Consider the following 220,599-nt stretch of genomic DNA (forward strand, 5'->3'; position numbering starts at 1 on the left):
CCGTACGGGACGACCCGCACCAGCGCGTCGAACCTCAACGTGGTCGCGGGCCAGACGGTCCCGAACCTCGTCGTGGTCCCGGTCAAGGACGGCAAGGTCACCTTCTACAACCGCAACGGCTCGCTCGACCTGCTCGCCGACGTCGCCGGGTACTACACCAGCGGCACCACGGGCTCCCTCTACGAGCCGGTCACCCCGGCCCGCCTGATGGACACCCGTAACGGCACCGGCGTCACCAAGGCGAAGGTCGGCGCGGGCGGGACGGTCACCCTGACCGTCGCGGGGAAGGGCGGCGTCCCCGCCACCGGCGTCACGGCCGTCGTCCTCAACGTCACGGCCACCAACCCCACGGCCTCGACGTTCGTCTCCGTCTACCCGTACGGCACGACCCGCACCAGCGCGTCCAACCTCAACGTGGTCGCGGGCCAGACGGTCCCCAACCTCGTCGTGGTCCCGGTCAAGGACGGCAAGGTCACCTTCTACAACCGCAACGGCAGCGTCGACCTCATCGCCGACGTCGCCGGGTTCTACGGCCCCTGACCAAGCGGCTTGGCGACAACGCCCGAGGGCCGGGTGCACACCGTGAGGTGCGCACCCGGCCCTCGGCCGTTCGGGTGGACGGCTCGGTCCGGACCCGCCTCAGCCGGTCACGGAGAGCACGATGAGCAGCACGAGCCCGGCCGCCGCGGGCGCGATGATCTCGTACGCCCAGCGGATCTGCGGCGCGCCCTGCGCCTCGGGGCGCCCGCCACGGCGCTCGGCCAGATCGCGCAGATCGGCGACGGTCTGGTCGGCGGGGGCGGTCCGGGCCTTGGAGTCGGTGACGTCGGCGGTGGCCGACGAGCGGCCGTGCGGGTCGTCCTGGGAGGCGCGCGCGGCCTGGCGGGCGGCGCGCTTGCGCTGGCGCAGGGAGACGGGGATGGCCCACAGCTGGTACGTGGCGCCGTCCTGCGTGAACACCTCGCTGGAGTAGCTGGCGCGGATGTCGGCGACCGAGCCCCAGGGCAGCACGATGCTGCGGAACGGGTTGCGGATCCGCAGCCGCTCGTCGTTGGCGAAGACGGCCGGCCGGATCGTGAAGGCGACGATCAGGGGGACCACGAGGACCAGACCGGCGAGCGCCATCCACGGGACGCGGCCCTCGCCGCGGAACAGCGAGTCGCCGCCGAGGAGCGCGGCGAGGACGAGCAGGGTGACCCCGCCCGCGATGCCCATGCCGGACCGGTAGACGCGGTCGGCGGAGGCGGGCTCGGAGGGCTGCTGGGAGGGCGGCTCGGGGGTCGTCATGGGGCCGATTGTGCCTCAGCGCTCCTCGTTCGGCTCACGCGGCTCGGGTGACCAGATCCGCGTACACGACGATGTTGTCGGGGCGGTGGCCGTCGACCAGCTCGCCGCCGCAGGTGATCAGCCGCAGCTCGGGCCGCCGGGTGTCCCCGTACACCTTGCGGGTCGGGAAGGCGTTCTTGCCGACCTGCTCCAGCTCGCGTACGCGGAAGACGGCGTCGGTGCCGTCGGCGCGGGTGACGGTGACGCGGTCGCCGACGCGGATCCTCGCCACGTCCTTGAGCACGGCGGGCCCCTCGGCGGTGTCGAAGTGCCCGATCAGGACGGCGGGGCCGGTCTCGCCGGGCGTGACGCCCTTGTCGTACCAGCCGATCCGGTCGGCCTGGGCGACCGTGGGCACCTGGACCGTGCCGTCCGGGTTGAGGCCGAGGTCCAGCAGCGGCCCGGCGTCGACGCCCGCCGCGGGCACCCGCACGCGCACCGGCTTCGAGCGCGGCATCGGCGCCGTGGCGAGCTGCGCGGCCGGCGCGGGTGCCGCGGTCGCCGTGACCCGCGGGGCCGGGACGGCGGGCCCCTGGGGCGCCTCGGCGGGCGCGGCGCAGCCCGCGAGCGCGACGGCGGCCGCGGCGAGGGTGAGCAGGAGGGGGCGGCGGTTCATGGGCGTGCTCCGGGAGACGGGAACGGGGTCCGGCGGGCCGCCGAGGAGGAGGGGCGGCCCGCCGTAGGGGTGTGGGGTGTCACGGGTGGGGCGTGGGAGGTGGAGGTGTGGGAGGTGGAGGTACGGGGCCGGTGTCAGCCGCGGGTGGCGGCGCGGCGGCGCCGGGCGGTGAACCCGAGGCCGGCGACGACCACGGCGGCTCCGGCGCCGGAGGCGAGCAGCGCGGTGTCGTTGCCCTGCTCGACGGTGCCGAACTCGGCCCCGGCGGCGACGCCGCCCTTGGGCACGACGGAGGTCTGACCGCCCTGGGTGCCGGCGCCCGTGCCGGTGGTGGGCGCGGGGGTGGCGGGCTTCTTGCCGCAGTCCTTCGGCAGCTTCGGGAAGTCGTTCCACTGGTACGGCGCGGTGTCCCCGCCGTTGGTGTGCTGCCCGAAGCGCGGGGCGCGGGTGCCGGGCCGCTCGATCTTCATGCCGAGTCCGGTCGGGCCGGGGTGGGCGCGGTCGACCGTCTCCAGGACCTTGCCCTTCTCGTCCTTGAGGACGGCCTTCGGGCCCTTCTTCAGGTCGTGGGTGAGGGCGACGGTCCAGCCGCCGCCGTAGACCGAGGCGATGACCTCGGTGACGGTGCACGGGGCGACGGTGGTGGGGCCGCTGATGATCCGGGCCGGCGGGCGGGGCTTCTCCGGGGACGGGGTGGGCTTCGGAGTGTTCCTGCCGAGGAAGACCGGGGCGGCCTGCCGGGCCGAGCCGGGGAGGTACGCGGCGAACTCGCCGCCGCCGGACCCCAGGACGACGACGGCCTTCCCGTACGTCCACACCGTGCGCACCGGGTCGTGGGTGTAGGTGAAGCCGCGGCCCTTGCCGTTCTCGACCAGCTGGAGGCCGAGGCGGCCGTCCTTCGGGTTCTTGCCGAGCTCCAGGACGGTGCCGTCGGCCAGCCGGTACAGGCCCAGCGGGGTGTCGTGGGCGTTGTTGCCCGCCCACGAGACCGTGCGGCCGTCCTCGAAGAGGACGAGGAAGGCTCCGTTGTTGTTGCTCGCCGCGGGGCGCCCGTTGGCGTCGATGGCGCCGACCGACTGCCCGTTCACGAAGGCCTCGGCGCGGTAGGACGCCGGGCCGAGCCGGTAGACCTTGACGACGGTGCCGTCGGCGAGGGTCTCGGTCCGGACGAGGGTGCCGTCGTTCGCCGCCGTGGCCGACGGGCCGTCCGCCGCGAAGGCGCTCGCGGTGGCGACGGCCGGGGTGATCGCCAGGCCCGTGAGGAGGGCGGTGGCGACGGCGGTGCGGAGGGCGGTGCGCATAACGACTCCCGTGAAGTCAGAAAGGTCGGGTGGGAAGAGCCGCATGCCGCTGACATCTCGTTCGGTCGGGGCCGGTGAGTTCTGGCTGGCTGCGGAAGCAACGTTATGGATCTCGGGTGAGGGACCTGTCCGCTCCGTGTCACAGGCATGTGACAGACCTCACCCGCCCCACCGCTCCCCCGCACCCACCTGCGCTTTCACCCGCTCGTCCGAGCGGCCCCCTGTACAGGCCGCTACGCGCGTAGATATGCTCGACTGGTGACCATGCCCACCACTGCAACCGCAGCACACGCTTTCGCCGACGTGACCGCGTCCGACAGCACGCTGCGCCGTTTCCTCCACGGGCTGCCCGGCGTCGACGCCGTCGGCCTGGAGGCGCGCGCCGCGTCCCTCGGTACCCGCTCGATCAAGACCACGGCCAAGGCCTACGCCATCGACCTGGCCATCTCCATGATCGACCTGACGACGCTCGAAGGCGCGGACACCCCGGGCAAGGTCCGGGCGCTCGCCGCCAAGGCCGTCAACCCCGATCCGACCGACCGCACCACCCCGACGACCGCCGCCGTCTGCGTCTACCCCGACATGGTGGCCACCGCCAAGGCCGCCGTCGCGGGCTCCGGCGTCAAGGTCGCCTCGGTCGCCACCGCCTTCCCGGCCGGGCGCGCCGCGCTGCCGGTGAAGCTGGCCGACACGGCCGACGCCATCGCCGCGGGCGCCGACGAGATCGACATGGTCATCGACCGTGGCGCCTTCCTCGCCGGCCACTACCTGAAGGTCTACGAGCAGATCGCCGCGATCAAGGCGGAGTGCGGCGACCGCGCCCGCCTGAAGGTGATCTTCGAGACGGGCGAGCTGTCCACGTACGACAACATCCGCCGCGCCTCCTGGCTCGGCATGATGGCCGGCGCGGACTTCATCAAGACCTCGACCGGCAAGGTCGCGGTCAACGCCACCCCCGCCAACACGCTCCTGATGCTGGAGGCCGTGCGCGACTTCCGCGCCCAGACCGGCGTCCAGATCGGCGTGAAGCCCGCGGGCGGCATCCGTAACACCAAGGAAGCCATCAAGTTCCTGGTCCTGGTCAACGAGACCGTCGGCGAGGACTGGCTGGACAACCACTGGTTCCGCTTCGGTGCCTCCAGCCTGCTGAACGACCTGCTGATGCAGCGTCAGAAGCTGGCGACCGGCCGCTACTCCGGCCCCGATTACGTGACGGTGGACTGATCAACATGGCATCTGCATTCGAGTACGCGCCGGCGCCCGAGTCCCGGTCCGTCGTCGACATCGCACCCTCCTACGGCCTGTTCATCGACGGCGAGTTCGTCGAGGCGGCCGACGGCAAGGTCTTCAAGACCATCTCCCCGTCGACCGAGGAGGTCCTGTCCGAGGTCGCCCAGGCGGGCACCGAGGACGTGGACCGCGCGGTGAAGGCGGCGCGGAAGGCCTTCGAGAAGTGGTCGGCACTGCCCGGCTCCGAGCGCGCCAAGTACCTCTTCCGGATCGCCCGGATCATCCAGGAGCGCAGCCGCGAGCTGGCCGTCCTGGAGACCCTGGACAACGGCAAGCCGATCAAGGAGACCCGCGACGCGGACCTCCCGCTGGTCGCCGCGCACTTCTTCTACTACGCGGGCTGGGCCGACAAGCTGGACCACGCCGGCTACGGCGCGGACCCGCGCCCGCTGGGCGTGGCCGGCCAGGTCATCCCGTGGAACTTCCCGCTGCTCATGCTGGCGTGGAAGATCGCCCCGGCCCTCGCGACCGGCAACACGGTCGTCCTGAAGCCGGCCGAGACGACCCCGCTGTCCGCCCTGTTCTTCGCGGACATCTGCCGTCAGGCGGGCCTGCCCAAGGGCGTCGTCAACATCCTTCCCGGGTACGGCGACACGGGCGCGGCCCTGGTCGAGCACCCGGACGTGAACAAGGTCGCCTTCACCGGTTCGACCGCGGTCGGCCGGGCCATCGCCAAGTCGGTGGCGGGCACGGACAAGAAGCTCACCCTGGAGCTGGGCGGCAAGGGCGCCAACATCGTCTTCGACGACGCCCCCATCGACCAGGCCGTCGAGGGCATCGTCAACGGCATCTTCTTCAACCAGGGCCAGGTCTGCTGCGCGGGCTCCCGCCTGCTGGTCCAGGAGTCGGTCCACGACGAGGTGCTGGACTCGCTGAAGCGGCGCCTGAGCACCCTGCGCCTGGGCGACCCGCTCGACAAGAACACCGACATCGGCGCGATCAACTCCGAGGAGCAGCTGGCCCGGATCACCTCGCTCGTCGAGCGGGGCGAGGCGGAGGGCGCGGAGCGCTGGTCCGCCGCCTGCGAGCTCCCGTCGGCCGGCTACTGGTTCGCCCCGACGCTCTTCACGGGCGTCACGCAGGCGCACACCGTGGCCCGCGACGAGATCTTCGGCCCGGTCCTGTCGGTGCTGACCTTCCGTACGCCCGACGAGGCCGTCGCCAAGGCCAACAACAGCCAGTACGGCCTGTCGGCGGGCATCTGGACGGAGAAGGGCTCGCGGATCCTCGCGGTCGCCAACAAGCTCCGCGCCGGGGTCGTCTGGGCCAACACGTTCAACAAGTTCGACCCGACCTCGCCCTTCGGCGGCTACAAGGAGTCGGGCTTCGGCCGCGAGGGCGGCCGTCACGGTCTGGAGGCCTACCTCGATGTCTGAGCAGCAGACGCGGCTGAACGTCTTCAAGACCTACAAGCTGTACGTCGGGGGCAAGTTCCCCCGTTCCGAGAGCGGCCGGGTGTACGAGGTGACGGACTCCAAGGGCAACTGGGTGGCCAACGCGCCGCTCTCCTCCCGCAAGGACGCCCGTGACGCGGTCGTCGCCGCGCGCAAGGCCTTCGGCGGCTGGGCGGGCGCGACGGCCTACAACCGGGGCCAGATCCTCTACCGCGTGGCCGAGATGCTGGAGGGCCGCCGGGACCAGTTCGTGCGCGAGGTCGGCGAGGCCGAGGGCCTGTCGAAGTCGAAGGCGGCGGCGGTCGTGGACGCGGCGATTGACCGCTGGGTCTGGTACGCGGGCTGGACCGACAAGATCGCCCAGGTCGTGGGCGGCGCCAACCCGGTGGCGGGCCCGTACTTCAACCTGTCGACCCCGGAGCCGACCGGTGTCGTCACCGTGATCGCCCCGCAGGAGTCGTCCTTCCTCGGCCTGGTCTCGGTGATCGCCCCGGTCATCGCGACCGGCAACACGGCGGTCGTCGTCACCAGCGAGAAGGCCCCGCTCCCGGCACTGTCCCTGGGCGAGGTGCTGGCCACCTCCGACCTGCCGGGCGGCGTGGTCAACCTGCTCTCCGGCAAGGCCGCCGAGATGGGCCCGCACCTGGCGGCCCACCAGGACGTCAACGCGATCGACCTGACCGGCGCGGACGCCGGCCTGGCGCGCGAGCTGGAGATCGCGGCGGCGGACAACCTGAAGCGCGTCCTGCGCCCGCGCACCGAGGACTTCACCGCGTCCCCGGGCACGGACCGCATGACCGCGTTCCTGGAGACGAAGACGGTCTGGCACCCGACGGGTTCGCTGGGCGCGAGCGGCTCCTCGTACTGACGGCGGCCCGCACCGCGCGCGACGGCCCCCGGGGACACCCCGGGGGCCGTCGCCGTACCGGCGTCCCGTACGAGAGGTCCCGCCGGGCCGGCCCCGGCGCGGCCCCCGAGGCCGCGCCCGAGGCGCCCGTCGCGGCCGTCGCCGCCGGCGCTACGGAAGCAGCCCCTGGGTCAGCGGCCCCGCGACCGGAAGGTCGGCCAGCGCCCCGCCCTTCGTGACGTGGTCGGTGACCAGGTTGGTGCCGACCGGCTTGAAGTCGGCGATCTGGGTGCCGAGTCCGTTGTCGAGCGGGTCGACGCCGGTGTTGGCGAGCGGGTCGAGCTGGAGCCGGGTCAGCGGGGCGACGCCCTGGCCGACGCCCTCGACGGCGCCCGCGCCGGCGGCGGCGGCGTCCGTCCGGGTCAGCGAGTCGACCGGGAGCGGCAGCGGGGCGGCGGCCTGAGCCCCCGCGGCGCCCGCGCCGAGCACCGCCGCACCGGCCGCGGTGACGGTGAGTCCGGCCCTCAACAGGGCGCCGCGGCGGGTGGTCCGGGTTTGTGCGTGCCGTGCCATGAAGATCCTTCCGTAAAGTGAGCGAGCGGGCACAGACAGTAGTGGAGGTGTGATGCTCGATACCAACGGGCCGCCTCGGTGGTCCCCTTTACGGGGTAATGGTTCACACTGGTGTCCCGTGAGTTCCCAACCGATCCCGACCCGTGTCGTCCTGCTCGCGGGCCCCTCAGGTTCCGGCAAGTCGTCCCTCGCCGCCGTCACCGGACTGCCGGTGCTGCGCCTCGACGACTTCTACAAGGAGGCCGACGACCCCACGCTGCCGCTGGTCGAGGGCAGCGCGGACATCGACTGGGACTCCCCGCTCTCCTGGGACGGGGACGCGGCGGTCGCCGCGATCGTCGAGCTCTGCCGCAGCGGCCGGACCGCCGTCCCCGTGTACGACATCGCCACCAGCTCGCGCGTGGACCACGAGACGCTCGACATCGAGCGGACCCCGCTGTTCGTCGCGGAGGGCATCTTCGCCGCCGACATCGTGGAGCGCTGCCGCGAGCTCGGCGTCCTCGCCGACGCGCTCTGCCTGCGCGGCCGCCCGTCGACGACCTTCCGCCGCCGGCTGCTCCGCGACCTGAAGGAGGGCCGCAAGTCGGTGCCCTTCCTGCTGCGCCGCGGCTGGCGCCTGATGCGCGCCGAGCGCTCCATCGTCGCCCGCCAGACCGCCCTGGGCGCCCACCCCTGCGCCAAGGACGAGGCCCTGGGCCGCCTGGCCGCCGCCGCGGCCGGCCGCTGCCGCACCCCCGCGACCCGCTGACCCGGCCGACCGGCCGATCCGGTCGCCCGCGCGCCGAACGCCCGCCGAACGCGCCGAGGGCCGGACAGGATCCCCCGATCCTGTCCGGCCCTCGCCGTTCTCCCCCGTACCCGGTCGCCCGGTTACCCCGTTACCCCCGTACGGTCCCCCGTTTTCCCCCGTGGTCCCCCGTTTCCCCCGTGGTCCCCCGTACCGCCTTCAGGCGACAAGCTGCCCGAAGGACTCCTCCTCGTCACGGCCGAAGCTCAGCACCTCGTCCTCGCGCAGCCTCCGCAGCGAGCGCCAGATGCTCGACTTCACCGTGCCGACACTGATGTCCAGGATCTCCGCGATCTCCGGATCCGTACGGCCCTCGTAGTAGCGCAGCACCAGCATCGTGCGCTGGAGCTCGGGCAGCCGGGCCAGGGCCTGCCACAGGACCGCGCGCAGCTCGGTGCCCCGCATCGCGTCCGTCTCGCCCACCGTCTCCGGGAGCTCCTCGGTCGGGTACTCGTTGAGCTTGCGCCGGCGCCAGGCGCTGATGTGCAGGTTGGTCATGGTGCGCCGCAGGTAGCCGCCGACCGCGGCCTTGTCGCTGATCCGGTCCCAGGCGCGGTACGTGGAGAACAGCGCGCTCTGCAGCAGGTCCTCGGCCTCGAACCGGTCACCGGTCAGGTGGTAGGCGGTGGCGTACAGGGAGGCCCGGCGCTCCTGGACGTAGGCCGTGAACTCGGCCTCCGAACAACCGGAGCGCTCCCCCGTGACCTCCCCGTACACCGCTGCCCCGTCAGCCACGGCGACCATGTACGGCGCCTTGTACTGACGCCCGACGCCGCGAACGCACCCCCGTCCGTTCACCGCGCCGGACTTCTCCGTGCTCCGCGTGACGTCGTGGAGACGCGTGACAACTGCGCTTGAGGTGGTGCTGTGCAGTGCGTTCATTCCGCGCCCCCCGTCGTTCGGAGTCCGTAGGTCCTTGATGTCGAAAAGCCTGCCCGGCCCACTTCATCGCGGTGTCCCCCGACTGTCACAGGCGTGTCACAGGCGGGGGGTCGCACCGCCTCACGGCCGGACGGTCGAACTCGGACGGCCGATGGGACAGAATGAGTCCGTGCCTTTCCTGTTGCTGATCGAGGACGACGACGCCATCCGCACGGCCCTCGAACTCTCCCTGTCCCGCCAGGGCCACCGTGTGGCCACCGCGGCGACGGGAGAGGACGGCCTGAAGCTGCTGAAGGAACAGCGGCCCGACCTGGTCGTGCTGGACGTGATGCTGCCCGGTATCGACGGTTTCGAGGTGTGCCGCCGGATCCGGCGGACGGACCAGCTGCCGATCATCCTGCTCACGGCCCGCAGCGACGACATCGACGTGGTCGTGGGCCTGGAGTCCGGAGCCGACGACTACGTGGTCAAGCCCGTCCAGGGCCGGGTGCTCGACGCCCGGATCCGGGCCGTGCTGCGGCGCGGCGAGCGGGAGTCGACCGACTCGGCCAGCTTCGGCTCGCTGGTCATCGACCGCTCGGCGATGACCGTCACCAAGAACGGCGAGGACCTCCAGCTCACCCCGACCGAGCTGCGGCTGCTCCTGGAGCTGAGCCGGCGGCCCGGACAGGCCCTGTCGCGCCAGCAGTTGCTGCGGCTCGTGTGGGAACACGACTACCTGGGCGACTCGCGCCTGGTGGACGCCTGTGTGCAGCGGCTGCGCGCCAAGGTCGAGGACGTGCCGTCCTCGCCGACCCTGATCCGCACGGTGCGGGGCGTCGGTTACCGGCTGGACGTCCCTGCGTGAGCAAAGGGATCATCGCGGGGCTCCGGCTCACCAGCCTGCGGCTCCGGCTCGTCGTCGTGTTCGCCCTCGTCGCGCTCACCGCTGCCGCCGCCGCCTCCGGCATCGCGTACTGGCTGAACCGCGAGGCGGTGCTCACCCGCACCCAGAACGGGGCGCTCAACGACTTCCGGCAGGAGATGCAGAACCGGGCGGCGACGCTGCCGCCGCGGCCCACCGAGGAGGAGCTGCGGCGCACCGCCGAGCAGATGGCGAGCGGCAGCGCCGGTTACAGCGTGCTGCTCATCGGGGAGCGCGACGCGGGCAAGCCGATCGTCGGCGCCTCCGACCCGGACGCCTTCACGCTCGCTGACGTGCCGCGTCCGCTGCAGACCGCGGTGGAGACCAAGCGGCCGGTGACGGACGCCAACGACTTCCCGTACCACCTGTTCTGGCAGCGGACACAGCGCGGCTCGACGCCGTTCCTGGTCGGCGGGACGAAGATCGACGGCGGCGGGCCGACCGGCTACATGTTCAAGTCGCTCGCCGCGGAGAAGGCCGACCTCAACTCCCTGTCCTGGTCCCTCGGGATCGCCACCGGGCTCGCGGTGATCGGCTCGGTGCTGCTCGCGCAGGTCGCCGCCGCCACCGTGCTGCGGCCGGTGCAGCGGCTCGGCGAGGCCGCCCGGCAGCTCGGCGAGGGCAAGCTGGACACCCGCCTGCAGGTCTCCGGCACCGACGAACTGGCCGACCTCTCCCGTACGTTCAACGGCGCCGCCGAATCGCTGCAGAAGCGGGTCGCGGACATGAGCGCCCGGGACGAGGCGAGCCGTCGCTTCGTCGCCGACATGTCGCACGAGCTGCGTACCCCGCTGACCGCTCTGACGGCCGTCACCGAGGTCCTGGAGGACGAGCAGGACACGCTGGACCCGATGATCGCCCCGGCGGTGGCGCTGGTGGTCAGCGAGACCCGGCGGCTCAACGACCTGGTGGAGAACCTGATGGAGGTGACCCGCTTCGACGCGGGCACCGCGCGGCTCGTCCTCGACGACGTGGACATCGCCGACCAGATCACCGCCTGCATCGACGCGCGGGCCTGGCTGGACGCGGTGGACCTGGACGCCGAGCGCGGGATCGTGGCGCGCCTCGACCCGCGCCGGCTCGACGTGATCCTGGCCAACCTGATCGGCAACGCGCTCAAGCACGGCGGTTCGCCGGTGCGGGTCTCGGTGCGGACCGAGACGCCCGAGCACGGCGAGCAGGGCGGTGACGGCGGCGACGGCGGGGGCCGCGAGACCGGTGAGGACGGCGAGCGCGGCGAGCCCGGCGAGGACCTGGTCATCGCGGTGCACGACCACGGGCCCGGCATCCCCGTGGAGGTCCTGCCGCACGTCTTCGACCGCTTCTACAAGGCGAGCGCCTCCCGGCCGCGCTCCGAGGGCAGCGGCCTCGGCCTGTCGATCGCCATGGAGAACGCGCTGATCCACGGCGGTTCGATCAGCGCCGCCAACTCGACGGACGAGGAAGGCCGGGTGGACGGCGCGGTGTTCGTGCTGCGACTGCCCCGGGACGGCTCCGGGATCGCGCGCGAGCTGCAGACCCGCAGCAGCCAGGGCGAGGTGGAGGAGCGTTGAGACGTCACCGTACGGGTGCCCTGCTCGTCATGGGCGTGGCCCTTGCCGCCGGGCTCGTCTCCGGCTGCGGGATCAGGACGACCTCGGTGCCGGTGGACGCGGGCGCGGCGCCCTCGCGGGTGCCGTGCGACGTGAGCGGTGAATCGGAGGCGTCCGGCACGCAGGGCGTGCCGCTGCGCGTGTACCTGCTGTGCGGGGCACAGCTGGAGCGGGTGGACCGCCGCTCGCCGCTGCCGGAGGAGAAGGCCGTCGGCGATCCCGTCCGCACGGCTTCCGCACTGCTCGCGCAGCTGGAGGGCGAGCCGTCGGAGGACGAGCGGCAGGCCGGCTTCGCCACGGCCGTGAAGGGCCCGCTCGCGGTGACCGCCGGCCACCGGGGCGACCCGAAGGGCACACTGCGGCTGAGCCGCCAGCCGGAGGACCTGCCGCCGACGGCGTTCGCGCAGATCGTGTGCACCTTCGCGGAGAGCGCGGCGGGCGCGGGCGAGGACACGGTGGTCCTCGGCGGCCCGGGCGCGTACGAGCCGCGTCGCTACCGGTGCACGCAGGAACTGAAGGAACGCCCGGACTCGACGGTGCCGACGGCCCCGATCGGCTCACCGGGCACGCCGACGGCCTCCTGAGCGCGGCTCGTCGGTCGCGGCTTCCGGCGCGGGGCTCCCGAGCCCGGGCCGCCGATCACGGCCCCTGCCCCCGCTCCCCTGCCCCCGCTCCCCTCCCCCCGCTTCCTCATCGGCTTCCGGCGCGCCCCTGACCTCGGTCTTCGGGGCGGCGGAACCGATTCCGCCGGGGCGCGCGTCTTGGGGGGCGTGCAGCGTCAAGGTTCGGGTGATTCCGACGGTTCGGGCGGCAGTGCCGCCGTGGTCGTGCGTGCGGCGGGGTTCGCCCTTCTCGTCGCCCATCTGCTGTTCGTCGCCTGGGTGACGCTCCGCCCACGGGACGTGGCCTGGGTGACCGCGCCGAACCTGACCCCGCTGGCCGGGATCAGGGTCGATCTGGCGCTCGGCCCGGCCGAGGCGGTCCGGCGGATCGCCGGGGGGCTGCTGCTCCTGGCGCCGCTCGGGGTGCTGTTGCCGATGGCCGACGGGCGGCTCTCCGTGTCGCCGTGGGCGTCGCTGGTCCGTACGACGGCGGCGGGGGCGTTGCTGTCGACGGCGATCGAGCTGTTGCAGACGGCGGTGCCGGGGCAGGTCGTGGACGTGGACTCGGTGCTCCTGAACACCGCGGGCGTGGCCCTCGCCCATCTGCTCGTGGTCCCGGCCGGGCGGGCGCGGCTCCGCCGCAGGTCGGGGGCGCGGTCCTCCTCGGGGAGGAGACGGGGGCGTTCCCCCCAGGGGGCGACCCCGACGATTCCCAGGGTCGGGATCGCCCCGTAGACCGACGCTTTGTCCCCGGGCCGGGCACGAGGATGGAGTCACATCGGGGGCCCGACGAAGCGGCCCCCGCGAGACTCCGAAGGAGCCCACCATGGCCGCACTTGCCCGCCCCCGTGACGGACGCATGATCGGCGGAGTGTGCGCGGCGCTGGCACGGCGCTTCGGCATCTCCTCGGGGACGATGCGCCTGATCTTCCTGGTGTCGTGTCTGCTGCCCGGCCCGCAGTTCCTGCTCTACCTGGCGCTGTGGGTGCTGCTGCCGGCGGAGAAGTCGCCGAGCACCGCCTGGTAGGCGGCCCGCACACCGGCCACGTACGCCTGACATACGCGTGACACACGCCTGAGGGCGCCTCTCCCGGTCCGGGAGGGGCGCCCTCAGGCGTCGTACGGGGGGATCCGGCGGGATCCGGGGGGGCGGGGGCCCAGGGGGCCGGGGGCCCGGGGGCCCCGGGGATCAGACCGGCAGGCCCAGGCCGCCGGTGGGGAGGCCGCCGGTGAGCTGGCCGACCGGGAGGCCGCCGAGGAGGCCGGTGAGCTGGCCGGCGGGGGTGTGGGCGAGGCCGGTCTGCACGCCGTCCATGGGGACCTTGGTGGCCTGCTCGGTGACCGGCGGGAGCGCCTTGCCGGCCTGGTCGGTGATCTGCGGGAGCGTCCCGACACCCTGCTCGGCACCGACGTTGAGGGCGCCCTGGCCGGCCCCGAGGGTCTCGGCGACGCCGGAAGGGAGGTCGGTCACGTCTTCGCCGAGCGGCACGATGCTGGTGACCGTGCCGAGCGCGTCGGCGCCGAGCGGCAGCGAGGGCGCGGCGGAGGCCGTGCCGGCGGCGGCAGCGGCGAAAGCGGCACCGAGGGCGGCGACACCGAGCGTCTTGGCGGCAGACTGCTTCATCAGAAAATCTTCCTCAGGAATCTCAGTGGGGAATGCAGAGTGGCTACGCAAACTAATCAGCGAAAGCCCCGGCCGCAAACACCGAAAGGCGGCCGGGCGTGGTGGGCCCGGCCGCTCCGATGATCATCCTGGGGAAGGAGTTCAGCCCGCCCGGCGGGAAGACTCGCTGGTCGCAGCCGTCTGCTGGAACAGCCATTCGGACTTCAGCTCGGCATAGCCGGGCTTGATCACGTCGTTGATCATTGCGAGGCGTTCATCGAAAGGAATGAACGCTGATTTCATCGCATTGACCGTGAACCACTGCATGTCGTCGAGCGTGTAGCCGAACGCCTCGACAAGGAATTCGAATTCCCGGCTCATGCTGGTGCCGCTCATCAGGCGGTTGTCGGTGTTGACCGTGGCCCGGAAGTGCAGCTTGCGGAGCAGCCCGATGGGGTGCTCCTTGTACGAGTCGGCGGCGCCGGTCTGCAGGTTGGAGGTGGGGCACATCTCCAGCGGGATGCGCTTGTCCCGCACGTACGCGGCGAGCCGGCCGAGGGTGACCGAGCCGTCCTCGGCGACCTCGATGTCGTCGATGATCCGCACACCGTGGCCGAGCCGGTCGGCGCCGCACCACTGGAGGGCCTGCCAGATCGACGGCAGACCGAAGGCCTCGCCGGCGTGGATGGTGAAGTGGTTGTTCTCCCGCTTCAGGTACTCGAAGGCGTCGAGGTGCCGGGTGGGCGGGAAGCCCGCCTCGGCGCCCGCGATGTCGAAGCCGACGACCCCGGTGTCCCGGTAGCGGTTGGCGAGCTCGGCGATCTCCAGGGCGCGGGCGGCGTGCCGCATCGCGGTGAGCAGGGCGCCGACGCGGATGCGGTGGCCGTTCTCCCTGGCCTGGCGCTCGCCCTCGCGGAAGCCCTCGTTGACCGCCTCGACGACCTCTTCGAGGGTGAGACCGCCCTCCAGGTGCTGCTCGGGGGCGTACCGGACCTCGGCGTAGACGACGCCGTCCTCGGCGAGGTCGACGGCGCACTCGGCGGCGACCCGGACCAGGGCCTCGCGGGTCTGCATGACGGCGCAGGTGTGCGCGAAGGTCTCCAGGTAGCGCTCCAGGGAGCCGGAGTCGGCGGCCTCCCGGAACCAGATGCCCAGCTTGTCGGGCTCGGTCTCGGGAAGGCTCTCGTAGCCCTGGGCGCGGGCGAGTTCGATGATCGTGCCGGGGCGCAGACCACCGTCGAGGTGGTCGTGGAGAAGCACCTTCGGGGCACGGCGGATCTGGTCCGCGGCGGGAGTGCTGGGGATCTGGCTCGTCATTTTCGCACTGTAGCGCCTACGCGCGTAGAGCGCGCCCCTTCCGCACCATTCCCCCGGCCCGAATTTCCGGTGCGGACGGGCGGCCCGGCCGCCTAGCCTGGGGGTATGCCGCCCGCCCCGCCCGCACCTGCGCCCGCGCCCGGGACCCCCGCGTCCGACGCCGCCGAACTGCGCCGGATCCACGCCTTCCTGTCCTCCTTCACCCGCCGGCAGGCCGAGCGGATCGTCCCGGTGCCCGGCGGTTTCGCCGCGCTCGACGACACGTACGCGCTCTCCTACGGGAACAACTACGTCCTGATCGACGGCCCGACCGATCCCGAGGCGCTGCCCGGCCTCGCGGACGCGGCGATGGCCCCCCTGGCGCACCGGGCCGTGTACGTGCTCGACGCGGCGACCGGGGAGGCGTGCGCGGAGCCGCTGGCCCGGGCCGGGTACACCCTCACGCGCACCGTCGTGATGCGCCACACCGGCCCGCCGCCCGAGCGCGGCGGGGCCCGCGAGGTGGAGCTGCCGGCGCTGCGCGGGGCGCTCACCGAGAGCCAGCGGCGGTTCCTTCCGGACGCCCCGGACGAGGTGATCCACACCCTGGTGGAGCGGCGCGCGGCCCGTCGCCGGGGCGCCGCCGACGTGCGTTTCCTCGCCTCGCACGACGAGTTCGGCGAGCCGGCCTCCTGGGCCGACCTGTACGTGGACCCGGCCGCCGGCGTCGCCCAGATCGAGGACCTCGTCACGGCCGCGTCCCACCTGGGGCAGGGCCACGCCGGCGTCGTCCTGGACACCGCCGTGCGCATGGGCGCCGAGGCGGGCTGCACCACCACCTTCCTGATCGCGCTGGCCGACGACTGGCCGCGCCACTGGTACGAGCGGCGGGGCTTCGTCCCGGTCGGCAGCGTGCACTGCTTCGAACGGACGTGAGGGAAGCGGCCGTTCGGCCGAGGTGACGCGCCGGACGATACGTAACAGTGACCGCGCGTACGGATGGCGTACACCTCGGCTTCTGAGACTGTTCTGCCATGGCGCACTACGCACTCGTAGGGACGGCCGGCTCCCGGAGACCCCGGCTCGGGCGGCCCGCAGGAGCGACGACCCCGGTCACCGAGGCGGGCGGGGTGGTCCTGCTGCTCCCGGACGGCGAGACCTCCTCCGCACGCGGCCCCTCGCCCCTCTCCCACGCGACGGCGCTGCCGCTGGCGCGCCGGCTGGCCCGCGCGGGCCGGGCCGACGGCCTGGTCGCGCACGTGGTCCGCTACCGGGGCCGCGGCTGGAACGGCACGGACGCCCAGCTCGCCGAGGACGCCTCCTGGGCGGTCTCCGAAGCGGTACGGCGCTACGGCGACGTCCCGGTCTGCCTCCTGGGCCGCGGGATGGGCGGGCGGGCGGCCCTGCGGGCGGGCGGGCACACGGCGGTGACGGCGGTCCTGGCGCTCGCGCCCTGGCTGCCCGAGGAGGACCGGGCGGCCGAGCCGGAACCGGTGCGGCAGCTCGTCGGGCGGCGGGTGCTGATCGTGCACGGCACGAACGACGCCCGGACCGACCCCGAGCTGTCCTACCGCTTCGCCGAGCGGGCCAAGAAGTCCAACCGGGACACCTGCCGCTTCGAGGTGCACGCCGACGGGCACGCGCTGCGCCAGTACCACGACGAAGTCGGCGCCCTGGCGGCCGACTTCGTCCTCTCCACGCTCTTCGCGCACCCGCAGAGCCGGCCGCTCGCGGACGCGATGGCCGCGCCGCCGCCGCTGGGGCTGCGGATGCCGCTCGCGGCGGGCTTCGGACGCTCGCTGCGGTAGGGGCCCGGCGGACGCGGACCGGCGTACGGGGCCCCTGGCCCGTAACCTGCCGGCACCCGCCGTCACTCGGGCAGCAGCGTGCCCCGCTTGCCCAGCAGGAACTTCTTGAAGGCGGCCACCGGAGGCGTGTCCGGGTGGCCGTCGAGCCAGGCCACGCCGATCTCGCGGACCGCCCGCGGGGAGGTCACGCCCAGCTCGACGACGCCCGGGCGGGCGACGGCCGGCGGGGGCAGCAGGGCGACGCCGAGGCCCGCGGCGACCAGGCCGCGCAGGGTCTCGGCCTCCTCGCCCTCGAACGCGATCCGGGGCGTGAACCCGGCCTGGGCGCACAGGTCGTCGGTGATGCGGCGCAGCCCGTACCCGGGTTCCAGGGTCACGAAGGTCTCGTCGGCGGCCTCGGCGAGGCGGATGCGCTTGCGGCCCGCGAGGCGGTGGTCGTCGGGGACGACGAGCCGCAGCCGCTGTTCGTCGAGGCGGCGGCCGACCAGGTCGGGCGCGTCCGGCACGGGCGAGGTCAGGCAGAGGTCCAGCTCGCCGGCGCGGAGCCGTTCGATCATCGCCTCGCCGTAGTTCTGCACCAGGGTGAAGCGGACCCGGGGGTGGTCGACCCGGAAGGCGCGGATGAGCCCGGGCACGGTCTCGGAGCCCATGGTGTGCAGGAAGCCGAAGGCGACCCGCCCCGCGGTGGGGTCGGCGTCGGCCCGTACCGAGTCGGCGGCCTTCTCGACCTCGGCGAGCGCCCGCTCGGCGGAGGCGAGGAAGCGGCGGCCGGCCGGGGTGAGCGCCACCGTGCGCCCGCGGCGGGCGAAGAGGGCGACGCCGAGGTCCTCTTCGAGCCGGACCACGGCCCGCGAGAGCGTCGACTGGGGTACGCCCATCTCGGCGGCGGCCCGGGTCACGTGCTCGTGCCGGGCGACGGCCGCGAAGTACGCGAGCCGCGGCGCGAGCAGCAGTCCCATGTCTTCTTCGTTACTGTTCGGTGACAGCCGAGGCTGTGACCTGTACTCATGCAGCATGGGAACGATTACAGCAGTTCCGTGCATTGGACGCATGAACCCGGCCGCCCTACGTTCGAGGCATGCCTTCCGCCAGTACCAAGGCGGCCGCCACCAGCCCGGCCGCCGACACCCGCCTCTCCCCCGGTGCCCCCGGCTACCGCCGGATGAGCCTCGCGCTGTTCGCCGCGGGAGTGGCCACCTTCGCCCTCCTCTACTCCACCCAGGCCCTCCTCCCCGCCGTCTCGGCCGAGTTCGGCGCCAGTGCGTCGGCCGCCTCCTGGACGGTCTCCGCCGCGACCGGCGCGCTCGCCCTGTGCGTCCTCCCCCTCAGCGCCCTGTCCGAGCGCTTCGGGCGGCGCTCGATGATGACGGCCTCGCTCGCGGTCGCCGTCGCCGTCGGACTCCTCGTCCCGCTCGCCCCCAGCCTGGAGAGCCTGGTCGTGCTGCGCGCGGTGCAGGGCGCGGCGCTGGCCGGCGTGCCGGCCTCGGCGATGGCCTTCCTCGCCGAGGAGGTGCGGCCGAGGGCGCTGATCGCCGCGATCGGCCTGTTCGTGGCGGGCAACTCCATCGGCGGCATGAGCGGGCGGATCGTCACCGGCTGGGTCGCCCAGCTGTGGGGCTGGCGGGCGGGCCTGGCGGCCGTCGGCCTGATGGCCATGGTCTGCGCGATCGCCTTCCGGGCGCTGCTGCCCAAGGCCCGGCACTTCACGCCCGGTTCGCTGAACCCGAAGGCGCTCGGCCGGACCGTCCGGGGACACCTCGCGGACCCGCTGCTGATGCGGCTCTACGTGATCGGCGCGCTGTTCATGACGGTGTTCGGCGCGGTGTACACGGTGATCGGCTACCGGCTGGTCGAGGCGCCGTTCTCGCTCCCGCAGGGCGTGATCGGCTCGATCTTCCTGGTCTACCTGGTCGGCACGGTCTCCTCGGCCGCCGCGGGCCGGCTGGTCGGCCGGATGGGCCGCCGCGGGGCGCTGTACCTGGCCGTCTCCACGACGGCGGCGGGCCTGCTGCTCTCGCTCGCCGACTCACTGCCCGCCGTCCTCGCGGGCCTGGTGCTGATCACGGCCGGCTTCTTCGCCGGGCACGCGGTCGCCTCCTCCTCGGTGAGCCGCACGGCCACGACGGGCCGCGCGCAGGCCTCGGCGCTCTACCAGTCCGCGTACTACCTCGGCAGCAGCGCGGGCGGCACGCTCGGCGCGATCGCCTTCCACGCGGGCGGCTGGGCCGGGACGGTCCTGATCGGTCTGGTGGCGGTGCTCGGCGTCGTGTCGGTCACCCTCTACGGCTCGCACAGCGCGCGGGCCGAGGCCCGCCGGGTCGAGGCGCGCCGACTGCGGGTCGCCTGCTGATCCGTCGTCCGCCCGCTGCAACTGTCCGGCTCCCCCGAGCGTCGTAAGGGACAGGACTCTAGGGGGAGTTGACGATCATGAATGCGATACGGCGGAGGGCCGGCATCGGCCTCGCGGTGACGGCCCTGGTGGTACCCACCACGGTGGCGCTCGGCACCGCGCCCGCGGCGGCGGCGTCCTGCAACGTGACGACCGGCCCGTACCAGAAGCAGGTCGAGAAGTTCCTGGGCCGGCCGGTCGACGGGCGCCAGTCGCTCGCCGACTGCAAGGCGACCCAGGCCTTCCAGGCCAAGCACGGGATCACCCCGGCGCAGGGGTACGCCGGGACGGTCACCTGGCGCACGATGTCCACCATGCTGGCGCAGCGGGCGGCCGGGACCAATCCCAACAAGGACCGCAAGTGTCCGACGAACAAGGGCCGGATCGCCTGCGTCGACCTGACCCGGCAGCTCACCTGGATCCAGGACGGCTCCCGGCTGAAGTACGGCCCGGTGCCGGTGCGCACGGGCAAGGCGAGCACGCCGACCCGCACCGGCGCCAAGAAGATCTACTGGCGCAACATCAACCACTGGTCGACGCTGTACAACGTGTCGATGCCGTACGCCCAGTTCTTCGACGGCGGGCAGGCCTTCCACTCGACCACCAAGTCCATGTGGAACCCGCCGGGTTCGGGCGGCTGCGTGAACATGCGGTCCGCCGACGCCAAGGCGTACTGGAACCTGCTCAGGAACGGTGACGACGTGTACGTGTACGGGCGCAAGCCGGGCACGTGACACGGAAGGCCCGCGCGCTGTCGGTGCCCTGCGATAGCTTCCCCTCATCGGCTCCGAAAACCGGCGGCCGGTGAGGGGCGAGTGGGGTGGAACCGATGGACGTGCTGACCGATGACCTGGAGAAGTACCGTACGGAACTCACGGGTTACTGCTACCGGATGCTGGGCTCCGCCTTCGAGGCGGAGGACGCGGTGCAGGACACCATGGTGCGCGCCTGGCGCGCGCTCGACTCCTTCGAGGGGCGTTCCTCGCTGCGCTCCTGGCTGTACCGGATCGCCACCAACGTGTGCCTCGACTCCCTCAACGCGGGCAACCGCCGGGCGCGTCCGATGGACCTGACGGAAGCGACGCCGGTCGCGCAGGCCCGGCTCAACGAGCGCCCGGAGATCACCTGGCTGGAGCCGGTGCCGGACGGGCGGGTGCTGCCCTCGGTGGCCGACCCGGCGGAGACGCTGGTCTCCCGGGAGACCGTGCGGCTCGCCTTCGTGGCCGCGCTCCAGCACCTGCCGCCGAAGCAGCGGGCGGTGCTGATCCTGCGCGAGGTCCTCGCGTGGAAGGCGAGCGAGGTGTCCGAGCTGCTCGACACGTCGGTCGCGTCGGTCAACAGCGCGCTCCAGCGGGCCCGGGCGACGCTGGCCGAGCAGGCGCCGGCCGCCTCGGACGCGGCGGATCCGCTGGACGAGGAGCAGAAGGCGCTCCTCGACCGCTATGTGGCGGCCTTCGAGGGCTACGACATGCAGGCCCTGACCGCGCTCCTCCACGAGGACGCGACGATGACCATGCCGCCTTACGACCTGTGGCTGCGCGGCCACGAGGACATCGTGGGCTGGATGCTCGGGGTCGGCGAGGTGTGCCGGGGCTCGAAGCTGGTGCCGACCGTGGCGAACGGTTCGCCGGCCTTCGCGCACTACCACCCGGACCCGGAGGGCGGTTTCGCCCCGTGGGCGCTGATCGTGCTCCAGCTGAACGACGGGAAGATCGGCGGGATGGACTTCTTCCTGGACACCAAGCGCTGGTTCCCGCTGTTCGACCTGCCGCCGCGGCTGGAGGCGTAGCCCTCAGAGCAGCACGTCGAGGCCGACGAGGCCGAGCAGCCCGCGCAGCTCGGGCCCGGCTCCCCGGAAGGTGAGCCGGTGCCCGTGCCGCCGGGCGGTCAGCCGCAGCCGGGCCAGGGCGTCGACGGCGGCGAGGTCGGGCCGGCCGAGGCCGTCGAGCTCGCAGACGACGTCGGCGGGCTCGGCGGCGGCGAGCAGGGCGCAGAGCCGGCCGACCTCCTCGGGGGCGGGGCGTCCTGTGAGCCGTAGTTCGAGAGTGCGAGAGGTGTCCACACCAGGCAGACCGCCGCCGCCCCCGTAACTCATCGCGCCGCCCCTTAGGCTCGGCCCATGACTCATGATCGTGTCGAACTGGTGATCTTCGACTGTGACGGTGTTCTGGTCGACAGCGAGCGCGTCTACTGCCGGGTGGACCGGGAGGTCTTCGCCGAGGTGGGCGCGGAGTTCACCGAGACCGAGATGGCGGACCTGTTCATCGGCGTCTCCCACAAGCGCCTCACCGTCCTCGTCGAGGAGCGGGCCGGCCGCACCCTGGCCCCGGACTGGCAGCACGCCTTCCGGCACCGCTACGAGGAGGCGCTGGACGCCGAACTGACGCTGGTCGAGGGCATCACGGACGTCCTCGACGCCCTCGACGTCCCCTTCTGCCTCGCCTCCAACGGCAGCCCCGAGAGCATCCGCGCCAACCTCACCCGCACCGGCCTCCTCGACCGCTTCGAGGACCGCCTCTTCAGCGCCCGCCACGTCCCCCACCCGAAGCCGGCCCCCGACCTCTTCCTGCACGCCGCCGCCACGATGGGCGTCCCGCCCGAGCGCTGCGCCGTCGTCGAGGACAGCCCGTACGGCGTCCAGGCCGCCCGCGCGGCCGGCATGCGCGCCTTCGGCTACTGCGGCGGCCTGACCCGGGCGGACCGCCTGATGGGCCCGGCCACGGTCGTCTTCGACGACATGCGGGAGCTGCCGGGGCTGCTGGGCGTACGGGTCTGACCCGGGCCCCGGGAACGCCGAACGGGACCAGTGGAGGTCCACCGGTCCCGTTCGGGCGCGTCCGGCCGGGCCTTACGCGATGCGGTCCAGCACGATCGGGTTCGCCGTGAACGAGGTGCCCGCCGGGGCGATGTCCCAGGCGCCGGTCAGGGACTTCAGGGCGTAGTCGAACTTCTCCGGGGTGTCCGTGTGGAGGGTCAGCAGGGGCTGGCCCGCCGTGATCGTGTCGCCCGGCTTGGCGTGGAGTTCGACGCCCGCGCCGGCCTGCACCGGGTCCTCCTTGCGGGCGCGGCCGGCGCCCAGGCGCCAGGCGGCGACGCCGATGTCGTACGCGTCGAGGCGGGTCAGGACGCCGGAGGACGGGGCGGTGATGACGTGCTGCTCGCGGGCGACCGGGAGGGTCGCGTCCGGGTCGCCGCCCTGGGCGGAGATCATGCGGCGCCAGACGTCCATCGCGGAGCCGTCCGCGAGCGCCTTCGCCGGGTCGGCGTCCTTGATGCCGGCCGCGGTCAGCATCTCGCGCGCGAGGGCGATGGTGAGGTCGACGACGTCCTGGGGGCCGCCGCCCGCGAGGACCTCGACGGACTCACGGACCTCCAGGGCGTTGCCCGCGGTGAGGCCGAGCGGGGTCGACATGTCGGTGAGCAGCGCGACGGTCTTCACGCCGCTGTCGGTGCCGAGCTGCACCATCGTGGAGGCCAGCTCACGGGCGTCCTCGATGTTCTTCATGAAGGCGCCGGTGCCGACCTTCACGTCGAGGACGAGCGAGCCGGTGCCCTCGGCGATCTTCTTCGACATGATCGAGGAGGCGATCAGCGGAATGGCCTCCACCGTGCCGGTCACGTCGCGGAGCGCGTAGAGCTTCTTGTCCGCGGGGGCCAGCCCGTCGCCCGCCGCGCAGATGACCGCGCCGGTGGTGTCGAGGACGTGCAGCATCTCCTCGTTGGAGAGCAGCGCCCGCCAGCCCGGGATGGACTCCAGCTTGTCGAGGGTGCCGCCGGTGTGGCCGAGGCCGCGCCCGGAGAGCTGCGGCACGGCCGCGCCGCAGGCGGCGACCAGCGGGGCGAGCGGCAGGGTGATCTTGTCGCCGACGCCGCCGGTGGAGTGCTTGTCGGCGGTGGGGCGGGAGAGGGCGTCGAAGTTCATGCGCTCGCCGGACGCGATCATCGCCGCGGTCCAGCGGGCGATCTCGTCCCGGTTCATGCCGTTGAGCAGGATCGCCATGGCCAGGGCGGACATCTGCTCGTCGGCGACCACACCGCGGGTGTAGGCGTCGATGACCCAGTCGATCTGCTCGGGGCTCAGCTCGCCCTTGTCCCGCTTCGTGCGGATGACGGAGATGACGTCCATGGTGGTGCCTCTTTCTACGCGCATAGAGGGGGAAAGGGGGGAGCGACCCTTCCCATCGTGCCGGAAGGGCCGCTCCGAGGAACTACTTGGCGAGGTGGTCCGGGCCGAAGGCCTGCGGGAGCATCTCGGCCAGGGTCAGCAGACCGGCCGGGGTCTCCAGCACGAGTTCGGGGCCCCCGAACTCGTACAGCAGCTGGCGGCAGCGCCCGCACGGGACCAGGGACTCGCCCCGCCCGTCCACGCACACGAAGTGCGTCAGCCGTCCGCCGCCGGTCGCCTGGAGCTGCGAGACGAGCCCGCACTCGGCGCACAGGCCGAGGCCGAAGGAGGCGTTCTCCACGTTGCAGCCGGAGATCACCCGCCCGTCGTCCACGAGCGCCGCCGCGCCGACCGGATAGCCCGAGTACGGGGCGTACGCGCGGGACATCGCCTCGCGGGCCGTCTCCCGGAGGAGGTCCCAGTCGGGCGCCGTCGTCACTTGCCCTCGCCCTTGCGGTACGGCAGGCCGTCCGCCTTCGGCATCCGCAGGCGCTGCGCCGAGAGGGCGAGCACCAGCAGGGTGGTGATGTACGGGGCGGCGTCGACGAACTGGCTCGGGACCTCGTCGGTGAGGAAGTACCAGAGGAAGAACGCGGCGGAGAAGGCGGCGGAGATGGCCGCGGTCACGTACTTCTTCCGGTACAGCTGCCACAGCGCGGCGATCACCAGGAGCACGGCGACGAGCAGCAGCAGCGCGTGGACGTTCTCGGCGCCGCCGCGCAGCTTGAGGCTGTCGGTGAAGCCGAAGAGGCCGGCGCCCATGGCCATGCCGCCCGGCATCCAGTTGCCGAAGATCATCGCGGCGAGACCGATGTAGCCGCGGCCGCCGGTCTGGCCCTCCTGGTAGATGCCGGTGGAGACGATCGCGAGGAACGCGCCGCCGAGGCCGGCGAGGCCGCCGGAGACGACGACGGCGATGTACTTGTACTTGTAGACGTTGACGCCCAGGGACTCGGCCGCGACCGGGTTCTCACCGCAGGAGCGCAGCCGCAGGCCGAAGGCCGTGCGCCAGAGCACCCACCAGGTGGCCGGGATGAGGAGGGCGGCCACGACCGTCAGCAGCGACAGGTTCGTGACCAGGCCGCCGAGGATGCCGGCGATGTCCGAGATCAGGAACCAGTGCTTCTGCTGGAGGTCGATCAGCCACTCGGAGAGCCCTGGGACGGTGATGTCGGTGATCGGGTCGATGCGCGGGGACTGCTTGGAGGAGCCGCCCTCGGCCTTGTCGAAGGTGAAGTTCGACAGGTACTGCGTGAACCCGACCGCCAGAATGTTGATCGCCACACCGGAGACGATGTGGTTCACGTTGAACGTGACGGTGATGATCGCGTGCAGCAGACCGCCGAGCGCGCCGCCGAGGATGCCGACGACGACGCCCGTCCACGGGCCCCACTGGTAGCCGGCCCAGGCGCCGAACCAGGTGCCGAGCACCATCATGCCTTCGAGACCGATGTTGACGACGCCCGCGCGCTCGGCCCACAGGCCGCCGAGACCGGCCATGCCGATCGGCACGGCGAGCTGGAGCGCGCCGGAGATCTGGCCGACGGAGGTGAGGTCGTCGGCCCCGGAGACGACGCGGACGAGCGAGAAGAGCACGAGGCCGGCCGCGACGATCAGCAGGATCCAGGGCCAGGTCAGCTTGCGGCGGCCGGCCTTCTTGGGCGCGGCGCTCGGCTTGGCAACGGTGCCGGTGCTCATGCCGCCACCTCCTTGTCGGTCTTGATGGCGCCGCCGGCGGCGAGCTCCTCGCCGACCTTCTGCTGCTGGCGGCGGAGGCCGTAACGGCGGACGAGCTCGTAGGAGACGACCACGGCGATCACGATGATGCCCTGCATGATCTGCGTGATCTCCTTCGGGTACCCGGAGACGTCGAGGTTCGAGGACGCCTTGTCGAGGAACGCGAAGAGGAGAGCCGAGAAGAGGATGCCGACCGGGTGGTTGCGGCCGAGCAGGGCGACGGTGATGGCGGTGAAGCCGACGTTGACCGGGAAGGCCAGGCTGTACGTGTGCGACTCGCCGAGCAGGATCGGCATGCCGGCCAGACCGGCGAGGCCACCCGAGATCAGCATCGCGGTGAGGATCATCTTCTTGGAGTCGACGCCGCTGGCCTGGGCCGCGGACTCGCTCTCACCGGTGGCGCGCAGGTCGAAGCCGAAGCGGGTGCGGTTGAGGACGAACCAGTAGACGACGCCGAGCGCGAGCGCGACGAAGGTGAAGCCGTAGATCTCGCCGCCGTCGCCCATGTCGATGCCGGGGAACCAGCCGGACTCGGCGATCTGGCCGGTGGTCAGGTCGTTGGAGCCCGCGGGCTGGACACCGAAGTTCTTCGGCAGGATCAGCCAGGCCACCAGGGAGGTGGTGATGGCGTTGAGCATGATCGTGGAGACGACCTCGGAGACACCGCGGGTGGTCTTCAGGATGCCCGCGATGCCGGCCCAGAGGGCACCGGTCGCGATCGCGACGACCACGATGAGCAGGATGTGCAGCGGACCGGGCAGCTCGACGGCGGCGCCGACCAGCGCCGAGACCATCGCGGCGAGGCGGTACTGGCCCTCGACGCCGATGTTGAAGAGGTTCATCCGGAAGCCGATGGCCACGGCCAGGGCCGCCAGGTAGTAGATCCCCGTCTGGTTGACGATGAGGACCTGGACGTCGGAGTACCCGGCGTTCTCGATCATCAGCCGGATCGGCTCGATCGGGTCGAGGCCCGTCGCGAGCAGCACCAGGACGGTGAGCACGAAGGACGAGACCAGCGCGAGCACGGGGCCCGCGGCCCCGATGATCAGCTTGTCCTTGTCGATTTTCATCATCGGGCGTCACCGTCTTCGGGCTGCTCTTCGGTGCCTTCGAGCCGGCCGGTGGCTGCGCCGGTCATGGCGGAGCCCAGCTGCTCGGGCGTGATGGTGGCGGGGTCGGCGTCGGCGACCAGCTTGCCGCGGTACATGACCCGGAGGGTGTCGGAGAGACCGATCAGCTCGTCGAGGTCGGCGGAGATCAGCAGCACCGCGAGGCCGTCGCGGCGGGCGTCCCGGATCGCGTCCCAGATCTGCGCCTGCGCGCCGACGTCCACACCGCGGGTGGGGTGGGCGGCGATCAGGAACTTGGGGTTGTGGCTCATCTCGCGGCCGACGATCAGCTTCTGCTGGTTGCCGCCGGAGAGGGAGGACGCGGTCACGTCGATGCCGGGCGTGCGGACGTCGTACTCGCGCACGATCCGCTCGGTGTCCTTGCGGGCGGCCTTCGGGTCGAGGATCCCGCGCTTGGAGTTGGGGGCCTCGGTGACGTGGCCGAGGATGCGGTTCTCCCAGAGGGGGGCCTCCAGGAGCAGGCCGTGCCGGTGGCGGTCCTCGGGGATGTAGCCGATGCCGCCCTCGCGGCGCTTGCGCACCGAGACCTTGGAGATGTCCTGGCCGTCGAGCGTGATGACGCCCGCGTCGGGGCTGGCGATGCCCATCAGGGCCTCGATGAGCTCGGTCTGGCCGTTGCCCTCGACACCGGCGATGCCGAGGATCTCGCCCTTGTGGATGGTGAGCGAGATGTCGTCGAGGAGCTTGCGGCCGGCGGCGACCTCCTCGTACACGGTGACGGTGGCGGAGGGGTCGGCCGGGGCGGCGGTGGTCAGCGGGGCGGCGGCGGCGCCGCTCTCCAGCAGCGTCAGGCCTTCGACGTTGAGCATGGCCACGTCGGTGACCGTCGACTCGCGGGTCTCCGGCGAGGGCAGCTCGCTGCCGACCATCAGCTCGGCGAGCTGCTTGGTGGTGGCGGTCTTCGGGTCGGCGGTGCCGACCGTGGTGCCCCGGCGGATGACGGTGATGTCGTCGGCGACCTTCAGGACCTCGCCCAGCTTGTGCGAGATGAAGATGACCGTGAGGCCCTCGGACTTGAGCTCGCGCAGGTTGTCGAAGAGCGCGTCGACCTCCTGCGGGACGAGGACGGCGGTCGGCTCGTCGAGGATGAGGATCCTCGCGCCGCGGTAGAGGACCTTGAGGATCTCCACGCGCTGCCGGTCGGCGACGCCGAGGTCTTCGAGGAGGGCGTCGGGGCGGACCCCGAGGCCGTACGCGTCGGAGATCTCCTTGATCTTCCTCCGCGCCTTGGCACCGATGCCGTAGAGCTTCTCGCCGCCGAGGACGACGTTCTCCAGGACGGTGAGGTTGTCGGCGAGCATGAAGTGCTGGTGCACCATGCCGATGCCGCGGGCGATGGCGTCACCGGGGCTGGAGAAGGTGACCTGCTCGCCGTCGACCGCGATGGTGCCCTCGTCCGGCTTCTGCATGCCGTAGAGGATCTTCATGAGGGTCGACTTGCCGGCACCGTTCTCGCCGATGAGGGCGTGCACGGTGCCCTTGCGGACCGTGATGGCGATGTCCTTGTTGGCGACGACGCCGGGGAATCGCTTGGTGATGCCGTGCAGTTCTACGGCAGGGGGGCTGGACGCGTTGATGACGCACTCTCCTTGGCCGGAAGGAGTGAGGAGCGGGGAGGGCAGGGCGGGGCGAAGCTATCGTGCCAGGGAGACATCTACACGCGTAGCGCTGCCGGAAAGTGAAAACCCGTACGGGAATGGGGCCGGGGCCCGGGTCCGGTGGGGGTGCCACCGGACGCCGGGCCCGGGCTCAGGTCGTGACCTGCGTGTCCTTACGGAGTGGTCTTGACCGTGATCTTGCCGTCGACGATCGCCTGCTTCGCCTTGTCCACGGCGGCGGTGACGTCGGTCATCTTGACGTACGCCGGGTTGGAGTCGGCCAGGCCGACGCCGTTGGTGGCGAGGCCGTAGCGGATCTCACCGCTCTGCGGCTTGCCGTCCTTGACCGACTTGATCACGTTGTAGACGGAACCCGAGACGTCCTTGGTGACCGAGGTCAGGATCTGGTTCTTGTACGCGGCGAGACCCGCCTGCTTGTACTGGTCGGAGTCGACGCCGATGGCCCACTTGCCCGCGGCGGAGGCGGCCTCGATGGCGCCGGAGCCGGCGAGACCGGCGGCGGCGTAGATCACGTCGGCGCCCTTGTCGAGCTGGCCCTGGGCGGCGGCCTTGCCGAGGTCGGGCTTCGAGAAGCCGTCGAAGTTCGGCGGCTGGGTCAGGTACTGGGTGAGCACCTTCGCCTTGGGGTTGGTGTCCTTGACGCCCTGGGTGAAGCCCGCCTCGAACTTCTTGATCAGCGGAACCTCGACGCCACCGATGAAGCCGACCGTGCCGGTCTTGGACGCCTTGGCGGCGGCGACGCCGGCCAGGTAGGAGCCCTGCTCCTCGTTGAAGACCAGGTTGGCGATGTTCGGGGCGGTCACCGAGGTGTCGTCGATGAGGCCGAACGTGGTCTTCGGGAAGGTCTTGGCGACCTTCGCGATGGCCGGGGCGTAGGAGAAGCCGACGCCGATGACCGGGTTGTTGCCGGCGCGGGCCAGCGAGGTGAGGCGCGCGACCTTGTCGGCGTCGCTCTCGCCCTGCGACGGCTCGGCCTCGGAGCCCTTGACGCCGAGCTCGTCCTCGGCCTTCTTCAGGCCCGCGTAGGCGGCGTCGTTGAAGGACTGGTCACCGCGGCCGCCGATGTCGTACGCGATGGCGACCTTGGTGGCGCCCGCGGACGAGCTGGGGCTGGAGCTCGAACCGCTCGACGACTTGCCACAGGCGGTGGCGGAGAGCGCGAGGGCCGCGGAGGCGATGCCTACCGTGGTGATCCTGGTGATCCGGCGCAAGAGGAGGGTCCCTTCGAGACTGACCGAAAGCGCCTCTTCCGGCGCTGGTTTCGCGGCGATCGTAACGCGCGTAGATGTCAGTTAAAGACCCGTTCATGAGTCGTTATCGGATCGTCGCGAACCGGCCAACTCGCAACCCCCGGCATCCGGCCCGATACGGCCCGTCATACACGCTGGTACGGACCCACGGGCCGGGCCCCGAATCGACACGCCGGGGGCTGGGCCGGACGGACCAACGAAGGCCGGCCGGCCATTAAGTCGTACTTAAAGTCCGGGATTCGGCGCTTCTGTGAACAGCGGGTGTCGGCTCACGACGACCCGCTCCGGAGGACCGCTCCGGACGTCCGCTCCCGGTGTCAGCTCCCGGAGGCCCCGTCGAGCAGGGCCGCCGCCGTGAAGAGCTCCACGCCGACCGTGATGGCGCGCTCGTCCACGTCGAAGTCGCCCGCGTGCAGGTCGCGCACCCGGGTGTCGCCGGGGACGCGGACGCCGAGCCGGGCCATGGCGCCGGGGACGTGCTCCAGGTACCAGGAGAAGTCCTCGCCGCCGAGGGACTGCTCGGTGTCCTCGATCGCGGCCGGACCGAGGCGGGCGGCCATCGCGTCGCGGAGGAGTTCGGTGACGACCGGGTCGTTGACGACCGGGGGGACGCCGCGGACGTACTCGACGGTCGACTTGGCCCGGTGCAGGGTCGCGACCTCGTCGATCGCCGCGTGCACCAGGTCCGGGGCGTCCCGCCAGGACGGCAGGTCGAGGCAGCGGACGGTGCCGGCGAGCTCGGCGTGCTGCGGGATGACGTTGGGGGCGTGCCCGGCCTCGATGCGGCCCCAGGTGAGCGAGAGGCCCGAGCGGGCGTCCACCCGGCGGGCGAGGACCGCGGGCACGTCGGCGGCGACCCGGGCGACGGCGGTGACCAGGTCGGTGGTCAGGTGCGGGCGGGCGGTGTGGCCGCCGGGGCCGTCGAGGGTGACCTCCAGGCGGTCGCAGGCGGAGGTGATGGGCCCGGCGCGCAGCCCGATCCGGCCGGCGTCGACCCTCGGGTCGCAGTGGACGGCGATGATCCGGCCGACGCCGTCCAGGACGCCGCACTCGATGGCGTCGGCGGCGCCGCCGGGCAGCACCTCCTCGGCGGGCTGGAAGATCAGGCGGACGGGGGCCGGGAGGCGGCCCTGCCGGTCCAGCTCGGCGAGGACGAGTCCGGCGCCCAGGACGGCGGTGGTGTGGACGTCGTGGCCGCAGGCGTGGGCGCGGTCGGGCACGGTGGAGCGGTATGCCACGGACTTGGTGTCGGGAATGGGGAGCGCGTCGATGTCGGCGCGGATCGCCAGCAGGGGGCGCCCGCGGTCCGGGGTGCCGATGTCGCAGGTCAGACCGGTGCCGGTGGCGAGCACCTTCGGGGCCAGGCCGGCCGCCTCCAGGCGCTCCTTGATCGCCGCCGTGGTGCGGAACTCCTGTTTCCCGAGCTCGGGGTGCATGTGCAAGTCCCTGCGGAACGCGATCAGTTCGCCGCGCAGGGGGTCGGACAGCGTTCCGGGCAGCGCTGCGGGCGCCGCGTCGGGGCCGGGCTCTCGGGACTTCAACTGGTTCACCTTTTGAAGGATAGGCCCCAAGAAAGATCAACTGCCCGTTGATCACGAAAAGTTCAGCCCGTTAGGGGAAAGAATCCCGGTTCCCCGGGCATGGGGGTCACCCTCTGTGGGTATGGTTACCCGAATTCGAGCCTTTCGGTGCGGGTCGCGGTCCCGGCGACGCCCGCGAGGAAGCCCTGGGCGCGCGGTGAGGCGTTCTCCCGCAGCCACTCGGGGGCGATCTCACAGACGGCCACCTTCACGCCCGTGCCGGCCAGGGCCAGCGGCAGGGTGTGCACGACCGTGGACGGGAAGCTGACGACCGTACGCCCGATGGGGCCGCGCCGGGCGATCAGTTCCAGCGGCAGATCGGGGCGGACCACCTCCAGGCCGGTCTCCACCGCGATCCGGTGCAGCTTCTCGGCGCTCTCGCGGCGGTGCGCGAAGTAGCGGGTGGCGCCGTGGGTGCGGGCCAGCACGGTCACGGCCCGCAGGTACTCGTCGGGGTCGACGACGCCCGTCTCCACGAGCGAGGTGCCGACCAGGTCGGCGCCGCGGGTCAGCCGGGGCGGGCCGAACCGGGACCGGGTCCAGGAGAAGTCGTTGACGAGCACGGTGGTGCCCGGCGGCGGCTCGACCGGCAGCGAGGTGAAGATCTCCACCGTGCGGTGCCGGCCGGGGGCCAGCTTGCGGCGGGCCATCGAGGTCACCGGGGCGAGCACCAGTTCGCGCGGGCCCCGGCTGCCCCGCCGGTGCCAGCGCACCAGGCGTTCGCCGCGCGCCAGTTGGGCGGCGAACTCCATGGTGGCGGTGCCGTCGTCGACGACGGTGACCCGGCGGGGGCCGAAGAGGGTGAGCAGCAGCTGGACGTAGCGCGAGAACGGGTCCCCGATGATCACCCGGTCCGCCGCGCGCAGCGGACCGGCGAGCTCCCGGAGCGTCCGTACGACGGCCCCCCGGCCCTGGCGGGCGTCCTGCCACTTCACGGTGACGCCCTCGTCCCGGGCGAGCTGGGCCATCCGGCGCAACTGGCCCCGGGACATGGGGTCGGTGGGCGAGAGGACGACGACGGTGAGGTCGCCGGGGCCGGTACGGCCCGGCCCGGCGGCCGGGCCGGCCGGGACGGCCGGGACGGACACGCCACCCCGGTCGCCGCCCCGGTCGCCGCCCTGGCCGCCGCCCTGGCCGCCCGTCGGGCCGCCGGTCGCCGGGCCGCCGGTCGCCGGCACGGGTGCGCGGCGGGTCGGCTGGGGCGGGACCGCCTGGAGGCGGGGCGGGTCCTGGAGGGCCGCCGTGTGGGCCCATTCCAGGACGTTCAGAAGCTGGACCGGGCTCTCGACGAACGCCAGCTGCCCGGTCATGCGGCGACGAGCCCCTGGACCCGGCGGAGCTTCTTCATCGGGCCGAGCTCCGACTCGTAGACCTTCTTGACGCCGTCGCCGAGGGCGGCCTCGATGGTGCGGATGTCGCGGACCAGGCGCTGGAGGCCCTGTGGCTCGACGGAGGCGGCCTGGTCGGAGCCCCACATGGCGCGGTCGAGGGTGATGTGGCGCTCGACGAAGGTGGCGCCGAGGGCGACGGCGGCCAGCGTGGTCTGCAGGCCGGTCTCGTGGCCGGAGTAGCCGATCGGGACGTTCGGGAACTCCTCCTGGAGCGTCTGGATGACGCGCAGGTTGAGCTCCTCGGCCTTGGCCGGGTACGTGGAGGTGGCGTGGCAGAGCAGGATGTTGTCGCTGCCGAGGACCTCGACGGCGTGCCGGATCTGCTTCGGGGTGGACATGCCGGTGGAGAGGATCACCGTGCGGCCGGTGGAGCGCAGGGCGCGCAGCAGCTCGTCGTCGGTGAGGGAGGCGGAGGCCACCTTGTGGGCGGGGACGTCGAACTTCTCCAGGAAGGCGACGGCCTCGGTGTCCCACGGGGAGGCGAACCAGTCGATGCCGCGCTTCGCGCAGTGCTCGTCGATGGCGCGGTACTCGTCCTCGCCGAACTCCACGCGGTGGCGGTAGTCGATGTAGGTCATCCGGCCCCAGGGGGTGTCGCGCTCGATGTCCCACTGGTCGCGCGGGGTGCAGATCTCGGGGGTGCGCTTCTGGAACTTGACGGCGTCGCAGCCGGCCTCGGCGGCGGCGTCGATGAGCGCGAAGGCGTTGTTCAGGTCGCCGTTGTGGTTGATGCCGATCTCGCCCGTGATGTAGACGGAGTGGCCCGGGCCGGCGGTCTTGCTGCCGAGGGTGCGGAGGCGGGTGCTCATGAGGGTTCCTTCGGGTGATCGGGAGATCGGGGGGATCAGCGTGCGGAGGTGTCGGGGGTGCGGAGCTCGGGTCCGAGGAGCCAGGCGGCGATCTCGCGGATCGCTCCGAAGCCGCCGGGGGTCTCGGTGACCGCACGGGCGGCGGCCCGTACGGAGTCGTGGGCGCTGCCCACCGCGACGGGCCAGCCGACGAGGTGGAAGCAGGGCAGGTCGTTGACGTCGTTGCCGGCGTAGAGCACCCGCTGCGGGTCGATGCCCTGTTCGTCGCACCACTGCTTGAGGGCGAGGTCCTTGCGGTCCACGCCGTGCAGTACGGGGATGCGCAGCTTGCGGGCGCGGGCGGCGACGACGGGGTTCTGCTCGCTGGACAGGATGAGCAGCGGGACGCCGGCCCGGCGCAGGGCGGCGATGCCGAGGCCGTCGCCGCGGTGGACGGAGACGAACTCGCGTCCGTCGGCGTCGATGTGGACGCGGTCGTCGGTCTGGGTGCCGTCGAAGTCGAGGACCACCGCGTCGACGTCGCCGAGGGCGGGGGCCGCCGTGGTGTCCAGGAGCGGGGCGAGGGCGCGGGCCCGGGCGAGGTCGTGCGGGTCGTCGATCTCCAGGACCCGGGCGGGGTCGGTGACGACGAGGGCGGTGCGGCCGAAGAAGCGGTGCCGGTGGGTGCGGAAGCCCTCGGCGGCCATGGCGTAGACGGCGCCGGTCTCCAGGTACTCGGGCGTGCGGTCCTGGCGGCGGGGGCGGTGCGCCTTGTCGTGGTTGACGCCGGTGGCGGTCGCGCCGTCGGGGCCTTCGGGCTCCTCGCGCCACAGGAAGCCGTGCGAGGGGGCGGCGGTGAAGGCCGTGTCGGCGGCGCCGGAGGTGATCCTCGCGGCCGTGCCGTCGATCTCTTCCGCGGTGAGGAAGGGGCTGGTGCACTGGACGAGCAGGACGACGTCGGGGCGGCGGCCCGTCGTGGCCTCGAAGGCGTCCATGGCGTGCAGGACGGCCGCTTCGCTGGTGGCGGTGTCGCCGGCGAGGGCGGCGGGGCGCTGGACGGCCTCCGCGCCGAAGGAGCGGGCGGTGTCGGCGATGCCCGGGTCGTCGGTGGAGACGACGACGTCGGTGACGCGCGGGGCGGCGAGGCAGGCCCGGACGGCGCGGGCGACCAGCGGCAGGCCGGCGACGGTGGCCAGGTTCTTGCCGGGGACGCCCTTGGAGCCGCCCCGGGCGGGGATCACGGCGAGGACGGTCGGCGTCGGCGGTGTCATCAGATCTCTCCCAGACGGCGGATGACGGGGGCCACGCGCTGCACGCCGTGGCGGTAGGCGCCGCGCGCGGCCTCGCGGACGATCCGGCGCACCCCGCTCTCGCGGGGCTCGGGCGCGGTGAGGTCGAGCCGGTGGCGGGCGAGGACGGTCGGCAGGTAGCCGCCCGCGGTCTCGGCTGTGTAGTACGGGGCGAGCGGGGGCAGCGGGGGCCCGTCGAGCAGTGCGGCGACCCGGGCGCGGGCGGCGTCGAAGGCCTTCTCGTACGGGGAGTCGGCGGCGACGCCCTGGCGGGCCAGCCACTCCTCGTCGGGGCGCGGGACGGTCCGCGTGTCGAGGCGGTCGAAGGAGGTGAGCAGGCCGGAGCCGATGAAGTGGTGGTTGCCGAGCGCCTCGCGCACGCCGAGGTCGGTGAGGATCGCGGTGGGGATCCGCCGGTGCAGGGCTTCGAGGGCGGCCGTCGAGGAGACGGTGACCAGCAGGTCGGTGCGGTCCAGGACCTCGCCCATGTGCCCGTACACGAGCCGGAAGTTGGGCGGCAGGGTCAGGTCGCGCACCAGCTTCTGGTACGGGAACTCCTCCAGGTGCGTGGTGTGTTCGCCGGGCTTGGAGCGCAGCTTCAGCAGCACCTCGCGGTCCGGGTGCAGCCGGGCGTGCTCGACGAGCCGGCGCAGCACGTAGGCGCGTTCGTTCCTGGTGACGGGCACGGAGGGCTGGGCGGCGAAGACCAGGGTGTCGCGGCCGGGCTCGGGGGTGTGCGGGGCGCCGCCGAGGAAGGGCAGGGCGGCCTCCACGACCGAGTCCGCGTCGGCGCCGACTCCCTCGTAGACGGCGCGGAAACGCTCGGCGTCGTGGCGGGAGTTGGCGAGGACGACGTCGGCGCCGTGGCGCAGCAGCAGTCCGTCGGCCAGCTTCTCGTAGACGACGCCGACATAGCCGGTGACGATCACCGGGCGCCGGGCCTGGGCGAGTTCCGCGAGGCCCTGGAGCATGGCCCGGACGGTGCCGCCGACGAGGGCGAGGACGATCACGTCGTAACCGCCGTCGCGCACCTCGCGCAGGAACTCCGCTCCCGTGACCTCGCGCGGGGCCACGTCCGACACGCCGGTCTCGGCGAGCTGCCGTGCGGTGGGGGTGGCCCGGCCGCGCAGGACGAATCCCGTGGGGCCTTCGGATGCGGCGCTCGCAGGACTTCCGGTGGTGATTCTGCGGGCGGTGAGCACGCCCCATTTCCACCGGGTGTCGGAGTCGGCGAGTACGGCGACGCGCGCCGCTCGATCGGTACGTGATGGCACGTCGAGGACGCTAGGAGGACCGGGGGATTCGCGGCCCAACTGGGCCACAACAAATGGTTAACAGCACCATGACGCATTGCGGGAAACGGACAGAAAGGGGATCGGGTCCGGGGTGGTTAAGGGGCCCGCCGCTTTGTGTTCACCGGGCATCCCTCTCGCGGTCAGGACGAATGCCGGGGCGGCGCCTAGCGTCGGCCGGGTGGTCAAGCTCTCCGTCGTCGTGCCGTTCTACAACGTGCAGACATACGCCCCCGACGCCCTCAGAAGCCTGCGCGCCAACGCCCGCGAGGACTTCGAGTTCCTGCTGGTCGACGACTGTTCGACCGACGGGACCGCGGAGCTCCTGGACCGGGCCGAGCGCGAGATCCCCGGGGCGGTGCTGATCCGGCACGCGCGCAACGAGGGTCTCGCCACCGCCCGGAACACCGGACTCGACGCGGCCCGCGGCGAGTACCTGGCCTTCCTGGACGGTGACGACTGGGTGGCGCCGGGCGTGTACGAACGGCTCGTGGACACCCTCGACGGGCTCGGCTGCGACTTCCTGCGCACCGACCACGTCCGGGTCACCGGCCGGAACCGCTCGGTGCGGCGGGTGCCGGTGGGGCGGCGCGGCGAGGTGCTGCGGCCGCGGGACGCGATCCTGCCGGCGGACCGGACGACCTCGGTGGACTACCCGTACGCCTGGGCCGGGCTCTACCACCGGCGGCTGCTCGACCGGGGGCTGCTGCACTTCCCGCACGGGCTGCGGACGGCCGAGGACCGGCCGTGGATCTGGCGGCTGCACCGGGAGGCGGAATCCTTCGCCGTCACCGGTGAGCTGGGAATCTTCTACCGGCGCGGGGTCGCCACCTCGCTCACTCAGATCGGCGACGTGCGGCAGCTCGATTTCCTTCGCGCATTCGACCAGGTGATCGAAGAAACAATGAGCGACCCGGATGCCGACCGACTTCTCCCGAAGGCCGTCCGCACCTATTGCGCGGTGATTTCCCATCACCTCGGGAACATGGCCAAATTCGAACCGGAAGTGGCGCGGAAATTGCGGTCGATGAGCGCGGGGGCGCTGCGGCGCCTCCCCCAGGACGTCCTCGGCGAGGCCCTCACCGCGATGGGCGACGACCGGGCGAGCGCACTGCGGCGCCTGAAGCGGCGCCGCCCGTCGGGTCCGGCCGCTGCGGCCCCGTCGGCCGCCACGGCCTCTCCGGCCGTCAAGGAGGCCGGCGCCGCATGAGCACCACCCAGATCTTCTGCGCCTCCACCCTCTACGGCGCCGCCACCCTCGCCGCCGCCCTCGACAGCGGCTGTTTCCGGCCCGCCGACCGGCGCCTGCTGCTCGTCACCACCAACGCCGCCGTCCCCGAGACCGCCACCCCGCTCGACCGGATGCCCGGCTTCGAGCGGCTGCGCGGCCGCTTCGACGCCGTCCTGGACTGGAACGAGACGATCGAGCCGCTGCACCCCGGCGGCTGGACGCCCCGCGCCGACGACCTGCCCCTGCTCCAGCGCCACCTGCGGCTGCTGTGGGGGCTCGGCACCGACCGGGTCGAACTCGTCCTGGAATCCCTCCAGGTGGCGCCCGCCCTCACGATCGCCCAGCTCTTCCCGGACGCCGCCCTCGACGTCTACGCGGACGGCCTGATGAGCTACGGGCCGACCCGCAACAAGATCGACCCGCTGGTCGGCGAGCGGGTGCGCCGGCTCCTCCACCTCGACCTGGTGCCGGACCTCGCCCCGCTGCTGCTCGCCGAGTTCGGCGCCGTCGCCGAGACCGTGCCGACCGAGGCGTTCACCAAGGTCGTCGAGGAGCTGGCCGGGCCCGCCGCCGCGCAGGAGGGCCCCGCGCTGCTGCTCGGCCAGTACCTCGCGGCGCTCGCCCTCCTCACCCCCGAGGAGGAGGGCGAGCTGCATCTGCGGATGGTGCGCGGCGCCGTCGCCCGCGGCCACCGGCGGCTCGTCTTCAAGCCGCACCCGACGGCACCCGACGCCTGGTCGCGGGCCCTGGTCCGGGAGGCGGAGGCGCTCGGCGCCGAACTGACCGTCCTGGACCGCCCGGTGCTCGCCGAGGTGCTGTACCGGGAGCTGCGGCCCGCGCTGGTGGTGGGCTGCTTCTCCACGGCGCTGCTCACCGCGAGCGCCTTCTACGGGATCGCCACCGCCCGGGTCGGCACCCGCCCCCTGCTGGCCCGGCTCACCCCGTACCAGAACAGCAACCGGATCCCGGTGGCCCTGGTGGACGCGCTCGTCCCCGCCCTGGAGGACGGTGAGGAGACCGCCCCGCTGACCACGGAGGAGCTCGCGGGCCTGGTCGCCGCGGTCGGCTTCGCGATGCAGCCGAAGGTGCGGGCGGACCTGCGGGAGACGGCGGTGCGGCACCTGTCCGGCCCGCTGGCGGCCCGCACCCGGTACCACTTCACCCGCCGCCGGCTCACCTCCCTGGGCCTCCCCGGCGGCCTCCCGGTCCCCCGCCACCCGAAGATCCGCCGCCTGGCCCGCCGCGCCCTGAAGCTGAAGCGACGGGCCCTGGGCGGTTAGGGCCTGTCGTTCGGATCAGGCCGGGCTCGCGGACCCCGGCCGGTCAGCCCCGGCGGACCGGCTCCTGGAACTCGGTCACCCACTTCGTCCGGTCCTCCGGGCACTCCAGGTACAGCTCGCGGGCGTAGCCGGTGGAGGTGTAGCCGTTGGTGTCGATCCAGGTGGCCAGGGTCTGCACGGTCGGCAGCAGGGTCTCCATCGGCCCCCGGTGCACGACCGTCGCCGCCTCCTCGATGCCGGGCAGCACCAGCACCTCCACGCCCTCGACGGCGGTGCCCTCGGGCACCGTCATCGCGGCGTGCACGACGACCGAGCCGTCGCCGCGGCCGGCGTCCTCGTAGTAGGCGATGCCCGGACCGAAGCCGGTGACCCCCGCCCCCTCCAGACGCCCGCACAGCTCCTCGTACAGCGGTCCGATGACCGGCGTGATGTGCTCGGGCTCGAAGCCGGCCGCGACCGCGCTCAGTTCCGCGATCCGCACGGCCGGGACCTTCTTGACGACGACGTCCTGCGTGGACATGTGTCCCTCGCTCTCGATGGCTCGGAGCCGCGCACCGACCTGCCCGAGGCGCGCTCGCGCCTGCTCCAGTGCCGATTCCAGTTCGGCCTGGCGCAGCCGCAGCATCCCGCGCAGCTCCTCCGCGCCCACCTGCTCGTCGAGGATCGACTGGACCTGGTCGAGCGTGAAGCCGAGGTCCTTGAGCGCGATGACGCGGTTGAGCCGCGCGAGCTGCGCCGCCTCGTAGAAGCGGTAGCCGCTGTGCGGGTCGACCCGGGCCGGGCGCAGCAGTCCGATGGCGTCGTAGTGACGCAGCATGCGGACCGACACCCGCCCGTGCCGGGCGAAGTCTCCGATGGTGAACATGACGCCTCTGAGAGAACGGCCTCACACGGTGTGAGGGTCAAGCGGTGGTCAGGCCCCGGCCGTCGACAGCTTGACGGCGAAGCCGAGGAAGAGGGCGCCCGCGGCCGTGGTGGCGCCCGCGGAGAGGCGCTTGCGGCGGCGGAAGGCGGCGGCCAGGCGGGTGCCGCCGAAGATGAGGGTGGTCAGGTAGAGGAAGCTGCCGAACTGGAGCAGGGTGCCGAGGACCAGGAACGACAGCGCCGGGTAGGCGTAGGACGGGTCCACGAACTGCACGAAGAAGGAGATCAGGAAGAGGATCGCCTTGGGGTTGAAGAGGCTGATGATCAGCGCCCTCCGGTACGGGTGCTCGGACGGGCCCGCGTCCGGCTCGGCGGCGGCCTCGGCGGCGGCCTCGTGGCGGGTGCGCCACATCGCGAGGGCGGAGCGCAGCATCCCGTACGCCATCCACGCCAGGTAGCCGGCGCCCGCGTACTTCACGACCGTGAAGAGCAGGGGCGTGGTCTGGAGCAGCGAGGCCGCGCCGAGGGCGGCCAGCGTCATGAGGACCGCGTCGCCGGTGAAGACTCCGGCGGCGGCCCGGTATCCGGTCCGCGTGCCCTTGCGGGCGGCGACGGACAGCACGTACAGCGAGTTCGGCCCCGGGAGAAGGATGATGAGGACGAGTCCCGCGAGGTAGGTCGGTAGATCGGTGACACCCAGCATGAGGCGGATCCTCGCACACGGGTGCGAGGAGCCGCCTCGGGGTTCCGTATGCCGGAAGATCAGAAGGCGTCGGTCGGGACGTACGTGCCCCAGACCGCGCGCAGCGCGTCGCAGACCTCGCCGACGGTGGCCCGCGCCTTCAGGGCGGTCTTCATCGGGTAGAGGACGTTGTCCGTCCCCTCGGCGGCCTTCCGCAGCTCGGCCAGGGCCGCGTCCACGGCCGCCTGGTCGCGCTCGGCGCGGAGCCTGGCCAGGCGGTCCGCCTGCTGGGCCTCGATCGCCGGGTCGACCCGCAGCGGCTCGTAGGGCTCCTCGACGTCGACGGTGAAGCGGTTGACGCCGACGACGACCCGCTCGCCGCTGTCGGTCTCCTGCGCGATGCGGTACGCGGAGCGCTCGATCTCGCTCTTCTGGAAGCCGCGCTCGATCGCGTCGACGGCGCCGCCCAGGTCCTCCACCTTCGCCATCAGCTCCAGCGCCGCGGCCTCCACCTCGTCCGTCATCCGCTCGACGACATAGGAGCCGGCGAAGGGGTCGACGGTGGCGGTGACGTCGGTCTCGTACGCGAGGACCTGCTGGGTGCGCAGCGCGAGGCGGGCCGACTTGTCGGTGGGCAGCGCGATGGCCTCGTCGAAGGAGTTGGTGTGCAGGGACTGGGTGCCGCCGAGGACGGCGGCCAGGCCCTGGACGGCGACCCGGACCAGGTTGACCTCGGGCTGCTGCGCGGTGAGCTGCACGCCGGCGGTCTGGGTGTGGAAGCGGAGCATCAGCGACTTGGGGTTCTTCGCGCCGAACTCCTCCTTCATCACCCGCGCCCAGATCCGGCGCGCGGCGCGGAACTTGGCGACCTCCTCCAGGATCGTCGTGCGGGCGACGAAGAAGAAGGAGAGGCGGGGCGCGAAGTCGTCCACGTCCATGCCGGCGGCGACGGCCGTGCGGACGTACTCGATGCCGTCGGCGAGCGTGAACGCGATCTCCTGCGCGGGCGAGGCACCGGCCTCGGCCATGTGGTAGCCCGAGATCGAGATGGTGTTCCACTTCGGGATCTCGGCCTTGCAGTACTGGAAGATGTCCGCGATCAGCCGCAGCGAGGGCTTGGGCGGGAAGATGTACGTGCCGCGGGCGATGTACTCCTTGAGCACGTCGTTCTGGATGGTGCCGGTCAGCCGGTCGGCCGGCACGCCCTGCTCCTCGCCGACGAGCTGGTAGAGCACGAGCAGCAGCGCGGCGGGGGCGTTGATGGTCATCGACGTGGAGACCTTGTCGAGCGGGATGCCGTCGAAGAGGACCCGCATGTCGTCGATCGAGTCGATCGCGACGCCGACCTTGCCGACCTCGCCGTGCGCCAGGGGCGCGTCCGAGTCGTGGCCCATCTGGGTGGGCAGGTCGAAGGCGACGGACAGGCCCATCGTGCCGTTGGCGATGAGCTGCTTGTAGCGGGCGTTGGACTCGACGGCGGTCCCGAAACCGGCGTACTGACGCATGGTCCAGGGCCGGCCGGTGTACATCGAGGGGTACACACCGCGGGTGAAGGGGTAGGCGCCCGGCTCGCCCAGCTTCTCGGCGGGGTCCCATCCGTCCAGGGCGTCCGGTCCGTAGACCGGTTCGATGGGCAGCCCCGACTCCGACTCGCGCGCCATGTGGTGTGCCTCCCGATCAGCTTGCTACTCAGCGGTACGGTCCCGTCGCGACGGACTGTAACCCCGGCCGTACGACAGGGAGGAGAGCAGCCCGCTGGGACCTTCCTCACAGCATGCCCGTCTCGATTCGGTCACGTGCGCAACCGCGCGCGGCTGGGAATCATCCCTTGGGTACACACGACTTTCCCGGGGGGCACCGATGAAGCGATCGTCCGTCATACGCGGCGTGGTCATCCGCAGAGTGGCGTGGGGAGTGGCGGCCGTCGCGCTCCTCGCCGGCTGCGGACCGCAGGCCGTGGGTTCCGGCGGTACGGGTGGGGGCGGCACGACGGCGCCGCCGGCCGCGGTCACGAGCGCTCCCCCGGCGGGCTCGGCGACCCCGTCGTCGGACGACAAGCCGTCGTCCCCCGCACCCTCCGCCACCGACGGGACCCCGGCGCCCAAGGCCCTGATGGGCGACGGCGACGAGAACGAGCAGGTCCGCGAGCTCCAGGCGCGGCTGCGGCAGGCCGGCTGGTTCGACCGGGCGCCCACCGGCTTCTACGGGACGATGACCGCGGGCGCGGTGACGTCCTTCCAGAAGAAGCGGGGGCTGCCGCAGACCGGCTCGGTCGACGAGCTGACCTGGCAGAAGCTGGTCGCCATGACGCACAAGCCGACCGCCGACGAGCTGAAGCCGTCCACCACCAACAAGCTGGACACCCCGGACCCGCGCTGCATGACCGGGCGGGTGCTCTGCATCAGCAAGGAGAGCCGGACGCTGGCCTGGATGATCGACGGCAAGGTCGTCTCGTCGATGGACGTGCGCTTCGGCTCGGAGAACACCCCGACCCGCGAGGGCCTGTTCAAGGTCGAGTGGAAGGCGCGGAAGTGGACGTCGACGATCTACCACACGCCCATGCCGTACGCGATGTTCTTCAGCCGGGGCCAGGCGGTGCACTACTCGGCGGACTTCGCGGCCCGCGGCTACGCCGGCGCCTCGCACGGCTGCGTCAACGTACGGGACAAGACGAAGCTGTCGGAGCTGTTCGACCAGGTGCGGCCGGGCGACAAGGTCGTCGTGCACTGGTAGCCGAGGGCTGAGAGAGGAAGGGGCGCGGGTGGGACCGGGGGAACGTGTCCCACCCGCGCCGGTGCGCTGAGCCGAAGGTACGGGGGGAACCCCGGCTCGTTGCGCTCGCCGATGACCAGTCGGCTCATTCAGTACTGCGCCGGCGGGTCGAAAAGTGTCACACCTACTGGTGGGAGCCGTTCCGGCCGGGCTTCTCGCCGGTGCCCCCGGGCTTCTCGACCGGCTTCTTCCCGGGCTTCGCGTCCGGCTTTCCGTCGGACTTCCCGGGGGCTCCGGGCCGGTGCTTGTCGCCGTCTCGGTCACCCTTGTCGTCGCCGTCCGAGCCGCCCGAGTCGGAGCCGCCGCCCTTGTTCGTGTCGCCGTCGGCGCCGCCGCCCGAAGGGGTGCGGCCGGTGGCGGTGGAGCCGGTGGCGGGGGTGCCGGAGAGGACGCGGGTGCAGTAGCGCTTGACGGTCTCGCCGTTCTTGAGCGCGCTCAGGAGCCGCTGCCGGCCGCTGTCGGCCAGCTTGCCCTCCTGGAACTCACGGCAGGCCTTCAGCGTCTTCTTGCGTTCGGCGTCGTCGCCGCCGCTCTTGCCGGCCGCGGTCCGGTCCGGGGACGCGGAGCCGCCGCCGGGTCCGGCCGTGGCGGTCGCCGGGCCGTCGGTGGCGCCGGGGGTGGCGGTGCCGCTCTCCCGGTCCAGGGGCACGGAGGGGATCGCCGAGCCCGTGCCACCGCTGGGCGATCCGGAGTCGGCGGGCCCGGTGGAGCCGGGGCCGTCCGGGGTGTCGACGGCGCTCACGGAGCGGGCGGGCGCGGGGTCCCCGGTCAGCGGCAGCATGCCCGTACCGGCGGCGACGGCGACCCCGCCGACGGTGACGGCCGCGAGCGCGGCGGCCAGGCCGTAGCGCAGGGAGCGGCCCCAGCGGGGCCCGGAGGGGGCGGGCGCGATCCGTACGGTGCCGAGTTCGGGTGCGGCGGGGGGTCCGGCGGGCGTCGCGTAGCGGGCGGCGGTGGCCGCGGCGGCGCGCTCGGCGGTGGCCTTGCGGAAGGCGGCCAGGGCCGCTGCCTCGCCGGGGAGTTCGCCGTCCGGGCCGGGCGCGGCGACGGGGGTGCGGGCGGAGTCGAGGGTCCGCGCGAGGAGTTCGGCGTGCGCGCGGGCCGTGTCGTCGGCGGGGTCGACCGGCTCGCCGCGCAGCAGCCGCTCCGCGGCCTCCTGGTCGAGCCACTGGTACCGCTCGTCGGCCATCACATGTCCTTCTGCGTCCGCGCGCGCGATTGCGTCACACCGCCGGGGGTCGTGGCCCCTGGGCGGCGGCCGCGCTGCGGAGGTACGCCGTCCAGCGGGCCGGCGGGGTCGGCCTCGGGGTCCTCGGGGTCCGTGACGCCCGCCGCGCCGAGGAGTTCGGCCAGCTTCTTGAGGCCGCGGTGGGCCGCGGTGCGGACGGCGCCGGGGCGCTTGCCGAGGGTGTCGGCGGCGCTCTTGGCGTCCAGGCCGACGACGACGCGCAGGACGACGGCCTCGGCCTGGTCCTGCGGGAGCTGGGCGATGAGGTCCATGGTGCGGCCGGTGGCCAGGGCTTCCAGCGCCTCGCCGGCGGTGTCGGAGTCGGCGGGCTTGTCGGTGAGTTCGGTCTCGTCGCCGCCGATCGCGGGGCGGCGGCCGCGCATCCGGAGGTGGTCGAGGGCGCGGTTGCGGGCGATGCGGGCGGCCCAGCCCCGGAAGCGGTCGGCGTCGCCGGCGAAGCGGTCGAGGTCGCGGGATATCTGGAGCCAGCTCTCCGAGGCGACGTCCTCGGCGTCGGCCTCGCCGACCAGCGTGCGTATGTAGCCGAGGAGCCGGGGGTGCACCGCGCGGTAGACGGCCCGGAAGGCGTCCTCGTCACCGTTCTGCGCGGCGAGCACTGCGGCGGTCAGCTCCGCGTCGTCCCCCAGCACTCCCCACACCTGTTCGTCGTCGCGCCATCGCGGCTGGTCGTCACCGCGCGCCGCCCGGGCGCAGCAGAACGCTACGTCCTTTTCGGGCGCCGCGTCCACGCGGGTCCGCTCTTTGTACAGCGTGCAACTTCTGTCGGAGAGGGCGGGGTGTGACCGGGATGCGACGGGGCACGGCGAGGAGTGCTCCTCTGGTGTGACAGAAATCGCGGAGGCGGCGCTGTTAGGAGTACGGGGCCGTGCTGCGGCTCCGCGGACGACGACCGGGGCCTCTCCTGTGGGGGGTGGCGGCCCCGGTCGTCTTCCTTTCCGGGCGCCCTTCGTGGGCGCCTTTTCCTTTTGCCCGCCTGCTCGCCCGCACGCCCGGCCGCCCACTTGCCCGACACTTGCCCGGTGACTGTCAACCGACGGTTGACACCCTCGGACTGTCAACCTAGGGTTGCACTCATGACGAATCCACTCGGCGTGAGCAACCCCGTGCGGCTGGACGACCTGATCGACGCGATCAAGAAGTCCCACCCGGACGCCCTCGACCAGCTCTCCGGAGCGGTCATCGCGGCGGACCACCTCGGCGAGGTCGCCGACCACCTCATCGGCCACTTCGTGGACCAGGCCCGGCGCGCGGGCGCCTCCTGGACCGACATTGGCAAGAGCATGGGCGTCACCCGGCAGGCCGCCCAGAAGCGCTTCGTCCCCAAGGACGACAAGGAGGGCGACGCGACCAAGATGGACCCGAGCGCGGGCTTCAGCCGGTTCACACCCCGCGCCCGGAACGTCGTGGTGGGCGCCCAGAACGAGGCCAACAACGCCCGCAACGACCGGATCACCCCCACCCACCTCACGCTCGGCCTGCTCGCCGAGCCCGAGGGCATCGCCACCGTCTGGATCACCCGCCAGGGCGTCACCCCCGACGCGCTCCGCGCGGCCCTCACCCCCGCGCTGCCGCCGGCGGTGGAGGAGCGGCCCGCGCTCATCCCGTTCGACGCCGACGCCAAGAAGGTCCTGGAGCTCACCTTCCGGGAGGCCCTGCGGCTGGGCCACAACTACGTCGGCACCGAGCACATCCTGCTGGCCCTCATGGAGTTCGAGGACGGCAAGGGCACGCTCGCGGGCCTCGGCCTCGACAAGGCGGTGGCCGAACAGCAGATCACCGAGGCCATCGCGTCGCTGCGGATCGAGGAGCCGGAGCAGGAGGCCTGAGCACCTGGTACGGAAATAGGCGGCCGGGCCCTTGGGGTCCGGCCGCCTGTCTCAAGAGGTACGCGCCCAGCGCGAGACGACCGCCCGCAGCACCCGGCCGCCCTCGGTCGACAGCTCCCGGGCCCGGCGCAGCCCCGTCGGGCCGAGCGCGGCGGCTTCGAGCACGGCCTGCTGGCGCCGGAGTTCGCCCGCGTGGAGCGGGCCGTCCTCGTTCGCGTCGTACAGGCGGTGCACGGTCAGCGCGGTCACGGAGCACCGCCCGGCCCACTCCCGCAGCGGCCCCTCGGCCCACTCGGCGGGAAGGCCGTCGAGCATCACGCGCACCAGGGTGACGACCCCGCCGTCGTCCGCCGCCGCGCCGCCCGCGCCGTCCAGCTCGGCCCGGGCCTTGCCGACCGCCTCGCCCCACGCCCCGCCGTCGCCGCGCGCGACCGCGGCCCACACGGGCCGCAGCACCTCGGCGCCCGCGGGCGCGAGCAGCGGCAGACAGCGGTCCAGGCAGGCCAGCCCGGCGACGGCCAGGCTCCGTTCGTCGGCCCGGTCGATCAGTTCCAGCAGGCCCGTGCTCGTCGCCGACGTCATGGACGCTCCTCGCCACCCGATGCGGACGCAGTACTTCCACTACTGCGTCGTGCGGCGTTTTTCCGTCACTACGCGGCCGGAATCATGCCAGTCGCCTTCCGGTGCTGCATAGAGGTCAGACGCCGGACGAGCAGGATCGCGAGGGCGGCGGCGACGAGGTCGAGCGCGTCGCCCACCCGGATCCACTGCGTGGCGGCGACGAGCGTGTCCACGGTCCGCGCGTCCTCGAAGATCCGGCTGCCGACCTCGGTCGTGATCCGGGAGACGAGGAAGAACAGCCACCAGAAGTTGATCAGGGTGAACTCGCCCCCGCGGTCCGGCCCGTACGGCTCGGGGCGGCTCGCCCGCCAGATGTCCACGATCTGCCCCCGCGGAAACCAGAACGCGACGATCGGGACGAGCCAGCCGGCGATCATCCATCCCTTCGCCCGGCGCTGGAGGTCCGGCGCCCAGACGTCGGCGTTGCCCCGTACCCGGAACATCCAGACGACGAAGAGCACGGCGGTCGCGAGCAGCAGCAGGCCCTGCGCCGACCAGGCCACGACCGTGCCCAGGCTGCCCGCGTACCCCTCCGGGTCGGGGTGGTCCGCCAGCGGGCCGGTGAGGTCCGCGCGGACGGCGGAGGTGGCGATCAGGCTGCCGACGTCGGCGACGGCGGTGGCGCCGAGCAGGGACACGACGGCCACGGACAGGCCGTTGGGATTGCGGAGCATGGTGCGGACGGATCCCCCCAGGAAACGGACGACGCCCCTCCCCGAGGCGCCGGCGCGGCCGTGCGGCCGCGGCGGGGAGGACCGTACCCCGTCCCTCAGCGCACCTGACCCGCCAGGGCCTTGAAGCGGTCCCAGGTCAGCGCCGGACTCCGCGCGTCCCACAGCTTCTGCGCCGTCGCCGTCAGCGGCATCCGGATGCCGTCGGCCACCTGCGCCTGGGTCTGCGCGCCCGCGAGGTCGCACCAGACCGCGAAGCTGCCGCCGAGGATCTGCGGGTCGTAGCGGGCGGGCACCGGTGCGGTGCCGCGCAGGACGAGCGGGGTCCACTGCTCGTAGATGCGGCGGCCGGTCGGGTACGTGAAGTCGTTGGGCTGCCCGAGCACGTAGTAGAGGTACTCGTCGTTGTAGTTGAGCACCTTGCGGCCCGCGCTCAGGTAGGAGACGGGCTGCCGCGCGCCGATCTCCCTGCCGGTCCAGTAGGCGACCTGGAGGTCCTTGTCGGCGGAGGTCACACCGCCCGGGTAGAAGCCGTCGTTCCAGGCGCGCAGGGCCTTGCCGGTGGGCCGCACCACCGCCGCGCGGTCGTTCAGCCAGCCGGTGGCGAGGTCCTGGACCCGGCCCGAGGCGCCGTAGCGCGCGGTCGCGGCGCGGGCCAGCTGCGGGTAGCTCGCCTCGGGGTTCTTCGACATCAGGGCCACGTACTCGTCGCCGCCCAGGTGCCAGTAGGCGCCGGGGAAGAGGCCGGTGTACTCGCGCAGCAGCTCGTCGACGATCTTCGCGGAGGCCGGCTTCGAGATGTCGACGGCGCCGCGCGGGGTGCGCCCGGTGGCGCTGACCAGCTGGAGCTCCGGGTGCGCGTCGATGACCGCGCCGAGGTGCCCGGGCGAGTCGATCTCGGGGACGACGGTGATGTGCAGGCTCGCCGCGAGGTCGACGATCCGCCGCACCTCGGCCTTGCTGAGGTGCCGGTCGGAGACGATCTCGGGGTGGCTGTCGGAGGCGATGCGGAAGCCCTGGTCGTCGGAGAAGTGCAGGCCGAGCTGGTTCAGCTTGAGGTCGGCCATCTCGCGGACCCGGGCCTCGATCCAGGCGGCGCTGAAGTACTTGCGGGCGATGTCGACCATGAGCCCGCGCTGCGGTTTGGCCGGCGCGTCGGTGATCACGCCCTCGGGTATCGCCCCGGTGGAGCCGACGGACTGTTTCAGGGTGCGGGTGCCGTAGAACACGCCCGCCTGGCCGGGGCCGGTGATCCGGACCCCGCCGCCCTGGACGGCGAGGGTGTACGACTCGGCGTCGCCCTGACCGCCGAGGGCGAGGGAGACGTCGCCGGGGCGGGCGGCGGCGGTGCCGCGGTACGGGACGCGCAGTTCGCCCGCGATCAGCCGGGCCTCGTCGGCGAGGGCGCCCTCGTCCTGCGCGGCGACGACGACGCCGGTGTCCGGTCCGGGCTTCCAGCCGGGGCCGCGGGCCGCCTGGTGGGAGCGGACCGCCGGGATGGTGAGCGGGGCCGTGGAGAGCGGATACGTCCTGCTGGGCGTGGGGCTCGGCGGCGGGGGCTGGGGGGCCGTGGTGGGGGCGGTGGCCGTGGCCGTGGTGCCCGTGCCGGAGGCGGCGGGCGGACCGCCGCCGGAACCGCTCGAACAGGCCGTCACGGTGGCCAGCGCCACCGCGGCCGCAAGGAGTGCGGGGCCCCTGAGGGGCCCCCGTATGGAGTACCGCATCACTCGGAATCCTCCCTCACCGCGCGTTTCATGGCATCCCGGGTCTTCTGTCGTCGCCTGACCCGAAACCACTCGTCCAGGTGAAATTCGCGCATCCGTCGGACACTTCCCCCGTCCCGCCGATAGCGTGGCGTCACATCCACCCCACGGCTTTCGTTCCCGGAGTCCTTGCTGACCAGCACCAGCGACACTCACGCACCTTCCCGGACCCTGGGCTCCCCCGCCATACCTGCCCAGGCGGCGCGTCACTGGCACCCCGGCGGCCTCACCGGCTTCAACGCGGCCCCGCACGCCCTCGCCGAGGCCCTGCTGCTGCGCTGCTGTGGCAGCCGGCGCTGGGCCGAACGGGTGGCCGCGCACCGCCCGTACCCGACCCTCGACGCGCTGCTCGCCGCCGCCGACGAGGCCGGCTACGACCTGTCGGGTCCCGACCTGGACGAGGCGTTCTCCCACGAGACCCCCGTGCTGCCGCACCCGGACGCCCCGCCGGCCGCGCGGACGGCGCTGCGGGCCGCGCACGCCGCGTACGAGAGCGGCTTCGGGCACGCCTTCCTGATCAGCCTGGACGGGGTCCCCGCGGGCGAGCGGCTCGACCGGGTCCTCGCCGGGATCCGGTCACGTCTCGGCAACGATAGGGAGGAGGAGCGGGTGGTCGCCGCCGAGGAACTGCGCCGGCTGGCCCGCACCCGGCTCACCCGTTCGGTCGCAGGCGGGTGACTCCGCCCGCGATTCGCCCCCGAGGTGCTCTCGATTCCTCCACGAGCGCCCCAAATGCGGCGATTAGGGCCTGGATGGCGGCCCGGTCGGTAGCCCGTCCGTGCCTGTTTGATCACACCTATGGACCCCGCGCGAGCGAACCGACAACTCGTCGCTACGATGACCGGGGCCGGTGGACCGTACCCGGCCGGGCCAGACCGACAGAGAAGCCGGCCGGCCCTGATCCCCGCTCCCGGAGGGTTTTTCCGTGCCGGCTGGAACGCTGTACCGCGGCCGGGAAGGAATGTGGTCCTGGGTGGCTCATCGAGTCACCGGCGTCCTCATCTTCTTCTTCCTGTTCGTACACGTCCTTGACACCGCTCTCGTCCGCGTCTCCCCCGAGGCGTACGACGATGTCGTGGCGACGTACAAGACGCCGATCGTCGCACTCCTCGAGTACGGCCTCGTCGCCGCCATCCTCTTCCACGCGCTGAACGGTCTCCGTGTCATCGCCGTGGACTTCTGGTCCAAGGGCCCGCGCTACCAGAAGCAGATGCTCTGGACCGTCGTGGGCATCTGGGTCGTGCTGATGGCGGGCTCCCTGTACCCCGTCCTCGGCCACGCCGCACGTGAACTGTTCGGGAGCTGACGCCAGACATGTCTGCTGACACCACTTCCGCCATCGGTCCCGTCGAGGGCGCTGCCTACGGCGTGGACAACCCGGCCCCGTACATCGAGGCCCCCCGCAAGCGCACGGGCAAGACCCCGCGGGCGACCCGGGGCAACTTCGAGATGGCCGCGTGGCTCTTCATGCGCCTCTCGGGTGTCGTCCTCGTCGTCCTGGTCCTCGGCCACCTGCTGATCCAGCTCTTCCTGGACGGCGGCGTCTCCAAGATCGGCTTCGCCTTCGTGGCCGGCCGCTGGGCGTCCCCGTTCTGGCAGGTCTGGGACCTGCTGATGCTGTGGCTCGCGATGCTGCACGGCGCCAACGGCCTCCGCACGGTCATCAACGACTACGCGGAGCGCGCCAACACGCGTCTGTGGCTGAAGGGCCTGCTGTACACCGCCACGGTGTTCACCATCCTTCTGGGCACGCTGGTGATCTTCACCTTCGACCCGAACATCCGCTAGGCACGGGGCTGAGGTAACCACGTCATGAAGATCCACAAGTACGACACCGTCATCGTCGGCGCCGGCGGCGCCGGCATGCGCGCCGCCATCGAGGCGACGAAGCGCAGCCGCACCGCCGTGCTGACGAAGCTGTACCCCACCCGCTCCCACACGGGCGCCGCGCAGGGCGGCATGGCCGCCGCGCTGGCCAACGTGGAGGAGGACAACTGGGAGTGGCACACCTTCGACACGGTCAAGGGCGGTGACTACCTGGTCGACCAGGACGCCGCCGAGATCCTGGCGAAGGAGGCCATCGACGCCGTCCTCGACCTGGAGAAGATGGGCCTGCCGTTCAACCGCACCCCGGACGGCACCATCGACCAGCGCCGCTTCGGCGGTCACTCGCGCAACCACGGCGAGGCCCCGGTCCGCCGGTCCTGCTACGCCGCGGACCGCACCGGTCACATGATCCTCCAGACGCTGTACCAGAACTGCGTCAAGGAGGGCGTGGAGTTCTTCAACGAGTTCTACGTCCTGGACCAGCTCATCGTCGAGGTCGACGGGGTCAAGCACTCCGCCGGTGTGGTCGCCTACGAGCTGGCCACCGGCGAGATCCACATCTTCCAGGCGAAGGCCGTGATCTACGCGTCCGGCGGCACCGGCAAGTTCTTCAAGGTGACGTCCAACGCCCACACCCTGACCGGTGACGGCCAGGCCGCGTGCTACCGCCGCGGGCTGCCGCTGGAGGACATGGAGTTCTTCCAGTTCCACCCGACGGGCATCTGGCGCATGGGCATCCTGCTCACGGAGGGCGCCCGCGGTGAGGGCGGCATCCTGCGCAACAAGGACGGCGAGCGCTTCATGGAGAAGTACGCGCCGGTCATGAAGGACCTCGCGTCCCGTGACGTCGTCTCCCGCTCCATCTACACGGAGATCCGCGAGGGCCGCGGCTGCGGTCCCGAGGGCGACCACGTCTACCTGGACCTGACGCACCTCCCGCCGGAGCAGCTGGACGCCAAGCTGCCCGACATCACGGAGTTCGCGCGCACCTACCTCGGTATCGAGCCCTACACGGACCCGATCCCGATCCAGCCCACCGCGCACTACGCCATGGGCGGCATCCCGACCAACGTCGAGGGTGAGGTCCTGTCGGACAACACCACCGTCGTCCCGGGTCTGTACGCGGCCGGCGAGGTCGCCTGTGTCTCCGTGCACGGCGCCAACCGTCTCGGCACGAACTCGCTGCTCGACATCAACGTCTTCGGCAAGCGCTCGGGCATCGCCGCGGCCGAGTACTCCGCCAAGCACGACTACGTCGAGCTGCCGGAGAACCCGGAGTCCCTCGTCGTCGCGCAGATCGAGAAGCTGCGCACCTCCACGGGCAGCGAGCGGGTCGCCGACATCCGCCGCGAGCTCCAGGAGACGATGGACGCCAACGTGATGGTGTTCCGTACGGAGCAGACCATCAAGACGGCCGTCGAGAAGATCGCCGAGCTGCGCGAGCGCTACGAGAACGTGTCCATCCAGGACAAGGGCAAGCGCTTCAACACGGACCTGCTGGAGGCCATCGAGCTGGGCAACCTGCTCGAACTGGCCGAGGTCATGGCCGTCTCGGCCCTGGCGCGCAAGGAGTCCCGCGGCGGTCACTACCGCGAGGACTACCCGAACCGCGACGACGTCAACTTCATGCGCCACACCATGGCGTACCGCGAGGTCGGCGAGGACGGCTCCGAGACCGTCCGTCTCGACTACAAGCCGGTCGTCCAGACCCGCTACCAGCCGATGGAGCGTAAGTACTGATGGCTACCCCCGTACTGGACAAGGTCGAGGCGGAGTCCGCCGCCTCCCCGTACATCACGGTCACGATGCGGATCCGCCGCTTCAACCCCGAGGTGTCGGACGCCGCGGTCTGGGAGGACTTCCAGATCGAGATCGACCCGAAGGAGCGTGTGCTCGACGCCCTTCACAAGATCAAGTGGGACGTCGACGGCACGCTGACCTTCCGCCGCTCGTGCGCGCACGGCATCTGCGGCTCGGACGCGATGCGGATCAACGGCAAGAACAGGCTCGCCTGCAAGACGCTGATCAAGGACATCAACCCCGAGAAGCCGATCACGGTCGAGGCCATCAAGGGCCTGACGGTGCTGAAGGACCTTGTCGTCGACATGGACCCCTTCTTCCAGGCGTACCGGGACGTCATGCCGTTCCTGGTCACCAAGGGCAACGAGCCGACCCGCGAGCGCCTGCAGTCCGCCGAGGACCGCGAGCGCTTCGACGACACCACCAAGTGCATCCTGTGCGCCGCGTGCACGTCGTCCTGCCCGGTCTTCTGGAACGACGGCCAGTACTTCGGTCCGGCCGCGATCGTCAACGCGCACCGCTTCATCTTCGACTCGCGTGACGAGGCGGGCGAGCAGCGCCTGGAGATCCTGAACGACAAGGACGGCGTGTGGCGCTGCCGCACGACGTTCAACTGCACCGACGCCTGCCCGCGTGGCATCGAGGTCACCAAGGCGATCCAGGAAGTGAAGCGCGCGCTCATCACCCGCCGCTTCTGACCCCTGGTCACCGCCCTGCGGGAGAGCCCGCTTCTGTACGCTGCGACGTGCAGGAGCGGGCTTTTTCGTATGCGGAGGACGGGGACTGATGAGCGAGCCGAACCCTTACAAGTCGGGGGAGTACGAGTGGGGCCCCGGCGGGCAGTCCGGGACGCCCGCGTACGGGTACCCGCAGCAGCCGCCGATGCCGGCCGGGGCGCCGGTGCCGCCGCAGCTGGTGCCGGCTCCGCTGGGGCCGCCCGGCGTGGGCACGGGGCCGCTGCTGAGCCTCGGTGACATCACCGTCGTCGGGGACCAGATCATCACGCCGGCCGGGCCGATGCCGCTCAAGGGCGCGGTGTGGAACGCGATGGACATGTCGCGGACCGAGGAGAAGATCTCCACGGCCGGGATCGTCCTCGCGATCGTGTTCTTCGTCTTCTGCCTGCTCGGTCTGCTGTTCCTGCTGATGAAGGAGAAGACGACGACCGGCTTCATCCAGGTCAGCGTCACCAGCGGCGGCCGGCACCACTCGACGATGATCCCGGCCAGTGGCCCGGAGACCATCCAGTGGGTCATGGGCCAGCTGAACTACGCGCGGTCGCTGAGCATCTGACCGTCGCCGAGCATCAGCATCCGCCCGTCGCCGGGCGTCCGAGCTAGCCGTGCCAGTGCTCCACGCCGGTGTTCTCCTCGGCGACGAGCATGATGCGCCGGAGCAGGTCGTTGAGCTGGGTGCGTTCCTCGGCGGTGAGGGTGCCGAGGAGGCGGTACTCCTCGTGGCCGAGGACGTCCATGGCGCCGAGCCAGGTCTCGTGGCCCGCGGGGGTGAGTTCGACGACCACCCGCCGCCGGTCGGTGGTGGACGGGGTGCGGCGGACGAGACCCCGCTTCTCCAGCGCGTCGAGGCGGCCGGTGACGGAGGCGGGGGCCAGGTCGAGGTCCTGGGCGAGTTCGGAGGGGGCGGCGCTGCCGCCGCGGCCGGCCAGCTTGTGGAGGGTCTCGAACTCGTGGCGTTCGAGGTCGAAGTCGGCGAGGGACTGCTCGCGCACCCGGCGCAGGTGGACGGAGAGCTTCTTCATCCGGGTGACCGCGCCTTCGACGACCGGATCGAGGTCGGGCAGCACGGGCTGCCAACGGGCCACGTGCTCGTCGGTCCAGTCGCGCGGTTCCTCGGTGGGTGCCATGGGCTGATCGTACGTCCGGAGGCGGGGCGCCGAGCCGGTGAAGTATTTCGTTGACGAATTATTCGTCAACGAAATACTCTTCCTGGCATGCCCCTGCCCAGCACCGCCCTGCCCGCTCCCCCGCCCGCCCCGGCCACCCCGCACCCTCTGCGCACCCGCTCCTTCCGGCTGCTCTTCACCGGCCGCACGCTCTCCCTCCTCGGCGACGCCGTCATCCCCGCCGCACTCGCCCTCGCCGTCCTGGAGGCGACCGGCTCCACCTCGGCCCTCGCCCTGGTCCTCGCCTGCTCGATGGTGCCCAAGCTGCTCCTGCTGCCGCTCGGCGGCGTGGTGGGCGACCGGTTCGACGCCCGGACCGTCGCCCTCGCCATGGACCTCGTCCGCTGCGCCACCCAACTCCTCGTCGGCATCCAGCTGTTGAGCGGCTCGCCCACGCTCTGGGTGATCGCCGCCGTCGAGGTGGCGGGCGGTGCCGCCGGGGCGTTCGCCATGCCGACCAGCGCGCCGCTCATCAAGGGCACGGTCTCCCCCGAAGCCCTCCAGCGGGCCAACGCGGCCATGGGCATCGCCCACAGCGCGAGCCGCGTCGGCGGCCCCGCCCTCGCCGGCGCGCTGATCTGGACCGTCGGCCCCGGCTGGGCGTTCGTCCTGGACGCCGCCACCTTCGCCGTCAGCGCCGCCCTGCTGTGCGCCGTACGGGTCGAACGGGTCACCGTCCCCCGCCGCGCCCTGCTCGACGACCTCAAGGAGGGCTGGCGGGAGGTCCGCACCCGCGACTGGTACTGGACCAGCCTCATCGGCCACAGCGCCTGGAACGGCGCCGCCGCCGTCCTCATGACCCTCGGCCCGGCCGTCGCCCTCGACCGGCTCGGCGGCAAGGCGACCTGGGTCCTGCTCCTCCAGGTCGGCGCCGTCGGACTGCTCGTCGGCTCCGTGGTCGCCGACCGGGTCCGGCCACGGCGCCCGATCCTCACCGCCAACCTCGCCCTCGCCACGTACGCGCTGCCCCTGGTCCTCCTCGCCGTGGCCGCCCCCGCGCCCCTCACCATCGCCGCGTACGGGCTCGCCCAGGCCGGCCTCGGCTTCCTCGGCCCCCTCTGGGAGACCGCGGTCCAACGCGCGGTGCCCGCCCACGCCCTGGCCCGCGTCACCTCGTACGACTGGCTCCTCTCCCTGGCCGCGATGCCCCTCGGCTACGCCCTCGCCCCCCTCGCCGCCTCCGCCTGGGGGCCGGAGGTCCCGCTGCTGATCGCCGCCGTGGTCGTCGGCGGGTGCTGCCTGGGGACGGGGCTCGTGCCGGGGGTACGGCGGTTCGGGAACGGCTGACGGGCCGTCGACGAGGGCGCCGCCCCGCGCTTCTCCGGCCCGTGGACGGCGGTTCGGGACATCCCGTACGGCCGACTAGGCTCAGGACCTGTGACGGACGCGAGTGAAGAGAAGCAGGGCACGCCCGCCGGCGGGCAGACGGCGGAGAAGCCCGCCAAGGCGCCCAAGAGCGAGCAGACCCGCGCGCTCATCCTGGAGACCGCGCTCCGGCTGTTCAAGGAACGCGGGTACGACAAGACGACGATGCGGGCCATCGCGCAGGAGGCCGGAGTCTCCGTCGGCAACGCGTACTACTACTTCTCCTCCAAGGAACACCTGGTCCAGGGCTTCTACGACCGGATCGCCGAGGAGCACCAGACGGCCGTCGAACCCATCCTGGAGAGCGGCGAGAAGGACCTCACGGCCCGGATCCGCGGAGTGCTCCTCGCCTGGCTGGACATCGCCGAGCCCTACCAGGAGTTCGCGTCCCAGTTCTTCAAGAACGCCGCCGACCCCGACAGTCCGCTCAGCCCCTTCTCGCCCGAGTCGGAGGGACCGCGCGAGGCGGCGATCGACGTGCACCGGCGGGTCATCTCCGGCGCCTCGGTGAAGGTCGACCCCGAACTGGCCGAGGCGCTGCCCCAGTTGCTGTGGCTCCAGCAGATGGGCCTGGTGCTGTTCTGGGTGTACGACCGCTCCGAGGGCGCCGCCAACAGCCGCCGCCTCGTGGAGCGCCTCTCCCCCGTCACCGCGCGGGCCATCCAGCTCTCCCGCTTCCGGATCCTGCGCCCGCTGGTGAAGGAGACCCACGAGCTGCTCGCCGACATGATGCCGACGGCCGCCGGGATGGCCGCCTCGGGCAAGCCGCGGCGGGCCTCCAAGTCGGGCTAGCGGTCAGGCGCCGGGGACCGGTGCCGGGGTCCGGCCGGCCGTCAGGCGACGGCGCCGAGGATCGGCGTCCAGGCGGCGCCGGTGAGCGCCTTCACCGCCTGCTCCTCGGAGAGCGGCGGGGCGGAACGGGTCGGCTTCGGCAGGTCGGCGCCGGTGCCGCCGCCGAGGCTGTTCCACTGCACCATCTGGAGCTGCGCGCCGGTCGACTTCAGGGTCACCGTCACCGTCCAGCGCTGCGCGGTGCCGGGACCGGCCGGCTGGGCGGCCGACGTCCGCTCCGACATCACCAGGGCCCCGCCGGGAACCGCCGCGCTGTTCGGCAGCTCGCTCATCGTGCAGGTGTCGCCCTCGGCGCGCGCGGGCGTCCGCTCGGCGTCGCAGCTCAGCCCGTCGCCGTCGGCCTCGGGGAGCGGCAGCTTGAGCCGTACGGCCGAGACGCCGACGCTGGCGGCGCCGTGCCCGTCGTCGACGACCAGTCCGGCCATGGCGACGTATCCGGCGGAGGGGTCCGAGGGGTTGTTGCTCTGCCCGTGCACCTGGCTGAACCGGCCCCCGGGGAACGTCGACTCCAGGGCCTTGATCATCTGCTTGTCGCTGATCGCGGACCGGGGCATCGCCAGCGCCACCGTCTCCAGGTCGGATCCTCCGGCGCGGGCCCCGGCGAGCGCGCCGGGGAGCATCAGGCCGGCGACCGCGACGGCCGCGCAGGCGCCCGCCCCGGCGACGAGACCGGCGGTACGGCGGCGCCGGCGGGTCCGGCCACGGGCGAGGGCTCCGTCCACGAGCGTGGTGAGATCGGGGTCGAGGGCGTCGGTCGAACGGTCCAGGGCGTGCGAGAACTCTGCTTCGAACGGCATGGTGGTGCCACCTTTTCTGACGTCGTCGATGAAGTGAAGGGGGGCGGCGCTGTTCAGCGCGGGACCAGGTCGGACAGGCTGTCGCCGAGCAGCGCGCGGACCCGCGCGAGGGCCCGGGTGCCCTGGGAGCGGACCGCGCTGCTGCTGAGCCGCATCATGCGGGCGGTCTCCTCGATGCTGCGGTCCTCCCAGTAGCGCAGCAGCAGCACCGCCCGGTCGCGGGGCGGGAGCTGGTGGAGCGCGTCCAGGAGGGTGAGCCGGAGCGCGGTGTCGGGACCGGCCTCCGGACGGTCGGGCAGGGTCCCGGTGGGCCGCTCGCCGGTGCTGCGCCGGCGCCGCAGGCTCAGGAAGGAGCGGACGAGGACCGTCTGCGCGTAGGCCGCGGGGCTGTCCGCGCGGGCCACCCGCTTCCAGTGCACGTACACCCGGCTCAGCGTCTCCTGGACCAGGTCCTCGGCGAGGTGCGCGTCACCGGCGGCGAGGACGTACGCCGAGCGGTACAGGGCCCGCGCTCTTTCGGCCACGAATTCCAGGTAGGCGTCCTCCTGTGCTGATGTCACGCGCTTTCCGCCCGTTCCCCTTGTTCCGATGGTTCGGATTGGTGTGGTGGTTCGGATGGCTCCGATTTCCCCGTGCATACCCCTCATGACTACGCGGGGCGGCGGGATGTCGTGCGGGGTGGGGAACTTTTTCCGGGGACACGACTCAGGGCCCGTCCGATGGACAGGCCCTGAGTCGTGTGCGGCGGTGCGGAGTCCGGCTGGATCCGGCGGTTCGGAGTCCGGCTAGATCCAGCCGAGTTCCCACAGGCGCCAGATGCCGGTGCCGTCCGAGAGGAACTGCGAACCGGAGACGTCCTCGGTCGACAGGACGTAGTCCTTCTTCTGCCACAGCGGCACCAGCGGCACGTCGTCGGCCACCTCGGCCTGGATGTCCCGGAAGTCGCCGGTGGCCCGGGAGCGGTCGCTGAACTGCTGCGTGGCGGCGATCAGCTTGTCGATCCGCGGGTTGGAGAAGCCGTTGTGCAGGGTGTTGTCGGTGCCGACGAGCGGGCCGGTGAAGTTGTCGGAGTCGGGGTAGTCGGGGAGCCAGCCGACGGTGTACGCGTCGTACGCGCCCCTCGCGTACCCCTTCTGGAAGGACTGCCAGTCGGTGGCGACGAGGTCGACCTCGAACAGGCCGGTCTCCTCCAGCTGCTTCTTCAGCTCGGCGGCCTCGGCGTCGTAGGTGGCGTCCGAGCTGTGCCCGAGGGTGAACTTCACCGGGGTGTCGATGTCGGCGGCCTTCAGCAGGCGCTTGGCCTTGGCCTTGTCCGGCTCCGGGGTGACGTCGTAGAAGGCCGTGCTGTGGCCGACGAAGCCCTGCGGGATGAGGGAGTAGAGCGGCTCGACGGTGCTCTGGTAGGTGCCGGTGGTGATGGCGGGGCGGTCGATGACGGCGGCGACGGCCTGCCGTACGGCCTTCTTCGCCATCGCGGAGCCGGGCCGGACGTTGAAGTTGAGGTTGCGGATCTCGGCGCTTGCCGCCTCGGTGATCCGGGTGCCGTCCTTCGTCGCGTCCTTCAACGTGTTGATGAAGGCCGGCGGCATCTGCCGGTGCGTCACGTCCACCTGCTGGGCCTTCCAGGCGGCGGCGAGGTCCCCCGACTGCTTGAAGTACTTCACGACGACCGGGCGGCCGGTCTTGGTGACGGCACCCCGGTAGTTCGGGTTCGGCTCCAGGCGGGCGCTCTCGCCCGGCTTGTACTCCTTGAGGACGTACGGCCCCGAGCCGTCGACCGTGGTGCCCGTACGCAGCGTCTTCGCCGGGTACGCGGTGCGGTCGACGATCGAACCGGCGCCCGTCGCCAGCTTCAGCGGGAAGGTCGCGTCCCGGCCGCTGAGGTTGAACGTGACCTTCTGCCCGTCGGCCACCACGCTCTTCAGGGTCGGGAAGAGGGGCTGCGGACCGACGTCCGTCTTGATGCCCAGCATCCGCTCGAAGGAGAACTGCACGTCCTCGCCGGTGACCTTGCGCCCGTTGGCGAAGGTGAGGTCGTTCCGGAGCGTGCACTGATACGTGGTCAGCTTCGTGCCGACGAACTTGCAGCTCTCGGCGGCGTCCGGGACCGGAGTGGTGAAGCCCGGCTTGAAGGTCAGCAGCGACTGGAAGACGTTGCTGTACATCGCCCAGGAACCGGCGTCGTAGGCGCCGGCCGGGTCGAGCGAGGTCACCTTGTCGGTGGTGCCGACGGCGATCGGCGCGGTCCGCACGTCATCGGAGGGCAGAAGCTGCCAGCCTCCGACCCCGGCGGCCACCAGAACTCCACAAGTGATCAGAATCCGCAGACGGACGGACGACCGCATGACACGTGCTTCCTTTATTTGTTCCCACCCCTGTCGCGACGGCGCCTGGCCTGCCGCGATGGCGTCAGCCAATCACACGGATTTCACAAGTGGAAGAGTAAACATTCACACGGCACACATATGTCCGGGATGAAGGGAATTAAGGGACGGAGCGGACGGAGCGGTACGTATCCGTAACGGTGCGCTCGGTCACATCTGCCCCATTCCCACCCCCGCTCCGCCGTCCTCCTTCCCCCCTCACGCCTGACGGGAAGCCAGCTCCACGACGGTGATGTCCGAGGGCGCGCCGACCCGCACGGGCGGCCCCCAGGCACCCGCGCCGCGCGAGACGTAGAGCTGGGTGTCGCCGTAGCGTTCGAGCCCCGCGACGGTCGGGTTGGCCAGCTCGGCGAGGTAGTTGCCGGGCCACAGCTGACCACCGTGCGTGTGGCCGGAGAGCTGGAGGTCGACGCCGTGGCGGACGGCGTCGTCGATGACGATCGGCTGGTGCGCGAGCAGCACGGCGGTGCGCGCCCGGTCCCGGTCCCCGAGCGCCCTGCCGAAGTCCGGCCCGTGCCCCTCGCTCTCACCCGCGACGTCGTCCACCCCGGCCAGGTCGAAACCGGCCCCGATCTCGACCCGGGCGTTGCGCAGCGGGTGCAGCCCGAGCTCACGGACGTGGTCGACCCAGGCGTCGGCGCCCGAGAAGTACTCGTGGTTGCCCGTCACGAAGAACGACCCGTCCCGGGCGCGCAGCCGCGCGAGGGGCTCGGCGGCGGGCCCGAGGTCCTGGACGGTGCCGTCGACCAGGTCGCCCACGACGGCCACGAGATCGGGCTGGGTGGCGTTGATGGTGTCGACGATCCGCTGCGTGTGGGCCCGCCCCAGGATCGGCCCGAGATGGATGTCGGAGACCACCGCGATCCGGTACCCGTGCGCCCCCCGCGGCAACTTCGCCAACGGCACCGTGACCCGCTTCACCCGAGGCCCCCGCAACACCCCGTACGCCCCGACCCCGACCGTCCCCACGGCGACGGCGGCGGCGGTGCCGGAGACGAGACGGTTGACGAAGAGACGGCGGGGGAGGTCGGGGGTGCGGGCGGGGTCGGGGGCGGTGGGGGCGTCTGGGGAGCTGGGGGCGTCCGGGGAGCCCGGGGAGCCGGGGGCGTCCGGGGACTCCGCCGCCTCCGCCGGGGCAGTGGCCTCGGCGCCCGGTACTGCCGGTGCCTGCGCCGGCGCCGACACCGGCACCGGCGCCTCGGCCGCCCCCGTCGCCGTGTCGCCGCCCGCCCGGCGCGCCAGCACCCGCCGCAGCAGGGGCCGCAGCGGTTCGGTCACCGCCAGGGCGAGGGTCACGTACAGGAGCACGGGCAGCCACAGGAAGCCGGGCCAGGCGACGGCCTGCTGGAGGCCGAAGGGGGCGCCCGCGCGGCCCGAGACCAGGGCGGCGACGGAGAGCAGCGGCAGGACGACGGCCGCGGCCGTGCCGGCCCGGCGGGCGGGACCACCCGGGGCCGTCAGGTCGCGCACCAGGCGCCGCCACACGTACCAGTGGACCGCCCCGAGGAGGGCGAGGACCACGACCAGCACCAGCAGGAAGACGACGACCACGCCCTACGTACCCCTTGTTCGATTTGTCCGCCGGCCCGCTGCCCCCGCGTCGGCCGCGTTATCCGCGCTCGCTCCGAAGGGCGCGCACACCACGCAACCCGATGCTCCCGACCACCGTCCCCAAGACAAAGGACGTAATCGCCAGCAGCAGGTGAACCCAGAAGTAGGCCGTCGGATCACCCGCGTCGTCGAACGCGAGACCGCTCCCGTCGTTCCACAAGTTCTTGACGAAAGTGATCCAGATGAACCAGCTCCACACGCCGAACGCGAGCAGGAACCAGGAGACAGGCCGACTGAGCTTCATGGTCCCAGTATCGCCGGGCGCCTCGGCGGGCCTGCGGACGGGTGGACGGGGCTGGGTGAACCGCCACGCGGTTCTCGGAACCCGCTTCCGGGCATGTACGTTCTCGATCGTGTCCGCATCGAAGATGACCGCTAAGGCCGCCGTGACGGTGACCACCGCCGCCGTGCTGCTCCCGCTTCTCGCCTCGGCTCCCGCGCATGCGGAGGACAAGGACAAGCAGCCCAAACCGCCGAACGCGATGTCCAGCGTCGGCGGCGCGCTGCTGTCCCGGCCGGGTACCCAGGTGCAGCTGGGGCCGGGTGCCCCGGTGCTGCCGAAGGAGCTGAGCGCGCGGGCCTGGGTGGTGGCGGACGCGGAGAGCGGGCAGGTGCTCGCCGCGCACAACGCGCACTGGCCGCTGGCTCCCGCCTCCACGCTGAAGATGCTCTTCGCGGACACCGTGCTGCCGAAGTTCCCCAAGACCGAGAACCACACGGTCACACCGACGGACCTGGCCGGCATGGGCGCGGGCTCCAGCCTCGTCGGCATCAAGGAGAAGCAGACCTACAGCGTCCACGACCTGTGGCTCGGCGTCTTCCTGCGCTCCGGCAACGACGCCGTCCACGTCCTGGCCGCGATGAACAACGGCGTCCCGCAGACCGTGCGCGACATGAACGAGCACGCCGTCGACCTCCAGGCGCTCGACACCCACGTCGTCACGCCGGACGGTTACGACGCCCCGGGCCAGGTCTCCTCCGCGTACGACCTCACCCTCATCGCCCGCAGCGGCATGCAGAAGGCCGACTTCCGGGAGTACGCCTCGACCCCCCGGGCCGCCTTCCCCGGGGAGCAGAAGCCCGGCAAGAAGCGCGAGACCTTCGAGATCCAGAACACCAACCGGCTGCTGACCGGCGACATCGGCGTCCCCGCCTACCAGGGCATCGCCGGGGTCAAGAACGGCAACACCACGCACGCCGGCGCGACCTTCACGGGCGTCGCCGAGCGCAACGGCCGGGTGCTGCTCGTCACCGTCATGAACCCCTCCTCCAAGGAGCAGCACGCCGTCTACAAGGAGACCGCCCGGCTGCTCGACTGGGGCTTCGCCGCCTCCGGCAAGGTGACGCCGGTGGGCGAACTGGTGCCGCCGAAGTCGGCCCGTACGGACACGGGCGCGGGCGCGTCGGCCGGCGCGGGCTCCGACGGCACGTCGCCCGCCCCGGGCAAGAACGCCCCGACGGGCGTGGAGAAGGCGGCCGCCGCGCAGGAGAGGTCGGGCGGCGTGGGGATCGCGCTCGCCGTGGCGGGCGGGGTGCTGGTGCTCCTCGCGGGCGCCGTCTTCCTCGTCAACCGGCGCTGGCCGCTCGCGGGTTCGGCCCGTCGTCAGGCGGAGTCGGGGGCGGAGTCGGGCTCGGGGGCGGGGACGGCTTCCGGGCGTCGGAGGGCCGGGAAGGACCGGAAGGGCCGGAAGAGCCGGACGGAGCCGACGGAGCCGACGGAGCCGACGGAGCCGACGGATCGGGCTGCCGCTCCCGTGGACGAGAGCGTGAACCCGTAGCCGTCCAGGCCGCGCAGAACAGCAGCAGCTTCGCGGTGAAGTTGATCCACAGCAGCAGGGCCACCGGCACGCCGAACGCCCCGTACATCGACTTCGACGCGACGCCCCTCATATAGCCGCCGAGCAGCAGTTTCAGCAGCTCGAAGCCGACCGCGCCGATGAGCGCCGCGACCACCAGGTCGCGGCGTTTCGGTTCGACGCCCGGCAGCAGGGTGAGCAGGTACGCCAGGAGCAGGAAGTCGGCGACGATCGCGACGAGCAGGGCGGCGATCTGGAGCAGGGTGCCGCCCGCGCCCGTGTTCTCGATGCCGAGCCGGTCGGCGCTCCAGCCGACGGCGGTGGAGCCGAGCCAGGACGCGGCGAGCGAGCAGAGTCCGACGCCGCCGAGGCCGAGCAGCACGAGGGTGTCCTTGCCCTTGCGCGCGAAGGGGTTGCCCTCGTCGACGCCGTCGAGGCCCCACACGGCGCGCAGGCATTCGCGCATCGACCCGACCCAGCCGATGCCCATGAAGAGCAGCACGGCGCCGGCGACGAGGCCGACGGTGGCGGCGTTGTCGACGAGGCCGCCGATGTCGAGCTGGTCGGAGATGCCGGGGACCTGGTCGGCGATCTTGCTCTCGATCTTGTCGAGCTGTGCGGTGCTGAGCAGCGCGGCGCCGATCGCGGCGGCGACGGTGATCAGCGGGAAGAGGGCGAGGAAGCTGAGGAACGTGATGGCGGCGGCGAGCCGGCTCCAGCGGACCTCGTCGAGGATCTCGTACGCCTTCCAGGCGTGGGTCTTCATCAGGCGGACGACCCAGGGGCCGATGACGGGCAGTTTGCTCAGCCAGTCCATGTCGTGCGCGTCCCTCCCTCGGTGGACGGGGCGGATGGGGCTCGGAACACCAAGGTCCGGTTACCCCAGAATCGCAGACAGGTGGCGAGTGCCATGCCGACACCGAGCCCTGACACCGTGTCGGCCCGCGCGGAGGTGAGCCCGAGGCCGTAGTGGGAGACGGCGAGACAGAGCAGCTGCACGCCCGCGCCGGCCAGGTTCACGCCGAAGAACGCCGCGTACTCGCGGGCGCCGACGGTCCGGCGCCGGTAGGTGCCGAACGCGTTGCCGAGGTACGCGACCGTGCAACCGGCCAGGAACGACACGCACTTGGCGGCGACCGGGCCGAGGGCGCCGTGCAGGGCCAGGAAGACGGCCAGGTCGGCGGCGTACGCGGCGGCGCCGGAGACGGCGAAGCCCAGCAGCTCGTGGCGACCGCCCGCGCCCCTCACAGGTCGACGACCGCCATCCCGTACATCGCCGCCCAGACCAGGCCGATGACGGCGAGCGGCCGGTCGCGCAGCACGACGTCCTCCGGCTCCCCGGCGGTGCCGCGGTCGGCGAAGACGGCGTACCGCAGGACGGCCAGGATGAAGGCGACGACGGAGAGCTGGCGCCAGGGCAGCAGCGAGCCGTTGGCGACGCCGCCGCTCTCCAGCGCCCACAGGCAGTAGCCGAGGACGGCGACCCCGGCGGCCAGCTGCCAGACGAAGCGCAGGTAGCCGGTCGTGTACTGGGTGAGCAGGGCCCGGGTGGCGCCCTGGGCGTCCTCCATCTGCACGGCCTCCGAGTAGCGCTTGGCCGCGACCATGAAGAGCGCGCCGAAACCGGTGGTGATGAGGAACCAGCGGGAGAGCGGGATGCCGAGCGCGATCCCGCCGATCATCGCCCGCATCAGGAAGCCGGTGGAGACGACGGCGAGGTCGACGACGAGGACGTGCTTGAGGCGTACGCAGTAGGCGAGTTGCATCGCGAGGTACCCGGTCAGGAGCAGCGCCGTCATCGCGTTGCACACCAGGGCGCTCGCGACCGCCGCGCCGAGCCCGAGCAGGGCGCCCGTCGCGTACGCGAGGGGTACGGGGACGAGGCCCGCGGCGACGGGGCGGTGCCGTTTCACCGGGTGGGCGCGGTCGGCGGTGGCGTCGCGGGCGTCGTTGACCAGGTACACGGCGGAGGCGGCGGCCGTGAACAGGGCGAAGACCAGGACGAGCCGCCCGGCGATGTGCCAGGAGACGAGCTGCCCGGCGGCGACGGGCGCGGCGACGACGAGCACGTTCTTGACCCACTGCCGGGGCCGCGCGGTACGGACCACACCGCGTGCGACGGCGAGGACGCCGGGGCGGGCGGGGGCCAGGGGCGCCGGGGCGGGCGGGGAGAGGACGGCCGTGGCGACGGGGCGGTCAGGCACGAGGGCCTCCGGGGGCGTTCGTCAGCCAGGTCCGGCCCGCTGCCGCCGTGGCCGCGCCGAGGAGGGCTCCGGCGGCGATGTCCGTCGGGTAGTGGACGCCCGCGACGAGGCGGGAGAGGCACATCGCGGTGGCGGCCGGCACGGCGACGGGGCGGGTGGCCGGGCTGAGCGCGGCGAAGGCGACGGCGGCCGCGGCGGCGGAGGCGGCGTGGGAGCTGGGGAAGGAGTGGCGGCCCGCGGTGCGGACGAGCGGCGGGTACGACTCGGGGCGCGGCCGGGGGCGCCGTACGACCCGTTTGACGCCCATGCTGGCGAGGTGCGCCGCCGCGATCAGCGCGGTGCCGCGCAGCCAGCCGGCGCGGCGCGGCGGGTCCAGGGCGGCGCCGGCGAGTCCGGCGGCGATCCACAGCGCGCCGTGTTCGCCGCCGAAGGAGAGCGCGCGGGCGGCCGCCGCCACGGCGGGCCGGCGCCCCTGGGCGTGTACGGCGGCCAGGACCCGGTGGTCGGTCTCGGCCCAGTCCCCGTATCGCATGCGTCTCGTCGCCTCCCCGGTTCGCCGTCGGCCAGGGGCGACTCTGACGCGCGAGGGCGGCGTACGGGGCGGCACGCTTTCCTGACACTCGTTTAATCACCCATTTCGACGAACCGCCCACCAATCCCGGCATAAGCGACACTCGCGGCGATACGGTCACCTCCATGGCTGCCGAGACGGACATCCCCACCGACATCGCGACCGATGTCGACACCGTTGTCCCCGCCGATGTCCCCGCCGATGTCCCCGCCGACATCCCGACCGACATCCCCACCGATGTCGACACCCTCACCGGGTGGGGCCGCACCGCCCCCACGCTCGCGCGCGTGATCCGCCCCCGCACGTACGAGGAGGCCGCCGCCGCCGTCCGTGCCTGCGGCGCCCGGGGGGCGATCGCCCGCGGGCTCGGCCGGGCCTACGGCGACGCCGCCCAGAACGCCGGCGGCTCCGTCCTCGACATGACCGGCCTCGCCCGGATCCGCGCGATCGACGCCGAGGCCGGGCTCGCCGTCTGCGACGCGGGCGTCAGCCTGCACCACCTCATGGAGGTGCTGCTGCCGCTCGGCTGGTTCGTGCCCGTCACCCCCGGCACCCGCTACGTCACCGTCGGCGGGGCGGTCGGCGCCGACATCCACGGCAAGAACCACCACGTCTCCGGCTCCTTCACCCGCCACGTCGTCTCCCTCGACCTGCTCACCGCCGACGGCCACGTGCACACCGTCACCCCCGGGCAGCCCCTCTTCGACGCGACCGCCGGCGGCATGGGCCTGACCGGCGTGATCCTCTCCGTCACCCTCCGACTGCTGCCCGTCGCGACCTCGCTGATGGCCGTCGACACCGAACGCGCCACCGACCTCGACGACCTGATGGACCGGCTGAACGCCACCGACCACCTCCACCGCTACTCCGTCGCCTGGATCGACCTGCTCGCCCGCGGCGCCGCGACCGGCCGCGCCGTCCTCACCCGCGGCGACCACGCCCCGTACGACGCCCTGCCCCACCGGGCCCGCCGCACCCCGCTCGCCTTCCGGCCGGGACAGCTGCCCGGCGCCCCCGCGTACGTCCCGGAGGGGCTGCTCGGCCGGCACACCGTCGGCCTCTTCAACGAGCTCTGGTACCGCAAGGCGCCCCGCCGCTCCACCGGCCGGCTCCAGCGGCTGACCTCCTTCTTCCACCCCCTCGACGGGGTCCCGCACTGGAACCGGGTGTACGGGCGCGGCGGCTTCGTGCAGTACCAGTTCGTCGTCGGGTACGGGCAGGAGGAGACCCTGCGCCGGGTCGTCCAGCGGATCGCCGGCCGCCGCTGCCCGTCCTTCCTCGCCGTCCTGAAACGCTTCGGCGACGCCGACCCCGGCTGGCTCTCCTTCCCGCTGCCCGGCTGGACCCTCGCCCTCGACATCCCGGCCTCGCTCAGCGGCCTCGGCGCCTTCCTCGACGAGCTCGACGAGGAGGTCGTCACCGCGGGCGGCCGGGTCTACCTCGCCAAGGACTCCCGGCTGCGGCCCGAGCTGCTCGACGCCATGTACCCGAGGCTGGCCGACTTCCGCGAGCTGCGGGGGCGGCTCGACCCCACGGGGGTGTTCGTGTCGGACCTGTCCCGCCGCCTGGCGCTCTGACCCGCACCCGTCCCCCTCCCCCCTCCCACCCCTTGAGGAGCGTGAACGCCATGAAGGACGCCTTCGGCGCCCCACAGTCCCTGCTCGTCCTCGGCGGCACCTCCGAGATCGGCCTGGCCACCGCGCGCCGGCTGATCGCCCGCCGCACCCGCGTCGTCTGGCTCGCCGGCCGTCCCTCCCCCGCCCTCGCCGCCGCCGCGGACTCGCTGCGCGCGCTCGGCGCCGTCGTGCACACCGTGCCCTTCGACGCGCTGGACACCGAGTCGCACGAGGAACGGCTCGGCAAGCTGTTCACCGAGGGCGACATCGACATGGTGCTGCTCGCCTTCGGCGTCCTCGGCGACCAGGCGCGCGACGAGTCCGACCCGCTGGCCGCCGTACGGGTCGCCCAGACCAACTACACCGGCGCCGTCTCGGCCGGCCTCGTCTGCGCGCAGGCGCTCCAGGCGCAGGGGCACGGTTCGCTGGTGGTGCTCTCGTCGGTGGCCGGGGAGCGGGCCCGGCGGGCCAACTTCATCTACGGCTCGTCCAAAGCCGGCCTCGACGCCTTCGCGCAGGGCCTCGGGGACGCGATGCACGGCACCGGGGTGCAGGTGATGGTCGTCCGCCCCGGCTTCGTCCGCTCCAAGATGACCGAGGGCCTGACGGAGGCCCCCCTCGCGACCACGCCCGAGGCGGTCGCGACGGCGATCGAGCTGGGACTGCGGCGCCGCTCCGAGACGGTGTGGGTGCCGGGCAGCCTGCGGGTGGTGATGTCGGCGCTGCGGCACGTGCCACGGGGGGTGTTCCGGCGGTTGCCGGTGTGACGCGTACGGGGCCGGGCCCGCGGATACGAAGCCTCCCGGGCTCGGCCCGCCCGGCTGGGCTCAGCCCGCCGGCGTCGCTGACGCTGACGCCGAGGCCGCCGTCCCCGACGAAGCCTCGATCGGGCTCCCGCTCTGCGACGGCACCGCCGACACCGTACGCCCGCTGCCGAACTCGTAATCGCACAGCTTGCGCCACACGCCGTCCGCGCCCTGCTCGTACAGCGCGAAGGAGCGGCAGATCCACTCCGCCGCGTAGCCGGCGAGCTCGGTGAACGCCCGGTCCATCGCCTCCTCGGAGATGCCGTGGGCGACGGTGACGTGCGGGTGGTACGGGAACTGCAGCTCGCGCGGGACCGGACCGTCGGCGTCGCGGACCAGTTCCTGGAGGCGGTCGCAGGCGGGGGTGCCCTCGACCAGTTTGACGAAGACGACCGGGGAGAGCGGGCGGAAGGTTCCGGTGCCCTCCAGGCGCATGGCGAAGGGCTCGCTGGCGGCGGCGATCGCGGCGAGGTGCGCCGCGATCTCCGGCAGCCGCTCCTCGGCGACCTCGGTCGGCGGGAGGAGGGTGACGTGGGTGGGGATGCCGTGCGCGGCAGGATCGCCGAAGCCCGCGCGCCGCTCCTGAAGGCGGCTGCCGTGAGGCTCCGGGACCGCGATCGAAACGCCGAGCGTTACGGTCCCCACGTCGTTCTCCTCCGTCGTCCGTCGAGAAATGTGCACGCGTGGTGCAGGCGCCAGTGTGCGGCCTGCACCACCCTTGTGGCCAGGGCCCCAGGACTCAGTGCTTCGCGGGCAGGAAGCCCATCCGGTCGTAGGCCTGCGCCAGCGTCTCCGCGGCGACCGCGCGGGCCTTCTCCGCGCCCTTGGCCAGGACGGAGTCCAGCGTCTCCGGGTCGTCCAGGTATTCCTGCGTACGGGTCCGGAACGGCGTGACGAAGTCCACCATGACCTCGGCGAGGTCGGTCTTCAGGGCGCCGTACATCTTGCCCTCGTAGCTCTTCTCCAGGTCGGCGACCGACGTGCCGGTGAGCACGGACATGATCGTGAGCAGGTTGGAGACGCCGGCCTTGTGCTCCGGGTCGAAGCGGATCACCGTGTCGGTGTCCGTGACGGCGCTCTTGACCTTCTTCGCGGTGGTCTTCGGGTCGTCGAGGAGGTTGATGAGACCCTTCGGCGTGGACGCCGACTTGCTCATCTTGATCGACGGGTCCTGGAGGTCGTAGATCTTCGCCGTCTCCTTGAGGATGTACGGCGACGGGATCGTGAACGTCTCGCCGAAGCGCCCGTTGAACCGCTCCGCGAGGTCACGGGTCAGCTCGATGTGCTGGCGCTGGTCCTCGCCGACCGGGACCTGGTGGGCCTGGTAGAGCAGGATGTCCGCGACCTGGAGGATCGGATACGTGAAGAGCCCGACGCTCGCGTTGCCCGCGCCCTGCTTGGCGGACTTGTCCTTGAACTGCGTCATACGGGAGGCCTCGCCGAAGCCCGTGAGGCAGTTCATCAGCCAGGCGAGCTGCGCGTGCTCGGGCACGTGGCTCTGCACGAAGAGCGTGCAGCGCTCCGGGTCGAGACCCGCGGCGAGCAGCTGGGCGGCGGCGAGCCGGGTGTTGGAACGCAGCGCGGCGGGGTCCTGCGGGACCGTGATCGCGTGCAGGTCCACCACCATGTAGAAGGCGTCGTGGGACTCCTGCAGCGCCACCCACTGGCGGACGGCGCCGAGGTAGTTGCCGAGGTGGAACGAGCCGGCGGTGGGCTGGATTCCGGAGAGCACACGAGGACTGTCAGAGGCCATGCCCATCATTCTCTCAGGTGCGCCACCCGGAACCGGACGTGGCATCGACCCCTGTGAGACGAGAAACACACTGCGCTCGTCGATCTCAGACAAGCGAGGGCAGCGCCCCCGTCGGCCAGCGCCCCAGCCAGAACGCGATGACCGACGGAAGGGCCTGCCCCTCGGTGGAGCCGTCGTGAAGCAGGTACTCGGTCGGGGCGACGTAGCCCTCGCCCGGGTCGATCCGGATGCGAAAGCAGTGGACGGGCAGCCGGGCAGCCGCGACGTAGGCGCGGCAGTCGCCAGTGTGCGGGTGCCGCGCGGCGAAGTCCGCCGGATGGACGCCCCGGCAGGCCGCCTGGGCGTCCAGCTGCGCGAGGACGAGGTAACGGGCGCCGGGTCCGAGGTTGAGTGCGATGCGGCGTCGGCCCCGCCCCGTCCGCTCATAGATCAGCTTGTCCCAGTTGTCGAGGTGAAGGCCCAGAAGACGGCCGCTGTTCCGGTTCACCGTCGTGGTGGGCATGCCAGGCGCGGCGAGCGCCTGCCCCAGGTAGCGCGCGTTCATGTCGCCCAGCCCGGCGGTCAGAGTCTCGAGCTCGAAGCCGCTCCGATCGGGCTCCGGAGGCCGCACGATCTCCACAGTCACATCGGACGCGGTCCCAAGGCGGGCGGCCAGGGCGCGGGCCTGTGCCTCCGTGATCGGCTGCCAGGCGCCCCTCGGGACCACGGCGCCGTCCTCGTAGCGCGGATCACCCTCGGCGTTCCGGATCGTGCTGTACTCACACCGCGCACGCAGGGCGCGAAAGTCCTCGAACGCCACGTGCAGAGGCACTGGTCCGTCCCCCTCTCGCTCCCCCTCAGCCGTCCCCGACGGTGATGCCGAGCTCGTTCACGAGGGCCTGGGCGAGGTCGCTCTGCTGCCCCGGCCCGATCCGTACCTTCGCGAGATGCGCCACTCCACGTACTGCCGAGAGGTCGTTGCCCCGCAGGTCGGTGCCCCGGTAGCGACCGGCTCCGAATTCGGTGAGCCTGAGCGTGCAGGCGGAGAAGGCGACGCCGGACAGGTCGCAGTCGGTGAAGACGGATTCGGTGAGGACGCACTCGTGGAAGGCGCCGGGGCCGGCGGCTCGGACCCTGTCGAAGGTGGCGTAGTCGAATCTGCACCGCTCGAACAGCACGTCGTCCAGGGTCAGGCCGCTCAGCGCGGCTCCCAGGAACCTGCAGTCGCGCACGAGGACGCGCGACAGCTTGCCCTCGATCCAGCGGGCCGTGCCCAGATCACTGCCGATGAACTCCACGTTGTGCAGGTTCAGCGCCTCGAAGGAGGTCTGCCGCGCTCGGACGCCATGGACGCGGCCGGTGACGAGCCGCAGGTCGGCGATATCAAGTGCACGCAGATCCACGCCGCCGTAGGTGAAGTCCTGGAGGATGCCACGGGGGCTTTCCAGGGTCTCGACGTGGGACAGATAGAGACCCGGCTCGTCCAGGTCGGGGGTCGTGACGGTGAGACGACCGAAGGTACGGGCGGCGGCCATGAGGCTCCTCTCGCGACGCCGGGGAGGGCCTGCTCGCCGGAACGGGCAGGACCTCCCGGTCAGGACGGGTCAGGACTTCTTGTTCCAGTCGTCCCACGTAGGACGGTTGTCGAACGCGGGCGTCGGGTTGTCCCAGGTGGGGCGGTTGTCGAACGCGGCAAGGGCCTGGCTGCCCGCGGCCTCCAGGAGGGACCGGAATCCCTCGGCCGAGTCCATCACGAGGTCAGTGGCGGTGTTCGGCGGCATGACGGGTGACTCCTTCGATGAGAGCGATCTTGGCGGTGCTGCAGTACCGGGTCCTGGTCCCGTCCATCCGGCCGCCGTGCTCGAAGTAGCGGTTGGCCGGATGGGCTCCGCCGCAGAAGGCGAAATACGGGCAGGTGGCGCGGCAGGCGTCCACGCCCTGCCAGAACTCGGTGATCCAAGGGGTGCGTTCCTCGGCCTCCGCCACGAGCACGTCGAGCCCGTCGCGGAGCACGTTGCCGGTGGTGAAGTCCCCGAAGCGGTCGTCGGTGAACCCGGCCAGCTCCGGAGAGAGCATGACCACCCCTCCGTCGTGGGCGACGGTGGGCAGTGGGTCCCATGGCGCGGTGGGAGGAGCCGCCGCCTGGGCTTGGCCGTCGAGCACGGCCCGGGCGAAGTTCATCACCCGCGACAGCTCACGAAGCCGCACGACGGGCGCGGCACTCCAGGCGTCGGCGAGCGCCTGCCAGAATTCCGTGGCGTGTCGGGGGTCGGCTCGTACCGCGCCACGGTTGACGCCTTCCTCCTCCTCGACGTTGACCCCGAGCGTGGTCACTCCCAGCTCCACGAAGAACTCGTAGAACCGGGCCGCGTGCGCGGGATCGGGGTCCGAGACGACAGCGATCGCGGAGAAGGGGATGCCGTGCCGCCGTAACCGGTCGATCCCCCGCATGGCGGGGCGGAAGCCGGGGCGGCCGGCGAGGGTGACCCGACGGGTGTTCATGTCCTCGGGGCCGTCGATGCTGACCCCGACGTGCACGTCGTGTTCGCGCAGGAACGCGCACCAGGCGTCGTCGATCAGGGCGGCGTTCGTCTGCAGCGTGTGCTTCACGCCGTCGAACGGCGTCATGAGCGCGGCCAGGTGCTCCCGGCCGGCGGAGAGGGGTTCGCCACCGTGCCACACGACCTCGAAGGCGGGGTCGTGCGCCGCCCATCCGTTGACCGCTTGGGCCACGGCCTCCGCGACCGTCTGGGGCATGAGGTGCTTGGTTCTGCGAAAGGGCAGGTAGCAGTAGGTGCAGTCCATCGGCTGGCACAGCGTGGTCGGCTGCATCACCACCGCCCGAGGCACCGGCGCGAGCCGTGGCCGATCGACGTTCGTGCTCATCTCGCCACCCGTGTGACTGGCGCGGACCTGTGGGCGGGCAGCCTGGATGTTGTCGGCGGCAGCCGTCCACTCGATGCCGTTCCCCGCCCGGATGTGCGCGATGCGGACCACCCGGCCGTCGCTGTGGAGTTCGTGCGTGACGGCGGTGAGCTCGCCCTCGGCTCCGCTGGCGGTGTCACGGACTCGTGCGTGCAGCAGCGGATGCCGCTCGTAGCCGTCCGGACCGGCCTCGTGGGCCGTCTGTTCCTCGGTACGGCGCATGAAGCGCTCCCAGCCCGCTGCGGCGCGGACGCGGAGCGCGCGGCTCGGTGCGCCGGGAGGTGGATCGGGAATGGTCATGCGGTGCTCCTCTTCAACCGGGTGATGTTCAGTCAACTGACGGACACGCAACGTGAGTACCGTTGAAGCGGTACGGGGCTGTGAAAGCCGTGAAAGTTCAGGGGGAATCCATGACGGCACGCACACCGAACACGTCTCTGGCCACGCTTTTCGAGGAGACCGGCTGGTCGCGCGGCCAGTTCATCCGCGCCATCGCGCGCGTGGGCGCGGAGGTCGGCATCCCCTTCGGATACGACGAGTCCGCCGTGCCGCACTGGCTGGCGGGGAGCCTGCCGAGGAAGCCCGTCCGGCCGCTGATTCTCGAAGCGCTCGCGCGCAAGGTGGGCCGGCCCGTCAGCGCGTACGCGGCGGGCTTCACGCGAACCCCTGACGACTTCGACGACGGGGCGGATACGGTGGCCGGGCTGTTCGACCTCGGGAGTGCGGACATGGACCCATCACGCAGGGGTGTGCTCGGCGCGGGACTGTTCTCGGCCGCGGCGGTGATTCCCGGGTGGCCGGATGTGCGGGATCGGCTGGAGAAGGTGCGGGCCGATCCGCACACCCGGATCGGGCGGGCCGAGGTCGAGGCGATCGTCGCGATGACCGAGCACGTCAGCGGTCTCGACGACAGGTTCGGTGGGCGGATGGCGCGTCCGATGGCGGCCGCGTTCCTGGTGAACACGATCGTTCCCGCGTTGCGGGCCACAGCTTCCGACGGGGTCAGGAACGCTCTGCGCACGGCTGCCGCCGATCACTGCTATCTGACCGGCTACATGGCGATGGACGAGCGGAAGGACGGCCTGGCCCAGCACTACTACACCAAGGCGCTCGAACTCGCCGGAGCGGCGGGCGACCATCTGACGTACTGCACCACCCTGCGTGGCATGAGCGTCCAGGCCGTCGATCTCGGCCACGGTCCGCTCGCCCTCCGCCTCGCCGACGCCGCCGCCTCTGCCTCGCCACAGGCCGGCCCGCGCATGCTCGCCTTCCTCACCGGGCAGCAGGCGCACTCCGCCGCTCGGACGGGCGACCGAGTGGGCGCACTGCTGCGGATCAAGGAGGCGGAGGCGGCGATGGAGAAGGCCGAGTCGCGGGCGAAGGCGTTCGGTTCCTACGATCCGTCGGCGCTCAACTACCACGTCGGGCAGGTGCGTCACGAGCTCGGCGACGTCGCCGGCTCGATCGAGTCGCTGGAGCTGGCCGACCGGTTGCGGGAGCCGGTCTACCGCCGCACCCGGGTGCGCTACAACGCGATGCTCGCGGAGCGGAAGTTGCGGATCGGGCGCCTGGAAGAGGCATGCGTCGACTGGCACCGGGTCCTGGACGACTACCCACGGGTCCAGTCCGGCCGCTGCGACGACCGCGTCCGCGTCATGCTCACCTCGCTCCGGCCGCACCTCGGCAATGCCCATGCCCGCGCGGTCTACGAGCGGGGGCGGCCCATGCTGCGGGCGGGTGGCCTGTGATCCCGTCCGGCCCACCGTGGGCCTCCGCGTCGCGGATCTCCGCGTCGCGGTCGTTCGCGACGTAAAGGCTTTAAAGGCTGGGGGAATTACCCTCCCCACCCCTCCAGCCTCCCCGGAGACCGGTGTCACCCGGGCGGGTGAATTGAGTCAACTGGGCTGGATTCCGAGCCGGTTCGCTGGCATATGCTCACGCCAGCACCACCCCACACAACTCCAGACATGCGTCGGCCCCCGGCCGGGACTGGCATCCCGATCGAGGGCCTGACCACCGAGGAAGGCAACACTTCCCGATGGGTACTACGCACACTAGCGCGCAGTCGCGCGCAGTACGCGGACTTCTCCACGTCAACGTCCGGCACACGACCCGCTACACGGTCGTCGGCAACCACCTCGCCCAGCACCGCGAGCTCTCCCTGCTCGCCAAGGGGCTGGCCCTGTACATCCAGTCTCTGCCCGCCGGGGCGAGCGTCGGCATCAAGACCATTGCCGCCCGGCATCCGGAGAGCGAGCTGCGCATCGCCGTCGGCCTGCGGGAGCTGGAGAAGCACGGCTACCTGAAGCGGACCAGGGAGCGGCTGCCCGACGGGACGTTCGTGCCGCGCACGATCTCGTACAACCGGCCGGGGGCTGAGCCCACGCCCGTACGCACGACGCACCCGGTGTCGCCCGAGTCCGCGCCCGCCGCGAAGCCGAAGCGGCCCGCTCCTCCCCCGCTGGAGGAACGCGACCGCCCCGCCGCCGTGCTCCTCGCGGAGCTCCGGATCCACGAGCCCCGCCTTCTCCTCGGCGCCCGCGACATCGAACGCCTTGCCCCGGACGTCACGGCCTGGCTGGACCGGGGCGCCCACCCCGACGCGGTGCGCCGCACCCTCTCCGCGAGCCTCCCGGACAACCTGGCCCACCCGGCCAGCCTCGTCGCCCACCGGCTCGCGGCACTCCTCCCGCCGCCTTTGCCCGTCTCCCTCTCCGCCCCCGTCTCCGCGCCACGCAGCCGCGTGACTCTGACGTCGCCGCGTTCCCCGTTCTCGGAATGCGAGGACTGCGGGCGCCCCTTCCGGGGCGCACCGCCGTCCGGCGGCCGGTGCCTCGACTGCCGGCACACGGCCGCCGGTACCGAGGCCGCCTGACTAGAGCGGCAGGCCCGGGGCCGGGTACGCGGACATCAGGTCGGCGACCTCGGCTCGGATGGTCTTCAGGGCGGCCTCGTCCGCCTTGTCGGCCGCCGTGACGGCTCGGGCGATCCAGTCGGCGAGCTGCGGCATGTGCGTGACGTCCAGGCCTCGGGAGGTGAGGGAGGGGGTGCCGATGCGGATGCCGGAGGGGTCGAAGGGCTTTCGGGTGTCGTACGGGACGGTGTTGTAGTTCACGACGATGCCCGCCCGGTCCAGGGCCTTCGCCGCGATCTTGCCGGGGACCTCCTTCGGGGTGAGGTCCATCAGGATCAGGTGGTTGTCCGTGCCGCCCGAGACCAGGTCGAAGCCGCGGGCCAGCAGGGCCTCGGCGAGCGCCTTCGCGTTGGCGACGACGGCGTGCGCGTAGGTACGGAAGGAGGGCTGGGCCGCCTCCTTCAGGGCCACCGCGATCGCGGCCGTGGTCTGGTTGTGCGGGCCGCCCTGGAGGCCGGGGAAGACCGCCTTGTCGAGGGCCTTCGCGTGCTCCTCGCGGGACATCAGCATCGCGCCGCGCGGGCCGCGCAGGGTCTTGTGCGTGGTCGTGGAGATCACGTCGGCGTACGGCACCGGCGACGGGTGCGCGCCGCCCGCGATCAGGCCGGCGATGTGCGCGACGTCCGCGACGAGCACCGCGCCCGCCTCCCTCGCGATCTCCCCGAACGCCGCGAAGTCGATCGTGCGGGGCAGCGCCGTGCCGCCGCAGAAGATCACCTTCGGGCGTTCCTTGAGGGCGAGGTCGCGCACCTGGTCGAAGTCGATCAGGCCGTCCTCATGGCGTACGCCGTACTGGACGCCCCGGAACCACGTGCCCGTCGCGGAGACGCCCCACCCGTGGGTCAGGTGGCCGCCCATCGGCAGGGCCATGCCCATCACCGTGTCACCCGGCCGCGCGAACGCCAGGTACACGGCGAGGTTCGCCGGAGAGCCCGAGTACGGCTGCACATTGGCGTGCTCCACACCGAACAGGGCCTTGGCCCGGTCGACGGCCAGGGTCTCGACCCGGTCGATGTTCTGCTGGCCCTCGTAGTAGCGGCGGCCCGGGTAGCCCTCGCTGTACTTGTTCTGCAGCACCGTGCCCGAGGCTTCCAGGACGGCGGCGGAGACGTAGTTCTCGCTCGGGATGAGGCGGAGGGTCTCCGCCTGGAGGCGTTCCTCCGCGTCGACGAGGGCGGCCAGGTCGGGGTCGGCGGCCGTCAGCGCGGGGTGCCGGCCGGCGGCGGGCTGGGGGGAGGCGGTGGGAGTCACGGTGTCGCTCCGGGGGTCGGGTGGACGGTCCCCCGAGCGCCGCGGCTCGTTCGTGCGGCGCCACGCGGGACCCGGTCGGTTCCCGTGATGCCCAGGCGGGCGGCACCTCGTGTGGTCTGCCGCGCGCGGCTCCCCCGGGGTCGCTTCCCCGTACGCCAGTCGCCGCGCGTGTTTCCAGCCTAGCGGGCGCGCCGTCAGCTCAGGTTTCCCCGTCCGGCATGCGAGCGACGATAAGAAAAGGGGGCCACACCCGCCCCTGGCCGCAGGACGATCGGAGATCCCGTGTCGAGAACGCAAGACGAGATCACTGCAGCGGACGCGCACAGCGCCCACAACTACCACCCCCTGCCCGTGGTCGTCGCCTCCGCCGAAGGCGCCTGGATGACCGATGTCGAGGGGCGCCGCTACCTCGACATGCTCGCCGGGTACTCCGCCCTCAACTTCGGGCACGGCAACCCGCGGCTCCTGGACGCGGCGCGGGCGCAGCTGGACCGGCTGACGCTCACCTCGCGCGCCTTCCACCACGACCGGTTCGGCGCGTTCTGCACGCGGCTGGCCGCGCTGTGCGGCAAGGACGCGGTGCTGCCGATGAACACCGGCGCCGAGGCCGTCGAGACGGCGGTGAAGACGGCCCGGAAGTGGGGGTACGAGGTGAAGGGCGTGCCGGACGGGCACGCGAAGATCGTGGTCGCCGGGAACAACTTCCACGGCCGCACCACCACGATCGTCAGCTTCTCCACCGACCACGAGGCACGGGACCACTTCGGGCCCTACACGCCGGGGTTCGAGATCGTTCCGTACGGCGACCTTACCGCCCTGGAGGCGGCGGTCACGGAGAACACCGTGGCGGTGCTCCTGGAGCCGATCCAGGGCGAGGCCGGGGTGCTCGTCCCGCCGGCCGGCTACCTGCGCGCGGTGCGGGAGCTCACGGCCCGGCGGAACGTGCTGTTCATGGCCGACGAGATCCAGTCCGGGCTCGGGCGGACCGGGCGGACCTTCGCCTGCGAGCACGAGGGGGTCGTGCCGGACGTCTACATCCTGGGCAAGGCGCTCGGCGGCGGTGTCGTGCCGGTCTCGGCGGTCGTCGCCGACCGGGACGTGCTCGGGGTGTTCCGGCCGGGTGAGCACGGGTCGACCTTCGGCGGCAATCCGCTGGCCTGCGCGGTGGCCCTCGAAGTGATCGCGATGCTGGAGACCGGCGAGTACCAGCAGCGGGCCACCGAACTCGGTGACCACCTCCACGCGGAGCTCGGGCTGCTCGTGGGCGGCGGCGCCGTGGAGGCGGTGCGCGGGCGGGGGCTCTGGGCGGGGGTCGACATCGTGGCCTCGCGGGGTACGGGGCGGGAGATCTCCGAGCGGTTGATGGGGCGGGGGGTGCTGGTGAAGGACACCCATGGGTCGACCATCCGGATCGCTCCTCCGCTGGTGATCAGCAAGGAGGATCTGGACTGGGGGCTTCAGCAGTTGCGGGAGGTGTTGGCCGGGGGGTGAGCCCAGGGGGGCGGCTGGCCGGGGGTGCGCGGGTGGGGGTGCGCGGGTGGGGGTGCGCGGGCGGGACCTTGTTCGGGCGGGGCGCCTGGCCGGGCGCCTGACCGGTGGGTGAGCCGGGGTGCCCCGCCGGGGGCCGGGGCCTCCGGGTGGGGGTGGCCGGACTGCGACCTTCACTTCGCTTCGCTCGTTACGGGCGCCGCCACGTCCGGACACCCCCACCCTCCGGCCCCGGCCCCCTCCCGCCTCGTCGGCGATCGGGTCAAGTCGGGGCATTGACACGGTAGTTGGTCTAGGCCAATGATTCGGCCATGTCCAGACCACGTCTGCATCGTGCCCTGCGTGGTGCGCTCGCCGCGCTCGTTCCCCTCGCGCTCTTCGGCGGCCTGGGCGGCTCCGCCCAGGCCGCCCCGCTCGCGGCCTGGCCCGAGCCCGTCCCGGTCGTCTCCCACGTGGAGACCGGCGACCCCGTCGTCTTCATCACCATCGACGACGGCTGGTATCACGATCCCGCCGCCGCCAAGCTGCTGCTCGACCGGCGGGTACCCGCCTCCCTCTTCCTGCTGCCGGGCGCCTACTCGTACGACTCCGGCTACTTCCACACCCTGCTCGACCAGGGGCGGTCCCGCGTCGAGAACCACACCGTCAACCATCCCGACCTCACCACCCTCGACGCCGCCGGGCAGAACGCCGAGGTCTGCGGGGCGCGCGACCAGCACCTCGCCCAGTTCGGGGACGGGCCGCGGCTGCTGCGTCCGCCGTACGGGGTGTACGACGCCACCACCCGGACCACGGCCCGCGCCTGCGGGGCGAAGGCCGTCGTGACGTGGACGTACGACCTGACCACCTGGGGTCAGTGGACGCCGCCCACGCCGCGACTGAAGGCCGGCGACATCATCCTGCTGCACTTCAACGAGACGCTGGAGCAGGATCTGCGGCGGGCCCTGGACCTCGCCGACGCGGCCGGACTGAAGCCGGCGCCCCTGCGGGAGTACGTCGCCGAGTAGCGTCGCTAGAGGATGACGTGGGGGATGAAGCGGGCGTATTCGTCCGTGATCAGGCCCGCCGACTCGCGGATGCCCAGGCCCGCCGCCTCGTCGCCGACCGTCCACGCGCCGAGCACCACCCGGTTGCCCTCGAAGTCCGGCAGCGGGGCCAGCTCCTGGTAGCAGCAGGGCTCGTCCCGTACGACGGGCGCCTCGCCCGGGGGGTGGAGGGTGACGCCCGCGCCCTCGCGGCCCAGCAGCGGCTTGGACACGTAGCCGGGGCCGGAGGCGGCGGCGAGTTCGCGGGGGCCGTCGAGGTAGGCGGGCAGCAGGTTGGGGTGGCCCGGGTGGAGCTCCCACAGGATCGCGAGGAGGGCCTTGTTGGAGAGCAGCATCTTCCACGCCGGCTCGATCCAGCAGGTGGTGCCGGTGCCGCCGCCGTTGTCCAGGGTGTCGAGGACGTGCGGGGCGAACCGGTCCGTGGTCAGCCACTCCCACGGATAGAGCTTGAAGCAGGCGCGGATGAAACGCAGCCGGTCGTCGACGAAGCGGCCCGAGATGCGGTCCCAGCCGATCCGCTCGACGGAGAGCGCCGCGGTGTCGAGGCCGGCCTGCTGTGCGGTCTCGCGCAGGTACGCGACCGTCATCAGGTCCTCGCCGAGCTCGTCGCCGTCGGTGTGCACGAAGTGCACCGGGCTGCCCGGCGGCAGCAGGTGGGCCTGGCGCCGCCACGCGTCGACGAGGCGTTCGTGGAGGGAGTTCCACTGGTCGGCGCCCGGGAAGCGCTCCTCCATCCAGAACCACTGCGGGCTCGCCGCCTCCACCAGGGAGGTCGGGGTGTCGGCGTTGTACTCCAGCATCTTCGCCGGGCCCGTGCCGTCGTAGCGCAGGTCGAACCGGGCGTAGATGGTGGGGAGCTCGGCCCTGCGGCGCCAGGACTCGGCGACCAGTGCGGCGAGCCGGGGATCGGTGATGCCGAGTTCGGCGAAACGGTCCTTCTCGACGATGTGCGCCGCCGCCGCCAGGCACATCGCGTGCAGCTCCTCGACGACCTCCTCCAACGCCTCCACCTCGGGCAGGCTGAAGGAGTAGTAGGCGCTCTCGTCCCAGTACGGGCGGAGCGAGTCGTCCGGGTAGCGGGTCAGCGGGTAGATCAGACCCTGCTCCTCGACGGTCCGTTGCCAGTCCGGGCGGGGGTCGATCCGGTGACGTTCCATCCGGGGATCAGCCGCCGCCGGAGCCCGAGTGGTGGCCGCCGAAGCCGCCCGAGTCGACGGCCGCCCTGTCGAAGCTGCCGCCGCTCGCCCTGCCGCTGCTGACCGAGCCGCCGTAGTAGTAGCGGCCGGTGGAGGTGGTGCTGCCGTCGCTGGAGCCGCCGCCGCCCGATTCGCACTTGTAGTCGGGCAGCTCCTTGTACGTCACCGGGTCGACGCAGCGGCGGTCCGGCTCCGAACCGCACGCCGTCAGGGTCGCCGCGAGCACGCTCACGCCGCCGAGTACCACCGTGCCCGACCTCAGCCTGCGCATGGCCCGTCCTCCCCCGCTCTCCCCGAAGTCTGTTGCGATCGCACAGTGTAGGCCCGGCCGGTGCGGCCGCCCGATCCCGCTCGCACTAGAGTCCCTTTCGTGCTTCTTGGGATGGTGTGTGCGCTCGGATCCGCGCTCTGCTTCGGAGCCGCGTCGGTACTTCAGGCGCTCGGCGCGCGGGCCGCCGAGCCCGGCACGGGCAGCGGCGTCGACGTGACCCTGCTGTGGCGGGCGCTGCGGCAGTGGCGGTACGTGGCCGGGCTCGGCATGGACGGCCTCGGCTTCGTCCTCCAGATCGTCGCCCTGCGGACCCTGCCGATCTACGCGGTGGGGGCCTCGCTCGCGGCCAGCCTCGCGGTGACGGCGGTGATCGCCTCGCGCGTCCTGAACGTCCGGCTGCGGCGGATCGAATGGGCGGCGGTCGGGGTGGTGTGCCTCGGGCTCGCCATGCTGGCCCTCGCGTCCGGGCGGGAAGGGCACGACGGGACCGACTCCGCGACGCTCCAGTGGGGGCTGCTCGCCGCCGCCTTCGCCGTCCTCGCGGTCGGCGCGGCGGCGGGACGGCTGCCGGAGCGGCCCCGCGCCCTCACGCTGGGGCTCGCGGCCGGCGCCGGCTTCGGGGTGGTCGAGGTCGCGGTAAGGCTGATCGACTCGATCGACCTCACCAATCCGGCGCTGTACGCGTTGCTCGTCGGAGGCGGGGCGGCGTTCCTGCTGCTGACCTCGGCGCTCCACCGGGGGTCGGTGACGACGGCGACGGCGGGGCTGGTGCTCGGCGAGACGATCGGGCCGGCGGTGGTGGGCGTCGCCTGGCTCGGCGACCAGACCCGCGAGGGCTACGGCTGGCTCGCCATCCTCGGCTTCGCCGTCGCGATCGCCGGCTCCCTGACCTTGGCCCGCTTCGGCGAGGCCCCGGCCGCACCGGAAGCGGAGGCGGAGGCGGAAGCCGTGGGCTGAGCCTACGGAAGGACCCGGCACAGGGCTTCGAGCGCGCCCGGCCAGCCGCTGTCCGTCGGGGTGCCGTAGCCGACGATCAGGGCGTCGGAGGCCAGTGGCGTGTCCGGGTGGCGGAAGCGGTTGATGCCTTGGAGGGCCAGGCCTTGGAAGGCGGCGGCTCGGGTGACTGAGCGTTCGGTGCCCGGGGGGAGTTCGAGGACGGCGTGGAGGCCGGCGGCGATGCCGCTGATCCGGGTTTCGGGCGAGCGCGCGGCCAGCGCCTCGACGAGCTGGTCGCGGCGGCGGCGGTAGCGCAGGCGCATCGCCCGTACGTGCCGGTCGTACGCCCCTGAGCCCAGGAACTCCGCGAAGGTCAGCTGGTCCGTCACGCTCGACACCCAGTCCACCGCCCCCTTCGCCTCGGTCACCTCGCCGACCAGGTGTTCCGGCAGCACCATCCAGGCCAGCCGCAGTCCCGGCGCGAGGGATTTGCTCGCGGTGCCGAGGTAGACGACCCGCTCCGGGTCGAGCCCTTGGAGGGCGCCGACGGGCTGGCGGTCGTATCTGAACTCCCCGTCGTAGTCGTCCTCCAGGATCAGGCCCCCGGACGCCCGCGCCCAGTCGACCGCCGCCGCCCGCCGGTCCGGCTGGAGCGCGCCGCCCATGGGGAACTGGTGCGCGGGGGTCATGAGGACGGCCGCCACTCCGCTCATCGCGGTCAGCTCCTCCGTGCGGGTGCCGCGCTCGTCGAAGGGCAGCGCCGGCATGCGCAGGCCCGCGCGGGCCAGGATGTCCCAGTGGACGTCGAGTCCGTACGCCTCGACCGCCACCTCCCGCGCCCGCCGCGCCTTCAGCACCTGCCCCATGAGCATCAGTCCGTGCACGAACCCGGAGCAGACCACGATCCGCTCGGGCCGCGCGTACACGCCCCGCGCCCGCGCCAGGTACTCGGCGAGCACCGTGCGCAGTTCGATCCGGCCGCGCGGATCGCCGTAGCCGAAGGCCTCGTTGGGCGCGGCCATGAGCGCCTTGCGGGTGGCCTTCAGCCAGTCGGCGCGGGGGAAGGAGGCGAGGTCGGGGGTGCCGGGGCTCAGGTTGTAGGTGGGGGTGCCGGGTGGGGAGTGGGGTGGGGTGCCGATCCGGGGGTGCGCCGGGCGGCGCGGGACCGAGCGGCGGGCCACCCGGGTGCCCGAGCCCTGCCGGGCGGTCAGCCAGCCTTCCGCGACGAGTTCCGCGTACGCGTCGGCGACGGTGTTGCGGGCCACCCCCAGGTCGGCCGCGAGCGACCGGGAGGAGGGCAGCCGTACCCCTGCCTCCAGGCGTCCGCTGCGCACGGCCTCCCGGAGCGCGTCCATGAGGCCGTTGCGCAGGCCCTGTCCGCTCAGTTCCAGATGCAGGTCGGTCCCGAAAGTGGCCCACTCGTTTGCCATGGAAATGGACCATACCCGGGCGCCATCCGGACCGTACGGTGAACTTCATGACGACCACGACGCAGCACACCGAGAAGACCGCCTACGCCCACGAGCACGCGCCCCGCCTCGCGTTCGCCGAGCTGCACCCGGAGTTCTACAAGGCCATGGTCGGCCTGGAGATCGCCGCGTCGAAGCATGTCGACCCGACCCTCTACGAGCTGATCAAGATCCGCTCCTCGCAGATCAACAACTGCGGCTTCTGCCTGGACATGCACACGAAGGACGCGATCGCGGCCGGCGAGACGGTGCAGCGGATCGTCCAGCTCTCGGCGTGGCGCGAGTCGCGGCACTTCTACACCGAGCGCGAGCTGGCCGCCCTCGGCCTGACGGAGGCGGTCACCGTCCTCACCGACGGCTTCGTGCCGGACGCGGTGTACGCGCAGGCCGCCGAGCACTTCGACGAGACCGAGCTCGCCCACCTCATCGGTGCCATCACGGTCATCAACTCCTGGAACCGGATCGGCGTCAGCACCCGCATGGCCCCGGGCCACTACACCGCGGGGATGTACAAGCGGTGAGCCGCGCCGAGGAGCTGCGGGCGCTGCACGCGGTGCCGGCCGGCGGGCGGCCCCTGGTGTTGCCGGGGCCGTGGGACGCCGTCTCCGCGCGGGTCTTCGAGGAGGCCGGGTTTCCCGCCCTGGCCACGCCGAGCGCGGGGATCGCCGCAGCGCTCGGCCACGAGGACGGGCAGACCCCGGCCGACGAGATGTTCGCGGCCGTGGCGCGGATCGTCCGGGCGGTCTCCGTCCCGGTCACCGCCGATCTGGAGGCCGGGTACGGTCTCTCCGCGAAGGAGCTGGTGGCCCGGGTCCTGGAGACCGGCGCCGTCGGCCTCAACCTGGAGGACTCCGACCGTACGGACGGCCCGCGCGACCCGCGCGCACAGGCCGAACGGCTTGCGGCGGTACGGGCGGAGGCGGGGCCCGCGCTCTTCCTGAACGCCCGGGTGGACACGTACCTGCACGGCGGGACCGTCGACGAGGCCGCCGAGCGCGCCCGCCTCTACACGGCGGCGGGCGCGGACTGCGTCTTCCCGATCCTCGCGCCGGCCGCGGACCTGCCCCGGCTGCGGGCCGCCGGGGTCGAGGGGCCGCTCAACTTCCTGGCCCGGCCGGGCGATCCGTCGTTCGCCGAGCTGGGCCGGCTCGGCGCCACCCGGATCACCTTCGGGCAGGGCCTGCTCCTTCGCACCCTGGCCGGGACGAGGGAGCTCGCGGCGGGGCTGCTCACGGCCTGAAGAACTCCAGGGCCGTGGTCAGGTTCTCCCGCTGCTTGGGCCAGTCGGTCTCCGGCCCCGCGACGAGGATCGCGTACTGGCGTCCGTCGGTGCCGGTGAACGCCCGGTCGACCACCTTGCGGCGGCCTTCCTCCCGGTCGTACGCGTACACCAGCTCGGCCGTGTCGCCCTCGCCGGTCCGTTCCAGCGAGATCTCCTGGTAGCCGGGGTTCCCGGCGAGGTTCCGGGAGGTCTGCTGGAGCGATGCGTACGGGGTGGTGTCCGGGGACGCGAGGGTGAAGATCTGCACCAGGCTCTTCCCGTCGGGCGAGTTGTAGAAGACGCCCTCCTTGGAGGAGGTGCGGTTCCAGTTCTCGGGGACGGCGATGACGAAGCCCTCCGGGTCCTCGACCGCGTGGAAGCCGGGCGGCGGCATGTCGTCCATGGGGGCCGAACTGTCCGACGGGGAGGCCGAGTCGGACGGCGAGTCGGACGGCGGTCCGGAGCCCGGGTCGGTGGACTGTCCCGGATCGCCGGGCGCGCTGACCGAGGTGCCGGGTGAGCCCGCCGTCCCCTTCGTGTTCCCGTCGCGGCCCCACACCAGCCAGCCGCCGACGCCCCCGGCGACGAGGACCGCGACCACGACCCCGGCGACGACCACGTTCCGCGACCGCCCGGGCGCCGGAGCCGGGACGGAGCCGGGACCGAGGCCGCCGCCGGGACCGAGGCCCACGGTCGGGTCGTACGGCGGGGGCTGCGGCGGCAGGTGCGGCTGGGCCGGCGGGGGCTGGGCCGGAAGCGGCTGGATCTGGAGGGGCTGTGGCTGCGGCGCGGGCTGGGACGGCTGAGGGCCGGGGGGTCCGGTGACCGTCTCCCAGCGCTGCTTCTCGTCGTTCCAGCGCACCTCTCCCCCGTACCCGCTCATCTCATCCTCCGAGCAGGGCGCCGACGGCCTGGACGACCGCCACGCCCGAGGCGAGGATGCCGGTCACGGCACCGGCGTCGGTCAGGGCCTGGCGGAGCCGGGTCAGGCGGCCCGTGCCCGCGGCGCCCGTGCCCTCGATCTCGTCCTCGGCGTCGGAGAGTTCGGCGTCGAGGGCGGTCGTCTGCTCGGAGGCGACGACCCCACCGAGGTCGGCGCGGAGCCTGCGGATGGCCTGGAGCAGCTCCTCCTGCGCGGGGTCGCGGTCGGGCTGCGTGCCCTGCACCGTGTACGACACGGTGTTGTGGTCGCCGACGGTGACGTTGCCCTGGGTGTTGGTGATGCTGATGCCGCCCGCCGCGGGCCTGTTCCGGCCCTGGCCCTGGTCCTGACCCTGGTCAGCCACGTTCGCCTCCGCTCTTCGTCGTCTGGAAGGTCTTGCTGGTGACGGTGTTGTGGTCGCCGATGGTGACGTTCCCCTTGGTGTTCTCGATGAACGTCCCGCCCTCGGCGACGTGCACGATCTTCTGCTCGAACTCGGCGGTCTCGTAACCGGCCTGGCGCAGGGCGACGGTCACCCCGTTCGCCACCCGGTCCTGGATGCTCTTCAGGTAGCGGCTGACGTCCATCTCCTGGAAGAGGGAGGCCTCGTCGTCGGAGCCGAGCTCGCGGACCGAGATCCGCGGCCCCTCGGGCAGGGCTCCCGCGTGCCCGCCGGTGTTCTGCCGCCACACGTGGGCGAGGGCCCGGCCGAGCGTGACGAGGGCCTGTCCCGCGGAGCTGGGGGCCTGGCCGAGCGCCCAGACGGCCTTGCCGAAGTGGTGGTTGTGGCGGTAGCGGTGGGCGATCCGGTCGGCGTAGCGGTACAGCGGGGCGACCGGCCGCAGCACGTGCGGGGCGACCTCCAGCATGAGCATGCCGCCCTGGGTGTGGACCCGTACGAACACGGTCGTGACGATCTCCTCGCCCCAGCCGCCGACCCTGATCCGCAGGAAGTGCCGGCGGGGTTCGCCGCCCTCCTCGATGGCGGAGGAGCGGTGCAGTTCGAAGAACTCGGGGGTGTACGGGACGGAGGCCCGCGTCGTCTTCAGACCGTCGACGGGCAGGAAGACGACCTCGTCGATCTCCAGCCCGCGCAGCCGGTCCCGTACGGCGGCGGTGATCTCCGGCGTGCTGTGCGGGGACGGCACCCGCAGGGCCTCGACCAGCGGGACGATGTGCCGCATGATCGCGCTGTTGTCGAGCGGTTCGGGCGCCGCGCCCTCCAGGTTCTTGCGGGGGCGCAGTTCGACGGAGAGCGACCAGGGCTCGTACGCCTCGCCCGCGCCGCAGAACGGGTTCTCGGAGCGGTACATCACGAGCCGGGCGTGCTGTTCGGTCCTGATCCGGTCGCGCAGCCGCCGGAAGCGGGCGCCCTGGGCCTGCTCCGCCGGGTCCGCGGCGACGTTCGCGAAGTGGTCCTCCGACAGCTCGCCGGTGAGCGACCGGGCGAACTGGCCGCGCTGGGTGGCCACCGCCCAGGCGAGCAGCAGCGGGACGGCGATCGTGAGCCAGACCTCCAGGCGCCCGATGCCCCACATCTCCTGGGCGACGCCGCTGAGGACGAGGCCGAAGACCTCGCCCCACTCGCCGAGGTCTCCGAGGAGTTCCCAGCGGGTCTCCTCGCCGGCGAGCGCCAGGACGAGGAGGAGCAGGACGGACTGGATCAGGGTGAGCCGCCCGTACCAGCGCAGCAGGAAGGCGGGGACGGTCCGGTAGAAGGGCGCGCGGGCCGAGCGGCCGCGGACCCAGCGGGCGATCCCGAGCAGCAGGAAGGGCAGGACGAAGAGCATGACCAGGCCCTTGGTCACCGGGAAGGCGATGATCCACAGGGCCAGGATCGCGGCGGCCCAGCCGAGTTCGATGCGGCGGGCGCGCAGGGCGTGGGCGAGGACGCGGGCCGCGTCGAGTCCGAGGGAGGGCGCGACGACGCGCTCCTCGTGGACGTAGAGCTCGTCGATGACGGCGTCGCGGAACCGGTCGTCGAGGTAGGTCCCGGCGCACAGCAGCCGGGTGGCCTCGCTGGCCGCGGGTGCGGCGCGCGGGTCGGCGGCGGGTGGTGGTCCGGGCTGCTGAGGTACGAACGACTGCGCCATGGTTCCCCCGATGGTGTCGAACTCTGCTGACGCGCGGCGGTGTTGGCGACCGGTCCGCGCGAGGGGACAGCATAGAACGCACGACGCCCCCGGCCGAACGGGCCGGGGGCGTCGGGTGGGAAGGAACCGCGTGGGCTCGGATCAGCCGCGGACCGGATCCCTCTCGGGTCCGGATCCGGTTCAGATCAGGCCGAGCTCGCGGACCGCGTCGCGCTCCTCGACGAGCTCCTTGACGGAGGCGTCGATGCGGGTGCGGGAGAACTCGTTGATGTCCAGGTCCTGGACGATCTCGTACTGGCCGTCCTTGCAGGTGACGGGGAAGGAGGAGATCAGGCCCTCCGGGACGCCGTAGGAGCCGTCCGACGGGACGCCCATGGAGGTCCAGTCGCCGTCGGCGGTGCCGTTGACCCAGGTGTGGACGTGGTCGATGGCGGCGTTGGCGGCCGAGGCGGCCGAGGACGCGCCACGGGCGTCGATGATCGCGGCGCCGCGCTTGGCGACGGTCGGGATGAAGGTGTCGGCCAGCCACGCCTCGTCGTTGACCAGCTTGGCGGCGTTCTCGCCGGCGATCTCCGCGTGGAAGATGTCCGGGTACTGCGTCGCGGAGTGGTTGCCCCAGATGGTGAGGCGCTTGATGTCCTCGACGGCGGAGCCGGTCTTCTGGGCGAGCTGCGTCAGCGCGCGGTTGTGGTCCAGGCGGGTCATCGCGGTGAAGCGCTCGGCCGGGACGCCCTTGGCGGCCGACTGGGCGATCAGGGCGTTGGTGTTGGCCGGGTTGCCGACGACCAGGATCTTGATGTCGTCGGCGGCGTGGGCGGCGATGGCCTCGCCCTGCGGCTTGAAGATGCCGCCGTTGGCGGCGAGCAGGTCGCCGCGCTCCATGCCCGGGCCGCGCGGGCGGGCGCCCACGAGCAGGCCGATGTTGGCGCCCTCGAAGCCCGCGTTCGGGTTGTCGAAGATGTCGATGCCCTTGAGCAGCGGGAAGGCGCAGTCGTCGAGCTCCATGGCGGTGCCCTCGGCGGCCTTGACGCCCTGCGGGATCTCCAGGAGGCGGAGCTTGACCGGCACGTCCGCGCCGAGCAGGTGGCCGGAGGCGATGCGGAAGAGCAGCGCGTAGCCGATCTGGCCGGCCGCGCCGGTCACGGTGACATTCACGGGAGTGCGGGTCATGGCGATCTCCGTAAGACAGCTGGCGGTGGGGGGTCCCTGCCCCGGGTGCGGGATACCCCTCTTGATCGATCCTTGTCTCGACGTGAAGAGATATCCGTCGGTCAGGCTATCCGACCCGGGCCCCGGGGAATCCCCGACCCCTTGTGGGACGGCTCACTGCCACCCAAGTACCGGAACGGTCACTTCCGTGCCACAACGGTCCGGCAGCCCTTGAACGATATTGGCGCGTACATGACCCTTGATCACAGCGGCGCCCGTCCTCCCTCGGGGGAGAGGACGGGCGCCGTGATCTGTACGGGGGGCCGGGGACGGCTACGTCACCGTGAGGTGGAGGACGTCCTCCAGGAACGGGATCTTCAGCCAGGGCTGCGGCTGCACCATGAGCGCGAGCAGCACGATCAGGCCACCCATCACCCCGTACGTGATCATGTCGGTGAACCGCGAGCGGACCGCCAGCATGCCCACCGACGGCAGCGTGCGCCGCAGCACCGCGCCCGTCAGCAGCGCGACGCCCACGAGGAGCGTGCCGACCCGGAACGCCTGCGGGAACAGATCGGTGCCCACGACCAGCAGCCCGAGCGCGGCCAGCCCGAGCACGGTCAGCAACGGCCACTGCCGCGCGGGCGCCGAGGCGTCCCCGGGCGCCGCCCGGCCGCCGCCCTCGGGACGCGTGGTCCCGGTGGTGAGCGTCGCGCGGGGGTGGCGGCGGGAGGCGGGCGCGGGGTCCTCGGGCGGGGTGTCGCCGGGCGTGGCGTCGGCGGGCGCGGAGTTGACGGCCCCCGCGTCGCCGGGCGTCGCGTCACCGGACGCGGAGTCGCCGGACGCGGTGTCCCCTACAGATGGCGCGTCCGACGCCGGAGCATCCACCCCGAGCACGTCCACCGCGGGCACGTCCGCCCCGGGCACGTCCGCCCCGGCCGCGTGCGCCGACGCCGCGTCCACCGGCTCCGCGGCCCCGGTCGGCTCCTTCGGGGTGCCGGGGGGCGGCACGGTCAGAGCTCCCCGGCCGCGCGCTCGGCGGCCTCGACGACGTTGACGAGGAGCTGGGCGCGGGTCATCGGGCCGACGCCGCCGGGGTTCGGCGAGATCCAGCCGGCGACCTCGGCGACACCGGGGTCGACGTCGCCGAGGATCTTGCCCTCGCCGTTGCGGGAGACGCCGACATCGAGGACGGCGGCGCCCGGCTTCACGTCCTCCGGCTTGATCAGGTGGGGCACGCCGGCCGCGGCGACGATGATGTCGGCCCGGCGCAGGTGCGCGGCGAGGTCGCGGGTGCCGGTGTGGCACTGGGTGACCGTCGCGTTCTCGGAGCGGCGGGTCAGCAGCAGCGGCATCGGGCGCCCGATGGTGACGCCGCGGCCGACGACCACGACCTCGGCGCCGTTGATCTCCACGCCGTGCTCGCGCAGCAGCCGGACGATGCCGTACGGCGTGCAGGGCAGCGGGGCGGGCTCGTTGAGGACCAGCCGGCCGAGGTTGGTCGGGTGCAGGCCGTCGGCGTCCTTGGCCGGGTCCATCAGCTCCAGGATGCGGTTCTCGTCGATGCCCTTGGGCAGCGGCAGCTGGACGATGTACCCGGTGCAGTCGGGGTCCTCGTTGAGCTCCCGGACGACGGCCTCGATCTCCTCCTGGGTGGCGGTGGCGGGCAGTTCGCGCTGGATGGAGGCGATGCCGACCTGGGCGCAGTCGCGGTGCTTGCCGGCGACGTACTTCTGGCTGCCCGGGTCGTCGCCGACCAGGACGGTGCCGAGACCGGGCGTGACGCCCCGCTCCTTGAGGGCCGCCACACGGGCGGTCAGATCGGACTTGATCGCGGCTGCGGTGGCCTTGCCGTCGAGAATCTGGGCGCTCATACGGCCATCCTCCCGGATGACCCCCCGCTGTTTCCAATTCGGGACCGATGGTTGCACTTGCACAACTCCGCTGCGTATCGACTGGACAAGCAGTCGCCGCATTGAGGACGATGATCCGCGCAGTGCCGCGGGCAGTGCCGGGGGGCAAAACCGCTCATATGTGGTGAAACACGTGGTGCAACTTCCTCCGCGCGGACCGCGCCGTCCCCGCACAGAATTCACGGAGGAACACCTCGATGAGCTTCGGCGAACCGAACAACCCTTACGGCCAGCAGCCCCAGGGCGGCCAGCAGCCCGGCTACGGCTACCCGCAGCAGACCCCCCAGGGTGTCCCGCCGCAGCAGGGCTACGGCTACCCGGCCGCCCCGCCGGTCAACCAGTACGGCGGCTTCCCGGCCGGCCCGACGGAGATGCCGGGCGGGGTGAAGGCGGCCCGCGTGATGCTCTGGATCATCGGCGCCCTCAACCTGATCGGTGGCATCATCGCCATCGCCGTCTCCTTCGCGATCGACGGCGAGCTGGAGAAGTCCGGCGCGTCCACCGCCGACGCGGAGGCCTTCGCCAACCTGGGCCAGGGCCTGATGATCGGCGTCGGCATCTTCTCGATCATCTTCGCCGTCCTCGGCATGGTGCTCGCCGCCAAGTTCAAGTCCGGCGGCAACGGCGTGCGCATCTGCTCCATCGTGTACGCGGCCTTCATCGTGCTGTTCAGCATCTTCTCGCTGCCGCTCGGTGTCCTCAGCCTCGCGATGGGCGTCATCGTCATCGTCTTCTGCGCCAAGGCGGACGGCTCGGCCTGGTTCAACCGCCAGCGCCAGCAGTACTGATCCACGGCCGTACGGATCCCCGTACGGCGAAGGGGCCCGGTTCCGTCCTGGAACCGGGCCCCTTCGGCATGCCGCTCAGGCCCTCTTGAGCACCACGAACTGCCCCGACTGCGCGGCGATCGTGTAGCGCGTCTCCGGGTGGAGCTGGGAGGCCAGCTGGACCGGGTCGGTGACGGGCTGGGACCAGCCGGAGTTCAGGTCGAGGGCGAGGTAGTCGGGGCTGACGCCGGTCGCGCCGCCGACCCAGTAGACCTGGTGGTCCCCGGTGAGGTGCGCCATGAGCGTCACGTTCGTCTCGACGCTGGCCCCCTCCGGCACCGCGGCCACCGCGCGGCGGGCGTCCAGGGTGCGGGCGTCGGTGCGGTAGGTCTCGGAGCGGAGCAGCTCGCGCAGCGGCAGGTCGAGGGCGTGCACGACGGCGATCGCGGTGACGACGGGGACGACGACCTTCCCGTACGCGACGAGCCAGGGGCGCGGTGAGGTGCGCACCGCGCGGACCGCGTCGACCAGGGCGAGGAAGACGATCGGCATGAGGAGGGCGCTGTAGTGCCAGACCATGCCCCAGTGGTTGGGGTCCTGGGAGAGGAAGCGCCAGGCGAGCGTCGGCAGGACGAGCAGCATCAGCGGGGAGCGCAGGGCGAGGAAGCCGGTGATGCCGACGAGGAAGAAGACCATCTCCCACTTGTCGCCGGGGCCGAAGGCGCCGACGACCGAGTCGAGGAGGGAGACGTCCGCGCCCTCGCCGGTCTTCTCGATCTTGGCCCAGTAGTCGTACTGGCCGACCTTGCTGGCGGCCGGGATGAGGACGAGCACGGTGAGCGCGAAGAACGCCACGCCGAAACCGGCCAGCGCGCCGCCGAGCCGCTTCTGGCCCTTCACGAAGAGGACCGCGCCGACCATGGCGACGGTGAGCCCCATGTCCTCCTTGACGAGGACGAGCGGCGCGGCCCAGGCGGCCGCGGCGGTCCAGCGCCCGAGGAGCAGGGCCCGGCAGGTGAGGGCGAGCAGCGGGACGGCGAAGGCTATCTCGTGGAAGTCGGACTTGACGGCCTCCTGGAGGCCCCAGGAGAGCCCGTACGCCACGGTGAGGCCGATGCCGGCCGCCCGGCTGCCGAGCACCTGCTGGGCGGTGCGGCCGACGACGGCGGCGGAGGCGGCGAAGAGCGCCGCCTGGGCGAAGAGCAGGGCGAGGGGGGAGGACCAGACCCAGTAGAGCGGCGCGAGGAGCGCGGTCACCGGGCTGAAGTGGTCCCCGAGTATGAGGAAGCCGGGGCCCTTGATGTCGACGATCGGGGCGCGCAGCTCGGCGTAGGCCCGGACCGACTGCTCGAAGATCCCGAGGTCCCAGGACGGGTTGCGGAACTGCGTGTACTGGACCCAGGAGTACAGGAAGTAGAGGGCGCAGAACACGCCCGCGAGGATCGCGTACGGGCGTGGGGGCGCCGCCGCGAGCCCGCCCGGCGGTCCGCCGCCCGCCTCGGGGGCGGAGGGTTCCGCCAGGGATCCGTTCCGGACATCCAACACCGCGCCCCCAGGGACCGCCGACAAAAGAGCAACCCATTAGACCAGAGTCCCCTAAAGAATGACCCGATGTGACTCAGATCACATTGACTCCGTACGGAATTCAATGCTCCACCCTCATGATCGTCACACCGGGGAGGAATTGGCGCTGGTGCGGGCCTCGGCGGCGGGCACCGCACACGGAATGCGCATGACCGGAATCCGATGGTCGATCTCGAATATTTCCAAAGTATTTCAGCCCCGCTGGCCCGAACTCGCCCTTCGGAGCAAACAGTTCCGAACAGGGACCGTCAACGCTGTGCTAGCTTCCTCGACCGCACGACCCGTTTCTCCCGACACTCCACGTGAAAGGAAGAGCACATGGTCAAGCGCAGAATGATCTCCGCACTCCTGGGGGTTTCCGCCGCGGCCGGCCTGACGATGGCCGTCACGTCCCCGGCCTCGGCGGTCGACCGCAACTGTTACGACGGCTACTTCTGCGTCTACCAGGCGCAGGAGTTCAACCAGAACTACCCGATGTACCGCTTCGGCGGCGCGGACTCCAACTGGTCCGACCAGTCCGCGATCTACGACAACGACAGCTCCTGGATGAACAAGTGGAGCGTCACGGTGAAGGTGTACGCCTACGCCAACTACTCCACCGTGAACACCTGCTTCAACCCCGGCTACCAGCTCGGCGCCGGCGGCAGCTCGCAGAACGACAACGGCCGCTCGCACAAGTGGGACGGCACCAGCTGGTGCTGACCCCGCGTCAGCGGTGAACACACGGGATGCCTCCCCCTCATCGCAGGAGGGGGAGGCATCCCGCCGCCACCATACCGCCCGGCACGACCGCTCGGCAGGACCGCCCGCAAGGGCCCGCCCGACAGCGCCGCCGGACCGGCAGGACCGCTCCGAAGGGACCCTCATGCTCCCCCGTCATCGGATCGGCGCCACCCTGGCCGCCGCCGCCCTCGCCCTGCTCACCGGCTGCGGATCGGGCCCCGACGCCGCCCCGGACGACGGCGCGCAGGCCGGCCCCGACGCCACCCGGGGCGGGGTGTCCGCGCCCGACGCGGCCGACGCCGCCAAGGCCAGGTCGGCCTTCGACTCGGCCAAGGAACTCTCCCGCCAGGTCGGCGCGATGGAGCTCCAGCTCACCCGCAGGTGCATGGTCTCCAAGGGCTTCACGGTGCACCCGCCGGACCCCGCGCCCATGCCCGACACCAGCGGCTCCGACGCCCCCGAGGGCCGGGTCTCCCCCACCGCCCAGGAGGCCGCGCGGCACGGCTACGGCGCCGCCCCGGACGCGCGCGGCGACACCGCCGCCCCCCAGGACTCGACCGGCGACAAGCCGGGGCCGTGGGCGGACCTGCCCGACGGCGAGAAGCGGCGGTACACCGAGGCCAAGAACGGCGCCCCGGACCAGCTCGTCAGCTACGAGACCGGCGAGGGCAAGTTCTCCTCGCCGAGCGGCGGTTGCATCGGCGAGACCCGGAAGGCGCTCTACGGCGACATGCCCAAGTACCTGCGCCTCATGTGGCTCACCGACAACGGCATGCGCCACGAGGCCGGCCGCCAGGCGGAGAGCTCCGACGCCTTCCTCAAGGCCGTCGGCACCTGGTCGAGCTGCATGGAGAAGGCCGGCTACGGCGGAATGAAATCACCGACCGAGGCCATCAAGAAAGCCAAGGGGTATTACGGCGGAAAGGACGCCGGAAAGAACCTGGACGCCGCCGCCGTGGAATCCGGCAGGAAACAGGAGATCGCCCAGGCGAAAGCCGACGCGCAGTGCGCCGACTCCGCGAAGTACGACGCGTTCTGGCGGTCCGCCTACCAGAAGTCCCTGACGGCGCTCTACGTGAAGAACGAACCCGATCTCGTCGCCTATCAGCAAATTCTGAACGAGGCTCAGAAGAAGGCCCAGAAAATGCTGGAGTCCTGAAATGGACGGCACGGACGCGGCCCCCGCGGCCCCCGACGGGCCCCCGAAGCGCCGCTGGGGCCGGTTGGCCGGCGCGGCCGGTCTGGTCCTCGCGCTCGCCGCGAGCGGCGGCGCCTGGATCGCCGCCTCCCAGGCCCGCACCCCCCAGCAGCGCGCCTCCTCGGCCGCCGCACCGCCGCGCTCCAGCGTCACCGTGCCCGCCGAGGCCGGCCCCCTGGTCGACCGCAGGCGCTGGGACGGCACCCTGACCCGCAGCAGCACCCTGACCGTGAAGGGCCCCGAGTCCGGCACGGGCGCCGCCCGGCAGGTCGTCACCCGGCTCTCCCTGAAACCCGGACAGCGCCTGGCGAACGGCGCCGTGGCCGCGGAGATCTCGGGCCGCCCCCTCTTCCTCCTGGAGGGCGCGTTCCCCGCCTACCGCGACCTGACCGAAGGCATGGAGGGCCCCGACGTACGCCAGCTCCAGCAGGCCCTGGAGCAGTTGTACGGGACCCCCGTGACGGGCGCCTTCGACGACCGGACGGCCCGGGACCTGAAACGGCTGTACCGCAGGGCGGGCTACCGGGCGCAGCTCGGCCCGGAGGGCGGGACGGGAACGGGGGCCTTGGGCGGAGGGGCGGCCACGGACGGCGGGACGGGGGCCGGGAGCGACGGCGGAGGCCGGACCGGGAAGGGGAACGGCGGCGGGACCAGCTCCGGCACCGGCGGCGGCTCGTCCGCACCGCCGCCGCCCCCGGCCCGTACCGTCGTCACGTTCCCCATGTCCGAGGTGACGTACCTGGGTTCGCTCCCCGCCGTCGTCGGCGACGTGCCCGGCCGGGTGGGGACGGGTGCCGCCGAGGCGCTGTTCACCGTCACCGGCGGCCACTGGCAGGTCAAGGTCCCCGTCACCGAATCGGACCTGCCCGACCTGACCGCGCTGCCCCGGGGCACCCGGGCCGAGGCGCACGGCGAGGGGGCCGGGCTCGGCAAGGGACGGCTCCAGGGCTCGTACGACCGGCTGAGCACCGGCGGCACCGCGCGGACCGCGTACTTCGACATCGGCGGGCGCGTCCCCGACGGCGCGCTCGGCAGTTCCGTCACGGTCGAGGTGGTCCGGCGCACCAGCCCGCCGGACGCGCTCGTCGTCCCGGTCTCCGCCCTGTGGACCGACCCCGCCGGCGTCGTCTCGGTGACCGTCCTCCAGGGCGACCGGCGCCGGCACGTGCCCGTCGAGGTGGCCCTCACCGTCGGCGGCCGGGCGGCGGTGACCTTCAGCGACCCGGTCCTCAAGGCCGGGGCGCCGCTGCTCGTCGGCTACGCGTACCGGGAGGCCGGCCTTGGCTGAGACCCCGTCACCGGCCGGGCGGCGGGTGGTGATCTCCATGGCGGGGGTCTCCAAGACGTACCCGGCGGCCCGCCCGGTGACCGCGCTGGTCGACGCGACGCTGGAGATCAGCACCGGGGAGATGGTCGCCATCACCGGCCCCTCCGGTTCGGGGAAGTCGACGCTGCTCAACATCCTCGGGCTGCTCGACACCGCCACCGGCGGGCGGTACGCGATGGACGGCGTCGACGTCCGCACGCTCGGCGAGCGCGAGCGGACCCGGCTGCGGGCCACCCGGCTCGGCTTCGTCTTCCAGTCCTTCCACCTCGTGCCGTACCTGAGCTGTCTGCGCAATGTGCAGCTGCCGCTCGTGCACACCCGCCACCCGCGCGCCGAGCGGCGCGAACTCGCCGAGCGGGCGCTGCGCTCGGTCGGCCTCGGGCACCGGATCACGGCCCGCCCGACGACGCTGTCCGGCGGCGAACGCCAGCGGGTCGCGCTGGCCAGGGCCGTCGTGCACCAGCCGTCGGTCCTGCTGTGCGACGAGCCCACCGGCAACCTGGACTCAGCCAACACCGGACAGGTGATGGAGCTGCTGCGCGCACTGGTCACCCCCGAGCGGACGGTGGTCGTCGTCACCCACGAACGGGACGTGGCCGAACGGGCCGACCGGGAACTGCGGGTCGTGGACGGCCGCGTTGTCGGCTGAGCGGCGCCGGGGACGCGGCGGGCGGGGTCGCGACGGGCGGTGGCGCCGCGGATGGGGACGCGGCGGGCGGGCCAGGGCCGGTACGGCGTTCACGGACATCGCCGTCCAGGCCGTGTACGCCGTGCTCGGGCGCCGGCTGCGCTCGCTGCTCACCGTCCTCGGGATCGCCCTCGGCATCGCCGCCGCCCTCGCCACCACCGGCATCACGGCGAGCGCGGCGGACGCCGTCTCCGGCCGCTTCGACGCGCTCAAGGCCACGGCCGTGACCGTCCGCTTCCACAACGAGGCCGTCCGGCCCGGCGCGGCGGCGGTGACCCGGGCCAGGAAGCTCAACGGCGTACGGTCGGCGGGCCTCCTCTGCGCCGCGGACGAACGGCCCGCCGTCTCGGCGCTCGACCCCCGCTTCGACCGGGCCACCCCGCAGGAGCTGCGGGTGCTGGCCGCCGACGAGGGGGCGCTCGCCGCCCTCGGGGTGACCGCCCGCTCCGGGCGGCTCCCCGACGCCGGGCACAACGCGCGCGGGGACGCGGTCGCCGTCGTGGACACCGTCGCCGCCAAGGCCCTCGGCCTGGACGCCCTGCTCGAACAGGACCCGGAGGCCGCCCCCGCGGTCTACCTCGCGGGCCGCCCCTTCACCGTCATCGGCACCTTCCGCGCCCCGGCGGGCGAGACCCGGCTCACCGGCAGCGTCGTCGTCCCGTACGCGAACTGCGCGGGCGACGGCGGGGTCCTGGCCCGCCCCCAGCCGCCGTCCGGCGCCGACGCGGCCGACGGCAAGGAGGGCGGGCGGCTGGTCTTCGGCCCCACCGAGGCCGTCCTGCGCACCGCACTCGGCGCGGCCCAGCAGGTCGGCGTGGAGGCACCCCTCGCCCTCTACCCCGAGGGCCCCGACCGGCTCGCCGCGATCGTCCCCGCCGACCTGGGCAGCTTCCGCGGCGGCGTGGAGAGCGAGACCCGGGCCCTGTTCCTGGGCCTGGCGGGGGTGTCGCTGCTGATCGGCGCGCTGGGCGTCAGCAACACCACGTACGTCTCGGTCGTCGAGCGGCGCTCCGAGATCGGCCTGCGCCGGGCGGTCGGCGCGGGCCGGGCGGCGGTGTCGGCGCAGTTCCTCGTGGAGTGCGGGCTGCTCGGCCTGGTCGGCGGGGTCCTCGGCACGGCCGTCGGCGTGGACGTGACGGCCGGCACCGCCCTCGCCAAGGGCTGGCTCGTGGTCCTCGACCCCCGCCTGACCCTGGCGGGGCCCCTCCTCGGCCTCGCCGTCGGCATGCTGGCCGGCGTCTACCCGGCCCTCGCGGCGGCCCGGGTGGCCCCGGCGGAGACGCTGCGGGGGTGAGCGGACACGGCGGAGGGCCCGCCGGTACGCGAGGGCGTACCGGCGGGCCCTCCTCGCTCAGCCCACGGGCTCAGCGCTCACTGCTCAGTGGAAGAAGTGGCGCGTCCCCGTGAAGTACATCGTCACGCCGGCCTTCGCCGCCGCCTCGATCACCAGCTCGTCGCGGACCGAGCCGCCGGGCTGCACGACCGCCTTCACGCCCGCGGCCGTGAGGATCTCCAGGCCGTCGGGGAAGGGGAAGAAGGCGTCCGAGGCGGCGTACGAGCCGGCGGCGCGCTCCTCGCCGGCCCGCTCGACGGCCAGCTTCGCGGAGTCGACGCGGTTGACCTGGCCCATGCCGACGCCGACCGAGGCGCCGCCCTTGGCGAGCAGGATCGCGTTGGACTTGACCGCGCGGCAGGCCTTCCAGGCGAAGGCGAGCTCGGCGAGCTCTTCGGCGGAGAGCGCCTCGCCGGTGGCGAGGGTCCAGTGGGCCGGGTCGTCGCCCTCGGCCTGCAGGCGGTCGGTGACCTGGAGCAGGGCACCGCCGTCGACGGGCTTGACCTCGACCGGGTTGGCCGGGGCGCCGTCGGCGCGCAGCACACGGATGTTCTTCTTCTTGGCCAGGACCTCGACCGCGCCGTCCTCGTACGCCGGGGCGACGATGACCTCGGTGAAGATCTCGGCGACCTGCTCGGCCATCGCGACCGACACCGGGCGGTTGACGGCGATGACGCCGCCGAACGCGGAGAGCGGGTCGCAGGCGTGCGCCTTGCGGTGCGCCTCGGCGACGTCCGCGCCGATCGCGATGCCGCACGGGTTGGCGTGCTTGATGATCGCGACGCACGGCTCGGCGTGGTCGTACGCGGCCCGGCGCGCGGCGTCGGTGTCCGTGTAGTTGTTGTAGGACATCTCCTTGCCGTGCAGCTGCTCGGCCTCGGCGAGGCCGCCCGTGCCGTCGACGTAGAGCGCGGCGCCCTGGTGCGGGTTCTCGCCGTAGCGCAGGACGTTCTTGCGCGCGTAGGTGGCGCCCAGGAAGTCGGGGAAGCCGCTGTCGTCGGCCGCGGCGTAGTCGTCGGCGAACCAGGAGGCCACGGCCACGTCGTACGCGGCGGTGTGCTGGAAGGCCTGGCCGGCGAAGCGCTTGCGCTGCGCCAGCGTGAAGCCGCCCTCCTTGACCGCGTCGAGGACCGCGGCGTAGGCGCCGGGCTCGGTGACGATGGCCACGGACGGGTGGTTCTTGGCGGCGGCGCGGACCATGGAGGGGCCGCCGATGTCGATCTGCTCGACGCACTCGTCCGGGGTGGCGCCGGACGCGACGGTCTCACGGAACGGGTACAGGTTCACGACGACCAGGTCGAAGGGCTCGACGCCCAGCTCGGCCAGCTGCTCGCGGTGCGACTCCAGGCGCAGGTCGGCGAGGATGCCGGCGTGCACGCGCGGGTGGAGGGTCTTGACGCGCCCGTCCAGGCACTCCGGGAAGCCGGTGAGCTCCTCGACCTTGGTGACCGGGACGCCGGCCGCGGCGATCTTCGAGGCGGTGGAGCCGGTGGAGACGAGCTCGACCCCGGCCTCGTGCAGTCCACGGGCCAGCTCTTCGAGCCCCGTCTTGTCGTAGACGCTGACCAGCGCGCGGCGGATGGGCTTAACGGTGTCGTTCACCGACATGAACCTTTCGTCCCTCAATGCTGTAGCCGTTACGGGCGAGGCGCCCCACGACCTCGACGAGCAGCGAGCGCTCGACGTCCTTGATGCGCTCGTGGAGCGCGGCCTCATCGTCCTCGTCCCGCACCTCGACCACGCCCTGGGCGATGATCGGGCCGGTGTCGACGCCGTCGTCGACGAAGTGGACGGTGCATCCGGTGACCTTCGCCCCGTAGGCGAGTGCGTCGCGCACCCCATGGGCACCGGGAAAACTGGGGAGCAGCGCCGGGTGGGTGTTGACCACGCGGCCGCCGAAGCGGGCGAGGAACTCCTTGCCGACGATCTTCATGAAACCGGCCGAGACGACGAGGTCCGGCTCGTACGCGGCGGTGGCCTCGGTGAGCGCGCGGTCCCACTCCTCGCGGCTGCCGTGGTCCTTGACCCGGCAGACGAAGGTGGGCAGCCCGGCCCGCTCGGCCCGCTCCAGGCCGGCGATCCCGTCGCGGTCGGCCCCGACGGCGACGACCTCGGCGCCGTACCCCTGGGGGTCGGCCGCGATGGCGTCGAGCAGGGCCTGGAGGTTCGTGCCGGAGCCGGAGACCAGGACGACGAGGCGGGCGGCAGCCACTGGGTCACTCTTTCCGTGGTGTTTGTGCGGTCGTACGAACGAATCGCATCCCGCGATACGGGGAACCCTACGAAGGGCTCGGCCGTCAGCAACGATACCGGCACACCGGACGGCCCCCACGGGACGGGGGCGGGGCCGGGGGGTAGCGTCAAGGTCCGACGACACGCCACAGCACGCCACAGCCACGCGACAGCAGGCCACACCCGCGCACGACAGACAGAGGGAAGACGTCCAGCACATGCCGGATCGCCAGTCCACGAACGACAACAACCCGTTCGCGCCGCCGCCGGAGGGGCAGCCGGACCAGCCGTGGCAGCCGAGACGCCCAGAGGGCTCGGACCACGCCGACGGCCCGGCGGACGGTTCGACGTCCGGTCCTGGCTGGAGCAGCAGCCAGCCGGGGCGTTCCTCCGACGGCTTCGGCCGCCGCCCCGAGCAGCCCTCGGGCGGGCAGGGCGGCGGACCGGGCGGGCCCGAGGGCGGCCAGGGCCCCGGCCTGCGCTGGGATCCGACCGACCCGGCGCAGCGGCGGGCGCGGTACGCGGTGCTCTCCGGCATGTGGGCGTTCTTCTTCGCGATCTTCAACATCCCGGAGCTGGCCCTGCTCCTCGGCACCCTCGGCCTGTACTGGGCGATCAGCGCCCTGCGCGCGCGGGTGAAGGCCCCGGAGAACGTCGACGGCCCGCCGACGCCCGCCCAGATCGCGGCGGCCGCCGGAGCGGCCCGCTCGAAGCGGACGTCGGCGATCAGCGGTCTGGCAGCGTCCGCGGTGGCCCTGGCGATCGTCGCGAGCGGCTTCGCGATGCACCTCGTCTACCGGGACTTCTACGAGTGCCGCGACGACGCCCTGACCAAGCAGGCCCAGCTGGCCTGCAACGACCTGCTGCCGAAGCCGCTGCAGGACACCTTCGGGGTGCGGGAGTAGCGGGAGCGGTCGCAGGAGTCGGAGCGGGGGGACAGATCAGGGGGCGGCTTCCGGAGCCGGCCCCTGTTCCCGTTCCTGTTCCCGTTCCTCTTCCTGCTCCTGTTGCTGCCCCCGTTCCTGTTCCCGTTCCCGTTCCGGAGCCGTCTGCTGTGCGGGGGGTTCCCAGGCGGCGGGCAGGAAGCCGTACGCGCCGCCGCCGGTGCCCTCGTCGAGGTCGTCGAGATCGTCGAGGGCTTCCAGCGCGTCCAGGGCGGCGAGCGCGCCCAGCGGGGCCGCGGCGGCCGGGCCCTCGGCGGACCAGGTCGCGTCGGCGGGGTCGGCAGGGTCGGCGGGCTCGGTGCCCGCGCCGGCGCCCCGGGGGTCCCGCGCCGCCTCCGCCGGTACGGGGAGGGGCAGCGGCAGCAGCGCGAGGACCGCCGCTCCGGCCGCGACCGGTACGCCCTTGGCCGCCGCCAGGGCCGCCGCTCCGCGCCCTCGGCCGCGCAGGCCCCAGGACCGTACGGCCAGCGCCGTCGGCACGCCGAGCACCGAGCCCCACAGCACCGCCGCCGCGCCCGCCTGCCACCACACCGGGCCGAAGGAGGCGAGCCGCCCCACGCCGAGCGGGCCGCCGGCCGCCGCCGCGAGCAGCGCCACCACCGCCCCGCACGCCCAGGAGGCGACGAGCCCGGCCCGGACCGCCTCGCGGGCCGGCCAGGCGCGGGCCGCCCGCCCCACCCGGTGCCCGAGCAGCAGCGAGGCGGCGACCGGGACCGCCGCGGCCGTCCAGTGCAGCCACATGCCCCGGCCCTCGGCGGGCAGCGCGGCGAGCAGCGGGAAGTCGGGCACGGCGGGGGTGCCGGCGAATCCGAGGGGGGTGACCAGGGCACCCGTACCGACGGAGAAGCCGGGGCCGAGGCCGTACGCCATGCCCCAGACGACCGCGTTCGGCAGCAGCGCCAGGACGAGCAGCAGGACGGCCACGCGCCCCGACCACTCGCCCGCGAGGCCGTTGAGGGAGGCCTGGGCGTCGCCGGCGTGCCAGAGCAGCGAGGCCGCCGCGAGCGCCGCGCCGCCGCCCAGCAGGACGGTCAGCGCGCGTCCGGCGGCGCGCAGGGCCACGACGGTCTCGACCCGGCACGGCAGCGGCCTGCCGTGCGCCGTCCAGGCGCCCGCGGCGGCCGCGGCGAGCACGGTCAGGGGCGTCCACACCCCGGCGGTGAGCAGGTCGGCGGGCAGTGCCCCGCTCTCCGTGTAGACCACGACCACGGCCGCGACCAGCAGATATCCCCCCGACACGGCGGCCACGGCCCCCGCGATGGAGGGGGTGGGGCGCCCGCCGGCGGCGTCGAGGGTGTCCCGGGCGGCCCGGTGCGCGAGCCACAGCGGCAGGGCCGTGAGCAGCAGCGGGGTGACGCCGAGGGGTGCGAGGGTCCCGCCGGCCGTGTCGGTGCGGAGCAGGTCGGCGCCGTGGGCCAGCAGCCAGAGGCCCGCGGCGGCGTGCAGGGCCCCGCCGGGGCCGCTGTCCGGGAACGGGGAGGCGATCCAGGCGCCCGTCACGAGGACGGCGAGCGCGCCGAGCCCGAGGCCCGCGGCGACCCCGCCGCGCACGAAAGCCGTGGCCAGGGCGGCGGTACGGGCCCCCTGGACCGGGGCGTCGGGTGACAACGGCGGGCGGTGCTCGGTCACTTGCGTCACGGGGCCCATGCTGCCAGCGACACGCGGTTTGCCCGCGTAACAGGCGAATGGCCGTTGTGTCGCTCAAGATACGTTTATGTACTTTTCGGCCCAGAGCCGCATCGGCCGCACCGCGGGAGGTCGACACCGATGAGCCCCACGAGCCCGACCGCCTCGCTGCCCTCCCCCAAGGAGCGGCGGCGCCTACGCGAGGCCCTCTCCTTGACCGAGGAGCAGGTCGCGGAGGCCATGGGCGTCACCCGCGCCACCGTCCGCGCCTGGGAGACCGGCCGCAGCGCCCCCAGGGGACGCAAGTGTGAGGCGTACGCGAAGCTGCTCGGCGTGTACGAGGAGCCCGCCACGCCCCGTACCGAGAAGCCCACCCGGCCGGCCCCCACCGCCACCCGCCCCCGCCCGGCCGCCAAGGGCCCGGCGCGGCCGCCCAAGTCCCCGGCACCGGCTCCGGCGCCCACGGGGAAGGCCCCGGTGGGCGCGGCGAAGGCGGCGCCGGCCGTGGCACCGGCCGTGGCGCCGGCCATGACTGCCGCCGCGCACTCGGCCGCGTCTCTTGAGGACCCTCGGGCGCCTGGGGCGCCTCAGGCGCCCCAGGTCACCCAAGTCACCCAGACGGCCCCCTGGACCCCCGCGTCCCACCAGGAGCGGCTGAAACCGGCTGCGGAGGCGGTCCCTGAGCCGGTCACGGAACCGGTCACCGAGCCGGTCGCGGAGGCGCTGGAGGCCGCCGCACCCGTCACCGACGCCCCGCTCGTCGACGCCCCGCTCGTCGTCGAGCCCGGGCTCACGCCCGAGCAGGCCTTCGACGCGCTGTACGCGCACGCCGCGCCCGGCCTCGTCCACCAGACCTATCTGCTCACCGGGCGCCGCGGCCTCTCCCGGGAGTCCGTGGAGCAGGCCTTCCACCACGCCTGGCAGCACTGGCCCGAGGTCGCCGTCGACCGGGACCCGGTCGGCTGGGTGCGCGCCGCCGCGTACGAGTACGCGCTCTCGCCCTGGCACCGCTTCCGGCGCCGCCACCGGCACCCGGACTCCGCGCCGACCGAGGCCTCCCGGCGCGCCCTGCTCACGGCGCTCCTGGAGCTGCCGGCCCCGTACCGCCGGACCGTCCTGCTCTACGACGGGCTCGGTCTCGACCTGCCCGAGACGGCGGCGGAGACCGAGGCCAGCACCCCGGCGGCCGGCAACCGGCTGCTGCACGCCCGTACCGTCATCGGGCAGCGGGTCCCCGGCCTGGCCGACCCCGAGGCCCTGCAACGGCGCCTGAGCGCCCTCGTCGCGGAGGCGCCGACGGCGACCCTGCCGGCGGCGCGCAGTGTGCGGAGCGGCAGCGAGCGGCGCACCAGGCTGCTGACCAGGGCCGTCTTCGGGGTGACGGCGGTGCTGATCGGTGTCACGGCCTTCACCGTGTCGACGGCGCCGACCCACTACATCCCGGTGAACGCGCCCGGCGAGCTCGTCGAGGGCGTCCCGGTCCGCGGCGGCCCGCAGAAACTGCGCCCGGAGGACAAGGAGCTGCGCGACCGGCTGCGGTCCGAGCCGAACCCCGGCCCGGAGCGGCTGATCCCCCGAGCGGAGTAACGCCACGCGAAAACGAGCGGGCCCCGCCCCCACCCGGTCTCCCGGGAGGGGCGGGGCCCGCTCGCGTACGGCGGGACCGGCCGGACAGGCCGCCTACCGCTGTGCCTGGATTCAGCCCGCGAGGATCGCGCGCGCCAGCTTGGCCGTCTCGGTCGGCGTCTTGCCGACCTTGACGCCCGCGGCCTCCAGGGCCTCCTTCTTCGCCTGGGCGGTGCCGGAGGAGCCGGAGACGATGGCGCCGGCGTGGCCCATGGTCTTGCCCTCGGGCGCGGTGAAGCCCGCGACGTAGCCGACGACCGGCTTGGTGACGTTGGCCTTGATGTAGTCGGCCGCACGCTCCTCGGCGTCGCCGCCGATCTCGCCGATCATGACGATCAGGTCGGTGTCGGGGTCCGCCTCGAACGCCGCGAGGGCGTCGATGTGCGTGGTGCCGATGACCGGGTCGCCACCGATGCCGACGGCGGAGGAGAAGCCGAGGTCACGGAGCTCGTACATCATCTGGTACGTCAGCGTGCCGGACTTCGAGACCAGGCCGATGCGGCCCGGCTTCGTGATGTCGCCCGGGATGATGCCGGCGTTGGACTGGCCCGGGGTGATGAGACCGGGGCAGTTCGGACCGATGAGGCGGGTCTTGTTGCCCTTCTCCACGGCGTACGCGTAGAACGCGGCGGAGTCGTGGACGGCGATGCCCTCGGTGATGACCACGGCGAGCGGGATCTCGGCGTCGATCGCCTCGACCACGGCGGCCTTGGCGAAGGCCGGCGGGACGAAGAGGACCGAGACGTTGGCGCCGGTCTCCTTCATCGCCTCGGCGACGGTGCCGAAGACCGGGATCTCGGTGCCGTCGAAGTCGACGGAGGTGCCGGCCTTGCGCGGGTTCACGCCACCGACGATGTTGGTGCCGTCACCCAGCATGAGCTTGGTGTGCTTCATGCCCGTGGCACCGGTCATGCCCTGGACGATGACCTTGCTGTCCTTGTTGAGGAAGATAGCCATGGCTGTGTCCTCGTCCCTTACTTCGCAGCCGCGAGCTCGGCGGCCTTGTCGGCCGCACCGTCCATGGTGTCCACGCGCTGAACCAGCGGGTGGTTGGCGTCCGACAGGATCTTGCGACCCAGCTCGGCGTTGTTGCCGTCGAGGCGCACGACCAGCGGCTTGGTGACCTCTTCGCCCTTCGAGGCGAGCAGCTCCAGGGCCTGGACGATGCCGTTGGCGACCTCGTCACAGGCGGTGATGCCACCGAAGACGTTGACGAACACGGACTTGACGTCCGCGTCGCCCAGGATGATCTCCAGGCCGTTCGCCATGACCTCGGCGGAGGCGCCGCCGCCGATGTCGAGGAAGTTGGCCGGCTTCACGCCACCGTGGTTCTCACCGGCGTACGCGACGACGTCCAGGGTCGACATGACCAGGCCGGCGCCGTTGCCGATGATGCCGACGGAGCCGTCGAGCTTCACGTAGTTGAGGCCCTTGGCCTTGGCGGCAGCCTCGAGCGGGTTGGCTGCGGCCTTGTCCTCGAGCGCCTCGTGCTCGGGCTGACGGAAGTCGGCGTTCTCGTCGAGAGACACCTTGCCGTCGAGGGCCAGGACGCGGCCGTCCTTGGTCTTGGCCAGCGGGTTGACCTCGACGAGGAGGGCGTCCTCGGCGACGAAGGTGTCCCACAGGGTGACCAGGACCTCGGCGACGCCCTCGGCGACCTCGGCCGGGAACTTCGCCTGGGCGACGATCTCGCGGGCCTTCTCGATGTCGACGCCCTTGTTGGAGTCGACCGGGACCTTCGCGAGGGCCTCGGGGGTCTTCTCCGCGACCTCCTCGATGTCCATGCCGCCCTGCACCGAGGCCATGGCCAGGAAGGTGCGGTTGGTGCGGTCGAGGAGGTACGAGACGTAGTACTCGGCCTCGATCTCCGGGGACAGCTCGGCGATCATCACCTTGTGGACCGTGTGGCCCTTGATGTCCATGCCCAGGATGTCCGTCGCGCGGGCGACGGCCTCGTCCGGGGTGGCGGCCAGCTTGACGCCGCCGGCCTTGCCGCGGCCGCCGACCTTCACCTGCGCCTTGACGACCGACTTTCCGCCAAGCCTCTCGGTGGCCTCGCGCGCCGCCTCAGGCGTGTCGATGACTTCACCGGCCAGCACCGGTACACCGTGCTTGGCGAAGAGGTCCCTCGCCTGGTACTCGAACAGGTCCACGCGCGTCCCTTTTCTAGATGATCGCGGTTCGTTGTCTGCGTGGGCGTGCCGCGAAGGGCAACGTGACTGCGCTGTCACAAGGGAGGCGTACACGGTGTCCGTGGACGCGGCATGTCCGTCTCGCAGGTTATCCCCGTGGGACGTTGGTCCCTAAATCGCAGATCACAACGGAGCGGTGATACGGGTCACAGAACGTAGGGGGGAAGGGGCGTTCCGTGGAGGGGGCCGCGGGTACCCCGGACGCCCTTGTGGCAGGCAGGGAGCGGGGGTTGCGCCCCTCACGGCGCGCCGGGGCGCGAGGTGAGGGGCGCCCGGACCCGACTGTGATATGGACCTCAGTGGGGTCACGCGCACCCGTCCGGGTGGCACCCGCACGACGGAATCCGCACCTCTTCGCGTACCTCTTCCCGCTCCCGTCCCGGTCAGGCCTCGGGTATCGGGAGCGGACGCTTCTCCAGGGCGGCGGCCATGATCTCCGGGAAGAGGTCGGGGGTGCAGGCGAAGGCGGGGGCGCCGAGCGCGGCGAGCGCGGCGGCGTGCTCCCGGTCGTAGGCGGGCGCACCCTCGTCGGAGAGGGCGAGCAGGCACACGAACTGCACTCCGGAGGCCTTCATCGCGGCGACCCGCTTCAGCATCTCGTCGCGGATGCCGCCCTCGTAGAGGTCGCTGATGAGGACGACGACGGTGTCGGCGGGGCGGGTGATCCGCGACTGGCAGTAGGCGAGCGCCCGGTTGATGTCCGTCCCGCCGCCGAGCTGCGTGCCGAAGAGGACGTCGACGGGGTCGTCGAGCTGGTCGGTGAGGTCGACGACGGCGGTGTCGAAGACGACCAGGCGGGTCGCGATCGCGCGCAGGGAGGCGAGGACGGCGCCGAAGACGGAGGCGTACACGACGGAGGCGGCCATGGAGCCGGACTGGTCGACGCAGAGGACGACCTCCTTCTTCACCGACCGCGCGGCCCGGCCGTAGCCGACGAGCCGCTCGGGGACGACCGTGCGGTGCTCGGGGAGGTAGTTCTTGAGGTTGGCGCGGATGGTGCGGTCCCAGTCGATGTCCCGGTGGCGGGGCCGGCTGATCCGGGCCGAGCGGTCCAGCGCCCCGGTGAGGGTGGCGCGGGTGCGGGTGGCGAGCCGCTTCTCCAGGTCGTCGACGACCTTGCGGACGACGGCCCGCGCGGTCTCCTTGGTGGTCTCCGGCATCGCCTTGTCGAGGGAGAGCAGCGTGCCGACGAGGTGGACGTCCGCCTCGACGGCCTCCAGCATCTCGGGCTCCAGGAGGAGCGTGGCGAGCCCGAGCCGGTCGATCGCGTCGCGCTGCATGACCTGGACGACGGAGCTGGGGAAGTACGTCCGGATGTCGCCGAGCCAGCGGGCGACGGAGGGCGCGGAGCCCCCGAGCCCCGCCGAACGGTCCCGGCCGGCGTCCTGGTCCCCCTTCTTCCGTTCGTAGAGCGCGGTGAGCGCGCGGTCCATGGCGGCGTCGGTGCCGGTGAGGGCGTGGCCGGTGCCGTCGGCCGCGCCGCCGAGGACGAGCCGCCAGCGGCGCAGGCGCTCGCTGTCCGGTCCCTGCCGGTCGGGGCTGAGGGTCATGCGGGGGCCTCCGTGCCGAGGATGAGGTGCAGCAGGGGCAGGACGCCGTCGGCGCGCTCCTGGTCGAGGGCGGTGGCGAAGCCGGGGGTCTCGGCGGTGGCCCGCGCGGGGCCGCCGGCCGCGGGGCCCCGGGCGGCGAGCTCGCCGAGGGTGCGGCGCACCCCGGGCTCGTACGCCGAGAACGTACGCCGCAGCAGCGGCAGCACGTCGGTGAACGCGTCGGCCGGTACGGAGCCGAGCCAGCCGTCGACGAGGGCGAGCAGCCGCTCGTCGTGGACGAGGAGCAGTCCGCCGCCGGAGGCGCCCCCGACGAAGCCCTCGATCCAGGCGGCCGCGTCGGCGGGCGGGGTGCCGGGCGAGAGCGCGAGCCCCATGAGCCGGGCCGCCTCGTCCTCCCCGAGCCGCCCCTCGTCGAGCAACAGCCGCGCGGCCCGCCCCCGCAGCACCCCGGGCACCCGCTCCCGCCCGGCGAGCCGCCGCAGGACACCGGCCCAGCGTTCGATCAGTGGGGGGCCGGCGGGGGTGGGCGCCGACTGGGAGGCGGGGCGGGTGTCGTCCGCCCGGGGGCCCTCCGGCAGGAGGGCGATCGCCGTGTGGACGTCGTCCAGGCGGGCGCGCATCTCGGTGGCCGCGTCCGTGTCGAGGCCGGTGCAGGCGGGTGGGAGGCCGACGCATATGCGTGCGGCGAGTCCGGCGGCGACCTGGCGGAGGGCGGTGGTGTCGGTGGCGCGTACGTCGCCGTAGCGGAGGGAGCGGGCGAGGGCGGGCAGGGCCTGGGCGAGGTGGGCGACGTCGGTGTCGAGCGCGGCGCGGTCGGCGAGCGCCCCGAGGACGGCGGGCAGGGCGTCGGTGAGCCCGGCGAGGAGGCACTGCTCGGCGAGGGCGGTGAGCGCGGCGAGGTCCCGCGCGGCCACGGCCCGGGCCTCGGCCCTGGCGGTCGCGGCGGCCTCGACGGTGGTGCCCCACACGCCCGCCTCGGCGACCTGGACGTGCAGCTCGGGCTCCCAGCGCAGCCGCCAGCTCTCCCGGAAGGTGCCGGTGGAGCCGCGCCCGGCGGCGGGGGTTCCCCAGTCGACGCCGAGCAGCCGGAGCCGGTGGAGGAGCCTGCTGCGGGCGGCGTCGTTGTCCTTGCGCAGGTCGAGCTCCAGCTCGCGCGGCTCGGCCTCGGGCTTGAGGCGCAGGCCGCGCTGGAGCCGGGCGAGGTCGCGCTGGAGCGGCACGGCGGGGGCGCCGTCGGGGACGCCGCCGAGGACGTCGCCGACGACGAGCCGGTCGCGGACGAGGTCGAGGGGGACGTCGGAGCCGTCGCACATCACGGCCCGGATCGCGTCGGTGGTCTCGCCGAGCCCGGCGAGCGGGCGTCCGCGCATCGCGGCGAGGGTGTCGGCGAGCCGGACGGCCTCGATGACGTGGGCGGAGGAGACGGGCAGGTCCTCGGCCCGGAGCAGTCCGGCGACCTTGGTCATCCACCGTTCGAGCGGGCGGTCGGGGGCGGTGAACAGGTGCGCGTACCAGCCGGGTGCGTCGATGCCCGCGCCGTAGCCGGAGCGCCGGGCGAGCCGGCGGTGGGTCCAGGGCACCCAGGTCAGCTCGGTCCTGACCTTGGGCAGTCCCTTGAGGAGGGCGCGGTCGGCGGTGACGGTGGTCGCGCGGCGCAGCGCGGGGACGTGCCAGGCGCCGCAGACGACGGCGAGGTCGTCGCCGTACTCCTTCCGCGCGGCGCGCAGGCTCAGCCGCATGTACGCCTCGCGGACCAGGTCGCGGGGGTGTCCGCCGTGTCCGTACGCCTCGCGCAGGGCGCCCATGGCTTCGGCGAGGGCTTCGAAGGGGGCGAACGGGTCGGTGGTGCCGCGCAGTTCGACGACGTCCTCCCACCAGCGTTCGGCGTCGTCGTATCCGGCGGCGCGGGCGAGTTCGGCGACGGGGTCGACGCGCGGGCCCTGGCCCCTGCCCTCCTCCTCCGGGGCCGGTTCGGGGGCGGCGAGGGTGTGGGCGGCGGGCAGGTCGACGAAGCGGACATCGGCGCCGTGGTCGAGGGCCCAGCGCAGGGCGGTCCACTCGGGCGAGAACTCGGCCATCGGCCAGAAGGCCGCGCGTCCCGGGTCGTCCACGGCGTGCGCGAGCAGGGCGACGGGCGGCCGCATCTCCTGGTCGGCGGCGAGCGCGACGAGGGCGTCGGCCTCGGGCGGTCCCTCGATCAGGACGGCTTTGGGCCGCCCCGCGTCCAGGGCGGCGGCCACGGCCCGCGCGGACCCGGGCCCGTGGTGCCGCACCCCGAGCAGGAGGGGCCCGGGGGCGGGCCCCGCCGGGGCGTCGGGTCGGGTCACGCCGTCACCTCGCGGCAGGCGCGGTAGAAGTCCTTCCAGCCGTCTCTCTCGCGGACGACGGTCTCCAGGTACTCCTGCCACACGACGCGGTCGGCGGCCGGGTCGCGGACGACCGCGCCGAGGAGGCCGGCGGCGATGTCGGCGGAGCGGAGCACGCCGTCGCCGAAGTGGGAGGCGAGGGCGAGGCCGCCGGTGACGACGGAGATCGCCTCGGCGGTGGACAGGGTCCCCGAGGGGGACTTGAGCTTGGTGCGCCCGTCGGTGGTGACCCCGTCGCGCAGTTCGCGGAAGACGGTGACGACCCGGCGGATCTCGTCGACGCCCTCGGGTACGGCGGGCAGGTCGAGCGAGCGCCCGATCTGGTCGACGCGCCGGGCCACGATGTCGACCTCGGCCTCGGGGGTGGCGGGCAGCGGCAGCACGACGGTGTTGAAGCGGCGGCGCAGGGCGCTGGACAGCTCGTTGACGCCGCGGTCGCGGTCGTTGGCGGTGGCGATGAGGTTGAACCCGCCGACGGCCTGCACCTCCTGGCCCAGCTCGGGGATGGGCAGGGTCTTCTCGGAGAGCACCGTGATGAGGGTGTCCTGCACGTCGGCGGGGATGCGGGTGAGTTCCTCGACCCGGGCGGTCATGCCCTGGGCCATGGCGCGCATGACGGGGCTGGGCACGAGCGCGTCGCGGCTGGGGCCGTGGGCGAGGAGCCGGGCGTAGTTCCAGCCGTACCGGATGGCTTCCTCGGGGGTGCCGGCGGTGCCCTGGACGAGCAGGGTGGAGTCGCCGCTGACGGCGGCGGCCAGGTGCTCGGAGACCCAGGTCTTGGCGGTGCCGGGCACCCCGAGCAGGAGCAGGGCCCGGTCGGTGGCGAGGGTGGTGACGGCGACCTCGACGATGCGGCGCGGGCCGACGTACTTGGGTGTGATGACGGTGCCGTCGGGCAGCGTGCCGCCGAGGAGATAGGTGGCGACGGCCCACGGCGAGAGCCGCCAGCGGGTGGGGCGCGGCCGGTCGTCGGCGGCGGCGAGCGCGGCGAGTTCGTGGCCGAAGGCGTCCTCGGCGTGCGGCCGCAGCACCTCGCCGGCGGTGCCGTCGGCGGTGGTGTCCGTGGTGGTCTCGGGCAGCGTCATGGGTCCCCCTCCAGATCGTTCGACCTGCTGTGCGAACCACGGTGCACCATGCCACTGACAATCGGCCCCGGCCGCCGGACCCGCTGAGGAATCCGCAGGTGGGAGCGTTTGTCAGTGGAGGGTCGTACGGTCGTTCCCATGGACGAACAGGGGGCGCTCTGGACGGCTGATCAGGTGCTGGCACTGGCTCCTGACGAGGCCTCACGCAGAGCGGGAAGCAAGCTGGGTGCGGCCGGTCCGTGGTCCGGCGCGGGCAGCGGCGGCCAGGGGGCCGTGTGGGGCCTGTGCAAGGGCAGCGGCAGCACGCCGTACCGGACGGTCGTGGACACCACGGGCCCGGCGTACCAGTGCAGTTGCCCGAGCCGGAAGTTCCCGTGCAAGCACGCGCTGGGGCTGCTGCTGCTCTGGTCCGGCGGCGGCGTGCCCTCGGGCCCGGGCGCCGCCGAGGCGCCGGAGTGGGCCGAGACGTGGCTCGCGGGCCGCCGGGAGCGGGCGGAGGCCGCCGGGGCCGCCTCGGCGGAGTCGGGTCCGGCGGACCCGGAGGCGGCGCGTCGCCGTGCCGAGCGGCGGGCGGCCCGGATCAGCGCGGGGGCGCGGGAGTTGGAGCAGCGGCTGGCCGATCTGCTGCGCGGTGGTCTCGCCGCCGCGGAGCGGTCGGGGCCCGCCCTGTGGGAGGAGACGGCGGCCCGCATGGTCGACGCGCAGGCGCCGGGCCTGGCGGGCCGGGTGCGGGAGCTGGGCGCGGTGGCGGGCTCGGGTCCCGGCTGGCCGGTGCGGCTCCTGGAGGAGTGCGCGCTGACCCATCTCCTGGACCGGGCGTGGCTGTCGGCCGACCGGCTGCCCGCCCCGCTGGCGGCGACGGTGCGGACCCGGGTGGGGCTGACGGCCCCGCCGGACGGCCCGGTGCTGCGGGACCGCTGGCTGGTCCTCGCGCAGTACGACACGGCGGACACCAGGCTGACGACCCGGCGCATATGGCTGCACGGGGAGTCGAGCGGCCGTACGGCCCTGCTGCTCGCCTTCGGCGCGGCGGGCCGCGCGCCGCAGCTCGCCTTCCCCGTCGGGGCGGTGCTCGACGCGGCGCTGCGGCCGTACGAGGGCGGGGGCGGGCTGCGGGCCGAGCTGGTCGAGCAGTTCGGCGTTCCCGTGCCGGCGGGTCCCCCGCCGCGCGGCGGCACGGTCGGCGCGGCCCTCACGGCGTACGGGCGCGCGCTGCGCGACGATCCGTGGCTGGACGCCTGGCCGGTGACCCTGGCCGAGGTCGTGCCGGCCCGCGCGGAGTACGGCTGGCAGCTGGCGGACGCCCGGGGCACGGAGCGGGAGGCGGTGCCGCTGACCCGCGCCGCGCAGGCCCGGCCGGGCCTGTGGCGTCTGGTGGCCCTGTCGGGCGGCGCGCCGCTCACGGTCTTCGGCGAGTGCGGCCACCAGGGCTTCACCCCGCTGGCCGTCTGGTCCCGGGACGCCCCCGGGGAGACGGTGCCGCTGGTCTGACGCCCGGCACCCGCCCCGAACCGTCTCGGAACCCACTTCTGGAGGAGGCCATGGTGGCCAAGGACGCCTGGGAAGAGCTCGTCACGTCGGCGCTGCTGGGCACCGACCGCAGACCGCACGGGGGTGCCTCCGGGGACGCGGCGCCCGTCGCGCTGCTCGGCGCCGCCGCCGTGCACACCGTACGGCGCCGGGCGGGGCTGCGGCCCGGTCCCGCCGCGCCGCCGCTGGAGGCGGCGCCGGAGGACGGGCGCAGACCGCTGCCCGAGGCGGCCCGGCGCCGGCTGGCCCGGCTGCTCGCGGGCCGGGCGGCGCCCGCGCCCTCCGGGGGGCGGCGCGGGGCGGCGCCCGATCTGACGGAGCTGCTGCCGCAGTGGCTGGCCGCCGCGCACGAGCGGGGGTACCGCGCCCCGGCGGCGGCCCTGCCGGCGCTGCTCGACGCCGCCCGCGCCCGGACCGATCTGCGGCCCCAGGCGCTGGCCTTCGCCGGGCCCCGGGGGCTGTGGCTGGCCCGGCTCAACCCGGAGTGGAAGTTCGCGCTGCGCGGTGCGGGCGGCGGCGGCGCGCTGCCCGACCCGGGGGACACGGGGGCCGTGTCGGCCCTGTGGGAGGAGGGCCTGTTCGCGGAGCGGGTGGCGCTGCTGACCGCGGTGCGGGCGCGGGACGCGGCGGCGGGCCGCGCGCTGCTGGCCTCGACGTGGGGGGCCGAGCGGGCGGAGGACCGGCTGATGTTCCTGGACTCGCTGCGCGCGGGCCTGTCCGGGGCGGACGAGGAGTTCCTGGAGGCGGCGCTCGGCGACCGCAGCCGCAATGTGCGCACGACGGCCGCCGAGCTGCTGTCGGCCCTGCCGGGGTCGGCGCTGGCCGCGCGGATGGCGGTGCGGGCCGCGTCGTGCGTCTCCCTGGACCGTACGCGGGGGGCGGCGACGGTCGTCGTGGAGGCGCCGCACGAGTGCGACGCGGGCATGCAGCACGACGGGGTGACGGCCACGCCGCCGACGGGCCGCGGCGAGCGTTCCTGGTGGCTCGGCCAGCTCGTCGAGGCCGCGCCGCTGGACTGCTGGCCGGCCCGGTTCGGGGGGCGGCGGCCCGAGGAGATCGTGGCGCTGCCGGTCGCCGACGACTGGCAGGGCGAGCTGCACGCGGCCTGGTGCCGGGCGGCGGTGCGGCAGCGGGACGCGGACTGGTCGCGGGCCCTCCTGGGCGCCCCGGCGGCCCCGCAGGCCACCGGTCCGGGCACGTCCTCGCTCGCGGAGCGGGCCAAGCTGCTGTCGACGCTCCCGGAGGAGGAGCGGGCCCACTGGGTGGCCTCGTTCATAGCGGCGCACGGCCTGTCGGAGGCGTTCCAGCTGCTCGGGGTGTGCACGGTGCCGTGGTCGGGGGCGCTGGGCCGGGCGGTGGTCGACGCCCTGGACATCGCCCGGGACGCCGGCAGCTACCCGTGGAGCTTCAGCGGCGTGATGGGCCTGGCCGAGCGCTGCCTCTCCCCGGAGACCGTGCCGCAGCTCGCCGCCCTGACCACCCTCCCCGCCGAGACGGAGGACGCCTCCCCGGGCGCCGGCGGCTACTGGTCGGAGGCCTTCCAGCGGCTCGTGGCGACGCTGGAGCTGCGGGCGGCGATGCACGCGGAGCTGGCGGAGGCGTGACGGCGTGACACGGACGCGGTAACGGGGGCGGGAAGCGGTGGAGGCATGAAAGGAGCGGGCGGCGCGTCCCACGCGCCGCCCGCCCCGGGCCCTCGGGTCCTCGGTTCCGTCGGTTCCGTCGGTTCCGTCGGCGGTGTTACGCCGCCACGCGGACGTTCGCGTTGACCCACTCCACGATGGAGCCGGTCGTCGCGCCCGGGGTGAAGATCTCGGCCACGCCCTTCTCCTTCAGCGGCGCGATGTCCGCCTCGGGGATGATGCCGCCGCCGAAGACCTTGATGTCCTCCGCGTCGCGCTCCTTCAGCAGCTCCAGCACCTTCACGAACAGCGTGTTGTGCGCGCCCGAGAGGATGGAGAGGCCGATCGCGTCGGCGTCCTCCTGGATCGCGGTGTCCACGATCTGCTCGGGCGTCTGGTGGAGCCCGGTGTAGATGACCTCCATGCCGGCGTCGCGCAGCGCCCGCGCGATCACCTTGGCCCCGCGATCGTGGCCGTCGAGACCCGGCTTGGCCACCACCACTCGAATCGGACCGGTCACACCCATCAGTGCCTCCACATGCGACCCCCGCGCCTGGCCGCGGGAAAGTGAACGAACGTTATCGCCAGCATCCCGCAAGCGGCCGTTTCGCGGTGGACAGCGAGGGGGAAATCACACGTGGGACATCGTTCGCCCCGCGGAGGAGTCGCCACGGGGTCGCCGTATCACCGCGCCGCCAGCCGCACGGCACGGAGGTGCGGCGCACCTTCGTCCCGGGACGGAGGCCGACGATGGAGTTCACCCCGACCGACGTCGCCGACCGCGTGAAGGCCGCCGCCCTGGAGCTGGCGGTCCTCGCCGGACATCTGGTCCTCTACCCCTCCGGGCTGGTCGCCGAACGTCACCCGCGCCGCGCGGCCGCCACCGGGCCCGCCGAGGGCCCCGGGAGCGCCGAGGGAGCCGCAACCAGCCGCCCGGTCGTGCTGCTGCACGGTTTCGTCGACAACCGCTCGGTCTTCGTCCTGCTCCGCCGGGCCCTGGCCCGGCACGGCCGTGACTGTGTCGAGTCGCTCAACTACTCCCCGCTGACCGGCGACCTGCGGACCGCCGCGGAGCTGCTCGGGCGCCGGGTGGCGGAGATCCAGGCCCGGACCGGCCACACGGAGGTCGACCTCGTGGGCCACAGCCTGGGCGGTCTGATCGCCCGCTATTACGTACAGCGGCTCGGCGGTGACGCCCGGGTGCGCACGCTGGTCATGCTGGGCACCCCGCACTCCGGCACCACCTTCGTGCCGCTGGCCGACGCGCACCCGCTGGTGCGCCAGATGCGGCCGGGTTCGGAGGTGCTGCGCGAGCTGGCCGGGCCCGCGCCGGGCGTCCGTACCCGCTTCGTGAGCTTCTGGAGCGAGCTGGACCAGGTGATGGTGCCGGTCGAGACGGCCCGCCTCGACCATCCGGACCTGATCGTGCACAACGTGCGGGTGAGCGGAATCGGCCATCTCGCGCTGCCGGTGCACCCGACGGTCGCGGCCGGCATCCTCGACGCGCTGGACGACGACGGCCCGGCCGCCGGGGCCGCGGGCGCCGCGCCCGGGGCGAGCTCCGTGGCCTGACGGACGCCCGCCGAACCCCACCCTTCGAACGCTTCTCGAACACAGGGCCAAAGCTCTCTCCGCTACCCGCCGAAAGACGGCCGATTGCCCGTTTCCTGGCGGCTCGAAACCCGCGGAAGATTGTCGGGCGCGCATACCGCCGGGTACAGTCACGCCACTGCTTGACCCCCCTGCTGCCGAGGCGAGAGAGAAGTTGGTGAACGACCAGCACCCCCACGCCGGGTACGTCACGGACGCCACCCAGACCACCGGGAGCTTCACCGTCGACCCCCTGTTCGGCGCCTACGACGCCGGTTACGCAGCAGGTCACAGCGCAGGTCAGAGCACGTACGGCGAGTACGCCGAGTACAGCGGCCACACCAGCCACGCAGGTCACACCGAGTACACCGGGCACACCGATTACGCCGGGCAGCCCGAGTACACCGCGCACCCCGACCCGAACGGGTACGGCGGCTACGCCGGTCACACCGACCAGGGCGGCCACACCGACCCGAGCGGCCACTCCGGCCAGTGGGACACCGGCTCCTGCGGCTCGTACACCACCACCGGCCAGTGGGACGCCACCGCCTGGACCGAGGCCCAGCAGACCGGCCCGTACGAGGCCGCGGCCTTCGCCTCGTACGACACCACCGGGCAGTGGACGACGCCCGGGTTCGAGACCGGCGCCTATGGCATGGCCGCCATGACCGACACGGCCGCGGCGACCGCCTGGAACCAGGCCGAGACGCCCGAGCCGGTCGTCCCCCAGCAGTACACGCCGGGCCCCGAGCACACCGCCGAGTTCGACTTCGACGCGTACCCCGCGTACTCCGAGACCGTGCAGGTCGCCGCGTACGACCTCGGTCACGAGGCCGACGCGGACGTGGACGCGGAGGCGGAGGCGGAGACCGGGGTGGAGCCGGAGCCGGAGTTCCACGCCTTCCACGACGCCGAGACGATGATCGGCCTCGAAGTCCTCCCCGAGGGCGCCGCCGACGAGCTTCCGCCCGTCGCCGCCCGCCCCGCGCGCCGCTCCTCCGGCGGCGGCAGCCGCGGCCGGCGCCGTACGCCCGCCAAGCGGTCCGCGCTCCTCACGGTCGCCGTCCCGTCCGCCTGCGTGATGGGCGTCGCCGGCATCGCCGCCGCCTCGGTCGGCGGGCTCACCGACCCGGGCGCGGACACGAAGGACGACACGACGTCCCTCGCCGCCGCCGACCCGGCCTCCGTCAAGCAGGTCGCCGCCAACAGCAAGCTGGACACCCAGCTCGCCGCGCTCAGCGCCGACGCCCGCGACTTCGGCGACCGCGCCAGCCGCACCCAGGAGCGCATCGACCTGCGGCTGCGCCAGGAGACGGAGAAGAAGAAGCGCGAGGAGGAGGCGGCCCGCAAGGAGGCCCTGCGGCCGAAGTTCCTGCTCCCGGTCAAGCTGCACCAGCTCAGCGCCCGCTTCGGCCAGTCCGGCGTCAACTGGATGTCCGTGCACACGGGCATCGACTTCCCGGTGCAGTACGGCACTCCGGTGATGGCCGCGACCGACGGCACCGTGCGCACCCAGTGGAACAGCGCCTACGGCAACATGGCGATCGTGACCATGGAGGACGGCACGGAGACCTGGTACTGCCACCTCAGCAGCACCAAGATCCGCTCCGGCAAGGTCAAGGCCGGCGAGGTCATCGCGTACTCCGGCAACTCCGGCAACTCCACCGGCCCGCACCTCCACTTCGAGGTCCGGCCGAACGGCGGCGTGGCGATCGACCCGCTGCCCTGGCTGCTCAGCCGCGGTCTCGACCCGACCAGCTGACACCACCCGCGTACGCGTAAGAGAAAGGGCCCCCGCCGACATCCGGCCGGGGCCCTTCTCGCTGGGCCGAGGTGTCCGCCCTACAGCTTCTCGACCGGCGCGTACCGCAGCAGGAGCCGCTTCGGCTTCTCGTCGCCGAAGTCGATCGTCGCCTGGGCGTCCGCGCCCACGCCCGTCACCGCCATGACCGTGCCCAGGCCGAACTGGTCGTGGGTGACCCGGTCGCCGACCTGGAGCGAGATCACCGGCTTGTCGCTCGTCCGCCGGGTGGCGAAGCCCGAGGGGCCGGAGCGGGAGCGCGAGGAGGACAGCGAGGAGGTGATCCCCGAGGTCGGCCCGGCGGGCTTGGCCATCGGGCCGGTCCGCTTCCACTCCAGATACGTGGCGGGGATCTCCTCCAGGAAGCGCGAGGCCGGGTTGTACGAGGGCTGGCCCCAGGCGCTGCGCATCGAGGAGCGGGTGAGGTAGAGCCGCTCGCGGGCGCGGGTGATGCCCACGTAGGCGAGGCGGCGCTCCTCCTCCAGCTCCTTGGTCTGGCCGAGCGCGCGCATGTGCGGGAAGACGCCGTCCTCCATGCCGGTGAGGAACACCACCGGGAACTCCAGGCCCTTGGCGGTGTGCAGGGTCATCAGGGTGATGACCCCGGAGCCGTCCTCGTCCTCGTCGGGGATCTGGTCGGAGTCGGCGACGAGGGCGACCTTCTCCAGGAACTCGGCGAGGGTGGCGGGCTCTTCACCGCGCTCCTGCTCGAACTCCAGGGCCACCGCCGCGAGTTCCTGAAGGTTCTCGATGCGGGTCTCGTCCTGCGGGTCGGTGGAGGCCTGGAGCTCCGCCAGGTACCCCGTCCGCTCCAGGACGGCTTCCAGGACGACGGCCGGGCCGGCGCCCGACTCGGCGATGGTGCGCAGCTCCTCCATGAGCGTGTTGAAGCGCTTGACGGCGTTGGAGGAGCGGGCCGCCATCCCGTACGCCTCGTCGACGCGCTTCAGCGCCTGCGGGAAGGTGATCTTCTCGCGCAGGGAGAGGGCGTCGATCATCGCCTCGGCGCGCTCGCCGATGCCCCGCTTGGGGACGTTGAGGATGCGGCGCAGCGGCACGGTGTCCTCGGGGTTGGCGAGGACGCGCAGGTAGGCGAGGACGTCACGGACCTCCTTGCGCTCGTAGAAGCGCACGCCGCCGACGACCTTGTAGGGCAGTCCGACGCGGATGAAGATCTCTTCGAAGACGCGGGACTGGGCGTTGGTGCGGTAGAAGACGGCGACGTCGCCGGCCTTGGCCGCGCCGGTGTCCGTGAGCCGGTCGATCTCGTCGGCGACGAACTGCGCCTCGTCGTGCTCGGTGTCCGCGACGTAGCCGGTGATCTGCGCGCCGGCGCCCGCGTTGGTCCACAGGTTCTTCGGGCGGCGGGACTCGTTGCGCTCGATGACCGCGTTGGCGGCGGAGAGGATCGTCTGGGTGGAGCGGTAGTTCTGCTCCAGCAGGATCGTGGTGGCGTCCGGGTAGTCCTCCTCGAACTGGAGGATGTTGCGGATGGTCGCGCCGCGGAAGGCGTAGATCGACTGGTCGGCGTCGCCGACCACGCACAGCTCGGCCGGGCCGAGGTCCTCGTACCCGGTGCCGACGAGCTCGCGGACCAGGGTGTACTGGGCGTGGTTGGTGTCCTGGTACTCGTCGACGAGGACGTGACGGAAGCGGCGGCGGTAGTGCTCGGCGACGTCCGGGAAGGCCTGGAGCAGGTGGACCGTCGTCATGATGATGTCGTCGAAGTCCAGCGCGTTGGCCTCGCGCAGCCGGGACTGGTACATCCGGTACGCCTCGGCGAGCGTCTTCTCAAAGCCGTCCGCGGCCTGGTCGGCGAAGGTCTCCTCGTCGATCAGCTCGTTCTTCAGGTTGGAGATCTTGGCGCTGAAGGACTTCGGCGGGAACTTCTTCGGGTCGAGGTCCAGGTCGCGGCAGACCAGCGCCATCAGGCGCTTGGAGTCGGCGGCGTCGTAGATCGAGAAGGACGAGGTGAAGCCCAGCTTCTTCGACTCGCGGCGCAGGATCCGCACGCACGCGCTGTGGAAGGTCATGACCCACATGGCGTTGGCGCGCGGGCCGACGAGCTGCTCGACCCGCTCCTTCATCTCACCGGCGGCCTTGTTGGTGAAGGTGATCGCCAGTATCTGCCCGGGGTGGACGTGCCGGGTGCCCAGGAGGTGGGCGATGCGGTGGGTGAGCACCCGGGTCTTGCCGGAGCCGGCGCCCGCGACGATGAGCAGCGGGGTGTCCGTGTGCACGACGGCGGCGCGCTGCTGCTCGTTGAGCCCGTCCAGGAGCGCGGCGGCGTCCACGACGGGCCGGTGGGCACCGTCGCGGTAGTACGCGTCCCGCTCGGGCGGGGGCGTGTCCCAGTCCTCCCCGAAGAGGGCGTGCGGGACCTCCTCCGCGGCCGGGGCACCGGGCTCGTGGTCCTCGGGCGGGGGCGGGGGCTCCTCCGAGGAGTGGTTCTGGAGGCCGGCCAGGAAGCTGTCGTCAAAGAGGCTGCTCATCGCCTCCCGAGTCTAGGACGCCGGACCGACAGTCCGCCGCCACCTCCGGAAGTGACCGGGAAAGCGCGGAGGGTGAGCGTCCCGGCCGGCCGGGCACCAGGTCACGGAAATGTATCGGGCATATCGAACACCGGCCTTCCCAGCCGCCCCACGGCTCGCTAGCGTGCACGCCCAAGCAGCCCGTCCCCCGCTCTCCCCACCGTCGGCGAACCGCGCCGAGCGGGCGGCCCACGCCGAACGCCGGCGCCCCCCGGCCCCCGGCCACCCCCGGCCCCCCGGTCACGCCCCACGGCCGTCGGTGCCCCTCGGCGTCCACGGAAGGAGATGCCGGTCTTGGCGTCCCACCGCAAGCCGCGCACCACCCGCCCCCACTCCCCCGCCGTCGGCGTCACGACGGCCGCCCTCGCCTCCGTCACCCTGCTGTCCGCGCAGAGCGCCCTGGCCGCCCCGGGCCCGCCCGCCGCGCCGGCGGAGCCCCGGCCGACGGTCGAGGAGGTCCGCGCGAAGGTCGACCGGCTGTACCAGGAGGCCGGCACGGCCACCCAGGAGTACGACCGCGCCAAGGAGGCCACCGACCGCAAGCGGCACGAGGTCGGCCGGCTCCTCGACGACGTGGCCCGCCGCACGGAGACGATCAACGTCTCGCGCCGCGCCCTCGGCTCGTACGCGGCGGCCCAGTACCGCGCGGGCGCCGTCGGCCCGACCGCCACCCTGATCTTCGCGGACAGCCCGCAGGACTACTTCGACCAGTCGCACCTCATGGACCGCCTCTCGGACCGGCAGCGCACCGCGATCGCCGCGTACGAAACGCAGCGCGCCGCCGCGGCCGGGCAGCGGGCACGGGCGACCCGGAGCCTGACGGAGCTGACCGCCTCGCAGACGGCGCTGCGGACCAGCAGGCGCGCGGTACAGGGCAAGCTGGCGGAGGCGCGGACGCTGCTCGCGCGGCTGACGGCCGAGGAGAAGGCCCGGCTGGCGGAGCTGGAGCGCAAGCGGGAGGCCGAGGCGCGCCGCAAGGCGGAGGAACGGGCCAAGGCGGAGGCTGCCGAGCGACGGCGCCGGGCCGCGACGAAGCCGGCCCCGACGACACCCGCACCCCCGCCGCCGCCGTCGGGCTCCTCGTACGCGGCCAAGGCCGAGCAGGCGCTGGCGTTCGCCCGCGCCCAGATCGGCAAGCCGTACGTCTGGGGGGCGACGGGCCCGAGCTCGTACGACTGCTCCGGCCTGACCCAGGCCGCCTGGCGCGCGGCCGGCGTCGACCTGCCCCGGACCACCTGGGACCAGGTGAAGGTCGGCACCCGCGTGTCCACGACGGACCTGCTCCCCGGCGACCTCGTCTTCTTCTACGACGACATCAGCCACGTGGGGATCTACATCGGCGGCGGGAAGATGATCCACGCGCCGAAGCCGGGCGCGTACGTGCGCGAGGAGTCGATCTACTACATGCCGATCTACGGCTCGGTGCGCCCGGTCTGACGGGGCATCCGGGACCGCCTCCGGATCAGACCCAGAGGGTCGCGATGAAGATGTTCGCCATGGTGAGGCCGCCGACGGCGCCGAAGACGGCCTTGTCGACCTTCTCCTCGTCGCGCTTCACGTAGACCAGGCCGAGGATCACCACGAGGATCGCCAGCTTGATGCCGACCTTGAGGTTGTTGACCGTGTGGTCGTCGGCCTGGTTGAGCCCGACGAGGGCGACGCCGGTGACGAGCATCGTCAGGGCGCCGTGCAGCATCGCCGGCACGAAGCGGGCGGTGCCCGTGCCCATCGCCTTCATCTGGGTGAGGAAGCCGCCGAGGAGGCTGGCGATCCCGATGATGTGCAGGGCGACGAAGACATTGATGAGGGCGTCCATGAGGCGGAGCCTAACCGGGCCATAGCACCGGCCTCCGGCCGGGTCCACCTTGTCCCGGGCTTCGGTCAGCAGGCGCCGCGAGCGCCGCCCGACCCCTTCCCAGGGCGAACGGGAACGGTCGGAAAGCATCAACTGATGCCAATAGCGGTCAACTCCCCGCAGCCGTACGGCGGCCAGGTTTAGCGTCCTGCCCCAGGTGGCCGGCTCCCCACCTCCGCCACCGCGGCGGCTGCCGGTCGCCCCCGCCGAGAAAGACCGGCGGCGGTCCGTCCCCCTGTGCGGACCGTCGCCGGCCCCGGCGGGCAGCGTCCCCCACAGGGAGAGGATGTGACCCGCCCTCGTGGCAGCGCACCGCAAGCCCAAGCAGTCCCCCCTCGGCGGCCAGGCGGCCCGCACGGCCGTCACGCTGGCCCTCGCCTCCGCGGCGACCGCGACCGTCTTCGAGGGGTCCGGGCACGCCGCGCCGCGGCCCACCCCCGCGCAGGTCACGTCCGAGGTCGACCGGCTCTACGAGCAGGCCGAGGCCGCCACCGAGAAGTACAACGGGGCGAAGGAAAAGGCGGGCCGGGCACGCGCGGCCTTCGACCGGCTGCGCGACGAGGCGGCCCGCAGGACCGAGCGGCTGAACCGGTACCGGGACGCGCTGGGCGCCGTCGCCGCCGCGCAGTACCGCTCCGGCGGGCTCGACCCCGCCCTCCAGCTCGCCCTCACCTCCGACCCCGACCAGTACCTGGAGCGGGCCTCGCTGGCCGAGAAGGCCGGGAACCGGCAGGCCGCCGCCGTCACCGCCGTACGGCGTGAGCTCGGGGCCGTACAGAGGCTGCGCGGCGAGTCCGAGGCCCGGCTGCGGGAGCTGCGGACGCAGGAGGCGGAGCTGCGGCGCCAGAAGGCGACCGTGCAGGGGAAGCTGAACGCCGCGCGGACGCTGCTCGCCCGGCTCACCGCCGAGGAACGGGCCCGTTACGAGGCGGCCGTCGCCGCCGGCGGGCACGGCGACGGGGCCTCCGGCGGCTCCGCGACGATGGCCAGGGCCGACCGCTCCTCGGCGATCCGCGGGCCGATCACGGCACCCGACGCGCGCGCGGTCGAGGCCATCGCCTTCGCCCAGGCCCAGCTGGGCAAGCCCTACGTCTGGGGAGCGACCGGGCCCTCCGCCTACGACTGCTCCGGGCTCACCCAGGCGGCCTGGCGCGCGGCCGGGGTCTCGCTGCCGCGCACCACCTACACCCAGATCAACGCCGGCCGCCGGGTCTCCCGCTCCGAGCTGGCCCCGGGCGACCTGGTCTTCTTCTACTCCGGGATCAGCCATGTCGGGCTCTACATCGGCGGCGGGCAGATGATCCACGCCCCCCGGCCGGGCGCCCCGGTCCGGATCGCCCCCATCGACGAGATGCCGTTCGCGGGCGCGACCCGGGTGGGATGACCGTCAGGCCCTAGACCAGCCGGCGGGCGGTCGCCCAGCGGGTCAGCTCGTGCCGGTTGGAGAGCTGCAGTTTGCGCAGCACCGCCGAGACGTGGGACTCGACCGTCTTCACCGAGATGAAGAGCTGCTTCGCGATCTCCTTGTACGCGTAGCCGCGGGCGATCAGCCGCAGCACCTCGCGCTCCCGCTGGGTCAGCCGGTCCAGGTCCTCGTCGACCGGCGGCGCGTCCGTCGAGGCGAAGGCGTCGAGGACGAAGCCCGCGAGGCGCGGGGAGAAGACGGCGTCGCCCTCCTGGACCCGGAAGATCGAGTCGACCAGGTCGGTGCCGGTGATCGTCTTGGTGACATAGCCGCGGGCGCCGCCCCGGATGACCCCGATGACGTCCTCGGCCGCGTCGGAGACCGACAGCGCCAGGAAGCGCACCGGGTCCTCGGCCGCCGCCATCAGGCTGGCGCAGCGGCGCAGCACCTCGACCCCGCCGCCGCCCGGCAGGTGCACGTCGAGCAGGACGACCTCGGGGCGGGTGGCGGTGATCACCGTCACCGCCTGGTCGACGTCCGCGGCCTCGCCGACCACCTCGACGCCCGTCACGTCGGTCCGGCCGATCTCGGCCTGCACCCCCGTGCGGAACATCCGGTGGTCGTCGACGAGCACGACCCGCACCCGGCGCTCCGTGCCCTCCGCCACCCCGCTCCCGGTCCCGGTCCCGTCGCTCATCCGTCCGCCCTCTCCATCTCGAGCTCCACTTCGGTGCCCCCGCCCGGCACGGACCTCAGCCGCGCCGATCCGCCGTTGCGCTGCATCCGGCCGATGATCGATTCTCGTACGCCCATGCGGTCGTCGGGGACCGCGTCCAGGTCGAAGCCCGGGCCGCGGTCCTTCACCGAGACGAAGACCGTCCGGCCCTCCACCTCCGCGAAGACCTGCACCGCCCCGCCCTCGCCACCGTACTTGGCGGCGTTGACCATCGCCTCGCGCGCGGCCTGCATCTGCGCGCCCAGTTTCTCGTCGAGCGGGCAGTCGCCGACGACCACGACCTCCAGCGGCACGCCGTGCTTGTCCTCGACCTCGGCCGCGGCCCGCTTGACCGCCTCCGCGACGGTGGCCGGCTCCTCGTCCTCCTCCTTGCCGGTGCCCTCCGGCTTGTACAGCCAGTTGCGCAGCTCCCGCTCCTGGGCACGGGCCAGCCGGCGGACCTCGCCGGGGTCCTCGGCGTTGCGCTGGATCAGGGTCAGGGTGTGCAGGACGGAGTCGTGGACGTGGGCCGCGACCTCGGCGCGCTCCTGGGCGCGGATGCGCAGCGTGCGCTCCTCGCTGAGGTCCTGCGACATGCGCACCAGCCAGGGCCCGGCGAGCAGCGCGATGCCGGTGAGGACCGCGACGGCGGCGGTGAGCGCCGTGCCGAGCTGGGCGACGGAGCCGCGGACCACGAGGAAGACCGTGAGGCCCGTGCCGACGAGCGCGACGCCGACGAGCCCGCGGACGAGCTGGAGGACGCGTCTGCGGTGGCCGGTGTCGGTCCAGCTGGCGCGGCGGGCGTTGTCCGCCTGCCGCCAGACGAGGACGACTCCGATCCCGATCAGCAGCGAGGGCCACACATAGCGCCCGGCCTGCTTGTCGACGTTGATGCTGCCGACGAACGCGGAGATGCCGACCGCCAGCGCGATCAGCGCGAAGACCTGGCCCTTGTCGGGCTTGCGGAGGCGTCTGCGGCCGTCCGCGGTGGTCTCGAAGACGGACCGGGGCGCGGCCCGGCCGCCGACCCCGAGCGGGACGACGATCCAGAACACCGCGTACAGCAGCGCGCCCAGACCGTCCGTGAGGAGCAGGACCACGAAGAACGCGCGGACCCAGATCACCGGCAGCCCGAGATGACCGGCGAGACCGCGCGCGACACCGCCGAGCCACCGGCCGTCGGCGCTCCGGTAGAGCCTGCGGACGGGCGGTTCGTCGGTCTCTGCGACACGGGCGGCTGCGGACATGCACTGATCGTCACACGCCGGGCCCACCCGGGACATCAGGGTCCGCCCGGATATCGGCCCCGGAACCGTCTCGGGGTCGGAGCAGGTTCCAGGGCCGGCGGAAGATCAGGGTCAAGGCAGGGTCGGTCCCGGTGCCGCCGGGCGTCACGGGCGGTCACCATGGACCCATGACGCGTTCGATGCCTTCGCCCCCCGAGGCCCCGCCGCCGGCCGAGGCCGCCCCGCCCCTGCGCAGGTCGCGCGGGCACAAGGTCGTGGCCGGCGTGTGCGGCGGTCTCGGCCGGCACTTCGACCTCGACCCGGTGATCTTCCGGGTCGTGCTCGGCGTGCTCGCGGTGACCGGCGGCGTCGGACTGCTCTTCTACGGCTTCGCGTGGCTGCTGGTCCCGCTCGCGGGCGAGGAGGAGAGCGAGGGGCGCCGGCTGCTGACCGGCCGGGTGTCCGGCTCCTCGCTGACGGCGGTGCTGACGGCCCTGGTGGGCTGCGGCATCTTCCTGTCGATGCTGCACAACAGCGGGACGCTGGCGTTCGCGCTGGTCCTGACGGTCGCGGTGAGCGGGGCGGCGGTGTGGTCGCAGCGGCGCCCCTCGGTCGCCGCGACCGCCGAGGAGGGCGGCCGGATAGACGCGGCCGCCGCGCTCGCGGTCGCCGAGGCGCCGCCCGAGACGAAGGCCCCGCCACTGGTGGAGTTCCCGTCCTGGTGGCGCGACCCGATCGTCAAGGACGGCTCGACCGGCAAGGTCGCCATCGGCTACATGTGGGGGCCGCACAGCGCCCTCGACGAGGACGGCACGACCGGCGGCGCGGGGCCGACGCCCGGCAGCCCGTGGGGTCCGCCGCCCGCCGCGCCCGAACGGCCCACGCCCTCCACGCGGGTGCGGACGGGTCCGCCGTCCATCGGCGGTCTGGTGTTCCTGCTCGCCCTGGTGGCGGGCGGGCTCGGCACGGGGCTCTCGTGGCAGGGGCATCCGCTGGGCACCAGCCTCCAGATCGGTCTGGTCGCCGCGCTCGCGGTGTTCGGTCTCGGCCTGGTCGTCAGCAGCCTGATCGGCAGGACCGGCTTCGGCACGGTGTTCCTCACGCTCGTGACGGCGGGCCTGCTCGCGGCGGCCTCCTCGCTGCCGAAGGAGATCTCGACCGAGTGGATCCGCGAGACCTGGCGCCCGGCGAGCGTCGCGGCCGTGCAGCCGCGCTACGAGCTGGGCCTCGGCGTCGGCACGCTGGACCTGTCGGGCCTGGCCGTCCCCGCCGGGACGACGGTGGTGACGCAGGGCGAGGTCGGCGCGGGACAGCTGAAGGTGATCGTCCCGAGGAACGTGACGCTGAAGGTGCGGGCCCAGGCGGGCCTCGGCGACCTCCAGCTGCCGGACCAGGGGGCGGCCACGGCGCCCCCGGCGCCGTCCACGGCCCCCGCCTCCCCCGCGCCGCCGGCGTCCCACCAGCCGGTCCGGCCCCCGGCGCCCCCGTCCCCGCAGCCTTCGCGGGACGACATCGACATCGCCCCGGACCTCGACGAGACCCGGACGTTCCCCCCGTCGCCGGGCGTCACCCCGGGCGGCACCATCGACCTCTTCCTGAAGGTCGGGCTCGGACAGGTGGAGGTCATCCGTGCTGGTTCATGAGTTCCGCCCCGGCCGCCTGGTCCTGGGCCTCGCCGCGCTCGCCCTCGCGGCGCTCTACGCGGGCGACGCGGCCGGCCACTGGTCGGTCCCCTGGTACGTGGTGTTCCCGGTGCTCGGCGGCGCCCTCGTGGTCGCCGCGCTCACGACCTGGATCGCCTACGGGATACGCCGGCGCTCGGAGAGCAGGGCGTCGAGCGAGAGCACGGAGGCCCCGGCGAGCAGCAGCGGAAGCCAGGACATCAGATAGGCGAGGTCGTTGCCGAGGTAGTACGGGTTCACCTGCCAGCTCACGGTCAGCCAGAGGCTCAGCGAGATCAGCGCCCCGCCGAGCGCGGCGACCCGGGCGTACAGGCCGAACAGGGTCCCGAGGCCGACCAGCAGCTCGCCGAGCGCGATGGCGTAGCCGAAGCCGACGGGGCTCTTGAGGGCCAGGTCGACGAGGGCCGGCAGGGCGGAGGTGTCCCGGACGCCCCGCATGACCTCGCCGATCGAGCCGGGGCCGGTGTCGGCGAGGAAGCCGGAGGTGGTCAGTTTGTCGAGGCCGGCGTAGATGAAGGTGATGCCGAGGAAGATCCGCAGCGGCACGAGCGCGTAACGGGCGGCGAGCGCCTTCCAGGCGCCGTCCCCGCCGCCCCCGCCGTATCCGCGCAAGCCGCCGAGGCCACCGGTCCGACCGGAGCCGCCCGGCCCCGTCGTTCCCGGTCCCGTTCCCGATCCCGTTCCCGTTCCGTCGTCCGCCCGTCCCGTCATCTCCGGCCGCCTCTCCACGCCCCACGCCACTGTCCGCACCACAAGGTCCGAGGAACGATTCTCCCCGGATTCCCTGTGCGCGGGCAGGGGGCTCAGTCGACGACGTCGATCGTGACCCGGTTGGTCTCGACCCCGGCGGCCGTCACGACCGACACCTCGACCCGGCCCGGCTCGACGTCGACGGGGAGGGGCACGGTCAGGGCGGTGTCGGTCGGGTTGGCGAAGCCGCCGGGGACCGGGACGAGCGGGACGTGGGCGTGGACCGGGCCGATCCGGACGACCAGCCGGGTCAGCGGCTCGGGTCCCGCCGCCCCGGGCGGGACGAAGCCGGAGCCGCGGATCTCGATGTCGTCGCCGGTCCGGATCGGGGCGTCCAGGTCGCCCGCCTCGCGGGCCCGGACCACCGAGAAGACCTTGGGCCGGCCGCCCTCCGCGCACTTGCCGGCGAGGTAGACCGCGGCGGAGACGGCGAGGAGGAGGACCAGGGCCCAGGGCAGTTCGGGCAGCCGGTCGGGGGTGCGGCCGAGCCGGACGGCGGCGAGGAGGAGCACGGCGCCGGAGACCAGGACGTACTGGACGTCGGTGAGGCAGGCGTGGCCGTCGTCGTCGCAGAGCAGGTCGGCGGGGCGCGGCCGGTCGGCGCGCACCTTCTGCAGGCGCCGGGCCGCGACCCGCAGGGAGACGATCAGCCGGGCGGTGACGGTGACGCCGGAGACGAGGGCGAAGACGGTGAGCAGCCCGGCGCCGCGCCGGAGGCCGAGGTCCACCCCGGGGGCCCCGACGGCCAGCAGGAGGGAGAGCTGGAGCACGGCGAAGAGGCAGAGGAGGAGCCAGCCGGCGGCGACGGTGCGGGAGGTGGAGAAGCGCCGGTCCTCGCCGACGAGCGGGGCGAGGACACCGCCCCGGTCGCGGTGCAGCCCGGCCGCCGCGGTGAGGGCGAGGGCGGGCAGGACGGCGGCCCCGAGCGCGGCCGTGCGGGTCCCGGTCCAGCCCGCGCCGACGGCGGTGAGGGCCTGGCCGAGGAGCAGGGCGAGCACGGCGCCCCACACGACGCCGAGGGTGGCGCGGCGCACCCGGCCGAGCCGGGCCGCGCCCGCCTCCCGGCCGCGCGCGGTGACGGTGACGGTACGGGCGGACTGGGCGAGTTCGTCGGAGACCCACTGGCGGGAGGCGACCGGCGAGTGGGCGAGGGCGGCCGGCACGCCGTGGCCCGTGGCGAGTTCGTCGCGCCGGGCGAGGAAGGCGGCGACGGCACGCCGGTGCCCGGAGCCCTCGCAGTGCGGACAGCCGCCGCCGTCCGTATCGGCCCCGCACTGTCTCGCCTCTTGCACCGCCACGGCGCCGCCCACTTCCCGGTCCTCGTCAACTCGTAGTTGATTCTTGGGAATTGTGCCGCACCGACCGTGCGCCCGGAGGGCTGTGCACACCCCGCGCGGGAGTGATTGAAGAGTCATCACATTGACGTAAGGACGCCTTCTACGACAGGAGTTCGGGCTCCGTGCGGCTGATCCGGCGCCAGAGCGGCTGGTAGTTGATCCAGGCCACCAGGTCACTGCCGAGCTGTTCGCGGGTGGCGACGGCGTCCCGGTGGTCGATCAGGACCGGTTTGCCCGCCGCCCGCGCGGCCAGCTGGACCTGGGCGCAGCGCTCCATGGCGATGAACCACCAGGCCGCCGCGTCGACCGTGGAACCGACGGTGAGCAGCCCGTGGTTGCGCAGCACCATCCCCTTGAAGGGGCCCAGGGCGACCGCGACCCGGCGGCCCTCCTCGGGGTCGACGGTGACGCCGGTGTAGGCGTCGTAGAGGACGTGGTCCTGGTAGAAGGCGCAGGCCTCCTGGGTGATCGGGTCGATCAGCTCGCCGAGCGCGGCGAGCGCCCGCCCGTGCACGGAGTGGGTGTGGGCGACGGCGACGACGTCGGGCCGGGCCCGGTGGACCTCGGCGTGCGTGGTGAACGCGGCCTGGTTGACGTGGTGGGCACCGTGGACCACCCGCCCGTCGCCGTCGACCAGGATCAGGTCGCTCGCGGTGAGTTCGGCGAAGGGGGCGCCGAAGGGGTTCACCCAGAAGCAGTCGGGGTGCTCCGGGTCGCGGGCGGTGATGTGCCCGGAGACCCCCTCCTCGTACCCGAGCCGCCCGAAGACCCGGAGCGCGGCGGCGAGTCGCTGCTTGCGGTGGGCGCGCTCCTCGGCGGCCGTCGCGTGGACGGGCGGCATGGCGAAATGGAGCTGCTCGACGGGGACGGGCACCGGTATCTGGGTCATGCGCCGGAAGGTAACGCCCGCTCCCACAAGTCACCAGAGCCCGTACGGGCCAAAGCGAAACCGCCGCCCCCTGACGTACGGGGACGGCGGTCTCACACGCTCACGCGCGGGGCGGCGGGGAGGAGTCGCTCCTCGCCCGCTCACAGACGGGGAGGGGTCACTCCCACTCGATGGTGCCCGGCGGCTTGCTGGTCACGTCGAGGACGACGCGGTTGACGTCGGCGACCTCGTTGGTGATCCGGGTCGAGATGCGGGCGAGCACCTCGTAGGGCAGGCGCGACCAGTCCGCGGTCATGGCGTCCTCGGAGGAGACCGGACGCAGCACGATCGGGTGGCCGTAGGTGCGGCCGTCGCCCTGGACGCCCACGGAGCGGACGTCGGCGAGCAGCACGACCGGGCACTGCCAGATCTCGCGGTCGAGACCGGCGGCCGTCAGCTCCTCGCGGGCGATGGCGTCGGCGTCGCGCAGCAGGTCCAGGCGCTCCTTGGTGACCTCGCCGACGATGCGGATGCCGAGGCCGGGGCCGGGGAACGGCTGGCGCTGGACGATCTCCTCCGGCAGGCCGAGTTCCTGGCCGACCATCCGGACCTCGTCCTTGAACAGCTGGCGCAGCGGCTCGACGAGCTCGAACTCGATGTCGTCGGGGAGGCCGCCCACGTTGTGGTGGGACTTGATGTTGGCCGTGCCGGTGCCGCCGCCGGACTCGACGATGTCCGGGTAGAGCGTGCCCTGGACGAGGAAGGCGACCTCGGGGCCCTCCTCCTGGAGGATCTCCAGCTGGGCCTGCTCGAAGACGCGGATGAACTCGCGGCCGATGATCTTCCGCTTGGTCTCCGGGTCGGAGACGCCGGCGAGCGCGTCGAGGAAGCGCTCCTGCGCGTCGACGACGACCAGGTTGGCGCCGGTGGCGGCCACGAAGTCCTTCTCGACCTGCTCGGTCTCGCCCTTGCGCATCAGGCCGTGGTCGACGTACACGCAGGTGAGCTGCGAGCCGATGGCCTTCTGCACGAGCGCGGCGGCCACGGCGGAGTCGACGCCGCCGGACAGGCCGCAGATGGCGCGCTTGGTGCCGACCTGGGCGCGGATGGCCGCGACCTGCTCCTCGATGACGTTGCCGGTGGTCCAGCTGGGCTCGATGCCGGCGCCGCGGTAGAGGAAGTGCTCCAGGATCTGCTGGCCGTGCGTGGAGTGCAGCACCTCGGGGTGGTACTGGACGCCGTACAGCTTCTTCTCGTCGTTCTCGAAGGCGGCGACGGGCACCACGTCGGTGGACGCGGTGACGCTGAAGCCCTCGGGGGCGGCGGAGCAGGCGTCGCCGTGCGACATCCACACCGACTGCTCGACCGGGGTGCCCTCGAAGAGGGTCGAGCCGGCCTTGGAGACGTGCAGCGGCGTACGGCCGTACTCGCGGGCGCCCGTGTTGTCGACGGTGCCACCGAGGGTGGTCGCCATCAGCTGGAAGCCGTAGCACATGCCGAAGACGGGGACGCCGGCCTCGAAGAGGGCGCGGTCGAGGCGCGGGGCGTTCTCGGCGTACACCGAGGAGGGGCCGCCGGAGAGGATGATCGCCTTCGGGTTCTTGGCCAGCATCTCGGCCACCGGCATGGTGGACGGGACGATCTCGCTGTAGACCCGGGCCTCGCGGACGCGGCGGGCGATGAGCTGGGCGTACTGGGCGCCGAAGTCGACAACGAGGACTACGTCCGGGTTGGTGACGTCGGGCGCGGCAGCGGTGGTCGCTGATGACACTACGGCGGCCTTCCGGCGGTAGGAGCGGTTCCCCCGAAGGGGGGCTATTTGTCGATTCTACCGGCGAGCCGCGGCCGGTTTTCGTCTCACCATCCGAACCCGGATTGCTCCGCGGCACCCAAAGGGGTCCATACTGTCCGCATGCGCAAGCTCATGACCTACGTCTTTACCTATGGCAACCGGCCCACCGGCTGCCATGGTCGTGCTGCTTGAGCAACTGACAAGCGACTTCCCAGGCGCCCCGGGCCGACAAGGCCCGGGGCGTCTGTCGTTTCCGGGCCGTAGCGCCCGAGGGCCTCCCCGACACCACGCAGGAGCCCCGCCATGACCGCCATGACCGCTGTGACCCAGACCGCCGTCACCCAGTCCGCCGCCACGCAGACCCCGCTGACCCCCCAGACCCCCCAGACCCCGCTGACCCCGACCGAGAAGACCGGTGCCCGCACCGACGAGGCGGCCGCGCTGATCGGCGACGCCCGGGAGCGCATCGACACGCTCGACGACCGGATCATCGGTCTGATCCAGGAACGGGTGGCCGTCTCGGCCCTGATCCAGGAGGCCCGGATCTCCTCCGGCGGGCGCCGGGTGAACCTGGCCCGCGAGATGGAGGTCCTCGCCCACTACCGCGACGCGCTGGGCAAGCCGGGCACCACGCTCGCGATGACGATGCTGGAGCTGTGCCGCGGCCGCATCTGACCGGCGGGTTAGCGCTTGGGGGCCGCCCGGGACGCCCGCCCGGGACACCCGCCCCCGGACCGCGTCCCCGGACGCGGGGGTGCACCCCCGCACCCGAGTTCGGTCGCGGCCTCACCCGTACGGCGCGTGACCGGGCCGGGCGCCGCTTCGTTGGGCGTGTTGTCCGTGCCAGCCAGGGGCGGGCCCGAACAAGACCACGCGTGGCTTCGCTGGGGCGTGTGACGTACCTCTGGTGCGTCGTGGGACCTCGCACCAGCGCATGTGACCGGACGGCAGGGGACAGCAGTCCGGTCACCCAGAAAGGGCGGTCGGTCCCGGGGACGCCCGGGGCCGACCGCAACCGGCCGACCGACCCGAGACCCCCCACCGTCCCCTCCCCCCCACGCCCTCCGCTTTCCTCCTCCGCGGCGCACTCCACTCCCCCGGCGCCGCGTTCCCCAGGGGCCCCGCGACCGCGACCGGAATCGCCACGCGGGGCCCCTGCGCTGTCCGGCCCGGGATAAGTGACGCGCGTCACATAAAGATCTCGTGAGAACGCTACAACCAATCCCCCAGGTCACCGGTCATCTATGCAGCACCACCCAGAAGCTGGAGGGGCGCTGCACTCGGAGGGGGGTGCAGCGCCCCTTCGCTTATCTGGAACGGCCTCAGGCCTTCTTCGGCGGCACCGCCGGCATCCCCAGGAACGGGAGCCTGAGCGCGCCGAAGGCCTCCGCCGGGACCGCCGGGGACTTGGGCTCGACGGCGGCCAGCCGTACGTACGCCTCCCCCTGGCGCGGCCGCGGGTCCTCCTCGCCCTTGTTCGGCCAGAACGACATGGCCCGCTCCGCCTGCGCCGTGATCGTCAGCGACGGGTTGACGCCGAGGTTGGCGGAGACGGCCGCGCCGTCGACGACGGAGATGCCCGGGTGCCCGTAGAGGCGGTGGTACGGGTCGATGACGCCCGACTCCGCGTCCGCGCCGATCGGGCAGCCGCCCAGGAAGTGCGCGGTGAGCGGGGTGCCCATCAGTTCGCCGATGTTGGAGCCGGCGAAGCCGTTGATCTCCTCGGCCATCAGGGCGGCGGCCCGGGTGGCCGCCTCGATCTGCGTCGGGTTGGGCGCGCCGTGACCCTGCCGGGCGGTGAGCAGGCCCTTGCCGAGGCCGCCGGGCTTGCGGAAGGTGGTGAGCGAGTTGTCCAGGGACTGCATGACCAGGCCGATGATGGTCCGCTCCGACCAGCGCCGGTTGGAGAGCGAGCGCAGGGCCAGCGCGGGGTGCTTGACCAGCTCGCCGAGCCAGTTGCGGACCCGGTGCGCGCCGTAGGGCACCTGGAGGACGGTGAGGCCGCCCATGGAGTTGGAGCCCTTGCCGTAGCGGACCGGCTCGATGTGGGTGTTCTCGTCCGGGTGGATCGAGGAGGTGATCGCGACGCCCTGGGTGAAGTCGACCCGGTCCTTGCCGTGCCGCTTGCGGTAGCGGCGGTCGGTGGTCTGCGAGCCGACCAGCGCCTCCGAGTTGGTCCGGGTGAGCTCGCCGAGCCGGTTCGTGATCCGGGGCAGCAGACCGGTGTCCTTCATGCGGTGCAGCAGGGTCTGGGTGCCGTACGTGCCGGCCGCGACGACCACCCGGCGGGCGGTGAAGGTGCGGCCCGCGCCCTTCTTCCGGTTGTCGGTCGGCAGGGTCTTCACGGCGTAGCCGCCGCGCGAGTCCTCGGTGAGGGCGACGACGGAGGTCATCGGGTGGACGACCGCGCCGGCCTTCTCGGCGAGGTAGAGGTAGTTCTCGTTGAGGGTGTTCTTGGCGCCGTGACGGCAGCCGGTCATGCACTCGCCGCACTCGGTGCAGGCCTTGCGGGAGGGGCCCGCGCCGCCGAAGTACGGGTCGGCGACCTCGCCGCCGGGCTTCGCCTTCGTCTGCTCCGCGCCCGACGCGTCCTTGCCGTCCCCGAAGAAGACCCCGACCGGGGCCATGTGGAAGGTGTCGCCGATGCCCATGGCCTGGGCGGTGGCCTTGAGGTGCACGTCGGACGGGGTCATCGTCGGGTTGAGCCGGACGCCCAGCATCCGCTTGGCCTGGTCGTAGTACGGCGTGAGCTCGTCCCGCCAGTCGGTGATGTCCTTCCACTGCGGGTCCTCGAAGAACGGCGCGAGCGGCTCGTAGAGGGTGTTGGCGTAGTTGAGGGAGCCGCCGCCGACGCCCGCGCCCGCGAGCACCATGACGTTGCCGAGCAGGTGGATGCGCTGGATGCCGTACAGGCCGAGCGAGGGGGCCCACAGGAAGTTCTTCAGGTCCCAGGAGTTCTTCGGCAGGGTCGCCCGGGTGAAGCGGCGGCCGGCCTCCAGGACGCCGACCCGGTAGCCCTTCTCGGTCAGGCGCAGGGCGGTGACCGACCCGCCGAAACCGGAGCCGACGACGATGACGTCGTAGTCGTACGCGTCGTCGGACGAGCCGTCCTCGGCCTGATTCTGGGCAGGGGGTACCGCGGTCATGGCTCTCCTCGTACGAAAGGGGACGTCGAAAGGACGGAGAAGGGACGAAGACGGGACGGAGACGGGACGGCGAACGGGGTGCGGGGTGCGGGTCAGCGCAGGCGGAGGGCCTTCATCACCTTCAGGGAGGTGCTCATGAAGGCCGCGTACTTCTCGTCGTCCATCCCGAAGGACGGGGCGAGCGGCATCAGCCGCTGCTGGGCGACGGTCTGCGCCTCGGTGAACTTGAGGATGCCCTCGGAGCCGTGGCGGCGGCCGAGGCCGGAGTCCTTCATGCCGCCCATGGGGGCGCGGACGCTGCCGTACGCGGGCGCGTAGCCCTCGTTGATGTTGACGGTGCCGGTGCGCAGCCGGGCGGCGATGGCGTGGCCGCGGCGGGAGTCCGTGGTCCACACGGAGGAGTTCAGGCCGTACGGGGTGCCGTTGGCCCGCTCGACGACCTCGTCCTCGTCGGAGAAGCGGTAGATCGAGACGACCGGTCCGAAGGTCTCCTCGGTGCACACGGCCATCGGGGCCTCGACGCCGTCGAGGATGGTCGGCTCGTAGAAGAGGGGGCCGATGTCGGGGCGGGCGACGCCGCCGGCGACCAGATTGGCGCCCTTGGCGACGGCCTCGTCGACGTGCCGGGTGACGGTCTCCAGCTGCCGCTCGCCGACGAGGGAGCCCATGTCGGAGCCGTAGGCGAGGGAGTTGCCGAGCCGCATGGCCTTGGTGCGGGCGGCGAAGCGGTCCAGGAAGGCGTCGGCGATCGACTCGTGGACGTACAGCCGCTCGATGGAGATGCAGAGCTGGCCGGCGGAGGAGAAGCAGGCGCGGACGGCGCCGGCGGCGGCCTTCTCGATGTCGGCGTCCTTGAGGACGATCATGGCGTTCTTGCCGCCGAGCTCCAGGGTGACGCCGACGAGCCGGGCGGCGGCGCCCTGGGCGACCTCGCGGCCGGTCCGGGTGGAGCCGGTGAAGGACACGTAGTCGGCGTGGCGGACGACCTCGGGGCCGACGACCGGGCCCTCGCCGATGACGACCTGGAAGACCTCGGCGGGCAGACCGGCCTCGATGAGCAGGTCGCGGGCCCACAGGGCGGTCAGCGCGGTCTCGGTGTCGGGCTTCATCACGACGGCGTTGCCGGCGACGAAGGCGGGCAGCGCGTCGCCGACGGACAGCTCCAGCGGGTAGTTCCAGGGCGCGATCTGGCCGACGACCCCGCGCGGCTGGCGCAGCTCGGTGACCTTGGTGAGGGTCGGGACGACACCCGTGTGGTGCTTGGGCCGCAGGTACGCGGGGGCCGTGCGGCCGTAGTGGCGGGCGGCGACGGCGACCGACTGCACCTCCTCGTGGCCGTGCAGGCGCGCCTTGCCGGTCTCCAGCTGGATGAGGTCGAGGATCTCGCCCTGGCGCTGGAGGATCAGGTCGTGGAAGCGGAGCAGCACGGCCGCGCGGACCTTGACCGGGGTCGCGGCCCAGGCGCCCTGGGCGGCGCGGGCGCGCGCGAAGGCCTCGGCGACGTCCTCGGGGGTGGACTCGGGCAGATCCGCCAGCTTCGCCCCGGTGAAGGGGGTGTGGTTGGCGGTACGGCCGGAGCCCGCGACCCCGCGGGTGAGCCGGGCGACCAGCGCGGGCGTGACCACGTCGGCGGCCGTGCGCGCCCCGGCGGGCGCGGCGGCGACGGGGTTGGTACCGAGGGGGGCGGGGGCCGCTGTGGTGAGCGCCTGCGAGTCCGTCATGAGCCCGAGCGTAGGCCGCATTCCCGCCTTTGGGTACCCGTGAGTAACGCGTTTTCACCGGGTACGCACAACCACGCCAGTGTTTGCTGGCACATAAGTCCTGATCAGGGGCTTACGTCGGGGCCCGGGGCCCGCCAGTACTTCTTCACTATGTCGAACTGCTCACGGGTCCGGCTCCAGCTCTCCTCCGGCGAGGACATGTACACGGCGTACTCGGTGCCGTCGTCGCCGTAGTACACCTGGTCGATCGCGTGCCGGGGCCCGGGGAAGGTCTTCCGCTCGGTCCAGGTGAACTCCCACACGCACGAGTCGACCTGGTCACGGAAGGTGTTCTGGGTCAGCCGGATCCGCTGGTACTCGGGCAGCCGCTTCTCCAGGCTCTTCTCCACGTTGAGCATGTGCATGTACGGATTCTCGAAGTCCGGCGACGGGTCGACGCTGATCCGGATGCGGTGCCGGCCGTCGTCCGGCGTGTAGTCGATCTGGTCGCCGTCCGTCTGGCGCTTCCAGCCGTCCGGGACCAGCAGGCTGAAGCCCTCCGGGTCCTCGACCCGGTGCCAGCCGACCGGGAGCCCGCCCTTGACCGGGTTCTTGGCGCTCTCGGTGGTGGGCGCGCCGGTGCCCTTGCCGCCACCCCCGTGCCCGCCCCCGTCGGGCCGGGTCATCACGAAGAACACCGCGCCACCGGCCACCAGACCCGCCAGCACGGCCGCGAGCAGCACACCGCGCCACCGGCCCCGGCCCTGCACCCGCACCCCGGCGGACAGCGTCGCCCCGGCGCCCCGGGCCGGCGCCTCCGAAGGCGCCGTGGACCCGTCGTACGGCGTGGGCAGCTGCGCGGTCGACGAGGGGGCGGCGGCGACCAGCTCCTCCGCCTGGACGCGCTGCGTCGGCACGTACGCCTGCGCGGCCTGCGGCGAACGCCCCTCCATCGCGTCGAGCAGCATCCGCTCGGCCTCGTCCACACGCGGGCGCTGCGCCGGGTCCTTGCGCAGCAGCGCCACGATGACCGGCGCGAGCGGGCCGGCCTTCTCGGGGTACGGCGGCTCCTCCGTCACCACGGCCTGCATGGTGCTGATCGGCGAACCGCGGCGGAACGGCGAGCCGCCCTCCACCGCCGCGTACAGCGTGGCGCCCAGGGACCACAGGTCGGAGGCCGGGCCCGGGTCACCGCCCTGCACCCGCTCGGGCGCCAGATAGTCGATGGAGCCGACGAGTTCACCCGTCCGAGTGATGGACGAATCGCCTTCGATCGCCGCGATCCCGAAATCGGTGATCAGGACGCGTCCGTCGCGCGCGAGCAGCACGTTGCCGGGCTTCACGTCACGGTGCAGCACACCGGCCGCGTGCGCGGCCCGCAGCGCGCCCAGGACGTGCAGGCCGATCCTGGCCGCCTCGCGCGGCTCGATGGTGCCGGCCTCCTTGGCCGCGTCGGCCAGCGAGGGCCCGTCCACGTACTGCATGACGATCCACGGGCGGTCGTCGTGCTCCAGGACGTCGTGCACGGTCACCACCCCCGGGTGCGTGATCCGGGCCGCGGCACGCGCCTCCTTCTGCGTCCGGGCGTGCAGGACCAGCCGGTCGGCCTCCGCCACGAACCGGCCCGCCGTCAACTCCTTGACGGCCACCACGCGGTGCAGCACCTCGTCATGGGCGCGCCAGACCTTGCCCATGCCGCCGCGCCCGATGGACTCGCCCAGCCGATAGCGGCCGGCGAGCAGAAGTCCGGTGCCGGTGCTCTCAGAATGTTCCACGTGCCCCCGCCTGTTTGCTCGGAAGCAAGGTTACGGAGGGGGGTGCGGGGCACGGAACCTCGGGGCGGGTTGTGGAACAACACTGTGACCGGCGGGGCGTCGGGTGCTCGGCGGTTCGTTCATCCCCTCGCCCGGCGGTTCGATCAGCGCGTCGCCCGGTAGGCCTTCACCGCCTGGTCGTAGATCTCGGACACCTTGTCCCGCTCGTTCTCCGGCCCGATGACCTGGACGACGTGGTAGCGGCCGCGGTCGATCAGGGCCAGATTGCGCACGAACACCTCACGGCCGGTGCTGTCCTGCCAGGTGAACTGGCCCACCGCCATGGCCTGTCGGCCGATGTCGATGCGGCGCAGCCCCGAGGCGCCGGACCACGAGGAGTCCCGCCAGGGCTGGAGCTCGCGCTCCTTCGTGCGCTGGTACGCCATGGGGTCGGAGCCGTTCGCCCGGACGGTGTCCCGGCCCGGGACCACGATCAGCATGAAGTCGCCGCCCGTGTAGCGCACTTGCCCGGCGTCGTTGATCGGGCTGCGCCGCCAGTCGCGCGGCACGCCGACCTCGAAGCCCTCGGTGTCCTTGCGCACCACGTACCCGGCGGCGAGCACGGGACCGGTGGCGGACGTCGGGGGCGGGACGGTGGACGGCTTGGCGGAGGGGGTGGCCGACGGGGTGGCCGGCTTCGTGGACGCGGGCGGCGGGGTGGTGCTGCCCGCCGGCGGCGGCGTCGCCGTCGGGTTCTTCCCCTCGCCCTTCCCGGGCAGGAACAGCACGGCGTACGCGACGGCTCCGGACAGCAGCAGGAGGATCAGGACCAGCAGGATCCGCCCGAGCGAACGCGGGGCACCCGAACCGCGCGCAGCGGCGGGGCCGCGGGCGGCGCGCTGGGGGATCTCCTCGCGGAAGTCGTCGTCGGGGTGGTCGGTCCAGCTCTCGCCGCGGTGGTCGGTTCGGAAGTCGTTCTGAAAGCCGGACGGGAAGCCGGACTTGGCCTCGTCCCGATACGGGTACGGGGGCTGCTGGGGCTCGCGGACGTCGTGGGCGTCGTGGGCTCCGCGGACGCCGTGGGCGTCGCCGTGAGGGCGGCCCTGGCGCGGGACGGCACCCTTCGCGTGCCGGTGGCGGCCGCCCGCCGCGCCCCCGCGCCGCCGGCGCACCAACTCGCCGCGGCGGCGCACGATGGGCAGCCGGGTCGCGTCGGGGGACACCGGCGGCATGACACCGAACCCGGCCTCCGGCTCGGGCGCCGAGCGCACCAACGAGCGCAGCCAGCCGCTCAGCACCTCGACGTCGGGCCGCTCCGTCGGGTCCTGGTGCAGCAGCGACTCCACGACCGGCCGCAGCGGGCCGCACTCCTCGGCGAAGGCCGGGGGCTCGGCGCAGACCAACTGGACCAGCTCGGCGGCGCTGTCCTCCGGGTACGGGGCGTGGCCCTGGACGGCCCGGTAGAGCAGCGCGCCCAGCGCCCACAGGTCGGTGGCCGGGCCGATCGGCGGGGCGAGCCGCCAGTGCTCGTGGACCGGGCCCGCCTGCTCGGGCGCCCAGCGCTCGGTGACGGCGCCGACGACCGCGATCCGCGCCTGGCGGGCCCGCTCGGCCGCGAGCCGGGTCACCGGGCCGCGGTACGCCGGGGCGCCGCCCGTCGGGGCGCCCGGGGCGGGCGCGGGCAGGGGCGCGGGGGCCGCCGCCGTGTACCCGGCGGGGAGCGCGGGCAGCGCGCCGCCGCCCGCCGGGACGGAGCGGCCGCTGTCGCGCGAGGCGTGCGGGCCGTCGCTCCAGGTCCCGGAGAGGTACGCGCGCGGCGGCGGCGTCCCGCCGTACACGCCACCGGTCTCGTCGTCGCCGTCGTCCTCGTCGTCGTCCTCGTCGTCCCCGTCGTCCCCGTCGTCCGTCCGCGTCCACCACTGCGGCGCGGGATACACGGCAGGGGGGTCCGGCGGGCCGGAGGGCTGCACGGGGAGGGGCTCGGTCGGCTGCTCGGCGGAGCGTTCGGCGGAGGGCTGGGCAGGGTGTTCGGCCGTGGCCTCGGCGGGGGGTGCTGTCGCCGCCGGGCGCTGGACGGGCAGCGCCCCGGTCTCGCCGAGCCGGGCGGCGGCGCGGGCCCCCGCCCGGTACGCGGCGATGGCCCCGGCCCGCGCCGCGCGCACCTCCGCGGCGGAGGGCGTGGCGGGCGCGGGCACGACGGGCGCGGCGGACGACTCGGGGCGCGCGCCCGCGCCCTCGCCGGGCCCGTAGGGGGTACCGGCGGGCTCGGGGCCGTAGAAGGAGGTGTGCGGGTCCTGGTCGTGGGGGGCGTCGAGGTCGGCCTGTTCCTCGGCCTGTTCCTCGGCCTCGTGCGCCTCGTGCGCCTCGTGCGCCTCGTGCGCCTCGTCGGAGCCGGTCTCGTCGAGGCCCCGCGCGTACCCGCCCGGCGGAAGTGCCTCCGGCTCGTGGGCGGCCACGGGCTCGTAGACGGGCACGGGCTCCCAGGGGACGCCGGTCGCGTACGCACCGCTCGTCCCGTAGAGCGCGGCCCGGTGGTCCCCCGACCCGACGTCCTCGCCCACGTACGGCCCCGGCTCGTACTCCTCGGTCGCGTACGTCTCCGGCTCGTACCCCGACTCCCCGCCCGCGTCCTGACCCTCGGCCGGATCCTCGTCCTGGTCCTCGTACGCGTCCCCGGCCTGGTCCCCGTACGCGTCCCCGTACTCGGCCTCGTACGCGCCCTCAGCCTCGCCCCCGTACCCGTACCCGTACTCGTCCTCGCCCTCGTCCTCCCGGCCGGTCGGGCGCGGGCCGAAGGTCAGTTCCTCGTCGTCCGGGAAGGGGACCGGGGCGTAGCCGCACAGGGCTTCCTCGGCGGCGCCGGCGGCGAGGCCGGTGAGGACGACGCGGCCGTCGTCGCAGACGAGGACCGTGCGGGGGGTGACGTTCCGGTGGGTCCAGCCGTGGGCGTGCAACGCGCGCAGGGCGGTGAGCAGGTCGGAGCCGATCTCGGCGGCCCGGTAGGGGCTCAGCGGGGCGTCGGCGAGGAGTTCGGAGAGCGGGGTGGCCGACACGAACTCGCTCACTATCCACAGCGAGCCGGCCTCGGCGAACACGTCGAAGACCTGGTCGAGGCGCGGGTGGTCGGGTATCTGCGCGGCGGCCTGGGCGGCCTCCAGGGCGCGCCGGACGCCGGGGTCGGCGGGGCGCCGGGTCGCCCGGCCCGGTGCCTCGTAGGGTTGGTCGCCGACGAGTTCGGCGTCGACGATCTCGGGCAGGGGCACCTGCCGGATCCGGACTTCCTGTCCGCTGTAGGTGTCGAAGGCGCGCGTCTCGACGAGGTCGTACGCGTCGGCCGGCGGCACGGGCAGGCGGTAACGGTCCGCCAGCACCCTTCCCGCGTACTCGTCCACGACGCCTCCCCCCGCGCCTGCCGTCCCCCGTCGCCCCGGACCGCAGGGCCCGGGGCCTTTCACGATACGTGCGCCGGTCAGTCCTTGGGGCTGAACGTGGCGAACGCCGTCTCACGCAGCGTCTTGCAGTCCGCCGCGTCCCATGCGTCGGCCTTGCAGCTGATCATGATCGAGTAGCCGTGTCCGGCGTCGACCTTGAAGCCGCGGTTGAGTATCCGGATCCGCATGCCGTTCTGGTTGCGCTCGAACTCCCAGTCGGCGACGGTCGGGTACCCCTTGTAGTCGACCGGGCGGATCGCGATGTGCTTGTAGTCGTTGCTCGACGCGGCCACCGCGGCGACGGCGGCGCGCCAGGCGCTGGCGGCGTCGTCGCGGGGGCTGTCGTTGAAGTCGACCTGGACGCGCGGGAAGCCGCTGCCGCCGGCGTGGAAGATGCCCCCCGAGTTCCGGCCGGCGATGGCGGCCAGCTTGAAGGAGGCGGGCATCGCCATCTGGAAGTGGAAGCGGCCGTTGGTCACCATCACGTAGCCGGCGGGCAGCTGCGGGCCGGCGGGCTTGTCGCCGCCGGGGGTCCCGCTGGGCGTGCTGCCGCTCTGACCGCCGCTGTTGCCCGCGGGCTTGTCGCCGCCGCCCTGCTGGTCCGGGTCGCCACCCGACGTGCCGGTGTCGGTGCTCGGGTCGCTGCCGCCGCCGGCCGTGGATCCGGCCGAGGCCGTCGTCCCGCCGGAGGCGGCGCCCTTGCCCTTGCCGGTGGCGCCGTCCTGGCCGCCGCCGAGGGCGACGTACAGGATCGTGCCGAGCAGGGCGGCGAGCACGACCGCGGCGATGATCACGAGGGTGCGGCGCGGGACGACGTCGGTGAGCGAGGCGCGGGTCTGCGCGGGCCGGGCGGGGGCTCCGGCGCCGGGGCGGCGCTCGGGCTCCGGCTTCGCCGCGGCGTTCCGTACGGACTTCAGGGCGCCGCGCACGCGGTCGGCCGCGTCGCCGGTCTTCTCCCGGGCCGGCTTCTCCCGGACGGGCGTCGCCGGGGCGACCGGCGGGCGCTCGGGGAGCGGCGGCAGCGGGACGACCCTGGTCGCCTCGGGGGACGGCTCGGGCGGGGCCTCGGGCGCGTCGAGGACGGCCCGCAGCAGCACCCGGGCGCCGGCGTCGTCGAGGCGCTGGTCGGGGTCCTTGGCGAGCAGCCCGTAGATGACCTGCTCCAGCCCGGGGCCCGCGTTCTTCGGCGGGTCGACCGGCTCGGTCATCACCGCGGTGAGCGTGGCGATGGCGGAGCCCTTGTCGTAGGGCGGGCTGCCCTCGACGGCGGCGTACAGCAGTCCGCCGAGCGACCAGAGGTCGGCGGCCGGGCCGGGCTTGTGGCCGCGGGCCCGCTCGGGCGAGATGTACGAGGGGGCGCCGACGAGCATGCCGGTGGAGGTGATCGAGGGGTCGCCCTCGACCTGGGCGATGCCGAAGTCGGTGAGGACGACCCGGCCGTCCTCGGCGATCAGCACGTTGGACGGCTTCACGTCGCGGTGGAGGATGCCCTCGCGGTGCGCGGAACGCAGCACGTCGAGGATGGCGAGGCCGACCTCGGCGGCGCGGCGCGGGGTGAGCGTGCCGTCCTCGCGGACGGCGTCGGCGAGCGACTTGCCCTCGATGAGCTCCATGACGATCCACGGCCGGTCGTCCTCGTCGACCACGTCGTAGACGGTCACGGCGCCGTTGTTGCGGATCCGGGCGATGGCCTTGGCCTCGCGCAGGGTCCGGGTGATGAGGCGTCGCTTCTCGTCGTCGTCGATGCTGGTGGGGAAGCGCAGCTCCTTGACGGCGACGGTCCGCCCGAGGGTCTCGTCGACCGCCCGCCACACGGTGCCCATGCCGCCGCGGCCGAGGACCACGCCGAGGCGGTAGCGCCCGGCGAGCAGCCGTCCTTCGGTGGACGCCGCGTCAGCACGGCCGGTGCGCCCGCCCGTTCCCGCGGCGCGTTTCGGGTCGACGTCCGCCACGTCCGCCCCGAATCCGGTGGCGGGCGCGGCCCCGTCGGTCGATCCGCCGCCGGCCGGGGTGCTCGTGGCCGCCGGCTTCTTGGTCAGGTCGGCGCCGGTCCGCGCACCCGTTCCGCTCCGGGCCCCGGAGGCCGCCGAGGTTCCGGCCGCGGCGTCCTTCTTCGGGACGTCCCGCTCCGGGCCCCGGGGGTCCCGCGACGCGTCCGGCGTCGTCCCGGTCTGTGCCGCCTCGTCACGGTCCGCCGTGCGCGCGGCCGGAACCGCGCCCCGGTCGCCGTCGGTGGCGGCCCCCGCAGGGGCGTCCCGCCGGGGATCCTGCCCCGTGTCCCGCGACTGCTCCGCCTCCGACATGCGTCCCCTCGTCGATCCCTGATCTGCGCCCGCGTCCGCCGCTCCCGCACGATGCGGCAACCCGCCCTGGAAGAGAGCTCATTGTCCCTCACTCCGCGACCGATGCCTCCCCCGGGTCCGAACTCCGAGAAGCGTTCCCGTGCCCGCGCCGGTCAGATCGGCACGATGTCGGGCGCCCCCAGCCTGGCCGCGTCCGCCGTCAGGTCGTCGGGCTGGCGCTGCGATTCGCGTTCCGCCTGGACCCTCTTCTCGTAGTGCTCGACCTCCTTGTCGACCTGGTGAGCGTCCCAGCCGAGGACCGGCGCCATGAGTTCGGCGCACTCGCGGGCGCTGCGGGTGCCCCGGTCGAAGGTCTCGATGGAGATGCGGGTGCGCCGGGTGAGGACGTCGTCGAGGTGGCGGGCGCCTTCGTGCGAGGCCGCGTAGACGATCTCGGCGCGCAGGTAGTCCTCGGCTGCGGGCAGCGGCGCGCCGAGGGAGGGGTCGGCGGCGATCAGGTCGAGGATCTCCTCCGTCAGGGAGCCGTAGCGGTTGAGCAGATGCTCGACCCGGGCCACGTGCAGCCCGGCGCGGGCGGCGATCGCGGCGCGGGCGTTCCACAGGGCCCGGTACCCCTCGGCGCCGATGAGGGGGGTGTCCTCGGTGACGCAGTCGGCGACCCGCTTGTCGAGGCCGTGGACGGCCTCGTCGACGGCGTCCTTCGCCATCACGCGGTAGGTCGTGTACTTGCCTCCGGCGACGACCACGAGTCCGGGGACGGGGTGGGCGACGGTGTGTTCGCGGGAGAGTTTGCTGGTGGCGTCGGACTCGCCGGCGAGCAGCGGGCGCAGGCCCGCGTAGACGCCCTGGACGTCGTCCCGGGTGAGGGGGGTGGCGAGGACCCCGTTCACATGCTCCAGGAGGTAGTCGATGTCGGCGCTGGAGGCGGCGGGGTGGGCCTTGTCGAGGTCCCAGTCGGTGTCGGTGGTGCCGATGATCCAGTGCCGGCCCCAGGGGATGACGAACAGCACGGACTTCTCGGTGCGCAGGATGAGTCCGCTGGTGGAGTGGATGCGGTCCTTGGGCACGACCAGGTGGATGCCCTTGGAGGCGCGGACGTGGAACTGGCCGCGCTCGCCGATGAGGGCCTGGGTGTCGTCGGTCCACACGCCGGTGGCGTTGACGATCTGGCGGGCCCTGATCGCGTACTCCCCGCCGGTCTCGACGTCCTGGACGCGGGCGCCGACCACCCGCTCGCCCTCGCGCAGGAAGCCGACGACGCGGGCCCGGGCGGCGACCTGCGCCCCGTAGCTCGCGGCGGTGCGGACGAGGGTGGTGACGAAGCGGGCGTCGTCCATCTGGGCGTCGTAGTACTGGAGGGCGCCGACGAGGGCGTCCTTCTTGAGGCAGGGGGCCACCCGCAGGGCGCGGCCCCGGCTGAGGTGGCGGTGGACGGGCAGGCCGCGCCCGTGGCCCGAGGAGACGGACATCGCGTCGTACAGCGCGACGCCCGAGCCCGCGTACCACCGCTCCCAGCCCTTGTGCTGGAGCGGGTAGAGGAACGGGACGGGTTTGACCAGGTGGGGTGCGAGCCGTTCGAGGAGCAGGCCGCGCTCCTTCAGGGCCTCGCGGACGAGGGCGAAGTCGAGCATCTCCAGATAGCGCAGGCCGCCGTGGATCAGCTTGCTGGAGCGGCTGGAGGTGCCGGAGGCCCAGTCGCGCGCCTCGACGAGGCCGGTGGAGAGGCCTCGGGTGACCGCGTCGAGCGCGGTGCCCGCGCCGACGACTCCGGCGCCGACGACCAGCACGTCCAGCTCGCGCTCGGTCATCGCCGCGAGCGCCGCCGTGCGCTCGGCCGGTCCCAGTGTCGCTGTCCTCACCGCTGCCTCCCGTCGTCCCCCTGTGTGGTCGGGCTCACGGCTTCGATTCTGGCCCGGCCCCGCGACTTCAGCCACCGCCTGGACCGGGACCTGTGGATAACACTCGCGATCTTCGGCCCCACAATGCCGCATATCGGTCATATTTACGCCTAGTCTGACATTGCACTCGCCCCGTTCTGTCCACAGGGCTTGCGCCTCGTGACCCCTCCGGCTAGAGGCCCCCGGTCTCACACCCCCCTCCGGCACCAGGGAAGGACGGCCCACCTCCATGCCCGCTGATCTCGCCGTCATCGGCCTCGGCCACCACGGTCTCCCCCTCGCCCAGGCGGCCACCACGGCCGGCGTCGACACCATCGGCTACGACACCGACCCCCGGCCCGTCACCGAACTCGCCGCCGGACGGCCCCCCGTCGACGGCTCGCTCACCGCCGCCGAGATCCGCCGGATGCTCGCCGCGGGCTTCCGCCCCGCCACCGACCCCGCCGAACTCGGCCGGGTCCGCACCGCCGTCATCTGCGCCCCCACCCCGCCAGGACCGGACGGCGCCCTCGACCTCACCGCCGTCACCGACGCCGCCCACGCCCTCGCCGCCCGGCTGCGCCCCCACACGACGGTCCTCCTGGAGTCCCCCGTGCCCCCCGGCACCACCGAAGGACCGCTCCGCGAACTCCTCGAAACCGGCTCCGGACTCCGCGCCGGGCGCGACTTCCACCTCGCCTACTCCCCCGGCCGCCTCGACCCCGGCAGCCGCACCCACGGCTTCACCGGCACGCCCAAGGTCATCGGCGGGCTCACCCCCGCCTGCACCGAGTCCGCCGCCGCGTTCTACGGCCGCCTCACCGACAAGGTGGTCCGCGCCCGCGGCCCGCGCGAGGCCGAGACCGTGAAACTCCTGGAGACCAACTTCCGGCACGTCAACATCGCCCTCGTCAACGAGATGGCCGTGCTCTGCCACGAACTCGGCGTCGACCTCTGGGACGTCATCCGCTGCGCCGAGACCAAGCCCTTCGGCTTCCAGGCCTTCCGCCCCGGCCCCGGCGTCGGCGGCCACGGCGTCCCCGTGGACACCGTCGGCGCCCACCGCCCGCTGCGCCTGGTCGAACTCGCCGGCCAGGTCAACGAGCGCATGCCCCAGTACGTCGTCCAGCGCTGCGCCACCCTCCTCAACGAGCACGGCAAGTCCGCCCGCGGCGCCCGGGTCCTTCTGCTCGGCATCACGTACAAACCCGATCTCGCCGACCGGCAGGGCTCCCCCGCCGACGAGATCGCCCGCCGCCTGATGGACCTGGGCGCGGCGGTCAGCTACCACGACCCGCACGTCCTCGACTGGCGCGTCCGCGACCGGCCGGTCCCCCGCGCCGACTCCCTCTACGAGGCCGCCGCCCACGCCGACCTGACGATCCTGCTCCAGCACCACCGCACGTACGACCTCCAGGGCCTGTCCGTGAAGGCGCAGCTGCTCCTCGACACCCGGGGCGCCACCCCGGGGGGAGCGGCGCACCGGCTGTGAACAGAGCCGGCACCCGCGTTGCACACCTGTTGCACAAGTGTGCAACAGGCCGCTAACCTCAGAGGATGGCGACGACCATAGGGTTCAGGCCCACCGAAGAGGACGAGCGCATCATCAAGACCTCGATGCGCGAGGGCGAGGCCACCAGCGACGTCATCCGCCGCGCGCTGCGCCTGCTGGAACGCGAGTCGTGGCTGGTCCAGGCCCGCGCCGACGCCGAACGGCTCGCGGACGAGGACCTCGGTTCGGAAGCGGACGCCTGGTGATCCGAGGCGCCGTCTACCGGGTCGACCTCGGCGACACGAAACGCGGACACGAACAGCGCGGCAAGCGGTACGGGCTCGTCCTGAGCCCAAGCGGCATGCCGTGGAACGTGGCCACCATCATCCCCACCTCCACCAGCGCGCAGCCGTCCGTCTTCCGGCCCCGGCTGGAGATCGCGGGCGCTGTCACCCATCTGCTCGTGGACCAGATCCGCACCATCGACGTCCGCTTCGTCCACGGCGACCCCGTCCACTACCTCGACCACCACGAACTCGCCGAGGTGGAACATGCCGTGAGCCGGTACCTCGGCCTCTGACCGACCCCCGTACGCGAGAGGGCCCCGCACCACCCGGTGCGGGGCCCTCTCGTACGTACGGAAGACGCGTACGGATCCGACGACGTCAGCGCTTGTGCTGCGCGTCCGCCACCGTCACCTCGACGCGCTGGAACTCCTTGAGCTCGCTGTAGCCCGTCGTGGCCATCGCGCGGCGCAGGGCGCCGAAGAAGTTCATCGAGCCGTCCGGGGTGTGCGACGGGCCCGTGAGGACCTCCTCGGTGGTGCCCACGATGCCGAGGTCGACCAGCTTGCCGCGCGGCACGTCCTCGTGGACGGCCTCCATGCCCCAGTGGTGGCCCTTGCCGGGCGCGTCCGTGGCACGGGCCAGCGGGGAGCCCATCATGACCGCGTCGGCGCCACAGGCGATGGCCTTCGGCAGGTCGCCGGACCAGCCCACGCCGCCGTCGGCGATCACGTGCACGTACCGGCCGCCGGACTCGTCCATGTAGTCGCGGCGGGCCGCGGCCACGTCGGCGACGGCGGTGGCCATCGGGACCTGGATGCCGAGCACGTTGCGCGTGGTGTGCGCGGCGCCGCCGCCGAAGCCGACCAGGACACCCGCGGCGCCGGTGCGCATCAGGTGCAGGGCCGCGGTGTACGTGGCGCAGCCGCCGACGATGACCGGGACGTCGAGCTCGTAGATGAACTGCTTGAGGTTCAGCGGCTCGGCCGCGCCGGAGACGTGCTCGGCGGAGACGGTCGTGCCGCGGATGACGAAGATGTCCACGCCGGCGTCGACCACGGCCTTGGAGAACTGCGCGGTGCGCTGCGGGGAGAGCGCGGCGGCGGTGACCACACCCGAGTCGCGCACCTCCTTGATGCGCTGCCCGATCAGCTCCTCCTTGATCGGAGCCGCGTAGATCTCCTGCAGACGGCGGGTGGCGGTCTCCTCGTCCATCTCCGCGATCTCGTCGAGCAGCGGCTGCGGGTCCTCGTAGCGGGTCCACAGGCCCTCGAGGTTCAGCACGCCCAGGCCGCCGAGCTCGCCGATGCGGATGGCGGTCTGCGGCGAGACGACCGAGTCCATGGGGGCGGCCAGGAACGGCAGCTCGAAGCGGTAGGCGTCGATCTGCCAGGCGATCGAGACCTCCTTCGGGTCCCGGGTGCGCCGGCTCGGTACGACGGCGATGTCGTCGAACGCGTACGCCCTGCGGCCGCGCTTGCCGCGCCCGATCTCGATCTCAGTCACGTTGTGTGGCCTTTCCCTCTTGGTCTGCGCCTACCAGTATCCCCGACACGCGCCGAAGGGGCGGCTCCGGCCACATGCCGGAACCACCCCCTGCGGATGCCGCTGACAGCGCTCTGTTACTTACGGCTGTAGTTCGGCGCCTCGACGGTCATCTGGATGTCGTGCGGGTGGCTCTCCTTGAGACCCGCCGAGGTGATCCGGACGAAACGGCCGTTCTGCTGAAGCTCCGGGACCGTGCGGCCGCCGACGTAGAACATCGACTGACGCAGACCGCCGGTGAGCTGGTGCACGACCGAGGCGAGCGGGCCGCGGTAGGGCACCTGGCCCTCGATGCCCTCGGGGATCAGCTGCTCGTCGGAGGCGACGCCCTCCTGGAAGTAGCGGTCCTTGGAGAAGGACTTGCGGTCGCCGCGGGTCTGCATGGCGCCCAGCGAGCCCATGCCGCGGTACGACTTGAACTGCTTGCCGTTGATGAAGAGCAGCTCGCCCGGGGACTCCTCGCAGCCCGCGAGCAGCGAGCCGAGCATCACCGTGTCGGCGCCCGCGACGAGCGCCTTCGCGATGTCGCCGGAGTACTGCAGGCCGCCGTCGCCGATGACCGGGATGCCGGCCGCCTTGGCGGCGAGGGAGGCCTCGTAGATGGCCGTGACCTGCGGGACGCCGATGCCGGCGACCACGCGGGTGGTGCAGATGGAGCCGGGGCCGACACCGACCTTGATGCCGTCCGCGCCGGCGTCGACGAGCGACTGGGCGCCGTCGCGGGTGGCGACGTTGCCGCCGATGACGTCGACCGAGGAGTTCGACTTGATCTTGGCGATCATGTCGCCGACCAGCCGGGAGTGGCCGTGCGCGGTGTCGACGACGACGAAGTCGACGCCCGCCTCGATCAGGGCCTGGGCGCGCTCGTACGAGTCGCCGGCGACGCCGACGGCCGCGCCGACGAGCAGCCGGCCGTCCTTGTCCTTGGCGGCGTTCGGGTACTTCTCGGCCTTGACGAAGTCCTTGACCGTGATGAGGCCCTTGAGTAGCCCGGCCTCGTCGACCAGCGGCAGCTTCTCGATCTTGTGGCGGCGGAGCAGCTCCATGGCGTCCACGCCGGAGATGCCGACCTTGCCCGTGACCAGCGGCATCGGGGTCATGACCTCGCGCACCTGGCGGCTGCGGTCCGACTCGAAGGCCATGTCACGGTTGGTCACGATGCCGAGCAGCTTGCCGGCCGGGTCGGTGACCGGGACGCCGCTGATGCGGAACTTGGCGCAGATCGCGTCGGCCTCGCCGAGCGTGGCGTCCGGGTGCACGGTGATCGGGTCGGTCACCATGCCGGACTCGGAGCGCTTCACCAGGTCGACCTGGTTGGCCTGGTCGGCGATGGAGAGGTTGCGGTGCAGGACGCCGACGCCGCCCTGACGGGCCATGGCGATGGCCATCCGGGACTCGGTGACCTTGTCCATCGCGGCGGAGAGCAGGGGGATGTTCACCCGCACGTTCCGCGAGATGTACGAAGAGGTGTCGATCTGGTCGGGCGCCATGTCGGACGCGCCCGGCAGCAGCAGTACATCGTCGTAGGTCAGCCCGAGTGTCGCGAATTTCTCGGGCACTCCGTCGATGTTGGTCATGACACCTTCCCCAATGGCCTTGATCGGTGCGGATGTCCATGCTAACGGGCCGCGGCCGTGTCTCATTCCACGATCAAGATCAGCGAGCAGCTTTGGACGTTCGTACGTGTACGTGAGGGACACCTGCCCCCGCGAACCCTTACTGCTCGGCCAGCGCCCGCAGCCGGCTGAGCGCACGGTGCTGCGCCACCCGGACCGCCCCCGGGGACATCCCGAGCATCTGCCCGGTCTCCTCGGCGGTCAGCCCGACGGCCACCCGGAGGACGAGCAGCTCGCGCTGGTTCTCCGGGAGGTTGGCGAGCAGCTTCTTGGCCCATTCGGCGTCGTCGCTGAGGAGCGCCCGCTCCTCGGGCCCGAGCGAGTCGTCGGGCCGCTCGGGCATCTCGTCGGAGGGCACGGCCGTCGAACCCGGGTGCCGCATGGCGGCCCGCTGGAGGTCGGCGACCTTGTGTCCGGCGATCGCGAAGACGAAGGCCTCGAAGGGCCGCCCCGTGTCCTTGTAGCGCGGCAGCGCCATCAGGACGGCGACGCAGACCTCCTGGGCGAGGTCCTCCACGAAGTGACGGGCGTCGCCGGGCAGCCGGTTCAGCCGCGTACGGCAGTAGCGCAGGGCTAGGGGGTGCACGCGCGCGAGGAGGTCGTGCGTCGCCTGCTGGTCCCCCTCCACGGCACGGTGAACGAGTGCACCGATCTCCCCCTGCCCTGCGGGCACGGGGGACCCACTGGTCTCGTCGTCGCGCATCGCTCCATGGTGCCTTGACGCCTGCTCGTTCGCGGCACCGCGTCCGTAGTTGTGCACCGAAGCGTTATGAGCAGGTGCGCCGGCACTCATCTCCTGCGCCCTCCCCTTCCGCTCGTTGTCCGCTGGCTCGTTCGTCTCGTCCCCGAGGAACTCCACACCATCAAGGATGCGGCATTCCGCGGAGAAGTGACACAAGCCCACCCCGTCCGCCGCTCGGCGGACGGGGATGCGGCCGATGGCCGCAGGTCAGCGCACCAGGCCCCAGCGGAATCCGAGCGCGACGGCGTGCGCCCGGTCGGAGGCGCCCAGCTTCTTGAACAGCCTGCGCGCGTGCGTCTTCACCGTGTCCTCGGAGAGGAAGAGCTCGCGCCCGATCTCCGCGTTGGACCGGCCGTGACTCATCCCTTCGAGCACCTGGATCTCACGGGCGGTGAGGGTGGGCGCGGCACCCATCTCGGCCGAGCGCAGCCGGCGCGGGGCCAGCCGCCAGGTCGGGTCGGCGAGGGCCTGGGTGACCGTGGCCCGCAGCTCGGCGCGCGAGGCGTCCTTGTGCAGGTAGCCACGGGCACCCGCGGCGACCGCGAGCGCGACACCGTCCAGGTCCTCGGCGACGGTGAGCATGATGATGCGGGCGCCGGGGTCCGCGGAGAGCAGCCGGCGGACGGTCTCCACGCCGCCCAGGCCGGGCATGCGCACGTCCATCAGAATCAGGTCCGAGCGGTCCGCTCCCCAGCGGCGGAGGACTTCCTCGCCGTTGGCCGCGGTGGTCACGCGCTCGACGCCGGGCACGGTCGCGACCGCCCGCCGAAGCGCCTCTCGGGCAAGCGGGGAGTCGTCGCAGACGAGGACGGAAGTCATGCGTGACCTCCGCGGCTCTCGCAGCTGAAGCGCGTCACCTTGAGCCTCCAGGGCTGGTACGTATCGTCACCTGTGCGGTTGACACCCCCGGACATCTGTCCGAGCGCTTGTTCCTTCAACCGCCTCCGCACTCTCAACGACGGTCACTCGAAAGAGTTACGGGTCGGACGGCCGCCTTCGGCACTCTACGTGAGGGCTCGTATGCGGAGGAGAGCGTCGCAGGTCATCCGTCCTTCACTCGAAGGTATGCCCCATTTAGCGGGTTTTCTTCCCTTTTCGCGGTGTCTGTGGCTAGATTCGCAATGAGTCATATTTACATCTACTTAGACAGTAGTTGTACGGTCGGATCGAACCCGCGAGAGCGGGTACGCGACACCCGACGGGGGACGAAGGGCCCCGTCGATCAGCCATCAACCCGCCCACCAATCCGTTCGACACGGTTTCAAGGGGACTAGCGCAATGGCAGATTTCTCCCGCCTTCCCGGACCCAACGCCGATCTGTGGGACTGGCAACTGCTCGCGGCCTGCCGCGGGGTCGACAGCTCCCTGTTCTTCCACCCCGAGGGAGAGCGCGGCGCGGCACGGAGTGCGCGCGAGAACTCGGCGAAAGAGGTCTGCATGCGGTGCCCGGTACGCGCGGAGTGCGCGGCACACGCGCTCGCCGTACGGGAGCCCTACGGCGTCTGGGGCGGCCTCACCGAGGACGAACGCGAAGAGCTCATGGGTCGAGCCCGCAATCGCCTGGTCACGACGTCCGCCACCGCGCGGGCGTCCCACACGAGCACGGCAGGCGTGGGTCACGCCTGAAGTAACGTTTCTGCACCACGACTTGGGACATTCGAACGACACGGGCCGGGCCCCCACCCCCGGCCCCGGGGAGCCGCGCCGCACGCGGCGCGGGGGCGTGCGGCCCCGGCGACCGCGCCGTCCCGCACGCCCGCCGCGCGGAACGCCCACCGGAGAGGCCACGGGCCGGACCCGTGCCCCGGACGGCGGGCGCGTACCGCGCACCGCCCGCACGCGCTCGCCCGGCCGATACCTTCCCCGTCACCCACACGGTCCCGGCGCTCTCACTCCCCCGGCCCAGCGCACTCACCCCGACGGGCGTGCGCCCACACCCGTACGGCCGGACCCTGTTCACCCGGACGGCGCACCCCGTCCCGTGCCCCGGTCCCCCGGACGGCGGTGCGCGGACCACCCGTACGGCGGCGCCCCTATCTCACTCGTACGGCCTAAGCGCGTGTCGGCGCCGACCGCTCGGCGGCGCGGGCCGAGGCCCGGGTCAGCTCGTCCAGGGTGGCCGCGACGGCCGGGACCTGGGCCAGGTCCGGAAGGGTGAGCGCCACGATCTCGCGCTCCACGGCGGGCTCCACCGTGACGGTGACGGCGCCCTTGGGCCGTACGGACTCGATGGCGAGCTCCGGCAGGACGGCCACGCCGAGACCCGCGCCCACCAGGCCGATCACGGCCGGGTAGTCGTCGGTGGCGAAGTCGATGCGCGGGGTGAAGCCGGCCTCCCGGCAGACGTCCACCAGCTGGCGGCGGCAGCGCGGGCAGCCCGCGATCCACGGGTCCTCGGCCAGTTCGCCCATGCCCACCGACTCCGCCCCGGCCAGCCGGTGCCCCTCGGGCACGAGGCCGACGAGCCGGTCGGCGAGGAGCGGGCGGACCACCAGGTCGTCCCAGCTGTCCGGGCTCGCCCCGTAACGGAAGGCGAGGGCCACGTCGCAGTCGCCCTCGCGCAGCATCTCCACCGAGCGCGGCGGCTCGGCCTCCACGAGGGAGACGCGGGTGCCGGGATGGGCGGCGCGCAGGGCGGCGAGGGCGGTGGGGACGAGGGTGGAGCTGCCGCTGGGGAACGAGACGAGCCGCACCCGTCCGGCCCGCAGCCCGGCGATGGCCGCGACCTCCTCCTCGGCGGCGGTCAGCCCGGCCAGGATCCCGGACGCGTGCCGCACCAGGGCCTCGCCCGCCTGGGTGAGGCGCATCTCGCGGCCGGTACGGATCAGCAGGGGCGTGCCGGCGGAGCTCTCCAGCGCCTTCATCTGCTGGCTCACCGCGGGCTGGGTGCAGCCCAGTTCGCGGGCGGCGGCGGAGAAGGAGCCGGTGGCGGCGACGGCGCGCAGGACACGAAGGTGGCGGGCCTCGATCATGGCCCAAGCATAAGCCCTCCTTGGGCATAACACGGAATTTCTATACCAACCTTTGAGGAAGTCCGCGCCCGGCCTAGGCTGCCCCCATGGAACTCCTGAGCGTGAACGTGGGCCGCCCCAAGACCGTCGACTACACCAGCGCCCCCTCCGGCCGGACCGGCATCGACAAGCGCCCGGTCGACGGCCCCGTACGAGTCGCCGCCCCCGCCCCCGGAGGAGCCAGCGGCGTCGCCGGCGACACCGTGTGCGACCTGCGCTTCCACGGCGGCGCCGACCGCGCCGTGCACGCCTTCGCGCGCGAGGACATGGAGAGCTGGGAGCGCGAACTCGGCCGCCCCCTGCCCCCCGGCTCCTTCGGCGAGAACCTCACCACCCGCGGCCTCGACGTGAACGGCGCCCTCATCGGCGAGCGCTGGCGCATCGGTCCCGACCTCGTCCTGGAGGTCACCGGCGGCCGCATCCCGTGCCGCACCTTCGCCGGCTTCGTCCAGGAGACCGCCTGGGTCCGCCGCCTCAACCAGTCACCGGCGGGCCCCGGCGCCCTGCTCCGCGTGATCGAACCGGGCGACATCCGCGCGGGCGACCCCATCACCGTCATCCACCGCCCCACCCATCCCATCACCATCGCCCGCCTCCACCACGCCGCCACCACCGACCGCTCCCAGCTCCCGAGCACGCTGGTGGCCGCCGAGTGGATGGAGTCGGGGCTGCTGGCGCTGGCGCGGAACTACGCGGAGAAGTACGGGGAGAAGTAGAGGGAGACGCAAGGGGAGACGTAGGGGGGCCGGGGCGGGCCGCTTTCCCACACACGGCGTTCACACGGCGCGGGTTAACGTGCCGCGTATGACGACTGCACTGATTACGGGCGCGACCGCCGGCATCGGCGCCGCCTTCGCGCGGCGGCTGGCCGCGGACGGGCATGACGTGGTGCTCGTGGCGCGCGATGTGAAGCGGCTTCGGGAACAGGCGACGGAGTTGCACGACCGGCATGGCATCGAGGCGGAGGTGCTGGCGGCGGACCTCTCCGAGGAGGAGGGGATCGAGGCCGTCGTGGCGCGGCTCTCGGACGCCAAGCAGCCGGTGGACCTGCTGGTGAACAACGCCGGGTTCGGCAACAAGGGCCGGTTCCTGGAAGTCTCGATGGCCGACGAGCTGAAGATGCTGAAGGTGCACTGCGAGGCGGTGCTGCGGCTGACCTCGGCGGCGTCGGAGGCGATGCGGGCCCGGGGGCGCGGCGGGGTGGTGAACGTCGCCTCGGTGGCGGCGTTCCTGCCGCGGGGCACCTACGGGGCGTCGAAGGCGTGGGTCGTGCAGTTCACGCAGGGCGCGGCGCGGGACCTCGCGGGCACGGGGGTGCGGCTGATGGCGCTGTGCCCGGGGTTCGTGCGGACGGAGTTCCACCAGCGGGCGGGGATGGGGACGGACAACATCCCGGGCTGGATGTGGCTCGACGCGGACAAGCTGGTCTCCGCGGCGCTCGCCGATCTGGCCCGGGGACGGACGCTGTCCATCCCCGATCCCCGTTACAAGGCCCTGATGGGCGTGGTGAAGCTGGCTCCGCGCGGGGTGCTGGGCGGGGTGTCCTCCCGGGCGGGGCGCAAGTACGGGCCCAAGTAGGGGAGTAGGGGCCCGAGTAGGGCTCCGAGTAGGGCCTTCGGGCGCTAGTTCTCGCCCGGGCCTTCGTACGCCCCGATGTTCGGGGGCGATGTCGCCGACACCTCGTTCCCGAACCAGTCCCTGCCGCCGTTGTTCTCGACGGGGGTGCCGGCGGACAGGGCCGGGGAGTCGGGGGACAGCGTCAGGTCGGGGTTGAGGAGGGGGTTCGCGGTGAGGCCGCCGGGGTTGGGGCGGGCCATGGGGATGTTGTGGAAGAGGTTGTTGGTGAAGGTGAGGGCCGGGGTGGGGTTCTTGAAGGCGTAGCCGCCGGGGGTGCCTTCGTTGACGAAGAGGTTGTTGGTGAGGGTGAGTTCGTGGCGGGTGGTGGCGGGGCTGCCCGCGTCGTCCTGGACGAGGTAGGTGGGGACGGTCGTCCGGTTGACGAAGGTGTTGTTGTAGATACGGGTGTTGAGGATGGGGCCCCAGCAGTTCTGGATGAGGCGGGCGCCGTCGTCGACGCTGAGGTTGTAGCGGACGACGGTGTCGAGGGTCTGAGCGCCGCTGTACGGGCAGATCAGCAGGAAGCCGCCGGCGTTGTCGTGGCTGTGGTTGTACTGGAAGACGGTCCCCTTGGAGGCGCCGTCGGCGTCGAAGGACATGCCGTCCTTGGTGTTGCCGCCGCCTGAGACCTCGTTGTACTCGACGGTCGTGTCGTCGGTGTTGAAGGTCCAGATGCCGGCGTTGGCGGCCTGGGAGCGTAGTTGGAAGCCGTCGACGCGGTTGTGGTCGACGCGGGCGCCGCTGGTGGTGTCGATCTTGATGCCGTCGCCGGCGATCGAGGTCAGGGTGTTGTGGTGGACGCGGACCCGGAGGCTGGGGGTCCAGGGGCCGGGGAAGGCGACCGGGTCCTGCTGGTTTCCGACCAGGTCGCGCCTGGAGAAGCGGGATTTGAAGTAGACGCCCTCGCGGTCGACGTCGCGGATGTCGTTGTGGCCGATGTCGAGCCCGTCGTACCAACTGGGGACGGTGGTGCCCTCGACGGCGACGTGGATGGCGCTGGATCCGGTGAGGGTCTTGGCGTCTCCGCCGCGTATGTCGTGGAGGGCGAGGTGGTCGAGGGTGATGCCCTTGGCGGCGCCGTAGTCCGCGAGGCGCAGCCGCACGCCGTTGCGTTCGGTGCCGGGGGCGGCGGCGTTGGTGATCTCCAGGCGGGTGAGCCGGAGGTACTGGGTGTTGGCGAGGAGGACGGCGTCGTGGGCGCCGTTGCCGTCGATGACCGCGCGGCCGGGCGCGTCGCCGTAGTCGGCGATGGTGAAGGGGGCTCCGGGCGCGCCCGCGCCCTGGGGGGCGAGGGTGCCGGCACAGGTGGTGCCGCGCTTGAACAGGAGGCGGTCGCCGGGCCCGTAGGGGTGGGCGTTGGCCTCGGCGAGGGTGGTCCAGGGGCGTCGGGCGCTGCCGTCGCCGGGGGCGGTGGCCGAGCAGTCGACGTAGTGGCGGTCGCCGGTGCGCGGGGCGGCCGTGGCGGGGGCGGTGGTCAGGAGCGGCAGTGCGAGGGCGGCGGCGGTGAGGGCCGCGTACGTACGGCGCTGGGTCACTGGTCCTCCGGGTCGGGGGCGTCGAGGGTGAGGCGGGAGGTGGTGCCGTTCTGCCAGGTCACGTGCAGGGTGCGGGCGTCGCTGACCTGGACGTTCGCGAGTTCATGGACGGGGGCGGGGCCGGTGCCGGGGCCGGTGCCGGGGCCGGTGCCGGGCCCGGTGCCGGGCCCGGTGCCGGGCCCGGCTTCGGCGGTGAGGGAGGCGAGGGCGACGAAGAGGGTGGCGGGGCCGCTGGTGGTGCCGTGCACGGCGGGGGTACGGGTGGGGGCCGGGCCCTGGAGGGTGCCGCCGGTGGGGAGTTCGGTGACGTCGGGGGCGTAGCCGTGGACGGGGTGGAGCTGGGAGGCGGGTCCGTCGGGGTGGACGGTCCAGCCGGTCTGCCGTACGGGGGTCCCTTCGGGGGCGCCCAGGACGAGGTGGGCGCGGACCTCGGCGCGGCCGTGGACGAGGACGGCGGAGACGACGTGGACGCCGGGGAGCGGGGTGTGCCGGGAGAGGGCCCGGTCGGGGCCGGTGCCGAGCGGGGTGACGGGCCCGCGGCGGGTGGCGTGGCCGTCGGCGTCGAGCAGGGCGAAGTGGTTGTCGGCGGGGTCGGGGGCGGTGGTGGGGCCGGTGCGGGTGGAGTAGGCGTGGCGGGAGTAGCCGGGGTCGTCGGTGCCGGGGTCTCCCACGTGGTTGCTGCCGTGGTTGTGGAGGCGGACCAGCCCGTCGGCGGCGGTGGTCTGGACGAGGAGGCCGGTGGGGCCGAAGGCCCGTACGGTGTCGGCGCGTTCGGCGGGCAGGGGTTCCTCGGGGTCGGTCCAGGCGGGGTGGTCGGCGGGGAGCAGCAGGCCGAGGAAGCCCTTGGCGGCCCAGTAGGGGGAGCCGGGGCCCGAGTAGCTCTGCAGGACGGGCTCGTAGGGGCCGTGCCAGCCGAGGGTGAGCAGGCCGCGGGTGTCGGTGGCGCCGCGGTCGAGGAAGTAGCGGAGGCTGCCGGAGGCGAGGCGGCGGGTGGCGCCGGGGGTGAGCGGGGTGTGGCCGGTGAGGGCGCCCAGCCAGGGGGCGGCGGCCGCGGCGAAGCGGTAGGTCAGGGACCTTCCGTACGGGAGGGGGGCGCCGTTCGTGTCGAAGAGGAGCGTGTGGGCGTCGAGCTGGGTGCGCAGCCGGGGGCCGTAGCGGTCGAGGAGGGCGCGGTCGCCGGAGAGGTGGGCGTGCAGGACGGGGTAGAAGTGCAGGGCCCAGGGGTTGTAGTGGTCGAAGGCGCGGTTGTCGCCGTCGCTGTACCAGCCGTCGCCGAGGTACCAGTGCTCGATCCGTTCGAGGGCGCGGTCGACGGTGGCGGCGGCGCGGTCGGTCTCGATGCCGGCGTCCTGGAAAAAGCCGGCGACGGTGAGGCCGAAGAGCCACCAGTTGTTGTCGACGGGCGAGGGGCCGAGGGCGGGGAGCAGCCAGTCGGCGATCCGTTCGCGGGCGCGGGTGTCGAGCTGGTCCCAGAGGCGGTGGCGGGTCAGGCGCAGGGCGAGGGCGACGGAGGCGGATTCGACGACGGCCTGCCGGGTGTCGGCCATGCGGGGCCAGGACTCGGGGCCCGTGGTGCCGGGGTGCCGCGTGCCGACGGCGAGTCCTTCGGCGTAGCGGTCGAGGTGCCCCTGCGGGTCGTCGCCGTGCGCGGTGCGCAGGGCGGCGAGGAGGAAGGTGCGGGCGTAGCCCTCCAGGCCGTCGGAGCGGGGGCCCGACCGGCTGGGGCGGGGGCCCGGCAGGTGGATGAGGGCGCCGCGGGGCGAGGTGTGGGGGCGTACGGCGAGCAGGAGGCGGTCGGCCGTGGTCTCCCAGTGGGCCCGGGTCCAGCCGGTGTACGGGCTGAGCTCACGGTTCTCGGGTGGCGTGGGCATGATGCTCCCTGGGATTCCGTGCTGCGGAGGGTGACGGCGGCGTCGCCCGGAATCCTGAAGACGCTTCGATCGAACGTCAAGAGGAGACGGAGCGAATGATCGAAACTCCCTCCGTTCGATCATTTCGGGCCGTGCTGCTCTAAGGTCGGGGAACGACCACCACCGCCAGGGGAACCGAGGGGAACCGCACCGTGCGCGAGAGTGCTGCCGAACGACACGACCGACTGCTGGCCCTGGTGCGCGAGCGCGGCACGGCCCGCGTCTCCGACCTGGCCGGACTGCTCGGGGTCTCCCCCGTCACCGCGCGCCGGGACGTCGAGGCGCTGGCCGCCAGGGGCCTGCTGGACCGGGTGCACGGCCAGGTCTCCTGGCCCCGCGGCCAGGGCCCGGCGGGCCCCCAGGGTGGCGGGGGCCTGGTGCTCGGACTGCTCGCGCCCTCCGCCACGTACTACTTCGCCGAGGTCATCCGGGGCGCGCACGAGGCGGCCGCCCGGGCCGGCGCCCGGCTCATCCTGCGGATCTCCGACTACCGGCCCGAGGAGGACCGGGCGCGCACCGAGGGCCTGCTCGCCGCGGGCGCCGAGGGCGTGCTCGTCGCGCCGGGCTGGCGGGGCCCGGAGGACCGGCTCGCGTACGGGGACTGGCTGGCCGAACTGCCGGTGCCCGCCGTGCTCCTGGAGCGCCGGGCCGACCCGGGCACGCCGCTCGACGGCCTGGACCGGGTGGCCTCGGACCACGCCCACGGGGTGCTGCTCGCCCTGCGCCACCTGCTCGGGCTCGGCCACGCGACGCCGCTGCTCGTGGCGCGCGGGGACAGCCCGACGGCGCTCGCCGTGCGCGCGGGGTACGCCGAGGCGCTGCGCACGCTGGGCCTGGAGGCGCCGCGGGCGGTGATCGACTCCGTACCGGCCGAGCGGGACCCCGAGGGCTTCGAGCGGGCGGTGCGGGCCCTGCACGAGGCGGTGGGGTCCGGGCGGGCGAGCGCGGCCCTGGTGCACAACGACGTGGACGCGATCCAGATCGTGCAGCGCCTGGCCGAGCTGGGGGTGCGGGTGCCGGAGGACCTGGCCCTGATCGCGTACGACGACGAGGTCGCCGCGCTCGCCGACACCCCGCTGACGGCGGTCGCGCCGCCGAAGCGGCAGGTGGGCCGGCATGCCACGGAGCTGCTGGTGGAGCGTGTTTCAGCGGCCGGTGCGGGCGGTGGCGAGGAGGCGGCGCGGCGGCATCTGAGCCTGCTGCCGAGCCTGCGGGTGCGGTCCTCGTGCGGGGCGCCCGCCCCCTCGGGAACCGGGGTGCCCACCCCCTCCGGATTCTGATCTTTTTTCGATCATTCAATCTTTCGCTCTTGACTTCGGTCATGAACGGTCACAGGATCACGGCCAACCCGTCCGTGCCGCCGTGTCAGGAGCCGTGCCGTGCCCCGTAGTCGGAGAACCCCCCGCGTCATAGCCGCCGCCACCGTCACCGCCACCGCCCTCGCCGCCCTCACGGCCTGCGGCGGCGGCGGTGACGACTCCGCGGGCAAGCCCGCAGGTCCCGTGACCCTCACCTTCTGGGGCTGGGCCAAGGGCTCCAAGGACGTGGTCGACGCGTTCAACGCCTCCCACAAGAACATCCAGGTGAAGTTCGAGGAGATCCCCTCCGGCACCGCCGGCGGCTACGCCAAGATCTCCAACGCCGTGAAGGCGGGCAACGCCCCCGACCTGGTCTCCATCGAGTACTCCTCGCTCCCCGAGTTCGTCTCCTCCGGGGCCCTCCAGGACATCGGCGACGCGTTCACCGAACAGGACCGCGCCAAGCTGCTGCCGCAGGCCGTGCAGCTGACCACCCTCGGCGGCAAGAGCTGGGCGGTGCCCTTCGACGCCGCGCCGCAGGCGTTCTTCTACCGCAAGGACCTCTTCGCCAAGTACCAGGTCGACGTCCCCACGACCTGGGACGAGTTCAGGTCCGCCGCCGAGAAGGTGAAGAAGGCCGACGCCAAGGCCCGGATCGCCACCTTCTTCCCCGACGACCCGACCACCTTCGAGGCCATGGCCTGGCAGGCCGGCGCCCAGTGGTTCAAGGCCGAGAACGACACCTGGAAGATCGACACCACCGACGCCGCCACCACCAAGGTCGCCGCCTACTGGCAGGGCCTCCTCGACGCCGACCTCGTCCACAAGAACGCCTCCTTCAGCCCCGAGTGGACCGGCTCCCTGAAGAACGGCACCACCATCGGCTACCTCGGCGCCTCCTGGGGCGCCGGCGTCCTCAAGGGCACCCTGCCCGAGCAGAGCGGCAAGTGGGCCGTCGCCCCCATGCCGAACTGGAACGGCACCCCCGCCAGCGGCATGCTCGGCGGCACCTCCTTCGCCGTCACCAAGGACAGCAAGAAGAAGGACGCGGCCGTCGAGTTCGCCGAGTGGATGTCCACCACCGAGGCCGGTGTGAAGGCCCGCATCGCCTCCGGCACCTCCAGCGCCTTCCCCGCCGCCACCGCACTGCGCCCGGTCGCCAAGCAGGTCTTCGACGCGAGCTACTACGGCGGCCAGGACATCTACGCCCTCTTCGAGCGGTCCGGCGCCTCCATCGCCCCCGGCTGGGCCTGGGGACCGACCACCGGCACCACCAACACCACCATCAAGGACCAGTTCGGCAAGATCGCCCAGGGCGGTCCCGGCATCACCGACGCGATCAAGGCCGGCCACGACGCCACCGTCGCCGAGCTCACCAAGCGCGGACTGAAGGTCGAGGGCTGATCCGGTGAAGGCCCGCACCCGCGCCGCCGCGACCCTGCTGACCCCGTTCTTCCTGCTGTTCACCGTGGTGATGGTGGTGCCGATCGGATACGCGGTCTGGCTCAGCCTCTTCACCGAGAAGCAGTCGGGGCTCGGCTTCGGCGGCACCGAGACCGTCTTCAGCGGACTCGACAACTACACCGCGGCGCTCGGTGACCGGGCCTTCCTCGAAGGCTTCGGCGTGCTGCTCGGATACTGCCTGCTCTACATCCCGCTGCTGCTCGCCGGAGCCCTCGGCCTCGCGCTGCTGCTCGACTCGGCGCTCGCCCGCGCCCGCCGCTTCTTCCAGCTCGCGCTCTTCCTGCCGCACGCCGTCCCCGGCATCATCGCCGCGCTGATCTGGGTCTACCTCTACACCCCCCAGCTCAGCCCGGTCGTCCAGGCCATGGAGGCCGGCGGCGTCGGCTTCGACTTCTTCTCCCCCGAAGGCGCCCTCCCCTCCGTCGTCAACATCGCGCTGTGGGAGTGGCTCGGCTACAACCTGGTGATCTTCTACGCCGCCCTCCAGGCCATCGACCGCTCCGTCCTTGAGGCCGCCACCGTCGACGGCGCCGGCGCCTGGCGGATCGCCTTCTCCATCAAACTCCCCCTGATCAGGGCCTCCCTGGCGATGGTCGCCCTCTTCACCGTCATCGGCTCGCTCCAGCTCTTCACCGAACCGCTGATCCTCAACAAGGGCACCGGATCCGCCGTCACCTCCACCTGGACGCCCAACATGTACGCGTACACCGCGGCCTTCGACCGCAACGACTACGGCCTCGCCGCGGCCGCCTCCGTCCTGCTCGCCCTGACCGCCGCCCTGCTCTCCTTCGCCGTCACGCGCCTCACCGGCCGTAGCGGCGGCCGCCGGAAGGGAAAGGCCGCATGAGCAAGACCCGTACGCCCTCCGTCTGGCTGTCGAAGACCGCCGTCAACGGCGCCCTCGTCCTCGCCGTCGTCTACATGCTCTTCCCGCTCGTCTGGCTGCTCACCGCCGCCACCAAGGACGCCGGCGGACTCCTCGCCGGAAACGCCTTCTCCTTCGAGGGCTTCGACCTCGGCGGCAACCTCACCCGCCTCGCCGACTACAACGACGGCATCTACTTCCACTGGTACCTGAACAGCCTCCTGTACGCGGGCATCGGCGCCCTCGCCTGCTCGCTCGTCAGCGTCGCCGCGGGCTACGCCTTCGACAAGTACGACTTCCCCGGCAAGGAGACGCTCTTCGGCGTCGTCCTCCTGGGCGTGCTCGTCCCCACCACCGCGCTCGCCCTGCCCATGTACCTGCTCGCCAGCGAAGTGGGCATCGTCAACACCTACTGGGCCGTGATCCTGCCCGTCCTCGTCAACCCCTTCGGGGTCTACCTCGCCCGCGTCTTCAGCGCCGGCTACATCCCCGACGAGGCCCTCGAAGCCGCCCGTATCGACGGGGCCGGCGAACTGCGCACCTTCTGGTCCATCGGTCTGCGCATGGTCATGCCCGGCTTCGTGACCGTCTTCCTCTTCCAGTTCACCGCGATCTGGAACAACTTCTTCCTCCCCCTCGTGATGCTCTCCGACCAGAAGCTGTTCCCGCTCAGCCTCGGCCTCTACTCCTGGAACAGCAACGCCCACGCCGAACCCGACTTCTACCCCCTCGTCGTCACCGGATCCCTGCTCGCCGTCGTCCCCCTCGTCGTCGCCTTCGTCTCCCTCCAGCGCCACTGGAAAGCGGGCCTGACCGCCGGCAGCGTCAAGTGAGGAGCACAGATCCCACGATGCACCCCGCCACTGACAACCGCCCCCGGCTCCTGCTCGCCATGGGCCCCGGCATCGCCGAACGCCTCCTCACCGACGCCCACCGCGACCGCCTCGCCGCCCTCACGCGCACCGACCCGCGGCTCGTCGCCCACGACCTCGCCGACCCCACGCCCGAGGTCGCCGCCGCCCTCGCCGAGGCCGAACTCCTCCTCACCTGCTGGGGCACCACCCCGCTCACCGCCGACGTCCTGGCCCGCGCCCCCCGCCTCAAAGGCGTCGTCCACGCGGCCGGCTCGGTCAAACACCACATCACCGACGCCTGCTGGGACCGCGGCATCCAGGTCACCTCGGCCGCCGCCGCCAACGCGCTGCCCGTCGCCGAATACACGCTCGCCGCGATCCTCTTCGCCGGGAAACGCGTCCTGCGCTCCGCCCAGCAGTACGCCGAGCTGCGCACCGACCAGGCCTGGCTCGACGAGTCCACCGCCTGGGGCAACTACCGCCGCACCGTCGGCATCATCGGCGCCTCCCGCATCGGCCGCCGGGTCATCGACCTCCTGCGCCCCTTCGACTTCGAGATCCTGCTGTACGACCCGTACACGACCGACCCCGGCCCCGGCGTGACACCGGTCCCCCTCGACGAACTCTGCGCCCGCTCCACCGTCGTCTCCGTCCACGCCCCCCAACTCCCCGCCACCCACCACATGCTCGGCGCCGCCCAGCTCGCCGCGATGCCCGACGGCGCGACCCTCGTCAACACCGCCCGCGGCTCCCTCGTCGACGAGACCGCCCTCCTCCCCCACCTCCGCTCCGGCCGCCTCCACGCCGTCCTCGACGTCACGGACCCCGAACTCCCCGCCCCCGACTCCCCCCTGTGGACCCTCCCCAACGTCCTCCTCACCCCCCACGTCGCAGGCTCCCTCGGCAACGAGCTGCACCGGATGGCGGACCGGGCGATCGAGGAGGTGGCGCGGTACGGGCGGGGGGAGCCGTTCGCGGAGGAGGTACGGGCGGTGGACCTCACGCGGTCGGCCTAGCGGTCGGCCTAGCCGAGGAGGGCCCGTAGCCGCTCGCCCTCCGCCGTGACCTGCTCCACCGCCCCCGGCTCGCGGGCCAGCACGGCCGGCAGTGCCTCGTACCAGGGCCCCAGGTGCAGGGCGAGGGCGGTCACCTCGCGGGCCCGGACCGGGTCGGGGTGCTCGACGGCCAGGACGGTGTACGCGGCGGCGCACTTGGGGCCCAGGTGGTGCAGGTCCGCGAGGACCGTCTCGGCGCGCTCGTACGCGCCGGCGCGGGCGAGGTCGGCGGCGAGGGGCGGCAGGGCCTTCTGGACGGCGTCCGGCTCCAGCTTCCACGCGAGGTCGAGGGCGTGGTCGTGGGCGCCGAGCAGGACCCAGGCGCGGAGGAGGTGCTCGGGCTGGGACGAACCGTAGTAGGTGAGCCAGGACCTGGTGGCTCGCTGCAGCAGCGCGGTCGCCTCGCCTTGGCGGCCGAGGGCGAGTTGGGCGCGGACCAGGTCGGGCAGCATGACGGCGGTGGTCGCTGCCCGGGGCCAGGCCAGTCCCACCGCCCGGTCCAACCACTGCTCCGCCTCCTCGCGGCGGCTCTGGAGGTCCAAGGCATGGGCGAGGGCGGTGGAGACCTCGATCACCTCCAGGTCGCCGGACAGCCCCGGTATGAGGTCGGCGGCCTTGTCCGGGTCGCCCGCCTCCGCGTACGCCACGGCCACGACCGCGGCGATCCGGTACTTGACGACGCGGGCCAGCGCATCCGCACGGGCGTAGCTCCCGCACGCGACCCAGGCGGCGCCGACCTCCAGGAGCCCGTCGGCGAACGGGTCGGCGCCCAGGGCGAGCTCCTCGGCCTCCTCGATCCGCCCGACGGCCAGCAGAGCCGACACCACTTGCCGGTCGTCGCCGTCCTCGGGGTCCAAGGCGTCAAGCACGGCCGAGGCCACCTCCGGGCGCCCCGCTTCTGCGAGAGCGTGGGCGACCCGCGCCAGCCGTTCCACGAATTCGTACCGGGGTGGCCTGCGGCTGCCCGCCTCGGCGGACACCAGCAGCTCCCGCGCCTCAGCGACGTACCCCGCGTCGTGCAAGGCCTCCGCTGCCGGTCCGAGCAGCGCGGAACTGAGCCGCAGCTCGTACTCGGGTCCGCTCATGCGCGCCAGCACGGCACGAACCTCATCGACTCGTCCCCGTGCGGCCAGTTGCCGCACGTACGCGCCGATGGCGGCGAAGCCACGGGCGCTGTGCGCCAGCCGGTCGAGCAGAGGCGTGACCGTGTCCGGCTGGCCCCGCCCGAGGCGGGTCTCCGCGATGACCTCCCACAGGTACTCGGAGAACTCGTCCTCGTCCAGCTCCCGGCCCATCTGCTCGGCCTCCACGTCCCGCCCGCGATCGGCCGTGACCCGGGCGAAGCGCACCAGGGTGCCCTCCACCCAGTCTTCCCGGACTCGGTCGAGCGCCTCCCAGGCCAGTTCCCACGCGCCGATCCGGGCCAGGGCCACGGCGTAGTTCTCCTCGTCGCCGAAGTCGAAACGCCGGTCCGGAGTCCTGCGCGCCTGGGCCGACTCCCCCGCCTCCACCAAGGCCTCGATCAGCTTGCGCCGGATCCCGGCCCCGTCCTCTTCCGGCTGCGTGGACCCCCACTCCCCCAGCCCCTCAGCCAGGAGCGCCTCCCCTATCCCGCCCTGGCCCGCCTCCCGGAGCGTGACCGCCGCCCGGATCAGGACCAGGGCCCGGACCGCGCGGTTCGCGTCCCCCTCGCGCGCCGCCCGCTCGGCGTCTTCGTACCGGCCCACTCTGATCAGGGACCGGACCGTCTCGGAGCGCGCGTTGGCACGCAGCCTGATGTTCGGCTCACCGCGCGCGAGTACGAGCGCACGCCCGTACTCCTCCCCTGCGCAGTACGCGCGGGTCAGGGTGTACAGCGGCCCGTAGCGGTCCAGCTCGCTGCCGATCCGATGGATCTGCCGCTCCGCCCGGTCATGGAGGCCGAGCGCGACCAGCAGCAGGGCCGTCGCCTCGGCCGCATCGTCCTGCCCAAGGCCCCCCCGTTCCCGCAGCGCCAGCCCCAGCTCCTCCGCCTCCTCCGCGAGAGCGACGGCCCTGTCCCGGTCCCCGCGCTCCAGCAGCTTCGTCGCCACCGCGCACAGCCCCGCCACCGCCCGCTCGTCGCCCGCCGCCCGCGCCAGCGCCACCGCCCGGTCGACCTCGCCGACCGCCGCCCACCCCGCCGCGAGCTCCGGCCGGACGAGCCCGCCGCTCAGCTCCAGGTCGTCGCGCCGGACCGCGAGCCGCAGCATCAGGGGGATCAGGTCCGGCCGGTCGCCGCCCGTGAGGAGGGCTTCCGACGCCGCCCGGACCTCCGCGAGGGCCGCCCCGTCGCCGCCGGTCGCCGCGAGCAGCCGGTCGTGGCGTACGGGGTCGAGGGCGCAGCCCACGAGCCGGTCGACGTCGCCGGCGGCGCGCAGGGTGGCCACGTACCCCCGGAGCAGGTAGTCCGGGGTGGCCTCCGGCCAGCCGCGCTCGCGCCAGCTCTCCGCCCAGGTGTGCAACCGGGCCCGGAAGCTGGCCAGTTCGCGGGTGCCGAGCATCTCCCGGGCCTGGGCGGCGAGTTCCTCGTGGGCGAGGAGGTAGGCGGGGCCGGCCGGGGCGAAGGTGCGCCCGGGCCCGGTGCGCAGCACGTCCCGCACCCGGTACGGGACCTCGTCGGTCAGCTCCGCGAGGTCGTCCGCCGTCAGGCCGCCGCCCGCGGCCGTGAGGAGGGCGAGCAGGTCGTACGGGAGGCCGCCGGCCGCCAGGAGGTGCTTCAGCTCGCGTTCCGCCTCCACCCGGATCGCGCGGGCGGACGGGGACGGGGCAAGGACGCGGACGGCGGCCGATGCGCGGAGGGGGTGGGCGTCGGGGACGTCCGGGGGGAGGGGTGGGTTGAGGCGGCCGGAGACGATCACCCGCGCGTCCGGCGGGAGGAGGGCCGCGATCGAGTGGGCGTCCGGCCCGGTGGTCACCCCCCGGTCCTCGTCGAGGCCGTCGACGAGGAGGATCAGGCGTTCGCCGCGCCCGGCGCAGGCGCGGGCGGCCGTTCCGTACAGGCGCAGCAGGTGGGTCTCGCGGGTGGCGGCGGTGAGGAGGGCGGGCAGCGGTTCGCCGGCCAGTTCGGCGAGCTGTTCCAGGACGACGTCCACGTACGCCGCCGCGTCGTTCTGGGCGGCCCAGCGGGCGGTGACGAAGAAGGGGACGATCCGCGCGCCCGGCGGCGGGTGCAGGGCGAACCAGGCCATGAGCGCCGTCTTGCCGGCCCACGCGTCCGCCCGCCACCACAGGTATCCGGGCCCGTCCGCGAGACAGAAGGTGGCGAGCTCCGCCAACTCCGTTTCCCGGGCGATGAGTTCGTCCGGGGCGATGCGGCGCACCTGTTCCCAGTACGCGGACCGGACGCCGGGCGCGGCGCCCACCACGACCCGGTTCCCGTCCCCGACGACGACGATCCCCGTGCCGTTCTCGACGGTGACCGGCCGCTCCCCCGGTTCCTCCCCCATGGCCCGCATGGCCCCCATGCTGCCAGGGCACCCCGCCCCCGCGGACCTAAACTGGAAGGGTCCGCCCCGGCCCGGGAGGCGTCATGAGTTTCGTACAGATAATCGACTGCAAGACCAGCCGGATCGACGACCTGAACCGGCTCATGGACGAGTGGGTCGAACAGACCAAGGGCAAGCGCACCGCCACCCACAGCATCGTCGGCACGGACCGATCCGACGCCTCCCATGTCGTGGAGATCGTCGAGTTCCCCTCGTACGACGTGGCCATGCGCAACTCGCAGCTGCCGGAGACCGACCGGATCTTCCGGGAGATGGTGGCGCTCTGCGACGAGATGCCGACCTTCACCGATCTGGACGTGGTCCGCGACGAGGCCCTGTACAAGGGGAACTCCCGCCGCTTCCTCGCGCTGCTCGGCGGCGGGGAGGAGCTGTCGGCGCTCGACCAGGTGGTCGCCGAGGGGTACCACGACCACGATCCGTCCAACCCGGCGGACGCCATCGGCATGGACGCGGTGCGGCGCGAGGTGGAGATGTGGCGGAGCGGCTTCGACTTCGCGTTCACCGTCGAGGACCAGATCGCCGAGGGTGACCGGGTGTGCACCCGCTGGACGTGGAACGCCACCCACACCGGCGATTTCATGGGGCTCCAGCCGAGCGGGATCGCGGTGGAGATGACCGGCACGCTGATCCAGCGGTTCCGGGAGGACGGGAAGGCCGTCGCGGGGTGGTGGCAGTACGACATGCTCGGGCTGATGGGGCAGCTCGGGGCGGTCGAGGCGTAGGACCGACGCGCCGAGGCCCGGTGCCCCCGCGACGGGGGCACCGGGCCTCGGCTGTGAGCTTCGGGGCTCAGCTACGCGTTACGGGACTCAGTGCGAGTGACCGTGGCCGTGCGAGTGGCCCGCGTCCGCCGGCTCCTCTTCCTTCTTCTCGACGACCAGGGTCTCGGTCGTGAGCAGCAGGGAGGCGATCGAGGCGGCGTTCTCCAGGGCGGAGCGCGTGACCTTCACCGGGTCGATGACGCCGGCCTTGACCAGGTCGCCGTACTCGCCGGTCGCGGCGTTGAAGCCCTGGCCCTTGTCGAGCTCCGACACCTTCGAGGTGATGACGTAGCCCTCGAGGCCGGCGTTCTCGGCGATCCAGCGCAGCGGCTCGACGGCGGCGCGGCGGACCACGGCGACACCGGTGGCCTCGTCGCCGGTCTTGTCGAGGTTGCCCTCGAGGACCTTGACGGCGTGGACGAGCGCGGAGCCACCACCGGAGACGATGCCCTCCTCGACCGCGGCGCGGGTCGCGGAGATGGCGTCCTCCAGACGGTGCTTCTTCTCCTTCAGCTCCACCTCGGTGGCGGCGCCGACCTTGATCACGCACACGCCGCCGGCCAGCTTCGCGAGGCGCTCCTGGAGCTTCTCGCGGTCCCAGTCGGAGTCCGTGGACTCGATCTCGGCCTTGATCTGGTTGACGCGGCCGAGGACGTCCTCGGAGGAGCCGGCGCCGTCCACGATCGTGGTGTCGTCCTTGGAGACGGTCACGCGGCGGGCGGTGCCCAGCACGTCGAGACCGGCCTGGTCGAGCTTGAGGCCGACCTCCTCGGAGATGACCGTGGCACCGGTGAGGGTGGCCATGTCCTGGAGCATCGCCTTGCGGCGGTCACCGAAGCCGGGCGCCTTGACGGCGACGGCGTTGAAGGTGCCGCGGATCTTGTTGACGACGAGGGTGGAGAGGGCCTCGCCCTCGACGTCCTCGGCGATGATCAGCAGGGGCTTGGAGCTGCCGGCCTGGATGACCTTCTCGAGCAGCGGCAGGAGGTCCTGGATGGAGGAGATCTTGCCCTGGTTGATCAGGATGTACGGGTCGTCGAGGACGGCCTCCATACGCTCCTGGTCGGAGACCATGTACGGCGAGAGGTAGCCCTTGTCGAAGGCCATGCCCTCGGTGAACTCCAGCTCCAGGCCGAAGGTGTTGGACTCCTCGACGGTGATGACGCCGTCCTTGCCGACCTTGTCCATCGCCTCGGCGATGAGCTCGCCGACCTGCTGGTCCTGCGCGGAGAGCGCGGCGACGGCGGCGATGTCGGACTTGTCCTCGATCGGGCGGGCGGTCGCGAGGAGCTCCTCGGACACGGCCTTGACCGCGGCGTCGATGCCCTTCTTCAGGGCGGCCGGGGAGGCGCCGGCGGCGACGTTGCGCAGACCCTCGCGGACCAGGGCCTGGGCGAGCACGGTGGCGGTGGTGGTGCCGTCACCCGCGATGTCGTTGGTCTTGGTCGCCACCTCCTTCACGAGCTGGGCGCCGAGGTTCTCGAACGGGTCCTCGATCTCGACCTCGCGGGCGATCGTGACACCGTCGTTGGTGATCGTGGGGGCGCCGAACTTCTTGTCGATGACGACGTTGCGGCCCTTGGGGCCGATCGTCACCTTCACCGTGTCGGCCAGCTTGTTGACGCCGCGCTCAAGGGCGCGACGGGCGTCCTCGTCGAACTTCAGGATCTTCGCCATGGGAGCGGTTCAGCCCTCTCGGAAATCGTGGAAAAAACCGCGCCCCTGAACGCCCGGAGAAACCAGGGGGTCAGGGGCGCGATTCGAAGCGTCTGCTTACAGGTGCTTCGGTGGACTACTTCTCGATGATCGCGAGCACGTCGCGAGCCGAGAGGACGAGGTACTCGTCACCGTTGTACTTGACCTCGGTGCCGCCGTACTTGCTGTACAGCACGATGTCGCCGGTCTTCACGTCGAGCGGCAGGCGCTCGCCGTTCTCGAAGCGGCCCGGGCCCACGGCGAGGACGACGCCCTCCTGGGGCTTCTCCTTCGCGGTGTCCGGGATGACCAGGCCAGAGGCCGTGGTCTGCTCGGCGTCGAGCGGCTGGACCACAATGCGGTCCTCAAGCGGCTTGATGGCAACCTTGGAGCTGGTGGTCGTCACGATCCGACCTCCCCCTTCGGAGATCTCACGGGGTTAACTGTCTGAGGTGGCGACCAGGTGGATCCGTCGTCGCGGGTGCCGGACCTGCCCGTCGCTGTGTTGGCACTCTCCGGTGGGGAGTGCCAGAGCCGAGACTATGACCGCGATTAGCACTCGGTCAAGCGGAGTGCCAATTCACGACCCCGTGGCGTGAGCCGGGGGCGCTCCGGGAGGAACGCGCGGACGGAGCCCGCGGTTCCGTACGAGGGGTCGCACCGGGACCGCGGAGCCGGACGGAGCGGCGGACGGCCCCCGGACGACGGAAGGCCCCCGGGTCGCGGAAGGCCCCCCGGCCGGGGACGGCCCGCGCGCCGCGCGCGGCCGGTGCGGCGGATGCGGCACCCGTGGCGAGACCTTCTCCGCCGCCTTGCGGCCCAGCCGTTCGATCGGGTCGATCGGGTCGGCCGAGGACGCGCAGGCGGTCAGGGAGAACAGCGCGCCGGTCAGGGCCAGGGCGGCTGCCAGCCGGCGCGCCCGGCTCATACGTAGTCCTCCAGCCTGGCCACCGCGTACCCCTTCGCCGTGATCGTCTTCATCACCCGGCGGATCATGTCCGGCATGGAGCCCTTCCAGTCCTCCTTGCCGCGGAAGTGTGTGAGGACGATGTCGCCGGGGTGCAGGTCCCGGTCCCACTCGCGCCACTCCATGTGGTCGGGGAAGGCCTCGGAGGCCCACAGCGGGACGGCCTTGACCCCGCAGCTCTTGGCCGCGCGCAGGGTGTCCTCGTTGTAGTTGCCGTACGGCGGGCGGAAGAGCTCGGGCCGCTTGCCGAACTGCTTCTGGATGACGTCCTGCATCCCGCAGATCTCGCGCTTCTGGTCGCCGTAGTCGAGCCCGGGCAGATAGCGGTGGTTGAGGGTGTGGTTGTGCAGGGCGACCCCGGAGTCGCGCATCTTCCGGAAGTAGCCGTAGTCCTCCTTGACCAGGTAGTCGCTGAGGAACGCGCTGTACGGGATCTTCAGCTCGCTCATCATCCGCAGCAGCGCGGGGTCCTTCTCGGCGCCGTCGTCGATGGTCAGGAAGACGACCTTCTGCTTCGTCGGCACGGTGGTGAAGACCGGCGGCAGCCCCTCACCGTCGGTCTCGAAGCCCTTGCGGGTGGTGATCTTCGGCTTCACGGCGGGCGGCGCCGGCGCTTCGAGCGGCGGCTGGGCCAGCCCCCACTTCTTGGCGGCGGCCACCCGGGCGGCGCGCGCCGCGCGGACCCGCTCGACGTACGCGTTCAGGGCGCCGGCCGCGTTCTGCGCGCGCGGCTGGCCGGCGGCGGGCTTCTGCGACGCGGCCTCGCCGTCGGCGCCGGGGCCCGCGCAGGCGGAGCCGAGGGCGGCGACGAGGAGGGCGGCACCGACCACCCGTACGGAGCGAAACGTACGCGTCTGTTCCTTTTGTCGTACTAGCTGCATGGCGCCGCATCCTGTCAGCGCCGAGCCCCTCCCGGGCCCCGACACCACCGGCGCCGCCCGCACGGTCCCCCGGGCGGCCCACACCGCCCGCGCCCCTCAGAATGGGACGGGTGACCGACCTCGCCGCCTTCGCCTCCCTGCTCACCCCCGAGGGGCAGGCCCTCCTCGCCGCCCTGCGCGACTACGACCCCGCCCAGGAGCTGGCGGTCGCCTCCCGGCTGCGCCGCGACCACCCCGCCGAACTGGTCTCGGCCGCGCTCGGCCAGGCCCGGCTGCGGCAGCGGGCGGTGGCGAAGTTCGGCGCCGAGGACGCGTACCGCATGTACTTCACGCCCCACGGCGTCGAGCAGTCCACCCGGGCCACCGTCGGCACCTACCGGGCGGCCCGCCTCAAGGAGCTCGGCGTGCGCAGCGTCGCCGACCTCTGCTCCGGCATCGGCGGCGACGCGCTCGCGCTCGCCCGCGCCGGGATCTCGGTGCTCGCCGTCGACCGCGACCCGCTCACCGTCGAGGCGGCCCGCGCCAACGCGGCGGCCCTCGGCCTCGACGGGCTGATCGAGGTGCGCCGCGCGGACGTGACGGAGATCGACACCAGCCCGTACGACGCCGTCTTCGTCGACCCGGCGCGGCGCGGCGGCCGGGGGCGGATCTTCGACCCGGAGGCCTACTCGCCGCCGCTGTCCTGGGCGGTCGAGGCGGCCCGCAAGGCCCCGCACGCGGCCCTGAAGATCGCCCCGGGCATCCCGCACGAGGCGGTGCCCGAGGAGGCCGAGGCGGAGTGGATCTCGGACGGCGGGGACGTGAAGGAGGCCGTGCTCTGGTTCGGCACCGAGCCCGGCGCCCGCCGCGCCACCCTGCTGCCCGGCGGCGCGACCCTCACCGGCGGCACCCTGCCCGACCCGGCGGTCCGGCCCGTCGGCCGCTACCTGTACGAGCCGGACGGCGCCGTCATCCGCGCCCACCTGGTCGCGGAGGTGGCGCGGGAGCTGGACGGCGGGCTGATCGACCCGACCATCGCGTACGTCACGGCCGACACGCTCACCCCGACGCCGTACGCCGCCGCCTACGAGATCACCGACGAACTCCCGTTCAACCTGAAGAAGTTGAAGGCCCTGCTGCGCGAGCGGGAGATCGGCGTGCTGACCGTGAAGAAGCGCGGCTCCGCCGTCGAACCCGAGGAGATCCGCCGCAAGGTGAAGCTCAAGGGCCCCCACTCCGCGACGGTGCTGCTCACTCGGGTCGCGGGAGCTCCGACGATGCTGATCGGGCACCCGGCCGGCCGGTGAGCCGGACGGCCATGCGGTAGTGCCCGACGGCCTTCGCGAGGCCGGTCAGACCCGTCACCCACAGGATGAGGGCGGCACCCATGCCGTAGGCGACGGCGCCGTAACCGCCGTCGTCCGGGCCGGTGTTGAGCGGGACGGCGAAGGCGGTCCACAGTCCGACCGCGCACATCGCGAAGGACAGCACCAGCCAGCTCGCGCTCAGCAGCGGCAGCCGCAGCCGCGCGTCGGACGGCCCGTGCCGGTCGAGCGCGGCCCAGCCCATGAGCCGTTCGCGCACCATCGCGTCCCGGCGCAGGCTCCGCACGGTCAGCCAGACGCCCGGGACGAGCACGGCGATCCCGGCGGCCCCGCAGAACAGCGCGAGCAGCATGCTGATCGGGTCCGCCACCCCGCCGGCCCCGCCGAAGGACACGAGCGGCACGCCCACCAGCGCCCAGCCCAGCTGGAGCACCCCGAACCAGACCAGGAACAGCACCAGCCGCCCGCCGCCGAGCAGCCGGCGCCCCAACTCGTCCATGGCGAGCGCCCGATCGGCCAGCCGCGCCTCCCGGTCGGGCCAGTTCCGTATCTCGGCGGGCGGCGGGGGCGGCGGAAGCGGGGTGCGGGGGGACATGCCGGGGAGCTTAACCGGCGGCCCTCACGCGGAACGAGCGCGGCGGCGTCCACCGGCGCGGAGGAGCCCGCCCGCCAGCCTCAGCCGGCCGCCCGCTTCAACAGCAGTGCCCGCTCCCGCTCGTTGCGCGTCAGCTCCGCCGCCCGCGCGAACTCGGCCCGCGCCTCCTTCTCCCGGCCGAGCCGGGCCAGCAGGTCGCCCCGGACGCTGGGCAGCAGGTGGTAGCGGTCCAGGGCTGGGGCGGCGGCGAGGGCGTCGACGAGGGCGAGGCCCGCCTCCGGGCCCTCGGCCATCGACACGGCGACCGCCCGGTTCAGCTCGACGACCGGGGAGGGCGCGACGGCGGCGAGCCGCCGGTAGAGCGCGGCGATCGTCGTCCAGTCCGTCTCCTCGTACCGCGTCGCCCGCGCGTGGCAGGCGGCGATGGCGGCCTGGAGGGCGTACGGGCCGGTGGCGCCGTCCGCCTCGACGGCCCGCCCCAGGGCGGCGTACCCGCGCCGGATCAGCAGCCGGTCCCAGCGCCGCCGGTCCTGGTCGGCGAGGAGCACCGGCTGCCCGTCCGGGCCGGTCCTGGCCGCCGTCCGGGAGGCCTGGATCTCCAGCAGGGCGGCCAGGCCGTGGACCTCGCCCTCCCGGGGCATCAGCGCGGCGAGCACCCGGGCCAGCCGCAGCGCGTCCTCGCAGAGGGCGGGGCGCAGCAGGTCGTCGCCGGCGGTCGCCGCGTACCCCTCGTTGAAGATCAGGTAGATGACTTCGAGGACCGAGCCGAGGCGGGCCGCCCGCTCCTCCCCGTAGGGCACCTCGAACGCGACCCCGGACCGGGCGAGGGTCCGCTTGGCGCGCGTGACGCGCGCGGCGACCGTCGGCTCGGGGACGAGGAAGGCGCGGGCGATCTCGTCGGTGCGCAGCCCGCCGAGCAGGCGGAGGGTGAGCGCGGTGCGGGCGTCGGCGGAGAGCACCGGGTGGCAGGTGGTGAAGACCAGCCGCAGCAGGTCGTCGTCGATGTCCCCGGGGCCGGAGGGCTCCGGGTCGTGCGCCTCCTCCGTCAGCTCGCGGCCGGCCTCCGCCAGCTTGCGGGCGTACGTCTCGCGGCGCCGGACGAGGTCGACGGCGCGGTGCTTGGCGGTGGCCGTCAGCCAGGCGCCCGGCCGGTCCGGGACGCCCGCCCGCGGCCACTGCTCCAGGGCGGCGACCAGCGCGTCCTGGGCGATCTCCTCGGCGATGCCGACGTCCCGGACGATCCGCGCCACGGTGGCGATGATCCGGGCGGACTCCATCCGGAAGACCGTGTCCAGGGTCTCCTCGACCGTCTGTGCCGTCACGCCTCACATGACAGCACAGACGACTGACAGGCGCCGGGGTTCAGCCGCCCGGCATCTCCTCGACCTCGCGGATCTCCAGGCCGACGGTCCACTGCGGCGGGTGGACCTCCAGGAAGCGCTTCCCCCACTCGATCGCCTCGGCCATGTCCTTGCACTGCATCATGGCGTAGCCGCCGACGACCTCCTTGGTCTCGGTGAAGGGGCCGTCGGTGTACGACAGCTTCCCGTCCTGCCAGGAGACCCGGGTGCTCTCGGAGGTGGGCTTGAGCCCGGCCGTGTCCAGCATGACGCCGGCCTTGGTGATCTCCTCGAAGAGCGCGCCCATGCGCTCCTCGAAGCCGGGGTCGGCGGACGCCATGTCGATGCTGTTCTCCTCGATGCGGACGAGGGAGAGGTAGCGGGGCATGGTGACTCCTCGGGTGCGGTGGCGGGGCCGTTCCCCGCCTTCACACTCATACGTCGAACGGGAGCCGCCCGCATCGACAACCGCGCCGGTGATTTTTTCGGGAGCCCGGACGCGGCGGCTCAGAGATAGTCCTCCAGGCGCGCCACCGTGTACCCCTGCTCCTGGATGTGGCGCAGCAGGTTGGCCGTCATCTCGGTCATCGACGTGCCCTTGAGCTCGGACGGGCCGCGGAAGTGGGCCAGGATGATGTCGCCGGGGTGCAGCTTCTTGTCCCCGCGCTGGTACTGCATGTTCTTGATCTGCATGGACTCGCGCCACAGCACGATCGCGTCGATCCCGCAGCGGGCGGCGGCGGCCCGCGTGGACTCGTTCCAGTTGCCGTAGGGCGGGCGGAAGAGCCGCGGCCGCTTCCCGTACTCCTTGGTCAGCTTCTCCTGCTGGCCGCAGATCTCCCCGCGCTGGGCGTCCTCGGAGAGGGTGCGCAGGTTGGGGTGGGTGAGCGTGTGGTTGGCGACGCCGTGGCCCTGCGCGACGAGCGGGGCGAAGTAGCGGTAGTCGGCGCGGATGGCCGCGTCGGTGAGGAACATCGTCACGGGGATCTTGAGGTCGCGCATCATCGCGACGAACTCGGGGTCCTTCTCGGCGCCGTCGTCGATGGTGATGAAGACGATCTTCTCGCGCGTGGGGACGTCGCTGACCACGGGGACGGGCCCGCCGGGCCCGCGGGTCACCGGCTTCTTCGCGGGTGGGGCCGGCGGCGCCGGGAAGGGCTTGAGTCCCCACTTGCGGTACGCGGCGGCCCGCGCGTCGGCGGAGTCGGGCGCGCCGGGCGTGTGCGAGGGCTTGGCGGAGGGCGTGACGGCCCCGGTGCTCGGAGCGGTGCTGTCCGCGTCGGCCGCCGTCGTGCAGCCGGTCGCCGCGAGCAGCGCGACGGTGGTCAGCGCGGCCCACAGCGCGATCTTCTTCTTCACACGCTGTGGGATGCGCCCACCGGTCGAACGGTTGCCCCAGTTACGCGGATTCGTTCGATTCGACCACTCGGAACGCTCGGACCACTCGGACCGCTCGGATCACGCTAAGCGGTCAGGTCGATTCGATCGATTCGAAGCGCCAGCGGTGCACCGGACGGGTGAGCAGCTCGGCCGCCGGCTCCGGCAGCTCGGGGAGCCCTGCCTCCAGGCCGTCCGCCGTCTCCCACCAGGTCAGCACGAGGACCCGGTCCTGCGGCGCGCGGAAGGTCTCGCGGCGCAGCGGCGCGGCCGGCAGCTCCTGGGCCCGCGCCCAGGCCAGCAGCTCGGCGCCGCGGCCCTCGGCGGCGCGGGCCTCCCACATGAGGGTCACCGTGGTCACGGGTACAGGTTCTCCTTGCTGACCTCGTGGACGTGGTCGTGGTCGTGGGCGTGCGCCCCGGGCACGTGCGGGTCCGTCACCGGCAGCGAGGAGTCGGCGGACAGCTCCAGGTCGGAGGCCGGCCGGTTGCGGGCGACCATCTCGGCGCCGAGGGCCGCGACCATCGCGCCGTTGTCGGTGCACAGGCCCGGCCGGGGCACCCGCAGCCGGATGCCGGCCCGCTCGCAGCGCTCCTCGGCGAGGGCCCGCAGGCGGGAGTTGGCGGCCACGCCGCCGCCGATCATCAGGTGGTCGACGCCCTCGTCCTTGCAGGCCCGTACGGCCTTGCGGGTGAGCACGTCGACGACCGCCTCCTGGAAGGACGCGGCGACGTCCCGTACGGGCACGTCCTCGCCCGCGTTCCGCTTGGCCTCGATCCAGCGGGCCACGGCGGTCTTCAGACCGGAGAAGGAGAAGTCGTACGCGGGGTCCTTGGCGCCGGACAGGCCGCGCGGGAAGGCGATCGCCTTCGGGTCGCCCTCCCGGGCGAGCCGGTCGATCACCGGTCCGCCGGGGAAACCGAGGTCGAGCACGCGGGCGATCTTGTCGAAGGCCTCGCCCGCGGCGTCGTCGATGGTCGCGCCGAGCGGCCGCACGTCGGAGGTGATGTCCGAGGAGAGCAGCAGCGAGGAGTGCCCGCCGGAGACCAGCAGGGCCATCGTCGGCTCCGGCAGCCGGCCGTGCTCCAGCTGGTCGACGCAGATGTGCGAGGCGAGGTGGTTGACGCCGTAGAGCGGCTTGCCGAGGGCGTACGCGTACGCCTTGGCCGCCGAGACGCCGACGAGCAGCGCGCCCGCGAGGCCGGGGCCCGCGGTGACGGAGATGCCGTCGAGGTCCTTCGGGGAGACGCCGGCTTCCTTCAGGGCGCGCTCGATCGTCGGGACCATCGCCTCCAGGTGGGCGCGGGAGGCGATCTCGGGCACGACGCCGCCGAAGCGGGCGTGGGTGTCGACGCTGGAGGCGACGGCGTCCGCGAGGAGGGTGGTCCCGTGGACGATGCCGACACCGGTCTCGTCGCAGGAGGTCTCGATGCCGAGTACGAGCGGTTCGTCAGCAGCCATCAGAATCAGTCTCAGTTCCTTGAACGGTCAGTCGCATCACGAGCGCGTCCACGTTTCCGGGCTGGTAGTAGCCGCGCCGGAAACCGATGGGCTCGAAGCCGAAGCGCTCGTAGAGCTTCTGGGCCCGGGTGTTGTCCACGCGCACTTCGAGCAGGACCTCGTCGCACTCGAAGGCCGTGGCGTGCTGGAGCAGGTCGGTGAGGAGGCGCCCGCCGAGGCCGCTGCCCCACTGGTCGCGGGCGACGGCGATGGTCTGGACGTCGCCGAGCCCGCCGGCCGCGGCGAGCCCCGCGTACCCGACGATCCGGCCCCGGGCGTCCTCGGCCACCACATAGCGGCGGGTCGCGCGCGGGCCGCGGGAGTGCGCGAGCTCCGACCAGAACATCCCCTCGGACCAGGCGTCCTCGGGGAACAGCTCGGCCTCCAGGGTGAGCACGGGCCCGATGTCCCACCAGCGCATCTCGCGCAGTGCCACGCCGCTCACTTCGGCGTGACCACCTTGTAGTTCTTCGGCACCTGCGCGTCGGGGCGGCGCAGGTACATCGGCAGCGGGTCGAGGAAGCCGCCGCCGCCCGCGGCGAGCCGCTCGGCCGCGAGGGCGGCGAGCGCGGCGGCGGACTGGTGCTCGGGGTCGCGGGCGTCGGGGAACGCCTCCGGGTACAGCCGGGCGCCTGCGCCGACCACGGGCAGCCCGGCGAGCTGCTCGGCGATGTCGGCGGGGCGGTCGACGGCCGCGTCGCCCACCCGGGTGCGGGCGTCGGCGTAGCGCGCCCAGTAGACCTCCTTGCGGCGGGCGTCCGTCGCGACGGCGAACGGCCCCTCGATGCCGGAGGCGTACGCGAGCCCGTCGAGGGTGCACAGGCCGTGCACCGGCACGCCGAGCGCGGAGGAGAAGGAGGCGGCGGTGACGAGGCCGACGCGCAGACCGGTGTACGGGCCGGGGCCGACGCCGACCACCAGTCCGGTCACCGCGTCCAGCGTCAGCCCGGCCTGCTTCAGGACCCGGTCGACGGCGGGCAGCAGCAGCTCCCCGTGCCGGCGGGCGTCGACCTGACGCGACTCGGCGACGACGGAGTCGCCGTCGTGCAGGGCGACGGTGACGGCGGGCGTGGCGGTATCCATGGCGAGCAAGAGCACGCGAACAGCCTACGGCGCCGGAGCGCAGGGCGTGTCCGGCGTACGGCGCCCCGCCCGCGCGGGGCGGCGGCTGCTACGGTCAGGCACCGATACGTAGGTACGACAGAAGGTGGGCACGCGGTGGCAAGGAGCAGCTCGGGATTCGTGGCCGGGCTCACCGTGGCGGCCGTGGCCGTGATCGGCTTCCTCGCCTACCAGGCCTCGGCCGCCGCGCCGTCGGCCACCGATCTGGCGGCCAAGCCGCAGGCCCCGAGCTCGGCCCCCTCGGCCACGGCGAGCGACAAGCCGAAGCAGCCGCCGAAGGACCCGCTGGCGGTGCCCGCGAACTCCGGCAAGGGCGAGCGCGTGGTCTACGCCCTCGACGCCCACCGGGTGTGGCTGGTGGACGAGAGGAACCAGGTCACCCACACGTTCTCGGTGATGCCGAGCACCGTCTCGCCGCCGCCCGGCGTGTACGCGGTGACCTCGCGCTCCGGTGCGGTGCGCGGCTCGGACGGGGTGCAGATCGAGCACGTGGTGCGGTTCGCGACCGTCCAGGACGTGTCGATCGGCTTCAGCGCGGCGGTGGACGGCTCGACGCCGAAGCCGGACCCGTCGAAGAAGACCGGCGGCGTGCGGATGAAGCGGGCGGACGGCGACGCGCTGTGGACGTTCGCGGTGATCGGCGCGAAGGTCGTCGTCGTCGCCTGACGCGGGCCCGTCCCGTAACCGCCTGAGCGGGCCCCTCGCGTTCCGCCTACGCGGCTTCCTCGTGCGCCGGAGGCTCCTGCTCGTCCGGCGCCTCGGACTCGCGCGGCGGCGTCGACACGGCGCTGGCCGCGGCGCAGGAGGCCAGCAGCTCTCTCATCGAGACGGCTTCCGCGGTGCGGTCCGTCCGAACGGCGTGCTCCGGCGTCGCCATGAATGCCTCCCGTAGGTTAGGTACACCTAACCAGCTCGTGATTCCATGTGACCACGGCGCGGAGCACTGACGCAACATTTTCCCGACACGTTGTCGGAACCTACGTACGTTCAGCCCAGCAGCAGGTCCTCGTCGGCCCACCGGGCGCCGATCCCGTTGAGCACGACGGTCCGGCGGTCGTCGTCGGCGGAGCCCTCGGTGGCGCCGACCACCCGGTGGATCAGCACGTGCAGCCGGTCGTCCGTCAGCTCCTCGACCTTGCCGTCGCCCCACTCCACGACGACGACCGAGTCGGGCAGCGATACGTCGAGGTCCAGGTCCTCCATCTCGTCGAGGCCGCCGCCCAGGCGGTACGCGTCCACGTGGACCAGTGCGGGGCCGCCGACCAGCGAGGGGTGGACGCGCGCGATGACGAAGGTCGGCGAGGTCACGGCCCCGCGGACGCCCAGGCCCTCTCCGAGACCGCGGGTGAGCGTGGTCTTCCCGGCGCCGAGCTCGCCGGTCAGCATCACGAGGTCGCCGGGGCGCAGCAGTTTGGCGAGGCGGCGGCCGAGCTCCTGCATGCGCTCGGGCGAGTCGACGTCGAGGGTGGCCTGGATGTGCGGAGTGTCCATGTCCGCCAACCTACCTACCCGCCGGCGGACCGGCCGCCAGCCTCCCTACCCGCCGACGGAGACCGCGCCCACCCTCCCGAGCAGGTCGGCGAGCCGGTCGGTGACCGCCTCCGGGTGCTCCAGCATCACCAGGTGCCCGGCGTCCGGCACGATGACCAGCTCCGCGTCCGGCAGCAGGTCGGCGATGGCCTCGGTGTGCGAGCTGGGCGTGACCAGGTCGCGGTCGCCGGCCAGCGCGAGCACCGGCAGCTCGCGGAAGGCCGCGAGCGCCGCCCCCTTGTCGTGCTCGACGAACGCCGGATAGAACTCGGCGACCACGTCGATCGGGGTCGACTCGATCATCCGCTCCGCGAAGCGGACGACCGCCGGGTCCACGTCCTTCGAGGAGAACGAGTACTTCTTGATGAGCCCGGCGAAGAGGTCGGCGGTGGCCCGCCGCCCCCGCTCCACCAGCTCCGCCTGCGAGCCGAGCGCCCGCAGCACCCCGGGCAGCACCCGGCGCACGGCGTTCACCCCGGCCATCGGCAGCCCGTAGCTGATCTCGTCCAGCCTCCCGGCCGAGGTCCCCACGAAGGCGGCGCCGGCCACCCGCTCGCGCACCAGCTCCGGGTACCGGTCGGCCAGCGCCATCATCGTCATCCCGCCCATGGAGTGCCCGACCAGCACCAGCGGGCCCTCCGGCGCGGCGGCGTCGAGGACGGCCTTCAGGTCGCTCCCCAGCCGGTCGATGGAGACGGGCACGCCGTCGGGACCCGCCTGCTCGACCCCGCGGCCGGACCGTCCGTGGCTGCGCTGGTCCCAGTACACGGTGCGGACCAGACCGCGCAGCGCGGCCCGCTGGAAGTGCCAGGAGTCCTGGTTGAGGCAGTAGCCGTGGCTGAAGACGACCGTGACGGGCGCGGGCGCCTTCCGCCCGAAGAGACGCCGCCGGCGCGGCGCGGGCGCGTCGCCCTCGACCTCGTCGACCTCGTAGTACAGGCGCGTCGAGTCGTCGGCGACCGCCCACCCCGGGGCGCCGCGCAGCGCCCCGTAGGGGCCCTCGGCGTCCAGCGCGAGCCGCGCCTTCTCCCGTACGGAACGCCCGACGGTCAGCCGCTCCACCGCGACCCCGGCGGCCGCCCCGGCCGCGAGCACGCCTATCGCGGCACCGGCCCAGCCGGCCCGCCGCCAGGTCTCCTCGCCCACGGCCGCCCCGCCCTCTCCTACGCGCCCAGGTAGACGCGCGGGACGCGCGCGCCGATCCGGGTGACGATCTCGTACGCGATGGTGTCGGCCGCGTCGGCCCAGTCCTGGGCCGTCGGCTCGCCCCGGTCGCCGGGCCCGAAGAGCACCGCCTCGGTGCCGGGCGCCGGGCGGTCGCCGCCGAGGTCCACCACGAACTGGTCCATGGCGACCCGCCCGGCCACGGTGCGGACCCGGCCGTCGACGAGCACGGGGCCGCGCCCGGAGGCGTGGCGCGGGACGCCGTCCGCGTACCCCAGCGGCACGAGTCCGAGGGTGGTGTCGCCCGGGGTCGTGTAGTGGTGCCCGTAGGACACCCCGTGCCCGCCCGGCACCTCCTTGACCAGGGCGACGCTCGCCTTGAGGGTCATCACCGGGCGCAGTCCGAGCTCGGCGGAGGTGCCGATCTCGGGCGCGGGCGAGACGCCGTACATGGCGATGCCGGGCCGCACCAGGTCGAAGTGGGTCTCGGGGAGCGTCAGGGTGGCCGGCGAGTTGGCGATGTGCCGCACCTCGGGCGCGACCCCGGCCTTCTCGGCGAAGTCCAGCATCGTGCGGAACACGTCGAGCTGCGCGGCGATCGACGGGTGCCCCGGCTCGTCCGCGCAGGCGAAGTGCGACCAGAGCCCGGTCACCTTGACCAGCCCCTGCGCCTCCGCCTTGAGCGCCTCGGTGACGAGCTCCGGCCAGTCGGCGGGCTGGCAGCCGTTGCGCCCGAGGCCCGTGTCGGCCTTGAGCTGGATCCTGGCCCGGCGCCCGGTCTCCCGGGCCGCCTCCACGACCTCGTGCAGGGCCCACATGCCGCTCACCGACATGTCGAGCCCGGCCTCGATGCCCTCCGCCCACGGATCGCCCGGCGTCCACAGCCAGCACATGATCCGTACGTCCGTCAGACCGGCCGCCCGCAGCGCGAGCGCCTCCTGTGGCGTCGCCGTCCCGACCCAGGTCGCGCCGGCCTCGACGGCGGCGCGGGCACAGGGCAGGGCCCCGTGCCCGTACGCGTCGGCCTTGACCACGGCCATGATCTGAACGTGCGGGGCGACCCGGGCGCGCAGCGTGCGGACGTTCGCGCGCAGCGCGCCGAGGTCGATCTCGGCGCGGGCCCGGCGGGGCTGTGGTGTCTCAGTCATCGCCGCCCAGTCTCTCAGGTCCCCGGGCCCGCTCAGCCTTCCGGCCGCCTGCCCCAGATGTAGACCCGGTCCCCCTTGCGCAGGACGTCCCACAGCTTCCTGGCGTTCGCGTTGCTCAGGTTCACGCAGCCGCGGCTGCCGGTGGGCGTGGCGATCTGCCCGTAGACGGCGTGGAAGGCCTGGCCGCCGCTGAAGAACTGGGAGTACGGCATGGGCGTGCGGTAGATGGACGACCAGTGGTCCTTGTGGCGCCAGTACACCTCGTGCCACCCGGTCCGCGTCCGGTATCCGGCCCGGCCGCTGCGCACGTTCACCACCGCGTACGTGATCCGCTTCCCCTTCTGCACCCACATCAGCTCGCGGTCGAGGTCGACGCAGGCGACGGTGTAGGTGCGCACCGGGCACTTCTTGGCCGCGTTCGGGTTGGCGCGGGCGGCGAGCAGTTCGGCCCGGGCCCAGGTCACCGGCCCCGCGTACCCGTTGGCCGGCTTGATCTTCTGCGCCCGCTGGAACGCCCGGACGGCCCGGCAGTCCGCCGCCGACTGCTTCCCGTCCACCGTGAGCCGCAGCAGCCGCTCCACCCGCCGCTGATGGGGCCCGGCCTTCGCGGTGCAGGCGGCCCCGGCGGCACTCCGCGGCAGGAACTCGACGAGCTCGTCCACGTCCTCCGCGGGCTCGGGCACCGGCACCTCCCCGTCCGGCTGCTCCGGCGGCAGCACCTGATCGGGCGTGTCCATCGGATACTCGGCCCGCCCGGCCCCGGCCCCGCCCGGGAGCAGGACCTCCCCGGGCTCGGGCGCGACGGCGACCGCGGCCGACGGCGACACGAGAGCCAGGGCGAACAACAACACGGTGACGCCACGAGGACGCCTTCTGCCTCTGATCACCCACCCATCCCACGCGCCCCGAGGCGGGGGCGCCTGCGCTGCACCACGTGCGGAGCAACACGTTCCGCCGAGTGGCGGCGGGGCTGCGGTTTCCCCGTCGCGCGGCGGCGCCGATCCGCACGGCTTCCCCACCGAGTGGCGGCGCCGCTCCGCGTCAGCCCCCCGTGACGTCCCGCCAAGCCCCCGGCACCGCCGCCGCCACGTCCCCCGCCGCCACCGGCGCGCCCCGTGAGGCGCGACGGGCGGCGAGCCCGTGGAGGTACGCGGCGGCCGACGCGGCCTCCAGGGCGGGGAGGCCCGCGGCGAGCAGCGAGCCCGCCAGGCCCGACAGGACGTCGCCGCTGCCGGCCGTCGCGAGCCACGAGGTCCCCGTCGGGTTCACCCGGACCGGGCCCGTGCCGCCCGCCCCGCACACCAGCGTCGTCGACCCCTTCAGGAGGACCGTCGCGCCGAACCGGGCCGCCAGCTCGCGGACCGCCGCGAGCCGCCCCGCCTCGACCTCCTCGCGGGGGACGCCGAGCAGCGCCGCCGCCTCGCCCGCGTGCGGGGTGAGCAGGGTGGCGGCGGGACGGGCCCGGACGGTCTCCGGGGTCAGGTCCCGCAGACCGTCCGCGTCGACCAGGACGGGGACGTCCGTCGCCAGCACCTCCGCGACGCCCGGCCCGTCGCCGAGGCCCGGCCCGACGACCCACGCCTGGACGCGGCCGGCCTTCGCCGGGGGCCCCGCGTGCACCAGCGTCTCGGGGCGGGCGGCGATCACCGCCTCGCCGGCCGGCCCCACGTACCGGACGGCGCCCGCGCCGCCGCGCAGCGCGCCCTCGACGGCGAGGACGGCGGCGCCGGGGTAGCGGGCGGAGCCGGCGACGACGCCGACGACCCCGCGCCGGTACTTGTCGCTCTCGGCCCCGGGCACCGGCAGCATCCGCGCCAGGTCCTCGTGCTGGAGCGCCTCCAGGTCGGGGACCGAGGGGAGGGTGGCGGCGAGCCCGATGTCGACGAGCCGCAGCGCGCCCGCGTACTCCCGCGCCGGGTCGATCAGCAGCCCCGGCTTGTACGTGCCGAAGGTGACGGTCGCGTCGGCCCGCAGCGCCTCCCCCGTGACCTCGCCGGTGTCCGCGTCGACACCGCTCGGCAGGTCGACGGCGACGACGACCGCGTCGGAGCCGCGGGCCGCCCGGGCGACGGGCACGGCGTCGGGCCGCAGCCCGCCCCGCCCGCCGATGCCGGTGATCCCGTCGAGGACGAGGTCGGCGACGGCCAGCACCTCGTACGGGTCGTCGGCGACGCGTCCCCCGGCCGCCCGCAGCGCGGCGAGCCCGCCCTCGTGGGCCCGCGCCCCGAGCAGGACGGCCGTCACCCCGGCCCCGCGCCGGGCGAGCCGGGCCCCGGCGTAGAGGGCGTCGCCGCCGTTGTCGCCGCTTCCGACGAGGAGCACGACCCTCGCCCCGTACACCCGGGGCAGCAGGGCGCGGCAGGCGGCGGCGAGCCCGGCCGCGGCGCGCTGCATGAGCGCGCCCTCCGGCAGCCGGGCCATCAGTTCGGCCTCGGCGGCCCGTACGGTCTCCACACGATGAGCGGTACGCATGGCCCCACCCTCTCCGCTCGACACGCGCCCCGCCACCCTCGGTGCGGCGCGGCGGGCGCTCCCTCTCGCAGCGGCGGGCACCACCTCTCGGCGCGGCGGGCGCTACCCCTCCGCGATCACCACCGCCGACGCCACTCCCGCGTCGTGGCTGAGCGACACGTGCCAGTTCCGGACGCCGAGTTCGGCCGCCCGCGCGGCCACCGTCCCGCGGACCCGCAGCCTCGGCTGCCCGGTGTCCTCGACGTACACCTCGGCGTCCGTCCAGTGCAGCCCCGCCGGGGCGCCGAGCGCCTTCGCGAGGGCCTCCTTGGCGGCGAACCGGACCGCCAGTGAGGCGGTTCCCCTCCGTTCGCCGCTGGGCAGCAGCAGCTCGCGCTCGACGAAGAGGCGCGAGAGCAGCCCCGGTGTGCGTTCGATCGACGCCGCGAAGCGGTCGATCTCGGCCACGTCGATCCCCACCCCGATGATCATCTGTCCACTCACTCCACCGTCACGGATTTGGCCAGGTTGCGCGGCTGGTCGACCTCGTTGCCCCGTGCCGTCGCCAGTTCGCAGGCGAAGACCTGGAGGGGCACGGTGGAGACCAGCGGCTGGAGAAGCGTAGGCGTAGCCGGGATGCGGAAGAGATGGTCGGCGTACGGGGCGACGGCCTCGTCGCCCTCCTCGGCGATCACGATCGTCCGCGCCCCCCGCGCCCGGATCTCCTGGATGTTGGAGACGATCTTGTCGTGGAGCACGGACCGGCCGCGCGGCGACGGTACGACCACGACGACCGGCAGGCCCTCCTCGATCAGGGCGATCGGGCCGTGCTTGAGTTCGCCGGCGGCGAAGCCCTCCGCGTGCATGTACGCGAGTTCCTTCAGCTTCAGCGCGCCTTCGAGGGCCACGGGGTAGCCGACGTGCCGGCCGAGGAACAGCACCGTGTCCCGGTCGGCCAGCGACCGGGCGAGGGCGCGGACCGGCTCCATGGTCTCCAGGACCCGTTCGACCTCGTCGCCGATCCGGGCCAGCTCGCGGACGACGGCGTGGATCTCGTCGCCCCACTTGGTGCCGCGCACCTGGCCGAGGTAGAGCGCGAGCAGGTAGCAGGCGACGAGCTGGGTGAGGAAGGCCTTGGTGGAGGCGACGGCGACCTCGGGTCCGGCGTGCGTGTAGAGCACGGCGTCCGATTCCCTGGGGATGGTCGAGCCGTTGGTGTTGCAGACGGCGAGCACCTTGGCGCCCTGCTCGCGCGCGTGCCGCAGGGCCATGAGGGTGTCCATGGTCTCGCCGGACTGGGAGATCGCGATGACCAGGGTGCGCTGCCCGAGGATCGGGTCGCGGTAGCGGAACTCGCTGGCCAGCTCCACCTCGCAGGGGATCCGGGTCCAGTGCTCGATCGCGTACTTGGCGATGAGTCCGGCGTGGAAGGCGGTGCCGCAGGCGATGATGACGATCTTGTCGGCCTCGCGGAGCACGGCGTCGGGGATGCGCACCTCGTCGAGGCGCAGCCGCCCTTCGGCGTCGATGCGGCCGAGCAGGGTGTCGGCGACGGCCTTGGGCTGCTCGGCGATCTCCTTGAGCATGAAGGAGGCGTAGCCGCCCTTCTCGGCGGCGGAGGCGTCCCAGTCGATGTGGAACGCGCGCACCTCGGCGGGGGCGCCGTCGAAGTCGGTGACGGTGACGCCTTCGCGGGTGAGCTCGACGACCTGGTCCTGGCCGAGTTCGATGGCGGAGCGGGTGTGCGCGATGAAGGCGGAGACGTCGGAGGCGAGGAAGTTCTCGCCCTCGCCGACGCCGACGACGAGGGGGGAGTTGCGCCGGGCGCCGACGACGACGTCCGGCTGGTCGGCGTGGACGGCGACCAGGGTGAAGGCCCCGTCGAGCCGCTTGCACACGAGCCGCATGGCTTCGGCGAGGTCGCCGACGGAGGAGAACTCCTCGGCGAGCAGATGGGCGACGACCTCGGTGTCCGTCTCGGAGGTGAGGCGGTGGCCGCGGTCGGCCAGTTCGGCCCTGAGGGCGGCGAAGTTCTCGATGATGCCGTTGTGGACGACGGCGACGCGGCCCGCGTTGTCGAGGTGCGGGTGCGCGTTGGCGTCGGTGGGCCCGCCGTGGGTGGCCCAGCGGGTGTGGCCGATGCCGGTGGAGCCGCTCGACAGCGGGCGGTCCACCAGCGCCTTCTCCAGATTGACCAGTTTGCCGGCCTTCTTGGCCGCGGCGAGCCCCCCGTCGGAGAGCACCGCGACCCCGGCCGAGTCGTAGCCCCGGTATTCGAGCCTCTTGAGGCCGGCGATCACGACATCGAGTGCCGACTGTCCGCCTACATAGCCAACGATTCCGCACATACCGCGCAGCCTACGGCGGAACGGCCCCCACCGGCCGGACTCAGCGCAGCTTGGCCGCCTGCGCGTCGACGACGTCCTGCGGCAGCTCCTTGACCTTGCCGGTCAGGCTGATGGTGGAGAACGCGGCGACGTTGTTGCCCTTGCGGAAGACGGCCAGCGTGCTCATGAAGGGCTTGCCCTCCATCTCGCTGACGACGGTGAAGGCCAGCGCCTCGTCGCCCGCGGTCAGCGGCTCCGGGGTCACCTTGGCGACCTTCGTCTTCTCGCCGCTGGCACTGATGGTGAACCCGCCGCCGCACGCGTCGCCCGCCGCCTTGAGCGAGGCGAGGGCCTGCTGGGCGCCCTCCCCGGCGTACGAGCCGAGCGTGATCGCGGTCGCCGGTGCGCCGAGCGCGTTCCGGATGTCGGCCGGGGAGCCCCCGGTCGCCTTCTTCGCCTGGACGGCCTTGCGCTGCACGCTGGCCCCGGGGGTGCCGGGGGCCACCGCGGACAGGGCCTCGGCGAGCGGCTCGCAGGCCGCCTTGTCGGCGCCGACGTCCCCGCCGTTCACGACGTCCGCGGCGTCCGTCTTCTGCACGAGGTAGCCCGTGAGGTCGGCCTGCGCGACGACCAGCTTGTCCAGCTGGGCGGTGGTCAGCGCCTTCACGTCGGGCTTGGCCGCGGCGGACGCGGAGGCGTCGTTGTCCCCCTTCGGCTTGCCGTCACCCGCGTCTCCCCCACAGGCGGTGAGGAGCAGGGCCAGGGAGGCGGCGGTGGCGGCGGTCAGGGCGGTACGTACAGGCATGCGCATGACCGAATGATCACGGCCCGGGGCCGCGCCCCACAACCCGTGGCGCGCGTGACCCACCCCACCCCCCACGCCCGCCCCGCACCCAGGACAATGGCGGGGTGATCACTTCGCCGCCACGAAGCCCGAACGGTCCGCCAGGCAACGGTGCCAAGCGGGGGCCCGAGCCGACGCCGTATGTCGATCTCACTCGGGCCGAGTGGAGCGCGCTGCGGGACAAGACGCCGCTGCCGCTCTCCGCCGAGGAGGTCGAGCGGCTGCGCGGACTCGGGGACGTCATCGACCTCGACGAGGTGCGGGACGTCTACCTGCCGCTGTCCCGGCTGCTCAACCTGTACGTGCAGGCCACCAGCGGGCTGCGCGGGGCGCTCAACACCTTCCTCGGGGAGCGGGGCGAGCAGCGCGGCACCCCGTTCGTCATAGGGGTCGCCGGGTCGGTCGCGGTCGGCAAGTCGACCGTGGCGCGTCTGCTCCAGGCGCTGCTCGCGCGCTGGCCCGAGCACCCGCGGGTGGAGCTGGTGACCACCGACGGGTTCCTGTACCCGATGGAGGAGCTCAGGGCCCGCGGCCTGATGTCCCGGAAGGGTTTCCCCGAGTCGTACGACCGGAGGGCGCTGACCCGGTTCGTCGCGGACATCAAGGCGGGCAAGGAGGAGGTCACCGCGCCCGTCTACTCGCACCTGATCTACGACCGGGTGCCCGGTGAGCGGCTCGTCGTGCGCCGCCCCGACATCCTCATCGTCGAGGGCATCAACGTCCTCCAGCCGGCCCTGCCCGGCAAGGACGGGCGCACCCGGGTGGGCCTCGCCGACTACTTCGACTTCTCGGTGTACGTGGACGCCCGCGCCGAGGACATCGAGCAGTGGTACCTCAACCGCTTCCGCAAGCTGCGCGACACCGCCTTCCTGGACCCCTCCTCGTACTTCCGGCGCTGGACCCAGGTCTCCGAGGAGGAGGCCCTGGACTACGCCCGCACCATGTGGCGGACCATCAACAAGGTGAACCTGCTGGAGAACGTGGCACCCACCCGCGGCCGCGCGACGCTCGTGGTGCGCAAGGGGCCCGATCACAAGGTGCAGCGGCTGAGCCTCCGTAAGCTCTGAGGATGCTGCACCTACGGATGATCATCCCGGCCGACCGTACGGAGGCGGCCGTCGCCCTCATCGACCGCACGGTGGGCACCACCCACGTGGTGGTCATGCCGGGCGCCGCCCGCGAACCGGCCGGGGACGTCGTGATGTGCGACGTGGCGCGCGAGGCCGGTCACGAACTCCTCAACGGCCTGCGGGACCTGAGGATCGATCAGGACGGCTCGATCGCCGTCGACGACATCGACCTCTCGCTGTCGAGCCGGGCCACGGCCGCCGAGGAGGAGGCCCCCGGGCAGGCCGCGGACGCGGTCGTCTGGGAGCAGCTGGCCGACGCCACCCACGAGGAGTCGACCCTCACCATCACCTACAGCGCGTTCATGATCCTCGCGACGATGATCGCGGCCTGTGGTGTGGTCCTCGACAACGCGATCCTGATCGTGGGCGCGATGGCCGTCGGCCCGGAGTTCGGCCCGCTCGCCGGCATCTGCACGGGGATCGTGCGGCGCTCCGCCAAGCTGGTACTGCGCTCCTCGTACGCGCTGATCGTCGGCTTCGCGGCGGCGATCGTCGCGACGACCGTCTTCAGCCTGGGGATGGACGCGCTCGGCCTGTTCAGCCTGGACAAGCTGGACGCGCCCCGGGTCAACACCGGCTTCATCTGGAAGCCGGACCCGTTCTCCTTCGTCGTCGCCCTCCTCGCGGGCGCGGCGGGCACGATCTCGCTCACCTCGACGAAGTCGGGCGCGCTGATCGGTGTCGCGATCTCCGTGACGACCGTGCCGGCCGCCGCGAACGCGGCCGTGGCGCTCAGCTACGGGCAGTACGGGCAGATGTGGGGCTCGATCGAGCAGCTGGTCCTCAACCTGACCGGCATCATCCTCGCGGGCACGGTCACCCTGTTCGGGCAGGTGCTGCTGTGGCGCACCCAGCGCGGCCAGTGGGTCCGCAAGGCGAGGGGCGGCAACGGGGCGAACGGCGGCGCTCGCTGACACGGCGTCGGACCCTGTCCGGCGCGACGGTGACGGACCCGCTCCAGCCGACACGGCGTCACCCCCGCCCCCTGAAACGGCGTCGGCCCCCGCTCCCGGTGGACCGGGAGCGGGGGCCGACGTCGTGTCAGGGGCGGGCCGTCCGTCCCCGGACGGCCCGTCACCGGTTCTAGCCGAGCGCCGACTTCACGACGTCCGCGAGCCGGCCCGCCACCGAGCGGGCCTGCTCGATGTCGGCCGCCTCGACCATGACCCGCACCAGCGGCTCGGTGCCCGAGGAGCGCAGCAGCACGCGGCCGGTGGAGCCGAGCTCGCGTTCGGCGTCGGTGACGGCGTTGGCCAGCTCGGCCGAGGTGCCGACCCGGGACTTGTCGACGTCCGGGACGTTGACCAGGACCTGCGGCAGCCGCTCCATGACGGCGGCGAGCTCGGCGAGGGACTTGCCGGTGGCCGCGATCCGGGCGGCCAGCATCAGGCCGGTGAGGGTGCCGTCGCCGGTGGTGGCGTGGTCGAGCACGATGACGTGGCCGGACTGCTCGCCGCCGAGCGCGTAGCCGTGCTCCTTCATGGACTCCAGGACGTAGCGGTCGCCGACCGCGGTCTGGACGAGGGCGAGGCCCTCGCGCTCCATGGCGAGCTTGAAGCCGAGGTTCGACATGACGGTGCCGACGACGGTGTCGCCGCGCAGCGTGCCGGCCTCGCGCATGGCGAGGGCGAGCACGGCGAGGATCTGGTCGCCGTCGACCTCGTTGCCGGCCGCGTCCACGGCGAGGCAGCGGTCGGCGTCGCCGTCGTGCGCGATGCCGAGGTCGGCGCCGTGCTCGACGACGGCGGCCTTCAGCAGGCCCAGGTGGGTGGAGCCGCAGCCGTCGTTGATGTTGAGGCCGTCCGGCTCGGCGCCGATGGTGACGACGGTGGCGCCGGCCCGGGAGAAGGCCTCGGGCGAGACGCGGGCCGCGGCGCCGTGCGCCTCGTCGAGGACGATCTTCAGCCCGTCGAGCCGGTTGGGGAGGACGGCGATGAGGTGGGCGACGTACTTGTCGAAGCCCTCGTCGTAGTCGCGGACCCGGCCGACGCCGGAGCCGGTCGGGCGGTCCCAGGGGGCGCCGGTGCGGTGCTCCTCGTAGACGGACTCGATCCGGTCCTCCAGGTCGTCGGCCAGCTTGTGCCCGCCGCGCGCGAAGAACTTGATGCCGTTGTCGGGCATGGCGTTGTGCGAGGCCGACAGCATCACGCCGAGGTCGGCGCCGAGGGCGCCGGTGAGATACGCGACGGCGGGGGTCGGCAGCACGCCGACGCGCAGGACGTCCACGCCCGCGCTGGCGAGGCCGGCGACGACCGCGGCCTCCAGGAACTCCCCCGAGGCACGCGGGTCACGGCCGACCACGGCCGTGGGCCGATGGCCCTCGAAGGTGCCCGCCTCGGCGAGCACGTGCGCGGCCGCGACCGACAGGCCGAGCGCGAGCTCCGCCGTCAGGTCGGCGTTGGCCACACCGCGTACCCCGTCGGTGCCGAAGAGTCGTCCCACAGCTGTCCTCCGAAAGTGCTCAGAAAATGCGATCTCCTGACCGGCTGATGCCCGCTTTTACGTCCGAGCCGTCGCGAAGCCGTTCAGAAGTGCCCAAGTTTGTGCCCAGGTGGTGTCCGGGGTCCTGCCCAAGATTATGAAACCAAGGTGTGAAAAAGCCGTACGCCCCGGCAGCACGGACAGTGCCGCCGGGGCGTACGTACAAGCAGACCGAGCAGGCGATTAACGCTTGCTGTACTGCGGGGCCTTACGGGCCTTCTTGAGACCGGCCTTCTTGCGCTCGACCGCACGGTCGTCGCGGGAGAGGAAGCCGGCCTTCTTCAGCGCCGGGCGGTTGTTCTCGACGTCCGCCTCGTTCAGCGCACGGGCCACGCCGAGGCGCAGGGCGCCGGCCTGGCCGGACACGCCGCCACCCGCGATGCGGGCGATGACGTCGTAGCGGTTGTCGAGCTCGAGCACCTTGAAGGGCTCGTTGACTTCCTGCTGGTGCACCTTGTTGGGGAAGTAGTCCTCAAGGGTGCGACCGTTGATCTTCCACTTGCCGGTGCCCGGAACGATCCGGACGCGGGCGATGGCGTTCTTGCGACGGCCCAGGCCGGCGGCCGGCTGCGGGTCGCCGAAGCGGGACGCGAGGGACTCGGAGGTGTAGTCACCCTCGACGATCTCGGTCTCGGTGGTGTACTCCTCGACGCCCTCGAACTCGTCGACGGGGGTCTCGGGGGTGGTCTCGGCCACGATGCTCCTCAGATTTCTTTCGTTCTTAGGGGGTGTGGCCGGAACTACTGCGCGACCTGGGTGATCTCGAACGGGACCGGCTGCTGGGCAGCGTGCGGGTGGTTCTCGCCCGCGTAGACCTTCAGCTTCGAGAGCATCTGGCGGCCCAGGGTGTTCTTGGGGATCATGCCCTTGATGGCCTTCTCGACGGCCTTCTCGGGGTTCTTGTCCAGCAGCTCGTCGTAGCGGACGGAGCGCAGACCACCCGGGTAGCCAGAGTGGCGGTACGCCATCTTCTGGGTCTTCTTGTTGCCGGACAGGTGGACCTTGTCAGCATTGATGATGATGACGAAGTCGCCCATGTCCATGTGGGGGGCGTAGACCGGCTTGTGCTTGCCTCGCAGGAGGTTCGCAGCCGTCGTCGCCAGACGGCCCAGGACGATGTCCTGCGCGTCAATGATGTGCCACTGGCGAGAGACATCGCCGGGCTTGGGGCTGTACGTACGCACTTCGTAGCCTTCGCTTCTTCAGTGGATGGAGTCCAGACACACCTGAAGCGATCATGCAGCTGGGGCCTGCACTGCCGGGACACCGCCCGTATGCGAGCCACTGGTAACTGCTCCAGGGAACCTGCGTAGCGGCCGTTCGCGCGTGAGAACGACGAAACCAATACGCATAACAAAGACGGAGCCTACCCGGGCTCCCCCGGGCGGGTCAAAACGCGTCGGCGCCGCCGTCGTACGCCTCCCGCGCCGAGACGACCTCCTCGATGTGCCCGTCCGCCCACTCCTTCACGGCCCGCACCACCGGCAGCAGGCTCACCCCGAGCGGGGTCAGGGCGTAGTCGACCCGCACGGGCACGGAGGGGGTGACCGTACGGGCGACGAGGCCGTCCCGCTCCAGGCCCCGCAAGGTCTGCGTGAGCATCTTCTGGCTGACCCCGGCGACCTTGCGCCCCAGCTCGGCGTAGCGGCGCGGGCCGTCCGCGAGGGCGTTCAGGAGCAGCGTGACCCACTTGTCGGAGAGCCGGTCGAGGAGCTGCCGGGCGGGGCACTCGGCGAGGTACGCGTCATAGGCGCGCCGGGCCTCCTGGCGGCGCTCGGCGGCGGTGCGGGTGCCCATCGGCACGCTCCTTCCGGTGCGGTACGCACTCCCGGGTACGTACTTCCCCACGGAGAGTAGCTCTCCCTAGGTTCGTGAGGTCAGCACCACCACTCCCCCAGGGAAGGCCCCGGCCATGCGCGCTCTCGTCATCGACTCCTTCGGCGGCCCCGAGGTCCTGCGGATCGCCGAGGTCCCGGTGCCCGCCACCGGACCCGGAAGGGTCCGGATCAGGGTCGGGGCCGCCACCGTCCACCCGGTCGACCTCGCGACCCGCGCGGGCGTCCTCGCGGAGGCCGGCCTGATGGCCGGCCGGGGGCCCGTGGGCCTCGGCTGGGACGTCGCCGGCGTCGTCGAGGAGACCGGCCCGGGGGTGACCGGAGTCGCACCCGGCGACCTGGTCATCGGCATGAACGACCGCCTGGACGTGCCGCTCGGCACCCAGGCGGAGTACGTGGTCCTGGACGCCCACGCGGTGGCCCCGGCCCCCGTGGGGCTCGCCCCCGAGTCCGCCGCGACCCTGCCGCTGGCCGGGCTCACCGCCCTCCAGGCCCTGGACGCGCTGGACCTGCCCGCCGGGGAGACGGTGCTGGTCACGGGCGCGGCGGGGGCGGTCGGCGGCTACGCCGTGCAACTGGCCGCCGCGCGCGGCCTGCGGGTCGTGGCGACGGCCCGTCCGGGCGACGAGGCGCTGGTCCGGGGCCTGGGCGCCGGGCTCTTCGTGCCCGGCGACGCCCCCCGCCTCGGCGAGGCGGTCCGGGAGCTGGTCCCCGGCGGCGTGGCCGCGGCCCTGGACGGTGCCGTGCTCGGGGCGTCCGCCCTGGACGCCGTCCGCACCGGGGGCGCCTTCGCGGCCCTGGTGGCGGGCGGCGCCCCGTACCCCCTGCGGGGCATCCGGGTCGCCCCCATCTGGGTCCGCGCCGACCGGGCCGGCCTGGCCCGCCTCGCGGCCCTCGCCGGCACGGGAGCGCTCACCCCGCGCCTGGCCGGGACCCTCCCCCTCGCACAGGCGGCCCGGGCGCACCGGCGCCTGGCGGAGGGCGGCCTGCGCGGCCGCCTGGTGCTGGTCCCCTGACCGCGCCGCCCCAGGAGCGGCCGCCTACCGCGCCCGGTCGACCCGCCGCTCGTCCCACACCGGCTCCGCCGTCTCGCGGACCACGCCGTCGGACCCGAACACCAGGAACCGGTCGAAGCTCTTCGCGAACCACCGGTCGTGGGTCACGGCCAGGACCGTGCCGTCGTACGACTCCAGCCCGTCCTGCAGCGCCTCCGCCGACTCCAGGTCCAGGTTGTCCGTCGGCTCGTCCAGGAGCAGGGCCGTGGTGCCGGCCAGCTCCAGGAGCAGGATCTGGAAGCGGGCCTGCTGCCCGCCGGAGAGCCTGTCGAAGGGCTGGTCGCCCTGCCCTTCCAGCTCGTACCGGCGCAGCATCGACATCGCCCCGCCCCGGTCCTTGGCGTGCTCCGTCCACAGGATGTCGACGAGGGGGCGCCCGAAGAGCTCCGGGTGGGCGTGGGTCTGCGCGAAGTGCCCGGGCACGACCCGCGCGCCCAGCTTCCACGTACCCGTGTGGGCCACCGAGGGGTCACCGGCCAGCAGGCGCAGGAAGTGCGACTTGCCGGAGCCGTTGGAGCCCAGGACGGCGACCCGCTCCCCGTAGAAGATCTCCAGGGAGAAGGGCTTCATCAGGCCGGTGAGCTCCAGGTTCTCGGCCGTGAAGGCCCGCACCCCGGTGCGCCCGCCGCGCAGCCGCATCCGGATGTCCTGCTCGCGCGGCGGCTCCGGCGGCGGGCCCGCCTCCTCGAACTTCTTCAGCCGGGTCTGCGCCGCCGCGTACCGCGAGGCCATCTCGTGGCTGACCGCGGCCGCCTGCCGCAGGTTGACCACCAGCTTCTTCAGCTGGGCGTGCTTCTCCTCCCAGCGCCGCTTGAGCTCCTCGAAGCGGGCGAACCGCTCCCGCCGCGCCTCGTGGAAGGTGTCGAAGCCGCCGCCGTGCACCCACACGTCGGACCCGGCCGGGCCCGGCTCGACGGCCACGATCTTCTGCGCGCCCCGGGAGAGCAGCTCCCGGTCGTGGGAGATGAAGAGCACGGTCTTGCGGGTCTCCCGCAGCCGCTCCTCCAGCCAGCGCTTGCCGGGGACGTCCAGATAGTTGTCCGGCTCGTCGAGCAGCAGCACCTCGTCGTTGCCGCGCAGCAGGTACTCCAGGACCAGCCGCTTCTGCTCGCCGCCGCTGAGCGTGCGCACCTGACGGAACTGCGCCTTGTCGTACGGGACGCCCATCGCGGCCGTCGTGCAGATGTCCCAGAGGGTCTCGAACTCGTACCCGTGGACCTCCGCCCAGTCGCTGAGGGCCTGCGCGTACGCCATCTGCGCGGCCTCGTCGTCGACGGTCATGATCCGGTGCTCGGCCTCGTCGACCGCCTTCGCGGCGGCCTTGATGCGCGCGGGCGCCACCGAGACCAGCAGGTCACGGACGGTGGACTCGTCCCGTACGGAGCCCACGAACTGCGGCATCACGCCGAGCCCGCCGCTGACGGTGACGGTGCCGCCGTGCGGCTGGAGCTCACCGGAGATCATCCGGAGCAGTGTCGTCTTCCCGGCGCCGTTGGCCCCGACCAGGGCGACGACGGCGCCCTCTCCGACCCGGAAGGAGGCGTCCCCGAGCAGGACCCTCCCGTCCGGAAGGTAGTACTCCAGATGCGCGGCCTCGACATGTCCCATGAGGGGCATTGTCACCGCCGGACCCGTGTGATCCCAAGCGGATTAGGATGCGCGGCATGAGCTTTGGGGGACCACAGTGGCCGCAGCAGGGCCCGGAACAGCAGCAGCCGTACGGACAGCAGCCGCCGCCGCAGCAGTGGCAGAGCGGCCCGCAGGGGGGCTTCCAGGGGCCTTCGCAGGCCGGCCCGCCGCAGCCGAACCCGTTCCCGGGGGCGCAGGCCGGGCACACCCCGGACTGGGGCGCCCTCGCCGAGGCCTCCGCCGCCCGTAACAAGCGCAGGCGCGGCCTGCTCCTCGGCGGCGGCGCCCTCGCGGTCCTCCTCGTGGGCGCGGTCGTCGCCACCGCCGTCGTGCTGACCAACAAGAGCAACGACGAGGCCAAGAACGGCGGACCCACCCCGACCGGCCCGGCCGCCCCCACCGACACCGCCGGCCCCGCGCCGACCTTCTCCTCGGTCGCCCCGCTGCCCCCGCCGAACCCGATGGACTTCCTCTCCGACGCGAAGAAGGACAAGGCGCCGCTGAGCGCCGACGGCCTCTTCCCGGGCAAGAAGCTGACCATGAACGGACGCCCGTACCAGAAGGGCGCGACCGGCTCGACGACGAACTGCGCCGCCGTCACCCAGGGCGGCCTCGGCTCCGTCCTGAAGGCCAACGGCTGCACGCGCGTGATCCGCGCCACGTACGTGAAGGACGGCGTCGCCGTCACCGTCGGCGTCGCCGTCTTCCCCACCGACGACCAGGCCCTCAAGGCGAAGAAGCAGGCCGGCGGCGGCATCGCGCCGCTCACCGGCGCCGGCGTCGGCGACTTCTGCCACAAGACGGTCTGCCTGCGCCGCACCAACTCGGTCGGCCGGTACGTCTACCTCACCCAGACCGGCTTCACCGACGGCACCAAGGTCACCACCGGCGACAAGGCGGTCTTCCAGACCGCGGACGACCTGGGCACCTTCGCGTTCAACCAGATCTACGCCCGCGGCCGCGCCCAGGCCTCAGCAGCAGCCGGCGCTCCCCGGGAGTGACCGCTTGTTGCGCGCCTCCCTGTTCCGGGCGGCGAGCTGGTCGTCGGCCGGGTAGCCGACCTCTTCGAGGGTGAGGCCGTGCGGCCGTACGACATGCACGGCCGAGTCCCGCACCCCCGCGGCGAGCACCTTGCCGGGCCACTCCACCGGCCGGTGCCCGTCGCCCACGAAGAGCAGGGCGCCGACCAGCGAGCGCACCATGTTGTGACAGAAGGCGTCGGCCTTGACCGTGGCCTCCATCACCCCGTCCGGGCGCCGCTCCCACCGCAGCTCCTGGAGCGTGCGGATGGTGGTGGCGCCCTCGCGCTTCTTGCAGTAGGCGGCGAAGTCGTGCTCGCCGACGAGCCGCTCGGCCGCCGCGTTCATGGCGTCCATGTCGAGGGCCCAGTCGTGCCACAGGACGTGCCCGCGCAGCAGCGGGTCGACGCCGCCGGGGTTGTCGGTGACGCGGTAGGCGTAGCGCCGCCAGATCGCCGAGAAACGCGCGTTGAAGCCGTCCGGGGCCTCGGCCACCCGCCACACCCGTACGTCGTGCGAGAGGCGCCCCGCGAGCCGCCGCAGCAGCATCTCGCGGTGCTCCTGCCACAGCGCGACGGGCAGATCGACGTGGGCGACCTGGCCGCGGGCGTGGACACCGGAGTCGGTGCGGCCGGCGACGGTGAGCTCGAACGTCTCCTTGGAGCGCGTGACCGTCTTCAGGGCCTCCTCGATGTCGCCCTGCACGGTGCGCCGCCCCTGGGCCTGCTTGGCCCAGCCGGAGAAGTCCTTGCCGTCGTACGAAAGGTCCAGCCGTACCCGTACGAAACCGGGCTGTACGTCATCGCTCACGCGGAAATCCTCTCAAACACACGGGAACGGGCCCGCACCCCAAGGGGTACGGACCCGTCCACGAGAAATGCCGGAAGACGCTTACGCGTCCTTCGACTCCTCGGCCGGAGCCTCGGCGGCCGCGTCGGCCTCCTTGACGGCGCGCACGGTGGCGGCCTCGGCCTCGGCGACGGTCGCCTTCTTGGCGATCTCGCCCTCGACCAGCTCGATCACGGCCATCGGGGCGTTGTCGCCACGACGGTTGCCGATCTTGGTGATACGGGTGTAACCACCCGGACGCTCCGAGTAGCGCGGGGCGATCTCGGTGAAGAGGGTGTGGACGATGCCCTTGTCGGTGATCGTCTGCAGCACCAGGCGACGGTTGTGGATGTCGCCCTTCTTCGCCTTGGTGATGAGGCGCTCGGCGACGGGACGCAGGCGACGGGCCTTGGCCTCGGTCGTCGTGATGCGGCCGTGCTCGAACAGCGACTTCGCCAGGTTGGCGAGCAGCAGCTTCTCGTGAGCGGCGGAACCGCCGAGGCGGGCACCCTTCGCGGGACGCGGCATGGTGATTCTCCTAGTGATCTGCACCGGCCGTGTGAGGTACCGGTGTCAGTGTCCGAGCGGGCGGTCACCCGTCGGAGACCCGCGCCCCGTAAGGGGCGCGGGGAACTGCGCGACCAGCCGGAACCGGCCCGCAGACGATCTCTTAGTACTGCTCGGTCTCGACGAAACCGGCGTCCGCGTCGTCGTCGGCGCCAAAGGCGTCGGCAGCGGCGGTCGGGTCGAATCCGGGCGGGCTGTCCTTGAGGGCCAGGCCCATGCCGGCCAGCTTCGCCTTGACCTCGTCGATCGACTTCGCACCGAAGTTGCGGATGTCGAGCAGGTCGGCCTCGGAACGCGCCACGAGCTCACCCACGGAGTGGATGCCCTCGCGCTTGAGGCAGTTGTACGAACGAACGGTGAGCTCGAGCTCCTCGATCGGCAGCGCCAGGTCGGCGGCGAGGGCGGCGTCCGTGGGGGACGGGCCCATGTCGATGCCCTCGGCGTCGATGTTGAGCTCGCGCGCCAGACCGAACAGCTCGACCAGGGTCTTGCCGGCGGACGCCATGGCGTCACGCGGGCGCATGGCCTGCTTGGTCTCGACGTCGACGATCAGCTTGTCGAAGTCGGTGCGCTGCTCGACACGGGTCGCCTCGACCTTGTACGTGACCTTGAGCACCGGCGAGTAGATGGAGTCGATCGGAATGCGACCGATCTCCTGGCCCACCTGCTTGTTCTGCACGGAGGAGACGTAGCCGCGACCGCGCTCGACGGTCAGCTCCATCTCCAGCTTGCCCTTGCCGTTGAGCGTGGCGAGGACGAGGTCGGCGTTGTGCACCTCGACACCGGCCGGGGGCGCGATGTCGGCGGCGGTGACCAGACCCGGACCCTGCTTGCGCAGGTACATCACGACCGGCTCGTCGTGCTCCGAGGAGACGACCAGCTGCTTGATGTTCAGGATGAGGTCGGTGACGTCCTCCTTGACACCCGGCACGGTGGTGAACTCGTGCAGGACGCCGTCGACGCGGATGCTGGTGACAGCAGCGCCGGGGATCGACGAGAGGAGGGTGCGGCGGAGGGAGTTGCCGAGGGTGTAGCCGAAGCCCGGCTCCAGCGGCTCGATGACGAACCGGGAGCGGAACTCGTCGACGACCTCTTCGGTCAGCGAAGGACGCTGAGCGATAAGCATGTCTTCGTTTCCTTCGTTTGTGGACGCCCACTATTTGACGTCCGACTCACCGGGCGGCAGCCCGATACGGGTACTGCTGCGAGGTACTGCCAAGGGTACGGGCGGCACGCCCCCGTGAGGGGTCGTACCGCCCGGACTCTCAAAGACGCACAGGTGCGCCCGCTGCGTCAGACGCGGCGGCGCTTCGGCGGACGGCAGCCGTTGTGCGGGGTGGGGGTGACGTCCTGGATCGAGCCGACCTCGAGGCCGGTGGCCTGGAGGGAGCGGATCGCGGTCTCACGGCCGGAGCCGGGACCCTTGACGAAGACGTCGACCTTGCGCATGCCGTGCTCCTGCGCGCGGCGGGCGGCCGACTCGGCGGCCATCTGCGCGGCGAAGGGGGTGGACTTGCGCGAGCCCTTGAAGCCGACGTGGCCGGCGGAGGCCCAGGAGATCACGTTGCCCGAGGGGTCCGTGATCGAGACGATCGTGTTGTTGAACGTGCTCTTGATGTGAGCGTGCCCGTGAGCGACGTTCTTCTTTTCCTTGCGGCGCACCTTCTTGGCAGCGCCCTGACGACCCTTGGGGGGCATCTATTACTCCTACGGGAGGTGGTCGGTCCTACAGCGAAGACCGCTTGGTCAAGCGTCCGCTGAGGACTACTTCTTGCCCGGCTTCTTCTTGCCGGCGATGGCGCGACGCGGGCCCTTGCGGGTACGAGCGTTCGTGCTGGTGCGCTGGCCGCGGACGGGCAGGCCACGACGGTGGCGCAGACCCTGGTAGCAGCCGATCTCGACCTTGCGGCGGATGTCGGCGGCGACCTCGCGGCGAAGGTCACCCTCGGTCTGGAGGTTGGCGTCCACGTACTCGCGGATCTTGACGAGGTCTTCCTCGGAAAGATCGCGGACACGGGTGGAGGGGTTCACGCCGGTGGAGGCGAGAATCTCCTCGGACCGGGTACGCCCGATGCCGAAGACGTAGGTGAGTGCGACCACCACGCGCTTTTCGCGCGGGATGTCAACACCGGAAACGCGTGCCATTCAATGGCTCCTGTGTTCTCGGGGGTCTGCTGCAGAACCGCTCCCGATCGCCGACCGCCCTGTTTCCAGTGCAGTGGTACGACCCGGGTCCCCGGCCCCCGCCGGAGGTGCCGTCAACCGTGCGATCACGGCCCGACGGGCTCTGCGTATGTACGTATTGCTATGCGTCGCGCGAAGACTGCGAGATGCAGGTCGGTCGGCGTGCGTCAGCCCTGGCGCTGCTTGTGGCGCAGGTTGTCGCAGATGACCATGACCCGGCCGTGGCGGCGGATCACCTTGCACTTGTCGCAGATCTTCTTGACGCTCGGCTTGACCTTCATGGGATGTGAGGTTCTCCGGGTCAGTGCCATCACCCGCGCCTCAGGCGCGGGTGCGGGCAAGATCTACTTGTACCGGTAGACGATCCGGCCACGCGTCAGGTCGTACGGAGAGAGCTCCACCACGACCCGGTCGTCCGGGAGGATACGGATGTAGTGCATCCGCATCTTGCCGGAGATGTGCGCGAGGACCTTGTGACCGTTCTGGAGTTCCACCTTGAACATGGCGTTCGGGAGGGACTCGATCACGGTGCCCTCGATTTCGATGGCACCTTGCTTCTTGGCCACGCTTCGCCTTTCGAATCGGCTACCTTGATCGACTCTCGCTCCGAGTGCGGACACACGGGTACACGAGAGCCGACGCATCAGTCTACGTCAGGGCCTTCCAAAAGACGAATCCGGGAAGTCTGCCCACCGCAGAAGATCGTTACGCGGGGACGCGCGAAGCGTCCCCGCCCCCACTACGCCAGCGGATCCGGCGCCGCGACGACACCCAGCTCCGCCAGCTTCGCCTTGCCGCCGTCGACCGCCGTGAGGACCAGCGGGCCCTCCTCGGTCAGGGCGATCGAGTGCTCCCAGTGCGAGGACCAGGTGCCGTCGGTCGTGATGACCGTCCAGTCGTCGGAGAGGACCTCGGTGTGCGGGGTGCCGAGGGAGACCATCGGCTCGATCGCCAGGCAGAGGCCGGGGACCAGCTTCGGGCCCTTGCCGCGCTTGCGGGAGACGTAGTTCAGCAGGTGCGGGTCCATGTGCATCTCGGTGCCGATGCCGTGGCCGCCGTAGTCCTCGATGATCCCGTAGCGCCCGAGGCTGTGGTCGCCGACGGCCGGCCGCGGCTGGCGCTTGATGTACGTCTCGATCGCCTTGGAGATGTCGACCAGCCGGTTGCCGAGCTTCATGGCCGCGATGCCGGCCCACATCGACTCCTCGGTCACCCGGGAGAGCTCGACCAGCTCGGGCGCGTGCCCGGTGCCCACGAAGGCCGTGTAGGCCGCGTCGCCGTGCCAGCCGTCGATGATCGCGCCGGCGTCGATCGAGATGATGTCGCCGTCCTTCAGGACGGTCTTCTCGTCGGGGATGCCGTGGACGACGACCTCGTTGACCGAGGTGCAGATGGTCGCGGGGAAGCCGCCGTACCCCAGGAAGTTCGACTTGGCGCCGTGGTCGGCGATCACCTTGCGGGCGACCTCGTCCAGGTCGCGGGTGGTCGCGCCGGGCACCGCCGCCTCGCGGGTGGCCGCGTGGATGGCCGCGACGACCAGTCCCGCCTCGCGCATCTTCGCGATCTGCTCGGGGGTCTTGATCTGCACCATCGTGACGGGGGCCTTCCTTGCGAGTACTGCGGGTGTACGGGACAGAACAACGATACGGCCGCGGCGCCCCACAGGGCACCGCGGCCGTATCGGACCAACCGGGGGTTACTTCTTCAGCGCGTCCATCGCCCGCGCCGTGACCTCGTCCACCTTGCCGAGCGCGGAGATCGTCACGACCAGGTTCTGCGCCCGGTAGTAGTCGATGATCGGCTCGGTCTGCGTGTGGTAGACCTCCAGGCGCCGGCGGACGGTCTCCTCGGAGTCGTCGTCGCGCTGGTACAGCTCGCCGCCGCAGACGTCGCAGACGCCCTCGGTCTTGGGAGCGTTGTACGACACGTGGAACACGTGCGAAGAGTCGTTGCGGCAGATGCGGCGACCCGCGATCCGCTTCACGACCTCGTCCTCGGGGACCTCCAGGTCCAGGACCGCGTCCAGCTGCATGTCGTCGGCCTTCAGGACGACATCCAGGGCCTCGGCCTGGGCCACGTTGCGCGGGAACCCGTCGAGCAGGAAGCCGTTCACGGCGTCGTCCTGCTCCATGCGGTCCTTGGCCATCCCGATGGTCACCTCGTCCGGGACGAGGTCACCGGCGTCCATGAACGCCTTCGCCTTCAGGCCCAGCTCGGTGCCCTGCGAGATGTTGGCACGGAACAGGTCACCCGTGGAGATGTGCGGGATGTCCAGGTTCTTGGCAAGGAACGCGGCCTGCGTTCCCTTGCCGGCCCCGGGCGGTCCGACGAGGACGATTCGCATCAGCGGAGGAACCCTTCGTAATTGCGCTGCTGGAGCTGGCTCTCGATCTGCTTCACGGTCTCAAGACCCACACCCACGATGATGAGGATGCTCGTCCCGCCGAACGGGAAGTTGGCATTGGCGCCACCGAAGCCTGCCAACGCCATCGTCGGCACAAGAGCGATCAGACCCAGATACAGCGAGCCCGGCCAAGTGATCCGGTTGAGCACGTAGCTCAGATACTCGGCAGTAGGACGACCAGCCCGGATACCCGGGATGAAGCCACCATACTTCTTCATGTTGTCGGCAACTTCCTCGGGGTTGAACGAGATCGCCACGTAGAAGAAGGCGAAGAACACGATCAGGAGGAAGTACGCGGCGATGTAGTAGGGGTGGTCACCCTTGACGAAGTGGGCTTCGATCCAGGTCTTCCACCCGGCGGTCGAGTTCGAGAACTGCGCGACCAGCGCCGGGATGTAGAGCAGCGACGAGGCGAAGATGACAGGAATCACACCTGCCTGGTTCACCTTGAGCGGGATGTAAGTGGACGTACCGCCGTACGACCTGCGGCCGATCATGCGCTTCGCGTACTGCACCGGGATGCGGCGCTGGGCCTGCTCGACGAAGACGACGAGGGCCACCATGACGAAGCCGATGATGATGACGGTGCCGAACTCGATCCAGCCCTTGGCGAGCTTGCCGCTCTCCTTGATGGCCCAGAGGGCACCGGGGAAGCCGGCGGCGATCGAGATGAACATCAGGATGGACATGCCGTTGCCGATGCCGCGGTCGGTGATGAGCTCACCGAGCCACATGACCACACAGGTACCGGCGGTCATCGTGATGACCATGGTGGCGGTGGTGAAGATCGACTGGTCGGGAACGACCTGGTTCGCGACGGAGCAGCCGCTGAAGAGCGCTCCGGTGCGAGCCGTGGCGACGAGGCCGGTGCCCTGGAGGATGGCGAGGGCGACCGTCAGATAACGCGTGTACTGCGTGATCTTGGCGGTGCCGGACTGCCCCTCCTTCTTGAGGGCTTCCAGGCGCGGGATGACGACGGTCAGCAGCTGCAGGATGATGCTCGCCGTGATGTACGGCATGATGCCGAGCGCGAAGATGGTGATCTGCAGCAGCGCCCCGCCACTGAACATGTTGACCAGGCCGAACAGGCTGTTGTTGCCCTGCTTCGCCTGGTCCACACACTGCTGCACGGCCTCGTAGCTGACGCCCGGCACGGGGATGTGTGCCCCGAGGCGGTACAGCACGATGATGCCCAGCGTGAAGAGCAGCTTCTTGCGCAGGTCGGGCGTCTTGAACGCCCGGGCGAACGCGGTGAGCACGGTGCCTCCTGCGACCCCCGCGCACGTGCGTCAGAGGTGACGGTCTTGAGGTTCGACGAATATGAATCCGTCCGGAGAACCCGCGGGCATACCGCACGCACTCTAGACAGTGGACGCCACCTTACCGGCGACTATGGCCCCCTAGGAACGACCAACCGGGGATGCCCCTTTTGAGAGGCATCCCCGGTCGGATGTTCAGGCCATCGAGTCGTCTCAGACGAGCTCGGTGACAGTGCCGCCGGCAGCGGCGATCTTCTCCTTGGCGGAGCCGGAGACGGCGTCGACCGTCACCTGCAGCGCCACGGTGATCTCGCCGGTGCCGAGCACCTTGACGAGCTGGTTCTTACGAACCGCACCCTTGGCGACCAGATCGGCCACCGTGACCTCGCCACCCTGCGGGTAGAGCGCGGTGAGCTTGTCCAGGTTCACGACCTGGTACTCGGTGCGGAACGGGTTCTTGAAGCCCTTGAGCTTCGGCAGACGCATGTGGAGGGGCATCTGCCCACCCTCGAAGCGCTGCGGAACCTGGTAACGGGCCTTGGTGCCCTTGGTACCACGACCGGCCGTCTTACCCTTCGACGCCTCACCACGGCCCACACGGGTCTTCGCGGTCTTGGCGCCGGGGGCGGGACGGAGGTTGTGGGCCTTCAGCGGGTTGGTCTCCGCCATGTCAGTCAACCTCCTCGACCGTCACGAGGTGGCGGACGGTGTGCACCATGCCGCGGAACTCGGGGCGGTCCTCCTTGACAACCACGTCGTTCAGGCGCTTGAGCCCGAGCGAACGCAGGGTGTCGCGGTGGTTCTGCTTGCTGCCGATGTACGACTTCGTCTGCGTGATCTTGAGGCGAGCCATCAGGCACCCGCCCCAGCCCGCGCACGAAGCAGAGCCGCGGGGGCGACGTCCTCGAGGGGCAGACCACGGCGAGCCGCGATCTCCTCGGGACGCTGCAGGCCCTTGAGGGCCGCCACGGTCGCGTGCACGATGTTGATCGCGTTGTCGGAGCCGAGCGACTTCGACAGGATGTCGTGAACGCCGGCGCACTCGAGCACGGCACGCACCGGGCCACCGGCGATAACGCCGGTACCGGGGGAAGCCGGCTTGAGCAGGACGACGCCCGCGGCCTTCTCGCCCTGGATCGGGTGCGGGATGGTGCCCTGGATACGGGGGACCTTGAAGAAGTGCTTCTTGGCCTCCTCAACACCCTTGGCGATGGCGGCCGGCACCTCCTTGGCCTTGCCGTAACCGACACCCACGGTGCCGTCACCGTCGCCCACCACGACCAGCGCGGTGAAGCTGAAGCGACGACCACCCTTGACTACCTTGGCGACGCGGTTGATCGCGACAACGCGCTCAACGTACGCGGTCTTCTCGGCGGCAGCGCCACCGTCGCGGCCCTTCCGGTCCCGCCGCTCGCCGCCACCGGCACCGCTTCCGCGGCGCTGGGGTCCAGCCATTGGATTACCTCTCTCTGTTACGTCCGTTAGTCCCGGAACCGGGGCTTAGAACTTCAGCCCGGCTTCGCGGGCGGCGTCAGCCAGAGCGGCAATGCGCCCGGCGTACCTGTTGCCACCACGGTCGAACACGACGGTCTCGACACCGGCGGCCTTGGCGCGCTCAGCGACCAGGGCGCCGACCTGCTTGGCCTGCGCGGACTTGTCACCCTCGCCGCCACGGATCGACGCGTCCAGGTTCGACGCGGACGCAAGGGTGTGACCCTTGAGGTCGTCGATGACCTGAGCGGTGATACCGCGGTTGGAACGCGTCACGACGAGGCGCGGACGCTCCGCCGTACCCGACACGTGCTTGCGGATGCGCAGGTGACGGCGCGCCTTGGCAGCGCGCTTGTAAGCGTCGCCCTTGGCGATCTTCACACCGTATGCCATGGCTTACTTACCAGCCTTTCCGACCTTGCGGCGGATGACCTCGCCCGCGTACTTGACGCCCTTGGCCTTGTACGGGTCGGGCTTGCGCAGCTTGCGGATGTTGGCGGCGACCTCGCCGACCTTCTGCTTGTCGATGCCCTCGACCGCGAACTTGGTCGGCGACTCGACCTTGAACGAGATGCCCTCGGGCGCCTCGATCATGATCGGGTGGCTGTAGCCGAGCTGGAACTCCAGACCGGAGCCCTTCGCGGCCACGCGGTAACCGACACCGCTGATCTCGAGCGCCTTCACGTAACCCTGGGTCACACCGGTGATCATGTTGGCCACCAGCGTGCGGGACAGGCCGTGGAGGGCCTTGTTCTGACGCTCGTCGTTCGGACGGGTGACGTTGAGAACGCCGTCCTCGCCCTTAACGATCTCGATCGGCGCGGCGACGGTGTGGCTCAGGGTGCCCTTGGAACCCTTCACCGTGACCGTGCGGCCCTCGATGGTGACGTCCACGCCGGCGGGAACCTGGATAGGCAGCTTGCCAATACGCGACATTAGCTATTCCTCCGTTCCCGACTACCAGACGTAGGCGAGGACTTCCCCACCTACGCCCTTCTTGCCTGCCTGCTGGCCGGTCAGGAGGCCGTGGGACGTGGAGATGATCGCCACGCCCAGGCCGCCGAGAACCTTCGGCAGGTTGGTGGACTTCGCGTAAACCCGGAGGCCGGGCTTCGAGATCCGCTTGATGCCCGCGATGGAGCGCTCACGGTTCGGACCGAACTTGAGCTCGAGGACGAGGTTCTTGCCGACCTCGGCGTCCTCGACCTTCCAGCCCGTGATGAAGCCCTCCTGCTGGAGGATTTCCGCGATGTGAGACTTGATCTTGCTGTGCGGCATCGTCACGGTGTCGTGGTATGCCGAGTTCGCGTTACGCAGACGAGTCAGCATGTCCGCGATCGGATCAGTCATGGTCATGAATTGGCCTTCGGCCTCTCTCGCCGGGGTTTCCTGTATGCGCCATCCCTCTCCCCACACAGGGGCGGGACGGGTGCGGCGCGGGGACCTACGGCGTAGTAAGTCGTACGGGCGGCGGACGCCCAACCCCACTAGCCTAAGCCATGCGGGGCCGGACGGCCGCCAACCCAGTGCTTACCGAGAGACTCCGGTCATTCACCAACGCCCAAAGGGCGAAGGGGAATTACCAGGAGCTCTTGGTCACGCCCGGCAGCTCGCCACGGTGAGCCATCTCACGAAGGCACACGCGGCACAGGCCGAACTTGCGGTACACGGAGTGAGGGCGACCGCAGCGCTGGCAGCGGGTGTAGCCCCGCACACCGAACTTGGGCTTGCGGGCAGCCTTCGCGATGAGAGCCTTCTTCGCCATCTCGCTTACGCCTCCTTGAACGGGAAGCCGAGGTGACGGAGAAGCGCGCGGCCCTCGTCGTCGTTGGTCGCCGTGGTGACCACGGTGATGTCCATACCCCGGGTACGGTCGATCTTGTCCTGGTCGATCTCGTGGAACATGACCTGCTCCGTGAGACCGAAGGTGTAGTTGCCACGGCCGTCGAACTGCTTCGGGGACAGACCACGGAAGTCGCGGATGCGCGGAAGCGCGAGCGACAGGGTGCGGTCCAGGAACTCCCACATGCGGTCGCCACGGAGCGTGACGTGGGCACCGATCGGCTGGCCCTCACGCAGCTTGAACTGCGCGATGGACTTGCGGGCCTTGGTGACGGCCGGCTTCTGACCGGTGATGGTGGTCAGGTCACGGACGGCACCGTCCATGAGCTTCGAGTCACGGGCGGCGTCGCCGACACCCATGTTGACCACGATCTTCACGAGGCCGGGGATCTGCATGACGTTCTCGTACTTGAACTCGTCGTGCAGCTTGCCCGCGATCTCCTCGCGGTACTTCGTCTTGAGACGCGGAGTGGTGGTAGCCATCAGATGTCCTCACCCGTCCGCTTGGCAACGCGGATCTTGTTGCCCTCGTCGTCGAAGCGGTAACCGACACGCGTGACGACCTTCTTGCCGTCCTTCTCCACGACCAGCTGGACGTTGGAGACGTGGACCGGAGCCTCGGTCGTCACGATGCCGCCGGCCTGAGACGGGCCGGCCTTGGTGTGCTTCTTGACCCGGTTGACACCCTCGACCAGGACACGGTTCTCAGTAGGGAAGGCCGTGATGACCTTGCCCTGCTTGCCCTTGTCCTTACCGGTGATGACCTGGACCAGGTCGCCCTTCTTGATCTTCATGCTTACAGCACCTCCGGCGCGAGCGAGATGATCTTCATGAACTTCTTCTCGCGCAGCTCACGGCCCACCGGGCCGAAGATACGGGTGCCGCGAGGGTCGCCGTCGTTCTTCAGAATGACGGCGGCGTTCTCGTCGAAGCGGATGTACGAGCCGTCCTGGCGGCGGCGCTCCTTGACGGTGCGAACGATGACCGCCTTGACGACGTCACCCTTCTTCACGTTGCCACCGGGGATCGCGTCCTTGACGGTGGCGACGATGACGTCACCGATGCCCGCGTAGCGGCGACCCGAGCCACCGAGAACACGGATGCAAAGGATCTCCTTGGCACCAGTGTTGTCGGCGACACGCAGTCGCGACTCCTGCTGGATCACGTCTATCTCCTGATTGTCTGCCGGTTCCCCGCCAGGGGCCGATCACTCGGCCCCCGGCGGAGCCTGGCGGAACGAACCTGAGGGAATCCTCAGGTACTTACTTGGCCTTCTCGAGGATCTCGATGACGCGCCAGTGCTTCGAGGCGGACAGCTTGCGCGTCTCCATGAGGAGGACACGGTCGCCGACGCCGGCAGCGTTCTGCTCGTCGTGAGCCTTGAGCTTGTTGGTACGGCGGATGACCTTGCCGTACAGCGCGTGCTTGACGCGGTCCTCGACAGCGACGACGACGGTCTTGTCCATCTTGTCGCTGACGACAAGGCCCTCGCGGACCTTGCGAGCGTTGCGCTCGGTCTTCTCAGTCACGTTGTTCTCGCTCATCAGACGTTCTCCACCGTCTCGATGCCCAGCTCACGCTCGCGCATCAGGGTGTAGATCCGGGCGATGTCCTTACGGACGGACTTGAGCCGACCGTGGTTCTCGAGCTGGCCCGTCGCCGCCTGGAAGCGGAGGTTGAACAGCTCTTCCTTGGCCTCGCGGAGCTTGGCGACAAGCTCCTCGTTGCCCAGCTCGCGCAGCTCGGACGCCTTGGTACCGGCCGACATCACAGCTCACCTGCCTCGCGCTTGACGATCTTGCACTTCATCGGCAGCTTGTGAGCCGCACGGGTCAGAGCCTCGCGCGCGATCTTCTCGTTCGGGTAGGACAGTTCGAACATCACCCGACCCGGCTTGACGTTCGCGATCCACCACTCCGGAGAACCCTTACCGGAACCCATGCGGGTCTCGGCAGGCTTCTTCGTGAGCGGGCGGTCCGGGTAGATGTTGATCCAGACCTTGCCGCCACGCTTGATGTGGCGGGTCATCGCGATACGGGCCGCCTCGATCTGGCGGTTGGTCACGTACGCCGGAGTGAGGGCCTGGATGCCGTACTCGCCGAACGCAACCTGCGTACCACCCTTGGACATACCGCTGCGCTTCGGGTGGTGCTGCTTGCGGTGCTTGACCCTACGGGGGATCAGCATTTCGGTCAGGCCTCCGTTCCGGTGCTCTCAGCAGCCGGAGCGGCGGCGGGAGCGTCGGCCTTGGGGGCCTCGGCAGCCTGAGCCTGCTGCGGCTTGCGGCCGCGACCGCCACGCTCGCCACCGCGGCCACCGCGGCCGGCCGGACGGTCAGCGCCGCCACGGGCCGGGCGGTTGCCAGCGCGGGCAGCAGCGTTCTCGGCGCGGACCTCGGCGATGTTCTTGACGTCGCCCTTGTAGATCCAGACCTTCACACCGATACGGCCGAAGGTCGTCTTGGCCTCGAAGAAGCCGTAGTCGACGTTCGCGCGGAGCGTGTGCAGGGGCACACGGCCCTCGCGGTAGAACTCCGAGCGGGACATCTCGGCGCCGCCGAGACGGCCACCACACTGGATCTTGATGCCCTTGGCGCCGGCCTTCATCGTGCCCTGCATGCTCTTACGCATGGCGCGACGGAAGGAGACGCGGGAGGACAGCTGCTCGGCGACGGCCTGGGCCACCAGCTGAGCGTCCATCTCGGGGTTCTTGACCTCGAGGATGTTCAGCTGGACCTGCTTGCCGGTCAGCTTCTCCAGCTGGCCACGGATCTTGTCGGCCTCGGCGCCGCGGCGACCGATGACAATGCCCGGGCGAGCCGTGTGGATGTCCACGCGGACGCGGTCACGGGTGCGCTCGATCTCAACCTTCGAGATACCGGCGCGCTCCATGCCGGACGTCAGCATCCGACGGATGGCGACGTCTTCCTTGACGTAGTCCTTGTACAGCTTGTCGGCGTACCACCGGGACTTGAAGTCCGTGGTGATGCCGAGCCGGAACCCATGCGGGTTAACCTTCTGGCCCATTACCGGGTTCCTTCCTTGCTGCTGACGACCACGGTGATGTGGCTGGTCCGCTTACGGATCCGGTAGGCACGGCCCTGAGCACGCGGACGGAACCGCTTCAGGGTCGGGCCCTCATCCACGTACGCCTCGCTGATGACCAGCGAAGAGGCGTCGGTGTGGTCGTAGTTGTGCGCGGCGTTGGCAATGGCGCTGTCAAGCACCTTGCCAACCGGCACGCTCGCGGCCTGCGGGGCGAAACGCAGGACCGCCTGAGCCTCCGTGGCGTCCATGCCACGGATAAGGTCCACCACGCGGCGGGCCTTCATGGGCGTGACGCGGATGTACCGCGCCTGGGCCCTGGCTTCCATGGTTGTCCTTCCAGTGTCTGTCATGGTCATTCCACCCCGCTACTAGCGGCGCTTCGACTTCCGGTCGTCCTTCACGTGACCCCGGAAGGTGCGCGTCGGCGAGAACTCGCCGAGCTTGTGGCCGACCATCGACTCGGTGACAAACACCGGAATGTGGGTCTTGCCGTTGTGCACCGCGATCGTGTGGCCGAGCATGGCCGGGATGATCATCGAGCGACGGGACCAGGTCTTGATGACGTTCTTGGTACCGGCTTCGTTCTGGGCGTCCACCTTCTTGACGAGGTGGCCGTCGACGAAGGGTCCCTTCTTGAGACTGCGCGGCATCTAAACCCGCTCCTAGCGCTTCTTGTTCGTCTTGCGGCGGCGGACGATGTACTTGTTCGAAGCCTTCTTCGGCGAACGAGTACGACCCTCCTTCTGACCCCACGGGGAGACCGGGTGGCGACCACCGGAGGTCTTGCCCTCACCACCACCGTGCGGGTGGTCAACCGGGTTCATCGCCACACCGCGGACGGTCGGGCGAACGCCCAGCCAGCGCTTACGGCCGGCCTTGCCCCAGTTGATGTTCGACTGCTCGGCGTTGCCGACCTCGCCGATCGTGGCGCGGCAGCGGGCGTCGACGAGACGGATCTCACCGGACGGCATACGAAGGTGGGCCATCGTGCCCTCCTTCGCCAGCAGCTGCACGGAGGCACCAGCGGAACGCGCGAACTTGGCGCCGCCACCGGGGCGGAGCTCGATCGCGTGGATCGTGGTACCGACCGGGATGTTGCGGAGGGCCAGGTTGTTACCGGGCTTGATGTCCGCGCCCGGGCCGTTCTCGACGCGGTCACCCTGCGTCAGACCCTTGGGGGCGATGATGTAGCGCTTCTCGCCGTCCGCGTAGTGGAGCAGCGCGATGCGCGCGGTGCGGTTGGGGTCGTACTCGATGTGAGCGACCTTGGCCGGCACGCCGTCCTTGTCGTGGCGACGGAAGTCGATCAGACGGTAGGCACGCTTGTGGCCACCGCCCTGGTGACGGACGGTCACACGACCGGTGTTGTTACGGCCGCCCTTGCTGTGCAGGGGGCGGACCAGCGACTTCTCCGGCGTGGACCGCGTGATCTCGACGAAGTCGGCTACGGAGGAGCCACGACGGCCCGGCGTAGTCGGCTTGTACTTGCGGATTCCCATTTCTCAGTCCTCGTCCGATTCCGGACGATCCAGACCGCCCTTAGGCGGTCGGACCGCCGAAGATGTCGATACGGTTGCCCTCGGCAAGGGTCACGATGGCGCGCTTGGTGTCCTTGCGCTTGCCGAAACCGGCCTTGGTGCGCTTGCGCTTACCCTGGCGGTTGATCGTGTTGACCCCGGTGACCTTGACCGAGAAGACCGCCTCGACGGCCTGCTTGATCTGGGTCTTGTTGGAGCCAGGCGCGACGATGAACGTGTACTTGTTCTCGTCCAGCAGAGCGTAGCTCTTCTCCGAGACGACCGGCTTGACGAGAATGTCGCGCGGGTCCGAGAAGGTCTTGCTGGTGACGACGGCCTCAGTCATCAGGCGTCGCTCCCTTCGGTCTCAGCGGTCTGGGGGCCAGACACGAAGGACTCGAAGGCGGCCTTGGTGAAGACCACGTCGTCGGAGACGATCACGTCATACGTGTTGAGCTGGCCCGGCTCCAGGATGTGCACCTGGGGCAGGTTGCGGGCGGACAGCCACGCGGCCTCGTCGGAGCGCTCGACGACCAGGAGCAGGTTCTTGCGCTCCGAGATCTTGCCGAACAGCGTCTTCGCGGCCTTGGTGGAGATGCCACCCTCGACCACGTCGGTGACGACGTGGATGCGGGAGTGGTTCGCCCGGTCCGAGAGGGCACCGCGGAGGGCGGCGGCCTTCATCTTCTTCGGGGTCCGCTGCGAGTAGTCACGCGGCACGGGACCGTGCACGACGCCACCACCGGCGAACTGCGGCGCGCGGGTCGAGCCCTGACGGGCGCGGCCGGTGCCCTTCTGGCGGTACGGCTTGCGGCCACCACCACGGACCTCGCCACGCGACTTGACCTTGTGCGTGCCCTGACGGGCGGCGGCCAGCTGCGCGACGACGACCTGGTGGATCAGCGGGACGCTGACCTTGGCGCCGAAGATCTCCGAGGGGAGCTCGACGGTGCCGGCCTTGTCGCCGGAGGGCGACAGGATGTCAATGGTGCTCATCGGTTCCTCAAACCCCCTTGGCCGCGGTGCGGACCAGGACGAGGCCACCGTTCGGGCCGGGAACGGCGCCCTTGATGAGCAGCAGTCCCTTTTCCGCGTCAACGGCGTGGACGGTCAGGTTCTGGGTGGTCACGCGCTCGTTGCCCATACGGCCGGCCATGCGCATGCCCTTGAAGACGCGGCCCGGAGTGGCGCAGCCACCGATCGAACCAGGCTTACGGTGCACGCGGTGGGCACCGTGAGAAGCCTTGCCACCACGGAAGTTGTGGCGCTTCATGACACCGGCGAAGCCCTTGCCCTTGCTCTTACCGGTGACGTCGACCTTCACGCCGGCCTCGAAGAGCTCAGCGGTGATCTCCTGGCCGAGCGTGTACTCGGAGGCGTCAGCGGTACGGAGCTCCACCAGGTGGCGGCGCGGGGTGACGTCGGCCTTGGCGAAGTGGCCCTTGAGGGGCTTGTTCACCTTGCGCGGGTCGATCTCGCCGAAGGCGATCTGGACCGACTCGTAGCCGTCGTTGTCGTTCGTGCGGACCTGGGTCACGACATTCGGGCCGGCCTTGACGACGGTCACCGGGACGACCCGGTTGTTCTCGTCCCAGACCTGCGTCATGCCGAGCTTCTCGCCCAGGATGCCCTTGATGTTCTTAGCCATCTCGCGCGCCCTCAGAGCTTGATCTCGATGTCAACGCCCGCCGGGAGGTCGAGGCGCATGAGCGAGTCAACCGTCTTCGGCGTGGGGTCGAGGATGTCGATGAGGCGCTTGTGCGTGCGCATCTCGAAGTGCTCGCGCGAGTCCTTGTACTTGTGCGGCGACTTGATGACGCAGTACACGTTCTTCTCAGTGGGCAGCGGCACCGGGCCCGCGACCGACGCACCAGTGCGCGTCACCGTCTCGACGATCTTCTTCGCCGAGGAGTCGATGACCTCGTGGTCGTAGGCCTTGAGCCGGATGCGGATCTTCTGTCCCGCCATGGCTACTTCGTAGTCCTGTCCTGTAGTAACGCTCTGGAACCCGGGCGGCTGCGTCTTCTCGCGAGAACGCGGCCCCTCCTCCGACCCACGCGGTCGGGCGTGTCGCACTCCCTCTACGAAGAATTCCCGAAGGAATTCCCAACCAAGGGGGTGCGGGCCATGGACCGCGAGGCGGGGGTGGAACACCCACCGGGTGCCTGGTAGGAGCCCCGCTGACACTTCCCGGAAGATTCCCGTACGTCCGCCCCTGGGGGGCGACGAGTACTGTGGGACTCGCTTCCGGTCCTCCCGGCGGGAGGCGCGCAGCATCGGCACTCAACCGAGCAACCCCGACAGTCTGCCATACACGGCCATCCCGCCGCCAATCGGCGGCGAAGACTGTACCCCACGTCACGTTGAGCCACACGCAGGGGCGCGACCGGAGGGTCGCGCCGCGTGACGGGCGGGTCAGGTACGGGTGGCCCGCCCGCACTCCCCCTGGGCATTCTTCCCGTCGGCCCGGTCCGGGCCGACGCTCCGGTCGTACGGATCGACCGCCTCGCCGGTCGGGCGCTCCAGCGGGTCCGGGGCGTCCTCCTCGAACTGCGGGTGCAGGTATCCGTCCTGGATCGAGCAGGAGCTGTTGGCGGCGTTGTACGTGGTGTCGCTCAGGGTCAGCGCGCCCGGCGTGACGTCCCACCGGCCGGGCTGGTAGACGCGGGTCTCCAGCGTGCGGCGGACGATCGTGCGCGCGACCTCGTCGGCCCCGGGACGGGACTTCACCAGCGGGTACACGAAGGTGTAGTCGGCCTTGATCACGACCATGCCGGGCCGGTCCCCGGCCGCGAAGGTCATGCGCCCGCGCGTCTTGACCACCTGGCCCGCCGGGCGGACCTCGGTGCCGAAGCGGGTGAACCAGAACAGCGGGTCCAGCTTCTTCGTCGGCTTGCGCAGCGCGGCCTCGAACCAGTCGTGCTGCTGCTTCTGCCGCGGCTCGATCAGCGCGATCGCGGCGGCCGGGCGCTCGCCCTTGAGGGTGCCGGGGTCAAGATTGGTCTCGACCAGAAAGCTCCTGGTTCCCTCCAGCCCCGCCGCCACCTGCGCCTTCGACAGGCCTCCCGTCGCCTTCGCCGGCGGCAGCTCGATCCCCGCCGCCCCGTCGGCCCAGCGCAGTGCCGGGGAGCCCTTGAAGGGCTCCTTCAGGGTCGGGCGGTGCGGGTCCACCGCGTCCGGCGCGGCGGTCGGGCGGGCCGTCTCGGCGGCGAGCGGGGTGGTGTCCTCGGGGCGGTCGGTCCAGCTGGACGGCAGCGCGGACGTGACACTCTCCGGGAGGTGGTCGGTCAGCAGCTGGGGGCGTACGGCGACCAGCGCGAGGGCGGCGACCAGGGTGATCCCGAGCGCGGCCTTGGCCCGGCCCCCGCGGCGGGCGGTGCCGTTCATCTCCTGCCAGGCGGGCCCGGTGCGCCAGCCTTCGGGCTCCTGGCGCTTCGGCGGCTTCGGAGCCCTGGGGGGCTTCGGCCGCTTCGGCCGCCTGGCCTTCCTCAGGGCCTTCTCCTGGGCCTCCGTGCCGAGCCCCTGCTCACGCGCGGCCTCGACGAACGAGGCCCATTCCTCGTCGGAGACCGACGGCTTCTCACTCATCTGCTTCCCACCCCGGGTGCTGCTGCGTCTGGTGCTGCGATCCGGACGTTCTCACGCCGCCGGACGGGCGGAAAAGCCTGGTCAGCGCCTCTTGATCAGTTCGTGACCGCGGGCGGGCCGCTTACCGTAGAACCCGGGCGTTCGAAAATCCGTCTAGTCGGACGCACGAGGCCCAGTACGCAGCACGACGCACGGGGGACGTACGACCGGTGGACAGCAGAAGAGTGGCGCGGCGCAGTCTCCTCGCGGGAGCGGTCGCGGTGGCGGCCGCGACGGCCGCCGGGTGTTCCGTACCGGCGCCGCCGCGCATCGAACGGAGCGCCGATCCGGCGCCGGGGCTGCCGGTGGCCGCGCACGGGGGCGGGGCGCTGCTGATGCAGTTCGCCGCGCACCCGGACGACGACCTGTACTTCATGAACCCCGACACCCAGCGGCTGCTCGACGCCGGGGTCCCGGTCGTCTCCGTGTACGTCACGGCGGGCGAGCACACGGGTGTCAACCGGATCAAGGGCATGCCCGAGACCCGCCCCGACCGCGCCGCCTACTCCTCGGCCCGCCACCAGGGCCTGCGGCAGGCGTACGCGGAAGCGCTCGGCGCGGACCGGTTCACCCCGTGGGAGAAACGAATCTCCACACTCGCGGGCGGGCGGCACGCCGAGGTCGACACGCTCGCGCACGGCGGGCGCCGGGTCGAGCTGGTCTTCCTCAACCTGCCCATGCACACCTCCCGCCGCTACATGGCGCTGCCCGCGCTGTGGGAGGACCGCGCCCTCGAACTGCGCACCCAGCTGTCCGCCGACTCCCCCGTGACCCGCGCCGACCGCTACGACCACGACGGCCTGACCGAGGTCCTCGCCGGGCTCCTGGCCACCTATCGGCCCACCGTCGTGCACACCCTCGACCCCGACCCGGACATCCAGCACAGCGACGAGGCCACCCGCGGGCGGGACAGCGAGCAGCCCGGCTACTCCGACCACGGCGACCACACCGCCGTCGCCTGCTTCACCTGGGCGGCGATGCTGCGCCGGGTCGCCGACGCCACCGCCGGCGGCGGGCCCGTCCCGGCGTTCACCGTCACGGCCTTCCGCGGCTACTACAACCGGCACTGGCCCAAGAACCTCCCGCCGCGGGTCCTCGCCGAGAAGGCCGCCCACCTCGTCCCGTACGGCGGCGACCCCTCCTGGGAGTGCGGCAACCCCTCCGGCTGCGGCGACTACGGCGTCGGCGGCGACCGGCCGCTGACCAACCGGAAGGGCTGGGTGCGCTCCACCCACTACCGCTGGCCCGCCCCGGCGCCCGCCGTGGCCGCCGAGCCGGACGGACGGCTCGCCGCGTACGGCGTGCTCGGGCTGCGCGCGGTCCGCTGGCGCGAGACGGCCCCCGGCTCCGGTACCTTCGGCGCGCCCGAGGACCTGGGTGGCGGCCCGCTGGCGCCCGCGCTGGGCCGGACGGTGCTGCGCGACGGCCGGGTCCTGCTCTTCGCGGTGCGCTTCGCCGCCCTCGCCGGCCGGGGCGGCCCGAACCGGCGCGAGCTCGTCGTCCTGGAGCAGCGCTCCCCCGGCGGCCCGTTCCTCGCCTGGCGGGGCCTCGGCGCTCCGGAGCGCGGCGACGACCGGAGCCGCCGGATCGGCGCGCCGGTGGCCGTCACCGCGCCCGACGGGCGGGTCCACCTCTTCGTACGCGACGCCGACCAGGGCGTCTCCACGCGGGTACGGGCCGCCGACGGCACCTGGGGCCCGTGGCGGGCGCTCCCGGCGCGGGGCGCGCTCCAGGACGGTCTGACCGCGCTGGCCGACGCCGACGGCCGGGTGCACGTCCTGGCCGCCGGCCGGGACGCCGTACGGCACTGGGTCGACGGCTCCCCCGCGGCCCCGCTCCCGCTCGCCGGCGACCCGGTCGCCGCGGTCCCGGCCCCGGGCGGCGTCCAGGTCCTCTACCGGCGCCCGGCGGAGGCCCGGCTTCGTACGACGAGCGCCACCGCCCCCGCCTTCGACGGCTACGGCCTGCTGTCCGCCGAGCCCGGCCCCGGCGGCCCGGTGCTCGTGGGCCGGGACGAGCGCCACCGGGTCCAGCTGTACCGCGAGGGGCGCGTGTACACCCGTACGGGAGGCCCCGTGCCGGTCGGCGACGCGGTGCCGCACGCGGGGGCGGCGGTCGGCCTGGGGGCGGACGCCCGGCCCTGGATCTGGCGCCCGTAGCAACGCCGAGGGCCCGCCTCCCCGAAGGGAGACGGGCCCT

Annotated in this window: 215 protein-coding genes, 1 pseudogene and 1 riboswitch (1 of these 217 only partly in view); of the genes and pseudogenes, 74 read left to right on the plus strand and 142 right to left on the minus strand. The window is 72.5% G+C overall.

Annotation, left to right across the window (positions count from 1 at the left end; genetic code table 11):
• Positions 1-540: the 3' end of a FlgD immunoglobulin-like domain containing protein gene (locus tag ACZ3ZE_RS15695; RefSeq protein ID WP_467259403.1), read on the plus strand. 2,805 nt of this gene lie to the left of the window's left edge; 540 of the gene's 3,345 nt are visible here — the last part of the coding sequence; the start codon falls outside the window, past its left edge; it ends in the stop codon at positions 538-540.
• Positions 541-639: 99 nt separating this feature from the next.
• On the opposite strand, the gene ACZ3ZE_RS15700 is transcribed toward ACZ3ZE_RS15695, so the two are convergent.
• From ACZ3ZE_RS15700 to ACZ3ZE_RS15710, 3 genes are all read right to left on the minus strand, one after another.
• Positions 640-1,287: a PH domain-containing protein gene (locus ACZ3ZE_RS15700; RefSeq protein WP_361175834.1), complete on the minus strand. Its 648-nt coding sequence runs from the start codon at positions 1,285-1,287 to the stop codon at positions 640-642.
• 34 nt (positions 1,288-1,321) lie between these two features.
• Positions 1,322-1,942 carry a class F sortase gene (locus tag ACZ3ZE_RS15705; protein WP_361625450.1) on the minus strand — a complete coding sequence of 207 codons (621 nt, stop codon included), beginning with the start codon at positions 1,940-1,942 and terminating at the stop codon, positions 1,322-1,324.
• Positions 1,943-2,076: 134 nt separating this feature from the next.
• A complete protein-coding gene (locus tag ACZ3ZE_RS15710; protein WP_467259406.1) occupies positions 2,077-3,243 on the minus strand; it encodes a hypothetical protein in 1,167 nt (388 codons plus the stop codon).
• Between the two features lie 264 nt (positions 3,244-3,507).
• Between ACZ3ZE_RS15710 and deoC the strand changes: the two genes are divergently transcribed.
• Genes deoC through ACZ3ZE_RS15725 form a run of 3 tightly spaced genes read left to right on the plus strand, consistent with a single transcriptional unit; the run spans position 3,508 to position 6,795 of the window.
• Entirely contained in the window at positions 3,508-4,467 is a 960-nt protein-coding gene (gene deoC / locus ACZ3ZE_RS15715; RefSeq protein ID WP_329423373.1) for a deoxyribose-phosphate aldolase, read from the plus strand.
• A gap of 5 nt (positions 4,468-4,472) precedes the next feature.
• Positions 4,473-5,909, plus strand: a complete 1,437-nt coding sequence (locus ACZ3ZE_RS15720) for an aldehyde dehydrogenase family protein (RefSeq protein ID WP_361625456.1) — start codon at positions 4,473-4,475, stop codon at positions 5,907-5,909.
• Positions 5,902-6,795: an aldehyde dehydrogenase family protein gene (locus ACZ3ZE_RS15725; protein WP_361175821.1), complete on the plus strand. Its 894-nt coding sequence runs from the start codon at positions 5,902-5,904 to the stop codon at positions 6,793-6,795. Before ACZ3ZE_RS15720 ends, ACZ3ZE_RS15725 begins: the two co-directional genes overlap by 8 nt.
• A gap of 150 nt (positions 6,796-6,945) precedes the next feature.
• Here ACZ3ZE_RS15725 and ACZ3ZE_RS15730 read toward each other — a convergent pair whose 3' ends face one another.
• Positions 6,946-7,347: a hypothetical protein gene (locus tag ACZ3ZE_RS15730; RefSeq protein ID WP_361175818.1), complete on the minus strand. Its 402-nt coding sequence runs from the start codon at positions 7,345-7,347 to the stop codon at positions 6,946-6,948.
• A 52-nt stretch (positions 7,348-7,399) separates the two neighbouring features.
• Here ACZ3ZE_RS15730 and ACZ3ZE_RS15735 point away from each other — a divergent pair, with 52 nt between their 5' ends.
• A complete protein-coding gene (locus ACZ3ZE_RS15735) occupies positions 7,400-8,095 on the plus strand; it encodes a uridine kinase family protein (protein WP_361175815.1) in 696 nt (231 codons plus the stop codon).
• Positions 8,096-8,293: 198 nt separating this feature from the next.
• Here the strand turns inward: ACZ3ZE_RS15735 and ACZ3ZE_RS15740 are convergent, their stop codons facing one another.
• Entirely contained in the window at positions 8,294-9,016 is a 723-nt protein-coding gene (locus tag ACZ3ZE_RS15740; protein ID WP_361175812.1) for a SigE family RNA polymerase sigma factor, read from the minus strand.
• A gap of 169 nt (positions 9,017-9,185) precedes the next feature.
• Between ACZ3ZE_RS15740 and afsQ1 the strand changes: the two genes are divergently transcribed.
• From afsQ1 to ACZ3ZE_RS15765, 5 genes are all read left to right on the plus strand, one after another.
• Positions 9,186-9,863 (plus strand): response regulator transcription factor, encoded by a 678-nt coding sequence (gene afsQ1, locus ACZ3ZE_RS15745; protein ID WP_205628185.1) that lies wholly within the window; start codon positions 9,186-9,188, stop codon positions 9,861-9,863.
• Positions 9,860-11,473, plus strand: a complete 1,614-nt coding sequence (locus ACZ3ZE_RS15750) for an ATP-binding protein (RefSeq protein WP_467259408.1) — start codon at positions 9,860-9,862, stop codon at positions 11,471-11,473. The genes afsQ1 and ACZ3ZE_RS15750 overlap by 4 nt, the downstream gene beginning before the upstream one ends.
• Complete coding sequence (locus ACZ3ZE_RS15755; protein ID WP_442305013.1) at positions 11,470-12,096, plus strand: hypothetical protein; 627 nt, start codon at positions 11,470-11,472, stop codon at positions 12,094-12,096. Before ACZ3ZE_RS15750 ends, ACZ3ZE_RS15755 begins: the two co-directional genes overlap by 4 nt.
• 237 nt (positions 12,097-12,333) lie before the next feature.
• Positions 12,334-12,849 carry a VanZ family protein gene (locus tag ACZ3ZE_RS15760; RefSeq protein ID WP_361175806.1) on the plus strand — a complete coding sequence of 172 codons (516 nt, stop codon included), beginning with the start codon at positions 12,334-12,336 and terminating at the stop codon, positions 12,847-12,849.
• A gap of 91 nt (positions 12,850-12,940) precedes the next feature.
• The gene (locus ACZ3ZE_RS15765) at positions 12,941-13,141 is read left to right on the plus strand and encodes a PspC domain-containing protein (RefSeq protein WP_361175803.1); all 201 of its coding nucleotides are present in this window, start codon (positions 12,941-12,943) and stop codon (positions 13,139-13,141) included.
• A 162-nt stretch (positions 13,142-13,303) separates the two neighbouring features.
• Here the strand turns inward: ACZ3ZE_RS15765 and ACZ3ZE_RS15770 are convergent, their stop codons facing one another.
• Together ACZ3ZE_RS15770 and ACZ3ZE_RS15775 are read right to left on the minus strand one after the other, a co-directional pair.
• Entirely contained in the window at positions 13,304-13,738 is a 435-nt protein-coding gene (locus ACZ3ZE_RS15770; RefSeq protein ID WP_467259411.1) for a hypothetical protein, read from the minus strand.
• Between the two features lie 141 nt (positions 13,739-13,879).
• Positions 13,880-15,034, minus strand: a complete 1,155-nt coding sequence (locus tag ACZ3ZE_RS15775) for an adenosine deaminase (protein ID WP_361175797.1) — start codon at positions 15,032-15,034, stop codon at positions 13,880-13,882.
• A gap of 105 nt (positions 15,035-15,139) precedes the next feature.
• Here ACZ3ZE_RS15775 and ACZ3ZE_RS15780 point away from each other — a divergent pair, with 105 nt between their 5' ends.
• Positions 15,140-15,949, plus strand: a complete 810-nt coding sequence (locus tag ACZ3ZE_RS15780) for a GNAT family N-acetyltransferase (protein ID WP_467259414.1) — start codon at positions 15,140-15,142, stop codon at positions 15,947-15,949.
• Between the two features lie 194 nt (positions 15,950-16,143).
• Positions 16,144-16,821 carry an alpha/beta hydrolase gene (locus ACZ3ZE_RS15785; protein WP_442305035.1) on the plus strand — a complete coding sequence of 226 codons (678 nt, stop codon included), beginning with the start codon at positions 16,144-16,146 and terminating at the stop codon, positions 16,819-16,821.
• Positions 16,822-16,883: 62 nt separating this feature from the next.
• On the opposite strand, the gene ACZ3ZE_RS15790 is transcribed toward ACZ3ZE_RS15785, so the two are convergent.
• Positions 16,884-17,837: a LysR family transcriptional regulator gene (locus tag ACZ3ZE_RS15790; RefSeq protein WP_363290972.1), complete on the minus strand. Its 954-nt coding sequence runs from the start codon at positions 17,835-17,837 to the stop codon at positions 16,884-16,886.
• A 62-nt stretch (positions 17,838-17,899) separates the two neighbouring features.
• On the opposite strand from ACZ3ZE_RS15790, the gene ACZ3ZE_RS15795 reads away from it, so the two are divergent.
• The 3 genes from ACZ3ZE_RS15795 (at position 17,900) to ACZ3ZE_RS15805 (ending at position 20,999) form a co-directional block, all read left to right on the plus strand.
• Positions 17,900-19,171, plus strand: coding sequence for an MFS transporter (locus tag ACZ3ZE_RS15795; RefSeq protein WP_467259417.1), 1,272 nt, complete (start codon positions 17,900-17,902; stop codon positions 19,169-19,171).
• 77 nt (positions 19,172-19,248) lie between these two features.
• Entirely contained in the window at positions 19,249-19,944 is a 696-nt protein-coding gene (locus tag ACZ3ZE_RS15800; RefSeq protein WP_361175782.1) for a L,D-transpeptidase, read from the plus strand.
• 95 nt (positions 19,945-20,039) lie between these two features.
• On the plus strand, positions 20,040-20,999 hold the full coding sequence (locus tag ACZ3ZE_RS15805) for a sigma-70 family RNA polymerase sigma factor (RefSeq protein WP_361175779.1): 960 nt from the start codon (positions 20,040-20,042) through the stop codon (positions 20,997-20,999).
• A gap of 3 nt (positions 21,000-21,002) precedes the next feature.
• Here the strand turns inward: ACZ3ZE_RS15805 and ACZ3ZE_RS15810 are convergent, their stop codons facing one another.
• Positions 21,003-21,305: an STAS domain-containing protein gene (locus tag ACZ3ZE_RS15810; RefSeq protein WP_361175776.1), complete on the minus strand. Its 303-nt coding sequence runs from the start codon at positions 21,303-21,305 to the stop codon at positions 21,003-21,005.
• A gap of 24 nt (positions 21,306-21,329) precedes the next feature.
• On the opposite strand from ACZ3ZE_RS15810, the gene ACZ3ZE_RS15815 reads away from it, so the two are divergent.
• The gene (locus tag ACZ3ZE_RS15815) at positions 21,330-21,986 is read left to right on the plus strand and encodes an HAD family hydrolase (protein WP_467259420.1); all 657 of its coding nucleotides are present in this window, start codon (positions 21,330-21,332) and stop codon (positions 21,984-21,986) included.
• A gap of 72 nt (positions 21,987-22,058) precedes the next feature.
• Here the strand turns inward: ACZ3ZE_RS15815 and ACZ3ZE_RS15820 are convergent, their stop codons facing one another.
• The 11 genes from ACZ3ZE_RS15820 to ACZ3ZE_RS15870 all read right to left on the minus strand — a co-directional run bounded on the left by ACZ3ZE_RS15820 (position 22,059) and on the right by ACZ3ZE_RS15870 (position 35,433).
• Positions 22,059-23,336 carry a thymidine phosphorylase gene (locus ACZ3ZE_RS15820; RefSeq protein ID WP_361175770.1) on the minus strand — a complete coding sequence of 426 codons (1,278 nt, stop codon included), beginning with the start codon at positions 23,334-23,336 and terminating at the stop codon, positions 22,059-22,061.
• A gap of 82 nt (positions 23,337-23,418) precedes the next feature.
• Positions 23,419-23,814 carry a cytidine deaminase gene (locus ACZ3ZE_RS15825; RefSeq protein ID WP_361175767.1) on the minus strand — a complete coding sequence of 132 codons (396 nt, stop codon included), beginning with the start codon at positions 23,812-23,814 and terminating at the stop codon, positions 23,419-23,421.
• Entirely contained in the window at positions 23,811-25,073 is a 1,263-nt protein-coding gene (locus ACZ3ZE_RS15830; protein WP_361175764.1) for an ABC transporter permease, read from the minus strand. The genes ACZ3ZE_RS15825 and ACZ3ZE_RS15830 overlap by 4 nt, the downstream gene beginning before the upstream one ends.
• Positions 25,070-26,185, minus strand: coding sequence for an ABC transporter permease (locus tag ACZ3ZE_RS15835; protein ID WP_361175761.1), 1,116 nt, complete (start codon positions 26,183-26,185; stop codon positions 25,070-25,072). Before ACZ3ZE_RS15835 ends, ACZ3ZE_RS15830 begins: the two co-directional genes overlap by 4 nt.
• Positions 26,182-27,819 carry an ABC transporter ATP-binding protein gene (locus ACZ3ZE_RS15840; protein ID WP_467259791.1) on the minus strand — a complete coding sequence of 546 codons (1,638 nt, stop codon included), beginning with the start codon at positions 27,817-27,819 and terminating at the stop codon, positions 26,182-26,184. Before ACZ3ZE_RS15840 ends, ACZ3ZE_RS15835 begins: the two co-directional genes overlap by 4 nt.
• 194 nt (positions 27,820-28,013) lie before the next feature.
• Entirely contained in the window at positions 28,014-29,072 is a 1,059-nt protein-coding gene (locus tag ACZ3ZE_RS15845) for a BMP family lipoprotein (RefSeq protein WP_361175758.1), read from the minus strand.
• A 356-nt stretch (positions 29,073-29,428) separates the two neighbouring features.
• Positions 29,429-30,661: an amidohydrolase gene (locus ACZ3ZE_RS15850; protein WP_361175755.1), complete on the minus strand. Its 1,233-nt coding sequence runs from the start codon at positions 30,659-30,661 to the stop codon at positions 29,429-29,431.
• 116 nt (positions 30,662-30,777) lie between these two features.
• Entirely contained in the window at positions 30,778-32,001 is a 1,224-nt protein-coding gene (locus tag ACZ3ZE_RS15855) for a hypothetical protein (protein WP_467259423.1), read from the minus strand.
• A complete protein-coding gene (locus ACZ3ZE_RS15860; RefSeq protein WP_361175749.1) occupies positions 31,998-32,891 on the minus strand; it encodes an N-acetylneuraminate synthase family protein in 894 nt (297 codons plus the stop codon). The genes ACZ3ZE_RS15855 and ACZ3ZE_RS15860 overlap by 4 nt, the downstream gene beginning before the upstream one ends.
• Positions 32,892-32,926: 35 nt before the next feature.
• Positions 32,927-34,141 carry an acylneuraminate cytidylyltransferase gene (locus ACZ3ZE_RS15865; protein ID WP_361175746.1) on the minus strand — a complete coding sequence of 405 codons (1,215 nt, stop codon included), beginning with the start codon at positions 34,139-34,141 and terminating at the stop codon, positions 32,927-32,929.
• Positions 34,141-35,433 carry a DUF6716 putative glycosyltransferase gene (locus tag ACZ3ZE_RS15870; RefSeq protein ID WP_467259426.1) on the minus strand — a complete coding sequence of 431 codons (1,293 nt, stop codon included), beginning with the start codon at positions 35,431-35,433 and terminating at the stop codon, positions 34,141-34,143. The genes ACZ3ZE_RS15865 and ACZ3ZE_RS15870 overlap by 1 nt, the downstream gene beginning before the upstream one ends.
• 199 nt (positions 35,434-35,632) lie before the next feature.
• Between ACZ3ZE_RS15870 and ACZ3ZE_RS15875 the strand changes: the two genes are divergently transcribed.
• Entirely contained in the window at positions 35,633-36,661 is a 1,029-nt protein-coding gene (locus tag ACZ3ZE_RS15875) for a glycosyltransferase family 2 protein (protein WP_467259429.1), read from the plus strand.
• Positions 36,658-37,962, plus strand: a complete 1,305-nt coding sequence (locus ACZ3ZE_RS15880) for an alpha-2,8-polysialyltransferase family protein (protein WP_361175737.1) — start codon at positions 36,658-36,660, stop codon at positions 37,960-37,962. The genes ACZ3ZE_RS15875 and ACZ3ZE_RS15880 overlap by 4 nt, the downstream gene beginning before the upstream one ends.
• 43 nt (positions 37,963-38,005) lie before the next feature.
• Here ACZ3ZE_RS15880 and ACZ3ZE_RS15885 read toward each other — a convergent pair whose 3' ends face one another.
• Genes ACZ3ZE_RS15885 through ACZ3ZE_RS15895 form a run of 3 tightly spaced genes read right to left on the minus strand, consistent with a single transcriptional unit; the run spans position 38,006 to position 41,169 of the window.
• Positions 38,006-38,827: a MerR family transcriptional regulator gene (locus ACZ3ZE_RS15885; protein WP_467259432.1), complete on the minus strand. Its 822-nt coding sequence runs from the start codon at positions 38,825-38,827 to the stop codon at positions 38,006-38,008.
• A gap of 48 nt (positions 38,828-38,875) precedes the next feature.
• Positions 38,876-39,529: a leucine efflux protein LeuE gene (gene leuE / locus ACZ3ZE_RS15890; protein WP_467259434.1), complete on the minus strand. Its 654-nt coding sequence runs from the start codon at positions 39,527-39,529 to the stop codon at positions 38,876-38,878.
• A 59-nt stretch (positions 39,530-39,588) separates the two neighbouring features.
• Entirely contained in the window at positions 39,589-41,169 is a 1,581-nt protein-coding gene (locus ACZ3ZE_RS15895; RefSeq protein WP_361625479.1) for an acyl-CoA mutase large subunit family protein, read from the minus strand.
• 199 nt (positions 41,170-41,368) lie between these two features.
• Between ACZ3ZE_RS15895 and ACZ3ZE_RS15900 the strand changes: the two genes are divergently transcribed.
• Positions 41,369-42,241, plus strand: a complete 873-nt coding sequence (locus ACZ3ZE_RS15900) for a L,D-transpeptidase family protein (RefSeq protein WP_361175725.1) — start codon at positions 41,369-41,371, stop codon at positions 42,239-42,241.
• Positions 42,242-42,404: 163 nt separating this feature from the next.
• Here the strand turns inward: ACZ3ZE_RS15900 and ACZ3ZE_RS15905 are convergent, their stop codons facing one another.
• Together ACZ3ZE_RS15905 and ACZ3ZE_RS15910 are read right to left on the minus strand one after the other, a co-directional pair.
• Positions 42,405-43,469 (minus strand): hypothetical protein, encoded by a 1,065-nt coding sequence (locus ACZ3ZE_RS15905; RefSeq protein ID WP_467259437.1) that lies wholly within the window; start codon positions 43,467-43,469, stop codon positions 42,405-42,407.
• Positions 43,469-44,158, minus strand: a complete 690-nt coding sequence (locus ACZ3ZE_RS15910) for an RNA polymerase sigma factor (RefSeq protein ID WP_361625551.1) — start codon at positions 44,156-44,158, stop codon at positions 43,469-43,471. Before ACZ3ZE_RS15910 ends, ACZ3ZE_RS15905 begins: the two co-directional genes overlap by 1 nt.
• Before the next feature lie 444 nt (positions 44,159-44,602).
• Between ACZ3ZE_RS15910 and ACZ3ZE_RS15915 the strand changes: the two genes are divergently transcribed.
• The gene (locus tag ACZ3ZE_RS15915) at positions 44,603-45,355 is read left to right on the plus strand and encodes a Clp protease N-terminal domain-containing protein (RefSeq protein ID WP_361175719.1); all 753 of its coding nucleotides are present in this window, start codon (positions 44,603-44,605) and stop codon (positions 45,353-45,355) included.
• A gap of 51 nt (positions 45,356-45,406) precedes the next feature.
• Here the strand turns inward: ACZ3ZE_RS15915 and ACZ3ZE_RS15920 are convergent, their stop codons facing one another.
• From ACZ3ZE_RS15920 to ACZ3ZE_RS15930, 3 genes are all read right to left on the minus strand, one after another.
• Positions 45,407-45,937, minus strand: coding sequence for a hypothetical protein (locus ACZ3ZE_RS15920; RefSeq protein ID WP_361175716.1), 531 nt, complete (start codon positions 45,935-45,937; stop codon positions 45,407-45,409).
• A 68-nt stretch (positions 45,938-46,005) separates the two neighbouring features.
• The gene (locus ACZ3ZE_RS15925) at positions 46,006-46,650 is read right to left on the minus strand and encodes a DUF4328 domain-containing protein (RefSeq protein ID WP_361175713.1); all 645 of its coding nucleotides are present in this window, start codon (positions 46,648-46,650) and stop codon (positions 46,006-46,008) included.
• A gap of 95 nt (positions 46,651-46,745) precedes the next feature.
• A complete protein-coding gene (locus ACZ3ZE_RS15930; protein WP_363290964.1) occupies positions 46,746-48,371 on the minus strand; it encodes a beta-N-acetylhexosaminidase in 1,626 nt (541 codons plus the stop codon).
• 168 nt (positions 48,372-48,539) lie between these two features.
• On the opposite strand from ACZ3ZE_RS15930, the gene ACZ3ZE_RS15935 reads away from it, so the two are divergent.
• The 6 genes from ACZ3ZE_RS15935 (at position 48,540) to ACZ3ZE_RS15960 (ending at position 53,330) form a co-directional block, all read left to right on the plus strand.
• Positions 48,540-49,088 (plus strand): 2-oxo-4-hydroxy-4-carboxy-5-ureidoimidazoline decarboxylase, encoded by a 549-nt coding sequence (locus ACZ3ZE_RS15935; RefSeq protein ID WP_442305020.1) that lies wholly within the window; start codon positions 48,540-48,542, stop codon positions 49,086-49,088.
• Between the two features lie 247 nt (positions 49,089-49,335).
• Entirely contained in the window at positions 49,336-49,716 is a 381-nt protein-coding gene (gene sdhC, locus ACZ3ZE_RS15940) for a succinate dehydrogenase, cytochrome b556 subunit (protein ID WP_123954581.1), read from the plus strand.
• Between the two features lie 8 nt (positions 49,717-49,724).
• Positions 49,725-50,198, plus strand: a complete 474-nt coding sequence (locus ACZ3ZE_RS15945; protein WP_046908506.1) for a succinate dehydrogenase hydrophobic membrane anchor subunit — start codon at positions 49,725-49,727, stop codon at positions 50,196-50,198.
• 24 nt (positions 50,199-50,222) lie between these two features.
• Positions 50,223-51,977 carry a succinate dehydrogenase flavoprotein subunit gene (gene sdhA, locus ACZ3ZE_RS15950; RefSeq protein ID WP_361175706.1) on the plus strand — a complete coding sequence of 585 codons (1,755 nt, stop codon included), beginning with the start codon at positions 50,223-50,225 and terminating at the stop codon, positions 51,975-51,977.
• Positions 51,977-52,735, plus strand: coding sequence for a succinate dehydrogenase iron-sulfur subunit (locus ACZ3ZE_RS15955; RefSeq protein WP_329423332.1), 759 nt, complete (start codon positions 51,977-51,979; stop codon positions 52,733-52,735). The genes sdhA and ACZ3ZE_RS15955 overlap by 1 nt, the downstream gene beginning before the upstream one ends.
• Positions 52,736-52,823: 88 nt before the next feature.
• A complete protein-coding gene (locus ACZ3ZE_RS15960; RefSeq protein WP_361175703.1) occupies positions 52,824-53,330 on the plus strand; it encodes a hypothetical protein in 507 nt (168 codons plus the stop codon).
• A gap of 43 nt (positions 53,331-53,373) precedes the next feature.
• On the opposite strand, the gene ACZ3ZE_RS15965 is transcribed toward ACZ3ZE_RS15960, so the two are convergent.
• Positions 53,374-53,901 carry a MarR family winged helix-turn-helix transcriptional regulator gene (locus ACZ3ZE_RS15965; protein WP_361175700.1) on the minus strand — a complete coding sequence of 176 codons (528 nt, stop codon included), beginning with the start codon at positions 53,899-53,901 and terminating at the stop codon, positions 53,374-53,376.
• An 87-nt stretch (positions 53,902-53,988) separates the two neighbouring features.
• Here ACZ3ZE_RS15965 and ACZ3ZE_RS15970 point away from each other — a divergent pair, with 87 nt between their 5' ends.
• Together ACZ3ZE_RS15970 and ACZ3ZE_RS15975 are read left to right on the plus strand one after the other, a co-directional pair.
• Positions 53,989-55,227: an MFS transporter gene (locus ACZ3ZE_RS15970; RefSeq protein ID WP_467259440.1), complete on the plus strand. Its 1,239-nt coding sequence runs from the start codon at positions 53,989-53,991 to the stop codon at positions 55,225-55,227.
• 90 nt (positions 55,228-55,317) lie between these two features.
• Positions 55,318-56,097: a TetR/AcrR family transcriptional regulator gene (locus ACZ3ZE_RS15975; RefSeq protein WP_361175694.1), complete on the plus strand. Its 780-nt coding sequence runs from the start codon at positions 55,318-55,320 to the stop codon at positions 56,095-56,097.
• A 41-nt stretch (positions 56,098-56,138) separates the two neighbouring features.
• On the opposite strand, the gene ACZ3ZE_RS15980 is transcribed toward ACZ3ZE_RS15975, so the two are convergent.
• The 5 genes from ACZ3ZE_RS15980 to ACZ3ZE_RS16000 form a co-directional block, all read right to left on the minus strand.
• A complete protein-coding gene (locus ACZ3ZE_RS15980) occupies positions 56,139-56,954 on the minus strand; it encodes a hypothetical protein (protein WP_467259443.1) in 816 nt (271 codons plus the stop codon).
• A 53-nt stretch (positions 56,955-57,007) separates the two neighbouring features.
• Entirely contained in the window at positions 57,008-57,514 is a 507-nt protein-coding gene (locus ACZ3ZE_RS15985) for a SigE family RNA polymerase sigma factor (protein ID WP_361175688.1), read from the minus strand.
• 225 nt (positions 57,515-57,739) lie between these two features.
• Positions 57,740-59,299 (minus strand): ABC transporter substrate-binding protein, encoded by a 1,560-nt coding sequence (locus tag ACZ3ZE_RS15990; RefSeq protein ID WP_361175685.1) that lies wholly within the window; start codon positions 59,297-59,299, stop codon positions 57,740-57,742.
• A 237-nt stretch (positions 59,300-59,536) separates the two neighbouring features.
• Positions 59,537-60,889 (minus strand): metallophosphoesterase, encoded by a 1,353-nt coding sequence (locus tag ACZ3ZE_RS15995; RefSeq protein WP_467259446.1) that lies wholly within the window; start codon positions 60,887-60,889, stop codon positions 59,537-59,539.
• 58 nt (positions 60,890-60,947) lie between these two features.
• Positions 60,948-61,193, minus strand: a complete 246-nt coding sequence (locus tag ACZ3ZE_RS16000) for an SCO4848 family membrane protein (protein ID WP_361175679.1) — start codon at positions 61,191-61,193, stop codon at positions 60,948-60,950.
• Between the two features lie 238 nt (positions 61,194-61,431).
• Between ACZ3ZE_RS16000 and ACZ3ZE_RS16005 the strand changes: the two are divergent.
• Positions 61,432-62,154, plus strand: a pseudogene (locus ACZ3ZE_RS16005) (D-alanyl-D-alanine carboxypeptidase family protein); the annotation flags it as partial.
• Positions 62,155-62,515: 361 nt separating this feature from the next.
• On the opposite strand, the gene ACZ3ZE_RS16010 reads toward ACZ3ZE_RS16005, so the two are convergent.
• The 4 genes from ACZ3ZE_RS16010 to ACZ3ZE_RS16025 are packed head-to-tail and all read right to left on the minus strand — an operon-like array spanning position 62,516 to position 65,481.
• Entirely contained in the window at positions 62,516-63,562 is a 1,047-nt protein-coding gene (locus ACZ3ZE_RS16010) for a YihY/virulence factor BrkB family protein (RefSeq protein ID WP_467259449.1), read from the minus strand.
• Positions 63,550-63,993, minus strand: coding sequence for a GtrA family protein (locus ACZ3ZE_RS16015; RefSeq protein WP_361175673.1), 444 nt, complete (start codon positions 63,991-63,993; stop codon positions 63,550-63,552). Before ACZ3ZE_RS16015 ends, ACZ3ZE_RS16010 begins: the two co-directional genes overlap by 13 nt.
• Positions 63,990-64,949: a decaprenyl-phosphate phosphoribosyltransferase gene (locus ACZ3ZE_RS16020; protein ID WP_467259452.1), complete on the minus strand. Its 960-nt coding sequence runs from the start codon at positions 64,947-64,949 to the stop codon at positions 63,990-63,992. The genes ACZ3ZE_RS16015 and ACZ3ZE_RS16020 overlap by 4 nt, the downstream gene beginning before the upstream one ends.
• On the minus strand, positions 64,942-65,481 hold the full coding sequence (locus ACZ3ZE_RS16025; protein WP_467259455.1) for a phosphatase PAP2 family protein: 540 nt from the start codon (positions 65,479-65,481) through the stop codon (positions 64,942-64,944). Before ACZ3ZE_RS16025 ends, ACZ3ZE_RS16020 begins: the two co-directional genes overlap by 8 nt.
• A gap of 164 nt (positions 65,482-65,645) precedes the next feature.
• Here ACZ3ZE_RS16025 and ACZ3ZE_RS16030 point away from each other — a divergent pair, with 164 nt between their 5' ends.
• Together ACZ3ZE_RS16030 and ACZ3ZE_RS16035 are read left to right on the plus strand one after the other, a co-directional pair.
• Positions 65,646-67,097: an FAD-binding protein gene (locus ACZ3ZE_RS16030; RefSeq protein WP_467259458.1), complete on the plus strand. Its 1,452-nt coding sequence runs from the start codon at positions 65,646-65,648 to the stop codon at positions 67,095-67,097.
• A gap of 50 nt (positions 67,098-67,147) precedes the next feature.
• Positions 67,148-67,903, plus strand: coding sequence for a decaprenylphospho-beta-D-erythro-pentofuranosid-2-ulose 2-reductase (locus ACZ3ZE_RS16035; RefSeq protein ID WP_361176205.1), 756 nt, complete (start codon positions 67,148-67,150; stop codon positions 67,901-67,903).
• Positions 67,904-67,963: 60 nt separating this feature from the next.
• Here ACZ3ZE_RS16035 and ACZ3ZE_RS16040 read toward each other — a convergent pair whose 3' ends face one another.
• The 6 genes from ACZ3ZE_RS16040 to amcB all read right to left on the minus strand — a co-directional run bounded on the left by ACZ3ZE_RS16040 (position 67,964) and on the right by amcB (position 72,899).
• Positions 67,964-68,587 (minus strand): 2'-5' RNA ligase family protein, encoded by a 624-nt coding sequence (locus ACZ3ZE_RS16040; protein WP_467259460.1) that lies wholly within the window; start codon positions 68,585-68,587, stop codon positions 67,964-67,966.
• A 94-nt stretch (positions 68,588-68,681) separates the two neighbouring features.
• Entirely contained in the window at positions 68,682-69,695 is a 1,014-nt protein-coding gene (trpS, locus tag ACZ3ZE_RS16045; protein ID WP_361175665.1) for a tryptophan--tRNA ligase, read from the minus strand.
• Positions 69,696-69,780: 85 nt separating this feature from the next.
• Positions 69,781-70,494, minus strand: a complete 714-nt coding sequence (locus tag ACZ3ZE_RS16050; RefSeq protein ID WP_467259463.1) for a hypothetical protein — start codon at positions 70,492-70,494, stop codon at positions 69,781-69,783.
• A gap of 37 nt (positions 70,495-70,531) precedes the next feature.
• Entirely contained in the window at positions 70,532-71,209 is a 678-nt protein-coding gene (locus ACZ3ZE_RS16055; RefSeq protein WP_467259466.1) for a pentapeptide repeat-containing protein, read from the minus strand.
• Between the two features lie 69 nt (positions 71,210-71,278).
• Complete coding sequence (amcA, locus tag ACZ3ZE_RS16060; protein WP_361175656.1) at positions 71,279-71,455, minus strand: multiple cyclophane-containing RiPP AmcA; 177 nt, start codon at positions 71,453-71,455, stop codon at positions 71,279-71,281.
• Positions 71,433-72,899, minus strand: coding sequence for a cyclophane-forming radical SAM peptide maturase AmcB (gene amcB / locus ACZ3ZE_RS16065; protein ID WP_361175653.1), 1,467 nt, complete (start codon positions 72,897-72,899; stop codon positions 71,433-71,435). The genes amcA and amcB overlap by 23 nt, the downstream gene beginning before the upstream one ends.
• 110 nt (positions 72,900-73,009) lie before the next feature.
• On the opposite strand from amcB, the gene ACZ3ZE_RS16070 reads away from it, so the two are divergent.
• Together ACZ3ZE_RS16070 and ACZ3ZE_RS16075 are read left to right on the plus strand one after the other, a co-directional pair.
• Entirely contained in the window at positions 73,010-74,347 is a 1,338-nt protein-coding gene (locus ACZ3ZE_RS16070) for a tetratricopeptide repeat protein (RefSeq protein WP_361175650.1), read from the plus strand.
• Positions 74,348-74,637: 290 nt separating this feature from the next.
• Positions 74,638-75,474: a helix-turn-helix domain-containing protein gene (locus ACZ3ZE_RS16075; RefSeq protein WP_361175647.1), complete on the plus strand. Its 837-nt coding sequence runs from the start codon at positions 74,638-74,640 to the stop codon at positions 75,472-75,474.
• Here ACZ3ZE_RS16075 and ACZ3ZE_RS16080 read toward each other — a convergent pair whose 3' ends face one another.
• A complete protein-coding gene (locus tag ACZ3ZE_RS16080; protein WP_467259469.1) occupies positions 75,475-76,764 on the minus strand; it encodes a serine hydroxymethyltransferase in 1,290 nt (429 codons plus the stop codon).
• Positions 76,765-76,846: 82 nt separating this feature from the next.
• A riboswitch (ZMP/ZTP riboswitch) is annotated at positions 76,847-76,937 on the minus strand.
• Positions 76,938-77,046: 109 nt separating this feature from the next.
• On the opposite strand from ACZ3ZE_RS16080, the gene rocD reads away from it, so the two are divergent.
• On the plus strand, positions 77,047-78,255 hold the full coding sequence (gene rocD, locus ACZ3ZE_RS16085; RefSeq protein WP_361175641.1) for an ornithine--oxo-acid transaminase: 1,209 nt from the start codon (positions 77,047-77,049) through the stop codon (positions 78,253-78,255).
• Positions 78,256-78,563: 308 nt separating this feature from the next.
• A complete protein-coding gene (locus ACZ3ZE_RS16090) occupies positions 78,564-79,259 on the plus strand; it encodes a polysaccharide deacetylase family protein (protein WP_442305026.1) in 696 nt (231 codons plus the stop codon).
• A gap of 5 nt (positions 79,260-79,264) precedes the next feature.
• Here ACZ3ZE_RS16090 and ACZ3ZE_RS16095 read toward each other — a convergent pair whose 3' ends face one another.
• Entirely contained in the window at positions 79,265-80,455 is a 1,191-nt protein-coding gene (locus ACZ3ZE_RS16095) for a glutathionylspermidine synthase family protein (RefSeq protein ID WP_361166327.1), read from the minus strand.
• Positions 80,456-80,462: 7 nt separating this feature from the next.
• Positions 80,463-80,765: a hypothetical protein gene (locus ACZ3ZE_RS16100; RefSeq protein WP_361166324.1), complete on the minus strand. Its 303-nt coding sequence runs from the start codon at positions 80,763-80,765 to the stop codon at positions 80,463-80,465.
• Between the two features lie 111 nt (positions 80,766-80,876).
• Here ACZ3ZE_RS16100 and ACZ3ZE_RS16105 point away from each other — a divergent pair, with 111 nt between their 5' ends.
• Positions 80,877-81,722 carry a DMT family protein gene (locus tag ACZ3ZE_RS16105; RefSeq protein ID WP_361625554.1) on the plus strand — a complete coding sequence of 282 codons (846 nt, stop codon included), beginning with the start codon at positions 80,877-80,879 and terminating at the stop codon, positions 81,720-81,722.
• A 2-nt stretch (positions 81,723-81,724) separates the two neighbouring features.
• Here the strand turns inward: ACZ3ZE_RS16105 and pdxR are convergent, their stop codons facing one another.
• Positions 81,725-83,131 (minus strand): MocR-like pyridoxine biosynthesis transcription factor PdxR, encoded by a 1,407-nt coding sequence (gene pdxR, locus ACZ3ZE_RS16110; RefSeq protein WP_467259472.1) that lies wholly within the window; start codon positions 83,129-83,131, stop codon positions 81,725-81,727.
• A 47-nt stretch (positions 83,132-83,178) separates the two neighbouring features.
• Between pdxR and ACZ3ZE_RS16115 the strand changes: the two genes are divergently transcribed.
• Together ACZ3ZE_RS16115 and ACZ3ZE_RS16120 are read left to right on the plus strand one after the other, a co-directional pair.
• Entirely contained in the window at positions 83,179-83,691 is a 513-nt protein-coding gene (locus ACZ3ZE_RS16115; RefSeq protein ID WP_361166318.1) for a carboxymuconolactone decarboxylase family protein, read from the plus strand.
• Positions 83,688-84,410, plus strand: a complete 723-nt coding sequence (locus ACZ3ZE_RS16120) for an isocitrate lyase/PEP mutase family protein (RefSeq protein ID WP_361625512.1) — start codon at positions 83,688-83,690, stop codon at positions 84,408-84,410. Before ACZ3ZE_RS16115 ends, ACZ3ZE_RS16120 begins: the two co-directional genes overlap by 4 nt.
• On the opposite strand, the gene ACZ3ZE_RS16125 is transcribed toward ACZ3ZE_RS16120, so the two are convergent.
• The 6 genes from ACZ3ZE_RS16125 to ACZ3ZE_RS16150 all read right to left on the minus strand — a co-directional run bounded on the left by ACZ3ZE_RS16125 (position 84,400) and on the right by ACZ3ZE_RS16150 (position 90,469).
• Positions 84,400-85,314 (minus strand): serine/arginine repetitive matrix protein 2, encoded by a 915-nt coding sequence (locus ACZ3ZE_RS16125; protein WP_467259475.1) that lies wholly within the window; start codon positions 85,312-85,314, stop codon positions 84,400-84,402. The two genes, ACZ3ZE_RS16120 and ACZ3ZE_RS16125, sit on opposite strands and share 11 nt — an antisense overlap.
• Before the next feature lies 1 nt (position 85,315).
• Positions 85,316-85,717, minus strand: a complete 402-nt coding sequence (locus ACZ3ZE_RS16130) for a hypothetical protein (protein ID WP_361166309.1) — start codon at positions 85,715-85,717, stop codon at positions 85,316-85,318.
• A complete protein-coding gene (locus tag ACZ3ZE_RS16135; protein ID WP_361166306.1) occupies positions 85,710-87,446 on the minus strand; it encodes a hypothetical protein in 1,737 nt (578 codons plus the stop codon). Before ACZ3ZE_RS16135 ends, ACZ3ZE_RS16130 begins: the two co-directional genes overlap by 8 nt.
• A gap of 180 nt (positions 87,447-87,626) precedes the next feature.
• Positions 87,627-88,616, minus strand: a complete 990-nt coding sequence (locus tag ACZ3ZE_RS16140; RefSeq protein ID WP_442305030.1) for a malate dehydrogenase — start codon at positions 88,614-88,616, stop codon at positions 87,627-87,629.
• 312 nt (positions 88,617-88,928) lie between these two features.
• Positions 88,929-89,612 carry a DUF3017 domain-containing protein gene (locus tag ACZ3ZE_RS16145; protein WP_467259794.1) on the minus strand — a complete coding sequence of 228 codons (684 nt, stop codon included), beginning with the start codon at positions 89,610-89,612 and terminating at the stop codon, positions 88,929-88,931.
• Complete coding sequence (locus ACZ3ZE_RS16150) at positions 89,609-90,469, minus strand: bifunctional methylenetetrahydrofolate dehydrogenase/methenyltetrahydrofolate cyclohydrolase (RefSeq protein WP_361166297.1); 861 nt, start codon at positions 90,467-90,469, stop codon at positions 89,609-89,611. The genes ACZ3ZE_RS16145 and ACZ3ZE_RS16150 overlap by 4 nt, the downstream gene beginning before the upstream one ends.
• A gap of 236 nt (positions 90,470-90,705) precedes the next feature.
• Here ACZ3ZE_RS16150 and ACZ3ZE_RS16155 point away from each other — a divergent pair, with 236 nt between their 5' ends.
• Positions 90,706-91,296 carry a DUF4064 domain-containing protein gene (locus ACZ3ZE_RS16155; RefSeq protein ID WP_361166294.1) on the plus strand — a complete coding sequence of 197 codons (591 nt, stop codon included), beginning with the start codon at positions 90,706-90,708 and terminating at the stop codon, positions 91,294-91,296.
• Between the two features lie 75 nt (positions 91,297-91,371).
• On the opposite strand, the gene ACZ3ZE_RS16160 is transcribed toward ACZ3ZE_RS16155, so the two are convergent.
• Positions 91,372-92,820, minus strand: coding sequence for a DUF2079 domain-containing protein (locus tag ACZ3ZE_RS16160; protein ID WP_467259477.1), 1,449 nt, complete (start codon positions 92,818-92,820; stop codon positions 91,372-91,374).
• Between the two features lie 357 nt (positions 92,821-93,177).
• Here ACZ3ZE_RS16160 and ACZ3ZE_RS16165 point away from each other — a divergent pair, with 357 nt between their 5' ends.
• The 5 genes from ACZ3ZE_RS16165 (at position 93,178) to ACZ3ZE_RS16185 (ending at position 98,089) form a co-directional block, all read left to right on the plus strand.
• Positions 93,178-93,561 (plus strand): peptidase inhibitor family I36 protein, encoded by a 384-nt coding sequence (locus ACZ3ZE_RS16165; RefSeq protein WP_361166291.1) that lies wholly within the window; start codon positions 93,178-93,180, stop codon positions 93,559-93,561.
• Between the two features lie 163 nt (positions 93,562-93,724).
• Positions 93,725-94,741 carry a hypothetical protein gene (locus ACZ3ZE_RS16170; RefSeq protein ID WP_467259478.1) on the plus strand — a complete coding sequence of 339 codons (1,017 nt, stop codon included), beginning with the start codon at positions 93,725-93,727 and terminating at the stop codon, positions 94,739-94,741.
• A gap of 1 nt (position 94,742) precedes the next feature.
• A complete protein-coding gene (locus ACZ3ZE_RS16175) occupies positions 94,743-96,068 on the plus strand; it encodes a hypothetical protein (protein ID WP_467259480.1) in 1,326 nt (441 codons plus the stop codon).
• The gene (locus ACZ3ZE_RS16180; RefSeq protein WP_361625530.1) at positions 96,061-96,756 is read left to right on the plus strand and encodes an ABC transporter ATP-binding protein; all 696 of its coding nucleotides are present in this window, start codon (positions 96,061-96,063) and stop codon (positions 96,754-96,756) included. The genes ACZ3ZE_RS16175 and ACZ3ZE_RS16180 overlap by 8 nt, the downstream gene beginning before the upstream one ends.
• 112 nt (positions 96,757-96,868) lie before the next feature.
• Entirely contained in the window at positions 96,869-98,089 is a 1,221-nt protein-coding gene (locus ACZ3ZE_RS16185; protein ID WP_467259482.1) for an ABC transporter permease, read from the plus strand.
• 84 nt (positions 98,090-98,173) lie between these two features.
• Here the strand turns inward: ACZ3ZE_RS16185 and purH are convergent, their stop codons facing one another.
• Together purH and purN are read right to left on the minus strand one after the other, a co-directional pair.
• On the minus strand, positions 98,174-99,736 hold the full coding sequence (gene purH, locus ACZ3ZE_RS16190; protein WP_361166277.1) for a bifunctional phosphoribosylaminoimidazolecarboxamide formyltransferase/IMP cyclohydrolase: 1,563 nt from the start codon (positions 99,734-99,736) through the stop codon (positions 98,174-98,176).
• Complete coding sequence (gene purN / locus ACZ3ZE_RS16195; protein ID WP_351657658.1) at positions 99,714-100,340, minus strand: phosphoribosylglycinamide formyltransferase; 627 nt, start codon at positions 100,338-100,340, stop codon at positions 99,714-99,716. Before purN ends, purH begins: the two co-directional genes overlap by 23 nt.
• Positions 100,341-100,578: 238 nt before the next feature.
• Here purN and ACZ3ZE_RS16200 point away from each other — a divergent pair, with 238 nt between their 5' ends.
• Positions 100,579-101,265 (plus strand): hypothetical protein, encoded by a 687-nt coding sequence (locus ACZ3ZE_RS16200; RefSeq protein WP_467259484.1) that lies wholly within the window; start codon positions 100,579-100,581, stop codon positions 101,263-101,265.
• Positions 101,266-101,301: 36 nt separating this feature from the next.
• Here the strand turns inward: ACZ3ZE_RS16200 and ACZ3ZE_RS16205 are convergent, their stop codons facing one another.
• Positions 101,302-102,951, minus strand: coding sequence for a cell division protein PerM (locus ACZ3ZE_RS16205; protein ID WP_467259487.1), 1,650 nt, complete (start codon positions 102,949-102,951; stop codon positions 101,302-101,304).
• A gap of 120 nt (positions 102,952-103,071) precedes the next feature.
• Between ACZ3ZE_RS16205 and ACZ3ZE_RS16210 the strand changes: the two genes are divergently transcribed.
• Entirely contained in the window at positions 103,072-104,517 is a 1,446-nt protein-coding gene (locus ACZ3ZE_RS16210; RefSeq protein WP_467259489.1) for a helix-turn-helix domain-containing protein, read from the plus strand.
• A gap of 111 nt (positions 104,518-104,628) precedes the next feature.
• On the opposite strand, the gene sucD is transcribed toward ACZ3ZE_RS16210, so the two are convergent.
• From sucD to ACZ3ZE_RS16235, 5 genes are all read right to left on the minus strand, one after another.
• The gene (sucD, locus tag ACZ3ZE_RS16215; RefSeq protein WP_361166264.1) at positions 104,629-105,513 is read right to left on the minus strand and encodes a succinate--CoA ligase subunit alpha; all 885 of its coding nucleotides are present in this window, start codon (positions 105,511-105,513) and stop codon (positions 104,629-104,631) included.
• Between the two features lie 17 nt (positions 105,514-105,530).
• Positions 105,531-106,709, minus strand: coding sequence for an ADP-forming succinate--CoA ligase subunit beta (sucC, locus tag ACZ3ZE_RS16220; RefSeq protein ID WP_361166261.1), 1,179 nt, complete (start codon positions 106,707-106,709; stop codon positions 105,531-105,533).
• A 422-nt stretch (positions 106,710-107,131) separates the two neighbouring features.
• Positions 107,132-108,298, minus strand: a complete 1,167-nt coding sequence (locus ACZ3ZE_RS16225; RefSeq protein WP_361166258.1) for a VWA domain-containing protein — start codon at positions 108,296-108,298, stop codon at positions 107,132-107,134.
• Positions 108,295-110,625 (minus strand): DUF5682 family protein, encoded by a 2,331-nt coding sequence (locus tag ACZ3ZE_RS16230; protein ID WP_467259491.1) that lies wholly within the window; start codon positions 110,623-110,625, stop codon positions 108,295-108,297. The genes ACZ3ZE_RS16225 and ACZ3ZE_RS16230 overlap by 4 nt, the downstream gene beginning before the upstream one ends.
• The gene (locus ACZ3ZE_RS16235) at positions 110,622-111,749 is read right to left on the minus strand and encodes an ATP-binding protein (protein ID WP_467259493.1); all 1,128 of its coding nucleotides are present in this window, start codon (positions 111,747-111,749) and stop codon (positions 110,622-110,624) included. Before ACZ3ZE_RS16235 ends, ACZ3ZE_RS16230 begins: the two co-directional genes overlap by 4 nt.
• Positions 111,750-111,887: 138 nt before the next feature.
• Here ACZ3ZE_RS16235 and ACZ3ZE_RS16240 point away from each other — a divergent pair, with 138 nt between their 5' ends.
• Together ACZ3ZE_RS16240 and ACZ3ZE_RS16245 are read left to right on the plus strand one after the other, a co-directional pair.
• Positions 111,888-113,240, plus strand: a complete 1,353-nt coding sequence (locus ACZ3ZE_RS16240) for an SWIM zinc finger family protein (RefSeq protein ID WP_361621471.1) — start codon at positions 111,888-111,890, stop codon at positions 113,238-113,240.
• Positions 113,241-113,290: 50 nt separating this feature from the next.
• On the plus strand, positions 113,291-114,883 hold the full coding sequence (locus tag ACZ3ZE_RS16245; protein WP_467259496.1) for a DUF5691 domain-containing protein: 1,593 nt from the start codon (positions 113,291-113,293) through the stop codon (positions 114,881-114,883).
• A gap of 136 nt (positions 114,884-115,019) precedes the next feature.
• On the opposite strand, the gene ACZ3ZE_RS16250 is transcribed toward ACZ3ZE_RS16245, so the two are convergent.
• The gene (locus ACZ3ZE_RS16250; RefSeq protein WP_046911951.1) at positions 115,020-115,427 is read right to left on the minus strand and encodes a cobalamin B12-binding domain-containing protein; all 408 of its coding nucleotides are present in this window, start codon (positions 115,425-115,427) and stop codon (positions 115,020-115,022) included.
• Between the two features lie 224 nt (positions 115,428-115,651).
• Here ACZ3ZE_RS16250 and ACZ3ZE_RS16255 point away from each other — a divergent pair, with 224 nt between their 5' ends.
• Positions 115,652-116,473, plus strand: a complete 822-nt coding sequence (locus ACZ3ZE_RS16255; RefSeq protein WP_467259499.1) for an esterase/lipase family protein — start codon at positions 115,652-115,654, stop codon at positions 116,471-116,473.
• A 193-nt stretch (positions 116,474-116,666) separates the two neighbouring features.
• The gene (locus tag ACZ3ZE_RS16260; protein WP_467259501.1) at positions 116,667-118,253 is read left to right on the plus strand and encodes a M23 family metallopeptidase; all 1,587 of its coding nucleotides are present in this window, start codon (positions 116,667-116,669) and stop codon (positions 118,251-118,253) included.
• Between the two features lie 80 nt (positions 118,254-118,333).
• On the opposite strand, the gene pcrA is transcribed toward ACZ3ZE_RS16260, so the two are convergent.
• The gene (gene pcrA / locus ACZ3ZE_RS16265; RefSeq protein WP_361166236.1) at positions 118,334-120,784 is read right to left on the minus strand and encodes a DNA helicase PcrA; all 2,451 of its coding nucleotides are present in this window, start codon (positions 120,782-120,784) and stop codon (positions 118,334-118,336) included.
• A gap of 324 nt (positions 120,785-121,108) precedes the next feature.
• Between pcrA and ACZ3ZE_RS16270 the strand changes: the two genes are divergently transcribed.
• The gene (locus ACZ3ZE_RS16270; protein WP_363292302.1) at positions 121,109-122,260 is read left to right on the plus strand and encodes a C40 family peptidase; all 1,152 of its coding nucleotides are present in this window, start codon (positions 121,109-121,111) and stop codon (positions 122,258-122,260) included.
• A 25-nt stretch (positions 122,261-122,285) separates the two neighbouring features.
• Here ACZ3ZE_RS16270 and ACZ3ZE_RS16275 read toward each other — a convergent pair whose 3' ends face one another.
• Positions 122,286-122,639 (minus strand): hypothetical protein, encoded by a 354-nt coding sequence (locus ACZ3ZE_RS16275; protein WP_361166230.1) that lies wholly within the window; start codon positions 122,637-122,639, stop codon positions 122,286-122,288.
• Between the two features lie 340 nt (positions 122,640-122,979).
• Here ACZ3ZE_RS16275 and ACZ3ZE_RS16280 point away from each other — a divergent pair, with 340 nt between their 5' ends.
• Entirely contained in the window at positions 122,980-124,062 is a 1,083-nt protein-coding gene (locus ACZ3ZE_RS16280) for a C40 family peptidase (protein WP_361166227.1), read from the plus strand.
• 10 nt (positions 124,063-124,072) lie between these two features.
• Here the strand turns inward: ACZ3ZE_RS16280 and ACZ3ZE_RS16285 are convergent, their stop codons facing one another.
• Positions 124,073-124,780, minus strand: coding sequence for a LuxR C-terminal-related transcriptional regulator (locus ACZ3ZE_RS16285; RefSeq protein WP_467259504.1), 708 nt, complete (start codon positions 124,778-124,780; stop codon positions 124,073-124,075).
• On the minus strand, positions 124,777-126,045 hold the full coding sequence (locus ACZ3ZE_RS16290; RefSeq protein ID WP_361166221.1) for a PspC domain-containing protein: 1,269 nt from the start codon (positions 126,043-126,045) through the stop codon (positions 124,777-124,779). Before ACZ3ZE_RS16290 ends, ACZ3ZE_RS16285 begins: the two co-directional genes overlap by 4 nt.
• A gap of 167 nt (positions 126,046-126,212) precedes the next feature.
• Between ACZ3ZE_RS16290 and ACZ3ZE_RS16295 the strand changes: the two genes are divergently transcribed.
• On the plus strand, positions 126,213-127,667 hold the full coding sequence (locus ACZ3ZE_RS16295) for a PspC domain-containing protein (RefSeq protein ID WP_467259507.1): 1,455 nt from the start codon (positions 126,213-126,215) through the stop codon (positions 127,665-127,667).
• Positions 127,654-127,914 carry a hypothetical protein gene (locus ACZ3ZE_RS16300; RefSeq protein WP_467259510.1) on the plus strand — a complete coding sequence of 87 codons (261 nt, stop codon included), beginning with the start codon at positions 127,654-127,656 and terminating at the stop codon, positions 127,912-127,914. Before ACZ3ZE_RS16295 ends, ACZ3ZE_RS16300 begins: the two co-directional genes overlap by 14 nt.
• On the opposite strand, the gene ACZ3ZE_RS16305 is transcribed toward ACZ3ZE_RS16300, so the two are convergent.
• The 4 genes from ACZ3ZE_RS16305 to guaA all read right to left on the minus strand — a co-directional run bounded on the left by ACZ3ZE_RS16305 (position 127,824) and on the right by guaA (position 132,432).
• Positions 127,824-128,318, minus strand: coding sequence for a DoxX family protein (locus tag ACZ3ZE_RS16305; protein ID WP_361166212.1), 495 nt, complete (start codon positions 128,316-128,318; stop codon positions 127,824-127,826). The two genes, ACZ3ZE_RS16300 and ACZ3ZE_RS16305, sit on opposite strands and share 91 nt — an antisense overlap.
• Before the next feature lie 191 nt (positions 128,319-128,509).
• Complete coding sequence (locus ACZ3ZE_RS16310) at positions 128,510-129,754, minus strand: hypothetical protein (protein ID WP_467259512.1); 1,245 nt, start codon at positions 129,752-129,754, stop codon at positions 128,510-128,512.
• Positions 129,755-129,893: 139 nt separating this feature from the next.
• Positions 129,894-130,682: a class II aldolase/adducin family protein gene (locus ACZ3ZE_RS16315; RefSeq protein WP_361166209.1), complete on the minus strand. Its 789-nt coding sequence runs from the start codon at positions 130,680-130,682 to the stop codon at positions 129,894-129,896.
• Positions 130,683-130,839: 157 nt separating this feature from the next.
• Positions 130,840-132,432, minus strand: coding sequence for a glutamine-hydrolyzing GMP synthase (guaA, locus tag ACZ3ZE_RS16320; RefSeq protein ID WP_361166206.1), 1,593 nt, complete (start codon positions 132,430-132,432; stop codon positions 130,840-130,842).
• Positions 132,433-132,756: 324 nt separating this feature from the next.
• Here guaA and ACZ3ZE_RS16325 point away from each other — a divergent pair, with 324 nt between their 5' ends.
• Complete coding sequence (locus ACZ3ZE_RS16325; protein ID WP_467259514.1) at positions 132,757-133,128, plus strand: chorismate mutase; 372 nt, start codon at positions 132,757-132,759, stop codon at positions 133,126-133,128.
• Between the two features lie 647 nt (positions 133,129-133,775).
• Here ACZ3ZE_RS16325 and ACZ3ZE_RS16330 read toward each other — a convergent pair.
• From ACZ3ZE_RS16330 to ACZ3ZE_RS16355, 6 genes are all read right to left on the minus strand, one after another.
• Positions 133,776-135,599 carry a GMC family oxidoreductase gene (locus ACZ3ZE_RS16330; RefSeq protein WP_361166200.1) on the minus strand — a complete coding sequence of 608 codons (1,824 nt, stop codon included), beginning with the start codon at positions 135,597-135,599 and terminating at the stop codon, positions 133,776-133,778.
• A 92-nt stretch (positions 135,600-135,691) separates the two neighbouring features.
• The gene (locus ACZ3ZE_RS16335) at positions 135,692-137,320 is read right to left on the minus strand and encodes a succinic semialdehyde dehydrogenase (protein WP_467259517.1); all 1,629 of its coding nucleotides are present in this window, start codon (positions 137,318-137,320) and stop codon (positions 135,692-135,694) included.
• 104 nt (positions 137,321-137,424) lie between these two features.
• The gene (locus tag ACZ3ZE_RS16340; protein ID WP_361621456.1) at positions 137,425-139,074 is read right to left on the minus strand and encodes a serine/threonine-protein kinase; all 1,650 of its coding nucleotides are present in this window, start codon (positions 139,072-139,074) and stop codon (positions 137,425-137,427) included.
• 143 nt (positions 139,075-139,217) lie between these two features.
• The gene (locus tag ACZ3ZE_RS16345; RefSeq protein ID WP_467259520.1) at positions 139,218-142,445 is read right to left on the minus strand and encodes a protein kinase; all 3,228 of its coding nucleotides are present in this window, start codon (positions 142,443-142,445) and stop codon (positions 139,218-139,220) included.
• 77 nt (positions 142,446-142,522) lie between these two features.
• The gene (locus ACZ3ZE_RS16350) at positions 142,523-144,787 is read right to left on the minus strand and encodes a serine/threonine-protein kinase (RefSeq protein ID WP_361166188.1); all 2,265 of its coding nucleotides are present in this window, start codon (positions 144,785-144,787) and stop codon (positions 142,523-142,525) included.
• Positions 144,788-144,939: 152 nt separating this feature from the next.
• Positions 144,940-146,646, minus strand: coding sequence for a glycerol-3-phosphate dehydrogenase/oxidase (locus tag ACZ3ZE_RS16355; protein WP_361166185.1), 1,707 nt, complete (start codon positions 146,644-146,646; stop codon positions 144,940-144,942).
• 268 nt (positions 146,647-146,914) lie between these two features.
• On the opposite strand from ACZ3ZE_RS16355, the gene ACZ3ZE_RS16360 reads away from it, so the two are divergent.
• The 3 genes from ACZ3ZE_RS16360 (at position 146,915) to ACZ3ZE_RS16370 (ending at position 148,736) form a co-directional block, all read left to right on the plus strand.
• The gene (locus ACZ3ZE_RS16360; RefSeq protein WP_361166182.1) at positions 146,915-148,156 is read left to right on the plus strand and encodes a nucleotide sugar dehydrogenase; all 1,242 of its coding nucleotides are present in this window, start codon (positions 146,915-146,917) and stop codon (positions 148,154-148,156) included.
• 65 nt (positions 148,157-148,221) lie between these two features.
• Complete coding sequence (locus ACZ3ZE_RS16365) at positions 148,222-148,422, plus strand: hypothetical protein (protein WP_467259523.1); 201 nt, start codon at positions 148,222-148,224, stop codon at positions 148,420-148,422.
• Positions 148,419-148,736: a type II toxin-antitoxin system PemK/MazF family toxin gene (locus ACZ3ZE_RS16370; protein ID WP_467259526.1), complete on the plus strand. Its 318-nt coding sequence runs from the start codon at positions 148,419-148,421 to the stop codon at positions 148,734-148,736. Before ACZ3ZE_RS16365 ends, ACZ3ZE_RS16370 begins: the two co-directional genes overlap by 4 nt.
• An 85-nt stretch (positions 148,737-148,821) precedes the next feature.
• Here ACZ3ZE_RS16370 and ACZ3ZE_RS16375 read toward each other — a convergent pair whose 3' ends face one another.
• The 4 genes from ACZ3ZE_RS16375 to ACZ3ZE_RS16390 all read right to left on the minus strand — a co-directional run bounded on the left by ACZ3ZE_RS16375 (position 148,822) and on the right by ACZ3ZE_RS16390 (position 153,162).
• Positions 148,822-149,946, minus strand: a complete 1,125-nt coding sequence (locus ACZ3ZE_RS16375; protein WP_132912496.1) for a GuaB3 family IMP dehydrogenase-related protein — start codon at positions 149,944-149,946, stop codon at positions 148,822-148,824.
• A 116-nt stretch (positions 149,947-150,062) separates the two neighbouring features.
• Entirely contained in the window at positions 150,063-151,562 is a 1,500-nt protein-coding gene (gene guaB, locus ACZ3ZE_RS16380; protein ID WP_361166175.1) for an IMP dehydrogenase, read from the minus strand.
• A gap of 139 nt (positions 151,563-151,701) precedes the next feature.
• Entirely contained in the window at positions 151,702-152,304 is a 603-nt protein-coding gene (locus tag ACZ3ZE_RS16385; protein ID WP_361166172.1) for a sigma-70 family RNA polymerase sigma factor, read from the minus strand.
• 246 nt (positions 152,305-152,550) lie between these two features.
• Positions 152,551-153,162, minus strand: coding sequence for a response regulator transcription factor (locus tag ACZ3ZE_RS16390; RefSeq protein WP_003948568.1), 612 nt, complete (start codon positions 153,160-153,162; stop codon positions 152,551-152,553).
• Positions 153,163-153,621: 459 nt separating this feature from the next.
• Between ACZ3ZE_RS16390 and ACZ3ZE_RS16395 the strand changes: the two genes are divergently transcribed.
• Entirely contained in the window at positions 153,622-153,969 is a 348-nt protein-coding gene (locus ACZ3ZE_RS16395; RefSeq protein ID WP_329423259.1) for a WhiB family transcriptional regulator, read from the plus strand.
• 425 nt (positions 153,970-154,394) lie between these two features.
• Here ACZ3ZE_RS16395 and ACZ3ZE_RS16400 read toward each other — a convergent pair whose 3' ends face one another.
• Positions 154,395-155,315, minus strand: coding sequence for a LysR family transcriptional regulator (locus tag ACZ3ZE_RS16400; RefSeq protein ID WP_361166168.1), 921 nt, complete (start codon positions 155,313-155,315; stop codon positions 154,395-154,397).
• Between the two features lie 86 nt (positions 155,316-155,401).
• On the opposite strand from ACZ3ZE_RS16400, the gene ACZ3ZE_RS16405 reads away from it, so the two are divergent.
• Together ACZ3ZE_RS16405 and ACZ3ZE_RS16410 are read left to right on the plus strand one after the other, a co-directional pair.
• Positions 155,402-156,070, plus strand: coding sequence for an MOSC domain-containing protein (locus tag ACZ3ZE_RS16405; RefSeq protein ID WP_361621447.1), 669 nt, complete (start codon positions 155,402-155,404; stop codon positions 156,068-156,070).
• Positions 156,071-156,158: 88 nt separating this feature from the next.
• Positions 156,159-156,932 (plus strand): SDR family NAD(P)-dependent oxidoreductase, encoded by a 774-nt coding sequence (locus tag ACZ3ZE_RS16410; protein ID WP_361166163.1) that lies wholly within the window; start codon positions 156,159-156,161, stop codon positions 156,930-156,932.
• A gap of 44 nt (positions 156,933-156,976) precedes the next feature.
• On the opposite strand, the gene ACZ3ZE_RS16415 is transcribed toward ACZ3ZE_RS16410, so the two are convergent.
• Both ACZ3ZE_RS16415 and ACZ3ZE_RS16420 read right to left on the minus strand, forming a co-directional pair.
• Positions 156,977-158,506, minus strand: a complete 1,530-nt coding sequence (locus ACZ3ZE_RS16415) for a right-handed parallel beta-helix repeat-containing protein (RefSeq protein WP_361621444.1) — start codon at positions 158,504-158,506, stop codon at positions 156,977-156,979.
• Positions 158,503-160,377 (minus strand): DUF2264 domain-containing protein, encoded by a 1,875-nt coding sequence (locus tag ACZ3ZE_RS16420; protein WP_467259529.1) that lies wholly within the window; start codon positions 160,375-160,377, stop codon positions 158,503-158,505. Before ACZ3ZE_RS16420 ends, ACZ3ZE_RS16415 begins: the two co-directional genes overlap by 4 nt.
• A gap of 191 nt (positions 160,378-160,568) precedes the next feature.
• Here ACZ3ZE_RS16420 and ACZ3ZE_RS16425 point away from each other — a divergent pair, with 191 nt between their 5' ends.
• From ACZ3ZE_RS16425 to ACZ3ZE_RS16445, 5 genes are all read left to right on the plus strand, one after another.
• Positions 160,569-161,696 carry a substrate-binding domain-containing protein gene (locus tag ACZ3ZE_RS16425; RefSeq protein WP_361166154.1) on the plus strand — a complete coding sequence of 376 codons (1,128 nt, stop codon included), beginning with the start codon at positions 160,569-160,571 and terminating at the stop codon, positions 161,694-161,696.
• A gap of 99 nt (positions 161,697-161,795) precedes the next feature.
• Positions 161,796-163,118 (plus strand): ABC transporter substrate-binding protein, encoded by a 1,323-nt coding sequence (locus tag ACZ3ZE_RS16430; RefSeq protein WP_361621438.1) that lies wholly within the window; start codon positions 161,796-161,798, stop codon positions 163,116-163,118.
• A 4-nt stretch (positions 163,119-163,122) separates the two neighbouring features.
• Positions 163,123-164,025: a carbohydrate ABC transporter permease gene (locus ACZ3ZE_RS16435; RefSeq protein WP_361166148.1), complete on the plus strand. Its 903-nt coding sequence runs from the start codon at positions 163,123-163,125 to the stop codon at positions 164,023-164,025.
• A complete protein-coding gene (locus tag ACZ3ZE_RS16440; protein ID WP_361166145.1) occupies positions 164,022-164,876 on the plus strand; it encodes a carbohydrate ABC transporter permease in 855 nt (284 codons plus the stop codon). The genes ACZ3ZE_RS16435 and ACZ3ZE_RS16440 overlap by 4 nt, the downstream gene beginning before the upstream one ends.
• A gap of 17 nt (positions 164,877-164,893) precedes the next feature.
• A complete protein-coding gene (locus ACZ3ZE_RS16445; protein ID WP_442303784.1) occupies positions 164,894-165,913 on the plus strand; it encodes a hydroxyacid dehydrogenase in 1,020 nt (339 codons plus the stop codon).
• Positions 165,914-165,921: 8 nt separating this feature from the next.
• Here ACZ3ZE_RS16445 and ACZ3ZE_RS16450 read toward each other — a convergent pair whose 3' ends face one another.
• On the minus strand, positions 165,922-169,428 hold the full coding sequence (locus tag ACZ3ZE_RS16450) for a hypothetical protein (RefSeq protein WP_467259532.1): 3,507 nt from the start codon (positions 169,426-169,428) through the stop codon (positions 165,922-165,924).
• A gap of 74 nt (positions 169,429-169,502) precedes the next feature.
• Here ACZ3ZE_RS16450 and ACZ3ZE_RS16455 point away from each other — a divergent pair, with 74 nt between their 5' ends.
• A complete protein-coding gene (locus ACZ3ZE_RS16455) occupies positions 169,503-170,201 on the plus strand; it encodes an ester cyclase (RefSeq protein ID WP_361166136.1) in 699 nt (232 codons plus the stop codon).
• Between the two features lie 87 nt (positions 170,202-170,288).
• On the opposite strand, the gene groL is transcribed toward ACZ3ZE_RS16455, so the two are convergent.
• The 3 genes from groL to ACZ3ZE_RS16470 form a co-directional block, all read right to left on the minus strand.
• On the minus strand, positions 170,289-171,917 hold the full coding sequence (gene groL, locus ACZ3ZE_RS16460) for a chaperonin GroEL (RefSeq protein ID WP_361166133.1): 1,629 nt from the start codon (positions 171,915-171,917) through the stop codon (positions 170,289-170,291).
• Positions 171,918-172,032: 115 nt separating this feature from the next.
• A complete protein-coding gene (groES, locus tag ACZ3ZE_RS16465) occupies positions 172,033-172,341 on the minus strand; it encodes a co-chaperone GroES (RefSeq protein WP_361166130.1) in 309 nt (102 codons plus the stop codon).
• A 518-nt stretch (positions 172,342-172,859) separates the two neighbouring features.
• Entirely contained in the window at positions 172,860-173,783 is a 924-nt protein-coding gene (locus ACZ3ZE_RS16470) for a polysaccharide deacetylase family protein (protein WP_361166126.1), read from the minus strand.
• 101 nt (positions 173,784-173,884) lie between these two features.
• On the opposite strand from ACZ3ZE_RS16470, the gene ACZ3ZE_RS16475 reads away from it, so the two are divergent.
• Entirely contained in the window at positions 173,885-175,069 is a 1,185-nt protein-coding gene (locus ACZ3ZE_RS16475) for a THUMP-like domain-containing protein (RefSeq protein WP_361166123.1), read from the plus strand.
• Here the strand turns inward: ACZ3ZE_RS16475 and ACZ3ZE_RS16480 are convergent.
• The 8 genes from ACZ3ZE_RS16480 to tsaB all read right to left on the minus strand — a co-directional run bounded on the left by ACZ3ZE_RS16480 (position 175,014) and on the right by tsaB (position 180,997).
• Positions 175,014-175,682 carry a hypothetical protein gene (locus ACZ3ZE_RS16480; RefSeq protein ID WP_361621429.1) on the minus strand — a complete coding sequence of 223 codons (669 nt, stop codon included), beginning with the start codon at positions 175,680-175,682 and terminating at the stop codon, positions 175,014-175,016. The two genes, ACZ3ZE_RS16475 and ACZ3ZE_RS16480, sit on opposite strands and share 56 nt — an antisense overlap.
• Positions 175,683-175,762: 80 nt before the next feature.
• Entirely contained in the window at positions 175,763-177,004 is a 1,242-nt protein-coding gene (locus ACZ3ZE_RS16485) for an RNA polymerase sigma factor (protein WP_363292293.1), read from the minus strand.
• Positions 177,005-177,044: 40 nt separating this feature from the next.
• Positions 177,045-177,410 (minus strand): YciI family protein, encoded by a 366-nt coding sequence (locus ACZ3ZE_RS16490; RefSeq protein WP_361166114.1) that lies wholly within the window; start codon positions 177,408-177,410, stop codon positions 177,045-177,047.
• 119 nt (positions 177,411-177,529) lie between these two features.
• Positions 177,530-178,381, minus strand: coding sequence for a polysaccharide deacetylase family protein (locus ACZ3ZE_RS16495; protein ID WP_467259534.1), 852 nt, complete (start codon positions 178,379-178,381; stop codon positions 177,530-177,532).
• Between the two features lie 112 nt (positions 178,382-178,493).
• Entirely contained in the window at positions 178,494-178,760 is a 267-nt protein-coding gene (locus ACZ3ZE_RS16500) for a hypothetical protein (protein ID WP_467259537.1), read from the minus strand.
• A complete protein-coding gene (gene tsaD, locus ACZ3ZE_RS16505) occupies positions 178,757-179,860 on the minus strand; it encodes a tRNA (adenosine(37)-N6)-threonylcarbamoyltransferase complex transferase subunit TsaD (protein WP_361166105.1) in 1,104 nt (367 codons plus the stop codon). Before tsaD ends, ACZ3ZE_RS16500 begins: the two co-directional genes overlap by 4 nt.
• Entirely contained in the window at positions 179,850-180,320 is a 471-nt protein-coding gene (gene rimI / locus ACZ3ZE_RS16510; protein ID WP_329428485.1) for a ribosomal protein S18-alanine N-acetyltransferase, read from the minus strand. Before rimI ends, tsaD begins: the two co-directional genes overlap by 11 nt.
• Before the next feature lie 20 nt (positions 180,321-180,340).
• Positions 180,341-180,997 (minus strand): tRNA (adenosine(37)-N6)-threonylcarbamoyltransferase complex dimerization subunit type 1 TsaB, encoded by a 657-nt coding sequence (gene tsaB / locus ACZ3ZE_RS16515; RefSeq protein WP_361166102.1) that lies wholly within the window; start codon positions 180,995-180,997, stop codon positions 180,341-180,343.
• A 120-nt stretch (positions 180,998-181,117) separates the two neighbouring features.
• On the opposite strand from tsaB, the gene ACZ3ZE_RS16520 reads away from it, so the two are divergent.
• The gene (locus ACZ3ZE_RS16520; RefSeq protein ID WP_361621414.1) at positions 181,118-181,687 is read left to right on the plus strand and encodes a L,D-transpeptidase; all 570 of its coding nucleotides are present in this window, start codon (positions 181,118-181,120) and stop codon (positions 181,685-181,687) included.
• 321 nt (positions 181,688-182,008) lie between these two features.
• On the opposite strand, the gene tsaE is transcribed toward ACZ3ZE_RS16520, so the two are convergent.
• From tsaE to ACZ3ZE_RS16560, 8 genes are all read right to left on the minus strand, one after another.
• Entirely contained in the window at positions 182,009-182,512 is a 504-nt protein-coding gene (tsaE, locus tag ACZ3ZE_RS16525) for a tRNA (adenosine(37)-N6)-threonylcarbamoyltransferase complex ATPase subunit type 1 TsaE (RefSeq protein ID WP_361166096.1), read from the minus strand.
• 45 nt (positions 182,513-182,557) lie between these two features.
• A complete protein-coding gene (locus ACZ3ZE_RS16530; RefSeq protein WP_361166093.1) occupies positions 182,558-183,697 on the minus strand; it encodes an alpha/beta fold hydrolase in 1,140 nt (379 codons plus the stop codon).
• A 17-nt stretch (positions 183,698-183,714) separates the two neighbouring features.
• Positions 183,715-184,863: an alanine racemase gene (gene alr, locus ACZ3ZE_RS16535; RefSeq protein ID WP_361166090.1), complete on the minus strand. Its 1,149-nt coding sequence runs from the start codon at positions 184,861-184,863 to the stop codon at positions 183,715-183,717.
• Positions 184,864-184,895: 32 nt separating this feature from the next.
• Positions 184,896-185,711, minus strand: coding sequence for a L,D-transpeptidase family protein (locus ACZ3ZE_RS16540; RefSeq protein ID WP_467259797.1), 816 nt, complete (start codon positions 185,709-185,711; stop codon positions 184,896-184,898).
• A 193-nt stretch (positions 185,712-185,904) separates the two neighbouring features.
• Positions 185,905-187,335, minus strand: a complete 1,431-nt coding sequence (locus ACZ3ZE_RS16545; protein WP_361166084.1) for an NAD(P)H-hydrate dehydratase — start codon at positions 187,333-187,335, stop codon at positions 185,905-185,907.
• A gap of 102 nt (positions 187,336-187,437) precedes the next feature.
• Complete coding sequence (locus ACZ3ZE_RS16550) at positions 187,438-187,806, minus strand: holo-ACP synthase (RefSeq protein ID WP_361166081.1); 369 nt, start codon at positions 187,804-187,806, stop codon at positions 187,438-187,440.
• Positions 187,807-187,814: 8 nt separating this feature from the next.
• On the minus strand, positions 187,815-189,662 hold the full coding sequence (gene glmS / locus ACZ3ZE_RS16555) for a glutamine--fructose-6-phosphate transaminase (isomerizing) (RefSeq protein WP_363292289.1): 1,848 nt from the start codon (positions 189,660-189,662) through the stop codon (positions 187,815-187,817).
• Positions 189,663-189,702: 40 nt separating this feature from the next.
• Entirely contained in the window at positions 189,703-190,452 is a 750-nt protein-coding gene (locus ACZ3ZE_RS16560) for a hypothetical protein (protein ID WP_361166075.1), read from the minus strand.
• Positions 190,453-190,550: 98 nt separating this feature from the next.
• Here ACZ3ZE_RS16560 and coaA point away from each other — a divergent pair, with 98 nt between their 5' ends.
• Together coaA and ACZ3ZE_RS16570 are read left to right on the plus strand one after the other, a co-directional pair.
• On the plus strand, positions 190,551-191,552 hold the full coding sequence (coaA, locus tag ACZ3ZE_RS16565; protein ID WP_361166072.1) for a type I pantothenate kinase: 1,002 nt from the start codon (positions 190,551-190,553) through the stop codon (positions 191,550-191,552).
• A gap of 2 nt (positions 191,553-191,554) precedes the next feature.
• The gene (locus ACZ3ZE_RS16570) at positions 191,555-192,529 is read left to right on the plus strand and encodes a DUF389 domain-containing protein (RefSeq protein ID WP_361166069.1); all 975 of its coding nucleotides are present in this window, start codon (positions 191,555-191,557) and stop codon (positions 192,527-192,529) included.
• Positions 192,530-192,698: 169 nt separating this feature from the next.
• Here the strand turns inward: ACZ3ZE_RS16570 and glmM are convergent, their stop codons facing one another.
• From glmM to ACZ3ZE_RS16590, 4 genes are all read right to left on the minus strand, one after another.
• Complete coding sequence (gene glmM / locus ACZ3ZE_RS16575) at positions 192,699-194,057, minus strand: phosphoglucosamine mutase (RefSeq protein ID WP_361166066.1); 1,359 nt, start codon at positions 194,055-194,057, stop codon at positions 192,699-192,701.
• 222 nt (positions 194,058-194,279) lie between these two features.
• Positions 194,280-194,792 carry a 30S ribosomal protein S9 gene (gene rpsI, locus ACZ3ZE_RS16580; protein ID WP_030750225.1) on the minus strand — a complete coding sequence of 171 codons (513 nt, stop codon included), beginning with the start codon at positions 194,790-194,792 and terminating at the stop codon, positions 194,280-194,282.
• 44 nt (positions 194,793-194,836) lie between these two features.
• Positions 194,837-195,280 (minus strand): 50S ribosomal protein L13, encoded by a 444-nt coding sequence (rplM, locus tag ACZ3ZE_RS16585; RefSeq protein WP_361166063.1) that lies wholly within the window; start codon positions 195,278-195,280, stop codon positions 194,837-194,839.
• Between the two features lie 205 nt (positions 195,281-195,485).
• Complete coding sequence (locus tag ACZ3ZE_RS16590; RefSeq protein WP_361166060.1) at positions 195,486-195,893, minus strand: winged helix-turn-helix transcriptional regulator; 408 nt, start codon at positions 195,891-195,893, stop codon at positions 195,486-195,488.
• A 115-nt stretch (positions 195,894-196,008) separates the two neighbouring features.
• Here ACZ3ZE_RS16590 and ACZ3ZE_RS16595 point away from each other — a divergent pair, with 115 nt between their 5' ends.
• Positions 196,009-196,947 (plus strand): NADP-dependent oxidoreductase, encoded by a 939-nt coding sequence (locus tag ACZ3ZE_RS16595; RefSeq protein WP_467259539.1) that lies wholly within the window; start codon positions 196,009-196,011, stop codon positions 196,945-196,947.
• A 24-nt stretch (positions 196,948-196,971) separates the two neighbouring features.
• Here the strand turns inward: ACZ3ZE_RS16595 and ACZ3ZE_RS16600 are convergent, their stop codons facing one another.
• On the minus strand, positions 196,972-198,594 hold the full coding sequence (locus ACZ3ZE_RS16600; RefSeq protein ID WP_361166054.1) for an ABC-F family ATP-binding cassette domain-containing protein: 1,623 nt from the start codon (positions 198,592-198,594) through the stop codon (positions 196,972-196,974).
• A 56-nt stretch (positions 198,595-198,650) separates the two neighbouring features.
• On the opposite strand from ACZ3ZE_RS16600, the gene ACZ3ZE_RS16605 reads away from it, so the two are divergent.
• Positions 198,651-199,616 carry a hypothetical protein gene (locus ACZ3ZE_RS16605; protein WP_361166051.1) on the plus strand — a complete coding sequence of 322 codons (966 nt, stop codon included), beginning with the start codon at positions 198,651-198,653 and terminating at the stop codon, positions 199,614-199,616.
• On the opposite strand, the gene truA is transcribed toward ACZ3ZE_RS16605, so the two are convergent.
• The 32 genes from truA to ACZ3ZE_RS16765 all read right to left on the minus strand — a co-directional run bounded on the left by truA (position 199,587) and on the right by ACZ3ZE_RS16765 (position 218,361).
• The gene (gene truA, locus ACZ3ZE_RS16610) at positions 199,587-200,444 is read right to left on the minus strand and encodes a tRNA pseudouridine(38-40) synthase TruA (RefSeq protein ID WP_361166048.1); all 858 of its coding nucleotides are present in this window, start codon (positions 200,442-200,444) and stop codon (positions 199,587-199,589) included. The genes ACZ3ZE_RS16605 and truA overlap by 30 nt on opposite strands.
• Positions 200,445-200,525: 81 nt before the next feature.
• Entirely contained in the window at positions 200,526-200,990 is a 465-nt protein-coding gene (gene rplQ / locus ACZ3ZE_RS16615) for a 50S ribosomal protein L17 (RefSeq protein WP_015035596.1), read from the minus strand.
• Positions 200,991-201,132: 142 nt separating this feature from the next.
• Positions 201,133-202,155: a DNA-directed RNA polymerase subunit alpha gene (locus tag ACZ3ZE_RS16620; protein ID WP_361166044.1), complete on the minus strand. Its 1,023-nt coding sequence runs from the start codon at positions 202,153-202,155 to the stop codon at positions 201,133-201,135.
• Between the two features lie 167 nt (positions 202,156-202,322).
• Positions 202,323-202,727: a 30S ribosomal protein S11 gene (gene rpsK, locus ACZ3ZE_RS16625; RefSeq protein ID WP_003956432.1), complete on the minus strand. Its 405-nt coding sequence runs from the start codon at positions 202,725-202,727 to the stop codon at positions 202,323-202,325.
• A 66-nt stretch (positions 202,728-202,793) separates the two neighbouring features.
• Entirely contained in the window at positions 202,794-203,174 is a 381-nt protein-coding gene (gene rpsM, locus ACZ3ZE_RS16630; RefSeq protein WP_361166041.1) for a 30S ribosomal protein S13, read from the minus strand.
• A gap of 206 nt (positions 203,175-203,380) precedes the next feature.
• Positions 203,381-203,494 (minus strand): 50S ribosomal protein L36, encoded by a 114-nt coding sequence (gene rpmJ / locus ACZ3ZE_RS16635; RefSeq protein WP_003956441.1) that lies wholly within the window; start codon positions 203,492-203,494, stop codon positions 203,381-203,383.
• A 63-nt stretch (positions 203,495-203,557) separates the two neighbouring features.
• Positions 203,558-203,779, minus strand: a complete 222-nt coding sequence (gene infA, locus ACZ3ZE_RS16640; protein ID WP_003956442.1) for a translation initiation factor IF-1 — start codon at positions 203,777-203,779, stop codon at positions 203,558-203,560.
• Between the two features lie 173 nt (positions 203,780-203,952).
• Entirely contained in the window at positions 203,953-204,804 is an 852-nt protein-coding gene (gene map, locus ACZ3ZE_RS16645; RefSeq protein ID WP_351657499.1) for a type I methionyl aminopeptidase, read from the minus strand.
• A gap of 105 nt (positions 204,805-204,909) precedes the next feature.
• Positions 204,910-205,557: an adenylate kinase gene (locus ACZ3ZE_RS16650; RefSeq protein ID WP_361166037.1), complete on the minus strand. Its 648-nt coding sequence runs from the start codon at positions 205,555-205,557 to the stop codon at positions 204,910-204,912.
• Positions 205,557-206,876: a preprotein translocase subunit SecY gene (gene secY / locus ACZ3ZE_RS16655; protein WP_361166034.1), complete on the minus strand. Its 1,320-nt coding sequence runs from the start codon at positions 206,874-206,876 to the stop codon at positions 205,557-205,559. Before secY ends, ACZ3ZE_RS16650 begins: the two co-directional genes overlap by 1 nt.
• 213 nt (positions 206,877-207,089) lie before the next feature.
• Positions 207,090-207,545 carry a 50S ribosomal protein L15 gene (gene rplO / locus ACZ3ZE_RS16660; RefSeq protein WP_030318646.1) on the minus strand — a complete coding sequence of 152 codons (456 nt, stop codon included), beginning with the start codon at positions 207,543-207,545 and terminating at the stop codon, positions 207,090-207,092.
• A 1-nt stretch (position 207,546) separates the two neighbouring features.
• The gene (gene rpmD, locus ACZ3ZE_RS16665) at positions 207,547-207,729 is read right to left on the minus strand and encodes a 50S ribosomal protein L30 (protein WP_005313525.1); all 183 of its coding nucleotides are present in this window, start codon (positions 207,727-207,729) and stop codon (positions 207,547-207,549) included.
• Entirely contained in the window at positions 207,729-208,331 is a 603-nt protein-coding gene (gene rpsE / locus ACZ3ZE_RS16670) for a 30S ribosomal protein S5 (RefSeq protein ID WP_135332562.1), read from the minus strand. Before rpsE ends, rpmD begins: the two co-directional genes overlap by 1 nt.
• Before the next feature lie 45 nt (positions 208,332-208,376).
• Positions 208,377-208,760 (minus strand): 50S ribosomal protein L18, encoded by a 384-nt coding sequence (rplR, locus tag ACZ3ZE_RS16675; RefSeq protein WP_329423214.1) that lies wholly within the window; start codon positions 208,758-208,760, stop codon positions 208,377-208,379.
• A gap of 3 nt (positions 208,761-208,763) precedes the next feature.
• A complete protein-coding gene (gene rplF / locus ACZ3ZE_RS16680) occupies positions 208,764-209,303 on the minus strand; it encodes a 50S ribosomal protein L6 (protein WP_329423213.1) in 540 nt (179 codons plus the stop codon).
• 21 nt (positions 209,304-209,324) lie between these two features.
• Positions 209,325-209,723 (minus strand): 30S ribosomal protein S8, encoded by a 399-nt coding sequence (gene rpsH / locus ACZ3ZE_RS16685; protein WP_030209003.1) that lies wholly within the window; start codon positions 209,721-209,723, stop codon positions 209,325-209,327.
• 223 nt (positions 209,724-209,946) lie between these two features.
• Positions 209,947-210,132, minus strand: coding sequence for a type Z 30S ribosomal protein S14 (locus tag ACZ3ZE_RS16690; RefSeq protein ID WP_003948630.1), 186 nt, complete (start codon positions 210,130-210,132; stop codon positions 209,947-209,949).
• A 5-nt stretch (positions 210,133-210,137) separates the two neighbouring features.
• Positions 210,138-210,695, minus strand: a complete 558-nt coding sequence (rplE, locus tag ACZ3ZE_RS16695) for a 50S ribosomal protein L5 (RefSeq protein ID WP_329428483.1) — start codon at positions 210,693-210,695, stop codon at positions 210,138-210,140.
• The gene (gene rplX / locus ACZ3ZE_RS16700; protein WP_329423212.1) at positions 210,692-211,003 is read right to left on the minus strand and encodes a 50S ribosomal protein L24; all 312 of its coding nucleotides are present in this window, start codon (positions 211,001-211,003) and stop codon (positions 210,692-210,694) included. Before rplX ends, rplE begins: the two co-directional genes overlap by 4 nt.
• A 2-nt stretch (positions 211,004-211,005) precedes the next feature.
• Entirely contained in the window at positions 211,006-211,374 is a 369-nt protein-coding gene (gene rplN / locus ACZ3ZE_RS16705; RefSeq protein WP_003956455.1) for a 50S ribosomal protein L14, read from the minus strand.
• Between the two features lie 97 nt (positions 211,375-211,471).
• On the minus strand, positions 211,472-211,753 hold the full coding sequence (gene rpsQ / locus ACZ3ZE_RS16710; protein WP_046908249.1) for a 30S ribosomal protein S17: 282 nt from the start codon (positions 211,751-211,753) through the stop codon (positions 211,472-211,474).
• Positions 211,753-211,977 carry a 50S ribosomal protein L29 gene (rpmC, locus tag ACZ3ZE_RS16715; protein ID WP_046908248.1) on the minus strand — a complete coding sequence of 75 codons (225 nt, stop codon included), beginning with the start codon at positions 211,975-211,977 and terminating at the stop codon, positions 211,753-211,755. Before rpmC ends, rpsQ begins: the two co-directional genes overlap by 1 nt.
• Entirely contained in the window at positions 211,977-212,396 is a 420-nt protein-coding gene (rplP, locus tag ACZ3ZE_RS16720) for a 50S ribosomal protein L16 (RefSeq protein WP_015035580.1), read from the minus strand. Before rplP ends, rpmC begins: the two co-directional genes overlap by 1 nt.
• A 5-nt stretch (positions 212,397-212,401) precedes the next feature.
• Positions 212,402-213,235, minus strand: coding sequence for a 30S ribosomal protein S3 (gene rpsC / locus ACZ3ZE_RS16725; protein WP_046908247.1), 834 nt, complete (start codon positions 213,233-213,235; stop codon positions 212,402-212,404).
• On the minus strand, positions 213,235-213,582 hold the full coding sequence (rplV, locus tag ACZ3ZE_RS16730; protein WP_004571827.1) for a 50S ribosomal protein L22: 348 nt from the start codon (positions 213,580-213,582) through the stop codon (positions 213,235-213,237). The genes rpsC and rplV overlap by 1 nt, the downstream gene beginning before the upstream one ends.
• A 42-nt stretch (positions 213,583-213,624) precedes the next feature.
• The gene (rpsS, locus tag ACZ3ZE_RS16735) at positions 213,625-213,906 is read right to left on the minus strand and encodes a 30S ribosomal protein S19 (RefSeq protein WP_015035577.1); all 282 of its coding nucleotides are present in this window, start codon (positions 213,904-213,906) and stop codon (positions 213,625-213,627) included.
• Between the two features lie 12 nt (positions 213,907-213,918).
• A complete protein-coding gene (gene rplB / locus ACZ3ZE_RS16740) occupies positions 213,919-214,755 on the minus strand; it encodes a 50S ribosomal protein L2 (protein WP_361166023.1) in 837 nt (278 codons plus the stop codon).
• Between the two features lie 40 nt (positions 214,756-214,795).
• The gene (gene rplW / locus ACZ3ZE_RS16745) at positions 214,796-215,119 is read right to left on the minus strand and encodes a 50S ribosomal protein L23 (RefSeq protein WP_024755407.1); all 324 of its coding nucleotides are present in this window, start codon (positions 215,117-215,119) and stop codon (positions 214,796-214,798) included.
• Complete coding sequence (gene rplD, locus ACZ3ZE_RS16750) at positions 215,119-215,769, minus strand: 50S ribosomal protein L4 (RefSeq protein WP_361166019.1); 651 nt, start codon at positions 215,767-215,769, stop codon at positions 215,119-215,121. Before rplD ends, rplW begins: the two co-directional genes overlap by 1 nt.
• 7 nt (positions 215,770-215,776) lie before the next feature.
• Positions 215,777-216,421 carry a 50S ribosomal protein L3 gene (rplC, locus tag ACZ3ZE_RS16755; RefSeq protein WP_329423208.1) on the minus strand — a complete coding sequence of 215 codons (645 nt, stop codon included), beginning with the start codon at positions 216,419-216,421 and terminating at the stop codon, positions 215,777-215,779.
• 11 nt (positions 216,422-216,432) lie between these two features.
• The gene (rpsJ, locus tag ACZ3ZE_RS16760) at positions 216,433-216,741 is read right to left on the minus strand and encodes a 30S ribosomal protein S10 (RefSeq protein WP_003948644.1); all 309 of its coding nucleotides are present in this window, start codon (positions 216,739-216,741) and stop codon (positions 216,433-216,435) included.
• Positions 216,742-217,188: 447 nt separating this feature from the next.
• Positions 217,189-218,361, minus strand: coding sequence for a hypothetical protein (locus ACZ3ZE_RS16765; protein ID WP_467259542.1), 1,173 nt, complete (start codon positions 218,359-218,361; stop codon positions 217,189-217,191).
• A gap of 209 nt (positions 218,362-218,570) precedes the next feature.
• On the opposite strand from ACZ3ZE_RS16765, the gene ACZ3ZE_RS16770 reads away from it, so the two are divergent.
• Positions 218,571-220,559 carry a PIG-L family deacetylase gene (locus ACZ3ZE_RS16770; protein WP_442303777.1) on the plus strand — a complete coding sequence of 663 codons (1,989 nt, stop codon included), beginning with the start codon at positions 218,571-218,573 and terminating at the stop codon, positions 220,557-220,559.
• Positions 220,560-220,599: the final 40 nt, after the last annotated feature.

The sequence above is a fragment of the Streptomyces sp. NPDC023157 genome (genome assembly GCF_055560575.1).

Coding starts and splice junctions, on each gene's coding strand:
- ACZ3ZE_RS16105 (WP_361625554.1), top strand. CDS start 80,877: ATGGTGTGTGCGCTCGGATCCGCGCTCTGCTTCGGAGCCGCGTCGGTA.
- ACZ3ZE_RS16285 (WP_467259504.1), bottom strand. CDS start 124,780: ATGAGCGACGGGACCGGGACCGGGAGCGGGGTGGCGGAGGGCACGGAG.
- rpsS (WP_015035577.1), bottom strand. CDS start 213,906: ATGCCGCGCAGTCTCAAGAAGGGACCCTTCGTCGACGGCCACCTCGTC.
- ACZ3ZE_RS16360 (WP_361166182.1), top strand. CDS start 146,915: ATGCCCGCTGATCTCGCCGTCATCGGCCTCGGCCACCACGGTCTCCCC.
- ACZ3ZE_RS15805 (WP_361175779.1), top strand. CDS start 20,040: ATGGACGTGCTGACCGATGACCTGGAGAAGTACCGTACGGAACTCACG.
- groL (WP_361166133.1), bottom strand. CDS start 171,917: ATGGCGAAGATCCTGAAGTTCGACGAGGACGCCCGTCGCGCCCTTGAG.
- ACZ3ZE_RS15835 (WP_361175761.1), bottom strand. CDS start 26,185: ATGATGAAAATCGACAAGGACAAGCTGATCATCGGGGCCGCGGGCCCC.
- ACZ3ZE_RS16470 (WP_361166126.1), bottom strand. CDS start 173,783: ATGCAGCTAGTACGACAAAAGGAACAGACGCGTACGTTTCGCTCCGTA.
- ACZ3ZE_RS15730 (WP_361175818.1), bottom strand. CDS start 7,347: ATGGCACGGCACGCACAAACCCGGACCACCCGCCGCGGCGCCCTGTTG.
- rpmJ (WP_003956441.1), bottom strand. CDS start 203,494: ATGAAGGTCAAGCCGAGCGTCAAGAAGATCTGCGACAAGTGCAAGGTG.
- ACZ3ZE_RS15780 (WP_467259414.1), top strand. CDS start 15,140: ATGCCGCCCGCCCCGCCCGCACCTGCGCCCGCGCCCGGGACCCCCGCG.
- ACZ3ZE_RS15990 (WP_361175685.1), bottom strand. CDS start 59,299: ATGCGGTCGTCCGTCCGTCTGCGGATTCTGATCACTTGTGGAGTTCTG.
- ACZ3ZE_RS16225 (WP_361166258.1), bottom strand. CDS start 108,298: ATGACCCTCAGCCCCGACCGGCAGGGACCGGACAGCGAGCGCCTGCGC.
- ACZ3ZE_RS16245 (WP_467259496.1), top strand. CDS start 113,291: ATGGTGGCCAAGGACGCCTGGGAAGAGCTCGTCACGTCGGCGCTGCTG.
- amcA (WP_361175656.1), bottom strand. CDS start 71,455: ATGCCGCCGAACACCGCCACTGACCTCGTGATGGACTCGGCCGAGGGA.
- ACZ3ZE_RS16275 (WP_361166230.1), bottom strand. CDS start 122,639: ATGGACGCCCTCATCAATGTCTTCGTCGCCCTGCACATCATCGGGATC.
- ACZ3ZE_RS16270 (WP_363292302.1), top strand. CDS start 121,109: ATGCCGGTCTTGGCGTCCCACCGCAAGCCGCGCACCACCCGCCCCCAC.
- ACZ3ZE_RS16650 (WP_361166037.1), bottom strand. CDS start 205,557: ATGCGAATCGTCCTCGTCGGACCGCCCGGGGCCGGCAAGGGAACGCAG.
- ACZ3ZE_RS16390 (WP_003948568.1), bottom strand. CDS start 153,162: ATGACTTCCGTCCTCGTCTGCGACGACTCCCCGCTTGCCCGAGAGGCG.
- ACZ3ZE_RS15980 (WP_467259443.1), bottom strand. CDS start 56,954: ATGCCGTTCGAAGCAGAGTTCTCGCACGCCCTGGACCGTTCGACCGAC.
- ACZ3ZE_RS16000 (WP_361175679.1), bottom strand. CDS start 61,193: ATGAAGCTCAGTCGGCCTGTCTCCTGGTTCCTGCTCGCGTTCGGCGTG.
- map (WP_351657499.1), bottom strand. CDS start 204,804: ATGGTGCAGATCAAGACCCCCGAGCAGATCGCGAAGATGCGCGAGGCG.
- ACZ3ZE_RS15925 (WP_361175713.1), bottom strand. CDS start 46,650: ATGCTCCGCAATCCCAACGGCCTGTCCGTGGCCGTCGTGTCCCTGCTC.
- ACZ3ZE_RS16560 (WP_361166075.1), bottom strand. CDS start 190,452: ATGCGCATGCCTGTACGTACCGCCCTGACCGCCGCCACCGCCGCCTCC.
- ACZ3ZE_RS16235 (WP_467259493.1), bottom strand. CDS start 111,749: ATGACGCTGCCCGAGACCACCACGGACACCACCGCCGACGGCACCGCC.
- ACZ3ZE_RS16455 (WP_361166136.1), top strand. CDS start 169,503: ATGAGTTTCGTACAGATAATCGACTGCAAGACCAGCCGGATCGACGAC.
- ACZ3ZE_RS16125 (WP_467259475.1), bottom strand. CDS start 85,314: ATGAGCGGGTACGGGGGAGAGGTGCGCTGGAACGACGAGAAGCAGCGC.
- ACZ3ZE_RS16315 (WP_361166209.1), bottom strand. CDS start 130,682: ATGACCCAGATACCGGTGCCCGTCCCCGTCGAGCAGCTCCATTTCGCC.
- ACZ3ZE_RS15720 (WP_361625456.1), top strand. CDS start 4,473: ATGGCATCTGCATTCGAGTACGCGCCGGCGCCCGAGTCCCGGTCCGTC.
- ACZ3ZE_RS16155 (WP_361166294.1), top strand. CDS start 90,706: ATGAGCTTCGGCGAACCGAACAACCCTTACGGCCAGCAGCCCCAGGGC.
- ACZ3ZE_RS15855 (WP_467259423.1), bottom strand. CDS start 32,001: ATGACCGGGCAGCTGGCGTTCGTCGAGAGCCCGGTCCAGCTTCTGAAC.
- ACZ3ZE_RS16600 (WP_361166054.1), bottom strand. CDS start 198,594: ATGGGACATGTCGAGGCCGCGCATCTGGAGTACTACCTTCCGGACGGG.
- ACZ3ZE_RS16135 (WP_361166306.1), bottom strand. CDS start 87,446: ATGGCGCAGTCGTTCGTACCTCAGCAGCCCGGACCACCACCCGCCGCC.
- rpsC (WP_046908247.1), bottom strand. CDS start 213,235: ATGGGCCAGAAGGTTAACCCGCATGGGTTCCGGCTCGGCATCACCACG.
- rpsE (WP_135332562.1), bottom strand. CDS start 208,331: ATGGCTGGACCCCAGCGCCGCGGAAGCGGTGCCGGTGGCGGCGAGCGG.
- ACZ3ZE_RS15735 (WP_361175815.1), top strand. CDS start 7,400: ATGCTCGATACCAACGGGCCGCCTCGGTGGTCCCCTTTACGGGGTAAT.
- ACZ3ZE_RS16605 (WP_361166051.1), top strand. CDS start 198,651: ATGAGCTTTGGGGGACCACAGTGGCCGCAGCAGGGCCCGGAACAGCAG.
- ACZ3ZE_RS16330 (WP_361166200.1), bottom strand. CDS start 135,599: ATGACCGCGGTACCCCCTGCCCAGAATCAGGCCGAGGACGGCTCGTCC.
- ACZ3ZE_RS16140 (WP_442305030.1), bottom strand. CDS start 88,616: ATGACCCGCACTCCCGTGAATGTCACCGTGACCGGCGCGGCCGGCCAG.
- ACZ3ZE_RS16055 (WP_467259466.1), bottom strand. CDS start 71,209: ATGGCCGCCGCCCGTACCTTCGGTCGTCTCACCGTCACGACCCCCGAC.
- ACZ3ZE_RS16035 (WP_361176205.1), top strand. CDS start 67,148: ATGAAGGACGCCTTCGGCGCCCCACAGTCCCTGCTCGTCCTCGGCGGC.
- ACZ3ZE_RS16595 (WP_467259539.1), top strand. CDS start 196,009: ATGCGCGCTCTCGTCATCGACTCCTTCGGCGGCCCCGAGGTCCTGCGG.
- ACZ3ZE_RS15740 (WP_361175812.1), bottom strand. CDS start 9,016: ATGAACGCACTGCACAGCACCACCTCAAGCGCAGTTGTCACGCGTCTC.
- ACZ3ZE_RS15725 (WP_361175821.1), top strand. CDS start 5,902: ATGTCTGAGCAGCAGACGCGGCTGAACGTCTTCAAGACCTACAAGCTG.
- ACZ3ZE_RS15970 (WP_467259440.1), top strand. CDS start 53,989: ATGCCCCTGCCCAGCACCGCCCTGCCCGCTCCCCCGCCCGCCCCGGCC.
- rpmD (WP_005313525.1), bottom strand. CDS start 207,729: ATGGCTCGCCTCAAGATCACGCAGACGAAGTCGTACATCGGCAGCAAG.
- ACZ3ZE_RS16545 (WP_361166084.1), bottom strand. CDS start 187,335: ATGCGTACCGCTCATCGTGTGGAGACCGTACGGGCCGCCGAGGCCGAA.
- deoC (WP_329423373.1), top strand. CDS start 3,508: ATGCCCACCACTGCAACCGCAGCACACGCTTTCGCCGACGTGACCGCG.
- ACZ3ZE_RS15820 (WP_361175770.1), bottom strand. CDS start 23,336: ATGGACGTCATCTCCGTCATCCGCACGAAGCGGGACAAGGGCGAGCTG.
- ACZ3ZE_RS16210 (WP_467259489.1), top strand. CDS start 103,072: ATGAGCCCCACGAGCCCGACCGCCTCGCTGCCCTCCCCCAAGGAGCGG.
- rpmC (WP_046908248.1), bottom strand. CDS start 211,977: ATGTCGGCCGGTACCAAGGCGTCCGAGCTGCGCGAGCTGGGCAACGAG.
- ACZ3ZE_RS16765 (WP_467259542.1), bottom strand. CDS start 218,361: ATGAGTGAGAAGCCGTCGGTCTCCGACGAGGAATGGGCCTCGTTCGTC.
- ACZ3ZE_RS15810 (WP_361175776.1), bottom strand. CDS start 21,305: ATGAGTTACGGGGGCGGCGGCGGTCTGCCTGGTGTGGACACCTCTCGC.
- ACZ3ZE_RS16170 (WP_467259478.1), top strand. CDS start 93,725: ATGCTCCCCCGTCATCGGATCGGCGCCACCCTGGCCGCCGCCGCCCTC.
- ACZ3ZE_RS16550 (WP_361166081.1), bottom strand. CDS start 187,806: ATGATCATCGGGGTGGGGATCGACGTGGCCGAGATCGACCGCTTCGCG.
- ACZ3ZE_RS16325 (WP_467259514.1), top strand. CDS start 132,757: ATGACCGCCATGACCGCTGTGACCCAGACCGCCGTCACCCAGTCCGCC.
- ACZ3ZE_RS15770 (WP_467259411.1), bottom strand. CDS start 13,738: ATGAAGCAGTCTGCCGCCAAGACGCTCGGTGTCGCCGCCCTCGGTGCC.
- ACZ3ZE_RS16115 (WP_361166318.1), top strand. CDS start 83,179: ATGACGACCACGACGCAGCACACCGAGAAGACCGCCTACGCCCACGAG.
- ACZ3ZE_RS16480 (WP_361621429.1), bottom strand. CDS start 175,682: ATGTCCCCCCGCACCCCGCTTCCGCCGCCCCCGCCGCCCGCCGAGATA.
- ACZ3ZE_RS16010 (WP_467259449.1), bottom strand. CDS start 63,562: ATGGACTGGCTGAGCAAACTGCCCGTCATCGGCCCCTGGGTCGTCCGC.
- glmS (WP_363292289.1), bottom strand. CDS start 189,662: ATGTGCGGAATCGTTGGCTATGTAGGCGGACAGTCGGCACTCGATGTC.
- rplW (WP_024755407.1), bottom strand. CDS start 215,119: ATGACTGAGGCCGTCGTCACCAGCAAGACCTTCTCGGACCCGCGCGAC.
- rpsJ (WP_003948644.1), bottom strand. CDS start 216,741: ATGGCGGGACAGAAGATCCGCATCCGGCTCAAGGCCTACGACCACGAG.
- rpsM (WP_361166041.1), bottom strand. CDS start 203,174: ATGGCACGCGTTTCCGGTGTTGACATCCCGCGCGAAAAGCGCGTGGTG.
- ACZ3ZE_RS15830 (WP_361175764.1), bottom strand. CDS start 25,073: ATGAGCACCGGCACCGTTGCCAAGCCGAGCGCCGCGCCCAAGAAGGCC.
- ACZ3ZE_RS16250 (WP_046911951.1), bottom strand. CDS start 115,427: ATGGGTGTGACCGGTCCGATTCGAGTGGTGGTGGCCAAGCCGGGTCTC.
- ACZ3ZE_RS16395 (WP_329423259.1), top strand. CDS start 153,622: ATGGCAGATTTCTCCCGCCTTCCCGGACCCAACGCCGATCTGTGGGAC.
- sdhA (WP_361175706.1), top strand. CDS start 50,223: ATGAAGATCCACAAGTACGACACCGTCATCGTCGGCGCCGGCGGCGCC.
- ACZ3ZE_RS16420 (WP_467259529.1), bottom strand. CDS start 160,377: ATGCCCACGCCACCCGAGAACCGTGAGCTCAGCCCGTACACCGGCTGG.
- tsaD (WP_361166105.1), bottom strand. CDS start 179,860: ATGGCTGCTGACGAACCGCTCGTACTCGGCATCGAGACCTCCTGCGAC.
- rplR (WP_329423214.1), bottom strand. CDS start 208,760: ATGGCATACGGTGTGAAGATCGCCAAGGGCGACGCTTACAAGCGCGCT.
- rplD (WP_361166019.1), bottom strand. CDS start 215,769: ATGAGCACCATTGACATCCTGTCGCCCTCCGGCGACAAGGCCGGCACC.
- trpS (WP_361175665.1), bottom strand. CDS start 69,695: ATGGCCTCTGACAGTCCTCGTGTGCTCTCCGGAATCCAGCCCACCGCC.
- ACZ3ZE_RS15920 (WP_361175716.1), bottom strand. CDS start 45,937: ATGACGTCGGCGACGAGCACGGGCCTGCTGGAACTGATCGACCGGGCC.
- ACZ3ZE_RS16590 (WP_361166060.1), bottom strand. CDS start 195,893: ATGGGCACCCGCACCGCCGCCGAGCGCCGCCAGGAGGCCCGGCGCGCC.
- rplB (WP_361166023.1), bottom strand. CDS start 214,755: ATGGGAATCCGCAAGTACAAGCCGACTACGCCGGGCCGTCGTGGCTCC.
- rpsK (WP_003956432.1), bottom strand. CDS start 202,727: ATGCCCCCCAAGGGTCGTCAGGGCGCTGCCAAGAAGGTGCGCCGCAAG.
- ACZ3ZE_RS15705 (WP_361625450.1), bottom strand. CDS start 1,942: ATGAACCGCCGCCCCCTCCTGCTCACCCTCGCCGCGGCCGCCGTCGCG.
- ACZ3ZE_RS16075 (WP_361175647.1), top strand. CDS start 74,638: ATGGGTACTACGCACACTAGCGCGCAGTCGCGCGCAGTACGCGGACTT.
- ACZ3ZE_RS16255 (WP_467259499.1), top strand. CDS start 115,652: ATGGAGTTCACCCCGACCGACGTCGCCGACCGCGTGAAGGCCGCCGCC.
- rplQ (WP_015035596.1), bottom strand. CDS start 200,990: ATGCCGCGTCCCGCGAAGGGTGCCCGCCTCGGCGGTTCCGCCGCTCAC.
- ACZ3ZE_RS16350 (WP_361166188.1), bottom strand. CDS start 144,787: ATGTCGGAGGCGGAGCAGTCGCGGGACACGGGGCAGGATCCCCGGCGG.
- rplC (WP_329423208.1), bottom strand. CDS start 216,421: ATGGCTAAGAACATCAAGGGCATCCTGGGCGAGAAGCTCGGCATGACG.
- ACZ3ZE_RS16070 (WP_361175650.1), top strand. CDS start 73,010: ATGACGGCACGCACACCGAACACGTCTCTGGCCACGCTTTTCGAGGAG.
- sucD (WP_361166264.1), bottom strand. CDS start 105,513: ATGGCTATCTTCCTCAACAAGGACAGCAAGGTCATCGTCCAGGGCATG.
- ACZ3ZE_RS15915 (WP_361175719.1), top strand. CDS start 44,603: ATGACGAATCCACTCGGCGTGAGCAACCCCGTGCGGCTGGACGACCTG.
- ACZ3ZE_RS15965 (WP_361175700.1), bottom strand. CDS start 53,901: ATGGCACCCACCGAGGAACCGCGCGACTGGACCGACGAGCACGTGGCC.
- rplP (WP_015035580.1), bottom strand. CDS start 212,396: ATGCTGATCCCCCGTAGGGTCAAGCACCGCAAGCAGCACCACCCGAAG.
- ACZ3ZE_RS15945 (WP_046908506.1), top strand. CDS start 49,725: ATGTCTGCTGACACCACTTCCGCCATCGGTCCCGTCGAGGGCGCTGCC.
- pdxR (WP_467259472.1), bottom strand. CDS start 83,131: ATGGCAAACGAGTGGGCCACTTTCGGGACCGACCTGCATCTGGAACTG.
- ACZ3ZE_RS16095 (WP_361166327.1), bottom strand. CDS start 80,455: ATGGAACGTCACCGGATCGACCCCCGCCCGGACTGGCAACGGACCGTC.
- ACZ3ZE_RS16175 (WP_467259480.1), top strand. CDS start 94,743: ATGGACGGCACGGACGCGGCCCCCGCGGCCCCCGACGGGCCCCCGAAG.
- ACZ3ZE_RS15960 (WP_361175703.1), top strand. CDS start 52,824: ATGAGCGAGCCGAACCCTTACAAGTCGGGGGAGTACGAGTGGGGCCCC.
- ACZ3ZE_RS16475 (WP_361166123.1), top strand. CDS start 173,885: ATGGGACGGGTGACCGACCTCGCCGCCTTCGCCTCCCTGCTCACCCCC.
- ACZ3ZE_RS16400 (WP_361166168.1), bottom strand. CDS start 155,315: ATGATCGAGGCCCGCCACCTTCGTGTCCTGCGCGCCGTCGCCGCCACC.
- rplX (WP_329423212.1), bottom strand. CDS start 211,003: ATGAAGATCAAGAAGGGCGACCTGGTCCAGGTCATCACCGGTAAGGAC.
- ACZ3ZE_RS15930 (WP_363290964.1), bottom strand. CDS start 48,371: ATGCGGTACTCCATACGGGGGCCCCTCAGGGGCCCCGCACTCCTTGCG.
- ACZ3ZE_RS16570 (WP_361166069.1), top strand. CDS start 191,555: ATGCTGCACCTACGGATGATCATCCCGGCCGACCGTACGGAGGCGGCC.
- rpsQ (WP_046908249.1), bottom strand. CDS start 211,753: ATGAGCGAGAACAACGTGACTGAGAAGACCGAGCGCAACGCTCGCAAG.
- ACZ3ZE_RS16440 (WP_361166145.1), top strand. CDS start 164,022: ATGAGCAAGACCCGTACGCCCTCCGTCTGGCTGTCGAAGACCGCCGTC.
- ACZ3ZE_RS16365 (WP_467259523.1), top strand. CDS start 148,222: ATGGCGACGACCATAGGGTTCAGGCCCACCGAAGAGGACGAGCGCATC.
- ACZ3ZE_RS15765 (WP_361175803.1), top strand. CDS start 12,941: ATGGCCGCACTTGCCCGCCCCCGTGACGGACGCATGATCGGCGGAGTG.
- ACZ3ZE_RS15895 (WP_361625479.1), bottom strand. CDS start 41,169: ATGGCGCGCGAGTCGGAGTCGGGGCTGCCCATCGAACCGGTCTACGGA.
- ACZ3ZE_RS16200 (WP_467259484.1), top strand. CDS start 100,579: ATGCCGGATCGCCAGTCCACGAACGACAACAACCCGTTCGCGCCGCCG.
- ACZ3ZE_RS16490 (WP_361166114.1), bottom strand. CDS start 177,410: ATGCCCCGCTACCTCTCCCTCGTCCGCATCGAGGAGAACAGCATCGAC.
- tsaE (WP_361166096.1), bottom strand. CDS start 182,512: ATGGACACTCCGCACATCCAGGCCACCCTCGACGTCGACTCGCCCGAG.
- ACZ3ZE_RS16410 (WP_361166163.1), top strand. CDS start 156,159: ATGACGACTGCACTGATTACGGGCGCGACCGCCGGCATCGGCGCCGCC.
- rimI (WP_329428485.1), bottom strand. CDS start 180,320: ATGCGCTGGTGGGACATCGGGCCCGTGCTCACCCTGGAGGCCGAGCTG.
- ACZ3ZE_RS16335 (WP_467259517.1), bottom strand. CDS start 137,320: ATGACGGACTCGCAGGCGCTCACCACAGCGGCCCCCGCCCCCCTCGGT.
- rplV (WP_004571827.1), bottom strand. CDS start 213,582: ATGGAAGCCAGGGCCCAGGCGCGGTACATCCGCGTCACGCCCATGAAG.
- ACZ3ZE_RS15775 (WP_361175797.1), bottom strand. CDS start 15,034: ATGACGAGCCAGATCCCCAGCACTCCCGCCGCGGACCAGATCCGCCGT.
- ACZ3ZE_RS15795 (WP_467259417.1), top strand. CDS start 17,900: ATGCCTTCCGCCAGTACCAAGGCGGCCGCCACCAGCCCGGCCGCCGAC.
- ACZ3ZE_RS16690 (WP_003948630.1), bottom strand. CDS start 210,132: ATGGCGAAGAAGGCTCTCATCGCGAAGGCTGCCCGCAAGCCCAAGTTC.
- ACZ3ZE_RS15865 (WP_361175746.1), bottom strand. CDS start 34,141: ATGACACCGCCGACGCCGACCGTCCTCGCCGTGATCCCCGCCCGGGGC.
- rpsH (WP_030209003.1), bottom strand. CDS start 209,723: ATGACCATGACTGATCCGATCGCGGACATGCTGACTCGTCTGCGTAAC.
- pcrA (WP_361166236.1), bottom strand. CDS start 120,784: ATGAGCAGCCTCTTTGACGACAGCTTCCTGGCCGGCCTCCAGAACCAC.
- guaB (WP_361166175.1), bottom strand. CDS start 151,562: ATGACCAACATCGACGGAGTGCCCGAGAAATTCGCGACACTCGGGCTG.
- ACZ3ZE_RS16090 (WP_442305026.1), top strand. CDS start 78,564: ATGTCCAGACCACGTCTGCATCGTGCCCTGCGTGGTGCGCTCGCCGCG.
- ACZ3ZE_RS16290 (WP_361166221.1), bottom strand. CDS start 126,045: ATGTCCGCAGCCGCCCGTGTCGCAGAGACCGACGAACCGCCCGTCCGC.
- ACZ3ZE_RS16450 (WP_467259532.1), bottom strand. CDS start 169,428: ATGCGGGCCATGGGGGAGGAACCGGGGGAGCGGCCGGTCACCGTCGAG.
- ACZ3ZE_RS16240 (WP_361621471.1), top strand. CDS start 111,888: ATGGACGAACAGGGGGCGCTCTGGACGGCTGATCAGGTGCTGGCACTG.
- ACZ3ZE_RS15860 (WP_361175749.1), bottom strand. CDS start 32,891: ATGAGCACCCGCCTCCGCACCCTCGGCAGCAAGACCGCCGGCCCGGGC.
- ACZ3ZE_RS16165 (WP_361166291.1), top strand. CDS start 93,178: ATGGTCAAGCGCAGAATGATCTCCGCACTCCTGGGGGTTTCCGCCGCG.
- ACZ3ZE_RS16025 (WP_467259455.1), bottom strand. CDS start 65,481: ATGCGATACGGGGACTGGGCCGAGACCGACCACCGGGTCCTGGCCGCC.
- ACZ3ZE_RS15880 (WP_361175737.1), top strand. CDS start 36,658: ATGAGCACCACCCAGATCTTCTGCGCCTCCACCCTCTACGGCGCCGCC.
- ACZ3ZE_RS15905 (WP_467259437.1), bottom strand. CDS start 43,469: ATGGCCGACGAGCGGTACCAGTGGCTCGACCAGGAGGCCGCGGAGCGG.
- rplF (WP_329423213.1), bottom strand. CDS start 209,303: ATGTCGCGTATTGGCAAGCTGCCTATCCAGGTTCCCGCCGGCGTGGAC.
- alr (WP_361166090.1), bottom strand. CDS start 184,863: ATGACTGAGACACCACAGCCCCGCCGGGCCCGCGCCGAGATCGACCTC.
- purH (WP_361166277.1), bottom strand. CDS start 99,736: ATGTCGGTGAACGACACCGTTAAGCCCATCCGCCGCGCGCTGGTCAGC.
- amcB (WP_361175653.1), bottom strand. CDS start 72,899: ATGACCATTCCCGATCCACCTCCCGGCGCACCGAGCCGCGCGCTCCGC.
- ACZ3ZE_RS16205 (WP_467259487.1), bottom strand. CDS start 102,951: ATGGGCCCCGTGACGCAAGTGACCGAGCACCGCCCGCCGTTGTCACCC.
- ACZ3ZE_RS15955 (WP_329423332.1), top strand. CDS start 51,977: ATGGCTACCCCCGTACTGGACAAGGTCGAGGCGGAGTCCGCCGCCTCC.
- ACZ3ZE_RS16100 (WP_361166324.1), bottom strand. CDS start 80,765: ATGCGCAGGCTGAGGTCGGGCACGGTGGTACTCGGCGGCGTGAGCGTG.
- ACZ3ZE_RS16620 (WP_361166044.1), bottom strand. CDS start 202,155: ATGCTTATCGCTCAGCGTCCTTCGCTGACCGAAGAGGTCGTCGACGAG.
- ACZ3ZE_RS15800 (WP_361175782.1), top strand. CDS start 19,249: ATGAATGCGATACGGCGGAGGGCCGGCATCGGCCTCGCGGTGACGGCC.
- ACZ3ZE_RS15700 (WP_361175834.1), bottom strand. CDS start 1,287: ATGACGACCCCCGAGCCGCCCTCCCAGCAGCCCTCCGAGCCCGCCTCC.
- ACZ3ZE_RS16150 (WP_361166297.1), bottom strand. CDS start 90,469: ATGAGCGCCCAGATTCTCGACGGCAAGGCCACCGCAGCCGCGATCAAG.
- rplO (WP_030318646.1), bottom strand. CDS start 207,545: ATGGCGGAGACCAACCCGCTGAAGGCCCACAACCTCCGTCCCGCCCCC.
- ACZ3ZE_RS15815 (WP_467259420.1), top strand. CDS start 21,330: ATGACTCATGATCGTGTCGAACTGGTGATCTTCGACTGTGACGGTGTT.
- ACZ3ZE_RS15790 (WP_363290972.1), bottom strand. CDS start 17,837: ATGCTGCATGAGTACAGGTCACAGCCTCGGCTGTCACCGAACAGTAAC.
- ACZ3ZE_RS15885 (WP_467259432.1), bottom strand. CDS start 38,827: ATGTTCACCATCGGAGACTTCGCCCGGCACGGGCGGGTGTCGGTCCGC.
- ACZ3ZE_RS16295 (WP_467259507.1), top strand. CDS start 126,213: ATGACGCGTTCGATGCCTTCGCCCCCCGAGGCCCCGCCGCCGGCCGAG.
- ACZ3ZE_RS15710 (WP_467259406.1), bottom strand. CDS start 3,243: ATGCGCACCGCCCTCCGCACCGCCGTCGCCACCGCCCTCCTCACGGGC.
- ACZ3ZE_RS16385 (WP_361166172.1), bottom strand. CDS start 152,304: ATGCGCGACGACGAGACCAGTGGGTCCCCCGTGCCCGCAGGGCAGGGG.
- ACZ3ZE_RS16405 (WP_361621447.1), top strand. CDS start 155,402: ATGGAACTCCTGAGCGTGAACGTGGGCCGCCCCAAGACCGTCGACTAC.
- ACZ3ZE_RS15900 (WP_361175725.1), top strand. CDS start 41,369: ATGAAGCGATCGTCCGTCATACGCGGCGTGGTCATCCGCAGAGTGGCG.
- leuE (WP_467259434.1), bottom strand. CDS start 39,529: ATGCTGGGTGTCACCGATCTACCGACCTACCTCGCGGGACTCGTCCTC.
- ACZ3ZE_RS16030 (WP_467259458.1), top strand. CDS start 65,646: ATGGCTGCCGAGACGGACATCCCCACCGACATCGCGACCGATGTCGAC.
- ACZ3ZE_RS16445 (WP_442303784.1), top strand. CDS start 164,894: ATGCACCCCGCCACTGACAACCGCCCCCGGCTCCTGCTCGCCATGGGC.